At 67.8% G+C, this 224,358-nt stretch carries 241 protein-coding genes, 3 pseudogenes and 1 riboswitch (1 of these 245 only partly in view); of the genes and pseudogenes, 139 read left to right on the top strand and 105 right to left on the bottom strand.

Going from position 1 to position 224,358, the window contains the following annotated elements:
* The 3 genes in view from AU192_RS23105 to AU192_RS23095 are tightly spaced (at most 11 nt apart) and all read right to left on the bottom strand, a layout consistent with a single transcriptional unit that may run on beyond the window.
* Window positions 1-270 carry the start of a hypothetical protein gene (locus AU192_RS23105; protein WP_064399838.1) on the bottom strand. The gene continues 327 nt to the left of window position 1, outside the view, so only the first 270 of its 597 coding nucleotides appear in the window; its start codon is at window positions 268-270; its stop codon lies off the left edge, out of view.
* Window positions 271-281: 11 nt separating this feature from the next.
* Entirely contained in the window at window positions 282-1,898 is a 1,617-nt protein-coding gene (locus AU192_RS23100) for a long-chain fatty acid--CoA ligase (RefSeq protein WP_082693753.1), read from the bottom strand.
* Window positions 1,895-3,406 carry a WS/DGAT/MGAT family O-acyltransferase gene (locus AU192_RS23095; protein WP_064399837.1) on the bottom strand — a complete coding sequence of 504 codons (1,512 nt, stop codon included), beginning with the start codon at window positions 3,404-3,406 and terminating at the stop codon, window positions 1,895-1,897. Before AU192_RS23095 ends, AU192_RS23100 begins: the two co-directional genes overlap by 4 nt.
* A gap of 115 nt (window positions 3,407-3,521) precedes the next feature.
* Here AU192_RS23095 and AU192_RS23090 point away from each other — a divergent pair, with 115 nt between their 5' ends.
* Window positions 3,522-4,787, top strand: a complete 1,266-nt coding sequence (locus AU192_RS23090) for a PucR family transcriptional regulator (RefSeq protein WP_064399836.1) — start codon at window positions 3,522-3,524, stop codon at window positions 4,785-4,787.
* Here the strand turns inward: AU192_RS23090 and AU192_RS23085 are convergent.
* From AU192_RS23085 to AU192_RS23070, 4 genes are all read right to left on the bottom strand, one after another.
* On the bottom strand, window positions 4,780-5,568 hold the full coding sequence (locus AU192_RS23085) for an SDR family NAD(P)-dependent oxidoreductase (protein ID WP_064399835.1): 789 nt from the start codon (window positions 5,566-5,568) through the stop codon (window positions 4,780-4,782). The two genes, AU192_RS23090 and AU192_RS23085, sit on opposite strands and share 8 nt — an antisense overlap.
* Window positions 5,565-6,413, bottom strand: coding sequence for an SDR family NAD(P)-dependent oxidoreductase (locus AU192_RS23080; protein WP_064399879.1), 849 nt, complete (start codon window positions 6,411-6,413; stop codon window positions 5,565-5,567). Before AU192_RS23080 ends, AU192_RS23085 begins: the two co-directional genes overlap by 4 nt.
* A gap of 104 nt (window positions 6,414-6,517) precedes the next feature.
* Window positions 6,518-7,432 (bottom strand): alpha/beta hydrolase fold domain-containing protein, encoded by a 915-nt coding sequence (locus AU192_RS23075; protein ID WP_064399834.1) that lies wholly within the window; start codon window positions 7,430-7,432, stop codon window positions 6,518-6,520.
* A gap of 3 nt (window positions 7,433-7,435) precedes the next feature.
* Complete coding sequence (locus AU192_RS23070) at window positions 7,436-7,624, bottom strand: hypothetical protein (RefSeq protein WP_064399833.1); 189 nt, start codon at window positions 7,622-7,624, stop codon at window positions 7,436-7,438.
* A 237-nt stretch (window positions 7,625-7,861) separates the two neighbouring features.
* Here AU192_RS23070 and dnaK point away from each other — a divergent pair, with 237 nt between their 5' ends.
* From dnaK to AU192_RS23050, 4 genes are all read left to right on the top strand, one after another.
* Complete coding sequence (dnaK, locus tag AU192_RS23065; RefSeq protein WP_064399832.1) at window positions 7,862-9,721, top strand: molecular chaperone DnaK; 1,860 nt, start codon at window positions 7,862-7,864, stop codon at window positions 9,719-9,721.
* Complete coding sequence (grpE, locus tag AU192_RS23060) at window positions 9,718-10,341, top strand: nucleotide exchange factor GrpE (RefSeq protein ID WP_064399831.1); 624 nt, start codon at window positions 9,718-9,720, stop codon at window positions 10,339-10,341. Before dnaK ends, grpE begins: the two co-directional genes overlap by 4 nt.
* A 150-nt stretch (window positions 10,342-10,491) precedes the next feature.
* Window positions 10,492-11,670, top strand: a complete 1,179-nt coding sequence (dnaJ, locus tag AU192_RS23055; protein ID WP_064399830.1) for a molecular chaperone DnaJ — start codon at window positions 10,492-10,494, stop codon at window positions 11,668-11,670.
* Complete coding sequence (locus tag AU192_RS23050) at window positions 11,670-12,074, top strand: heat shock protein transcriptional repressor HspR (protein ID WP_064399829.1); 405 nt, start codon at window positions 11,670-11,672, stop codon at window positions 12,072-12,074. The genes dnaJ and AU192_RS23050 overlap by 1 nt, the downstream gene beginning before the upstream one ends.
* A gap of 8 nt (window positions 12,075-12,082) precedes the next feature.
* Here AU192_RS23050 and AU192_RS23045 read toward each other — a convergent pair whose 3' ends face one another.
* The 4 genes from AU192_RS23045 to AU192_RS23030 all read right to left on the bottom strand — a co-directional run bounded on the left by AU192_RS23045 (window position 12,083) and on the right by AU192_RS23030 (window position 16,397).
* The gene (locus AU192_RS23045) at window positions 12,083-12,985 is read right to left on the bottom strand and encodes an aldose 1-epimerase (RefSeq protein WP_064399828.1); all 903 of its coding nucleotides are present in this window, start codon (window positions 12,983-12,985) and stop codon (window positions 12,083-12,085) included.
* A gap of 97 nt (window positions 12,986-13,082) precedes the next feature.
* Entirely contained in the window at window positions 13,083-14,144 is a 1,062-nt protein-coding gene (locus tag AU192_RS23040; protein ID WP_235629764.1) for an NAD(P)-dependent alcohol dehydrogenase, read from the bottom strand.
* A gap of 62 nt (window positions 14,145-14,206) precedes the next feature.
* Window positions 14,207-15,370, bottom strand: a complete 1,164-nt coding sequence (locus AU192_RS23035) for an FAD-binding oxidoreductase (protein WP_064399827.1) — start codon at window positions 15,368-15,370, stop codon at window positions 14,207-14,209.
* A 16-nt stretch (window positions 15,371-15,386) separates the two neighbouring features.
* A complete protein-coding gene (locus AU192_RS23030; protein ID WP_064399826.1) occupies window positions 15,387-16,397 on the bottom strand; it encodes a hypothetical protein in 1,011 nt (336 codons plus the stop codon).
* A 98-nt stretch (window positions 16,398-16,495) separates the two neighbouring features.
* On the opposite strand from AU192_RS23030, the gene AU192_RS23025 reads away from it, so the two are divergent.
* Window positions 16,496-17,143 carry a TetR/AcrR family transcriptional regulator gene (locus AU192_RS23025; RefSeq protein WP_064399825.1) on the top strand — a complete coding sequence of 216 codons (648 nt, stop codon included), beginning with the start codon at window positions 16,496-16,498 and terminating at the stop codon, window positions 17,141-17,143.
* Here the strand turns inward: AU192_RS23025 and AU192_RS23020 are convergent.
* The 3 genes from AU192_RS23020 to AU192_RS26035 all read right to left on the bottom strand — a co-directional run bounded on the left by AU192_RS23020 (window position 17,138) and on the right by AU192_RS26035 (window position 19,256).
* Window positions 17,138-17,815 carry a GAP family protein gene (locus AU192_RS23020; protein WP_064399877.1) on the bottom strand — a complete coding sequence of 226 codons (678 nt, stop codon included), beginning with the start codon at window positions 17,813-17,815 and terminating at the stop codon, window positions 17,138-17,140. The two genes, AU192_RS23025 and AU192_RS23020, sit on opposite strands and share 6 nt — an antisense overlap.
* A 68-nt stretch (window positions 17,816-17,883) precedes the next feature.
* Window positions 17,884-18,846 (bottom strand): antibiotic biosynthesis monooxygenase, encoded by a 963-nt coding sequence (locus AU192_RS26040; RefSeq protein WP_423202730.1) that lies wholly within the window; start codon window positions 18,844-18,846, stop codon window positions 17,884-17,886.
* Complete coding sequence (locus tag AU192_RS26035) at window positions 18,843-19,256, bottom strand: Rv0361 family membrane protein (protein ID WP_064399824.1); 414 nt, start codon at window positions 19,254-19,256, stop codon at window positions 18,843-18,845. The genes AU192_RS26040 and AU192_RS26035 overlap by 4 nt, the downstream gene beginning before the upstream one ends.
* Window positions 19,257-19,449: 193 nt before the next feature.
* Between AU192_RS26035 and clpB the strand changes: the two genes are divergently transcribed.
* The 7 genes from clpB (at window position 19,450) to nhaA (ending at window position 28,334) form a co-directional block, all read left to right on the top strand.
* Window positions 19,450-22,020, top strand: coding sequence for an ATP-dependent chaperone ClpB (gene clpB, locus AU192_RS23005; RefSeq protein ID WP_064399823.1), 2,571 nt, complete (start codon window positions 19,450-19,452; stop codon window positions 22,018-22,020).
* A gap of 155 nt (window positions 22,021-22,175) precedes the next feature.
* Complete coding sequence (gene ttfA, locus AU192_RS23000; protein ID WP_064399822.1) at window positions 22,176-22,991, top strand: trehalose monomycolate transport factor TtfA; 816 nt, start codon at window positions 22,176-22,178, stop codon at window positions 22,989-22,991.
* A 42-nt stretch (window positions 22,992-23,033) separates the two neighbouring features.
* Window positions 23,034-23,807: an SDR family NAD(P)-dependent oxidoreductase gene (locus AU192_RS22995; RefSeq protein WP_064399821.1), complete on the top strand. Its 774-nt coding sequence runs from the start codon at window positions 23,034-23,036 to the stop codon at window positions 23,805-23,807.
* Between the two features lie 12 nt (window positions 23,808-23,819).
* Window positions 23,820-24,719, top strand: a complete 900-nt coding sequence (locus tag AU192_RS22990) for a hypothetical protein (RefSeq protein ID WP_064399820.1) — start codon at window positions 23,820-23,822, stop codon at window positions 24,717-24,719.
* Window positions 24,712-25,371 (top strand): TrmH family RNA methyltransferase, encoded by a 660-nt coding sequence (locus tag AU192_RS22985; protein WP_064399819.1) that lies wholly within the window; start codon window positions 24,712-24,714, stop codon window positions 25,369-25,371. Before AU192_RS22990 ends, AU192_RS22985 begins: the two co-directional genes overlap by 8 nt.
* 15 nt (window positions 25,372-25,386) lie before the next feature.
* Entirely contained in the window at window positions 25,387-26,487 is a 1,101-nt protein-coding gene (locus AU192_RS22980) for a glycoside hydrolase family 76 protein (protein ID WP_064399818.1), read from the top strand.
* A complete protein-coding gene (nhaA, locus tag AU192_RS22975; RefSeq protein WP_064399817.1) occupies window positions 26,484-28,334 on the top strand; it encodes a Na+/H+ antiporter NhaA in 1,851 nt (616 codons plus the stop codon). Before AU192_RS22980 ends, nhaA begins: the two co-directional genes overlap by 4 nt.
* Here nhaA and AU192_RS22970 read toward each other — a convergent pair.
* Entirely contained in the window at window positions 28,331-29,074 is a 744-nt protein-coding gene (locus tag AU192_RS22970; RefSeq protein WP_064399816.1) for a DedA family protein, read from the bottom strand. The genes nhaA and AU192_RS22970 overlap by 4 nt on opposite strands.
* Window positions 29,075-29,162: 88 nt before the next feature.
* On the opposite strand from AU192_RS22970, the gene AU192_RS22965 reads away from it, so the two are divergent.
* Both AU192_RS22965 and fbaA read left to right on the top strand, forming a co-directional pair.
* Window positions 29,163-30,176: an alcohol dehydrogenase catalytic domain-containing protein gene (locus tag AU192_RS22965; RefSeq protein ID WP_064399815.1), complete on the top strand. Its 1,014-nt coding sequence runs from the start codon at window positions 29,163-29,165 to the stop codon at window positions 30,174-30,176.
* A gap of 48 nt (window positions 30,177-30,224) precedes the next feature.
* On the top strand, window positions 30,225-31,265 hold the full coding sequence (gene fbaA, locus AU192_RS22960) for a class II fructose-bisphosphate aldolase (RefSeq protein ID WP_064399814.1): 1,041 nt from the start codon (window positions 30,225-30,227) through the stop codon (window positions 31,263-31,265).
* 48 nt (window positions 31,266-31,313) lie between these two features.
* Here fbaA and AU192_RS22955 read toward each other — a convergent pair whose 3' ends face one another.
* A complete protein-coding gene (locus AU192_RS22955; RefSeq protein WP_064399813.1) occupies window positions 31,314-32,207 on the bottom strand; it encodes an Rv0361 family membrane protein in 894 nt (297 codons plus the stop codon).
* A 117-nt stretch (window positions 32,208-32,324) separates the two neighbouring features.
* Here AU192_RS22955 and AU192_RS22950 point away from each other — a divergent pair, with 117 nt between their 5' ends.
* The gene (locus AU192_RS22950) at window positions 32,325-32,741 is read left to right on the top strand and encodes a DUF3151 domain-containing protein (protein ID WP_064399875.1); all 417 of its coding nucleotides are present in this window, start codon (window positions 32,325-32,327) and stop codon (window positions 32,739-32,741) included.
* On the opposite strand, the gene AU192_RS22945 is transcribed toward AU192_RS22950, so the two are convergent.
* The 3 genes from AU192_RS22945 to AU192_RS22935 form a co-directional block, all read right to left on the bottom strand.
* Complete coding sequence (locus AU192_RS22945) at window positions 32,742-33,632, bottom strand: cation diffusion facilitator family transporter (RefSeq protein ID WP_064399812.1); 891 nt, start codon at window positions 33,630-33,632, stop codon at window positions 32,742-32,744.
* A 69-nt stretch (window positions 33,633-33,701) separates the two neighbouring features.
* The gene (locus AU192_RS22940) at window positions 33,702-34,484 is read right to left on the bottom strand and encodes a site-2 protease family protein (protein ID WP_064399811.1); all 783 of its coding nucleotides are present in this window, start codon (window positions 34,482-34,484) and stop codon (window positions 33,702-33,704) included.
* 19 nt (window positions 34,485-34,503) lie between these two features.
* Window positions 34,504-35,106: a type 2 periplasmic-binding domain-containing protein gene (locus AU192_RS22935; protein ID WP_064399810.1), complete on the bottom strand. Its 603-nt coding sequence runs from the start codon at window positions 35,104-35,106 to the stop codon at window positions 34,504-34,506.
* Between the two features lie 93 nt (window positions 35,107-35,199).
* Here AU192_RS22935 and AU192_RS22930 point away from each other — a divergent pair, with 93 nt between their 5' ends.
* Genes AU192_RS22930 through AU192_RS22920 form a run of 3 tightly spaced genes read left to right on the top strand, consistent with a single transcriptional unit; the run spans window position 35,200 to window position 37,832 of the window.
* The gene (locus AU192_RS22930; RefSeq protein ID WP_064399809.1) at window positions 35,200-36,495 is read left to right on the top strand and encodes an adenylosuccinate synthase; all 1,296 of its coding nucleotides are present in this window, start codon (window positions 35,200-35,202) and stop codon (window positions 36,493-36,495) included.
* A gap of 52 nt (window positions 36,496-36,547) precedes the next feature.
* Window positions 36,548-37,180, top strand: a complete 633-nt coding sequence (locus tag AU192_RS22925; protein ID WP_064399808.1) for a PaaI family thioesterase — start codon at window positions 36,548-36,550, stop codon at window positions 37,178-37,180.
* Window positions 37,181-37,226: 46 nt separating this feature from the next.
* Complete coding sequence (locus tag AU192_RS22920) at window positions 37,227-37,832, top strand: hypothetical protein (RefSeq protein ID WP_064399874.1); 606 nt, start codon at window positions 37,227-37,229, stop codon at window positions 37,830-37,832.
* On the opposite strand, the gene AU192_RS22915 is transcribed toward AU192_RS22920, so the two are convergent.
* Genes AU192_RS22915 through AU192_RS22905 form a run of 3 tightly spaced genes read right to left on the bottom strand, consistent with a single transcriptional unit; the run spans window position 37,829 to window position 41,309 of the window.
* On the bottom strand, window positions 37,829-38,020 hold the full coding sequence (locus AU192_RS22915; protein ID WP_064399873.1) for a ferredoxin: 192 nt from the start codon (window positions 38,018-38,020) through the stop codon (window positions 37,829-37,831). The two genes, AU192_RS22920 and AU192_RS22915, sit on opposite strands and share 4 nt — an antisense overlap.
* A gap of 5 nt (window positions 38,021-38,025) precedes the next feature.
* Window positions 38,026-39,234 (bottom strand): cytochrome P450, encoded by a 1,209-nt coding sequence (locus AU192_RS22910; RefSeq protein WP_064399807.1) that lies wholly within the window; start codon window positions 39,232-39,234, stop codon window positions 38,026-38,028.
* A gap of 56 nt (window positions 39,235-39,290) precedes the next feature.
* The gene (locus tag AU192_RS22905) at window positions 39,291-41,309 is read right to left on the bottom strand and encodes an MMPL family transporter (protein WP_064399806.1); all 2,019 of its coding nucleotides are present in this window, start codon (window positions 41,307-41,309) and stop codon (window positions 39,291-39,293) included.
* Between the two features lie 69 nt (window positions 41,310-41,378).
* Here AU192_RS22905 and AU192_RS22900 point away from each other — a divergent pair, with 69 nt between their 5' ends.
* The 6 genes from AU192_RS22900 to AU192_RS22875 are packed head-to-tail and all read left to right on the top strand — an operon-like array spanning window position 41,379 to window position 45,743.
* A complete protein-coding gene (locus AU192_RS22900) occupies window positions 41,379-41,864 on the top strand; it encodes a MarR family winged helix-turn-helix transcriptional regulator (RefSeq protein ID WP_242657002.1) in 486 nt (161 codons plus the stop codon).
* A gap of 60 nt (window positions 41,865-41,924) precedes the next feature.
* Window positions 41,925-43,178 (top strand): formate-dependent phosphoribosylglycinamide formyltransferase, encoded by a 1,254-nt coding sequence (purT, locus tag AU192_RS22895; RefSeq protein ID WP_064399805.1) that lies wholly within the window; start codon window positions 41,925-41,927, stop codon window positions 43,176-43,178.
* Between the two features lie 2 nt (window positions 43,179-43,180).
* Window positions 43,181-43,639: an Rv0361 family membrane protein gene (locus tag AU192_RS22890; RefSeq protein WP_064399804.1), complete on the top strand. Its 459-nt coding sequence runs from the start codon at window positions 43,181-43,183 to the stop codon at window positions 43,637-43,639.
* Window positions 43,640-43,659: 20 nt separating this feature from the next.
* Window positions 43,660-44,079 carry a rhodanese-like domain-containing protein gene (locus AU192_RS22885; RefSeq protein WP_064399803.1) on the top strand — a complete coding sequence of 140 codons (420 nt, stop codon included), beginning with the start codon at window positions 43,660-43,662 and terminating at the stop codon, window positions 44,077-44,079.
* Window positions 44,076-45,326 carry an O-succinylhomoserine sulfhydrylase gene (locus AU192_RS22880; RefSeq protein ID WP_064399802.1) on the top strand — a complete coding sequence of 417 codons (1,251 nt, stop codon included), beginning with the start codon at window positions 44,076-44,078 and terminating at the stop codon, window positions 45,324-45,326. Before AU192_RS22885 ends, AU192_RS22880 begins: the two co-directional genes overlap by 4 nt.
* Window positions 45,327-45,743, top strand: a complete 417-nt coding sequence (locus AU192_RS22875) for a hypothetical protein (RefSeq protein WP_064399801.1) — start codon at window positions 45,327-45,329, stop codon at window positions 45,741-45,743.
* Between the two features lie 29 nt (window positions 45,744-45,772).
* On the opposite strand, the gene AU192_RS22870 is transcribed toward AU192_RS22875, so the two are convergent.
* The gene (locus tag AU192_RS22870; protein ID WP_064399800.1) at window positions 45,773-46,624 is read right to left on the bottom strand and encodes an SDR family oxidoreductase; all 852 of its coding nucleotides are present in this window, start codon (window positions 46,622-46,624) and stop codon (window positions 45,773-45,775) included.
* A 115-nt stretch (window positions 46,625-46,739) separates the two neighbouring features.
* Between AU192_RS22870 and AU192_RS22865 the strand changes: the two genes are divergently transcribed.
* Together AU192_RS22865 and AU192_RS22860 are read left to right on the top strand one after the other, a co-directional pair.
* The gene (locus AU192_RS22865) at window positions 46,740-47,228 is read left to right on the top strand and encodes a GNAT family N-acetyltransferase (protein ID WP_064399799.1); all 489 of its coding nucleotides are present in this window, start codon (window positions 46,740-46,742) and stop codon (window positions 47,226-47,228) included.
* A 107-nt stretch (window positions 47,229-47,335) separates the two neighbouring features.
* Window positions 47,336-47,635, top strand: coding sequence for a hypothetical protein (locus AU192_RS22860; RefSeq protein ID WP_064399798.1), 300 nt, complete (start codon window positions 47,336-47,338; stop codon window positions 47,633-47,635).
* 3 nt (window positions 47,636-47,638) lie between these two features.
* On the opposite strand, the gene AU192_RS22855 is transcribed toward AU192_RS22860, so the two are convergent.
* A complete protein-coding gene (locus AU192_RS22855) occupies window positions 47,639-48,376 on the bottom strand; it encodes an MBL fold metallo-hydrolase (RefSeq protein WP_064399797.1) in 738 nt (245 codons plus the stop codon).
* 55 nt (window positions 48,377-48,431) lie between these two features.
* On the opposite strand from AU192_RS22855, the gene fgd reads away from it, so the two are divergent.
* The 4 genes from fgd to AU192_RS22835 all read left to right on the top strand — a co-directional run bounded on the left by fgd (window position 48,432) and on the right by AU192_RS22835 (window position 53,814).
* The gene (gene fgd / locus AU192_RS22850; RefSeq protein ID WP_064399871.1) at window positions 48,432-49,433 is read left to right on the top strand and encodes a glucose-6-phosphate dehydrogenase (coenzyme-F420); all 1,002 of its coding nucleotides are present in this window, start codon (window positions 48,432-48,434) and stop codon (window positions 49,431-49,433) included.
* Between the two features lie 28 nt (window positions 49,434-49,461).
* A complete protein-coding gene (locus AU192_RS22845) occupies window positions 49,462-50,433 on the top strand; it encodes an endonuclease/exonuclease/phosphatase family protein (RefSeq protein ID WP_064399796.1) in 972 nt (323 codons plus the stop codon).
* A gap of 163 nt (window positions 50,434-50,596) precedes the next feature.
* Window positions 50,597-52,672 (top strand): phosphate acetyltransferase, encoded by a 2,076-nt coding sequence (pta, locus tag AU192_RS22840; RefSeq protein ID WP_242657001.1) that lies wholly within the window; start codon window positions 50,597-50,599, stop codon window positions 52,670-52,672.
* Complete coding sequence (locus AU192_RS22835; RefSeq protein WP_064399795.1) at window positions 52,672-53,814, top strand: acetate kinase; 1,143 nt, start codon at window positions 52,672-52,674, stop codon at window positions 53,812-53,814. Before pta ends, AU192_RS22835 begins: the two co-directional genes overlap by 1 nt.
* Here the strand turns inward: AU192_RS22835 and AU192_RS26175 are convergent.
* Window positions 53,749-54,294: an STAS domain-containing protein gene (locus AU192_RS26175; protein ID WP_207544978.1), complete on the bottom strand. Its 546-nt coding sequence runs from the start codon at window positions 54,292-54,294 to the stop codon at window positions 53,749-53,751. The genes AU192_RS22835 and AU192_RS26175 overlap by 66 nt on opposite strands.
* Before the next feature lie 259 nt (window positions 54,295-54,553).
* Here AU192_RS26175 and AU192_RS22825 point away from each other — a divergent pair, with 259 nt between their 5' ends.
* A complete protein-coding gene (locus tag AU192_RS22825) occupies window positions 54,554-54,919 on the top strand; it encodes a group I truncated hemoglobin (RefSeq protein WP_064399869.1) in 366 nt (121 codons plus the stop codon).
* Between the two features lie 3 nt (window positions 54,920-54,922).
* Here AU192_RS22825 and AU192_RS22820 read toward each other — a convergent pair whose 3' ends face one another.
* The 3 genes from AU192_RS22820 to glnX all read right to left on the bottom strand — a co-directional run bounded on the left by AU192_RS22820 (window position 54,923) and on the right by glnX (window position 59,525).
* Window positions 54,923-57,184 (bottom strand): serine/threonine-protein kinase PknG, encoded by a 2,262-nt coding sequence (locus tag AU192_RS22820; RefSeq protein WP_064399793.1) that lies wholly within the window; start codon window positions 57,182-57,184, stop codon window positions 54,923-54,925.
* Entirely contained in the window at window positions 57,184-58,128 is a 945-nt protein-coding gene (locus AU192_RS22815; RefSeq protein ID WP_064399868.1) for a glutamate ABC transporter substrate-binding protein, read from the bottom strand. Before AU192_RS22815 ends, AU192_RS22820 begins: the two co-directional genes overlap by 1 nt.
* A 77-nt stretch (window positions 58,129-58,205) precedes the next feature.
* Window positions 58,206-59,525, bottom strand: coding sequence for a protein kinase G-activating protein GlnX (gene glnX, locus AU192_RS22810; RefSeq protein ID WP_064399792.1), 1,320 nt, complete (start codon window positions 59,523-59,525; stop codon window positions 58,206-58,208).
* A gap of 111 nt (window positions 59,526-59,636) precedes the next feature.
* On the opposite strand from glnX, the gene AU192_RS22805 reads away from it, so the two are divergent.
* Entirely contained in the window at window positions 59,637-60,137 is a 501-nt protein-coding gene (locus AU192_RS22805) for an NUDIX hydrolase (protein WP_064399791.1), read from the top strand.
* Here AU192_RS22805 and thiE read toward each other — a convergent pair.
* On the bottom strand, window positions 60,121-60,792 hold the full coding sequence (gene thiE / locus AU192_RS22800; RefSeq protein ID WP_064399790.1) for a thiamine phosphate synthase: 672 nt from the start codon (window positions 60,790-60,792) through the stop codon (window positions 60,121-60,123). The genes AU192_RS22805 and thiE overlap by 17 nt on opposite strands.
* 151 nt (window positions 60,793-60,943) lie before the next feature.
* Between thiE and thiO the strand changes: the two genes are divergently transcribed.
* The 6 genes from thiO to AU192_RS22770 all read left to right on the top strand — a co-directional run bounded on the left by thiO (window position 60,944) and on the right by AU192_RS22770 (window position 66,816).
* Window positions 60,944-61,957 carry a glycine oxidase ThiO gene (gene thiO / locus AU192_RS22795; RefSeq protein ID WP_064399867.1) on the top strand — a complete coding sequence of 338 codons (1,014 nt, stop codon included), beginning with the start codon at window positions 60,944-60,946 and terminating at the stop codon, window positions 61,955-61,957.
* Window positions 61,958-62,031: 74 nt separating this feature from the next.
* Entirely contained in the window at window positions 62,032-62,229 is a 198-nt protein-coding gene (gene thiS / locus AU192_RS22790) for a sulfur carrier protein ThiS (protein ID WP_064399789.1), read from the top strand.
* Window positions 62,222-63,013: a thiazole synthase gene (gene thiG / locus AU192_RS22785; RefSeq protein ID WP_064399788.1), complete on the top strand. Its 792-nt coding sequence runs from the start codon at window positions 62,222-62,224 to the stop codon at window positions 63,011-63,013. Before thiS ends, thiG begins: the two co-directional genes overlap by 8 nt.
* Window positions 63,010-63,783, top strand: a complete 774-nt coding sequence (locus AU192_RS22780) for an SGNH/GDSL hydrolase family protein (protein ID WP_064399787.1) — start codon at window positions 63,010-63,012, stop codon at window positions 63,781-63,783. Before thiG ends, AU192_RS22780 begins: the two co-directional genes overlap by 4 nt.
* A gap of 28 nt (window positions 63,784-63,811) precedes the next feature.
* The gene (locus AU192_RS22775) at window positions 63,812-65,347 is read left to right on the top strand and encodes a M28 family metallopeptidase (protein WP_064399786.1); all 1,536 of its coding nucleotides are present in this window, start codon (window positions 63,812-63,814) and stop codon (window positions 65,345-65,347) included.
* Window positions 65,344-66,816 (top strand): M28 family peptidase, encoded by a 1,473-nt coding sequence (locus AU192_RS22770; protein WP_064399785.1) that lies wholly within the window; start codon window positions 65,344-65,346, stop codon window positions 66,814-66,816. Before AU192_RS22775 ends, AU192_RS22770 begins: the two co-directional genes overlap by 4 nt.
* Here AU192_RS22770 and AU192_RS22765 read toward each other — a convergent pair.
* Genes AU192_RS22765 through AU192_RS22750 form a run of 4 tightly spaced genes read right to left on the bottom strand, consistent with a single transcriptional unit; the run spans window position 66,770 to window position 69,870 of the window.
* Window positions 66,770-68,059, bottom strand: a complete 1,290-nt coding sequence (locus AU192_RS22765) for a uracil-xanthine permease family protein (protein WP_064399784.1) — start codon at window positions 68,057-68,059, stop codon at window positions 66,770-66,772. The two genes, AU192_RS22770 and AU192_RS22765, sit on opposite strands and share 47 nt — an antisense overlap.
* Window positions 68,056-69,276, bottom strand: coding sequence for an APC family permease (locus tag AU192_RS22760; RefSeq protein ID WP_120275781.1), 1,221 nt, complete (start codon window positions 69,274-69,276; stop codon window positions 68,056-68,058). Before AU192_RS22760 ends, AU192_RS22765 begins: the two co-directional genes overlap by 4 nt.
* Before the next feature lie 14 nt (window positions 69,277-69,290).
* Complete coding sequence (locus AU192_RS22755) at window positions 69,291-69,632, bottom strand: hypothetical protein (protein WP_064399783.1); 342 nt, start codon at window positions 69,630-69,632, stop codon at window positions 69,291-69,293.
* Window positions 69,633-69,645: 13 nt separating this feature from the next.
* Window positions 69,646-69,870, bottom strand: coding sequence for a hypothetical protein (locus AU192_RS22750; RefSeq protein WP_064399782.1), 225 nt, complete (start codon window positions 69,868-69,870; stop codon window positions 69,646-69,648).
* Window positions 69,871-69,974: 104 nt separating this feature from the next.
* Between AU192_RS22750 and AU192_RS22745 the strand changes: the two genes are divergently transcribed.
* Window positions 69,975-71,216 carry a TetR/AcrR family transcriptional regulator gene (locus AU192_RS22745; RefSeq protein ID WP_064399865.1) on the top strand — a complete coding sequence of 414 codons (1,242 nt, stop codon included), beginning with the start codon at window positions 69,975-69,977 and terminating at the stop codon, window positions 71,214-71,216.
* Here AU192_RS22745 and AU192_RS22740 read toward each other — a convergent pair.
* The 10 genes from AU192_RS22740 to AU192_RS22695 form a co-directional block, all read right to left on the bottom strand.
* Complete coding sequence (locus tag AU192_RS22740) at window positions 71,183-71,461, bottom strand: hypothetical protein (RefSeq protein ID WP_064399781.1); 279 nt, start codon at window positions 71,459-71,461, stop codon at window positions 71,183-71,185. The two genes, AU192_RS22745 and AU192_RS22740, sit on opposite strands and share 34 nt — an antisense overlap.
* 19 nt (window positions 71,462-71,480) lie before the next feature.
* Window positions 71,481-72,968, bottom strand: a complete 1,488-nt coding sequence (locus tag AU192_RS22735) for a flavin-containing monooxygenase (RefSeq protein WP_064399780.1) — start codon at window positions 72,966-72,968, stop codon at window positions 71,481-71,483.
* A gap of 42 nt (window positions 72,969-73,010) precedes the next feature.
* Window positions 73,011-73,772, bottom strand: a complete 762-nt coding sequence (locus tag AU192_RS22730; RefSeq protein WP_064399779.1) for a DUF4190 domain-containing protein — start codon at window positions 73,770-73,772, stop codon at window positions 73,011-73,013.
* A 28-nt stretch (window positions 73,773-73,800) separates the two neighbouring features.
* Window positions 73,801-74,250 (bottom strand): septum formation family protein, encoded by a 450-nt coding sequence (locus tag AU192_RS22725; RefSeq protein ID WP_064399778.1) that lies wholly within the window; start codon window positions 74,248-74,250, stop codon window positions 73,801-73,803.
* A complete protein-coding gene (locus AU192_RS22720) occupies window positions 74,240-74,863 on the bottom strand; it encodes an alpha/beta hydrolase family protein (protein WP_064399777.1) in 624 nt (207 codons plus the stop codon). The genes AU192_RS22725 and AU192_RS22720 overlap by 11 nt, the downstream gene beginning before the upstream one ends.
* A complete protein-coding gene (gene thiD, locus AU192_RS22715; RefSeq protein ID WP_064399776.1) occupies window positions 74,860-75,696 on the bottom strand; it encodes a bifunctional hydroxymethylpyrimidine kinase/phosphomethylpyrimidine kinase in 837 nt (278 codons plus the stop codon). Before thiD ends, AU192_RS22720 begins: the two co-directional genes overlap by 4 nt.
* Window positions 75,693-77,336 (bottom strand): phosphomethylpyrimidine synthase ThiC, encoded by a 1,644-nt coding sequence (gene thiC / locus AU192_RS22710; RefSeq protein ID WP_064399775.1) that lies wholly within the window; start codon window positions 77,334-77,336, stop codon window positions 75,693-75,695. The genes thiD and thiC overlap by 4 nt, the downstream gene beginning before the upstream one ends.
* A riboswitch (TPP riboswitch) is annotated at window positions 77,330-77,438 on the bottom strand. It overlaps the preceding gene by 7 nt.
* A 73-nt stretch (window positions 77,439-77,511) precedes the next feature.
* A complete protein-coding gene (locus AU192_RS22705; RefSeq protein WP_064399774.1) occupies window positions 77,512-78,327 on the bottom strand; it encodes an exodeoxyribonuclease III in 816 nt (271 codons plus the stop codon).
* A gap of 3 nt (window positions 78,328-78,330) precedes the next feature.
* The gene (locus AU192_RS22700) at window positions 78,331-79,224 is read right to left on the bottom strand and encodes an N-acetylglutamate synthase, CG3035 family (protein ID WP_064399773.1); all 894 of its coding nucleotides are present in this window, start codon (window positions 79,222-79,224) and stop codon (window positions 78,331-78,333) included.
* A 2-nt stretch (window positions 79,225-79,226) separates the two neighbouring features.
* Entirely contained in the window at window positions 79,227-79,820 is a 594-nt protein-coding gene (locus AU192_RS22695; protein ID WP_064399772.1) for a peptide deformylase, read from the bottom strand.
* A gap of 137 nt (window positions 79,821-79,957) precedes the next feature.
* Between AU192_RS22695 and AU192_RS22690 the strand changes: the two genes are divergently transcribed.
* Genes AU192_RS22690 through AU192_RS22670 form a run of 5 tightly spaced genes read left to right on the top strand, consistent with a single transcriptional unit; the run spans window position 79,958 to window position 83,262 of the window.
* Window positions 79,958-80,266, top strand: a complete 309-nt coding sequence (locus tag AU192_RS22690) for a nucleoid-associated protein NapA (protein ID WP_064351385.1) — start codon at window positions 79,958-79,960, stop codon at window positions 80,264-80,266.
* A gap of 40 nt (window positions 80,267-80,306) precedes the next feature.
* Window positions 80,307-80,765, top strand: a complete 459-nt coding sequence (locus AU192_RS22685) for a LytR C-terminal domain-containing protein (RefSeq protein WP_064399771.1) — start codon at window positions 80,307-80,309, stop codon at window positions 80,763-80,765.
* 10 nt (window positions 80,766-80,775) lie between these two features.
* Window positions 80,776-81,510, top strand: a complete 735-nt coding sequence (gene sodC / locus AU192_RS22680; RefSeq protein WP_064399770.1) for a superoxide dismutase[Cu-Zn] — start codon at window positions 80,776-80,778, stop codon at window positions 81,508-81,510.
* Complete coding sequence (locus AU192_RS22675) at window positions 81,491-82,624, top strand: glutamate--cysteine ligase (protein WP_064399864.1); 1,134 nt, start codon at window positions 81,491-81,493, stop codon at window positions 82,622-82,624. Before sodC ends, AU192_RS22675 begins: the two co-directional genes overlap by 20 nt.
* Before the next feature lie 2 nt (window positions 82,625-82,626).
* On the top strand, window positions 82,627-83,262 hold the full coding sequence (locus tag AU192_RS22670; protein WP_120275778.1) for an LON peptidase substrate-binding domain-containing protein: 636 nt from the start codon (window positions 82,627-82,629) through the stop codon (window positions 83,260-83,262).
* Here AU192_RS22670 and AU192_RS25605 read toward each other — a convergent pair whose 3' ends face one another.
* From AU192_RS25605 to AU192_RS25600, 11 genes and pseudogenes are all read right to left on the bottom strand, one after another.
* On the bottom strand, window positions 83,263-83,994 hold the full coding sequence (locus tag AU192_RS25605) for a hypothetical protein (protein WP_133148056.1): 732 nt from the start codon (window positions 83,992-83,994) through the stop codon (window positions 83,263-83,265).
* A gap of 35 nt (window positions 83,995-84,029) precedes the next feature.
* Window positions 84,030-85,181, bottom strand: a complete 1,152-nt coding sequence (locus AU192_RS22660; protein WP_064399768.1) for a hypothetical protein — start codon at window positions 85,179-85,181, stop codon at window positions 84,030-84,032.
* 103 nt (window positions 85,182-85,284) lie between these two features.
* Entirely contained in the window at window positions 85,285-85,569 is a 285-nt protein-coding gene (locus tag AU192_RS22655; RefSeq protein WP_064399767.1) for a type VII secretion target, read from the bottom strand.
* A 62-nt stretch (window positions 85,570-85,631) separates the two neighbouring features.
* Window positions 85,632-86,537 (bottom strand): SAM-dependent methyltransferase, encoded by a 906-nt coding sequence (locus AU192_RS22650; RefSeq protein ID WP_064399766.1) that lies wholly within the window; start codon window positions 86,535-86,537, stop codon window positions 85,632-85,634.
* Complete coding sequence (gene mnhG / locus AU192_RS22645) at window positions 86,524-86,886, bottom strand: monovalent cation/H(+) antiporter subunit G (protein ID WP_064399765.1); 363 nt, start codon at window positions 86,884-86,886, stop codon at window positions 86,524-86,526. The genes AU192_RS22650 and mnhG overlap by 14 nt, the downstream gene beginning before the upstream one ends.
* A complete protein-coding gene (locus AU192_RS22640) occupies window positions 86,883-87,170 on the bottom strand; it encodes a monovalent cation/H+ antiporter complex subunit F (protein ID WP_064399764.1) in 288 nt (95 codons plus the stop codon). The genes mnhG and AU192_RS22640 overlap by 4 nt, the downstream gene beginning before the upstream one ends.
* Window positions 87,171-87,201: 31 nt before the next feature.
* Entirely contained in the window at window positions 87,202-87,738 is a 537-nt protein-coding gene (locus AU192_RS22635) for a Na+/H+ antiporter subunit E (RefSeq protein ID WP_207544977.1), read from the bottom strand.
* Window positions 87,739-87,769: 31 nt separating this feature from the next.
* Entirely contained in the window at window positions 87,770-89,365 is a 1,596-nt protein-coding gene (locus tag AU192_RS22630; RefSeq protein WP_064399762.1) for a Na+/H+ antiporter subunit D, read from the bottom strand.
* A gap of 31 nt (window positions 89,366-89,396) precedes the next feature.
* Window positions 89,397-89,867, bottom strand: a complete 471-nt coding sequence (locus tag AU192_RS22625) for a Na(+)/H(+) antiporter subunit C (RefSeq protein WP_064399761.1) — start codon at window positions 89,865-89,867, stop codon at window positions 89,397-89,399.
* Window positions 89,864-92,752 (bottom strand): Na+/H+ antiporter subunit A, encoded by a 2,889-nt coding sequence (locus tag AU192_RS22620; protein WP_064399862.1) that lies wholly within the window; start codon window positions 92,750-92,752, stop codon window positions 89,864-89,866. The genes AU192_RS22625 and AU192_RS22620 overlap by 4 nt, the downstream gene beginning before the upstream one ends.
* Before the next feature lie 195 nt (window positions 92,753-92,947).
* Window positions 92,948-93,118 (bottom strand): annotated as a pseudogene (locus AU192_RS25600) (hypothetical protein); the annotation flags it as partial.
* Here AU192_RS25600 and AU192_RS25540 point away from each other — a divergent pair.
* Window positions 93,050-93,358, top strand: a pseudogene (locus AU192_RS25540) (response regulator transcription factor); the annotation flags it as partial. The pseudogenes AU192_RS25600 and AU192_RS25540 sit on opposite strands and share 69 nt — an antisense overlap.
* Here the strand turns inward: AU192_RS25540 and AU192_RS22610 are convergent.
* The 6 genes from AU192_RS22610 to AU192_RS22585 all read right to left on the bottom strand — a co-directional run bounded on the left by AU192_RS22610 (window position 93,325) and on the right by AU192_RS22585 (window position 100,011).
* Window positions 93,325-93,792: a DUF1707 domain-containing protein gene (locus AU192_RS22610; RefSeq protein WP_064399760.1), complete on the bottom strand. Its 468-nt coding sequence runs from the start codon at window positions 93,790-93,792 to the stop codon at window positions 93,325-93,327. The pseudogene AU192_RS25540 and the gene AU192_RS22610 sit on opposite strands and share 34 nt — an antisense overlap.
* Before the next feature lie 201 nt (window positions 93,793-93,993).
* Window positions 93,994-96,210, bottom strand: a complete 2,217-nt coding sequence (locus AU192_RS22605) for an AAA family ATPase (protein WP_064399759.1) — start codon at window positions 96,208-96,210, stop codon at window positions 93,994-93,996.
* The gene (locus tag AU192_RS22600; RefSeq protein ID WP_064399758.1) at window positions 96,203-97,063 is read right to left on the bottom strand and encodes a CDP-alcohol phosphatidyltransferase family protein; all 861 of its coding nucleotides are present in this window, start codon (window positions 97,061-97,063) and stop codon (window positions 96,203-96,205) included. The genes AU192_RS22605 and AU192_RS22600 overlap by 8 nt, the downstream gene beginning before the upstream one ends.
* A complete protein-coding gene (locus AU192_RS22595; protein ID WP_064399757.1) occupies window positions 97,060-97,788 on the bottom strand; it encodes a phosphatidylserine decarboxylase in 729 nt (242 codons plus the stop codon). The genes AU192_RS22600 and AU192_RS22595 overlap by 4 nt, the downstream gene beginning before the upstream one ends.
* Window positions 97,789-97,846: 58 nt before the next feature.
* Window positions 97,847-99,100, bottom strand: a complete 1,254-nt coding sequence (moeA, locus tag AU192_RS22590) for a molybdopterin molybdotransferase MoeA (protein ID WP_064399756.1) — start codon at window positions 99,098-99,100, stop codon at window positions 97,847-97,849.
* Entirely contained in the window at window positions 99,100-100,011 is a 912-nt protein-coding gene (locus tag AU192_RS22585; RefSeq protein ID WP_064399861.1) for an SDR family NAD(P)-dependent oxidoreductase, read from the bottom strand. Before AU192_RS22585 ends, moeA begins: the two co-directional genes overlap by 1 nt.
* Before the next feature lie 56 nt (window positions 100,012-100,067).
* On the opposite strand from AU192_RS22585, the gene AU192_RS22580 reads away from it, so the two are divergent.
* Window positions 100,068-100,562, top strand: a complete 495-nt coding sequence (locus AU192_RS22580) for a PH domain-containing protein (RefSeq protein ID WP_064399755.1) — start codon at window positions 100,068-100,070, stop codon at window positions 100,560-100,562.
* Between the two features lie 56 nt (window positions 100,563-100,618).
* The gene (locus AU192_RS22575; protein WP_082695115.1) at window positions 100,619-102,022 is read left to right on the top strand and encodes a PH domain-containing protein; all 1,404 of its coding nucleotides are present in this window, start codon (window positions 100,619-100,621) and stop codon (window positions 102,020-102,022) included.
* Here the strand turns inward: AU192_RS22575 and AU192_RS22570 are convergent.
* Window positions 101,932-103,359, bottom strand: a complete 1,428-nt coding sequence (locus AU192_RS22570; protein WP_082695109.1) for an FAD-dependent oxidoreductase — start codon at window positions 103,357-103,359, stop codon at window positions 101,932-101,934. The genes AU192_RS22575 and AU192_RS22570 overlap by 91 nt on opposite strands.
* Before the next feature lie 154 nt (window positions 103,360-103,513).
* Between AU192_RS22570 and AU192_RS22565 the strand changes: the two genes are divergently transcribed.
* Genes AU192_RS22565 through AU192_RS22555 form a run of 3 tightly spaced genes read left to right on the top strand, consistent with a single transcriptional unit; the run spans window position 103,514 to window position 105,139 of the window.
* Window positions 103,514-104,329 carry an HAD-IIA family hydrolase gene (locus tag AU192_RS22565; protein WP_064399752.1) on the top strand — a complete coding sequence of 272 codons (816 nt, stop codon included), beginning with the start codon at window positions 103,514-103,516 and terminating at the stop codon, window positions 104,327-104,329.
* Window positions 104,330-104,338: 9 nt separating this feature from the next.
* Window positions 104,339-104,605, top strand: a complete 267-nt coding sequence (locus AU192_RS22560; protein ID WP_064399751.1) for a hypothetical protein — start codon at window positions 104,339-104,341, stop codon at window positions 104,603-104,605.
* Window positions 104,606-104,641: 36 nt separating this feature from the next.
* On the top strand, window positions 104,642-105,139 hold the full coding sequence (locus AU192_RS22555) for an SRPBCC family protein (protein WP_064399750.1): 498 nt from the start codon (window positions 104,642-104,644) through the stop codon (window positions 105,137-105,139).
* On the opposite strand, the gene AU192_RS22550 is transcribed toward AU192_RS22555, so the two are convergent.
* Window positions 105,136-106,833, bottom strand: coding sequence for a DEAD/DEAH box helicase (locus AU192_RS22550; protein WP_064399749.1), 1,698 nt, complete (start codon window positions 106,831-106,833; stop codon window positions 105,136-105,138). The genes AU192_RS22555 and AU192_RS22550 overlap by 4 nt on opposite strands.
* 220 nt (window positions 106,834-107,053) lie before the next feature.
* Here AU192_RS22550 and AU192_RS22545 point away from each other — a divergent pair, with 220 nt between their 5' ends.
* Window positions 107,054-109,591 carry an excinuclease ABC subunit UvrA gene (locus AU192_RS22545; RefSeq protein WP_064399748.1) on the top strand — a complete coding sequence of 846 codons (2,538 nt, stop codon included), beginning with the start codon at window positions 107,054-107,056 and terminating at the stop codon, window positions 109,589-109,591.
* On the opposite strand, the gene AU192_RS22540 is transcribed toward AU192_RS22545, so the two are convergent.
* On the bottom strand, window positions 109,581-110,090 hold the full coding sequence (locus AU192_RS22540; protein WP_064399747.1) for a cupin domain-containing protein: 510 nt from the start codon (window positions 110,088-110,090) through the stop codon (window positions 109,581-109,583). The genes AU192_RS22545 and AU192_RS22540 overlap by 11 nt on opposite strands.
* A 121-nt stretch (window positions 110,091-110,211) precedes the next feature.
* Here AU192_RS22540 and AU192_RS22535 point away from each other — a divergent pair, with 121 nt between their 5' ends.
* Together AU192_RS22535 and groL are read left to right on the top strand one after the other, a co-directional pair.
* The gene (locus AU192_RS22535; RefSeq protein ID WP_064399746.1) at window positions 110,212-110,775 is read left to right on the top strand and encodes a TetR/AcrR family transcriptional regulator; all 564 of its coding nucleotides are present in this window, start codon (window positions 110,212-110,214) and stop codon (window positions 110,773-110,775) included.
* Window positions 110,776-110,966: 191 nt separating this feature from the next.
* Window positions 110,967-112,592, top strand: a complete 1,626-nt coding sequence (gene groL, locus AU192_RS22530) for a chaperonin GroEL (protein ID WP_064399745.1) — start codon at window positions 110,967-110,969, stop codon at window positions 112,590-112,592.
* 133 nt (window positions 112,593-112,725) lie between these two features.
* Here groL and AU192_RS22525 read toward each other — a convergent pair whose 3' ends face one another.
* Window positions 112,726-113,100 (bottom strand): hypothetical protein, encoded by a 375-nt coding sequence (locus AU192_RS22525; protein ID WP_064399744.1) that lies wholly within the window; start codon window positions 113,098-113,100, stop codon window positions 112,726-112,728.
* A gap of 42 nt (window positions 113,101-113,142) precedes the next feature.
* On the opposite strand from AU192_RS22525, the gene AU192_RS22520 reads away from it, so the two are divergent.
* Entirely contained in the window at window positions 113,143-113,967 is an 825-nt protein-coding gene (locus tag AU192_RS22520; RefSeq protein WP_064399743.1) for an SDR family NAD(P)-dependent oxidoreductase, read from the top strand.
* On the opposite strand, the gene AU192_RS22515 is transcribed toward AU192_RS22520, so the two are convergent.
* Complete coding sequence (locus tag AU192_RS22515) at window positions 113,956-114,513, bottom strand: carboxymuconolactone decarboxylase family protein (protein WP_064399742.1); 558 nt, start codon at window positions 114,511-114,513, stop codon at window positions 113,956-113,958. The genes AU192_RS22520 and AU192_RS22515 overlap by 12 nt on opposite strands.
* Window positions 114,510-116,234, bottom strand: coding sequence for an N-acyl-D-amino-acid deacylase family protein (locus AU192_RS22510; protein ID WP_064399741.1), 1,725 nt, complete (start codon window positions 116,232-116,234; stop codon window positions 114,510-114,512). The genes AU192_RS22515 and AU192_RS22510 overlap by 4 nt, the downstream gene beginning before the upstream one ends.
* A gap of 22 nt (window positions 116,235-116,256) precedes the next feature.
* Here AU192_RS22510 and AU192_RS22505 point away from each other — a divergent pair, with 22 nt between their 5' ends.
* The 7 genes from AU192_RS22505 to AU192_RS22475 all read left to right on the top strand — a co-directional run bounded on the left by AU192_RS22505 (window position 116,257) and on the right by AU192_RS22475 (window position 121,901).
* Window positions 116,257-116,646 (top strand): VOC family protein, encoded by a 390-nt coding sequence (locus AU192_RS22505; RefSeq protein ID WP_064399740.1) that lies wholly within the window; start codon window positions 116,257-116,259, stop codon window positions 116,644-116,646.
* A gap of 17 nt (window positions 116,647-116,663) precedes the next feature.
* Window positions 116,664-117,179, top strand: a complete 516-nt coding sequence (locus AU192_RS22500) for a mycothiol transferase (protein ID WP_064399739.1) — start codon at window positions 116,664-116,666, stop codon at window positions 117,177-117,179.
* On the top strand, window positions 117,176-117,736 hold the full coding sequence (locus AU192_RS22495) for a phosphatase PAP2 family protein (protein ID WP_064399738.1): 561 nt from the start codon (window positions 117,176-117,178) through the stop codon (window positions 117,734-117,736). Before AU192_RS22500 ends, AU192_RS22495 begins: the two co-directional genes overlap by 4 nt.
* Window positions 117,737-117,760: 24 nt before the next feature.
* Window positions 117,761-118,339, top strand: a complete 579-nt coding sequence (locus AU192_RS22490; RefSeq protein ID WP_064399860.1) for a TetR family transcriptional regulator — start codon at window positions 117,761-117,763, stop codon at window positions 118,337-118,339.
* A gap of 69 nt (window positions 118,340-118,408) precedes the next feature.
* The gene (locus tag AU192_RS22485) at window positions 118,409-119,926 is read left to right on the top strand and encodes an aldehyde dehydrogenase family protein (RefSeq protein ID WP_064399737.1); all 1,518 of its coding nucleotides are present in this window, start codon (window positions 118,409-118,411) and stop codon (window positions 119,924-119,926) included.
* 92 nt (window positions 119,927-120,018) lie between these two features.
* Window positions 120,019-120,864 (top strand): hypothetical protein, encoded by an 846-nt coding sequence (locus AU192_RS22480; protein ID WP_064399859.1) that lies wholly within the window; start codon window positions 120,019-120,021, stop codon window positions 120,862-120,864.
* Between the two features lie 29 nt (window positions 120,865-120,893).
* Window positions 120,894-121,901 carry a DUF2889 domain-containing protein gene (locus AU192_RS22475; RefSeq protein WP_064399736.1) on the top strand — a complete coding sequence of 336 codons (1,008 nt, stop codon included), beginning with the start codon at window positions 120,894-120,896 and terminating at the stop codon, window positions 121,899-121,901.
* On the opposite strand, the gene AU192_RS22470 is transcribed toward AU192_RS22475, so the two are convergent.
* Entirely contained in the window at window positions 121,881-122,795 is a 915-nt protein-coding gene (locus AU192_RS22470; protein WP_064399735.1) for a crotonase/enoyl-CoA hydratase family protein, read from the bottom strand. The genes AU192_RS22475 and AU192_RS22470 overlap by 21 nt on opposite strands.
* A gap of 154 nt (window positions 122,796-122,949) precedes the next feature.
* Here AU192_RS22470 and AU192_RS22465 point away from each other — a divergent pair, with 154 nt between their 5' ends.
* Entirely contained in the window at window positions 122,950-123,882 is a 933-nt protein-coding gene (locus AU192_RS22465) for an EfeM/EfeO family lipoprotein (protein ID WP_064399734.1), read from the top strand.
* On the top strand, window positions 123,879-125,132 hold the full coding sequence (locus tag AU192_RS22460) for a Dyp-type peroxidase (RefSeq protein ID WP_064399733.1): 1,254 nt from the start codon (window positions 123,879-123,881) through the stop codon (window positions 125,130-125,132). The genes AU192_RS22465 and AU192_RS22460 overlap by 4 nt, the downstream gene beginning before the upstream one ends.
* On the opposite strand, the gene AU192_RS22455 is transcribed toward AU192_RS22460, so the two are convergent.
* Window positions 125,125-127,131, bottom strand: a complete 2,007-nt coding sequence (locus AU192_RS22455; RefSeq protein WP_064399732.1) for a prolyl oligopeptidase family serine peptidase — start codon at window positions 127,129-127,131, stop codon at window positions 125,125-125,127. The genes AU192_RS22460 and AU192_RS22455 overlap by 8 nt on opposite strands.
* Before the next feature lie 250 nt (window positions 127,132-127,381).
* Between AU192_RS22455 and AU192_RS22450 the strand changes: the two genes are divergently transcribed.
* Window positions 127,382-128,257, top strand: coding sequence for a phytanoyl-CoA dioxygenase family protein (locus AU192_RS22450; protein ID WP_064399731.1), 876 nt, complete (start codon window positions 127,382-127,384; stop codon window positions 128,255-128,257).
* Here the strand turns inward: AU192_RS22450 and AU192_RS22445 are convergent.
* Window positions 128,247-129,737: an MFS transporter gene (locus AU192_RS22445; protein WP_165593338.1), complete on the bottom strand. Its 1,491-nt coding sequence runs from the start codon at window positions 129,735-129,737 to the stop codon at window positions 128,247-128,249. The genes AU192_RS22450 and AU192_RS22445 overlap by 11 nt on opposite strands.
* A 169-nt stretch (window positions 129,738-129,906) precedes the next feature.
* Here AU192_RS22445 and adh point away from each other — a divergent pair, with 169 nt between their 5' ends.
* The 4 genes from adh to AU192_RS22425 all read left to right on the top strand — a co-directional run bounded on the left by adh (window position 129,907) and on the right by AU192_RS22425 (window position 132,889).
* The gene (gene adh, locus AU192_RS22440; protein ID WP_064399729.1) at window positions 129,907-131,430 is read left to right on the top strand and encodes an aldehyde dehydrogenase; all 1,524 of its coding nucleotides are present in this window, start codon (window positions 129,907-129,909) and stop codon (window positions 131,428-131,430) included.
* Window positions 131,431-131,496: 66 nt separating this feature from the next.
* Window positions 131,497-132,096, top strand: a complete 600-nt coding sequence (locus AU192_RS22435; protein ID WP_242656999.1) for a DUF779 domain-containing protein — start codon at window positions 131,497-131,499, stop codon at window positions 132,094-132,096.
* 36 nt (window positions 132,097-132,132) lie between these two features.
* The gene (locus tag AU192_RS22430) at window positions 132,133-132,411 is read left to right on the top strand and encodes a putative holin (protein ID WP_064399728.1); all 279 of its coding nucleotides are present in this window, start codon (window positions 132,133-132,135) and stop codon (window positions 132,409-132,411) included.
* On the top strand, window positions 132,404-132,889 hold the full coding sequence (locus tag AU192_RS22425) for a hypothetical protein (protein WP_064399727.1): 486 nt from the start codon (window positions 132,404-132,406) through the stop codon (window positions 132,887-132,889). Before AU192_RS22430 ends, AU192_RS22425 begins: the two co-directional genes overlap by 8 nt.
* Window positions 132,890-132,895: 6 nt before the next feature.
* On the opposite strand, the gene AU192_RS22420 is transcribed toward AU192_RS22425, so the two are convergent.
* Window positions 132,896-133,573: a TetR/AcrR family transcriptional regulator gene (locus AU192_RS22420; RefSeq protein WP_064399726.1), complete on the bottom strand. Its 678-nt coding sequence runs from the start codon at window positions 133,571-133,573 to the stop codon at window positions 132,896-132,898.
* Window positions 133,574-133,765: 192 nt separating this feature from the next.
* Between AU192_RS22420 and AU192_RS22415 the strand changes: the two genes are divergently transcribed.
* Genes AU192_RS22415 through AU192_RS22400 form a run of 4 tightly spaced genes read left to right on the top strand, consistent with a single transcriptional unit; the run spans window position 133,766 to window position 138,808 of the window.
* Window positions 133,766-134,185, top strand: coding sequence for an MmpS family transport accessory protein (locus AU192_RS22415; protein ID WP_064399725.1), 420 nt, complete (start codon window positions 133,766-133,768; stop codon window positions 134,183-134,185).
* Complete coding sequence (locus AU192_RS22410; RefSeq protein ID WP_064399724.1) at window positions 134,182-137,094, top strand: MMPL/RND family transporter; 2,913 nt, start codon at window positions 134,182-134,184, stop codon at window positions 137,092-137,094. Before AU192_RS22415 ends, AU192_RS22410 begins: the two co-directional genes overlap by 4 nt.
* Before the next feature lie 9 nt (window positions 137,095-137,103).
* Complete coding sequence (gene lpdA, locus AU192_RS22405; protein WP_064399723.1) at window positions 137,104-138,498, top strand: dihydrolipoyl dehydrogenase; 1,395 nt, start codon at window positions 137,104-137,106, stop codon at window positions 138,496-138,498.
* Window positions 138,499-138,517: 19 nt separating this feature from the next.
* Window positions 138,518-138,808: a hypothetical protein gene (locus AU192_RS22400; protein ID WP_064399722.1), complete on the top strand. Its 291-nt coding sequence runs from the start codon at window positions 138,518-138,520 to the stop codon at window positions 138,806-138,808.
* A gap of 65 nt (window positions 138,809-138,873) precedes the next feature.
* On the opposite strand, the gene AU192_RS22395 is transcribed toward AU192_RS22400, so the two are convergent.
* Together AU192_RS22395 and ramB are read right to left on the bottom strand one after the other, a co-directional pair.
* Window positions 138,874-139,425, bottom strand: a complete 552-nt coding sequence (locus AU192_RS22395; protein ID WP_064399721.1) for a carboxymuconolactone decarboxylase family protein — start codon at window positions 139,423-139,425, stop codon at window positions 138,874-138,876.
* Between the two features lie 28 nt (window positions 139,426-139,453).
* Entirely contained in the window at window positions 139,454-140,881 is a 1,428-nt protein-coding gene (ramB, locus tag AU192_RS22390) for an acetate metabolism transcriptional regulator RamB (RefSeq protein ID WP_064399720.1), read from the bottom strand.
* Window positions 140,882-141,012: 131 nt separating this feature from the next.
* On the opposite strand from ramB, the gene AU192_RS22385 reads away from it, so the two are divergent.
* The 3 genes and pseudogenes from AU192_RS22385 to AU192_RS22375 form a co-directional block, all read left to right on the top strand.
* Window positions 141,013-141,789 carry an acyl-[acyl-carrier-protein] thioesterase gene (locus tag AU192_RS22385; RefSeq protein ID WP_064399857.1) on the top strand — a complete coding sequence of 259 codons (777 nt, stop codon included), beginning with the start codon at window positions 141,013-141,015 and terminating at the stop codon, window positions 141,787-141,789.
* A gap of 267 nt (window positions 141,790-142,056) precedes the next feature.
* Complete coding sequence (gene aceA, locus AU192_RS22380; RefSeq protein ID WP_064399719.1) at window positions 142,057-143,343, top strand: isocitrate lyase; 1,287 nt, start codon at window positions 142,057-142,059, stop codon at window positions 143,341-143,343.
* A 150-nt stretch (window positions 143,344-143,493) separates the two neighbouring features.
* A pseudogene (locus AU192_RS22375) lies at window positions 143,494-144,369 on the top strand (3-hydroxybutyryl-CoA dehydrogenase); the annotation flags it as partial.
* A 17-nt stretch (window positions 144,370-144,386) separates the two neighbouring features.
* On the opposite strand, the gene AU192_RS22370 reads toward AU192_RS22375, so the two are convergent.
* The 3 genes from AU192_RS22370 to AU192_RS22360 form a co-directional block, all read right to left on the bottom strand.
* Window positions 144,387-145,226, bottom strand: coding sequence for a DUF559 domain-containing protein (locus AU192_RS22370; protein ID WP_064399717.1), 840 nt, complete (start codon window positions 145,224-145,226; stop codon window positions 144,387-144,389).
* A 337-nt stretch (window positions 145,227-145,563) separates the two neighbouring features.
* A complete protein-coding gene (locus AU192_RS22365; RefSeq protein ID WP_064399716.1) occupies window positions 145,564-146,418 on the bottom strand; it encodes a polyphosphate kinase 2 family protein in 855 nt (284 codons plus the stop codon).
* The gene (locus tag AU192_RS22360; RefSeq protein WP_064399715.1) at window positions 146,415-147,125 is read right to left on the bottom strand and encodes a TetR/AcrR family transcriptional regulator; all 711 of its coding nucleotides are present in this window, start codon (window positions 147,123-147,125) and stop codon (window positions 146,415-146,417) included. The genes AU192_RS22365 and AU192_RS22360 overlap by 4 nt, the downstream gene beginning before the upstream one ends.
* A gap of 73 nt (window positions 147,126-147,198) precedes the next feature.
* Here AU192_RS22360 and AU192_RS22355 point away from each other — a divergent pair, with 73 nt between their 5' ends.
* The 9 genes from AU192_RS22355 to AU192_RS22320 all read left to right on the top strand — a co-directional run bounded on the left by AU192_RS22355 (window position 147,199) and on the right by AU192_RS22320 (window position 154,751).
* On the top strand, window positions 147,199-148,569 hold the full coding sequence (locus tag AU192_RS22355) for a DUF445 domain-containing protein (protein ID WP_165593340.1): 1,371 nt from the start codon (window positions 147,199-147,201) through the stop codon (window positions 148,567-148,569).
* Between the two features lie 89 nt (window positions 148,570-148,658).
* Window positions 148,659-149,087 (top strand): helix-turn-helix domain-containing protein, encoded by a 429-nt coding sequence (locus AU192_RS22350; protein WP_064399713.1) that lies wholly within the window; start codon window positions 148,659-148,661, stop codon window positions 149,085-149,087.
* A 56-nt stretch (window positions 149,088-149,143) separates the two neighbouring features.
* On the top strand, window positions 149,144-149,788 hold the full coding sequence (locus AU192_RS22345) for a hypothetical protein (RefSeq protein WP_064399712.1): 645 nt from the start codon (window positions 149,144-149,146) through the stop codon (window positions 149,786-149,788).
* Between the two features lie 66 nt (window positions 149,789-149,854).
* Complete coding sequence (locus tag AU192_RS22340) at window positions 149,855-150,139, top strand: DUF2516 family protein (protein ID WP_064399711.1); 285 nt, start codon at window positions 149,855-149,857, stop codon at window positions 150,137-150,139.
* Window positions 150,139-150,567: a DUF2599 domain-containing protein gene (locus tag AU192_RS22335; protein WP_064399710.1), complete on the top strand. Its 429-nt coding sequence runs from the start codon at window positions 150,139-150,141 to the stop codon at window positions 150,565-150,567. Before AU192_RS22340 ends, AU192_RS22335 begins: the two co-directional genes overlap by 1 nt.
* The gene (gene deoC, locus AU192_RS22330; protein WP_064399709.1) at window positions 150,567-151,259 is read left to right on the top strand and encodes a deoxyribose-phosphate aldolase; all 693 of its coding nucleotides are present in this window, start codon (window positions 150,567-150,569) and stop codon (window positions 151,257-151,259) included. The genes AU192_RS22335 and deoC overlap by 1 nt, the downstream gene beginning before the upstream one ends.
* A gap of 99 nt (window positions 151,260-151,358) precedes the next feature.
* Window positions 151,359-151,655 (top strand): hypothetical protein, encoded by a 297-nt coding sequence (locus tag AU192_RS25275; protein ID WP_423202725.1) that lies wholly within the window; start codon window positions 151,359-151,361, stop codon window positions 151,653-151,655.
* A complete protein-coding gene (locus AU192_RS22325; protein ID WP_242656998.1) occupies window positions 151,597-153,234 on the top strand; it encodes a S53 family peptidase in 1,638 nt (545 codons plus the stop codon). The genes AU192_RS25275 and AU192_RS22325 overlap by 59 nt, the downstream gene beginning before the upstream one ends.
* 65 nt (window positions 153,235-153,299) lie before the next feature.
* A complete protein-coding gene (locus AU192_RS22320) occupies window positions 153,300-154,751 on the top strand; it encodes a zinc ribbon domain-containing protein (RefSeq protein WP_242656997.1) in 1,452 nt (483 codons plus the stop codon).
* A gap of 3 nt (window positions 154,752-154,754) precedes the next feature.
* Here the strand turns inward: AU192_RS22320 and AU192_RS22315 are convergent, their stop codons facing one another.
* The 4 genes from AU192_RS22315 to AU192_RS22300 form a co-directional block, all read right to left on the bottom strand.
* Window positions 154,755-155,669, bottom strand: a complete 915-nt coding sequence (locus tag AU192_RS22315) for an LmeA family phospholipid-binding protein (protein WP_064399707.1) — start codon at window positions 155,667-155,669, stop codon at window positions 154,755-154,757.
* On the bottom strand, window positions 155,666-156,481 hold the full coding sequence (locus tag AU192_RS22310) for a carbon-nitrogen hydrolase family protein (protein ID WP_064399706.1): 816 nt from the start codon (window positions 156,479-156,481) through the stop codon (window positions 155,666-155,668). Before AU192_RS22310 ends, AU192_RS22315 begins: the two co-directional genes overlap by 4 nt.
* A gap of 40 nt (window positions 156,482-156,521) precedes the next feature.
* On the bottom strand, window positions 156,522-157,304 hold the full coding sequence (locus tag AU192_RS22305; protein WP_064399705.1) for a hypothetical protein: 783 nt from the start codon (window positions 157,302-157,304) through the stop codon (window positions 156,522-156,524).
* A 71-nt stretch (window positions 157,305-157,375) separates the two neighbouring features.
* Window positions 157,376-157,882: a DUF2505 domain-containing protein gene (locus AU192_RS22300; RefSeq protein ID WP_064399704.1), complete on the bottom strand. Its 507-nt coding sequence runs from the start codon at window positions 157,880-157,882 to the stop codon at window positions 157,376-157,378.
* Between the two features lie 26 nt (window positions 157,883-157,908).
* Here AU192_RS22300 and AU192_RS22295 point away from each other — a divergent pair, with 26 nt between their 5' ends.
* Together AU192_RS22295 and AU192_RS22290 are read left to right on the top strand one after the other, a co-directional pair.
* The gene (locus AU192_RS22295) at window positions 157,909-158,964 is read left to right on the top strand and encodes a UDP-N-acetylmuramate dehydrogenase (RefSeq protein ID WP_064399703.1); all 1,056 of its coding nucleotides are present in this window, start codon (window positions 157,909-157,911) and stop codon (window positions 158,962-158,964) included.
* A 15-nt stretch (window positions 158,965-158,979) separates the two neighbouring features.
* Entirely contained in the window at window positions 158,980-160,272 is a 1,293-nt protein-coding gene (locus tag AU192_RS22290) for a L,D-transpeptidase (protein ID WP_064399702.1), read from the top strand.
* A gap of 36 nt (window positions 160,273-160,308) precedes the next feature.
* Here the strand turns inward: AU192_RS22290 and AU192_RS22285 are convergent, their stop codons facing one another.
* Both AU192_RS22285 and AU192_RS22280 read right to left on the bottom strand, forming a co-directional pair.
* Complete coding sequence (locus AU192_RS22285; RefSeq protein WP_064399701.1) at window positions 160,309-160,557, bottom strand: hypothetical protein; 249 nt, start codon at window positions 160,555-160,557, stop codon at window positions 160,309-160,311.
* 89 nt (window positions 160,558-160,646) lie between these two features.
* Window positions 160,647-161,405, bottom strand: a complete 759-nt coding sequence (locus AU192_RS22280) for an SDR family oxidoreductase (protein ID WP_064399700.1) — start codon at window positions 161,403-161,405, stop codon at window positions 160,647-160,649.
* Between the two features lie 186 nt (window positions 161,406-161,591).
* Here AU192_RS22280 and AU192_RS22275 point away from each other — a divergent pair, with 186 nt between their 5' ends.
* From AU192_RS22275 to regX, 6 genes are all read left to right on the top strand, one after another.
* Window positions 161,592-162,941, top strand: a complete 1,350-nt coding sequence (locus AU192_RS22275) for an ROK family transcriptional regulator (RefSeq protein ID WP_082695107.1) — start codon at window positions 161,592-161,594, stop codon at window positions 162,939-162,941.
* Window positions 162,942-162,977: 36 nt separating this feature from the next.
* The gene (mshA, locus tag AU192_RS22270) at window positions 162,978-164,306 is read left to right on the top strand and encodes a D-inositol-3-phosphate glycosyltransferase (protein ID WP_064399699.1); all 1,329 of its coding nucleotides are present in this window, start codon (window positions 162,978-162,980) and stop codon (window positions 164,304-164,306) included.
* A complete protein-coding gene (locus tag AU192_RS22265) occupies window positions 164,303-164,809 on the top strand; it encodes a type III secretion system chaperone family protein (protein ID WP_064399698.1) in 507 nt (168 codons plus the stop codon). Before mshA ends, AU192_RS22265 begins: the two co-directional genes overlap by 4 nt.
* A 109-nt stretch (window positions 164,810-164,918) precedes the next feature.
* Window positions 164,919-165,680, top strand: coding sequence for a phosphoglyceromutase (locus AU192_RS22260; protein WP_064399697.1), 762 nt, complete (start codon window positions 164,919-164,921; stop codon window positions 165,678-165,680).
* A gap of 137 nt (window positions 165,681-165,817) precedes the next feature.
* Window positions 165,818-167,002: a sensor histidine kinase gene (locus AU192_RS22255; RefSeq protein ID WP_064399696.1), complete on the top strand. Its 1,185-nt coding sequence runs from the start codon at window positions 165,818-165,820 to the stop codon at window positions 167,000-167,002.
* Window positions 166,999-167,685, top strand: a complete 687-nt coding sequence (gene regX, locus AU192_RS22250) for a two-component sensory transduction protein RegX (RefSeq protein ID WP_064399695.1) — start codon at window positions 166,999-167,001, stop codon at window positions 167,683-167,685. The genes AU192_RS22255 and regX overlap by 4 nt, the downstream gene beginning before the upstream one ends.
* 6 nt (window positions 167,686-167,691) lie before the next feature.
* Here regX and AU192_RS22245 read toward each other — a convergent pair whose 3' ends face one another.
* Both AU192_RS22245 and AU192_RS22240 read right to left on the bottom strand, forming a co-directional pair.
* Window positions 167,692-168,006, bottom strand: coding sequence for a YciI family protein (locus AU192_RS22245; protein ID WP_207544976.1), 315 nt, complete (start codon window positions 168,004-168,006; stop codon window positions 167,692-167,694).
* The gene (locus AU192_RS22240; protein ID WP_064399694.1) at window positions 168,003-168,800 is read right to left on the bottom strand and encodes a DUF3109 family protein; all 798 of its coding nucleotides are present in this window, start codon (window positions 168,798-168,800) and stop codon (window positions 168,003-168,005) included. Before AU192_RS22240 ends, AU192_RS22245 begins: the two co-directional genes overlap by 4 nt.
* 12 nt (window positions 168,801-168,812) lie before the next feature.
* Between AU192_RS22240 and AU192_RS22235 the strand changes: the two genes are divergently transcribed.
* The 9 genes from AU192_RS22235 to AU192_RS22200 all read left to right on the top strand — a co-directional run bounded on the left by AU192_RS22235 (window position 168,813) and on the right by AU192_RS22200 (window position 176,596).
* On the top strand, window positions 168,813-169,811 hold the full coding sequence (locus AU192_RS22235) for a Ppx/GppA family phosphatase (protein WP_064399693.1): 999 nt from the start codon (window positions 168,813-168,815) through the stop codon (window positions 169,809-169,811).
* 26 nt (window positions 169,812-169,837) lie between these two features.
* Complete coding sequence (locus tag AU192_RS22230) at window positions 169,838-171,016, top strand: hypothetical protein (protein WP_064399692.1); 1,179 nt, start codon at window positions 169,838-169,840, stop codon at window positions 171,014-171,016.
* 15 nt (window positions 171,017-171,031) lie between these two features.
* Complete coding sequence (locus AU192_RS22225; protein WP_064399691.1) at window positions 171,032-171,877, top strand: sugar phosphate isomerase/epimerase family protein; 846 nt, start codon at window positions 171,032-171,034, stop codon at window positions 171,875-171,877.
* 46 nt (window positions 171,878-171,923) lie between these two features.
* On the top strand, window positions 171,924-172,796 hold the full coding sequence (locus AU192_RS22220) for a thioesterase family protein (protein ID WP_064399690.1): 873 nt from the start codon (window positions 171,924-171,926) through the stop codon (window positions 172,794-172,796).
* 60 nt (window positions 172,797-172,856) lie between these two features.
* Window positions 172,857-173,738: a pyrroline-5-carboxylate reductase gene (gene proC / locus AU192_RS22215; protein ID WP_064399689.1), complete on the top strand. Its 882-nt coding sequence runs from the start codon at window positions 172,857-172,859 to the stop codon at window positions 173,736-173,738.
* 127 nt (window positions 173,739-173,865) lie between these two features.
* Window positions 173,866-174,126: a helix-turn-helix domain-containing protein gene (locus AU192_RS22210; RefSeq protein ID WP_064351303.1), complete on the top strand. Its 261-nt coding sequence runs from the start codon at window positions 173,866-173,868 to the stop codon at window positions 174,124-174,126.
* Window positions 174,127-174,257: 131 nt separating this feature from the next.
* A complete protein-coding gene (locus AU192_RS25270; RefSeq protein WP_003402602.1) occupies window positions 174,258-174,359 on the top strand; it encodes a 30S ribosomal protein bS22 in 102 nt (33 codons plus the stop codon).
* Between the two features lie 31 nt (window positions 174,360-174,390).
* Entirely contained in the window at window positions 174,391-175,491 is a 1,101-nt protein-coding gene (locus AU192_RS22205) for an SDR family oxidoreductase (RefSeq protein WP_064399688.1), read from the top strand.
* Window positions 175,492-175,528: 37 nt separating this feature from the next.
* Window positions 175,529-176,596, top strand: a complete 1,068-nt coding sequence (locus tag AU192_RS22200) for a lysophospholipid acyltransferase family protein (protein ID WP_064399687.1) — start codon at window positions 175,529-175,531, stop codon at window positions 176,594-176,596.
* Between the two features lie 21 nt (window positions 176,597-176,617).
* Here AU192_RS22200 and AU192_RS22195 read toward each other — a convergent pair whose 3' ends face one another.
* Both AU192_RS22195 and AU192_RS22190 read right to left on the bottom strand, forming a co-directional pair.
* Window positions 176,618-177,151, bottom strand: coding sequence for an FAS1-like dehydratase domain-containing protein (locus tag AU192_RS22195; RefSeq protein WP_064399686.1), 534 nt, complete (start codon window positions 177,149-177,151; stop codon window positions 176,618-176,620).
* Between the two features lie 105 nt (window positions 177,152-177,256).
* Complete coding sequence (locus AU192_RS22190) at window positions 177,257-178,147, bottom strand: HAD family hydrolase (RefSeq protein WP_064399685.1); 891 nt, start codon at window positions 178,145-178,147, stop codon at window positions 177,257-177,259.
* Between the two features lie 39 nt (window positions 178,148-178,186).
* Between AU192_RS22190 and AU192_RS22185 the strand changes: the two genes are divergently transcribed.
* The 14 genes from AU192_RS22185 to AU192_RS22120 all read left to right on the top strand — a co-directional run bounded on the left by AU192_RS22185 (window position 178,187) and on the right by AU192_RS22120 (window position 189,038).
* Window positions 178,187-178,441, top strand: coding sequence for a glutaredoxin family protein (locus AU192_RS22185; protein ID WP_064399684.1), 255 nt, complete (start codon window positions 178,187-178,189; stop codon window positions 178,439-178,441).
* Between the two features lie 141 nt (window positions 178,442-178,582).
* Window positions 178,583-179,926: a glutamyl-tRNA reductase gene (locus AU192_RS22180; RefSeq protein WP_064399683.1), complete on the top strand. Its 1,344-nt coding sequence runs from the start codon at window positions 178,583-178,585 to the stop codon at window positions 179,924-179,926.
* 3 nt (window positions 179,927-179,929) lie between these two features.
* Complete coding sequence (gene hemC / locus AU192_RS22175; protein ID WP_064399682.1) at window positions 179,930-180,862, top strand: hydroxymethylbilane synthase; 933 nt, start codon at window positions 179,930-179,932, stop codon at window positions 180,860-180,862.
* A gap of 22 nt (window positions 180,863-180,884) precedes the next feature.
* Complete coding sequence (locus AU192_RS22170; RefSeq protein ID WP_064399681.1) at window positions 180,885-182,543, top strand: bifunctional uroporphyrinogen-III C-methyltransferase/uroporphyrinogen-III synthase; 1,659 nt, start codon at window positions 180,885-180,887, stop codon at window positions 182,541-182,543.
* A 24-nt stretch (window positions 182,544-182,567) separates the two neighbouring features.
* The gene (gene hemB, locus AU192_RS22165; protein WP_064399680.1) at window positions 182,568-183,548 is read left to right on the top strand and encodes a porphobilinogen synthase; all 981 of its coding nucleotides are present in this window, start codon (window positions 182,568-182,570) and stop codon (window positions 183,546-183,548) included.
* Window positions 183,545-183,997 (top strand): hypothetical protein, encoded by a 453-nt coding sequence (locus AU192_RS22160; RefSeq protein ID WP_064399679.1) that lies wholly within the window; start codon window positions 183,545-183,547, stop codon window positions 183,995-183,997. The genes hemB and AU192_RS22160 overlap by 4 nt, the downstream gene beginning before the upstream one ends.
* Window positions 183,998-184,017: 20 nt before the next feature.
* Entirely contained in the window at window positions 184,018-184,389 is a 372-nt protein-coding gene (locus AU192_RS22155) for a hypothetical protein (RefSeq protein ID WP_064399678.1), read from the top strand.
* A complete protein-coding gene (locus tag AU192_RS22150; RefSeq protein WP_064399677.1) occupies window positions 184,386-184,868 on the top strand; it encodes a DUF3093 family protein in 483 nt (160 codons plus the stop codon). The genes AU192_RS22155 and AU192_RS22150 overlap by 4 nt, the downstream gene beginning before the upstream one ends.
* Window positions 184,865-185,122, top strand: coding sequence for a hypothetical protein (locus AU192_RS22145; protein WP_064399676.1), 258 nt, complete (start codon window positions 184,865-184,867; stop codon window positions 185,120-185,122). Before AU192_RS22150 ends, AU192_RS22145 begins: the two co-directional genes overlap by 4 nt.
* A 115-nt stretch (window positions 185,123-185,237) precedes the next feature.
* Window positions 185,238-186,095: an oxygenase MpaB family protein gene (locus tag AU192_RS22140; protein WP_064399675.1), complete on the top strand. Its 858-nt coding sequence runs from the start codon at window positions 185,238-185,240 to the stop codon at window positions 186,093-186,095.
* Window positions 186,082-186,744, top strand: coding sequence for a TetR/AcrR family transcriptional regulator (locus tag AU192_RS22135; RefSeq protein WP_082695106.1), 663 nt, complete (start codon window positions 186,082-186,084; stop codon window positions 186,742-186,744). The genes AU192_RS22140 and AU192_RS22135 overlap by 14 nt, the downstream gene beginning before the upstream one ends.
* 44 nt (window positions 186,745-186,788) lie before the next feature.
* The gene (locus AU192_RS22130) at window positions 186,789-187,112 is read left to right on the top strand and encodes a hypothetical protein (RefSeq protein ID WP_064399674.1); all 324 of its coding nucleotides are present in this window, start codon (window positions 186,789-186,791) and stop codon (window positions 187,110-187,112) included.
* Window positions 187,113-187,147: 35 nt separating this feature from the next.
* Complete coding sequence (locus AU192_RS22125; protein ID WP_064399673.1) at window positions 187,148-187,630, top strand: pyridoxamine 5'-phosphate oxidase family protein; 483 nt, start codon at window positions 187,148-187,150, stop codon at window positions 187,628-187,630.
* A 49-nt stretch (window positions 187,631-187,679) separates the two neighbouring features.
* Window positions 187,680-189,038 carry a cytochrome P450 gene (locus tag AU192_RS22120; RefSeq protein WP_064399852.1) on the top strand — a complete coding sequence of 453 codons (1,359 nt, stop codon included), beginning with the start codon at window positions 187,680-187,682 and terminating at the stop codon, window positions 189,036-189,038.
* On the opposite strand, the gene AU192_RS22115 is transcribed toward AU192_RS22120, so the two are convergent.
* Window positions 189,035-189,415 carry a nitroreductase family deazaflavin-dependent oxidoreductase gene (locus AU192_RS22115; RefSeq protein WP_064399672.1) on the bottom strand — a complete coding sequence of 127 codons (381 nt, stop codon included), beginning with the start codon at window positions 189,413-189,415 and terminating at the stop codon, window positions 189,035-189,037. The genes AU192_RS22120 and AU192_RS22115 overlap by 4 nt on opposite strands.
* Before the next feature lie 95 nt (window positions 189,416-189,510).
* On the opposite strand from AU192_RS22115, the gene hemL reads away from it, so the two are divergent.
* The 7 genes from hemL to AU192_RS22080 all read left to right on the top strand — a co-directional run bounded on the left by hemL (window position 189,511) and on the right by AU192_RS22080 (window position 196,748).
* Complete coding sequence (gene hemL / locus AU192_RS22110) at window positions 189,511-190,827, top strand: glutamate-1-semialdehyde 2,1-aminomutase (protein WP_064399851.1); 1,317 nt, start codon at window positions 189,511-189,513, stop codon at window positions 190,825-190,827.
* Window positions 190,824-191,459, top strand: a complete 636-nt coding sequence (locus AU192_RS22105) for a histidine phosphatase family protein (protein ID WP_064399671.1) — start codon at window positions 190,824-190,826, stop codon at window positions 191,457-191,459. The genes hemL and AU192_RS22105 overlap by 4 nt, the downstream gene beginning before the upstream one ends.
* Complete coding sequence (locus AU192_RS22100) at window positions 191,456-192,106, top strand: TlpA disulfide reductase family protein (protein WP_082693776.1); 651 nt, start codon at window positions 191,456-191,458, stop codon at window positions 192,104-192,106. The genes AU192_RS22105 and AU192_RS22100 overlap by 4 nt, the downstream gene beginning before the upstream one ends.
* Entirely contained in the window at window positions 192,103-192,954 is an 852-nt protein-coding gene (locus AU192_RS22095; protein ID WP_064399670.1) for a cytochrome c biogenesis CcdA family protein, read from the top strand. The genes AU192_RS22100 and AU192_RS22095 overlap by 4 nt, the downstream gene beginning before the upstream one ends.
* On the top strand, window positions 192,951-194,525 hold the full coding sequence (resB, locus tag AU192_RS22090) for a cytochrome c biogenesis protein ResB (RefSeq protein ID WP_064399669.1): 1,575 nt from the start codon (window positions 192,951-192,953) through the stop codon (window positions 194,523-194,525). The genes AU192_RS22095 and resB overlap by 4 nt, the downstream gene beginning before the upstream one ends.
* Entirely contained in the window at window positions 194,522-195,541 is a 1,020-nt protein-coding gene (gene ccsB, locus AU192_RS22085; protein ID WP_064399668.1) for a c-type cytochrome biogenesis protein CcsB, read from the top strand. Before resB ends, ccsB begins: the two co-directional genes overlap by 4 nt.
* A gap of 109 nt (window positions 195,542-195,650) precedes the next feature.
* Window positions 195,651-196,748, top strand: coding sequence for a MinD/ParA family ATP-binding protein (locus tag AU192_RS22080; protein ID WP_423202729.1), 1,098 nt, complete (start codon window positions 195,651-195,653; stop codon window positions 196,746-196,748).
* Window positions 196,749-196,758: 10 nt separating this feature from the next.
* On the opposite strand, the gene AU192_RS25760 is transcribed toward AU192_RS22080, so the two are convergent.
* The gene (locus AU192_RS25760; protein WP_094287833.1) at window positions 196,759-196,920 is read right to left on the bottom strand and encodes a hypothetical protein; all 162 of its coding nucleotides are present in this window, start codon (window positions 196,918-196,920) and stop codon (window positions 196,759-196,761) included.
* Window positions 196,921-196,972: 52 nt separating this feature from the next.
* Between AU192_RS25760 and AU192_RS22075 the strand changes: the two genes are divergently transcribed.
* Window positions 196,973-197,284 carry a DUF4229 domain-containing protein gene (locus tag AU192_RS22075; protein WP_064399667.1) on the top strand — a complete coding sequence of 104 codons (312 nt, stop codon included), beginning with the start codon at window positions 196,973-196,975 and terminating at the stop codon, window positions 197,282-197,284.
* 192 nt (window positions 197,285-197,476) lie between these two features.
* On the top strand, window positions 197,477-197,821 hold the full coding sequence (locus AU192_RS22070; protein ID WP_064399666.1) for an ester cyclase: 345 nt from the start codon (window positions 197,477-197,479) through the stop codon (window positions 197,819-197,821).
* Here the strand turns inward: AU192_RS22070 and AU192_RS22065 are convergent.
* The 7 genes from AU192_RS22065 to AU192_RS22035 form a co-directional block, all read right to left on the bottom strand.
* Window positions 197,818-198,522, bottom strand: a complete 705-nt coding sequence (locus tag AU192_RS22065; protein ID WP_064399665.1) for a hypothetical protein — start codon at window positions 198,520-198,522, stop codon at window positions 197,818-197,820. The two genes, AU192_RS22070 and AU192_RS22065, sit on opposite strands and share 4 nt — an antisense overlap.
* Window positions 198,522-199,424: a vWA domain-containing protein gene (locus AU192_RS22060; protein ID WP_064399664.1), complete on the bottom strand. Its 903-nt coding sequence runs from the start codon at window positions 199,422-199,424 to the stop codon at window positions 198,522-198,524. Before AU192_RS22060 ends, AU192_RS22065 begins: the two co-directional genes overlap by 1 nt.
* Complete coding sequence (locus tag AU192_RS22055; protein WP_064399663.1) at window positions 199,421-200,413, bottom strand: hypothetical protein; 993 nt, start codon at window positions 200,411-200,413, stop codon at window positions 199,421-199,423. The genes AU192_RS22060 and AU192_RS22055 overlap by 4 nt, the downstream gene beginning before the upstream one ends.
* Window positions 200,404-200,877, bottom strand: a complete 474-nt coding sequence (locus AU192_RS22050; protein WP_064399662.1) for a hypothetical protein — start codon at window positions 200,875-200,877, stop codon at window positions 200,404-200,406. Before AU192_RS22050 ends, AU192_RS22055 begins: the two co-directional genes overlap by 10 nt.
* Window positions 200,867-201,736 (bottom strand): DUF58 domain-containing protein, encoded by an 870-nt coding sequence (locus tag AU192_RS22045; protein ID WP_064399661.1) that lies wholly within the window; start codon window positions 201,734-201,736, stop codon window positions 200,867-200,869. Before AU192_RS22045 ends, AU192_RS22050 begins: the two co-directional genes overlap by 11 nt.
* Before the next feature lie 7 nt (window positions 201,737-201,743).
* Complete coding sequence (locus tag AU192_RS22040) at window positions 201,744-202,745, bottom strand: AAA family ATPase (RefSeq protein WP_064399660.1); 1,002 nt, start codon at window positions 202,743-202,745, stop codon at window positions 201,744-201,746.
* Between the two features lie 88 nt (window positions 202,746-202,833).
* Window positions 202,834-204,075 (bottom strand): sulfotransferase family protein, encoded by a 1,242-nt coding sequence (locus tag AU192_RS22035; protein WP_235630148.1) that lies wholly within the window; start codon window positions 204,073-204,075, stop codon window positions 202,834-202,836.
* A gap of 37 nt (window positions 204,076-204,112) precedes the next feature.
* Here AU192_RS22035 and AU192_RS22030 point away from each other — a divergent pair, with 37 nt between their 5' ends.
* On the top strand, window positions 204,113-204,688 hold the full coding sequence (locus AU192_RS22030) for a TetR/AcrR family transcriptional regulator (protein ID WP_064399658.1): 576 nt from the start codon (window positions 204,113-204,115) through the stop codon (window positions 204,686-204,688).
* Complete coding sequence (locus AU192_RS22025; RefSeq protein WP_064399657.1) at window positions 204,685-205,782, top strand: DUF1214 domain-containing protein; 1,098 nt, start codon at window positions 204,685-204,687, stop codon at window positions 205,780-205,782. Before AU192_RS22030 ends, AU192_RS22025 begins: the two co-directional genes overlap by 4 nt.
* A gap of 82 nt (window positions 205,783-205,864) precedes the next feature.
* On the opposite strand, the gene AU192_RS22020 is transcribed toward AU192_RS22025, so the two are convergent.
* Window positions 205,865-206,734 (bottom strand): 1,4-dihydroxy-2-naphthoate polyprenyltransferase, encoded by an 870-nt coding sequence (locus AU192_RS22020; protein ID WP_064399656.1) that lies wholly within the window; start codon window positions 206,732-206,734, stop codon window positions 205,865-205,867.
* A 44-nt stretch (window positions 206,735-206,778) separates the two neighbouring features.
* Between AU192_RS22020 and AU192_RS22015 the strand changes: the two genes are divergently transcribed.
* From AU192_RS22015 to AU192_RS21995, 5 genes are read left to right on the top strand one after another with little or no spacing between them, the layout of a single operon-like run.
* Window positions 206,779-207,003, top strand: a complete 225-nt coding sequence (locus AU192_RS22015) for a hypothetical protein (RefSeq protein ID WP_064399655.1) — start codon at window positions 206,779-206,781, stop codon at window positions 207,001-207,003.
* Between the two features lie 2 nt (window positions 207,004-207,005).
* Window positions 207,006-207,791 (top strand): S-methyl-5'-thioadenosine phosphorylase, encoded by a 786-nt coding sequence (locus AU192_RS22010; RefSeq protein ID WP_064399654.1) that lies wholly within the window; start codon window positions 207,006-207,008, stop codon window positions 207,789-207,791.
* Window positions 207,788-208,819 carry an NAD-dependent epimerase/dehydratase family protein gene (locus AU192_RS22005; protein ID WP_064399653.1) on the top strand — a complete coding sequence of 344 codons (1,032 nt, stop codon included), beginning with the start codon at window positions 207,788-207,790 and terminating at the stop codon, window positions 208,817-208,819. Before AU192_RS22010 ends, AU192_RS22005 begins: the two co-directional genes overlap by 4 nt.
* Entirely contained in the window at window positions 208,819-209,625 is an 807-nt protein-coding gene (locus tag AU192_RS22000) for an alpha/beta hydrolase (RefSeq protein ID WP_064399652.1), read from the top strand. The genes AU192_RS22005 and AU192_RS22000 overlap by 1 nt, the downstream gene beginning before the upstream one ends.
* Before the next feature lie 23 nt (window positions 209,626-209,648).
* Window positions 209,649-210,776, top strand: a complete 1,128-nt coding sequence (locus tag AU192_RS21995) for an NAD(P)H-dependent flavin oxidoreductase (RefSeq protein WP_064399651.1) — start codon at window positions 209,649-209,651, stop codon at window positions 210,774-210,776.
* Window positions 210,777-210,829: 53 nt separating this feature from the next.
* Here the strand turns inward: AU192_RS21995 and AU192_RS21990 are convergent, their stop codons facing one another.
* The 3 genes from AU192_RS21990 to AU192_RS21980 all read right to left on the bottom strand — a co-directional run bounded on the left by AU192_RS21990 (window position 210,830) and on the right by AU192_RS21980 (window position 213,133).
* The gene (locus AU192_RS21990) at window positions 210,830-211,282 is read right to left on the bottom strand and encodes a nitroreductase family deazaflavin-dependent oxidoreductase (RefSeq protein ID WP_064399650.1); all 453 of its coding nucleotides are present in this window, start codon (window positions 211,280-211,282) and stop codon (window positions 210,830-210,832) included.
* Between the two features lie 127 nt (window positions 211,283-211,409).
* Window positions 211,410-212,432 (bottom strand): sensor histidine kinase, encoded by a 1,023-nt coding sequence (locus AU192_RS21985; RefSeq protein WP_064399649.1) that lies wholly within the window; start codon window positions 212,430-212,432, stop codon window positions 211,410-211,412.
* Window positions 212,432-213,133 carry a response regulator transcription factor gene (locus AU192_RS21980; protein ID WP_064399648.1) on the bottom strand — a complete coding sequence of 234 codons (702 nt, stop codon included), beginning with the start codon at window positions 213,131-213,133 and terminating at the stop codon, window positions 212,432-212,434. The genes AU192_RS21985 and AU192_RS21980 overlap by 1 nt, the downstream gene beginning before the upstream one ends.
* A gap of 103 nt (window positions 213,134-213,236) precedes the next feature.
* Between AU192_RS21980 and AU192_RS21975 the strand changes: the two genes are divergently transcribed.
* The 3 genes from AU192_RS21975 to AU192_RS21965 are packed head-to-tail and all read left to right on the top strand — an operon-like array spanning window position 213,237 to window position 215,181.
* A complete protein-coding gene (locus AU192_RS21975) occupies window positions 213,237-213,893 on the top strand; it encodes a glycosyltransferase family 2 protein (protein ID WP_064399647.1) in 657 nt (218 codons plus the stop codon).
* The gene (locus AU192_RS21970) at window positions 213,890-214,552 is read left to right on the top strand and encodes a TIGR04282 family arsenosugar biosynthesis glycosyltransferase (RefSeq protein ID WP_064399646.1); all 663 of its coding nucleotides are present in this window, start codon (window positions 213,890-213,892) and stop codon (window positions 214,550-214,552) included. The genes AU192_RS21975 and AU192_RS21970 overlap by 4 nt, the downstream gene beginning before the upstream one ends.
* The gene (locus tag AU192_RS21965) at window positions 214,552-215,181 is read left to right on the top strand and encodes a methyltransferase domain-containing protein (protein WP_064399645.1); all 630 of its coding nucleotides are present in this window, start codon (window positions 214,552-214,554) and stop codon (window positions 215,179-215,181) included. Before AU192_RS21970 ends, AU192_RS21965 begins: the two co-directional genes overlap by 1 nt.
* A 184-nt stretch (window positions 215,182-215,365) precedes the next feature.
* Here AU192_RS21965 and AU192_RS21960 read toward each other — a convergent pair whose 3' ends face one another.
* Window positions 215,366-216,721 (bottom strand): hypothetical protein, encoded by a 1,356-nt coding sequence (locus tag AU192_RS21960; protein ID WP_064399644.1) that lies wholly within the window; start codon window positions 216,719-216,721, stop codon window positions 215,366-215,368.
* Window positions 216,722-216,808: 87 nt separating this feature from the next.
* Window positions 216,809-217,423 (bottom strand): pyridoxamine 5'-phosphate oxidase family protein, encoded by a 615-nt coding sequence (locus tag AU192_RS21955; protein WP_064399643.1) that lies wholly within the window; start codon window positions 217,421-217,423, stop codon window positions 216,809-216,811.
* A gap of 76 nt (window positions 217,424-217,499) precedes the next feature.
* Between AU192_RS21955 and AU192_RS21950 the strand changes: the two genes are divergently transcribed.
* On the top strand, window positions 217,500-217,841 hold the full coding sequence (locus tag AU192_RS21950) for a DUF3140 domain-containing protein (protein ID WP_064399642.1): 342 nt from the start codon (window positions 217,500-217,502) through the stop codon (window positions 217,839-217,841).
* Here the strand turns inward: AU192_RS21950 and menE are convergent.
* Together menE and AU192_RS21940 are read right to left on the bottom strand one after the other, a co-directional pair.
* Window positions 217,838-218,956 (bottom strand): o-succinylbenzoate--CoA ligase, encoded by a 1,119-nt coding sequence (gene menE, locus AU192_RS21945; RefSeq protein WP_207544979.1) that lies wholly within the window; start codon window positions 218,954-218,956, stop codon window positions 217,838-217,840. The genes AU192_RS21950 and menE overlap by 4 nt on opposite strands.
* A gap of 47 nt (window positions 218,957-219,003) precedes the next feature.
* Window positions 219,004-219,306 (bottom strand): DUF3349 domain-containing protein, encoded by a 303-nt coding sequence (locus AU192_RS21940; RefSeq protein WP_064399641.1) that lies wholly within the window; start codon window positions 219,304-219,306, stop codon window positions 219,004-219,006.
* Between the two features lie 222 nt (window positions 219,307-219,528).
* On the opposite strand from AU192_RS21940, the gene AU192_RS21935 reads away from it, so the two are divergent.
* The 3 genes from AU192_RS21935 to AU192_RS21925 are packed head-to-tail and all read left to right on the top strand — an operon-like array spanning window position 219,529 to window position 221,405.
* On the top strand, window positions 219,529-220,791 hold the full coding sequence (locus AU192_RS21935; RefSeq protein ID WP_064399640.1) for an inorganic phosphate transporter: 1,263 nt from the start codon (window positions 219,529-219,531) through the stop codon (window positions 220,789-220,791).
* Between the two features lie 13 nt (window positions 220,792-220,804).
* Entirely contained in the window at window positions 220,805-221,089 is a 285-nt protein-coding gene (locus tag AU192_RS21930) for a hypothetical protein (RefSeq protein ID WP_064399639.1), read from the top strand.
* A 13-nt stretch (window positions 221,090-221,102) separates the two neighbouring features.
* Window positions 221,103-221,405, top strand: a complete 303-nt coding sequence (locus tag AU192_RS21925; RefSeq protein WP_064399847.1) for a DUF3349 domain-containing protein — start codon at window positions 221,103-221,105, stop codon at window positions 221,403-221,405.
* Between the two features lie 12 nt (window positions 221,406-221,417).
* Here the strand turns inward: AU192_RS21925 and AU192_RS21920 are convergent, their stop codons facing one another.
* The 3 genes from AU192_RS21920 to AU192_RS21910 are packed head-to-tail and all read right to left on the bottom strand — an operon-like array spanning window position 221,418 to window position 224,235.
* Window positions 221,418-221,789 (bottom strand): VOC family protein, encoded by a 372-nt coding sequence (locus AU192_RS21920; protein ID WP_064399638.1) that lies wholly within the window; start codon window positions 221,787-221,789, stop codon window positions 221,418-221,420.
* Between the two features lie 19 nt (window positions 221,790-221,808).
* Window positions 221,809-223,350: a long-chain-fatty-acid--CoA ligase gene (locus AU192_RS21915; protein WP_064399637.1), complete on the bottom strand. Its 1,542-nt coding sequence runs from the start codon at window positions 223,348-223,350 to the stop codon at window positions 221,809-221,811.
* Window positions 223,351-224,235, bottom strand: coding sequence for an SDR family oxidoreductase (locus AU192_RS21910; RefSeq protein WP_064399636.1), 885 nt, complete (start codon window positions 224,233-224,235; stop codon window positions 223,351-223,353).
* Window positions 224,236-224,358: the final 123 nt, after the last annotated feature.

Here is a 224,358-nt window from a genome sequence, read left to right as displayed (position 1 = left end):
AACGCACTGCGCCGTATCTCGCCATTGCCGGTAGAGCGTCTTGACGGCATCCGTGCCCTCGACGGTCACACTCTTGCCGAGCATACTGAAGTGGTACACGGGTTTCTCGACCGTCATGTCCGGGGCGAAGATCTCCTCGTACCGGCCGGCCATCTCCAGGTAGCGGTGCCGGTTGTAGGCGTGCAGCAGGTAGAGATGACGGGGGTTGTCCGTGGTCTCGATCAAGCGTTCCACGGCCCGGTTGGTCTGGGTGATGTCGAATCTGCTCATGCTGGGTCCTTTCAGGTTGTGGCGAACAGGTTTCGAAGGATGGATTTCTTGAACTTGCCGGTGGCGGTGCAGGGGATCGCTTCCATGAACTCGAACCGGTCGGGCAGTTGCCACTTGGCGAACTCCTGGGCCAGATGGTCGCGCAGTTCATCGGCCGACGCCCGCCCGCCGTCGCGGAGCGCCACGACGGCCAGCGGGCGCTCGCCCCAGCGGTCATCGGGCACCGCGATCACGGCGGCCTGCGCGACGGCGACGTGCGACATGAGCTGGTTCTCCAGGTCCACCGAGGAGATCCACTCGCCGCCGGACTTGACGAGGTCTTTCGACCGATCGCAGATCCGGATGCAGCCGTGCGGGTCGATCCGCACCACGTCCCCGGTGCGGAACCAGCCGTCGGGTGTGAAGCTCTCGGCGCCCCGCCCGCCGTGGTAACTCGACGCCACCCAGGGACCGCGCACCTCCAACTCGCCCATGGCGGCGTCGTCCCAAGCGATCAGGGCTCCGTTGTCGTCGCGCGCCCGGATCTCAAAGAACGGGGTGGCGACACCCTGCCGGGTGCGATGGCCATACTGCTCGTCACGCTCGCTCTCGAGGAGGTGCCCCGGCAGCCGGCAGACCGCTCCCAGCGGTGCGGTCTCGGTCATGCCCCACGCCTGCACGACAGTCAAGCCGTGGCGGTCGAACCCCTCGAACATCGACCGCGGTACGGCCGCGCCCCCGACGATCAGCCGGTCCAGCTCCGAAAGGTCCCACCTGTCCGGTTCGGCGTCGAGTGCCGCGAGCATCCCCATCCACACCGTCGGCACACCCGCCGTCATCGTGACTCGTTCAGCGGCACACAGATCGAGCACGCTTTCGGCATCCAGCCGCGGCCCCGGCAACACCAGGCGAGCGCCGGCCAGCGCCGCAGCGTACGGCAGGCCCCACGCGTTGGCATGAAACATCGGTACGACGGGAAGAATTGTGTCGTATGCCGACACCGCCAGCTGGTCGGGCAGCGCGGCGACGAGCGAATGCAACGCAAGCGCTCGGTGGGAATACACGACCCCCTTGGGCCGCCCGGTGGTGCCGGATGTGTAGCACATCGCCGCCGCGCGGGACTCGTCGAGGCCGGGCCACTCGACAGGCTCGGCGTCGGCTATCAGCGACTCATAGTCCAGCGTGCCCGCCGGTGCTTCACCGGTGTGCGCGACGACGATGACATGTGTGAAAAAGTGCGCGTCGCGGAAGCTTTCGAACACCTCCAACAACGACTCGTCGACGACTATCACGTTGTCCTCGGCGTCACCGACGATGAAGCCGAGTTCGTCGGGGAACAGCCGCGGGTTGAGTGTATGGATGACCGCACCCATGGCGGGAACCGCGAAATACAGTTCGAGGTGTTCGCTCTGATTCCAGAGCAGTGTGGCTACCGGTTCGCCCTCGCGAACACCAAGTGCCGAAAGTGCCCCGGCGAGTCGCCGCGCCCGATTCACGCAGGTGCCGAGGGTCGTCCGGCTGATCGCCCCCGAGGGGCGGCGAGACACGACCGGCTGGTCGGCGTGGAACCGTTCGGCCCGTTCCACGATGGCGGTCAGCGTGAGCTGGTAATCGTCCATGCTGTTGCTGCGCAGCGTGTATGCGGTCATTTGGTCGCCTTCCTGCTCTGCGGCACAGTTGAATTCGCCGCATGGGCGGCGTCACGCAGCTCGTCCAGGCCGGCGCGCAGAGCGTCGAGGATCGGCCATGGGTCGTCGACGAGTTCGCGGTCGACGACGATGCCGAACTCGAGCGAGTCCAGGTAGCTCATCACGGTGATGTTGATGCCGATTCCGTCCAGAACCCCCGAAACCGGGAACTGCGCACGCTGGCGGGCACCACCGAGGTACAGCGGGGCCGACGGGCCCGGAACATTCGAGATCATCACGTTCGCAGGCTGATTGAGCCCGCGCAGGCCGGCCAGCCGCGACGTCGCCCTGGCCGCCTGAGCGAACAGCGCCGGCGGGATGAAGTGATTGGCGTCCTGCAACAGCGATGCGGGCAGCGCGCGGTGGCGCTCTTTGGCGTCGCGCATCGCGTCGTTGATGCGGCTTAGCCGCACAACCGGATCGGCCTCGTCGGTGGGCAGGGCGGTCAACATCACCGAGACCCGGTTGCCGAAGGTGCCGCGCTGCTCCGGGGTTCGCACCGACATCGGGATGAAGCTGGCCAGCGGCTCGTCGGGCAGCTCGGACTGGTCACCGAGCCAGGACCGCAGACCCGCGGTGCAGATGGCCAGGACGACGTCGTTGACGGTGCACCCGAACGTGTTCTTGACGTCTTTGACTTCGTCGAGTGACAACGAACCGAAGGCGACGCGGCGGTGCGGTGACACGCGAGCCTGAAACCGGGTGCGCGGCGCGGAGATGTCGCTGCCCCGCCAAGTCGCGCCGCCGGCGCCACCCCGAAACGCGCGCTTGACCAACCGGCTGCTGCGCGCAACGGCCTTCACGCCGGGCAGGTGCCGAATGGTCGGCACATCGTCGAGGTGCGGCAACGCTGTCGGGCCTGCGCGCAGCACCCGAAACGGCTGGCGCAGCAGGCCCACCAGGCCGCGGCCCAGCATTTCCACTTCCGAGGGGAAGCTCTCGGCGAGGACCTCCGGCGCGGGTCCGCGCGCGCGACCCGTCGTGCCATCCGTCGTCTCGTCGAGCAGGATACTCATCACCTCGGCGCCGGACACGCCATCGACCGCGGCGTGGTGCATCTTCGTCAGCACCGCTACACCGCCGTCGGCGAGGCCGTGGATCACGTACACCTCCCATAGCGGGCGGGCCCGGTCGAGTTGGCGGCCGATGATTCGAGCCACCTGCTCGGCGAGCTGGCCCGCGTCACCCGGTGACGGGAGCGCGAGTTCACGGACGTGGTACTCGATGTCGAAAGTGCCGTCGTCCACCCAGTACGGGTAGTCCAGAGCGAACGGGACCTCTGCGAGCCGCCAGCGGAAGGTGGGCAAGAGATGCAAGCGGCTGCCGATGACGTCACGGACGAGGTCGGCATCCAGTGGCAGGCCGGTCGCGGTGTGCGACTCGTAGACACCGAGGACGCTGACGTGGCCCTGCACGCGAGCGTTTTCCATGGCCAGAAACTGGGCGTCGAGGCTGGTCAGTTGTCGCATACGATGATGGTCGTCCGGGCTGGCCCCGGCTTTCTTGTCTGCGCGCGCCAACGTTGTGCCCGGCCGTTGTGGATTTTGCGTATCACCGGTGGCCGGCGGCGATACCGTTCTCTGCATGGAGCTGGCCTGGGCGGGTGCGCAGGGTGAGGACCGACGTCGGGTGTGGTCGTCGGTGCTGTGTCCGTCGGCCACCGAACTCGCGGCGCGGGCGAGTGAGATCTCCGCTGCAGTCAACGATTTCACCAGCGAGCGGCTGCCCGAACTGCTCGCCAGCGCCGAGGCACTCGAAGTGAACCGGGCGAGTACCGAGGCCAGTATCCGAGATTTCGCCGAAGTGCTGCTGGCCGGTGCCGATCCCGGTGAGGCGGCGCGGCTGGCATCGCCGACGCTCGCCTATGCCCTGGACGGTGCGCAACACGCCATCCCGTTGGCCACCCTGATGCGCAGCTACCGACTCGGACACGCCGCGACCGCCCAACACTTCACCTCAATCCTGGAAAGCCACGCGCGCGACGCCGAGGAGTTGATCCTGGCAACGGAATTGAGTTCGGAGTGGATGTTCGCCTATGTGGACGCCGCGCTGTGTCTGGTGGAGGAGGCCTACACGGCAGAGCGCGACCGATGGCTGCGCAGCGCCGCGGCGAGCCAGGCCGAGACCATCGGCACCATCCTGGCCGGTGCGCCGATCGACACCGAGGTGGCGAGCAGGCGGTTGCGCCACGACGTCCGCCGAGTGCACGTTGCGGCGATTGCTTGGCTGGACTCGCATGAGGAGGGCCGCAACACCCAAGCACTGCTGGAGTCAGCCATCCGCGACATCGCCGCGGCGATCGGTGACCAGAAGCCACTGGTGCATCCGCTCGGCATCCTTTCGGCCGCGGCGTGGATCGGCTCGCACAGCGAGGTCCCGCCGAAAGTGCTCGACGAGTTGCGCTTTCGCACCGTCACGGCGCCAGGGGTACGGATCGCGGTCGGGGAACCAGCGCGCGGCATCGCGGGTTTCCGGAGCAGTCACGTCGAGTCGCTCGAAGCCCAACGGGTCGCCCGGCTAACCGGGCGCCCCGCGGGCAGTGTCACGCGTTACCACTCGGTCTCGCTGCGTGCGCTTGCCACCGTCGACGCCGACCAGGCGGCGACGTTCGTGCGACGCGAACTCGGCAAGCTGGGGGCGGCGGATGAGGCGACCCGCCGGCTGGCCGCGACGCTGCGGACCTACCTCGAGGAGAACGGCAGCCGCGGACGGACCGCCAAACGGCTACACGTGCACGAGAACACCGTCGCCTATCGGATCCGTCAGGCCGAGGAACTGCTGGGGCGTCCGGTGGACAAGCGCACCCTCGAGTTGCGCGCCGCACTGGCCCTCGTTGAGCTGGTCACCTAGGCAGCATCGCCTCGCGCACCTGCCCGACGCCGGCCAGTCGAGCGACCTCGCCTATCAAAACCGGTGCGAGAGCGCCGAATCCGACCAGCAGTCGCACGCCGGCCGACGCGACCGTCGTCTCCGGTCTATTCCGCTCCACCGCCTGGGCTACCGCTCGCGCGACGTCCTTCGGTGTGCTCGTGCCGAATCCGCGCGGAAGGGTGACGCCCGTGTCGGCCAACATCCCGGAGTCCCGGATCGGTCCGGGGAAGACGGTCGAAACCCCGACGCCCGTTCCGTGCAGTTCCTGCCGCAGGGCCAGGCCGAGGCCCCGCAAGCCCCACTTCGTCGCCGTGTAGACCGAGCCGTTGCCCGGGGTCGCGATGAGCCCCGCTCCCGAGGAGATGAACACGATATGGCCGCGCCCGCGTCGCTTCATCGGGCCCACCGCCGCTCGTGCGAGGGCCGCCGGAGCGAGAAGGTTGACGCGGATGGCATCGGCGATCTCGGCGTCGCTCAGCATCGCCAGGTCTTCCGGGATGCCGACGCCTGCGTTGGCGACGAGCACGTCGACCGGACCCGCGCGGTCCATCAGGTCGCGCACCTGATCGAGGTCGGTGAGGTCGGCGGTGAGCCCCCGAGCGACCGGTCCAAGCTCGCCGACCAGCCGCTTGAGCTCCAGCTCGCGTCGGCCCGTGACCGTCAGCGAACAGCCGCGCGCGGCCAGTTCTTGTGCGATCGCGTGGCCGATTCCACCCGTTGCACCGGTCACCAGGGCGTGTCGGCCCGCCAGCTGCGTCATTTCGTCATCTCGGCGGTCCGGGCGGCGACCCACCGCGCCAGCGGCGGAGCGCAGCGCGAGAGCGCATACATGACGTGCGCCTCGGCGGCGATCGGCGCCACGGCGCGGTCTCGGCCGACTGCGCGCAGGGTCTTGTGCGCGACGCGCTCGGGTGAGTACCCGCGCTTGCGGTAGGTCGACGCGAGCCGTGCGCGCCGCTCGTCGAGGTCGCCGTCGCCGCGGATCGGGCTGTTCTGCGTGATGGCGGTGTCGATGATGCCCGGGCACACCGCCGTGACACCGATGCGGTGTGGCCTGAGCTCCATCCGTAGAGCTTCCGACAATCCGAGGACGGCGAATTTCGTTGCGCTGTAGGCACTCAGCTGTGGATTGGCCAGCAGGCCGGCGGCCGAGGAGAGGTTGACGACGTGGCCGCCGCGGCTGGACTCGATCATGGTGGGCAGGAAGGCGTCGCAACCGTGCACGACCCCCATCAGGTTGACGCCGACCAGCCACTGCCAGTCCTTGGCGCTGGTGTCGAGGAACCCGCCGACCAGTCCTACGCCGGCGTTGTTGACCACCATGTCCACCCCGTCGAAGCGGTCGAACGTCGCGTCGGCGAACGCGGACATCTCTGCGGCGTCGGACACATCGACACGGCGGGTCAGCACCTGTGTTCCCCGGCTGCGGGCCGCATCGGCGGTGTGGGCCAGACCGGCGTCGTCGATGTCGCACAGCGCGAGGCGGGCGCCGCGTTCGGCGCACAGCCGCGCCAGCTCGCGGCCGATGCCGCTGCCGGCGCCGGTGATCACCGCCACCCGGTCGGTGAGGTCTGCGGTTCTGAGTCGGGAGGTCGATCGAGGCATGGCGACCACGTTATGGCCGTGGCGTCGTGGATCGCTCGTGCGAAGCCGCCAACTGGTCCCTTGCCCGTTGTGGGGCAACGACAACGCACGCATCCCGGCGCCTCTCACGTCAGGTACCGAATGAGATGAGCGCCGATGAGGGCCATGGCTTCGCGAGCAGTATCCGTTTGCTTCCTCGTGAAGCCGTGGTCGATGCCGGGGAAGCTGCGGTGCGTGGTGGCCACACCTCGGCGAGCGAGTTCTGTGGCCAGCGCGTCGCCTTCGGGGCCGAGCGTGTCGAGTTCGCCGGTCATGACCAGGCTGGGCGGCATGGCTTCGGCGAGGGCGGTGTCGAACACCGGGGAGGCCAGTGGGTCGCGCCGGACGCTCGGGTCGATGACGTAGGCCTCGATGGCCAGGCGTTGAATCGTCGGAGAGATCCGCGGCCGCTTTTTGGCCGACGTTCGATCGAAGCGCGAGAGGTCCGTGACCGGAAACGTCAGAAGTGCTGCCCGCCAATCCAGCTCATCGTCTACCCGTGATTGCTGGCACACGTTAAGCGCTAGCTTGGCGCCTGCGCTGGCACCCGAGAGCGACATGCGTGAGGTGTTCCAGCCGTAGTGGGAGCCCTCATGGCGCAACCATCGTGCGATGTCATAGCACTGTTGCTCGGCCACCGGGTACTGAACCTGGGGCGCGGTGGCGTAGTCGGGCAGTACCACCACGGCGCCGACCTCGGCCGCGATGTACTCGGCGAGGTACTCCTCTTGCCGCGGGTTGCGCACGATGAACGCGCCGCCGTGCAGGTGCAGGGTGACGGGCGGGCCACCGCTCACTCCGGTCAACGGCGCCGCGGGATGCGGCTGGTAGATCAGGCAGCCGACGCTGCCGTGGCGGGTGGGCACGTTGATGCGGCCGGGCCCGGCGATATGGCGCGAGGTGAACCGGAAACTGCGCGGGATAGGAACGAGCGGAAGCAGGCGCTGGGCCGAATGCGCGGCCAGCCAGGTACCGGCGCGGCGCCTCGGCCGTGCTGGCATCGCTCAGGCGGCCGGGTTCGGGAGGTGCTTCCGTGCCGTGCCGAGAGCGTGGCCTGCGGTGATCGCCGCCGGGATCAGCACCGGCGAGAGTGTGAGCAGGAAAATCAGGACGGCCGAGATGTACGACGACATGGGTGACTCGCTTTCTCCGCGCAGCGGGTCGGCCGTGCGGTCCGGATAAGAGTCGGCCACCGCACGTCGCGTCCGCTTGTGCCGGCGTGACGAAAGCTCGCAGCGGATATGTCGCGGCCGCACATACCGGGCCTCGGATCGAACCGGGGAACAAAAGCCGTGGCGGCGCCGTTGAGCCTATCGATACTTGAGTGAAACAGACTCAAGTCTGGGTTGACAGGTTATAGTTCGTCGGCGCAGTCTTGAGTGCGGTGCACTCAGACCTCAACAAGCAGGACTATTTCAGGAGGAACAAACATGGCTCGTGCGGTCGGAATCGACCTCGGGACCACCAACTCCGTCGTCGCGGTACTGGAGGGTGGCGATCCCGTTGTCGTCGCGAACTCCGAGGGCTCCCGCACCACGCCGTCCGTCGTCGCGTTCGCGCGTAACGGAGAGGTGCTGGTAGGCCAGCCCGCCAAGAACCAGGCGGTGACCAACGTCGACCGGACCATCCGTTCGGTCAAGCGGCACATGGGCACCGACTGGTCCGTGGAGATTGACGACAAGAAGTACACGGCGCAGGAGATCAGCGCCCGAACGCTACAGAAGCTGAAGCGCGACGCGGAGAGCTACCTCGGTGAGGACATCACCGACGCCGTCATCACCGTGCCCGCCTACTTCAACGACGCTCAACGTCAGGCCACCAAGGAGGCCGGGCAGATCGCCGGCATGAACGTGCTGCGGATCGTCAACGAGCCCACTGCGGCAGCGCTGGCCTACGGCCTGGACAAGGGTCAGAGTGAGCAGACCATCCTGGTGTTCGACCTCGGTGGCGGCACGTTCGACGTCTCGTTGCTCGAGATCGGCGAGGGCGTCGTCGAGGTGCGCGCCACCAGTGGCGACAACCACCTGGGCGGCGACGACTGGGACGACCGGATCGTGGAGTGGCTGGTCGACAAGTTCAAGGGCACCTCCGGCATCGACCTGACCAAGGACAAGATGGCGATGCAGCGGCTGCGTGAGGCCGCCGAGAAGGCCAAGATCGAGCTGAGCTCCAGCCAGAGCACCTCGATCAACCTGCCCTACATCACCGTCGACGCGGACAAGAACCCGCTGTTCCTCGACGAACAGCTGACTCGCGCCGAGTTCCAGCGCATCACCCAGGATCTGCTCGACCGGACGCGTCAGCCGTTCCAGCAGGTGGTCAAGGACGCCGGTATCTCGGTGTCCGACATCGACCACGTGGTGCTGGTCGGCGGCTCGACCCGCATGCCCGCGGTGTCGGATCTGGTCAAGGAGATGACCGGCGGCAAGGAACCCAACAAGGGTGTCAACCCCGACGAGGTCGTCGCGGTCGGCGCCGCCCTGCAGGCCGGTGTGCTCAAGGGTGAGGTGAAGGACGTTCTGCTGCTCGACGTCACCCCGCTGTCCCTGGGTATCGAGACCAAGGGTGGCGTGATGACCAAGCTGATCGAGCGCAACACCACCATCCCGACCAAGCGGAGCGAGACCTTCACCACGGCCGACGACAACCAGCCGTCGGTGCAGATCCAGGTCTATCAGGGTGAGCGTGAGATCGCCGCGCACAACAAGCTGCTCGGCAGCTTCGAGCTGACCGGTATCCCGCCGGCTCCGCGCGGTGTGCCCCAGATCGAGGTCACCTTCGACATCGACGCCAACGGCATCGTGCACGTGACCGCGAAGGACAAGGGCACCGGTAAGGAGAACACGATCCGCATCCAGGAAGGCTCCGGCCTGTCCAAGGAGGAGATCGACCGGATGGTCAAGGACGCCGAGGCGCACGCCGAGGAGGACCGTAAGCGTCGCGAGGAGGCCGACGTCCGCAACCAGGCGGAGTCGCTGGTCTACCAGACCGAGAAGTTCGTCTCCGAGCAGCGTGGTGCCGAAGGTGGCTCGAAGGTCCCCGAGGACACGCTGACCAAGGTGGACGCGGCGATCGCCGATGCCAAGAAAGCGCTGGAAGGCACCGACATCGGTGAGATCAAGTCGGCCATGGAGAAGCTCGGCGTCGAGTCGCAGGCCCTCGGCCAGGCCATCTACGAGGCCACCCAGGCCGAGCAGGCGGCGAGCGGCGGTGCGGACGCCGGTCCGGCGGACGACAACGTCGTGGACGCCGAGGTCGTCGACGATGAATCTGACAAGGAGAACAAGTGACAGGAAACGATCCGCACGAGCCGGTGACCGTCACCGACAAACGGCGCATCGATCCCGTCACCGGTGAAGTGAGAGAAGCAGGTTCGGATCCGGCGCCGGACTCGGCGCCGGACGAGCCCACTGCGACGGCAGCAGGGGAGGAGGCCGACAAGGCCTCCGAACTGCTCGCCGATCTGCAGCGCGTGCAAGCCGATTTCACGAACTACCGCAAGCGGGCGTTGCGCGATCAGCAGGTGGCCGCGGACCGGGCGAAGGCTTCGGTCATCTCTGAGCTGTTGCCGATCCTCGATGACCTCGACCGCGCGCGAAGTCACGGTGACCTCGAGACCGGTCCGTTCAAGGCGATGGCCGACAAGTTGGTCAACACCCTTGAGGGGCTGGGTCTTTCGGGATTCGGCGACGAGGGCGACGACTTCGACCCCGAACTCCACGAGGCCGTCCAGCACGAGGGTGAGGGCACTCACCCCGTCCTCGGCACCGTGATGCGACGCGGGTACAAGGTGGGCGACCAAGTCGTGCGCCATGCCCTGGTCGGGGTGGTGGACACGGTCCCCGGGGACGACGCCCACGATGGCGACGCCGCCTCGAGTGACGGTGCGCCGGAAGCCGAAGCCGAATGACGAGGAGGTGGCGCGGAATCGCCGAGAGCGGCGGATCCCGCGCCACCTTCGACTCGTCGGCGACGATGGATCCCACGAGATTCGTGGGCAACCAGCAAAATCTAAGTGAGACTGCGATAAACCTACAGAAGCGGAAGGAGGTGACGCGGTATGGCCCAGCGTGAATGGGTCGAGAAGGACTTCTACTCCGAGCTCGGCGTCTCCTCTGACGCCAGCGATCAGGACATCAAGCGGGCGGCCCGAAAGTTGCTCGCGGAGAACCATCCCGACCGCAACCCCGGCAACTCGGCCGCCGAGGAGCGGTACAAGGCCGTCTCCGAGGCCAAGGAGGTGCTCACCGATCCGGCCAAGCGCAAGGAGTACGACGAGACCCGGCGGCTGTTCGCCAACGGCGGGTTCGGCCGGGGCCGGTTCGGCGGCGGTGGGGGCTACGGCGGGTTCGGCGGCGGCGACGGCGTCGAGTTCAACCTGAACGACCTGTTCGATGCGGCCGGTCAGACCGGCGGCGCGAACATCGGCGACCTGTTCGGTGGCCTCTTCGGCCGCGGCGCACAGCAGCCGCGACCCAGCAGGCCGCGTCGAGGCAACGACCTCGAGACCGAGGCGGAGCTGTCGTTCCTGGAAGCCACCAAGGGTGTGGCGATGCCGTTGCGGCTCACCAGTCCCGCGCCGTGCACGAACTGTCATGGCAGCGGCGCCCGCCCCGGTACGAGTCCGAAGGTCTGCCCAAACTGCAACGGGTCCGGGGTGATCAACCGCAACCAGGGTGCGTTCGGATTCTCCGAGCCGTGCACCGAGTGTCGCGGCAGCGGGTCGATCATCGAGCACCCCTGTCAGGATTGTAAGGGCACCGGCGTGACCACCCGCACCCGCACGATCAACGTGCGGATTCCGCCGGGTGTGGAGGACGGTCAACGGATTCGGTTGGCCGGCCAGGGCGAAGCGGGCCTGCGCGGCGCACCGTCGGGCGACCTGTACGTCACCGTTCACGTCAGGCCCGACAAGGTGTTCGGCCGTGACGGCGACGACCTGACCGTTACCGTACCCGTCAGCTTCCATGAATTGGCGCTGGGCACAACGCTTTCGGTGCCGACACTGGAAGGCAAGGTCGGCGTGCGAGTGCCCAAGGGCACCTCCGACGGACGCATCTTGCGCGTGCGCGGCCGTGGTGTGCCGAAACGCTCTGGCGGACACGGCGATCTGCTGGTGACGGTGAAGGTGGCGGTGCCGCCGAACCTGGAGGGCGAGGCGGCCGAGGCGTTGGAGGCCTATGCGAAGGCGGAGCGGGCCAGCGGCTTCGATCCGCGGGCCGGATGGGCAGGTGCGTAATGGCTGCGAAGCGGTCCAATGACGAGGCCCGTACGTTCCTGATCTCCGTGGCCGCCGAGCTGGCGGGCATGCATGCCCAGACGCTGCGCACGTATGACCGGCTCGGGCTGGTGCGTCCGCAACGTACCTCCGGTGGCGGCAGGCGCTACTCGCAGCACGACGTCGAGTTGCTCCGCGAGGTGCAACGGCTGAGCCAGGACGAGGGTGTCAACCTCGCGGGCATCAAGCGCATCATCGAGCTGACCAACCAGGTCGAGGCGCTGCAGGCACGGGTCCGGGAGCTGACCGAGGAAGTCGAGGCGCTGCGCGGGTCGCCGCGCCGCGATATCGCCGTGATGCCCAAGAGCACCGCGGTCGTGGTCTGGCAGCCCGGAGCCGGCCGGCGGCGACGCCAGGCGGAGTAGAGCCTTCGTCAACGAATCCTGATCGAGAACCGAGCGGTCTCCGGCTTGCCTGGGGCCGCTTTTCGGTATCCGCCTCTGCGCAGCGCGTCCGTCGGGGCCGCCATCGGTTCGATGCCGATCAGGTCATCGTTGGGTGGCGCGAAGAGTTGCGCTGCGGGATAACCGGTTTCGAACGTCACGTCGATGCGGCGCGCACCTCCGGCGAGGGTGAAAACCGCCCCTTCGGGCACCTGGTCGAAACCGTCGTCGTAGGCGGTGACCATCAGGGTCTGCTCACCACCTGGCCACGATTCGTGAGCGCCGGTGGGTATGCCCTTGTCGTCCACCGGCAGATGGCGCATCGCCGGGGTGCGCAGCGTCCACTCCTCGCGCGGCACACCGGGGATCTTCACGTAGGGGTGATAGCCGAAGCACAGCGGTACGGACACCGACGAGGTGGGCGTCACGGTGGTCTCGATGGTGAGCTTGCGGTCGTCCAGCGTCACGTGCTGGGTGAGCACGTGGGGGAAGGGAAACGCCGCGAGCAGTTGCGGGTCGGCGCCGTAGTCGAGCACGGCGGTCAGGCTGTTGTCTGTGCGGTCGCTGACCTCCCATCCGGGATAGGCGGCGAGCAAGCCGTGGATCGGGGCGCCGTGCTCATCGGTCCGGACGCCGCCTGCACCCGGCGTCAGGGTGACGACGGACCCGTCGACCTCATAGGTGTTGGCGCTCAACCGGTTCGCCCACGGGTACAGGATCGGGATGCCCATCGTCTTGCCGTTGTTCACATAGGCGGTCAGACCGCGGCGCTGACCGAGGAACTCGTCACCGGAGTCGGCCAACGACGTGCCCACCATGCCTGCGGCGGGGACGAACGTCGCGGTCAGGTCCGAAGACGGATCGCTGAGCGTGACGGCATCGAAGTCAACCACAAGACGATCGTCGCACGAGCACCTGACCGGTTCGTGAATCTGGCGACGCTGGAGGCGTCGAAACCGTCGTCAGACGCACAATCCAGACACCCTCTGCTCAGTCGTAGACGATCACCGCGCGGCCGACGAAATCACCGCGGCCCAGCGCGTCGATGTGGTCGTTGACGTCTTCGAAGCGGACCTGCGTCACGCTGTCCTTGATCTTGCCGGCCTCGGCGAGCGCGACGACCTCGGTGAGGTCGGTGTAGTTGCCCCAGAACGAGCCGAAGAACGTGTACTCCCTGCCGACGATCGGAAACAGCGGGATGTCGACGCGGTTGCCCACCAGGCCGACCGATGCGACCGCACCCTCCGTGGCCAACAGCGCGAACGCCAACCGGATGCTGTCCTCGGCGCCGACACACTCGATGACCGCGTCGAACTCGCGCCTGCCGGTGGCCTGCTCGAGCGCGTCACGCACCTGGTCGTCGGTCCTACCCCTGGTGTTGATCGTGTGGTCAGCGCCGTTTTCGGTTGCCAGCGCCAGCTTTTCGTCGCTGCGGGCGAAGGCGACCACCCTCGCACCCGCACCGAGCAGCTTGGCGTACTGAACGGCGTAGGCGCCGAGGCCGCCGACTCCCATCACCGCCAACGTCGTTCCCGGCCCGAGCACCCCTGCCGCGCGCAGCTTCTTCAGGCCGCGGTACGGGGTCAGACCCGCATCGGTGAGCGGCGCCAGGGAGAGCGGCGACAGGTCGGCTCCGACGGATATCACCTGTTGGTACGCCACCGGAACGTATTCGGCGTACCCGCCGTGCGGACCGAAGCCGACCCAGTGGCCCTGGTTGCAGATCTGTTCGTTGCCGCGGTGGCACTGGCGGCATGACCCGTCGCCGAGGGGACCGAAGACCACCGCGCGAGTACCCTCCGACAGGCCCGTGGAGGCAGGCACGTCGGCACCGATCCGGTCGACGGTGCCCGCGACCTCGTGGCCGGGCGTCACCGGAAGCGGCATCGGCAGGCTGAAGTAACCGTCGATGAGCTGAAAGTCGGTGCGGCACATGCCTGCCCCGCCGACCTTGATCAACACCTGGTTCGGCTCGATGTCGGGTATGGGGATCTCCTCCAACCGCAGTGGCTGCTTGTACCCGTGCATGCGTGCGGCTCGCATCGTCGCCATCTGGACTCCCGACCGTTGATCTTGATCGGAGTGTACGGTTACGGCGGCCGCCGCGCGACGTTTCAGGAGGCCAGGGGGTCGTGCTGAATCCGTTCGGCGGGTGCTCCTTTGGCGATCAAGGCGGCCTTGGTGGCCGTCACCATGGCCGGGCTGCCGCAGATCAGGATCTGCCGGTCACCCCAGTTGCCGTAGCGGGTGACCACGTCGGCCAGCATGCCGGTCTGTCGCACGTGCAGGCCGCGGGGCGGTTGCACATCGGGATAGTCCGCGGCCCATGGCGGGTCGGTGTTGAACTCCGAGACGGGGGTGACCGAGAGCCACGGGTTCTGTGAGGCGATCTCCCACAGCGTGCGCAGGTCGTAGAGGTCGCAGGGATACCGTCCGCCGAAGAACAGGTGCACCCGGGGATTGACGCCGTAGCGGGTGAGATCCATGATCAGCGCCCGCAGCGGCGCCAGACCCGTGCTGCCTGCCACCATCAACACGTCGCCGCCGTCGCGGTCCACGTGCAGCCCGCCGTGCGGATTGGACAGCCGCCACCGGTCGCCGGGTGTCGTCTCGGCGACGATCGCGGTGCTCACCATGCCTCCGGGCACCGAGCGGATATGGAACTCGATGCCGCCGCCGGGTTCGGTCGGGATCGACGGGCTCAGGTACCGCCACCGGCGCGGCCACTGCGGAACCTGAACCGTCACGTACTGGCCAGGGTGGTAGAACAGCGGCTGGTCCAGTTGCAGCCGCACGACGGAGACGTCGCGGGTGACGCGCATGTGCTCGATGACCGTGCCGTCGCAGTACGGCGGGCCCTCCTCGGCGTCGGCGGCGCCGCGCATCACCCCGATCATCAACGCGACCGCGTCGTGCGTGGCCTCGGCCAGCTGGTCGTTCCAGCCGGCCGCGAGGTGATTGCGGAAGCTGGCGTACAGCGCGGTCTGCATGCTGTCGTAATGCCGTTGTGTGACACCGTATTTGCGGTGGTCGCGGCCCAGCTGAGCGAGGAATGCCACCGGCTCCTGTGCCCGTTGGGCGACGAGCTCGCCGAGAACCCACGTCATCGCGTGCCCGAACCGCTGCCGTTGTTCGTCCATGTCCGGCGGGAACAGGTCGCGCACCGACATGTCGATCGCGAACCAGTGCGTGTAGAAGTTGCGGATCAGCTCGGAGCCGAGCGCGGGATCGACCGCGTCGCGCAGCATGCGCAGCGCGTCACGGTCGTCGAGTCCCACGCGGCCCGAGTGTATGTCAGGTTCGCGGCGCCCTTCGCTGGCGAAGCGCCGCCAGCACGATCAACGCCACGCCGAAGACGGTCCAGCAGGCCAACACGATGACCGGCAGCGTGGCACCCGCGCCGTCGAAGAACGCCGCCGACCGCAGCAGGGTGGCGTTGGCGCCCTGCGGCAGGAACTGCCCGAACTGCCCCCACCCGTTCGGCAGCAGCTCCGGGGCGCTGTTCAGCCCGGACAGCGGATTGCCCACGAGAAGTGCCAACACCGCCCCCAGCGCCAGGCCGACGCGGCCGAACAGGGATCCCAACCCCAGCAGCGTCAACCCCATGGCCAGGATTCCCAGCGTCAGAGCACCGGTGACTCCCCAGAAGTTCGCGTCGATCGACCCCAGGACCCAACGCAACAGCGAGGCGATGGTCAGGCCGGCGACACCGGCGAAGACCACGGCGGCGGTGAACCGGGTCCACACCTCACGCTTGAGCGCGAAAATCAGCGCGATCGCGGGCAGGAGTCCGGCGAGCGTGATGGGTAGCGCCGATGCGGCCAGCCCGACGCCGCGCGGGTCGTCGGTTGTCGGTGGCGCCAGATCCTCGACGCGCAACTGCGCACCGGTCTTCTGCGCGATGCCGTTGCCGATCTGGGTCAGCATCTGGGCGATCATCGGACTGCCGCCGGTCGCGATCATCAGCGTGGGACCGTCGGGCCCGAGTGCGATGCCGCCGTAGACGTCGCGGGCGCGGATCGCGTCGCGCAACGCATCCGCGCTCGGGTAGTAGGTGAACGAGAACGCACCAGGTGCCTGCTGCTCCATGGTGGTGGCGACTTGTCCGCTCGCCGCCTGCGGCCCCGCCGCGCCTATCGGCACGTGGTGCGGAGCGGTTCGGGCTGCGGGCAGCGCGAAGGCCAATGCGACGATCGCGATGACGACGGTGAGCACCACGACCACGCCTGTGGCGCGTATTGCAGCAGGCGGTTCGTGGACCGGCGATGCGTGGTGGCTGGACCGCGCGGGGGTTTCGGTAGTCATGGCCGTACCTTTTCATTCGTCGTTGAATTAATGCGCATCGGCAGCGTAACTCGGCGGTCGACAGATTTCAACAGTCATTGAAATGCTAATCTCGGGACATGGCGTCACCAGTGAAAACGACCCGCCGACGGGGCCGCCGCCAGGGCGAACCGGTTTCGCGCGACGCGGTGCTCGCCGCGGCGCGCAAGCGGTTCGGCGCGCAGGGATACGAGAAGACGACGTTGCGCGCCATCGCCCGCGACGCCCACGTCGACCCGTCGATGGTGCTCTATCTGTTCGGATCCAAGGCCGAGCTTTTTCGGGCGTCGCTCAACGTGGTCGTCGACCCCGGGGCGCTGGTCTCCGCACTTTCCGGTGGCCCCGATGACGACCCCGACATCGGCACCCGCATGGTGCGGGCGTACCTGCGGATCTGGCAGTCACCCGAAACGGGGCCGACGATGGTCGCGATGTTGCAGTCGGCCACCTCGAACTCCGACGCTCACGAGGCGTTCCGCGGGTTCATGCGGGACTACGTGCTGAGTGCGGTGTCCGATGAGCTCGGGGGAGGAGAGCAGGCCCGGCTGCGCGCACTGCTGGCCGCGAGCCAACTCGTGGGCACGGCGATACTGCGCTTCGTCATGAAGATTCCACCGTTGGCCACGCTGCCCGAAGACGACCTGGTACGGCTTCTGGCGCCGACGGTCACGCGGTACCTGACCGCCGACGCCGCCGAGCTCGGTCTGCCTGCGTTCGGCGAGTCATAGCCCGTGAATGCCCTTGTACAGCACCATGAGACCGATCACGACGAGAATGCCCGCCATCAGGACGGCGTGCTGGTTGTCCATCCAATCCTTGAGCCGGCTCAGCGGCCGGTCGAGGCGGTCACCGGAGACCGCGTAGGCCAGGATCGGCAGCGCCACCGTCGATCCGGCCGCGATCACGAACCAGGCGACGGCCAGCCAGTCGTCGCGCGCGCCGCCGCCGGCGGTGCCGATCGCCAAACCCGCTGCGGCACAGATGAACAAAACCTTCGGGTTGACGACGGTCAAGGCCATCGCCGCACCGCCGGCCCGCAGCGGGGTCAGTGTGCCCAGGCTCTGCATCCATTTGGGTTTGTGTGCTGACTTCTTCCGGTTCAGCCATCGCTGGATGCCGAACACAATGAGTGCTGCACCGACCACGATCCGCAGATAAGACGCCCATCCCGGCGGTTGGCCCTCGCGCCCACCCATCAAGCTGGACACCTGGAGGAACACGCTCGTCAGCGCCGCCAACCCGATGATCCAGCCCGCTAAAAAGGCCAGTCCGGTCGGCCGCGGCCGCGGGGTGTGCAGCACGAGGACCGCCGGAATGATCGACAGCGGCGAGAGCGCCACCACCAACGCCAAGGGGATCAGTTCGGTCAGCAGCGATCCCTTGTCCACGAGGCCGAACATATCGGAATGCCCGCTGCCGGTGCGGTTCAACAGCGCCATGCGCGCGTCGCGGCGCGCCGGGATCGGTGTCAGTGCAAACGGTAGAAGACCACCGTCGCGAGGTGGAACGTCAGCGCCCAGAACAACATGACGATCGCCACGGTCGCGAGGCCCCGCGCGTTGGTCCGTGCCAGGGACGCGTCCGGCGGCGGACGCAGCCAGTGCTTCAGAAGTGGGTTCACGTAGTACGGCATGACTACGAAGCTGATGATCAAGCTGGACAACAGGTTTCCGATGAGCAGGTTCAACCACAACGGCAGGCGCAGCGGGGACAGGGCGATGGTGAGCAACATGACCGTCGGATACAGCCCGACCCACACCGCGATCGACGTCTTGAGATCCGAGGGTGGTGGGGCCGGTCTGCCGTGCTCGTCGAAGGCGAACCAGCTGCCGAACGAATTGTCGACGGTGCGCAGTTCGAAGTCGGAGAACCTCTCGCCCTCGGCAAGGAGTTCGCGCCGCTGTTTCGAGGCCAGCCAACGGTCGAGGTCGGCTGCGGTGTCGTAGCGGTAGATCGCGGTCCACTCGTCCTGTACCCCCGGAACGGGGCGGAACAGCTCGCTACCGCGAAAGCCGGGAAACGTGTTCTCGGCCAGGCGAAGTCGCTCTTGCCATGCGAGGAAATCGTCGACATCGTCGGCGCTGACCCGATGGCTGACGACCGCGGTCACCAGGGCATCGTCTGTCTTGGTGCGACTGCCGACGACCTGCTGGGTGGCCGGACCGTCGAAGTACTGCCGGCCCGCGCTCAGGGCGTCCTGTCGGGTGGCGCTGTTGAGCCAGGCCTGCAGGTGAGCGACCGAATCGAACCGGTAGACCACCACCCATTCGGGTTGAACGGCGGTGGGCGGGTTGACCTCGGCGCCGAGGAAGCCGGTGTACCGGGAGGCCTCGCGGTTGAGGTCGCGCTGCCACTTCTCGAACTCTTGCTCCTTGCCGGTGCGGACCCGCTGGCCGATGATGACCGTGGCGGCGTCGTCTGTCACGGTCAGATCGATCGCGCCGGGTGGTACCGGCAGGCCTTCCACTCGCCGCCCTCGCGCCGGAAGTCGATGTCGAAGGTCTTGGCGCTGGGCTGGTTCGCTGCGGCGAACCGCACCGTGGCGACGGCCGACGCCGCGGGTTCGCCCGCGACCGTCACCGAGCTGACCGAGATCCGGGTGGGACCGTCGGCCTTGCGGCTGGCGTACCACCCGTCCTCGAACCCCGCCGCCCCGCGCATCGGTGCACAGACGTATGCGGCGAACGAGTCGAAATCCGCCCGGTTGTACGAGCCGTTCATCCCGGCGAGGACCGCGCGGACCTGATCTTCGTCGCTGGCCGCGGACGCAGGCCCGGCCAGCACTGATGAGACAACTGCACTCAGCGCGAAGCCCGCGAGCACGGCGGTGGGGCGACGCATGGGACAAGCCTCGCTGATACAGCTGTGAAAACTGTGACAGCTGTGCGGCGTGTTGTTTGGGAAGCTGGTCGTGGCCGCGTCGGGAGCGCGGAAAATTGACTAGACTTGAGCGGAACAGACTCAACATTGACGGCGTTGAACTATCCGACAAGCATTTTCGCCAAGCTCACGTACCCACAGAAAGGGAGGTGTCGTGGACTCGTTCAACCCGACGACCAAGACGCAGGCGGCGCTGACCGCGGCATTGCAGGCAGCCACGTCCGCGGGCAACCCGCAGATCACGCCTGCGCACCTATTGATGGCTCTGCTGACCCAGAACGACGGCATTGCCGCACCCCTTCTCGAGGCCGTCGGCGTCGAACCCGCGACGATCCGCGCGGAAGCGCAGCGACTCCTCGACCGGCTACCCAGCGCCAGCGGCGCGGCGTCGCAGCCGCAGCTCGCTCCGCAGGCGCTGGCCGCGATCACCGCCGCCCAGAACCTGGCGACCGAGATGGACGACGAGTACGTCTCGACCGAACACCTGATGGTCGGGCTGGCCGGAGGGTTGGGCGGCTCGGCCGCCGCAGGCGACTCGGATACCGCGAAGCTGCTCAGCGGCCACGGCGCCTCCCCGCAGGCGCTGCGCGAGGCGTTCGTCAAGGTGCGCGGCAGCGCCCGCGTCACCAGCCCGGACCCCGAGGGCAGCTACCAGGCCTTGGAGAAGTACTCCGCCGATCTGACCGCAAGGGCCCGCGAGGGCAAGTTGGACCCGGTCATCGGGCGCGACACCGAGATTCGTCGCGTCGTGCAGGTGCTGTCCCGTCGCACCAAGAACAACCCGGTGCTGATCGGCGAGCCCGGCGTCGGCAAGACCGCGATCGTCGAGGGCCTGGCCCAGCGCATTGTGGCGGGCGACGTGCCGGAAAGCCTGCGCGACAAGACCGTCGTCAGCCTGGACCTGGGCTCGATGGTCGCCGGCTCGAAGTACCGCGGTGAGTTCGAGGAGCGGCTGAAGGCCGTGCTCGACGAGATCAAGAACTCGGCGGGTCAGATCATCACGTTCATCGACGAGCTGCACACGATCGTCGGCGCCGGCGCCACCGGCGAGGGTTCGATGGACGCAGGCAACATGATCAAGCCGATGCTGGCCCGCGGTGAGCTGCGCCTGGTCGGCGCGACCACGCTCGACGAGTACCGCAAGTACATCGAGAAGGACGCCGCGCTGGAGCGCCGCTTCCAGCAGGTCTATGTCGGTGAGCCGTCCGTCGAGGACACCGTGGGCATCCTGCGCGGGCTCAAGGACCGCTACGAGGTGCACCACGGTGTGCGCATCACCGACTCCGCGTTGGTGGCAGCCGCGACGCTGTCCGACCGCTACATCACCTCGCGGTTCCTGCCGGACAAGGCCATCGACCTGGTCGACGAGGCCGCGTCCCGGCTGCGCATGGAGATCGACTCGCGGCCCGTCGAGGTCGACGAGGTCGAGCGGCTGGTGCGCCGCCTCGAGATCGAGGAGATGGCGCTGTCGAAGGAAGAGGACGCCGCCTCCAAGGAGCGGCTGGAGAAGCTGCGCGGCGAACTGGCCGATAAGAAGGAGGAGCTGGCCCAACTAACCAGCAGGTGGCAGAACGAGAAGAACGCCATCGACATCGTCCGCGAGCTCAAGGAGCAGCTCGAGTCGCTGCGCGGCGAGGCCGACCGCGCCGAACGCGACGGCAACCTGGAGCGGGCCGCCGAACTGCGGTACGGCCGCATCCCCGAGGTGGAGAAGAAGCTCGACGCGGCGCTCCCGCACGCCGAGGCGCGCGAGGACGTCATGCTCAAGGAGGAGGTCGGACCCGACGACATCGCCGACGTGGTGTCGGCCTGGACCGGTATCCCCGCGGGCCGGATGCTCGAGGGCGAGACGGCCAAGCTGCTGCGCATGGAGGACGAGCTGGGCAAGCGCGTCGTCGGGCAGAAGAAGGCCGTGCAGGCTGTTTCTGATGCCGTGCGGCGCAGCCGCGCCGGTGTCGCCGACCCGAACCGACCGACGGGTTCGTTCATGTTCCTGGGCCCGACCGGTGTCGGTAAGACCGAGCTGGCCAAGGCGCTGGCGGAGTTCCTCTTCGACGACGAGCGCGCGATGGTCCGCATCGATATGAGCGAGTACGCCGAGAAGCACTCGGTGGCCCGCCTGGTCGGCGCGCCTCCCGGCTACGTCGGCTACGACCAGGGCGGTCAGCTGACCGAGGCGGTGCGGCGTCGCCCGTACACGGTGATCCTGTTCGACGAGATCGAGAAGGCCCACCCGGACGTGTTCGACGTGCTGTTGCAGGTGCTCGACGAGGGCAGGCTGACCGACGGCCAGGGCCGCACGGTCGACTTCCGCAACACGATCCTGATCCTGACGTCGAACCTGGGTGCCGGCGGTACCGAGGAGCAGGTGATGGCCGCCGTGCGCGGGGCGTTCAAGCCGGAGTTCATCAACCGGCTCGACGACGTGATCATCTTCGACGGGCTGAACCCCGAGGAGCTGGTGCACATCGTCGACATCCAGCTCGAGCAGCTGGCCAAGCGGTTGGAGCAGCGCAGGCTCACCCTCGAGGTGTCCCTACCCGCCAAGAAGTGGTTGGCCGAGCGCGGCTTCGACCCGCTCTACGGCGCCCGCCCGCTACGCAGGCTGATCCAGCAGGCGATCGGCGACCAGCTGGCCAAGCTGCTGCTGGCAGGCGACGTGCACGACGGCGACATCGTTCCGGTCAACCTCAGCGCCGACGGCGACTCACTGGTGCTGGGCTGACGCCCGTCGTTCCGCCGCGAAATTGCATTCCGGCAGCGAAATGTCGAGTAGACACCTGCTGGAATGCAATTTCGCGCGGCGGATATTGGCAGATGCCGGGTTGTGACCAGGATGAGTTCGGGATTCGGCGCCACCTGCACGTAGGCTAGAGCGCAATGGTCCCGCTTTGGTTCACGCTGTCCGCGCTCTGCTTCGTCGGTGCGGCCGTGCTGCTCTACGTCGACATCGACCGTCGACGCGGCTTGGGGCGTCGACGCAAGTCCTGGGCGAAGTCACACGGCTTCGACTACGAACACGAGTCGACCGACATCGTCCAACGCTGGAAGCGCGGCGTGATGTCGACGGTCGGCGAGGTCGCCGCGAAGAACGTGGTCCTCGGGCAGATCCGCGGCGAAGCGGTGTTCATCTTCGACCTCGAAGACGTCGCGACGGTGATCGCCCTGCACCGCAAGGTCGGCACCAACGTCGTCGTCGACCTGCGGCTCAAGGGCATCAAAGAGCCGCGAGAGAACGACATCTGGCTGCTCGGGGCGATCGGCCCGCGCATGGTCTACTCCACCAATCTCGATGCCGCCCGACGTGCGTGCGACCGGCGGATGGTGACATTCGCCCACACCGCCCCCGACTGTGCCGAAATCATGTGGAACGAGGAGCACTGGACGCTGGTCTCCATGCCGGTGACCAGCACGCGCGCGCAGTGGGACGAGGGTCTGCGCACCGTGCGCCAGTTCAACGACCTTCTGCGCGTCCTGCCGCCGACCCCACAGGCCATGGCGCAGGGCAGCCAGGGCGCGCTGGCCCGGCGAAGCGGGTCGCCCAGCCGCCCGCTCACCCCGTCCGGCCGCGAACCGGCACCGGGCGTCGACGCTCCGGCCCGCCCCGAGGCGCGCTACCCCCAGCAGCCGCCCCGGCCCGACGCACGGCGTCAACCGCCGCGCAACGGACGGCAGTCACCGCACTATCAGCGGTAAGTGGCGCCCGGAGCTCGCGACCGGGGGAAGTAGCCTGAAGCCATGTCTCGCCCCGTCGCCCTGATCACCGGACCGACGTCCGGCATCGGCGCGGGCTTTGCGCGCAGGTTCGCCCGCGACGGCTACGATCTCGTGCTCGTAGCACGCGACGCGACCAGGCTCGAGCGCCTTGCCGCCGAACTGCGCGACGGCGGTGCGGCCGTCGAGGTGCTCACCGCCGACCTGGCCGAGGCCGCCGACCGCGCCAAGGTGGCCGACCGGCTCGCCGCGGGTGTTCAGGTGCTGGTCAACAACGCCGGTTTCGGAACGTCCGGCGAGTTCTGGAGCGCGGACTACTCACTGTTGCAATCGCAGCTCGACGTCAACGTCACCGCCGTCATGCAGCTGACGCACGCGGCGCTGCCCCCGATGCTGGACGCCGCGCGCGGCACGGTGATCAACGTCGCGAGCGTCGCCGGCCTGGTACCCGGCCGCGGGTCGACGTATTCGGCCTCCAAGTCCTGGGTGGTCGCATTCTCCGAAGGACTCGCCAACGGCCTGGGCGGCACCGGCGTCGGAGTGCACGCGCTGTGCCCGGGCTTCGTGCGCACCGAGTTCCACCAGCGGGCGGGCATCGACATGGACGGCACACCGTCGTGGTTCTGGCTCGAGGTCGACGACGTGGTTCGCGAGACGATGGCCGCCGTCGCGAAGGGGAAGGTCGTGATCATCCCCGGTGTGCAGTACAAGGTGCTCACCACCGCAGGACGGGTGGTGCCGCGAAACCTGGTGCGCGCCATGACCAAAGTCGTGGGCCGAGGCCGTGGTCGGACATAGGGCACCGCGTACGTGCGTGCGCTGATCGCGGCGCTGACCGCGATCGTCGTCGTCGCGGCATCGGCATGCTCCACAGACGATGCGTCGATTCGCCCCTACGGCGCGCAGACCGCCACCATCGGCGAATCCCTTGCCACACTGGGCTGGAACATGTCGATATCGAACCTGCGCTTCGACGGCGACTACGTGCTGTTCGACGTCGACGCGTCACCGGCGGATGCCGACGGGCCGCACGCCAAGCCGGAAGACATCCGGTTCGGCCTGTACGGCGCGCTCGCGCACCCGATCGAGGCCAACGGTATCGGAAGCTGTCGCGATGCGACCAACCTTGAGCTGCAACCACTCTCGGCCCCCACGCCCGACCGCCTCACCGGCACGGTCTGCATAGGGCCCGCGCGTGACCAGGTGCAGGTGCGCGGCGTGTACGCCTACTCGCCGCGCGACCGGACACCGGGCACCACCGTCGCCCACCCCGCGGCCTTCCCCGTCGGACTGCCCGCGGTCAGGGACACCGACACCGGATTGTCGATCCGCACCACGAGCCTGGATGCCTTCCGCGCCGACGGCGCCATGCTCGCCCCGGCGGCGCTGGGCGACCCGAACGCGTTCACCGGAAACGGCTACATGCTGATCGGTCTCGAGATCAGCGGTGTGGCAGAGCAATACCGCGAGGTCTCGCAGCAGCGGGGTGGGCCGGCGATGGTGCTGGTGTCGCCGACACTGCCGGCGCCCGGGCTGAGCCACGCATGCGACGTCTACGGCGCCTCGGTGTTGGTGCTTCCCGATGCCTCCCGCGACGCCGTCCAGGTGCGGGCGTCGCTGTGCACCCAGGGCGAGATCAACAAGGCGCTGCTGTACGCGACCGTTTCGCTCGTCGGTACCCACGCCGCGCTCTGGACGAAGGATGACTGACCCACCGGAACCCGAAGTCGCCGGCCCCACCGAATGGGGCGAGGCGCCCGGCGTCGGCCCGTGGCAGGGGCCCCCGCCCGACGACCCGCGCTACGACCCGGGCTTGCTCCGTGACGGGGACACCCGCAATGTCGTTGACGCGTACCGCTATTGGACACGCGAAGCGATCATCGCCGACATCGACGAGCGCAGGCACGCCCTGCACATCGCGATCGAGAACTTCGGCAACGACGCCAACATCGGCGCGGTCGTGCGCACCGCGAACGCGTTCGCCGTCGACACCGTGCACATCGTCGGCAGGCGACGGTGGAACCGTCGCGGCGCGATGGTGACCGACCGTTACCAACGGCTGCGTCACCACGACACCACCGCCGCGCTGCTCGCCCACGCGGCCGACGCCGGCCTGACGGTCGTCGCCGTCGACAACATCCCGGGGGCGGTGCGCATCGAAACCACCCCGCTGCCGCGCGACTGCCTGCTGGTCTTCGGCCAGGAGGGGCCGGGGATCACCCCCGAGGCGAGGGCCGGCGCCGCCATGACCGTGTCCATCGCCCAGTTCGGGTCGACACGCAGCATCAACGCCGGCGTCGCCGCAGGTATCGCGATGCACACCTGGATCACCCAACACGGGGACCTTTCGGCGGCCTGGTAGGGCAGGATCGACACCATGGATCAGCTCTGGGCCAACCGCGCAGCCAGCGCTGAGGCCGCGATCGCCACCCGACACATCAGACGGCTGTGGGGCCTGCCGGGCACTCAACTGGGCGTCGTCGCCTGGCCCGCGACGCGGCAGCACCGGCTGTTCGGGACATGGCACTACTGGTGGCAGGCGCATTTGCTCGACAACCTCGTCGACGCCCAACTGCGCGACCCCCGGCCCGACCGGCAAACGGCGATCGCGCGCCAGATCCGCGCACACCGGTTGCGCAACAACTTCTCGTGGGTCAACGACTACTACGACGACATGGCGTGGCTGGCGCTGGCGCTCGAACGCGCGACCGCGCTCGCATCCGTCGAGCGGCCCAAGGCGCTGAAGAAACTCTCCGAGCAGTTCATGAACGCGTGGGTGCCCGAAGACGGCGGCGGCATCCCCTGGCGCAAACAGGACCAGTTCTTCAACGCGCCCGCCAACGGCCCGGCCGCGATCTTCCTGGCCCGCTACGACCGATTGCGCCGGGCGCAGCAGATGTCGGACTGGCTCGACGAAACCCTGATCGACCCGGACACCCACCTCGTGTTCGACGGCATCAAGGGCGGCTCGCTCGTGCGCGCGCAGTACACGTACTGCCAAGGCGTGGTGCTGGGGCTGGAAACGGAACTGGCGGCGCGCACCGACGACCCCGAGCACGCCGCCCGGGTGCACCGGTTGACCGCCGCGGTCGCCGAACACATGGCGGTCGACGGCGTCATCAAGGGCGCAGGCGGTGGCGACGGTGGCCTGTTCAACGGCATCCTTGCCCGCTATCTCGCGCTCGTCGCGACCACGCTGCCGCAGAACGGCGAAGACGACGCGGCGGCCCGAGACACCGCCCGCTCGCTGGTGCTGGCCTCCGCGGAGGCGGCATGGCAAAACCGCCAGGTGATCGACGGGCTGCCGCTGTTCAGCGCATTCTGGGACCGCTCCGCCGAGATCCCCACCGCCACAGGCGAGCAGGCACAGTTCGTCGAGGGCGCGGTCAACGCCTCCGAGGTGCCCGAGCGCGACCTGTCGGTGCAGCTGGCGGGCTGGATGCTGATGGAAGCCGCCCACGCGGTGGCGGGGGAGTGAGTACCGAAGCCGGTCTACGCATCGCCCGCGTGCTGCCCGCCCGGTTCAGCGCCGGCACCAAAGCGGCCAAGACCGGGGAGAACGCCGCGGCAGGTCTGCTGCTGATCTTCACCCTCGCGGCGCTGCTGTGGGCGAATTCGCCGTGGGCGCACAGCTATTGGACGCTGCTGGACACCCATGTCGGGTTCACCTTCGCCGAGCACCGCTTCGAGCTGACCGTCAAGCATCTGATCAACGACGGTCTGATGGCGTTCTTCTTCTTCATCGTCGGCCTCGAGGTCAAGCACGAGTTCGCCATCGGCGAGCTCACCGATCGGGCCAGGGCCGCCGTACCTGTGGTGGCGGCGTTCGCCGGCCTGGTGGTGCCCGCCGCGATCTTCTTGTTGATCAACCCATCCGGACAGGACGCGCAGGCGTGGGGTGTGGTGATCTCCACCGACACCGCGTTCTTGATCGGCGCGCTGGCAATCATCAAACCCAAGTTCCCGGCCCGGCTGCGGATCTTCCTGCTCACTCTGGCCGTCGTCGACGACGTCGGTGCACTGTGCGTGATCGCCCTGTTCTACTCCGATCGCATCGACGTTGTGCCGCTTGTGGTCTCGCTGGCGCTGATTGCGACGATCGCGGTGGTGCGCTTCATGCCCGCCGGCCGGGGACCGGCCTACGCCGTGCTCGGCTTCTCCCTGTGGGTGAGCCTGTACATGGCCGGTGTGCACCCGACGCTGGCCGGCGTGGCGGTGGCCCTGTTGATTCCGGTGTTCTCGCCCGAGCGCAGCCAGGTCGAGGAGGTCGTCGCGCGTATCCGGGCGTTCCGGCAGTCGCCGAACTCCCGCTATGCCCGCGAGGTGACTCGCGGTCTGCGCGACAGTATCTCGATCAACGAGCGGCTTCAGACGAGCGTGGGCCCGTATGTGTCCTTCCTGGTGCTGCCGCTGTTCGCGTTGGTCAACGCCGGTGTCCAACTCGACGCCCAGACTGTCACGGCGGCGTTACGCTCACCGCTGACCTGGGGTGTCGTCGCCGGTCTGGTGGTCGGCAAGTTCATCGGCATCACCGCCGCGACATGGATCATGCAGCGAAGCGGAGTCGGTGAACTGGCGCCGGGCCTCACCCTGCGCCGGATCGCCGGCGGTGCCGCGCTGTCCGGAATCGGCTTCACCATCTCGCTTTTCATCGTCGACATCGCGGTCGACGATCCGAGCCGTCGAGAACAGGCCATCATCGGCGTGCTTCTCGCATCGGTGATCGCCTTCTTCCTCGGCTGGTTGATCTTCCGGATCACCGACCGGCTCAGCCCGCCGGACCCGGTCGGACTCAAACTGTTGCGGCCGATCGACCCGGACCGGGACCACATCGCCGGCGAACCCGACGCCCCGCTGACGTTGGTGGAGTACGGCGACTTCGAGTGTCCCTTCTGCAGCCGCGCGACCGGGGCCATCGACGAGGTGCGCGAGCACTTCGGCGCCGAACTGCGCTACGTGTGGCGCCACCTACCGCTGGAGCGCGTCCATCCCCGCGCCTTCGATGCCGCACGGGCCAGCGAGGCCGCCGCGCTGCAGGGCAGGTTCTGGGAGATGGCCCACGAACTGTTCGGCCACCAGGACGACCTGGAGTGGTCCGACATCTATCGCTACGCCGTGGCCGCGGGTTGCGATATCGAGCGATTCGACCAGGACGTGCGGGTGCACTCGTCGACGGTCTACCACCACGTTCAGGACGACGCCCAGGACGCTGAGTTGATGGACCTGAACTCGACGCCGACCTTCTTCATCAACGGCAAACGGCACAAGGGTCCGTGGGACGCCGCCAGCCTGATCCGCGCGCTCGAAAACAGCCGAGCCCGCTAGCCCGGCTGCTCCCCGGAGGTGGAGTCGAGCGGGGGCGCGGCGATCCCGGCCCGTTTGGCCGCGCGCCGCCGCTTGTACCACTCGATGAACATCGGCAGCACCGAGATCACGACGATCGCGATCACGATCGGCTCGAGCAGCTTCTGCACGGTTTCGAACCGGCCGAGCCAATATCCGAGCAGGGTCAGGCCGACACCCCACACGACGGCGCCGACCACGTTGAACAACGTGAACACCGGATAGCTCATCCGGGCCGCGCCCGCCGTCAGCGGGGCGAGCGTGCGGACGATCGGCACGAAGCGGGCGATGACGATCGCGAACGGTCCGCGCTGCTCGAAGAACACGTGCGCCTCTTCGAGGTACTTCTGTTTCAGGATCCGTGCATCGGGTTTGAACATCGCGGTGCCGATGTTGCGCCCGATCCAGTAGCCGACCTGACCGCCCAGCACCGCGGCGATGGGGATGAACAGCAGCAACTGCCAGAGCTGGAAGTTGATGACCTCGCCGCCGCCTTCGGCCAGCGCGGCCGTGCCCGCGGCCAACATGCCCGCGACGAACAGCAGCGAATCGCCAGGCAGGATCGGGAACAACACCCCGGACTCGACGAAGATGACGACCAGCAGCCCGACCAGCGCCCACGTGCCGAAGTAGCCCAGCAGCGTCATCGGGTCGAGGAAGTCCGGCATCAGCGCCAGGTGGTCGGTCGCCGCAAGCGCCATCGACGGTGTGGGGGTGGTCATGGCTCCCCAAGATACCGGCGCCGCTCCCGAGCCCCACGTGCGCGCGCAGGGGATGCGTACACCGGTGCTGCGTCACTAATGTCTGCCTATGCCCACTCACAAGGCGGTTCTCGTTGAATCCGTCGGCGGTCCCCTCACCCTGACCGACGTCGAAACCACCTCCCCGCCGCCGCTGCACGTGCGCATCGCCGTCGTCGCGTGCGGCGTGTGCGGTACCGACCATGGCTTCGTTACCGGCGGATTTCCCGGCCTGAACTGGCCGATCACGTTGGGCCACGAGATCGCCGGGACGATCGCCGAGGTCGGCGAGGGCGTCGAGGACTTCGCGGTCGGTGACCGGGTGGCCGTCGGATGGTTCGGCGGCAACTGCAACCGATGTGTGCCGTGCCGCAAGGGCCAGTTCATGCAGTGCGAGCGCATGCAGGTGCCGAGCTGGCACTATCCGGGCGGCTACGCCGAATCGGTCACCGCGCCCGTCACCGCGCTGGCCCGCATCCCCGAGGGGTTGTCGTTCGCCGAGGCCGCCCCGATGGGCTGTGCGGGCGTCACCACCTTCAACGGGCTGCGTCAGACCAAAGCCAAGTCCGGTGACCTCGTCGCCGTGCTCGGCGTCGGCGGCCTCGGTCACCTCGGTGTGCAGTTCGCCAGGGCGATGGGTTTCGAGACGGTGGCGATCGCCCGCGGTGCGGACAAGGAGGCCGACGCCCGCGAACTCGGCGCTCACCACTACATCGACTCCAAGGCCGTCGACGTCGCCGCGGCGCTCAAGGACCTCGGCGGTGCGGCCGTGGTGCTGGCGACGGCGGCGAATTCACAGGCGATGGCCGATACCGTGGGCGGGCTGGCGGCCCAGGGTGAACTCGTCATCATCGGCGTCACCGCCGACCCGTTGCCGATCGCCCCGGTCCAGCTGATCACCGACGGTCTGAGCGTCAGCGGCCATCCGTCGGGCACCTCGCGTGACGTCGAGGAAACGATGCACTTCGCGGTGCAGAGCGGGGTGCGCGCCCGGATCGAGCAGCGCCCGCTGGCCGAGGCCGCCGAGGCCTACGCCGCAATGGAGGAGGGCCGGGCCCGATACCGCATGGTCTTGACCATGTGAGCCGGGCGTCGCGGTGGGATAATCGCCGAAACGGCGAGAGGACGGCCCATGCCCATCGCAACGCCCGAGCTGTACGCGCAGATGCTCGACCGGGCCAAGGAGCACGGTTACGCGTTCCCGGCCATCAACTGCACGTCATCGGAATCCGTGAACGCGGCCATCAAGGGCTTCGCCGACGCCGGCAGTGACGGGATCATCCAGTTCTCAACCGGCGGAGCGGAATTCGCGTCGGGCCTCGGGGTCAAGGACATGGTCACCGGTGCGGTTGCGCTCGCCGAGTTCGCTCACGTCATCGCCGACAGGTATCCGATCACCGTGGCATTGCACACCGACCACTGTCCCAAGGACAAGCTCGACACCTACGTCCGGCCGCTGCTGGCCATCTCGCAGCAACGGATTTCCGACGGTGGGCAGCCGTTGTTCCAGTCGCACATGTGGGACGGCTCGGCGGTCCCGCTCGACGAGAACCTCGAGATCGCACGCGAACTGCTCAAGGACGCCGCCGCGGCGAAGATCGTGCTGGAGATCGAGATCGGTGTGGTCGGCGGCGAGGAGGACGGCGTCGCCAACGAGATCAACGACAAGCTCTACACCACCGCCGAGGATTTCGAGAAGACCGTCGAGGTGCTCGGTGCAGGCGAACACGGCAGGTACCTGCTGGCCGCGACGTTCGGCAACGTGCACGGCGTGTACAAACCGGGCAACGTCAAACTCCGGCCCGAAATCCTCGACGAGGGGCAGAAGGTCGCCGCGGCCAAACTTGGATTATCCTCGGAGGCAAAGCCTTTCGACTTCGTCTTCCACGGCGGTTCTGGCTCGCTGAAGTCCGAGATCGAGGATGCGTTGCGCTACGGCGTCGTGAAGATGAACGTCGACACCGACGCCCAGTACGCGTTCACCCGGCCGGTGGCCGCGCACATGTTCACCAACTACGACAAGGTGTTGAAGATCGACGGGGAGGTCGGCGACAAGAAGGCCTACGATCCGCGCAGCTACCTGAAGAAGGCGGAGGCCTCGATGAGCGAACGCGTCGTCGAGGCGTGCCGCGATCTGCACAGCGCGGGCCGTTCGGTCACCGCCGCCGCGTGATTTCGGTGTAGTTGGTTACGGTCGGCGCGACGAACTACACCGAACTCGCTATTGCGGCGCCTGGCAGATCTTCCACTGGTCGTCGCGGAATTCCAGGTCGAAGCTGCGCGTCGACCGGGTCTGGGGCGCGTAGGCCATGAACGCGGTCACGTTCGCCTCGGCGTGGTCACCGTTGATCACCACCTGGTCGATGCTGGCGACCACCGGATATTGCTTTGCGGCGGCGACCCGTTCGTGGATCTCCTCCCACGTCTTGTCGTCGTATCTGACGTAGCTGTCGCGCTTGCTGCCGCAGGTGATACTGCGCAACTTCGCCAGGTCGCCGCTCTGAATCGCGGTGTCGAACTCCTCGATGGTGTTGCGGACCATCTCCTCCTGCGACGCCCCCGGATCCGAGTCCCGGGTCAACAACACGGTGCCGAGTACCGCGATCGCCACCAGCGCGGCGATGACCAGCACCACGGCCACCACCCACCCCCAGCTGCGGCGTTGCTGCGGAGGTCCGGGAGCGTCACCACGCGGCGGAATAACCTGTGGGGCAACGGGTTTCTGCTCTCCTGCGCCGCCGGGAGAGGAGAACACCTCGGTGGCCGGTTCCGCCGGCGTGTCGATCTTCTGGGTCGTGCCCGCATCGAATCCGGAGGGCGCGGTGAATCGGCGCTCACCCTGCTCGGCGCCCGGCACCGACTCGGTGTGCGGTTGAGCGGTCGACATCACCTCGGTCGCGGGCTCGTGATCGGCGTGCGGTTCGATCACCTCGGTGGCCGCGTCGGCGTCGTGAACCTCGCGGGTCTCGTCGGCCCGCGAATCGTCGTCAGCGGAGTCGGCGGGCCGAGCATCGTCGCTTTCGGGTGTTTCGGGGTTCTCGGAGGCGTCAACGTCCGAGGCGTCCGACCCTTCCGGACCATCTTCCGGCTGGTCAGGCCCTGATGGATTCGACATGCCTGTTACGGTCCTCCCTTACGACGCTACGGCCGGAAGCTTAGTCACCGCTGCCCAGTCCGCGCTCGGACCCCGTGCGGCGCCGCCCGCAGCGGCGCGCACGGCACAATGGGGGCCATGACAGGGATGGGTGATCTTCTGGGGCCGGATCCGGTGCTGCTGCCCGGCGACAGCGACGCCGAAGCCGAACTCGCCGCCGGGGAAAAGCCCGCGATCGTGGCGGCCGCGCATCCCTCCGCGTCGGTCGCATGGGCGACGCTGGCCGAGGACGCGCTCTCCGACGACAGGGCGATCACCGCCTACGCCTATGCGCGCACCGGCTATCACCGCGGGCTGGATCAGTTGCGCCGCAACGGCTGGAAGGGCTTCGGTCCCGTGCCCTACCGTCACGAACCCAACCGCGGATTTCTGCGCTGTGTCGCGGCGCTGGCCCGTGCGGCCGACGCGATCGGGGAGACCGACGAGAACCAGCGCTGCCTGGACCTGCTCGACGACTGCGATCCGTCGGCGCGGGCCGAACTCGGGCTCGCCTGACTATTCCGCTTCGCAGTTGCAGTCCCCGGTGCCGTCGCCGGGTTCCACCTGAACCGTCGCATGATCCAGACCGCGTTCGGTCAGCACGGCACGCGCATCATCGAGCACGAGCGCCGAATCGCGGTTGCTGGTCAGATGCGCGGTGACCATGTCCTTGCCCGGCACCAGGGTCCACACGTGCAGATCGTGCACATCGGTCACGCCCTCGACCGCGCACAGGGCGGTCCGCAACTCCTCGACGTCGATGTGAGCGGGCGACGACTCCGACAAGATCCGCAAGGCGGCCCGCGCCAGTGCGAACGCCCGCGGCAACACCCACAGCGCGACGAACACCGCGACCACGACGTCGGCGTACGGCCAGCCCGTCGTGACCGTGACGATGCCGGCGATCAGCACGCCGATGCTGCCGACGGTGTCGGCGACGACCTCCATGTAGGCGCCCTTGACGGCCAGGCTCGTCTCGGAGTGCGAGCGCAGCAGCAGCACGACCGCGGCGTTGGCCACCAGCCCCGCCAATGCCACGACGATCATCGGCACACCGGGGACCTCGGGGGCGTCCCCGATCCGTTCGATCGCCTCGATGAGGATGAACGCCGCGACGCCGAGTAGCAGCACCGCGTTGGCCACGGCGGTGAACACTTCGGCGCGGTGCCAGCCGTACGTGCGGGCGGGGGAGGTGCTGCCCCTGCGGGCGAGCAGCACCGCGGTCAGGCCCATGAACATCGCGACCAGATCGGTCAGCATGTGGCCGGCGTCCGCCAACAGCGCGATGGAGTTGATCATCAGCGCCGTGACGAGCTCGATCACGAAGAAGGCGGTCAGGATCGCCGCGGCGACCGCCATCCGGCTGACCCGGGTGTCGCCTCTGCTGTGATCGTGACCGGCACCCATGCCAGCAATATATGCGGAAAGACGCATATGTTGCAAGGAGGTGGCCGGCCGGCGCTCATCGCGGCGGGATCAGAACCAGGCCGACCAGAACCGGGTCAGATCGCTGCCCAGCCACACCAGCGGGCGCGGCACGCCCGTGAAGTCGAAGAACCACAGCACCACCTGCCAGAACCACGTGTTGAGTCCGGGGGTGAAGAGCAGCAGCAGCAAGACCAGCAGGCCCCACTGCTTGGCCGGAGCCACCGCTCGCTGGGTCTGCGGGCTCAGGTGCGGTTCGAGCGCGCCGTACCCGTCCAGTCCGGGTACCGGCAGCATGTTCAGCACGAACGCGGTGACCTGGAGGAAGCCCAGGAACGCCATGCCGGCCCAGAAGACGCCGTGCGCGGGGTTGTAAAGCACGCTCGTCAGCACCAGCAGCAGCACCGCAAACACCAGGTTGGTGGACGGTCCCGCAAGGCTGACCAGTGTGCGCTGGCGTCGGGTCATCCAGCCGGTGTGGACATACACCGCCCCGCCGGGCAGGCCGATCCCGCCGATCGCGATGATCGCGACCGGTAGCCCGATCGACAACAGTGGGTTGGAGTACTTGAGCGGGTTGAGCGTGAGGTAGCCGCGCACCGCGACGTCGCGGTCGCCGAACCGCCATGCGGTGTAGGCGTGCGCGAACTCATGCACGCACAGCGACACCAACCAGCCCGCGATCACGAACGTGAACACCCCGACATAGGCCAGCGGTCGCGAGATCTCCGTCGCGCACACCCATGCCAGTACGCCGCCAGCCACGGTGGCCGCCACGATCGCCAGGAACACCGGGCTGGGCCGCACCGACTGGTGCAGCGGACGAACGCTCACAGGTCGAAGCTACCCGAGGTCAGCGCACCCGCAGCCAGCCTTCGGTGTGCCGGTAGAACGTCGAGCGCTTCACCGGACGGGCCGCCTTGACGCCGTCGCGGACCACGATGGCGCCGGTGGTGCCGAGCTGGGCCGCCCGTCCCGTCACCCACCGTTGCGGCCGCATGCGACGCGACAACACGGCCGCGCGGAGTCCGGGCATCGTCGGTATCGGTTCGATGCGCACTCCGGTCGCCGTTCCGTCGAAGAGCACCTCGTCGTCGACCACGGCCTCGCCGATCAGCTCGGCGGGCGGCGAGCCCTTTTCGAGCTCGCTCTCACCGAGCCAGAACGCGGCGCCGACAAGCGCGGCTCCCCGGTCGTCACGGATGAGCGGCACCCGCGTGGCACCGCCGCGCAGTGCCCGGCGCGCGTGCCACGGCCTGCGCACGTGGGCCACCTCGACACCGAGCCGATCGGTGCGCAGCAGTCGGGTCAGCACCGTCGCCACATCGGCCTCGGAGCCGACGACGACGAGGCGACGGCAGGGGGTATCCGGTGTCTCGGCAACCGGCAGGCCGCGCAGCGCGGCCGGTATCCGACGTCGGCCGAAACGCAACACCACGACCTCAGCGGTGCTCAAGTTCGGCTCCTCGCAAGTTGCTGGGATAGGGTGTCTCACCGGCTGCAACAAGGTTTTGGGTGCAAGGGTAGCCGGAATTGCGAGGACCAAGTCATGCCGGCAATCGTGCTCATCGGCGCGCAATGGGGCGACGAGGGCAAAGGTAAAGCCACCGACCTGCTCGGTGGACGCGTCCAGTGGGTGGTGCGCTACCAGGGCGGCAACAACGCCGGCCACACCGTCGTACTGCCGACCGGTGAGAACTTCGCCCTGCACCTGATCCCGTCGGGCATCCTCACCCCGGGCGTGACCAACGTCATCGGCAACGGCGTGGTGGTCGACCCAGGGGTGCTGCTCACCGAACTGCAGGGACTCGTCGACCGCGGCGTGGACACCGAGCGCCTGCTGATCTCCGCCGACGCACACCTTCTGATGCCGTATCACGTCGCGATCGACAAGGTCGTCGAGCGGTATGCGGGCAGCAAGAAGATCGGCACCACCGGCCGCGGTATCGGCCCCTGCTACCAGGACAAGATCGCCCGGATCGGCATCCGCATGGCCGACGTGCTGGACCCCGCGTTGCTGGCCGAGAAGATCGAGGCCGCACTGGACTTCAAGAACCAGGTGCTGGTCAAGGTCTACAACCGCAAGGCGCTCGACGCCGCCGAGGTGGTCGACAGCCTGCTCAACCAGGCCGAGGGTTTCATGCATCGCATCGCCGACACCCGCTATCTGCTCAACACGGCGCTGGAGAACGGCGAGACGGTGCTGCTCGAGGGCTCTCAGGGCACCCTGCTCGACGTGGACCACGGCACGTATCCCTATGTGACGTCGTCGAATCCGACGGCCGGTGGCGCCGCGGTGGGGTCGGGCATCGGGCCCACCCGGATCACCACGGTGCTCGGAATCCTCAAGGCCTATACGACGCGCGTCGGCTCGGGTCCGTTCCCCACTGAGCTGTTCGACGAAAAGGGCGAGTACCTGTCCAAGACCGGTGGCGAGTTCGGCGTGACGACCGGCCGGCGACGCAGGTGCGGTTGGTTCGACGCCGTCATCGCCCGATATGCCACCAGGGTCAACGGCATCACCGATTACTTCCTCACCAAACTCGACGTGCTGTCCAGCCTGGAGACCGTGCCGGTGTGTGTCGGATACCGGGTGCACGGCCGGCGTCTGGACGACATGCCGATGACCCAGTCCGAGATCGCGCTTGCCGAGCCGATTTACGAAGAGCTGCCCGGTTGGTGGGAGGACATCTCCGGAGCGCGCGAGTTCGACGACCTGCCCGCCAAGGCGCGCGACTACGTACTGCGGGTCGAAGAGCTTGCCGGGGCGCATGTTTCGTGTATCGGCGTGGGCCCGGGCAGAGACCAGACGATCGTGCGTCGCGATATCCTGGCCCAGCCGTGAGGTGGGGGCACCGCCCGCTTGCGGGGGACGCTTGCGCGAAGAGCCGACCGCGATGACGGATCCGCACCTCGAGGATCCCGACTACGACAAGCACGGCGGATTCCCGAACTATCAACGGGCCGAGCCCGGGCCGGGATTCGGCCGGTTCCTCACGGCGATGCGGCGCGCACAAGACCTCGCGGTGTCGGCCGATCCGGACAGCGACACCTGGGACCGAGCCGCCGACCAGGCCGAGGCCTTGGTCGCACTTCTCGACCCCTTCCGCGCCGCCGAAGGTGTCGGCCCGGCCAACCGCGTGCCGTCGCTGCCCGGCGCGGGCAGCCTGCTGATGCCGCCGTACCGGGAGGTGGAGCTCGACCCGACCGGGGTCACCCTCAAGGTCCAGTTCAGCCGGTATCACGTCGGAGGCAACTCCGCCGTGCACGGCGGTGTGCTGCCGTTGCTGTTCGACTCGGTGTTCGGCATGGTGATCCACGCCGTCGGCCGGCCGATCAGCCGCACCGGCTTCCTGCACGTCGACTACCGCAAGGTGACCCCGATCGACACCGAGCTGTCGGCCCGCGGCTGGCTGCGGGAAGCCCAGGGACGCAAGGCGTTCGTCAACGCCGAGCTGCGCGACCCCGACGACAACCTGCTCGCCGAGGCGAACGGGTTGATGATCCAGCTGCTCGCCGGTCAGCCGTGAGGCCGATGGCGTGACAACCGACGACACCGGTCCGCGGCCTCCAAGCCTGACCGCCCCTCGCTCGGCCGCCCTGGCCGGTGTCGCGTTCGCGCTGTTGTTCGCGACGGCGCTGGTGCTGATCCGCATTGCCCTACCCGAGGGCCGGGAGCCGGGTTCGCAGTGGGTGGCTGAGCACAGCGTCAACATGCGGATCGCGGCGATTTTGATGCCGTTCGCGGGGATCGCGTTCCTCTGGTTCATGGGCGTCCTGCGGGACGGCATGGGGCGCTATGAGGACAAGTTCTTCGCGACCGTATTCCTCGGAAGCGGCCTGCTGTTCTTGGCGATGATGTTCGTCGCCGTCGCCTTGGGTGTGGGTCTCGAACATAGCGGCGCGGCAGCGTATCCCGGTGTCGCCGCCTTCGGACAGATGACGCTGATGACGATCTCGAAGACCTACGCGTTGCGCATGGCGGCGGTGTTCATGATCTCGCTGGCCACGATCTGGCTGCGGACGCGGCTGATGCCGCGGTGGTTGAGCATCGCCACCTACGTCGTGGCGGTGGCGGTGCTACTGGCCGCCGACCTGAGCATGTGGTCGGTGCTGATCTTCCCGGCGTGGGTCCTGGTCGTCAGCGTGCAACTCCTCGCGCACCGACCCGGCCCTCACTAATCGACGAGCCGCAAAGCCTGTGCCGGGCAGAGCTTCACGGCTTCGCGGGCGTGGTCGAGCTCATCGTCTGGCACCTCATCGACCAGCACCACGACGATGCCGTCGTCGTCCTGGTCGAAAACGGCGCCGGCCGACATCACGCAGTTGCCCGCCTGAATGCAGACGTCGCGCTCGGCGTGCACCTTCACAACCGTCACCTCCAATCCACTGATAGCGATTTGAGACCGTAGATGAAGTGGAACGACCGGAACTGCACATCGGCGAAGTCCTCGGCCAGCCGCAGTGCCGGAAAACGTTGCAGCAGAGCGGGAAACGCGATCCGCATCTCCATCCGGGCCAGCGGCGCCCCGAGGCAGTGGTGCACACCGTGCCCGAAGGCGAGATGTCCGGCGGCGCCGCGGCCGATGTCGAGCACATCCGGGTCGTCGATGAAGTCGGGATCGCGGTTGCCCGACGGTAGCGACGCGAACACCAGCTGCCCGGCCGGGATCGCGACACCCGCGATCTCGACGTCGGTGGTGGTGATGCGCGGTATCGCGGTGTGCACGATGGACAACCAGCGCAGCAGCTCCTCGACCGCGGGGCCGACGGCGTCGGGGTCGTCGCGGACGACGGCGAGTTGTTCGGGATGGCGCAGCAGGGCCAGCGTGCCAAGGCCGAGCATGTTGGAGGTGGTCTCGTGGCCGGCGAGCAGCAGCAGCCCGGCAATGCCGACGAGTTCGTCGTCGGTGAGCTCGGCGCCGTGTTCGCGAACCAACATGCCGAGGATGTCGTCGCCGGGCTGTCGCCGTGCCCGTTCGACCAGCGACCGCATGTAGGCCCGCCCGGCCCGCTGCAACTCGAGGCGCTCGGTGAACGGCAGCGACAAGTCGAGCTGGCGCGCGCTGCGGTGCTGGAAGTCGTCCCGGTCCTCGTAGGGCACCCCGAGCAGTTCGCAGATGACCAGCGACGGGATCGGCAGCGCGAAGTGCTCGACGAGATCTGCGGGGGCTCCGGCGGTTTCCATCATGTCCAGGTGTGTCTGGACGATCTCGACGATGCGAGGTTCGAGCCGTTTGATCCGGCGGATCGTGAACTCCGGGGTGAGCATACGGCGCAGCCGCTGATGCTCGGGCGGGTCCAGACCGAGCAGGTTGCCGGCCCGGGCGCTGGCGAGCTCTTCTTCCGACAACGTCGGAGCGCCGGGGACGACGAATCCCGGAGGGCGGCCGTTGGAGAACCTCTCGTGGTCGGACAGCACCATCTTGACGTCGTCGTGCCGGGTGACCAGGTACACCGTCATACCGAAGGCGTTGACCACCGTGCGAACACCGGTGGTGTCGCGAATCTCGGCCAGCGCAGGGGTGGGATCGAAGGCGTCGCGACGCATATGCAGAGGCGGCAGCTCCGGTGCTTGCGTCATGACCCGACGCTACCCGCCGTGATACGGCGTCGCCGAGACCGACGGTATGGCCGCTTTCACCCGCGCGAATCGACCGAAGCGTCCCTTTCGGCGTCCTGCCCCTTGAGCGCGGGCCACCAGATGCGCGGTCCGATGAGCGTGAACAGCGCGGGGATGATCACGGTGCGCACGATGAAGGTGTCGAGCAGGATGCCAAGGCCGACGATGATGCCGATCTGGGTGAGCACGATCAACGGCAGCACGCCGAGCACGCAGAACACCGCGGCCAACACGATGCCTGCGCTGGTGATCACCGCTCCGGTCGCGGACACCGCGCGCACGATCCCGCCGCGCGTGCCGTGCTCCGGAGTCTCCTCACGCGCGCGGGTGACCAGGAAGATCGTGTAGTCCACCCCGAGCGCCACCAGGAACAGAAACGCGAACAGCGGTGTGGTGTTGTCGAGTGCGGGGAAGCCGAACACGTGCACGCTGGCCCAGCCGCCGAGGCCCAGCGCGGCCAGCGCGCTCAACACCGTGACCGCCACCAGGATCAGCGGTGCCAGCGCGGCGCGCAGCAACACGTACAGCACAGCGAGCACCACGACCAGGATGGCCGGTACCACGACCGCCCGGTCGCGGGATGCAGCGGCGCTGGCGTCGCGGGCGGTGGCGTCCGAACCGCCGACCAACGCCTCCGGATCGGCGGAGCGCACCGAATCACGAAGCGCATCAACGGTTTCGAACGCCTCATCCGAGGCGGGTTCGGCGTCGAGCACGACCGACCACTGCGTCAGACCGTCGGGGGTCTGCCCTGCGGGGCTGGCCGACACCACGCCGGGTGTCTCGGTGATCGCGCGCTGCACCTCAGCGGCGCGGTCGGTGGACCCGATGACGCGGGTGGGGTCGGTCAGGCCGCTCGGGAAGTGGTCGGCCAACCGCGAGTATCCGCTGACCGACTCGGCCTGTACCCGGAACTGTTCGGTCTGCGACAACCCGATCGGGGTGGCGACCAGCCCGATGCAAAGCACCGCCAGACCGCCGATCGCGATCGTCGCGACGGAGCCGGGCCTGCGGGCCACCGCCTCGGCGATGCGGTGCCAGATGCCGCTGTCGGTCAGTACCCGGTCGCCGATCTTGGGGATGAACGGCCAGAACAAGCGCTTGCCGAACAGGCCGAGCAGCGGTGGCAACACCAGCAGGACGAACACCGCGGCAACGATGAGGCCCGCTGCGGCTTGAACGCCCAGGCTACGCACGCTCGGAGACGACGCGAACACCAGCGTGAGCAGCGCCAGCACCACCGTGGCATTGCTGGCGATGATCGCCGGGCCGGCCCGGCGCACCGCGGTGTCCAGTGCGTCGTAATGGTTTTCGGTGCGGCCCAACTCTTCCCGGTACCGCGAAATGAGCAGCAGCGCGTAGTTGGTACCCGCACCGAACACGAGAACGCTGGTGATGCCCGAGGTCGAACCGTCCGGGCTCATGCCGACCGCTTGGGCGACGGCGGCGCCGAGCACGGCGGCCACCCGGTCGGCGAATCCGATCACGGCGAGCGGCACCAGCCACAGCACGGGTGAGCGGTAGGTGATGATCAGCAGCAGTGCGACCACCGTGGCGGTCACCGCGAGCAGCGTGAAATTGGCGCCGGAGAACGAGTTCGCGATGTCGGCGCCGAATGCGGGCCCGCCGGTGACCTCGCTGCGCAGGTCGGCGGGCAACCCCTCGGCGGACTCCGCACGCACCTTCTCGACCGCGTCGGTGAGTTCGAACCCGGAGAGGTCGGCGTCCATCGGCACCACCGCCAGCGCGGCTGCACCGTCTTCGGACAGCTGCGCCGAGGGCCATTTCTGCCTGACGGTGTCGATGTCGGCCGGGCTCAGCGGCGTCTCGTCGGTACGGGTGATCACGACGATCGCGGGAACGCGGTCTCCGCCGGGGAACTCGGCGCGCAGGGCGTCGGCGCGCGCGGACTCGGCGGAGTCGGGTACGGGCACCGGTGAGCGCGCGCTCGAGTCGTCGCTGCCGACGAGGCCCATCAGTGCGCCCGACACGAACACCACGAGCACCGCGAGTATCCAGGAGATGCGGCGGGACATGCTTACGAATATTTCAAAAACTTAACTAACAATCAAACCACCCCGGCCGACTCGGCCTATGCTTTCGGCGTGTCAGAGGACCGCGACGCGCTGGAGGCGACGATCGCCGCCGATGTGCGCGCGATGAACGCCGAATCCGACGAGATCGGCAGGCTCTTTGCGAGTCGACATGATGTCGCGGCCAACGACTTTCGTGCGTTACTGCATGTGATGGTTGCCGAGACCGAGGGTGTTCCGTTGACTGCGGGGGACCTGCGCAGGCGGATGGGCATGTCGGCTGCGGCGATCACCTACCTCGTCGAGCGGATGATCGCTTCCGGTCACTTCCGTAAAGAGTCGGACCCGCGGGACCGCCGAAAAGTGATCCTGCGTGTGGCGGATCACGGAGTGGACGTCGCCCGAGGGTTCTTCACACCGCTCGGTGAACGCACCCGCGACGCGTTGGCGGATTTGTCGGAGGACGAGCTGGCCGCCGCACATCGCACGTTCACCGCACTCATCGACGCCATGCGGCAATTCCGTACCCAGCTGGAACAGTCCGTCATCCCGAACTGAGGCACACCTGTCCGATGGCGGTGGCCGGTCCGCGATGACGTCTGGCAGGCTGGAGCCCCGATGACTGATACCCCGCAGGCAGCGGTCGATCCCGGTGATCCGGTGACCGACCCCGAACCGGTCGCCGGTACCCCCGGCGCATCCTCGGTGATGCTGCTCGGCTCGGGCGAACTGAGCCGGGAGCTGGTGTTGGCGTTCCAGCGGTTGGGCGCCGAGGTCATCGCGGTGGATCGCTACGCCGACGCCCCGGCGCACGGTGTCGCCGACCGCCCGGTCGTCGCGAAGATGAACGACGCGGAGGAACTGACCGCGCTCATCGAGCGGGAAAATCCGCGCTACGTGGTGGCCGAGGGCGGTGTCATCGCCGCCGACGCGCTGATCGCCGTCGCCGAACGCGGCGTCGCCGAGGTGTTCCCGACCCCGCGCAGCACCCGGCTGTCCCTGGATCGGGAGGGCCTGCGCCGGTTGGCCGCCGACGAGCTGGGCCTGCCCACCGCGCCGTTCTGGTTCGCCGGATCGACCGAGGAACTCGGCGCGGTCGTCCAGCACGCGGGTTTTCCGTTGGTGGTCAAGCCCATCGCGTCGGCCGCGGGTGAGGGCGAGTCGGTGCTGGTGCGCGCCGAGGACGTCGAGCCTGCGTGGCAGCGCGCGGTCGCCGCGGGCCGGATACCGCACAACCGCGTGATGGTCGAGTCGGTGGTCGAGATCGATTTCGAGGTCACGCTGCTGACGATCCGCACGGTCGGACCGACGGGACCCGCGGTGCACTTCTGTGAGCCCATCGGGCACCGGCAGGCCGACGGCGATGTGCTCGAGTCCTGGCAGCCGCAGCGGTTGGCGCCTGCCGCCCTGGATGCCGCGAAGTCGATCGCCGCGCGCATCGTGAACTCGCTGGGCGGTCGCGGCGTGTTCGGTGTCGAACTGTTGGTGCGAGGCGACGAGGTGTACTTCGACAACGTGCGCCCGCGGCCGCATGACAGCGGCATGGTCACGCTGCGCTCGCAGCGGCTCTCGGAGTTCGAATTGCACGCCCGCGCAATCCTGGGGCTGCCCGTCGACACGATCATGATCTCGCCCGCCGCCGCGGAGATCGTCTACGCCGGCGCGGAGGCGAGGCCACCAAGCGGACAGGATCCGCAGGCGGTGCTCGCCGAGGCGCTCGCCGTGGCCGAGAGCGACGTCGCCTTGTTCAACCGCCCCGACGAGACCGAGGACAGGCGGCGGCTCGCGGTGGCGTTGGCGACCGCTCCCGATCCGATCGTCGCCCGTGACCGCGCCCGACGCGTCACCGCCGCGCTGCGCAGGCTCTGGTAGCGGTGGCCCAATCCCCACCCGAATCCGGAGACACAGCCGGGGACCGGCCCACAGCGGCGCCGTTTCTGATCGGGCTCACAATCTTTGTGCTCGTCGTGATCGTAATCGGGCTGCTGAACCTGTTCGACGGCGAGCAGGAGTCCGCCGACCAGCAGGTGGCCAGGGCCGCGGTCGGGCAGAACGACGCACTGCAACGGCAGAACTACTCCGACTACCGCGCCTACACCTGCCCCGAGCAAGCCGGGACAGAAGCGCATGTGCTTGCCGCACAACGGGATTCCGTCGCTCAGCGCGGTGAACGGTTCGTCGACGACGTCACCGAGGTCGCGGTCACCGGGGACCGCGCCACCGCCAAGGTGACCTACCATTTCGACAAGGCGCCCGACGACAAGAAGATCGTCGAGATGTCGTTCGTCCGCGGCGGCGACGCCTGGAAGGTCTGTTCCCCCGGTCCCAGGTAGCTGTGGGACACTCAACGACCGTGAGTTACGCCGGAGACATCACGCCCGAAGAGGCTTGGAAGCTGCTGACCGGCACCCCCAACGCGGTGCTGGTGGATTGCCGCACCGACGCCGAGTGGCGCTTCGTCGGCGTACCGGACCTGTCGTCGCTGCAGCGCGAGGTCGTGTTCATCGAGTGGAACCACGCCGACGGCACGCACAACGACGCGTTCGTCTCCGATCTCCGGCGCGAGATCACTGGCGCCGGTGTCGACGCAGGGCCGGTGGTGTTTCTGTGTCGCTCCGGCAACCGATCGATCGGCGCAGCCGAGGCCGCCACCGAGGCCGGGATCGGGCCGTCGTACAACGTGCTCGACGGCTTCGAGGGCCACCTCGACGAGAACGGGCACCGCGGCGGCACCGGATGGAAGGCTGTCGGACTTCCCTGGAAGCAGTCATGAGCACGGATTCCCCGAACACCGTCCCGTCCGTCCGCATACCCGCAGAGCTGCCGGAGGGAGTCAGCCAGGCGACCATCGGCGTGCGCGGCGGGTTGTTGCGATCGGAATTCGAAGAGACCGCCGAGGCGCTGTTCCTCACCTCGGGCTATGTGTATGCCTCGGCCGCAGACGCCGAGAAGGCGTTCACCAGTGAGATCGACCGCTATGTGTACTCGCGCTACGGCAATCCGACCATCTCGATGTTCGAGGAGCGGCTGCGCCTGATCGAGGGTGCGCCCGCCTGCTTCGCGACCGCGACGGGCATGGCGGCGGTGTTCACGTCGCTGGGGGCGCTGCTGGGCGCCGGTGATCGGCTGGTCGCCGCCCGCAGCCTGTTCGGCTCGTGCTTCGTGGTGTGCAGCGAGATCCTGCCGCGGTGGGGTGTGGAGACGGTGTTCGTCGACGGCGACGACCTGTCGCAGTGGGAAGAGGCCCTCTCGGTTCCCACGCAGGCGGTGTTCTTCGAGACCCCTTCCAACCCGATGCAGTCGTTGGTGGACATCGCCGCGGTATCTGAGCTCGCGCATGCCGCGGGGGCAAAAGTGGTGCTGGACAACGTGTTCGCCACGCCGATCCTGCAGCAGGGTTTCCCGCTGGGCGCAGACGTCGTCGTCTACTCGGGGACCAAGCACCTCGACGGCCAGGGCCGTGTGCTCGGCGGCGCGATTCTCGGCGACAAACAGTACATCGACGAGCCCGTGCAGAAGTTGATGCGCCACACCGGGCCCGCGCTGAGCCCGTTCAACGCGTGGACACTGCTCAAAGGACTGGAGACGCTCGCGGTCCGTGTGGACTACCAAAACACTTCGGCGCAGCGGATCGCAGAGTTTCTGGAGGGCCACCCCGCGGTGAGCTGGGTGCGCTATCCCTTCCTCGAGTCGCACCCGCAGTACGACCTGGCCAAGCGCCAGATGACGGGCGGCGGAACGGTTGTCACGTTCGAGGTCGCCGCCGCCGGCGGAGCCGGCAATTCAGCGGGCAGTAAGGAGCGTGCGTTCGAAGTGCTCGACAAGCTGCGCATCGTCGACATCTCCAACAACCTCGGCGATGCCAAGTCGTTGGTCACCCACCCGGCAACCACCACCCACCGCGCGATGGGTCCGGAGGGCCGCGCCGCGATCGGGCTGGGTGACGGTGTTGTGCGGATCTCGGTGGGCCTGGAGGGAACCGACGACCTGCTCAACGATCTCGATCAGGCATTGCGCTGAATGTCCAAGCGCAGCGACGCAAAGAAGGCCCGCCGCCGCAAGCGGCAGGCTGCCCGCAACGAACGCTGGATTCCCGACACGGTGATGGACGCGCTGAGCGAAGAGACCGCGACGGCGGCCGTGCTCGAGGCCTTCGACGAGCGAATCACCCAGCGGGGCTGGGTGTTTGACGACGAGCTCTCCGACGAAGAATCAGCGCTGTGGTTCTACCCGCCGTCGCAGGCCGAGGTGGCGGACGAAGATCTGGTGTCCGTCACGACCGTCGTGCTCACCGCTGACGACGCGGCGGACGTCGCGCACGTGGTGTTCGTCGGCACGGCCGACGACTACCAGTTCAACCTCGACGAGCTGTTCGAGTGCCTCGACGTCGTGGAGGCCTACCGGTTGGGCGACCCCGCACCGAGGTTTCCCGTCTAGCCTCCCTGCCGCGCTCGCGCGGAGGTAAGTCAGTCCTCGACGACGCCCTGCGCGGTGCGCGCCCGGTCCTCGTACTTCTTGCGGGCGCTCGTATCGAAATCCAGGAACACCCGGTCCAGTCCCAGCTTGTTGTTGAGCCAACGACGCCCGCGCGGGCCGAGCATCTGCGCGGCCTGAGCGGTGAAGCGGAGCGGGGATGGCACGGAGACATGGGTTTTCGGCTTGTCGAGGGTCTTGACGATCGCCGCGGCGATATCCTCGGGCTCCACCGGCTTGATCGCCCCGCTGCTCTTGGTGCCCGAGATCAGCTCGGTGTTGGTGAACGGCGGCATGATCACCGACACGTCGACATTGTGCGGTGCGACCTCATCGGCCAGCGCGGCCGTCAGCCCGACCACCCCAAACTTCGCACCCACGTACACGACCTGACCCGGCACAGGGATCAGTCCCGACAGCGAGGCGATGTTGATGATGTGTCCGCTGCGCCGCGCGATCATGTCCGGCAGCACCAACTGACAGCCGGTGATCACGCCGTAGAGGTTGACCTCGAGGGTCGACCGGATCGATTGCTCGGTCTCGTCGACGAACGGTCCGATCGGCATCACGCCGGCGTTGTTGATCAACACGTCGATGCGTCCGCCGCCCTCGGTGCGGGCCTTGTCGAGGAACGTCGCGAACGACTCCCGATCGGTGACGTCGAGCGGATAGCCCGACGCCTGCCCCAAGTTGCCCAACTGTGCGACGGCCGATTCCTGAAGCGCCACGTCGCGGTCGCCGATCACCACGCGGGCATCGCGCGCCAACAGAGCCTTGGCGGTCGCGAAACCGATACCGCGGGCAGCACCGGTGATCGCGATGGTCTTGCCCCTGATGTTGTCCATGCGGCCAAACTTTACACGTGTCAACTTTTGGGTGGAAGTGGCGATTGTCGGATCAGGACGAACGAGAGTGCGGTGTAGGAATGGACGCGACCGGTTCGCGTTGAACAGTTGGGTGATGCCCGTGTCGAGCCAGCTGAAGTTCGTCGCCGTCCGCCAGGACGACCCCTTGGCCGAGCCGTTGCTGGCCGAGTTGACGGTGGAGTACTCCCGGCGTTACGGCCCGCCCGAGGAAACGGTGAGCACGTGGCTGCGGGGACATCCGGCCGATGAGTTCGCCCCACCGCACGGCGATCTCGTGGTCGGTCTCCTCGGCGAACGGACGGTCACGGGCGGTGCGTTCTGCCGGTTCGACGACACCACCGCCGAGCTGAAGCGGATCTGGACCGACAGCCGGCACCGTCAACAGGGCCTGGCCAAGGCGCTCCTCGCCGAACTCGAGGCCCGCATTGTCGCCCGCGGGTATCGACGGGTCTACCTGACGACCGGTGACCGCCAACCCGAAGCGGAGGCGTTGTACGAATCGGCGGGCTATGAGCGGCTGGCCGATCCTCTGCCCGCCGAGGGCGATGTCTTCCCGGTGGCGTTCGTGAAGGTGCTGCGATGAGCGAGCGCACCGGGCACACGCTCGGAGATCACCTGGGCCTTCAGGCCGGCCTATAGGCTGGGTCCCGGTGTCGGCCCGGAGGACGATGAGCTGCGGCACCGGGGGTGATGGTGGCGTTATCGCAGACGATGGTCGGCTGGCTGCTGGTGGCGGCCGGTCTCCTGACGTTTCTGATCGGCGTCGCGTCGCGGGTGTTCATCGGCCGGCGCCGTGAGACGAAGCCGGTCCGGATCATGGTGCACACGTTCCGCCGGACCGGGGTCGCGCGCGTGCTGTTCGGACGGTTCGAAAGCGATGTCCTCGACGACGACGAGCTCGACGCCATGATCCTGATGCCGACCATCGTGATCGCTTCCGGATTGTGCCTGACCGCGGTCTTTCTGCTCGGCTACCAGAACCTGGTGTAGGACTCAGCTTTCGGCGGCGGCTCGTTCGGCGGCGTCCCGGATGGACCCGCGCCATACCGGGCCGTGCCCGGGCAGCAGCACCTCGCTGTCCAGCAGGCCGAGCGCGGACAGGCTGCGCACGCACCCGTCCTGGTCGTGGTTGAACAGGCCGGGCAGAAGCTGCGGCCCGCCGCGTGCCGACAGCGGGTGCCTAGTGACCAGTGCATCGCCGCTCACCAGGACGCCGTCGACCAGGAACGAGCAGTGCCCACCGGTGTGACCCGGCGTCGGGATGGCCACCGGCTTGCCGGGCAGGGTTGCCGCCACCTCGTCGGTCAGGACCTGCGCGGTGGGGATGCCGTCGCGCACCATGGCGCCCTTGCGGGTGATCGCCACCGACCACGTGAGATAGCGCGGCCGCCAGATGTGCTTGGCGATGTCGGCGGGCGAGGCTTGTTCGAGATACTCCCGCTTGGCGTGGCCCACTTCGGCGGCGTGGCAGTAGACCGGAGTGCCGTGCGTCTTCGCAAACCAGATCGCCGAGCCGAGATGGTCGATGTGGGCGTGCGTCAAGAGGATTGCGCGCAGATCGTCGACCCCGAAACCGAGCTCACGCAGCGATGCGAGCACGTCGTCGCGGCTGCCGGGGAATCCCGTGTCGATCAACATGACGCCCGCTTCGTCGGCCACCAGTGTCCAGTTGACGAGGTCGGTGTACGCGAAATGGACGGTGTCGGTGATGGCGCTCAGGGCTGCTGCCATGCCGCGAGTTTAAGCAAGGGAGTAGAAACGAATCGTGGCTGAAACCAAACCTGGACTGAAACTGGGCTACAAGGCGTCGGCGGAGCAGTTCGCGCCGCGGGAACTGGTCGAGCTGGCCGTGGCGGCCGAAGAGCACGGCATGGACAGTGCGACGGTCAGCGATCATTTCCAGCCGTGGCGTCACGAGGGTGGTCACGCGCCGTTCTCGCTGGCGTGGATGACCGCTGTCGGCGAGCGCACGAAAAACCTCCTCCTCGGTACGTCGGTGCTGACCCCGACATTCCGTTACAACCCGGCGGTGATCGCACAGGCGTTCGCCACCATGGGCTGTCTGTATCCCGACCGGATCTTCCTCGGCGTGGGCACCGGCGAGGCGCTCAACGAGATCGCCACCGGCTACGAGGGCGACTGGCCCGAGTTCAAGGAGCGCTTCGCTCGGTTGCGAGAGTCGGTGAAGCTGATGCGGGAGTTGTGGCTGGGCGATCGGGTCGACTTCGACGGCGAGTACTACCACACGAAGGGCGCCTCGATCTACGACGTGCCAGAGGGCGGCATTCCGGTGTACATCGCCGCGGGCGGGCCGGTGGTGGCCAAGTACGCCGGCCGTGCGGGTGACGGGTTCATCTGCACCAGCGGCAAGGGAGAAGAGCTCTACAAGGACAAGCTCATCCCCGCGGTCAAGGAGGGAGCCGAGGCGGCGGGCCGCGACCCCGACAGCATCGACCGGATGATCGAGATCAAGATCTCCTACGACACCGATCCCGAGCTCGCCCTCGAGAACACACGGTTCTGGGCGCCGCTGTCGCTGACCGCCGAACAGAAGCATTCCATCGACGATCCGATCGAGATGGAGAAGGCCGCCGACGAGCTGCCCATCGAGCAGGTCGCCAAGCGCTGGATCGTCGCGTCCGATCCCGACGAGGCTGTCGAGAAGGTGAAGGACTACGTGGACTGGGGGCTCAACCACCTGGTGTTCCACGCCCCGGGCCACGATCAGCGCCGGTTCCTCGAACTGTTCCAGCGCGACCTCGAGCCGCGTCTGCGCCGTCTCGGCTAGGTTTCACGAGAAACTGTAATCACACATCATGATTCGAGTGCCGGCGACGGTTCTCGGCGTGCTTGCATTCGCGTTGGCGTTCGCGGGGCTGGTGTCGCGCTATCTGCCGGTCGACAACGAGATTGTGCTGGTGTTGGCCGCTGCATCGCCCTACCTGACCACAGCGGGTGTCGCGTCGATGGCGCTGTTCGCGGTGGCGCGGCGCTGGGCGGCGACGATCCTGGCCGCGACCCTGTGCGTGGTGATGCTCGCGGTGCTCGCCCCTCGTTATCTCGGGCCCGAGAAGACCGGTGTCCCCGCGGTCGCGTTACGGGTGCTCACTGCAAACCTCGGAATGGGCGGCGCGGACGCGCGGGCGGTGGTGGAGTTGGCGTTATCGACGGCCGACGTCCTCGTCGTACAGGAGATGACTCCGCAAGTGGCAGAGGCCATGTCGGGTGCCGGGCTCGACACGATCTTCGGCCACCGGGTGATCGACCCGCGCCCGATGGCTCATGGGATCGGGGTGTGGAGTCGTCATCCGATCGTGGCGTCGGGCACCGTCGACGGCTATCAGATGCCGATGCTGCGCACTCAGATCCGGGTTCCCGGGGTGAGATTCGACGTCACCGCGCTCGCGGTTCATCTGGCCGCTCCTTGGGTTCAGCCGCTGCGCTGGTTCACCGACGACATCGCGCGATTTCCCGAGACGATGCGGGCGTTGGCCCATAGCGCCGGCTCCGGCGCCGTTGTCGTGGCCGGCGACCTCAACGCGACCTACGACATGAGTCCCTTCCGGCTGCTGTTGGACGCGGGGTACCGGGACGCGGCCGAACAAGCCGGCGCGGGCCTGGCCCGCAGCTACCCGAGCAGGCCGTGGCTGCCGCCGGTGGTCGGGATCGACCATGTGCTGCTGCGCAATTGCGCGGCCTCATCGGCGTACACCGTTGAAGTGCCGGGGTCCGACCACCGCGGACTCGCGGCCGTCGTCAACATTCCCGCGGACCCGACCGCGAGCTGAAAGTTGCGTCTCACGGAGCCGGGGCGGTCGGCGTCCCGACGTGCGATGGATCGGGAACCCGTCATCACCGGTCGCGCTGGTGATCACGAACAGCTGCGGGCTATCCGAAGCAAGCCAGATGTCCCACGTGTTGAAGGTTCGTAGTTGTCCTAGGCTGACATCCGTGTCTTCGCGCGACCCCGCTTACGCCGTCTACGTCGCATCCCCGGAAGGGGACACCGGTAAATCCACGATCGCGCTGGGCATCCTGCACCGGTTGACCGCCACGGTGGCCAAGGTTGGTGTCTTCCGGCCGATCACCCGGCTCGGCGAGGACAGCGACTACATCCTCGAACTGCTGTTGGGCCACACCACTGCCGGACTGGACTACGACGACTGTGTCGGCGTCGGCTACGAGCAGCTCCACGACGACCCCGACGGTGCGCTGGCCGAGATCGTCGATCGGTACCACCAGGTGGCCGACCAGTGCGATGCGGTTCTGATCGTCGGCAGCGACTACACCGACGTCGCGGCGCCCAGCGAGCTGTCGACCAACGCCCGCATCGCGGCCAACCTCGGCGCTCCGGTGGTGCTGGCGGTCAAGGCCAAGGACCGCAGCCCCGCCGATGTCGCGCACATCGTCGACATCTGTCTCGACGAGATCGCCGCTCAGCATGCGCACACCGCGGCGGTCGTCGCCAACCGTTGCGATCCCGCACAACTGACCGCGGTGCTCGACGCGTTGAAGGGCTTCGATCCCAAGTGTTACGCACTGCCGGAGGAGCCGCTGCTGGTCGCCGCCTCGGTCGCCGAACTACAGGAGGCCGTCGAGGGCACGCTGATCAGTGGCGATCCTGCACTGCTGTCGCGGGAGGCGATGGACCTGATGGTCGCCGGGATGACCGCCGAACGCGTACTCGAGCGGCTCAGCGAGGGTGTGGCCGTCATCGCGGCCGGCGACCGATCCGACGTCGTGCTCGCGCTTGCCAGTGCCCATGCCGCCGAAGGCTTCCCGTCGTTGTCCTGCATCATCCTCAATGGCGGACTGGAATTACATCCCTCGATCGCGGCTTTGGTGTCGGGGCTGGGATTGCGGTTGCCGATCATCGCCACCAGATTCCGGACGTTCGAGACGGCCAGCCGGGTGGCCTCCGCCCGCGGCAGGGTGACCGCGACCTCCATACGTAAGATCGACACGGCCATCGCGTTGATGGAAGCCCACGTCGACATCGCAGACATGCTGGATCAGTTGGCCATCCCGATTCCCCAGGTGGTCACTCCTCAGATGTTCACCTACAAGCTGCTGGAGTGGGCCCGCTCGGACCGTAAGCACATCGTGTTGCCGGAGGGTGACGACGACCGCATCCTGACCGCTGCCGGTCGGCTGCTGCACCGCGGCGTCGCCGAGCTGACGATTCTCGGCGAGGAATCTCAGATACGGGCGCGCGCAGCGGAATTGGGTATCGATCTCTCGGACGCCGCCGTTCTCGACCCGCAAACCAGCGACCTGTGTGACAAGTTCGCCGAACAGTACGCCGAAATGCGCAAGCACAAGGGCGTAACGGTGGAGCAGGCGCGCGAAATCATCCACGACGTCTCCTATTTCGGCACCATGCTGGTGCACAACGACATGGTCGACGGCATGGTCTCCGGCGCCCGACACACCACCGCCCATACGGTGCGGCCGGCCTTCGAGATCATCAGGACGCTGCCCGACGTGTCGACGGTCTCCAGCATCTTCCTGATGTGCCTCGCCGATCGAGTGCTGGCGTACGGGGACTGCGCGATCGTGCCGGATCCGACCGCCGAACAACTGGCCGACATCGCGATCTCGTCGGCGCGCACGGCGGCCAGCTTCGACATCGAGCCACGAGTCGCGATGCTGTCATACTCGACAGGCACCAGCGGATCCGGCGCGGACGTCGAAAAGGTGCGAGAAGCAACCGAATTGGTCATCCAGCGGGAGCCGGACCTGCTGGTCGACGGTCCCATTCAATACGACGCCGCCGTCGACGCCTCCGTGGCCAAGTCCAAGATGCCCGACTCGAAGGTGGCCGGCCGGGCGACAGTCCTGATCTTCCCCGACCTCAACACCGGGAACAACACGTACAAGGCGGTCCAGCGCAGCGCAGGCGCCATCGCGATCGGACCGGTGCTGCAAGGTCTGAAGAAGCCGGTCAACGACCTCTCACGCGGGGCGTTGGTGGAGGACATCGTCAACACCGTGGCGATCACCGCGATCCAGGCGCAGACGCTCTGATGGCTCGCAGCGTTCTGGTTCTCAACTCGGGGTCGTCGTCGCTCAAATACGCCGTCATCGAACCGGATTCGGAGACGATGGTGGTCGACGGCATCGTCGAGCGCATCGGGGAGGGGGAGGTACGCGACCACGCCGAGGCGCTGCAGACTGCGTTCGGCCAGATGGCCGAGGCGGGCCGGGGCCCCGACGCCCTCGATCTCGTCGCCGTCGGGCACCGTGTGGTCCACGGCGGCCCGGATCTGTACGAGCCGACGCTGGTCGACGACGCCCTGGTCGCCAGGATCGACGAGCTGTCTCCTCTTGCCCCGCTGCACAATCCGCCCGCGCTGCTGGGGATCAAGGAGGCGCGCAAGGCGCTGCCCGATCTACCGCATGTCGCAGTGTTCGACACCGCCTTCTTCCACGACCTGCCGGCCGCCGCGGCGACGTACGCGATAGACCGCGACATCGCCGAGCAGTGGCACATCCGTCGTTACGGCTTCCACGGCACCTCGCATCAGTACGTCAGCGAGCAGGCCGCGGCTTTCCTGGGCGTCCCGCTGGATTCGGTGCGCCAGATCGTGCTGCACCTGGGCAACGGCGCATCGGCCTCTGCCATCGTCGGGGGAAGACCGGTGGACACCTCGATGGGGCTGACGCCGATGGAGGGGTTGGTGATGGGAACCCGTTCCGGCGACATCGATCCCGGTCTGATGTTCTATCTGTGGCGCACGGCGAAGATGACAGTCGAGGACATCGAGGAGATGCTCAACCGTCGCTCCGGGGTGCGTGGGCTCGGCGGCGAGGTCGACTTCCGGATGCTGCATCAGCGCATCGAATCCGGAGACGCTTCGGCGCAACTGGCGTACGACGTCTACATCCACCGACTGCGCAAGTACATCGGTGCCTATCTTGCGCTGCTGGGCGGCGCGGACGTCATCACCTTCACTGCCGGAGTGGGGGAGAACGACGCGGCGGTGCGGCGTGACGCGTTGAGTGGCATGGCGCCGTTGGGCATAGAACTCGACGAGGTGCTGAACACCGGCCCCGACAAGAAGGCCCGGCGGATATCGGCCGACCGGTCTCCGACGACGGTGCTAGTTGTTCCCACTGATGAGGAGCTGGCGATCGCCCGCGCTTGCACGAACCTCATCGAGCACTGAGCGCGGCTTCTCGAGCGGGAGTTCCTGGGCGGAGTCGCAGATGGCCAGCAGCCGACGGACCTGCCTGCCACAGCGCACCTGCCAGTCGATGCCGTTCCGCGAGCAGATCACGTTGATGTAGTGCAGCGCGGCGAAGCCGGCGGTGCCGAAGAAGTCGACGAGCCGCAGATCGATCACCAGACGCCGAGTGCCCGCGACCTGACCTTCGACGTAGGTGGCCAGTGCCCGGCTGTTGGTCGCATCGATCTCCCCTTCGACCGTCACGAGGACCGTCGAACCATGCCGGTGGGACGCGGTGAAGCTGGCGCGATGGTGGTGTTCGCACTGATCGAAGGACCGAGGGTCGGGACGGAACACCCGGCAGGTTCCTACAGCGGACACGGTGCACTCCTGTTGTCGAGATGCAATTGAAGCCGCAGAGGCCGTCAGCAATGGCCGGCAGATGCTCAGCCGAGAGTTGGTCTTCAATGACCTCTGCATTTCGGCTGTGACCTCAACCTGTGATGCAGATTACTACGAAATCCGCGGCATGACCATTGAGTGTTACGACATGGGCAAACCCCGTAACGTCGGCGCCTCGCGCTTCGCGATTTGCTGTAAGCGCGACTGAATCCGTAGTTCTCACTCCCGCCGGGGTCACGGTGGTGAGATGGAATTTGCCCCGCTGGCAACGCGTCGAAATCCGCACGCAACCGCCGTCGGCTGGAATGTGCCCATCCGGTGCGACGAAGGAGCACACATGCCGAGTATCTACGAGCAGATCGGCGGCCACGAGGCCCTCGAAGGCGTGGTCGAGGACTTCTACATCCGCGTGCTGGCCGACGACCAGCTGGCCGGTTTCTTCACCGGAACAAACATGGCGCGGCTCAAGGGGCGACAGGTCGAGTTCTTCGCCGCCGCACTGGGCGGGCCCGAACCCTACACCGGCGCGCCGATGCGCCAGGTTCACCAGGGCCGCGGAATCACCGTCCACCATTTCCACCTCGTCGCGGGGCATCTGGCCGCGAGCCTGGCCGCTGCGGGGGTGCCTGCGGAGACGGCCGGCAAGATTCTCGATGCCATCGCCCCGCTAAGCGACGAGATCGCGACCGCCAGCGTCGCCTGACCGTCAGAACGTACTGGTCGGACGGACGCTGTTGGCCAGATCCACAAGCGCGTAGCGGTGCGCCTGGGTCGGCGCCACCCGCGCGAGGGCGCGCAGTGAGGCCTCCACCCCCAACTGCAATCCGTGCTCGGTGAACGGGAACCCGAGGATGTGATTGGTGCTGGCGGTGTTGTCGGCCAGCCAGTCCATCGCGGTGCCCAGTACCAGCGCGCGGATCTGCAACACCCGCGGCTCGCTGTCGGGCAGCGCCTCGACACGGCGTGCGGCGTCCCGGATCTGCTGTTCGGTGATCTCGCTCGACGACCGACCGGACAGCAAAGTGACCGCACTGGTCAACCGGGCCGTCGTGAAGTGACGGGACATCGCGGGCACCTTGTCGAGGGTCTTCACCGCGGCGTCGCGCTCACCGGCGGCCGACTGCGCGCGGGCCAGGCCGAACCCCGCCGAGATCACCCCGTTGTCGGTGGACCACACCGTGTTGTAGAACTTGCCCGCGTCGGAGGTGCCCGACAACTCGGCGGTGGCGGCCAAGGCCAGTTTGGGTGCCAGCTCGCCGGGCATCGTGTCGAGCACCTCGGTGAAATGCTTTGTCGCCGAGTCATAACCGGCGGTCAGCAATTCGGACACGGCCTTGAACCAGACGAGCCGCCACGGCCAGCCCACCCGCTCAGTGAGGTCGTCGAGCTTGCGCCTTGCCTTGGCCACGTCGCCGAGGTCGAGCAGCGCGCGCACCTCCATCAGCGGCAGTTCGACCGAGTCCGACAGGTCGATGCCTTCGGAGTCCAGCGCCCCGTGCCTGGCCGCGCGCAGCTGGTCGAGGGTCTGTACGGGCTGGCTCACCACGCTTGCCGACAGCACAGGCGCACCGACGTCGGTCGGGTCGACGAGTGGTACGGGTAGCGCCCTGACGATCTCCTGGGCGGTCAGCCGTTCGGAGTGCACCTGCCCGTCGAGATAGACGTCGGTGTGCGCGACCAGAAGATCGATGCCGAACGTGGACCGGGTAGGCGAAAACACCGTGGACAGACCGGGTTTGGGGGACCCCGTGTCCTTCGCCACGACTTCGCGCAGCACGCCGAGCAGCTGTCCGGACATCTCGTCGGCGCTGCCGAACCGCCGCCGCGGGTCCGGGTCGATCGCGCGGCGCAGCGCCCGGCCGAACGAGTCGTACTCGGCCAGGACCGGATCGTCTTCGGGCAACCCGTCGACGTAGCGGCCCCTGCGCGTGCGCAAATTCAGCGTCAGCGCAGCGAGCGTGCGCCCGACGGTGTAGATGTCGGTGGCCACGGTCGGCCCCGTCCGCACGATCTCGGGAGCCTGGTACCCCGGGGTGCCGTAGAGATAGCCGAACGAGTTGATGGTTGACACCGCACCGAGGTCGATCAGCTTGAGCTGTTCCTCGGTGATCATGATGTTCTCGGGCTTGAGGTCGTTGTAGGTCAGACCGAGCGAGTGCAGATAGCCAAGCGCAGGCAGGATTTCGAGCATGTACCCGATGGCCTGGGCCACCGGCAGCTTCTCACCCTTGGCCTGTTTGAGCGACGTGCCGCCGACGTACTCCATCACGATGTAACCGACGGGGTTGCCGTGCTGGTCGGCGTGCTCGACGAAGTTGTAGATCTTCACGATCCCGGGATGGGTGACCTCGGCCAGGAACTGGCGCTCGGCCATCGCGATCTTCTGCGCCTCGGCGTCACCGGAATGCACCAGACCTTTGAGCACGACCGGCCGTTCGTTGACGTTGTGGTCGAAAGCCAGATAGACCCAGCCAAGGCCGCCGTGCGCGATACAGCCCTTGATCTCGTACTGGTCGGCGACCATGTCACCCGGATTCAGCTGCGGCAGAAACGAATACGGGCTGCCGCAGTGCGGGCACCAGCCTTCCGACCGGGCGGGCTTGCCATCGCTGGAACGGCCGACGGGGCGCCCGCAGTTCCAACAGAACCGCTTGTTCTCCGCGACCACCGGGTTGGTCATCAGCGCGTCTAGCGGGTCCTTGGCCCGCACCCGCGGGATCTCGACCAGCCCGCCGCCCAGGCGGCGCGTCCGCGACAACGCCCGCGTCGTGGTGGTGGTCTGCTCCTGCGGCTCGGTGTCCCCGGTGCCCACCGACTCGCCGTCGTCGTCCTCGAGGTGGGGCCGGAACACCGCCTCGGTCGCCATCGGGCGGATGGTCGAGGCGGAATCCATGCTCATGTCGTCGAAGCTTGCCGGCTGAGTGCCCGGGCTCTCTTCGTCGTAGTCATCCAGCTGGGTTTCGGACATCAGTCGTAATACCTCGCGACCGGAGGAGCCGGCGCCGGCCCGAGCACTGTCAACCATTTGCGGTACAACGTGTTCCAGGTGCCGTCGCGGCGGATCCGCTCCAGCGTGCCGTTGACGTACCGGACCAGGCCGGTGTTCTGCCGGTTGACCCCGATGCCGTAGGGCTCCTCGTTGAGGCTCGGTCCGACGATGTGCAGGTACGGATCCTGTGACACCAAGCCGGCGAGGATCGAGTCGTCGGTGCTGACGGCGTCGACCTGCCGCTGCTGCAACGCCACCAGGCAGTCGGCCCACGCGACCACCCCGACGATGATCGGCGGCGGCGTGATCTGGCGGATCCGCTCCAGCGATGTCGTGCCCTTCGCGACGCAGACGCGGCGTCCCGAAAGGTCCGACGCCTGCCGGATCGTCGAGTCGCGCGGCGCCAGGATGCGTTGATTGGCGGTCAGATACGTCGTCGAGAACCCGATCAGCTTCTTGCGTTCGCACGTGATGGTCATGGTCTTGACGACGACGTCGACCTGATTGTTCTGCAACGCCGCGATGCGGTCCGCCGACGACAGGATGCGGTACTCCACCTGCGACGGGGTTCCGAAGATGTCGCGGGCGATCTCACCGGCGATGTCGACGTCGAACCCGGTGATCTGCCCGGTGATCGGGTCCCGGAACGAGAACAGGTTGCTGCCGATGTCCAACCCGACGATCAGCCGCCCGCGCGCTCGGATGTTCGCGACGGCCCTGTCGGCCTCGGCCCGGTTGGGGAACGGGCGAAGGCTCGCCGTGCGCTCACAGTCCTCGGTGTTGTCGCCGGGCGGGTGCACCGGCTGCGGCGGCAACTCCTCCATACCTGCCGGCGTGGGCGGTGGAAGCGTCACACCCGGTGTGGAAGTCACCGACGTCGCCTGTCCGCATCCGGTGAGCACCAGCGCGGCGGCCACGAGCATGCCGAAGAACTTCGTCACCGGCTGTCTGTTCTTCGCGCAAGCGTCCCCCTGCGCTTCGCACGGGCGGTACCCCCACATCACCGGTACTCACTCAGCCTCGGCCACAACCCCAGCGCCACCGCGACCGCCGCGACGACGCTGAGTACCGCGGCGCCGACGGTCGCACCCGACAGCACCCGGTGTGCGTTGATGATGTCGTCGCGGAGTTGCTTACGGCTCTCTTCGATGCCCTGGCTCAACGCCTCGTCGAGCTTGTTGAACGCCGGCGTCGAGTCGTCTGCCCCGGTGCCCAGCGCCACCTGCGTGGCGGCCTGATAGTTGCCGACGCTGATGTAGGCGTTGATCCGGTCGTCGGCGGCGCGCCAGCGCTTCAACAACTGCTCGGCCTCGGCGAGGTCGGTCTTGTCGATGGCGTCCTCACGGGCCAGGTAATCGGCAAGCTGCTGCTGCATCATGTCGATGCGCTGGTAGTACGACTGTTTACGCACCGTCTCGTCGCCGCGCCGGATCAGCGACAGCGTCTCGTCGGCGCGGGCCTGCTGCGCAGTGATAGCCAGGTTCGTCACCGTCTTCAACGACTCGGCGGCCGTGTCCTTGGCGCTGCGGCTGTCGGAGGTCGAGATGACCAGGGCCGTGCCCACCCAGATCAGCATGGTCAGAACGGCGAGACCGCCCGCGACGAAGCCGATGTTGATCCGCCTGCGCGTGCGCCTGGCCAGCCAACGGTTGGCGAACACCCCGAACAGCAGGGTCGCCAGGACCACCAGGATCACCGGGCCGGGGATCCGGGTGGACGCGCTGGTCTCGGCGTCCACTCGCTGTGAGGTCTCCTCGTAGAGCCGTTGGGCCCCGGGCAGGATCTGCGTCTGCATCAACGCCGACGCTTCCGACAGGTACGACGAACCCACCGGGTTGCCCGAACGGTTGTTGGTACGGGCGGTCTCGACCAAGCCCGTGTACACCGACAACTCCGCGTTGATGCGGCCGAGCAACTGCACTAGATCCTCGTCGGTCAGCCCGCTCGACGCCCGAGTCACGGCCACCGACGCGTCCGTGATCGCCTGTTCGTACCGTTGCCGGACGTCGCGCGGTTCCGCTCCGGCGATGAAGGCGGTGGCCGCCGCTGCGTCGGCCACCGAGAGCGTGGTGTAGAGCTGCCCGGCGGCAAAGGACAGCGGCTCGGTGTGGTTGAGCACCGTCATCAGCGCCTGCTGCCGGTCGTTGATCGTCGTCGAGGTGGCGAACGCGCTGGCGATGACGAGCGCGGACAGCACGACCCCGATGGTCAAGATGCGGCCGGGCGTGGTCCACAGGAACCACCAGCGTTGTTGTGCGGGCGTCGACGGCGACCGCGAAGCGAGCGGCTCCGTCGACGGGTGCGCCAACTCCACAGTCACGTGCGCGCGGACCTCATCAGCATCGCTTTCCAGCTCGTCGTTTCGACCGGTCCCACTCTATGAAAGAAGTCTAAGAGTTTCCGGCAGGCAGGGCGGCCCTATTGTTGAGGCGTGCGTGGCGACGGTGACGGATGGGTGGTTTCCCAAGGCCAGGCCTACTGGGGTAGGTACGGCGCGGCCGGTCTGCTGCTGCGGGCCCCCGGGCGCGACGGCGCGCCGATGGTGCTGCTCCAACACCGGGCGGCCTGGAGCCACCAGGGCGACACCTGGGGTCTGCCCGGTGGCGCGCGCGACAGCCACGAGACCCCGGAGCAGGCGGCCATCCGGGAGGCCCACGAGGAAGCGGGGCTGCCCGCCGAGCAGTTGACCGTGCGCAAGGTGGTGGAGACCAAGATCGTCACCGGCGACGGGGTCAGCTGGAGCTACAGCACGGTCATCGCCGACGCCCAGGAAATGCTGCACACCGTGCCGAACCGGGAGAGCGCCGAGTTGCGCTGGGTGGCCGTCGACGACGTCGCGACGCTGCCCCTGCACCCTGGATTCGCCGCCAGCTGGCAGCGGTTGCGCGACGAGTTCGCCTCGATTCCGCTCCTGGTCAACCGGCAGCTCTGAGCGCGGCCTTCAACTGTGCGGCCGCGGCCCGCGGGTCCTCGGCCGCGGTGATCGCCCGCACCACGACGACGCGCCGCGCGCCGGCCGCCAGCACCTGCGGCACCCGGTCGGCGTCGATTCCCCCGATCGCGAACCACGGCTTGTCGCTGTTCAATTCGGCGGTGTGCCGGACCAGGTCCAGCCCGGGCGCCGGGCGGCCCGGCTTGGTCGGGGTGGGCCAGCACGGGCCGACGCAGAAATAGTCGACGGCCTCGTCGACCGCCGCCGCGACCTGGTCCGCGTCGTGGGTGGAGCGCCCGATCACCGGCGTCTCACCGACGATGCCGCGCGCCACCTCCAGCGGAAGGTCGTCCTGGCCCAGATGAAGCACGTCGGTGCCGGCGGCCAGCGCGATGTCGGCGCGGTCGTTGACGGCCAGCAGCGCGTTGTGGCGGCGGGCCGCGTCGGCGAGTACCTCGAGAGCCTCGAGTTCCTGACGCGCCTCCAAGGGGCCGAACCGCTGTTCGCCCGGCGAACCCTTGTCGCGCAGTTGGATGAGGTCGACCCCGCCGGCCAGCGCGGCGTCGGAGAACTCCGCGAGGTCACCGCGCTCGCGCCGGGCGTCGGTGCACAGGTACAGCGACGCGCTGGCCAGGCGTTCTCGAGGTTGGTGCACACCGCGACGCTAGCGGCTCGTCGTTGGGGGCCTAACCAGCGGGTACTGTGGGTTGACGAACGCGGGAGTCCCGGGAGCGGGGACTGAGAGTGGGCATTCGAACCTGCCTTTACCGTCGCACCTGATCCGGGTCATGCCGGCGAAGGGAGGGATGTTGACCAAAGCAAGCCTGGCCGTGATCGGCGGCGGCGTCATCGGGCTGGCCGTCGCCCGGCGCGCCCGCAGCGACGGCTGGGACGTGCGGGTGCACCGCACCGACGAGCGCGGTGCGTCGTGGGTCGCGGGCGGCATGCTCGCACCCCACAGCGAGGGCTGGCCCGGCGAGGAGAAGCTGTTGCAGCTCGGCCTGGAGTCGTTGCACCTGTGGCACGGCGGCTTCCTCGACGGGCTGCCCGACGAGGTGGTCACCGCGCGCGAATCACTGGTGGTCGCCGTCGACCGCGCCGATGCGAGCGACCTCAAAACGGTGGGCGAGTGGCTTGCGGCTCAAGGGCATCCGGTGACGGTGACGACGTCGGCGCGCGACATAGAACCGCTGCTCGCCCAGGGCATCCGGCACGGATTCCAAGCCGAAACCGAACTGGCCGTTGACAACCGGCTGCTGGTGCGAGCGTTGGCCGCGCTGTGTGAAGGGCTCGGCGTGCAGTGGGCACCCCCCGTGTCCGACCTCGCCGAGGTGAAGGCCGACGCCGTCGTGATCGCGAACGGTATCGACGCCCCGACGCTGTGGCCCGACCTGCCGATCCGGCCGGTCAAGGGTGAGGTGTTGCGGTTGCGGTGGCGCCGCGGTTGCATGCCGGTGCCCCAGCGGGTCATTCGGGCCAGGGTGCACGGCAGGCAGGTATACCTGGTGCCGCGGGCCGACGGGGTCGTCGTCGGTGCGACGCAATACGAACACGGCCGCGACACCGCGCCCGCGGTGACGGGGGTGCGGGAACTGCTCGATGACGCCTGCGCGGTGATGCCCTCGCTGGGCGAGTACGAGCTCGCCGAATGCGCTGCGGGCCTGCGGCCGATGACGCCGGATGGATTACCGCTCGTCGAACGTCTCGACGAGCGCACACTGGTCGCGGCGGGCCACGGGCGCAACGGATTTCTTCTCGCCCCATGGACGGCCGAACGGATCGCGGCCGAACTCGATGTCACGATTGGAGCAATCAAATGACGCGCACGCGAGGAGCAATCAAATGACGCGCACGCGAGGAGCAATCAAATGACGCGCACGCGAGGAGCAATGAAATGAAGGTACTGGTCAACGACGAAGCGGTGGAAGTGGACGCCTCGACGACGGTCGCCGCGCTGCTGGCGCGTCTGGGCTTCCCGGAGAAGGGCATCGCCGTCGCGGTGGACTGGTCGGTGCTGCCGAAATCGGACTGGGACACCGCGCTGTCGGACGGTGCTCGCGTGGAGGTGGTGACGGCGGTGCAGGGTGGCTAGCCCCGAAACCCTTCACGCGAGCGGAGCATCGGTCACGAAGTTGACCATCGCCGGCCGCGAGTTCGGTTCGCGGCTCATCCTCGGCACCGGAGGCGCAGCCAATCTCACCGTGCTCGAAGAAGCGCTTGTCGCATCGGGCACCGAGCTCACGACGGTGGCGATGCGGCGCGTCGACGCCGACGGCGGCACCGGGGTGCTTGAGCTGCTCAACCGGCTGGGTATCACCCCCTTGCCGAACACCGCGGGCTGCCGAGGCGCGGCCGAGGCGGTGATGACGGCGCAACTTGCCCGCGAGGCGTTGCACACCGACTGGGTGAAGCTGGAAGTCATCGCCGACGAGCGCACGCTGCTGCCCGATGCCGTCGAACTGGTAAGGGCAGCCGAACAATTGGTCGACGACGGTTTCACGGTCCTGCCGTACACCAACGACGATCCGGTGCTCGCGCGACGGCTCGAGGACATCGGGTGCGCGGCGGTGATGCCGCTGGGATCGCCGATCGGAACGGGACTGGGAATCGCCAACCCGCACAACATCGAGATGATCGTCGACGCCGCTTCGGTGCCGGTGGTGCTCGATGCGGGTATCGGCACCGCCAGTGACGCCGCGATGGCGATGGAGTTGGGGTGCGACGCCGTGCTTTTGGCCACGGCCGTGACCCGCGCCGCCGACCCGCCGACCATGGCGGCGGCGATGGCCGCTGCGGTCACCGCGGGACGGCTGGCTCGACAGGCAGGCCGCATCCCGAAGCGGTTCTGGGCGCAGGCGTCCAGCCCATCTCGATGAGACGCTATGTCGCACTGGGCAGTTCGATGGCGGCCGGTCCAGGGATCAGACCCCGCGCCGACGGCGCACCCTGGCCCGCCGGTCGCTCGGCGCGCAACTATCCGCATCTGGTAGCCGCGAAGCTGGGCCTCGACCTCGTCGACGTGACCTACTCGGGCGCGACCACCGCGAACATCCTGCGCGAACCGCAACACGGTGCGCCGCCCCAGATCTCGGCTCTTACCGGATCCGAGAACCTGGTGACGGTGACCATCGGCGGCAACGACGTCGGTTATGTGCCGATGCTGTTCGCGGCGGGCCTGCCACGCGTTGCCCGCAAGCTCCCGCTACTGGGTACGGTCTTACGCGGACAGCTGGATCCGCGGGCGCGCGATGACGCGCTGGCGCAGGTCGCTGCGGCCCTCGAGGAGGTCGGCGAGACGGTGCGTTCCCGCTCACCTCGCGCGACGGTGCTGTTCGTCGACTACCTCACGCTGCTACCACCGCCGGGTGTGCTCGCACCACCGTTGTCCGAAACCGACGCGGCGACCGGCCGCCACGTCGCCGACACGCTGGCGCGGCTGACCGCGGAGGCGGCCGCGGCCACCGGCTGCGGCCTCGTGCGGGCCGCCGAGCACAGCCGCCCGCATCATGCGTGGTCGGTCGAACCGTGGACCACCCGGTTCGGGCTGACCGACTTGATGAGACCGGGAAGGCCCGCACCCCTGCACCCCAATGCGGCGGGCATGCGCGCCGTGGCGGATCTGATCGTCGCGCAGCTGACGGGTTAGCGCCCGCGCGACGCTAACGTAGTGGGCAATGAGCCACACAAAGGTTTCCAAGCTATCGAAGACAACGAAGACGATCGCCCTCATCTCAGCCGGCGTCGTCGCACTCGGGGGCTGCGGCCGTGACGAGGAGCCCCAACCGGTGGTGCAGCCGCCCACCACGCAGGCGGGGGTGTCGCCGGCCGCCGTGGACTTCGCCAGGTCGCTCGCGCAGCGCACCTCCGCCGACGCCATCTACCAGCATCTGGTCCGGCTGCAGGAGATCGCCGACAACAACGACGGCAACCGTGCCCTTGGCACCGCTGGCTACGATGCCAGCGTCGACTACGTCGCTAACACCCTGCGCGACAAGGGATTCGACGTGCAGACACCGGAGTTCGAGGTGCGGCTGCCGTTCGCCGACGAACCCGCGCTGACCGTCGGCGGCGACGCGGTCAAGGCCAGACCGTTGAACTTCACGATCGGCACACCGCCGGGTGGGGTGTCGGGCCCGCTGGTGCTCGCCCGCGTGGAGGACTCCCCGGGGTGCACGGTCTCCGACTACGACGGCTTGCCCGTCGAGGGCGCCGTCGTGCTCGTCGACCGTGGCAAGTGCCAGTTCTCCGAGAAGGAGGAGGCGGCCGCCGAACGCGGCGCGGTCGCTCTGATCGTCGCCAACAGCGAGGACAACGACGAGATGGGCGGCACCCTCGGCGAGGACACGGAGGCGACCATCCCGGTCGTCAGCATCACCAAGGCGGAGGGCGATCGGCTACGGGCCGAACCGGGAGACGTCACCCTCAAGCTGAATGCGGGTGTGCGCAAGGAGCGGACCCGCAACGTCATCGCCCAGACCCGAACGGGCGACACCGCAAACGTCGTGATGGCCGGTGCACATCTGGACAGCGTCCCGGAGGGGCCGGGCATCAACGACAACGCGTCCGGTGTGGCGGCCGTGCTGGAGTCCGCAGTGCAGTTGGGCGGTTCCCCCGATGTCCAGAACGCGGTACGGTTCGGTTTCTGGGGCGCGGAGGAGGTCGGGTTGTTCGGATCGAACAACTATCTGGAGTCGCTGGATGTCGATGCCCTCAAGGACATCTCGCTCTATCTGAACTTCGACATGGTGGGCTCTCCGAACCCCGGCTACTTCACCTATGACGGGAATCAGTCCCTGCCGCCCGGCGAGGAGGGCGCGATCGCCCGGGTGCCGGAAGGGGCCGCGGGCGTGGAACGCACGCTGGTGGACTACCTCGACGCGGCCGGAAAACCGGCCGAGGACACCAGCTTCGACGGTCGCTCCGACTACGACGCATTCACTCTGGCCGGCATCCCGGCCGGTGGCACCTTCTCGGGCGCCGAGGCCAAGATGACGCCCGAGCAAGCCGAGCGGTGGGGTGGTGAGGCGAATCAGCCGTTCGACCCCAACTACCACAAGGAATCGGACACCCTGGAGCACCTCGACCGCACCGCACTCGGTATTCACGGGGCGGGCGTGTCCTACGCCGTCGGTATCTACGCCCAGGACCAGGGCGGGCCCAACGGAATCCCCACGCGCGATCTGCGCGTCCGTCATCCGCTCGCGTCATGAAGAGGTGGGCGGCGGGCGCGGGAGCCGCGGTCGGAGTCGTCATTGGGGTCGTCGCAGCAATGACCTCGTGCTCGTCGCCGGAGCCGGCGCCGCCGTCGCCACAGGAGATTGCGGACAAGGTCACCGCCGACGCGATGTACACCCATCTGCAGAAACTGCAGCAGATCGCCGACACCAACGGCGGCAACCGCGCCAACGGCAAGCCCGGATACGACGCCACCGTCGACTACGTCGCACAGTTCCTGCGCGACAAGGGATTCGACGTCCAAACCCCTGAGTTCGAACTGCTCGACCGCAGTGTGGGCGGCAATCCGTCGATGCGGGTGAGCGGGCGCGAATATCCCGTCGACCAGGCCTCACTTCTGATCACCACGCCGCGCGGCGGGCTGAATGCCGTGACGCTTCGGCCCGCGAAGCCCGCCGGTTGCCGGACCGCCGACTACGACGGCACGTCGGTGCGGGGCGCGATCGCCATCGTCGACGACACGGGCTGCTCGGTGGTCGCCAAACAGAACGCGGCCGTCTCGGAGGGCGCCGTGGGCCTGCTCGTCGTCAGCTCGCCCGGCGGCAGCGGGAGCCCGACGGGCCTGTTCACGCCCGGCTACTACCAGGACCTGACCGTTCCAGTCGGGGTCATCGGCCGCGAAGCCGACGCCGCCCTGCGGCGAACCTCGGCGCCGGTACGCCTCGTGCTCGACCGCAAGCCGGTCATGAAGAAGACCCGAAACCTCGTGGCGCAGACCAAGACCGGGGACGCCCGTAACGTCGTGCTGGCGGGTGCGCACCTGGACAGTTCGGCAGCCAGCCCTGGAGTGAACGACGACGGGACGGGTATCGCGGCGCTGCTGGAAACCGCTGCGGCACTGGGTCCGCAGCCGCCGGTCGCCAACGCCGTGCGCTTCGTATTCTGGGCCTCCGAGGAGAACGGGCTGGCCGGACCGACCAGGTATGTGCAGGGACTCTCGCCCGACGAACTCCGCGACATCGCGCTGTATCTGGGCTTCGACATGCTCGGTTCGCCGAATGCCGGCTACTTCACCTACGACGGTGACCAGTCCGCTACGCCCAACCCGGCGATCCCCGCGCGGTCGGTGCCCGCGGGTTCGGCCGGTATCGAGCGGATGCTGGCCGGCTATCTGAACACGGCGGGGGTGCGGCCCGCGGACATGCCGCTGAGCGAATTCACCGACTACTACCCGTTTCTCGCTGCCGGAGTGCCGGTCGGCGGCCTGACAGCCGGTTCGTCACAACGTAAGAGCGAGATACAGGCTCGGCTTTGGGGCGGGCGGGCAGGTGCCCCGTTCGACCCGAACTACCGCACCAAGCGCGACACCGTGGAGAACGTCAACCGCGACGCGCTGTCGGTCCTGGGACCTGCGGTCACCTACGCCGTGGCGACCTACGCGCGGTCGGTCGACGGCGTCAACGGTGTTCCGCCCCGGGACCAACGGCAGCGGGCCGCTCGCTAGCCTGCCGGAATCCCAACAGCCGCATGCCGTGATAGACCGCCAGGGCCGCTATCGAGCCCAGCGCGATTCCGGTGAAGGTCAAGGTGCCTGCGTGCCAGGTGAAGTCGGCGATGCCGATGATCAGCGGGATGGCCGCGGTCATCTGATTGACCGGCCGGGAGAAGTCGACGCGGTTGGTCAGCCAGATCCGGACTCCCAGCACCCCGACCAAGCCGTAGAGCACCACGGTCGCCCCACCGAGCACGCCGGCGGGTATCGCCGAGATCGCCGCGCCGACCTTCGGACACAGCGAGAGCAGGATCGCCACGGCGCCCGCAACCCAATACGCCGCAGTGGAATACACCCGCGTCGCCGCCATCACGCCGATGTTCTCCGCGTATGTGGTGGTCGCAGAGCCGCCACCGAAACCGGCCAGCGTGGTGGCCACACCGTCGGCGGCCAGTGCCCGGCCCGTCACCGGGTCGACATCGGTGCCGGTCATCTGGCCGACCGATTTCACGTGCCCGATGTTCTCGGCGACCAGGGCGATCACCGCGGGCAGAAACATCGGCAACACCGCGACGGTGAACGTCGGCGCCTGGAACTCCGGCAGCCCGAGCCACGGAGCGGCGGCGATCGGTGCGGTGTCGATCTCACCGAGCACCAGGGCGAGCAGGTACCCCACGAGGACGGCCAGGAAGATGGCCAGCCGGCCGATGATGCCGCGGAAGAACGCCAGCGTCGCCACCAGAAGCACCAGCGTGACGAGCCCGACCACCGGACCCTGTTCGAAGTTCGCCTTGGCCGAGGGCGCCAGGTTGAAGCCGATCAACGCGACGATCGCCCCGGTGACCACCGGGGGAAGCGCCACGTCGAGCCAGTGCGTGCCGACCAGGTGGACCAGGCCGCCGATCGTCACCAGCGCGAGGCCGACCGCCACGAGTCCGCCGAGGGCGCTTCCGGTTCCGTGCGAGGCGACGGCCGCGGTGACCGGTGCGATCACCGAGAAGCTCGAACCCAGGTAGCTGGGCAGCCGATTGCCGGTGATGAGCAGGAACAGCACCGTCCCGACGCCCGAGAACAACAGCGTCGTCGCCGGTGGGAAGCCGGTGAGGACCGGAACCAGGAAGGTGGCGCCGAACATGGCCACGACGTGCTGAGCGCCGAGCCCGATCGTCCGACCCCAGCCGAGACGTTCATCGGGTGCGACGACGAAGTCATCGCCGGGGTCGGCGTCGACGCGCTTCCAGCTCAGCTCGATCACGGTCTAAGACGGTAAGCCAGCGCACCCCCGAGCACCACGCAAGCGCCGGCCAGGACCGAAGGCCCCGGAAGCAGCAACGCCAGCACCACACAACCCGCCAGCCCGACCGCCGGGACCGTCCGGCGACCGAGGGTCCAGGCCGACGCGTTGGCGATGGCGTAGTAGACGAGGACGGTGAACGACGAGAAGCCGATCGCGGTGCGGACGTCCACGGTGGCGGCGAGCGCGGCCACGGCGAGGCCGACGACGACCTCGGCGCGGTGTGGGCTGCCGAATCTCGGGTGCACGCGGGACAGCGTGTGCGGCAGGTGGCGATCGCGCGCCATCGCCAGCGTCGTGCGCGACACCCCGAGGATGAGCGCCAGCAGTGACCCGAGGGCGGCCACCGCGGCACCGACCCGCACGACGGGCTCCAGTGCTGGGAAGCCGGCCGAGGTCACCGCGTCGGCAAGCGGTGCCGCTGCTGAAGCCGTTGCCGCGCTGCCTAACTCGGCGACAACGGCGGCGGCGACAAGGGTATACACCACGAGCGTGATGGCCAGAGCCAGCGGTATCGCGCGGGGGATGGTGCGGGTGGGGTCGCGGACCTCTTCGCCAAGTGTCGCGATCCGTGCATACCCCGCGAACGCGAAGAACAACAATCCGGCGGCCTGCAGCACGCCGACGACGGAGACGTCGGCGCCGGCCGACAGGCGGGCCAACTCGACCTCCCCGAAACCGAGGACGGTGACCACCACGGTGCCCAGCACCGCCAGAACCAGGGCGACGATGACGCGGGTCAGCAGCGCCGACTTACGGATGCCCGCGTAGTTCAGTGCGGTCAGTGCGGCGACCGCCCCGACCGCGACGCCACGGGCCGCTTCGGGCCACACGTAGTAGCCGACGGTGAGCGCCATCGCCGCGCACGATGCGGTCTTGCCGACGATGAAACTCCACCCCGCGGTGTAACCCCAGAACCGGCCGAGCCGCTCACGCCCGTAGACGTAGGTGCCGCCGGACTCGGGGTACCGCGCGGCCAGCCAGGCCGACGAGGTGGCGTTGCAGTAGGCCACGGCGGCGGCGACCGCCAACCCGATCAGCAGTCCCGAACCGGCCGCCGCGGCGGCGGGCCCGACGGCGACGAAGATGCCCGCGCCCAGCATCGAACCCAGCCCGATGACGACCGCGTCGAAGGTGCCGAGCCGGCGGGGCAGCGCAGGACCGGCCGGCGTGCTCACGCCGGAATGCTAGATCAGGCGTTGTTGTGGTGCGGATGCAACGACTCGCGGGCGGAGGTCGTCGCCGAGGCGACGAGCGCCACGAGCAGGCCGGCACCGCCGAGTAGCGCCAGCGGTACCGTCCACAGCCGTCGCATCAGCAGCGCCGACTCGCACTGCTCGACGTAGTTCGAGTCGCCGCCGGCCGCGGCCGCCTGGGTCAGGTCGCTGAGATATCCGGTCCCACATCTGACCTGCCAGCCGTACTGGTCGTAGCTGTCCAGGAAGACCGGGAAGTTCAGCGCTAGCAAGGCGACGCCCAGTACGACGGCGGCGATGATCCCGGTCCACGCGAGACGGTGGTGGTGGTCGGACAATGTGTTCCCCCGTTCATGTCATACACACGTCTGCAAACAGCAGCACCGGCCATGAGGCGATCGACCCCAGATAAGAAACGACCAGATCGGCGCCGGTCATGCCGTGCAGGTGGTCGGTGTGGGTGGTGGACCAGAACACGCCGACCAGCAGGTACGGCGTGCCGAGGACGAGCGCCACCACGATCAACTCACCGATCGTGACCTGAAAGCCCAGAAGCCTGCGGAGCGCGCCGAACACACCATTATGTTAATCGTCATTCTATGTCGTCGGGCAAGTTCGAACCGATACCGACGGTGGTCCTGGACCGGTATGGCGGGGGTCGGTCCGATATCGTGTCTGCCATGTCGCGCACTCGGCCGGCGAGCGGTGACGCGGTCCGGCGCCGGCCGAAAGACCGAAAAGCCCAGATCGCCCGGGCATCCGCCGAGGCGTTCAGCACCTTGGGCTTCTACGGCGTGAGCATGGAATCGATCGCATCACGGGTGGGCATCTCGGCGGCCGCTCTGTACCGGCACTACGCGAGCAAATACGACCTCTTCCGCGACGCCGTGCTCAATCTGGGGCAGCAGCTGGTTGATGCCACCGCGTTCATCGACGAGACCGATCTCGAGGACCCCGAACTGGAACTGCACCGGGTGGCCACGGCGCTCATCGATACCGCGATGGCGAACCGAGAGTCTGGCGGGTTGTATCGCTGGGAGGCGCGATATCTGCGCGGGGACGATCAAGCGTCCCTGATCGCGCAGATGCGCACCGTCAACCGCCGCATCCAGCGTCCGATCTGCGCCATGCGCCCGGATCTGACCTCCCACCAGCGGTGGACGTTGTCGATTGCGGTCCTGTCGGTCACCGGCAGCATCGTCGACCACCGGGCGAAGCTACCCGCCGGCCAGGTGCGGGTGCTGCTGTCGGATCTCGCGATAGCGCTGGCCGCCACCGAGTTGCCCCACGGCGACGACGTCGCCGAGCAGCCGGTCGCACCCGTTTCCACCGCCATCGAGCCGTCGCGATATGAAGCGCTGCTCAACGAGTCCATGCGCTTGTTCAACATCAAGGGATACCGCGACACGGGCATGGAAGACATCGCCGCGGCCGTCGGCATGCCCGCGTCAGGGATCTACCGGTACTTCGCGGGCAAGAGCGACATCCTGGCCGCCGTCTTCCGGCGGGCGGCCGACCGGCTCTCCGACGAGCTGACAGCGATCACCGCTGCCAACACCGACCCCGAGGACGCCCTCGCCGCGGTCATCGATGCCTACGTGGCCAGGTCGTTCGCACATCCCGAACTCGACTACGTCTACTACTCCGAGCGGCTGCACATGTCGCCGACGGATCAGAAGATCTTGCGAAACATGCAGCGCACCACCGTCGAATCGGTGGTGGAGTTGGTGGTCGCCGTGCGCCCCGATTGGACGCCGAGCCAGGCCAGGTTCGCCGTGCACGCGGCCATGGCGTTGGTGATCGACCTGGGCCGGTTGATGCGCTACGCGAATTCACCGAAGAACCGGGCGATTCTGCAGCGGCTGCTGGACGTGACTCTGTTGGGCCGCTACCGGTTACGTGCGACGTTGCCCGCCAAGTAGGCGAGGTAGCCGAGGGTGCCGAGGACGGCGAGTCTGCGGGTTTTGCGGGCCGCCAGCCCGAGCCCCAGCGCCGTCTCGATACCGCCGTTGACGTAGATGAACTGGCGGGTGTTGTGTGGGAACGCCTGCACCGTCACCGATTCGAACAGCTCCGGCTTGACGAAGTGGCTGAGCCCGACCCCGGCCAGGCCCAGGCCGGCCACCGTGGCCGCGCGTGAACCGCTGCTCGATTCCTGAAGTGACACAGCCGGTGTTCCTCTCTGCTCACGCAATCCGATAGTCGCTCAGAGGATACTGTGACGCCTCTTTGATGGCTCTACGGGTGGCCACCGGCTGCAGCAACGTGGCCTCGCCGTTGGGGTCGAAATAGTACGACCGCGAATCCGCGCAGTTGCCTGCCATGAACACCGAGTTGCCCATGAGCTTGGTCATGCGGTCGAGATAGCGAGCGTTGGCTTCCTCGGTGACCTCGAACGTCGTTGCGCCCCGGCGCTTCATCTCACCGAACAGCCGATCCATGTGGCGCATCTGGTATTCCACCGTGTTGAAGAAATTCAGCCCGAGGAAGGCATAGGGGCTCGCCATACTGAGATAGTTGGGGAAGTAGGGCACCGTGACGCCCTGATAAGCCTGAAACCTCGTGTCGCGCCACCACTTCCCTAGGTTGCGCCCTTTGCGGCCGATGATCTCGATCGCCGGGATGTTCGCCTCCCACAGATTGAAGCCCGTCGCCAGCACGAGCGTGTCGATCTGGGTCTTCGTTCCGTCGGCGGAGACGACGCCGTCGGGTTCGATGTGCTCGATCCCCGAACTTTGCAGGTGCACATTCGGTTTGGTGAACACCCGGTAGTAGCTGTTGGAGAACGTCGGGCGCTTGCAGCCGAAGTCATAGTCGGGGGTCAACTGCATCCGCAGCTCGCGATCGCGCACGGAGAAGAACCGATGCATCTTGGCCACGTCGGACGCCGCAACGTTCAGGCGCCGGAACAGGAGCTGTCGGTGTCGGAGTCCGACGAAAAGGAAAAACTCATAGATCACGTCGGTGACGGCCCGAAGTGCGCGCTGCGTCAAGGGAACCCGGGAGAACAGCCGCTTGACGGGCTTGGGGATGGGGAAGTCGAGTCTGGGTACCACCCACACCGGCGTGCGCTGGTAGACGGTCAGGTCGGCCGCTTTCTTGGCCAGTTCCGGAATCAGCTGCACCGCGGTCGCACCGGTGCCGATGACCGCCACCCGACGGCCATCGAGATCGTAGGTGTTGTCCCATGCGGTGGTGTGAATGATCCTGCCGGCGAAGCTTTCGATGCCCGGAATCTCGGGTGTGTTCGGTTGCGACAGGAACCCGGTGGCTGTGATCAGGTAGCGCGCCGACAGTGTCTCGCCACCGGCCAGCGTGACCCGCCACACCTCGTTTTCCTCATCCCAGCAGGCGCCTTCGACGAGCGTGTTGAACCGCATGTGCTTACGCACGTCGTACTTGTCGGCGACGTCAGCGGCGTACTGCTTGATCTCGTCACCGGTGGAGTACAGCCGCGACCAGTTCGGGTTGGGCTCGAAGTAATACGAGTAGGTGGTCGTCGGCACATCGACCGCCAACCCGGGGTAACGATTGACGTGCCAGGTGCCGCCCAGGTCGTCCTCGCGGTCGAGGATGACGAAGTCCTGATATCCCATCCGCTTGAGCTGGATGGCCGCGCCGATCCCCCCGAAACCCGCGCCGACGATCACGGCGTCGAGTAGTTCCGAAGTCATAGGAAAACGGTACCGCAGCGACCAGGCAGTATCGGGGAGGCGTCAGCGCTTTAGCGAGCCGGTTCGCGGCGGATCGAGCGTCGCAATGCAGGTCACGGCCCGGTCACCCTGCCCCCAGGTTTCGGCCGTGGGATAGAGCACATACAGCTGAACGGAACTGTCCGTCATCGCTTCCGGCGCGTAAGCGGCCAATTTGGGGCTGCACTTCTCGGCGTAGGCGTCGATTGCTGCCTGGCCGGGAAACGCGCCGTCGGGCATCTGGAGGACGGCGAAGACCTCACCGGCGTGGGCCTCGTCACATCCGATCGTCTTCACGGTCAGCACCCGGGTGTTGGCCGGGATGTCGGCCAGGCAGTCGCCCTCCTTGACGTCGGTCGCGGTCACCGTGCCGTTTCCGATGAGGAAGTACACCAGCAGGGCGACGACGGCCACTGCCGCCCACAGCGCCGACAGCACCAGGCCGGCGATCGCCAAGCCGCGGCCGCCCTGGCCCTCCCTGGCTTTTTTCAAGCCGACGATGCCGCAGACGACGCTGATCAGAACGCCGCCGAGCAGGCCGAAGACCAGCGAAACGATGGCCCACCAGTTCGTGGGGCGATCTTGGGGCGGCGCGTAATAGGACCCCTGTTGCGCGTACGGGGGCGGCGGCGGTGGCGGGTAGTTCGGCGGCGGCGGTGGCGGGTAGTTCGCTGGGGGTGGCGGCGGCGGGTACGCGGACCCCGGCGGCGGGTACGGATCGGGTGGCTGCCCGCCGTAGGACGGCGGTGGTCCGTACGGCGGGGGAGGACCCGGCGGCGTTGTCACGCGGCAACCGTATCGCGGTCACCGCCTTCTAGCTGCGGATCGAACCCCAGCGTTCGTTCTTGGCCATCGCGACGCAGACCACCGACCGTGCCCCCTCCGACCATGCCTGCGCACTCGGATAGCCGATCGCAAGCCGAAAGGTCGGCCCCTCGGGGATATTCGGCGCGTAGTCGAAGAACTTCCCACTGCACTGGTCGCCGATCCTTCTCAGGGCGTCCTCGCCGGGATAGTCCCGCGCATCGGGTGCGCGCAGGATCGCGAACACCTCCCCGAAGTGGGGACCGTCGCAGTCCACTCGCTTGACTTCCTGCGGCAGAACGTCGGACTCACGCGTGCGCACACAATCTCCGAGCCGTAGGTGGTCGGCGCGCACCGTGGTCGTCATGCGTGGTTCGACGATGTAGAACCAACCGATCGCCGCCAGGGCACCGATGCCGATCACGACAACCGCGACGATGACCCAGTGGCTAGGACGCACCCGTCAACCGTAATGCCGCATCGACCGCCAGCGTAGGCACATTGAGTGTCTTGGAGGCCAGATCGTGCCGGGCGCCGGTGATCTCGACGACCTCGGTGGGTGCGCCGATCAGGGTGGCTGCGGACCGGAGTTCGTCGATCGATCCGAACGGGTCGGCGGTGCCGTGCGTGAACACCGTCGGTACCGTGATGCGCGGAAGGTGTTCGGTGCGTACGCGTTCCGGCTTTCCCGGTGGATGGAGGGGATAGGAGAACAGTGTCAGAACGTCGATGTCGGCCGCGCGGTCGGCCACCGCCATCGATGTCATCCGCCCGCCGTATGAGTGCCCGCCCGCGATGACGGGGCCGTCGGCGAGTGTGCGGGCGATGTCGATGGCCTCGATCACTCCGGCCTGGTCGGCCTTGGCGGATCCGGACGGCGGGCCCTTCGGCCGGCGGCGCCGGTAGGGCAGGTTGTAGCGCACCGCAAGCCAACCGCGTCCGGCCCACTCGTCACAGAGCCTCTTGAGTAGCGGCGCTTCCCTGCTGCCCCCGGCGCCGTGGGTGAGTACGACGACACCGGCGGGGTCGGCATCGGGTTCGTGGGCGACACCGGCGATCGGTTCGAGGTTCACTCGGTGAGCCTGAACAGCGCCGACACCGGGCCGTGCCCCCGTCCCAACGGATAGGCGGCGCGCAGACATTCGGTGACCCAGCGTTTACCGAACGCGACCGCGTCGGGTACCGAATAGCCGTGTGCCAGCGCGCTGGCGATGGCTGCGGCCAACGTGTCACCGGCGCCGTGGTCGTGGCAGGTGTCGATGCGCGTGGCGTCGAATTCGTGGAACTCGGTGCCGTCGAACAGCAGATCGGGGCTCTGCGCCGACGCTCGCAGGTGGCCTCCCTTGACCAGCGCCCACTGCGGTCCGAGTGCGTGCAGCGCGCGGGCCGCCTCCCGCTGGGATGAGGGGTCGACGACCTCGATGTCGGTGAGCAGGCGTACCTCGTCGAGGTTCGGTGTCACCAATGTCGCCAGCGGGAACAGTTGTGCCCGCAGCGAATCCAGCGCACTGGGATGCAACAGGGGATCACCGTGCATGGAGGCGCACACGGGGTCGACGACCAAGGGCACCGAACCGGCCATGCCCTGTGCGCGCCAGGTTTCGGCGACGGTGTCGATGATCTCCGACGACGCCAGCATCCCCGTCTTGGCTGCCTGCACGCCGATGTCGGAGGCCACCGCTTCGATCTGCCCCGCGATGACATCGAGGGGGACCTCGTGAAAACCCTTGACCCCTACCGAATTCTGAACGGTTACGGCGGTGACCGCAACCAGGCTGTGCACTCCGAGCAGAGCGAACGTGCGCATGTCGGCCTGGATTCCCGCGCCTCCGCCGGAATCGGATCCGGCGATCGTCATCACCCGCACCGGGGTGGTACGGGGCGGCGGCAGTGGTAGGTAGCTCATGCCAGGGGCAGGTACACGCGGTTGCCGTGTTCGGCGAATTCGCGTGACTTCTCGGCCATTCCCATCTCCATCGCGGCTTCGATCGCCTCCTCGCTGTCGAGCCCGTGCTTGGCAGCATAGTCGCGAACGTCCTGCGTGATGCGCATCGAACAGAACTTCGGCCCGCACATCGAGCAGAAGTGTGCGGTCTTGGCCGGTTCGGCGGGCAGCGTCTCGTCGTGGAATGCGCGGGCGGTGTCGGGATCCAGCGACAGCGCGAACTGGTCGTGCCAGCGGAACTCGAAGCGCGCGCGGGACAGCGCGTCGTCGCGTTCCTGAGCGTGGGGGTGGCCCTTGGCGAGATCTGCGGCGTGCGCGGCGATCTTGTAGGCGATGACGCCATCCTTGACGTCTTTGCGGTCGGGTAGGCCGAGGTGTTCCTTCGGCGTCACGTAACAGAGCATCGCGGTGCCGGCCTGCGCGATGATCGCCGCGCCGATGGCGCTGGTGATGTGGTCATAGGCCGGTGCGATATCGGTTGCCAGCGGGCCCAGCGTGTAGAACGGCGCCTCCTCGCACCACTCCTCCTCGAGCCGGACGTTCTCGACGATCTTGTGCATCGGCACATGGCCGGGACCCTCGATCATCACTTGCACGCCATGCGATTTCGCGATCTTGGTGAGCTCGCCGAGCGTACGCAGCTCGGCGAACTGGGCGGCGTCGTTGGCGTCGGCGATCGAGCCGGGCCGCAGGCCGTCGCCGAGTGAGAACGTCACGTCGTAACGCTGCAGGATCTGGCACAGCTCGTCGAAGTGGGTGTACAGGAACGATTCCCGGTGGTGTGCCAGGCACCATGCGGCCATGATGGAACCGCCGCGACTGACGATTCCGGTGACACGCTTGGCCGTCAGCGGAACGTAGCGCAGTAGCACGCCGGCATGCACGGTCATGTAGTCCACGCCCTGTTCGCACTGTTCGATCACGGTGTCGCGGTATATTTCCCACGTCAGAGCGGCCGGGTCGCCGTTGACTTTCTCGAGGGCCTGGTAGATCGGAACCGTGCCGACCGGCACCGGGGAGTTGCGCAGGATCCACTCCCGAGTCATGTGGATGTCGCGGCCGGTGGACAGGTCCATGATGGTGTCGGCGCCCCACCGGGTGGCCCACACCATCTTGTCGACCTCTTCGGCGATCGAACTGGTCACAGCCGAATTGCCGATGTTGGCATTGACTTTCACCGCGAACGCCTTGCCGATGATCATCGGCTCAGTCTCGGGGTGATTGTGGTTCGCGGGTATGACGGCCCTGCCCGCCGCGACCTCGTCGCGGACCAGCTCGACAGGCACCCGCTCGCGGGCGGCAATGAACGCCATCTCGGCGGTGATCTCGCCGGCGCGGGCCCGCTGCAGCTGTGTTCCGCGGTCGCGCACGACGCCCGGGCGCGCAGGCAAGCCCGCCTGCAGATCGAGGGTCGCCGTTGGGTCGGTATACGGACCGGAGGTGTCGTAGAGGTCGAGGTGCTCGCCGTTGGTCAGGTGCACCCGGCGCAACGGGACCTTGGCGCCGGGCACGTCGTCGAGCTCTCGATACACCTTCGTGCTGCCCTGGATCGGGCCGGTGGTGACGGACGGATTGACAGGACTGTTCGCGACGTGCGTCATTCGAGCTATCTCCCTACGCCGGCATTACCCGGTCAGGTTCGTACGGTCGACGGGCCCACCCGTCCTCTCAGCGCGCTGGTGCGCGCTCCCGTGTGTGGACGCCTGCCACGCTAGCGCAGACGCGGAGGAATCGGGAAGGGGCGACGGGAGAATCGTCGAAAGTGGGCCGTCGCGGTCACCCCAGTTCGATCAACACCGGGGCGTGATCGCTGGGCGCTCCGATGCGGTCCTTGCCGCTCTTGCGTTCATCACGGACGATCTCGGCGTGGGTGACGCGTTCGGCGAGCGCGGGTGAGCCGAGGATGAAATCGATGCGCATGCCGCGGTTCTTCGGGAACCGCAGCTGTGTGTAGTCCCAATAGGTGTAGACCCCCGGTCCGGGAGTGAGCGGCCGCACCACATCGGCGAAACCCGCTTCCACCACCGCGTTGAACGCCTCGCGTTCTGGTGCGGTGACGTGGGTGCTGCCTTGGTAGAACTCGACGCTCCAGACGTCCTCGTCGGTCGGCGCGATGTTCCAGTCGCCGACGAGCGCGATCTGCGCGGCCGGGTCATCGGACAACCATTTCTGGGCCGTATTGCGGAGCGCGGCAAGCCATTCCAGCTTGTACGCGTAGTGCGGCGAGCCGACGAACCGGCCGTTCGGCACGTAAAGGCTCCACACCCGGACGCCGTTGCAGGTGGCGCCGAGGGCGCGGGCTTCGGCGGCCGCCTCCACGTCGGGCTTGTCGCTCCACGTCGGCTGGTCGTCGAAGCCCACCTGCACGTCCTCGATACCGATGCGGGACGCGATCGCCACGCCGTTCCACTGGTTGAAGCCGCAGTGGGTCACCTCGTAGCCGGCAGCCAGGAAGGGCATGACCGGGAATTGCTCGTCGTTGCACTTGGTCTCCTGCATCGCCAGCACGTCGACGTCGGCTCGCTCGAGCCAGTCGGTGACCCGTTCGACCCGAGCCCGAATCGAGTTGACGTTCCAGGTGGCGATCCGCATGGCTTACAGGCTACGAGCGTCGACATAGCGGCTGCGGTGCTGCGTCTGGAAACCCATCGACCTGTAGAGGCCGAGGGCCACCGCGTTGTCGACCAGCACCTGCGCGTAGCCGCCGGTCGCACCCCGCTGGGTCCCCCAACCCAACAGCGTCGAACACAGTGCGCGCGCCAGACCCTCACCGCGGGCCCGCTCGTCGACCCGCACCGCCGACAGCCCGACCCAGCGCCGGCCACCAGGGGCCGTCGTCACCGCGGCTCTGCCGACGGCCGCACCGGGGACCGTCGCGAATGCGACCTCACCGTCGATCACGGCGGTCAGCACGTCGACGGGCACGGCGCGGCGGTACAGATGCAGCCATGCGGCGTCGGGCGTCGCGGTCAGGGTCACGCGTTCGTCGACCACCGTATCGCTCAAATCGCTTGTCATGACCTCGGTCTCGAGGTGCGGCGGCTGTTCGATCGGGCGGAACAGCCGATCGGGTATGGAAAGCCACGGCGTCAGCCCCCGCTCGCCGTACCAGCTGATGATCGCCGGAATGGCCGTGGCGTCGGCGTCAAAGCCCAGCGGGACAGCGGAATTGCCGCGGTGCGTGTGGCCTTCCGCGGCGCGCAGCAGCCAGCCGCCCAGCCATTTCTGTTCGACACCCGGCCACGCCAACGCCGCCGCGTGTTCGACGTTGCGGATGTCGGCGGTGCGCACCGGTGCGGCGGGCAGCTCCTTGATGGCGACAACATCGTCGACATCGATTCGTACGACGCCCCCCCGTTTCGTCCGAATCTCCAGTGCCGCACAGCTGTCGACGACATGGCCGACCACGTCGGTCAGCGGCGGTGTGGAACCGGCCGGCCGCCGATAACGCACTGTCACGCGTGTGCCGATCGCGGGCAGCCCGGGCACGGTCAGTGACCGAACGGATCGGGGTCCTTACCGGGCATCCACGACAACCCCGGCACTCCCCAGCCGTGCGACTTCACCGCACGCTTGGCGCTGCGCGCATGCCTGCCCACCAAGCGGTCCAGGTAAAGGAAGCCGTCGAGGTGACCCGTCTCGTGCTGCAGCATCCGGGCGAACAGGTCGGTGCCCTCGAGGGTGATCGGATTGCCTTCTGCGTCCAGCCCCGTCACCCTGGCCCAGTCGGCCCGCCCCGTCGGGAACGACTCCCCGGGCACCGAAAGGCAGCCCTCGTCGTCGTCGTCCGGATCGGGCATGGTCTCGGGAACTTCGGAGGTCTCCAGCACCGGATTGACGACCACACCGCGGCGGCGGGTGATGCGACCGCGCACCTCGGCGCAGTCGTAGACGAACACCCGCTTGGAGACGCCGATCTGGTTCGCGGCCAAGCCAACCCCGTTCGCGGCGTCCATCGTGTCGAACAGGTCGGCGATCAAGTCCGCGAGATCGGCGGGCAGCGAACCGTCCTCGCCGACCGGCACCGGCTCGGTGGCTGTGTGCAGGACGGGATCTCCTACGATGCGGATCGGAACGACTGCCATGGTCGAAAATCTTAAGTCGGCAACCCTTGCTGGCCGACTCGCGGGCATGTCGAACCGCTCATCAGCCCATCACGTGGTTGAATGAGCGCCGAACCACAGCGATGTCATTCAAGTTGTCGGAAGGGTCCAAGAGCCAGATGGACGGCGCAATCGCGCGGACTGAACAATCCGGAGACAACTCTGAACTCTCCGACGGGCTGACTCGGCGCGAGCACGACATTCTCGCGTTCGAGCGGCAGTGGTGGAAATACGCGGGCTCCAAGGAAGACGCCATCAAGGAGTTGTTCTCCATGTCGGCCACCCGCTACTACCAGGTGCTGAACGCGCTCGTCGACCGACCTGAGGCGCTCGCCGCCGATCCGATGCTGGTCAAACGGTTGCGGCGACTCAGGGCCAGCAGGCAGAAGGCGCGGGCGGCACGCCGTCTCGGCTTCGACGTCACCTGAGTTCCCCGGGCCGCGGGGCCCGCTCGATAAGGTGGGCGCAATGAACCAGCGAGATTCGTCGGGGCTGCCCCTGCGCGCCATGGTGATGGTGCTGCTCTTCCTGGGCGTCGTTTTCCTTTTGGTGGCGTTTCAGGCGATGGGTTCCGACAGCGACGAGGAGGACGCGCCGCCGCTGGCGACCGCGACGACGACCACCGCGACCACGACGTCGGAGGCGCCGGCACCCGCCGATGCCGAGGTCCGGGTCTTCAACATCTCCACCGTCGCGGGCGCGGCCGAGGGTACCGCCGGACGGCTGCGCGAGGCCGGCTGGAACGTCACCGAGACCGGCAACCTCGAATTGGCGGACGTGGCGGCCACCACCGTGTACTTCAGCGACGCGCCCGGCGAGCAGGAGGCCGCAGAAGAGGTGGGACGTCTGCTCGAGGCGCCCGTCGAACCGCGATTGCCCGCACTCGCCGAACAACCGCCCGGCGTCATTGTGGTGGTCACCGGTTAGGCTCGTGCACATGTTCAAGACCGTCGCCGCCGCTGCCTTGTTCGCCGTTCCCGCACTCGCCTTGAGCGCCTGTGCGGCGCCCGAGGAGCCCAGCAACGTGCAGGGCACCCCGCCGTCCGTCTGGACCGGATCCCCGCCTCCCTCGGCCCCGCCGGGTGAGGGCGGTGGTCACGGCGGCGAACAGGCAGAAGGCCAAGGTCAAGGCCAAGGTGAAGGACAGGGTGCAGGTGAGACGCTCACCGCCGAATTGAAGCTCGCGGACGGCACGCCGGTGGCGACCGCCGACATCCAGTTCAGTGGCGGCTACGCGACGATCAGCGTCGAGACCACCACGCCCGGGAGACTGACGCCCGGCTTCCATGGCATGCACATCCATCAGGTCGGCAAGTGCGAGGCCAACTCGGTCGCGCCCACCGGTGGCGCGCCGGGGAACTTCAACTCGGCGGGCGGGCACTTCCAGGTGCCCGGCCACAGCGGTCACCCCGCGAGCGGCGACCTGACCTCGCTGCAGGTCCGCGAGGACGGTTCGGCCAGGGTCCTGACGACGACCGACGCGTTCACCGCCGAGGAACTCACTTCGGGCGCGGGCACCGCGATCATCATCCACGAGAAGGCGGACAACTTCGCCAACATTCCGCCGGAGCGCTACCAGCAGGTCAACGGCGACCCGCCGCCGGATGCAACCACTCTGGCGACCGGTGACGCCGGATCGCGGGTGGCATGCGGTGTTATCCGTACCGGCTAACAGCCACATCGATTTCGTCGGCTCGCCCCGACCGACGGTCGGGGTCGAGTGGGAGTTCGCGCTCGTCGACGCGACGACGCGGGACCTGAGCAACGAGGCAACCGCGGTCATCGAGGAGCTCGGCGAAAACAACCCGCGCGTGCACAAGGAACTGCTGCGCAACACCGTCGAGATCGTCACGGGCATCTGCGATTCGGTGCCCGAGGCGATGAACGACCTGCGTTCGACGTTGGTGACGGCCCGCGAGATCGTCCGGGGCCGCGGTATGGAGTTGTTCTGTGCGGGCACCCACCCGTTCGCGAAGTGGTCACCGGGCAGCCTGACCGACGCCCCCCGCTACGCCGAGCTGATCAAGCGCACCCAGTGGTGGGGAAGGCAGATGCTGATCTGGGGCGTGCACGTGCACGTCGGGGTCCGGTCCGCGCACAAGGTGATGCCGATCAACACCTCACTGCTCAACCACTACCCGCATCTGTTGGCCCTGTCGGCGTCATCCCCGTTCTGGGACGGTGAGGACACCGGTTATGCGTCCAACCGGGCGATGATGTTTCAGCAGCTGCCGACGGCCGGGCTGCCGTTCCACTTCCAGTCGTGGGCGGAGTGGGAGCGTTTCGTCTACGACCAGAAGAAGACCGGCATCATCGACCACATGAACGAAATCCGTTGGGATGTCCGGCCTTCGCCGCATATCGGGACGGTGGAGATCCGGATATTCGACGGTGTCTCCAATCTGCGCGAGTTGGGTGCGCTGGTGGCGTTGACGCATTGTCTGGTCGTCGACCTCGACCGGCGGCTCGACGCCGGTGAGTCGCTGCCGACCATGCCGCCGTGGCATGTGCAGGAGAACAAGTGGCGCGCAGCGCGTTACGGCCTCGACGCCATCATCATCCAGGATGCGAACAGCAACGAACGGTTGGTGACCGAGGATCTCGACGAGCTGCTCAACCGACTCGAACCGGTGGCCGCGTCGCTGCACTGCGCCGACGAATTGCGGCACGTCGCCGACATCTACGGGGGCGGCGGATCGTATCAACGTCAACGCCGCGTCGCCGAGGATCACGACGGCGACCTGCGCGCCGTCGTCGACGCCCTGGTCGCCGAACTGGAGCTGTAGACGTGGCGGCCATCCCGATGTTCCCGCTGCAGGTGGCGATGCTGCCCGGCGAGGAGCTTCCGTTGCGGATCTTCGAACCTCGTTACAGCGCATTGGTTTCGGACTGTCTGGCCACCGAGGACCCGGCGTTCGGTGTCGTGTTGATCAAGGCGGGTAGGGAAGTGGGCGGCGGGGACGTTCGCAGCGACGTCGGTGCGATGGCACACATCGGCGAGGTCGCTGATTTCGGCGACGGCCGTTACCGCCTCAAATGTGCGGTAGGCGAACGTATTCGGGTCATCGAGTGGCAGCCCGACGATCCGTATCCACGCGCAGCGGTCGAACCGTGGCCCGATCAGCCGGGTGGGCCCGTCGAGGCGGACGCGATCCGCGACGTGGAGGACCGCATGGTCGCGCTGTTCGAACGGATCGCCGCTGCACGCGGGGCCGAGGTCAGCGGCCGCGAATTCGTGGCGGGTGCGGACGCGTCCGGCGACGCCGGTAAGTGGTTGTACACGTTGACCTCTCGTCTCCCTATGGGGCAGGCCGACCGCTACGCAGTACTGGCTGCGCCGACCGTCGCCGAGCGGCTGGCGGCGCTGAGCGACGCCGTCGAGACCGTGACCGCGATGGTCGAGTTCCAGCTGTCGGGGGAGTAGTCACACCGCGGTGAACTGCTCGTTGCGCAACCGTTCGAGCGCGCGCCCGTCGGTGAGTTCGAGGCGATCCTCGGGATGCTTCCAGTAGTGGCGGACCATCCAATACAGCGTGCCGAAGCCGGGCTCGTATCGGTCGGCATTCGGTACGACGATCGGCTTACCGTCGTTGAGCACGAAAATAATTGGATTTCGAGTTCGCTTGTCGGCACCGTCGGCGACATCGACAATGTCAGCCCAACGCGCAGTGCGGGTTCGCAAGATGTCAGCGTGCTCAATGACGTCTGGTCCGATCCGCAGTCGGGCCACGCCACGGCCCCTGAGCATCGCCACCAGGCCGGTCAGTGACAGAACCAGCAGGGTGATCATCAAGTACCGGTTGACGGTATCCCGCCCAGGCGTCGTGAAAGGGAGCTCCGCGACGCCGCGTGAAACGAACGCGAGATAGCATACCGATCCGATCGCGGCACCGACCAATGTGAGACTCCAACTCCAGGCGATAAGCGGATTGACGCGCAGCGTCGTCCCGTGGGTGTCTGATTTGGCGTACTTCGTCGGCGATGAGAACCAGGTCGTGGCGAGCGTAACCAGGGCTCCGGAGAAGAACAACGTCAGTCCACCGGACGTTAACGCCGCAGGAATTGAGCCACGCTGCAGCGCCACCACTGTTTGCGCCACGCTGTAGCCAACCCCGCCTACAAAACCTAAGAGCCCGAACTTCGCCAGGGCTGACAACCTGGTGTCCCAGTTGCGCGGTGGAGGCGGTTTCTCTATGCCCCGCACAGCACCTCACCGACCTTGGTCCCGACCGACTTCATCCACGCACCGCCAGCGACAGAGCCGCCGACCGCGAGAGCCGGAGCGACGCCGGGAAACGGAACCGGACCACCCAACATTGCACCTCCCGCCGCACCGCCGGCATTGCCGACGAGCGCGAATGTACCGGCGAACACCGAAACACACTTGTCGGCGGGCGTGGGCGCGGCGAGGAAGTCATACGTCGCCGACATGACACCGAGTGCGGGACCACCGTACTTGGCGCCCGCTCCGACTTTCTCCACGGCGTCCATGGACAACATCGGAATCTTGCCGCCCCGATCGATATGCGTTTCCAATCCCGTGAGGACATCTCCGATGCAGTCCGGGACGGTCTGGACGAGTAGCGGACTATCGGGAGGAAGAACGCCGTGGCGGCCGTCGGGCAGATTGAAAGCCGCAGTGCGCACGCCTTCCGGTGTTTCGTCGATGACGTATTGCGTTCCGTCCGCCCAATTCATGATCGTCTTCTTGTATCCGCCGGGCGTACGCGTCGAACTAGTCCACGAGATCAGATTGCCGTCGGTGTCGTAGTGGTCATCGGTCGTCATGTCGGGAACGCCGTTCTTGTAGTCCGGTTCGTACTCGGTGATGACGTGCCTACTGCCGTCCTGCATGATCAGTGTCTTCTCGAAGTGGCCCTCATCGTTGTACCGCGACGTCGTCTCGCGGACGGTCATGGCCATCTGCTCACCACGCACCGTCGCTTGCTGCGTGAGCCCAATCGGGTTTCGAGGATCGGGTAAATCGTCAGCCGGTCGCTGCGTACCGGGGAGCATCAAGTCCGGCAGCCCGCCGGTCGCGGGGGGCGCGAAGCCGTTCTGCTCCGCGCTTTGAGCCCCGGGGTCGATCAGCACCACCCACCCCTCCGACACGTTGAGAGGGCCGCGGTCGATTTCATCAGCCTTGTCCAGCAGTGCTTTTCGTGCCGTCCCGATGGTGCCGGCGCCTTCACTGAGGGCGTTGCCGATCGCGGTGGTGTAGCGGCTGAACTCCGATGTGGTCTGGCGCGCGCGACCGAACATCGCCGATGCCGCGTCGTGCGCTTGGCCGGACCACGCCTTGGTCTCGGGCATGCGCTTGAGGTGGTTGTTGATTCGTTCCACTGCCCGTTCCACCGATTCGCCAGCGGTCGTTACCGCAGGGCCGGTGAAATTCAGTGAGTCCGGGTTCCAGCTTTCGAGCCGGGAACGCGATGGCAGCACGGGTTCAGAAGATTTTCTTGAAATGCCCCGCAAGGTCCGAGTCGGTCACCTCGTAGGTGTTGCCCGCACCGCGGACTGCCTCGCCCATCTTGCGGACATTTGCGGCTATCGCGTCGACCCGCTCCGTCACATGCTCACCCAGAAGTCGTGCGGCCCACTGAGTGGCGGAGGCGGGTAAGCCGTCGGCGGCATCGCTCACTTTGTGGCCGACGTCAGCCTCACGGATCAATGGCGACACCGTGTCGACCTGACTGGCGAACGCCTTGAGGATCTCGGGGTCAACCTCCATCGTTCAGAAGTTACCGGATGTCAGAGCCCCGCCGTGACGCTGATTTTGGCCGACAGCGGTTGTCAGCAGGTCCGTTGTCCCTCGACGAATACCGTCCGCGGAGTGGTGTCGTCGGGCTCGCCCACAGCGCACCGGCCGTAGCGCTCCATCAGGTCCGCGGCACCGATCGAGGTGACGTCCCAACCGTGGTCGGTGAGCCAGTCGGTCACCTCGGTGCGTTCCTCGGTGTACCAGAGGTCCTGTACGTCGAACGCGTCGTCGCTACCGTCGTTGCCCGCCTGTCTGCGGTACTCGGCCAGCTTCTCGCGGCGACTGGCCAGGTACTCCGGATCGAAGAACTTCGCCCCGAACGACTCGACGGCGATGCGGCTGCCTTGCGCGCTGAGCTTGTGAATCCGTTCGAACAACAAGTCTTGTCCGCGTGCGGGCAGATACGGGAGGAGCCCCTCGGCGGCCCACGCGGTCGGCTCGCTCGCGTCGAACCCCGCGTCCCGCAGAGCCCGCGGCCAATCCTCGCGCAAGTCGATCGGCACCGGGATGTACTTGGCGGCCGGCTGGACTTCGTGTCGGCGCAATGTGTCGACCTTGAACGTCAGCACCCGGGGCTGGTCGATCTCGTAAACGACGGTGCCACCGATCCACGGCAACCGCCAGGCCCGCGCGTCGAGCCCGGCCGCCAGAATCACCACCTGGTCGATGCCGTTGGCACCAGCGGCGATGAAGAACTCATCGAACCATTTGGTGCGCGACGCCGCGTAGCCGCCGATCGAGCGGATGCGTTCGGCCATGTGGGCAGAGGGCGGTTGCCAACCCTGTTCCACCGCCGCGTCGACGAACATCTGGGCGTAGGGATCGGTGAACAGCGGGCAGTCGGTGTTCTGCTCCAGCGCACGAGACCAGGCCACCCCCAGCGCCGTCGCGCCCACACTCTCGGTGATGCCCCAGCTGTCGTCGTCAGTCCTGGCCATCGGCGCCGCTTTCCGTGTGGTCGGCGAACTCGTCAATCTCGTCCGCGGTCAACAGATCGTCTCGGACGTTCTGTTCCCGATACGCGAGCTGGCCAACCCGGTTCGCCACCACCGGTGCGGTGATCACCGTGAACAAGCCGGTGAGTACGAGCATGCCGATATCGGCGTTGCCGCGCAGCCGTATCCCGGCGCCGATGATCACCAGCAGGAGCCCGAGCACCTGCGGCTTGGACGCCGCGTGCATGCGCGTCAACGTGTCGGGGAAACGGACGATGCCGATCGCGGCGGTCAGTGCGAGCGACGAGCCGCCCAGCACCAGCACGCTCGTGAGAATGTCGAGTCCGGTCATCCTCGCCCCCCGATGGTGCGGGACTTGTCGACGTCGGGGACGCGGAATCGGGCGACGCTGACTGTGCCGACGAAGCTGATCAACGCCAATGCGGCCATGCCGTAGGTGACGGTGCTGTCCAGGCTGTAGGCGCTCCAGATGCCGATCCCGCACATCGCCACGGCGATGAGTGTGTCGACGGCGACCAGGCGGTCCAGTGTGCTCGGCCCGGCGAGGAGACGGAACATCGTGATGGCGGCGGCGGCGGTCATCATCACCGCGGCGATGACCCAGACGGTGATCATGCGCGCTGCGCCTTCGTATCTCGCTGGGGGCTCATACTTCGTGCTCCTCGTGCTCGTGCGCCGGGCGCCAGTCCTCGGGACGCTCGAACGTTCGGACCAACAACCGTTCGATCACGGCCACCTGGTGGTAGAACGCTTGCAGCGCGCGGTCGGAGCCGACATCGATGACATGCATGTAGAGCAGCCGGCGGGTCTGGTCGATCTCGAGCACGATCGATCCGGGAATCAGGTTGAAGATGACGACCGCCAACGACAGCACCAGGTCTGACTTCACGGAAAGCTGTGCCCGCAGAACGGCCGACAGCGGAGGGCGGGGTTTCAACGCCAGCAGTGCAACCTGTCCCGAGGACAGCACCAACCGGTAGGCGACCGTGAGGATGAGCCGGATCAGCGACAGCACGTGCACCTTGCCTTCGACCGGCACGGCGGGCAGGGGCAGCAGCCATGTGATCAACGCCGCGACCGCCGCACCCGAGAGCACATTCGCCGCGGAGAAGGTGCCCCACAACAGGATCCAGACGAACACCAGCCAGAAGAAGATCCAGACGCGCAGCGCGACGCTTCTCATCATCGGGGCCCTTGGCTCTTCGCGCAAGCGCTCATCGCGGCCCCACCACGGCAGTGATGTACTCGCTCCGGTCGAGCACCTCGTTGGAAGCCCTTTCACTGTAAGCGAATATCGGCCCGGCGAGCACCGTCAGCGCGAGCCCGGCCGCGATCAGCGCACCCGTGGGCCCGACCATCCCCGCCGGCATGCGCCCGACGTGGTCGCGGTCCACGAACTGGATGTCCTCGGGTTCGTCGAGCAACGCCGACGGCAGCGCCGCGGACAGATGGCCTTCGGGCGCGTCCGCGCGCGAGCGCCAGAACGCTTTGGTCCACACCCGCACGACCACGTACAGCGTCAGCAAGCTGGTCACCACACCGCCGGCCACCAACGTCCAGGCCAGCACCGAGCCGTCCTGCGCCCCGGCCTCGAGCAGTGCGACCTTGCCGATGAAACCGGAGAACGGCGGTATTCCACCGAGATTGAGCGCGGGGATGACGAACACGAACGCCAGCAGCGGGCTGGCAGCCGCCAAACCGCCCAGGCGGTCCATGGTCGACGCCCCGGCTTGGCGTTCGATCAACCCGACGACCAGGAACAGCGTCGTCTGCACCAGAATATGGTGCGCCACATAGTAAATGGCGCCGGACATGCCGAGTTGGTTGGACAATGCGATGCCGAACACCATGTAACCGATGTGACTCACCAGCGTGAACGACAGCAGACGTTTGATGTCGCTCTGCGCGATCGCACCGAGGATGCCGATCAGCATCGTCAACAACGCGGCCACCAACAGCACCGGGTCAAGGCCACCGTCGGGAAACAACAGCGAGTGCGCCCGAATGATCGAATAGACGCCGACCTTCGTGAGCAGGCCGGCGAACACTGCGGTGACCGGTGCGGGTGCGGTCGGATAGGAGTCGGGCAGCCAGGCCGAGAGCGGAAACACCGCAGCCTTGATGCCGAACGCCACCAACAGCACGGCGAACATCGCCGAACGGACTCCGCCCGACACGTCGTCAAGGCGCACGGAGAGTTCCGCCAAGTTCAGCGTCCCGGTAGCGCCGTAGACCAGCGCGAGACCGAACAGGAAGATCAGCGACCCGACCATCGACACCATCACATACGAGATGCCCGCGCGGACACGGTCCTTGCTGGCTCCGACCGTCAGCAGCACGAAGCTCGCGGCCAGCAGCACCTCGAACCCGACGAAGAGGTTGAACAGGTCACCGGCGAGGAACGCCATGCAGACACCGGCCGACAACACCAGATAGGTGGGCATGAAGATCGACACCGGTTGGCGTTCGTCACCGTCGCGCACACCCTGTCCGATGGCGTAGAACACCACGGCCAGCAGCACGATCGCCGAGACGACGAGCATCAGCGCCGACAACCGGTCCACCACCAGCGTGATGCCCAGCGGACCCATCCCGGGCACCGACTGGCCCCAGCCGCCGACGTGGAGCACGAGCGTGCCGTCCCTGTCGGCGAGGTAGAGCAGCGCGCCGCACACCGCGACGACGACAGACAACACGACGAGGGTGAGGAGTCGCTGCAGTCGTGGCCGCCGGCCCGCGATCAGCGTGGTCGCCGCGCCCAGCGTCGGGAGCAGGACGGGCAGGGGTATCAAGGTGGTCGCCAACGTCATGCGCAGTCCGCCTTCACTACTCGCGCCCGCATCACTTGGACCCCTCGTATCCGGGCAGGGCGTCCAACTCATCGGGTGCGTCGGTGTCGCGCATGGCTTCGGGTTGCGGTCGGTCCTCTTCGACGGCGGCGATGTCCTTCGAAGCCAACTCGGAGACCTTGGCGTCCTCGGGGTCGTCACCCACTTCCTCGGCGGTGGTCAACCGATAGGTCCGGTAGGCCATCGCCAGCACGAACGCCGCGACGCCCATAGTGATGACGATCGCGGTCAGGATCATGCCCTGGGCCAACGGATCCGCCGTGGTGGTCTGAGGTTCGCTGCCCCGCCCCCAGATCGGAGGCTCACCGGCCGGGCCGCCGGCGATGAGGATGAGCAGGTTGATCGCGTTGCTGATGAGCAACAGCCCCAACAGCATTCGGGTCAGGTTGCGCTCGAGCAGCAGGTAGACGCCTGCGCTGGTGAGCCCGCCGAGCAGGATGAGGGGCACGAGCGAGGTCGTCATCGCGTACTCACCGCCGTCTTTTGCTCCTGGCCCAGCTCCACGTCGATGCGGGCCCCCAGGCTGCGCAACACGTCGAGCACCAGGCCCACGACGATGAGGTACACCCCGAGGTCGAAGAACAACGCGGTGACGAATTTGACGGTGCCCAACACCGGCACGTCGATCTCGATCAGCGCCGAGGACAGTGCGGGCGCCCCCACCAGAAGCGAGGCGAACGCGGTACCTGCGGACAAGGTGAGGCCCGCGCCCAGGATCTTGCCCGCGTCCAGCGGCAGCGTCTCGCCCAGTTCGTAGCGACCGCCGGCCAGATACCGCAGCACCAGCGCGAGTCCGGCGGTCAAACCACCGGCGAATCCACCGCCGGGAGTGTTGTGTCCCGCGAAGAAGAAGTACGCCGACAACACCATGATCAGCGGGAAGATGACGCGGGTGGCGACCTCGAGGATCAACGACCGGTGCCGCGGGTCACGCAGTTCGCTGCCGCGCAGCCAGGTGATGTCGCCGGCCGCCGGGCTGGTGTTCACCATCGCCGGCAGCCGGCCGATGTCGGGCTGACCTGCATCCGAGACCCGCGGCGGCGCCCCGAACCTCCTGTGCCGGAAAACCATTGAGGCGACGCCGGTCGCCGCGACCACGAGCACCATGACTTCGCCCATGGTGTCCCAGGCGCGGATGTCGACCAGCAGCACGTTGACGGCGTTGGCGCCGTGGCCGCGGTAGTACGCCGCCTCGGGGATCAACGAGGCGATCGGAGTTCCGGTGCGCGCGGCCATCGCGTACACCGCCAGGGTGGTCACGGTCGCACCGACCGCCAGTGCCAGCGCCGCCCGCGGCCACCGGTATCTGCGGATGTGGACCCGGTCGGCTTCGGCGGGCAACGTGCGCAGCACCAGCACGAACACCACGAGGGTCAACGTCTCGACCAGGAACTGGGTCAGGGCCAGATCCGGTGCGCCGTGCAGCGCGAAGATCACCCCGCACCCGTACCCGGTCACGCCGACGAGCAGCACCGCCGCCAGGCGGTTGCGCATCACCAGAGCGCCGAGCGCGGCGGCCAGGATGATCAGACCGATCACCACCTGAAGCGGTGAACCCCACAGCCTGAACTGCGGGTGGTCGCGCGCACCCACCGCGAGCGCGATGGTGGGCACCAGCACCAGCGTCGACAGGATCGCTGCCTGGGTGGCCGGGATGGAACCGCGCTGGGTGACAGCGGTGAGTTCCACCGCCCACAGGTCGAGCCGGCGTATCACGGCGTCGTACGCGTGGTCGGCGTTGCCGAGTGGTTCGCGCATCGTGCGGAACCGGCGCAACCGTTCGCGGCCCACGAAGGCCGCCACGCCGGTGGCGATCACCAGCACCGACAACAGCAGCGGCACGTTCACGCCGTGCCACAGCGCGAGGTAGTACTCGTTGTTGCCGCCCGGCACCGTGTCGGCGTAATCCTCCAGCACATCGCCGATCCCGACGGGCCAGATCCCGAAGGCCAGGCCCGCGGCCGCGAGGATGCCCGGCGCAATCATGAACGTGCGCTCGGGGCGGTGCATCTCGGTGACACGGGTGCTCGGCTCGGGCCGCCCCTTGCGGCCGAACGCACCGAACAGGAAGCGCAGGCTGTAGATGGTCGTGAACACCGAGCCGATCACGATGCCGGCCAGCACCACCGGGGCGAAGGCGCCGAGGGTGGGGGTGTGCAGGACGGTGGCCAGGTCGGTTTCCTTGGCGACGAAGCCGAAGAACGGGGGCAGTGCCGCCATGCTGGCCGATGCGCCGACGGCGATGACGAACAGCAGCCGCGCCTTGTCGCCGAGCCAGGCCAGCCTGCGGATGTCGCGGGTGCCGGTGGCGTGGTCGATGATCCCGACGACCATGAACAGCGCCGCCTTGAACATGGCGTGTGCCACCAGCATCGCCAGTCCGCCGAGCATCATGTCGCTGCCGCCGGTGCCGACCATGACCGTGATCAGCCCCAGCTGGCTGACCGTGCCGAAGGCCAGGATCAACTTCAGGTCGTACTCGCGCACCGCGCGCCAACCGGCCAGCAGCATGGTCATCAGGCCGAGTGAGACCACCATGGGCCGCCACACCGGGGAGTCAGCGAAGCTGGGGCTCATGCGCGCGATCAGGTAGACGCCGGCCTTGACCATCGCCGCCGCGTGCAGGTACGCGCTCACCGGGGTCGGTGCGGCCATCGCGCCCGGCAGCCAGAAGTGCAGCGGCACGATCGCCGACTTCGACAGGGCGCCGACCAGAATGAGCAGCAGCCCGACCGACGCCGCCATCCCGGTCGGCGGGGATTCAAGGAGTTCGGAGAGCAGGTAAGTGCCTGCCATGTTGCCGAGCACGATGATGCCGACCAGCATCGCCAGGCCGCCGAACGTCGTGACCAACAACGCCTGGGTCGCCGCTCGCCTGCTGGTCAGGCGTTCGGCGTAGTGGCCGACCAAAAGAAACGACAACACCGACGTGATCTCCCAGAACACGTAGAGCATCAGCAGGTTGTCGCTGGTGACCAGCCCGAACATCGCACCGGAGAACGCGACCAGTTCGGCGGCGAAGCTCGGCAACCGGTTCTCGATGCGGCCGTCGTGGTGTTGGAAGTAGTCGCCGCAGTAGAACAGCACCAGCGCGCCGATACCGAGAACCAGCACGCTCATGATCGCGGCGAGCGTGTCGAAGCGCAGCGTGAAGTTCATCGACAGCTCGGGCACCCACGGCACGTCGACGGTGCTCGTCCCCCTGGCGGACGGCCAGTTCTGCGCCACCCACACCAGAGACAGAAGCGGCACCAGCGCCAGCGGATAGAACGCCTTGCGCCCCCACATGTGGACAAGCAGGGGCGCCACCGCGGCGGCGACCGCGTGGGCGAGCAGGACGGCGAGCAGGGCACTCCGATCGGTTGGGTTGGTCAGCACGCGGCCGCCAACCGGAGAACTTTATGGTCGGGGTGTCAGCCGAGTAAGGCTTCGGATCGTCATTCTACGTGGGCCGATCGCGGCTACTATGCCGCGTCGTTGACACCACCGACCTCGCGGTGGTCGGCGCAGGTCGGACCGCGCGGAAACTCAGAAGTACCGCAGTCACACATATACCCAGGCCAGCAGGGTACTGAGCAGCGTGACGACCATGCCGTAGCGGGAGAACTGCCAGAAGCTGATCCGGTGGCCGGCGCGCTGGGCGATGCCGATCGCCACGACGTTCGCGCTTGCCGCGATCGCGGTGCCGTTGCCGGAGAAGCAGGCGCCCAGTGCAAGGCCCTGCACCGCGCACGGCAGGGTGACGAGTTGCCCGACACCATCCTCACACCGCGAGAGGAGGAGGTGCTCAAGCTCATCGCCGACGGTTACTCCTCGCGCGACATCGCCAACACGTTGGGCATCAGCGTCAAGACCGTCGACCGGCACCGGACGAACCTGCTGGCCAAACTCGGACTGCAGGATCGAGTTGCGTTGACCCGCTATGCGATTCGCGCCGGACTGATCGAGCCCTGACGGCGTTGGCACGGGGCGGGCGCTAACCCGTACCGCACCGGGAGCGCGTGGCCCAACAACCCGATCCCCGCGCCGAGAATCGGCCAGACCGGCCAGAAGTACCAGGCTCCCGCGGTGAGTCCGACCGCCAACCACACTGTCAGCACGATCGCGACCATGGCCAGGTAGCTGGCCAGGTGGACCTGAACACTGCGACGGGCCAGCTGCCTGCGAGCCTGCCGGCGGCGGGGATCGTTGCGCCTGAGGCGCTCGACGGGCAGATCGGCGGTGAGCTCGTGCAGTTCGGGGCGGGTGGCCGCGGTGAAGGCGGCCTGCAGGCGGGCCTCGTACTCCGGCATCGCGAGGTAGCCCTGCGCGAGGGCCTGGCCGAGTAGGTTGGCCGTCTTCTCCCGGTCGGGGTCTCCGGCGCGGACCACGGGTGCGATGGCGGGCATGCCGACCTCCTCGATCTTGACAATGACAAGTTACGTCGACTATGCCGCATCAACTTGCCACTGTCAAGATGCTTCTCCTTTGTCCCGCGAACGTGGGTTACCCGCACGCGTCCGGTGCGTTTGACGTGCGTCAAGCCCACGCTCGCGGAGGGGATTGGACTCGCGTTGGATGCGCGGGAGGGGAGCCGCCCGGGGAAGTGGTCAGCGAGCGGCCGAGAACGCCCGCAGCGACTCGACCTGTGCCGCGTCCAGCGACGGGCGCACCGCCTCGCGCGCCGCCGCGACGTCGTCGGCGGTGACATCGGCGGCGTCGATCGAGCGCCGCATCGCGGTCAGCGCCGCCTCGCGCAACAACGCGACGCAGTCGGCGGCGCTGTAGCCCTCGAGTTCCCCGGCCAGGGCGCCGAGATCGACGTCGTCGGCGAGCGGGACGGACTTGCCGGCCGTGCGCAGGATCTCGCGACGGGCCTCGGCGTCGGGGGGTTCGACGAACACAAGCTTCTCCAGCCGGCCGGGACGCAGCAGGGCCGGGTCGATCAGATCGGGCCGGTTCGTTGCACCGACCACCACCACGTCGCGCAGCGGTTCGATGCCGTCGAGTTCGGTCAGCAGCGCCGCCACCACGCGGTCGGTGACACCCGAGTCGAAGCTCTGACCGCGCCGCGGCGCGAGCGCGTCGATCTCGTCGAGGAACACCAGCGACGGGGCCGAGTCGCGGGCGCGCCGGAACAGTTCCCGCACGGCCTTCTCCGACGAGCCGACCCATTTGTCCATCAGCTCGGCACCCTTGACGGCGTGCACCGACAACCGCCCCGAACTGGCCAGCGCCCGCACCACGAACGTCTTGCCGCAACCGGGTGGGCCGTAGAGCAGCACACCGCGGGGCGGCGCCACGCCGAGACGCTGGAATGTGTCGGGGTGCTGCAGCGGCCACAGCACCGCCTCGGTGAGCGCCTGTTTGGTGTCGGCCATGTCGCCGACGTCGTCGAGCGTCACCGAGCCGACCGAGACCTCTTCGGTGGCCGAGCGTGACAGCGGGCGGATGACGGTCGTAGCGCCCAGCAGATCGTCCTGGACCAGGGCGGGCGGCTCATCGTCGGCGCTGGCGCGCGCCGCGGCCCGCAGAGCCGCCTCACGTACCAGCGCGGCCAGGTCCGCGACTACGAATCCCGGTGTGCGCTCGGCGATCTCGTCGAGATCGAGGTCCTTGGCAGGCACCTCGCGCAACAGCACCTCGAGCAGCTGCCTGCGGATCGCGCCGTCGGGCAGGCTCAGCCCGAGTTCGCGGTCGCACAGGTCGGGCGCGCGTAACCGGACGTCGACGTTGTCGGGCTGCTGCGACGTCGCGACGAACGCCACACCGCGGGTGGCGACCGCGTTGCGGAGTTCGGTGAGGATCAGCGTGGCCACCGGTTCGGCGGTGGCTGGCAGCAGCGCGTCGATGTCGGTGATCAACAGCACGCCGCCGCCGTCGCGGACGGTCGCCACCGCCGACACCACCCTCGCGATCCGGTCCTCGGCGCGTAGCGAGCCGACCTCCGGTCCGTCGAGTTCGACCAGTCGCCGGTTGGCGCAGACCGCGCGCACCAGCGCTGCCTTGCCGACGCCGGCCGGGCCCGATACCAGGACGCCCAGATTGGCTGTGGCACCGAGGGTTTCAAGCAGTTCGGGCCGGTCGAGTGCGAGATTGAGCCATTCGGTCAGGCGCTGCGCCTCGGCCTGAGATCCCTTGAGGTCGTCGACGCTCAGCGTCGGTTGCGATGTCTGCGGTGCGGTCACCACCGCCTGACCGATCGCAGTGTCCGAAGCGGGTGCGACGGATCCGCCCGGTGAACCGTCGGCCCAGCAGACCGCCGAATTGGGTTGCACACTCACGGGTCCCGCGGGGTCGGTGCCGGTCACCGTCAGCAGTTCGGAGGTCCAGGTGATGCCGACCGACGAGGCAAGCGCCGCGGTCGCGCGCGAGGACGGGATGTCGGGTCCCAGCTCCCGCGGCAGCAGCGACACCGTGTCACCGACCGTCATCACCTTGCCCAGCAACGCTTGTCGCAGCGTGGCCTGGGAGATCGATTGGCTGGCCAGCCGCGAGCCCGACAGCGTCACCGATCGAGCGCCGTAGACGGTCACGGGCGCGACGAGCACGGTGGTGTCCTCGCGCAGCCCGGCATTGGACAGCGTGACGTCGTCGAGCAGCGCGGTGCCGGCGGGAACACCGGCGGGTGCCTCTGCGGCCACCGCGGCGGTGGTGCGCGAACCGGTCAGCGACACCGCATCCCATTCGCGGATGCCCAGCGCGGCAATGGCTTCCGGATGCAGGCGCACCACACCCCTACGCGAGTCGAGCGCCGAGGTGTTCAGTCGCGCGGTCAGCGTGAGGTGCGCCCGGGGGGCCGGGCGGTCGGCCTGCAGTTCAGTCATGTCGGGAGCCGGGTCTGCGCAGTCCCAGTCGCATCACCGACCGGCGGTGCGGCTGGGCCCGGCGGATGGCCCGTCGGGCGGCGCGCTGCTGGCGTGGTTTGTCGTCCCAGACTTCGGGGTGCGCGGCCAGGAACCGGCGGGTGCGGATGGCGAAGGGGATGTGTAGGACGTAGGCGGCGATGATGATCAGGATCACCAGGTAGCCGTAGAGGATCGCGGCGGCCACGCCGATCGCCACGAACGCCAGCAGCGGCGCGACCATGTTGGGTGACACCGAGAACGTGTGGATCTTGCGCATCGGGATCGTGCTGACCACCAGCGCCGAGACGCCGAGCATCCAGATCACCACGGCGGGCTCAGACGTCCACCAGCCATCGCCGAACTGCATCTTGGCAGCCAGGGGACCGATCGCACCGATCGCTCCTGCCGGGGCGGGCATGCCGACGAAGTACTTCTTCTCGTAATCGGGCTTGTCGACGTCGAGCATCGCGTTGAACCGGGCCAGCCGCAGCACGATGCACACCGCGTACACCAGGACCACCATCCACCCGACCCGCGACTGCGCCAGCAGCGTGCCGTAGACGATGAAAGCCGGTGCGACACCGAAGTTCACGGCATCGGCAAGTGAGTCGATCTCCTCACCCATCCGCGAGGTCGCCTTGAGGGCGCGCGCGATGCGGCCGTCGAGCGCGTCGAGGATCGCGGCGACCGCCAGAAACGCCATCGCCTCGGTCGGCCGATTGTCCAGCGCCATCTTGACCGCGCTCAGGCCCAGACAGATCGCGGCGACGGTCATGGCGCTGGGCAGGATGCGCAGGCTGACGACCGAACGCTTGATGCGGGGCCGGATCATGCCGGAGCCGCCCGGCCGGCGGCATCGGGCTCCAGCTCCGCCAATACCGTCTCACCCGCCAGCGCGCGCTGTCCCACCGTCACCAGGATGCGCGATCCGGCGGGCAGGTATGTGTCCAGCCGCGAGCCATAGCGAATCAGGCCGTAGGTCTCGCCGATCGCCAGTTCGTCACCGATCTTGGCCTCGCACACGATGCGCCGCGCCACCAGGCCGGCGATCTGTACGGCGATCACCTCGACGCCGTCGGCGGTGCGGATCAGCACACTGTTGCGCTCGTTGTCCTCGCTGGCCGCTTCCAGTTCGGCCGAGCCGAACAAGCCCGGTCGGTGCTCGACCGCGACGACCTCACCGCTGATCGGGGCGCGCTGCACATGCGCGTCGAAGACCGACAAGAAGATGCTGATGCGGGGCAATGGTGTTGGGGGCAAACCGAGTTCGGCCGGTGGCTGCGCCTCCTCGATCAGGCAGATCAAACCGTCGGCGGGCGCGACGACCAGACCTGGCCGGGTGGGGGGTACGCGCGGCGGGTGGCGGAAGAACGCGGCGTTGGCGGCGGCCGAGGCCAGCGCGGCGCCGCGCAGCCACGGGTTGCGGCGCCCGAGCGCGGCCAGCGTCAGGCTCGCGCCGACGAACGGCAGCCCCGCGGGATGCATCGGGGGGATCGTGGTACGGGCCAGCGCCAAGAGCCGCGCGGGGCCGGATTTCAGGTCGGGGCGTCTGGCCATCGTCCCGCGATTCTACGGGCCGGGTGCACGCTGCGGCATTGGCCGGTCCGCCGGGAAATCAGGTCAGGTCCCACACCTGGACCGGCGACCCAGCCGAAAGAGCGTCGACATCCTCGGCGATCTCCAGCAGACAGTTCGCCGAGGCCAGCCACCGCAGGTGGTGTGAGGCCGGCGGTCCGTAGCTGGTCACCGTCCCGGCGGCCGCGTCGAGCACGCCGCGGCGGAACTGGCGTTTTCCGCGCGGCGAGGTGAGGTCCTCGGTCAGCACGGCGTCCCGGCGCGGCCGGGCGGGGTTCGGCAGCCCCATTGCGAGGCGCAGCGGCGCGCGCAGGAACACCTCGAAAGAGACCAGCGCGCTGACCGGGTTGCCGGGCAGCGTGACGATCGGGATGTCCCGCTGCGGTGACGCGGGCGGGCCCGGGGCGGTGATGACGCCGCAGCCCTGCGGCATGCCCGGCTGCATCGCGACCTTGACGAAGTCCACCGACCCGCCGAGGCCCGATGTCGCAGGCGTCGGAGCTCCGAGCGCATCCTTGACGACCTCGTACGCGCCCGCGCTCACCCCACCCGTCGTGATGATCAGGTCGGCGTCACCGGTGTGCTTTGCAAGGGCGGCGCGGAACGATTCGACGTCGTCGCCGGTCATGGGGGAGGCCACTACGTCGGCGCCGGTGTCGCGCAGCGCCGCGGCGAGCATCACCGCGTTCGATTCGTAGATCTGACCCGGTGCCAGCGGTGTGCCGGGTGCGACGAGCTCGGTGCCGGTCGACATCACCAGCACGCGCTGGCGCGGTATCACCGTCAACTCGGCAAGACCCAGTGCGGCGGCCAACCCGAGCGCGGCCGGTGTGACGAGCTGACTCGCGCGTAGCACGGCCGTACCGGCCGCGACGTCCTCACCGGCGCGCCGGATGTGCTGGCCGTCTCGGGCGGCTGCGCGGATCTCCACGGTGTCGGTCGCCGCGTTCGTCGCCTCCACCGGCACCACGGCCGTAGCACCGGCAGGAAGCATAGCCCCGGTCATGATCCGATGTGCCACACCGGGTTTCAGCGTGAGAAGGTCAGTGCGGCCGGCGGGGATGTCCTCGGCGACGGGCAACCGGACCGGGTTCTCAGGCGTGGCCGAAGCGACGTCATCGACCATGACGGCATAGCCGTCCATCGCGGAGTTGTCGAAGCCGGGCAGCGACAACGGCGCGACGACGTCCTCGGCCAGCACCAAGCCCAATGCGTCGGCGATGGGAACGCTGACCGCTGGACGGGCGGTGATCAACGCGGCGACGACGCGCTGATGCTCTTCGACGGTCCGCATCAGACGGGGTACGTGACGCCGGTCAGTTCCTCGGACATGGTCCACAACCGGCGCTGTATGTCTTCGTCGTGCGATTGTGCGCTCGAGGCGACGAGTTTCGGATTTCCCTTCACCTCGCCGATACCGTCGGGTCCGTAGTACTGCCCGCCCTGCACGCCCGGGTCGGTGGCCGCGCGAAGCGTGGGCAGCGCACCCTTGTCCGCGGGCTGGGTAAAGATCTTCCACACGATGTCCGGAACGAAAACCGGTATGTAGCGCATTAATTCGGTGTCCGAGAAGCCGGGGTGGGCAGCGGCCGCGATGGTCGGCGCGCCGCCGGCAGCCAGGCGCCGCTGCAGTTCGTAGGTGAACAGCAGATTGGCCAGCTTGGACTGTCCATAGGCTTGAACCCGGTTGTATCCGGTCTCGAAGTGCGGGTCCTCGAAGCGGATTCGAGCCATGATCCGGTGGCCGACGCTGCTGACCGTCACGATGCGCGACCCGTCGACGCTACGCAGGTTGTCGAGCAGCAGGCCCGTCAACGCGAAGTGGCCGAGGTGGTTGGTGCCGAACTGCATCTCGAAACCGTCTTTGGTGGTCTCGCGACTCGGCACGTACATCACGCCTGCGTTGTTGATCAGCAGATCGATGCGCGGGTGCGCGGCGCGCAGCTCGTCGGCGGCCCTGCGGACGCTGTCCAGCGAGGAGAGATCGAGTTCCTGCAGGCTGACCACGGCGTCGGGACTCGACCTCTTGATGCCCTCGACCGCCTCCCTGCCTTTGTCGAGGTTGCGCACCGCGAGCACCACCGCGGCGCCCGCGCCTGCCAGGGCGGCCGCGGTGTCATAACCCAGCCCGCTGTTTGCGCCTGTCACGATCGCGGTTCGCCCGGACTGGTCCGGCATGTCGGCCACGGTCCATTTGCTGCCCATGACGATCAACATACTCAGCGGCCGATGGACTCGCGGTTACCTAGGCTGGACGCCTGATGACCGATGTCGTGGAATTCTTGGACCCCGCGAACAAGCCGAGCCGCAAGGCGCCACTGGTGTGGGCGATCGGCGCGGCGATCCCGTGGTCGTTCGCGGTGCTCGCACAACTGGTGTGGTTCGTGGTGGACCCGCAGCCCTGGTGGGTGCATGCGCTCGCGGCGCTGGGCACGCTCCTAGGCATCGTGACGTTCGTCGTCGTCGTTCCGTGGTGGCGGTACCGGGTGCACCGGTGGGACATCGATCCGCGGGCGGTGTACACCCGCACCGGTTGGTGGACCCAGGAGCGCCGCATCGCGCCGATCTCGCGCGTGCAGACCGTCGACACCGAACGTGGTCCGCTGGACCGGTTGTTCGGGCTCGCGAACGTGACGGTGACGACGGCGTCGTCGGCGGGCGCGGTCCGCATCGTCGCGCTGGACACCGACGTGGCCGACGCGGTCGTCGCCCGTCTCACTGACATCGCCGCGCTGGGAACCGAGGACGCGACGTGACGGTCCCCGGGTGGCAGCAGCCTGCCGGCGAGGAGTGGCAACGCCTGAGCCCGCGGATGCTGTTGGTGCACCCCGTTCACGAGGTGGTACGCCAGATTCCGGTGCTCGTCGGCACGCTGGTGCTCGGCTCGGCGACCGGCAACCCGCTTCTGGCTGTCGCGGTGCTGGGGATCACCGTCGCGATCGGCTTGGCGCGCTGGTTCACCACCACATTCCGCGTCGGGCCGAGCGATGTGCAGCTGCGCACCGGTGTGTTGCAGCGAAAGGAACTCTCGGTGCCGCGCAACAGGATTCGGTCGGTGTCCACCGACGCCCGCCTGCTGCACCGGTTGCTGGGGCTGACGGTGCTGCGGGTCAGCACCGGCCAGGAGGCCAGGGGTGACGCAGAGTTCGCGCTCGACGCCGTGCCCACCGAGCAGGTCGGCAGGCTGCGCGCGGTGTTGCTGGCCGAATCCCTTGCGGTGGAGGAGGACAAGCCGTCGGAACCTGGTCGCGTGCTCGCGCGGTGGACGCCGTCGTGGTTGCGCTACAGCCCGCTGAGCTTCACCGGCCTGGCGATGATCGCCGCCGCCGTCGGCGTGGCCTATCAGGTGGGTGTCGACAGCGGCGTGCACGAATCGGGCCTTGCCCGATCGTGGCTCGACACGGCCAGGAGCCTCGGCGTGGCGGCCGGCATCGCGCTCGGCGTGGCGGTGCTTGTGCTGGCCTCCGTCGTCCTCTCGGTGCTGCAGTCGTTATTGACCTACGGCAACCTCGAACTGCGAAGGGACTTCGAGGTGCTGCATCTGAAATACGGGCTGATCCGCGTCCGCGAAAACACCTTCGACATGCGCCGTCTGCGCGGAGGCACGCTTCGGGAACCGTTGCTGGTGAGGCTGTTCGGCGGCGCACGCCTCGACGCGGTGATGACCGGTGTCGGCGGAGAGGGTGAGTCGTCGCTGTTGTTGCCGCCGTGCCCCAAGCGCACCGCCGACGAGGTGTTGACGAATCTGATCGAACGCCCCGACGCGGTGACCGGGCCGCTTCGTGCACACGGCCCCGTCGCCACGCGCAGGCGCTGGAGCCGGGCGATGGTGCTGCCCGCCGCGGCGGCGGTGGCGCTGTTGGCGGCGCCGACGCCGATATGGGCGTGGGTGCTCTGGGTTCTGTTCTCCGGGTGCTGCGCGCTGCTGGCGTTCGACCGCGCACGGTCGTTGGGGCATCGCGTGGGAGACGGTTGGCTGGTCGCGCGTACGGGAAGCCTGCAGCGCCGCCGCGACTGCATCGACGCCTCGGGCATCATCGGCTGGACCGTGCGCCAGACGTGGATGCAGCGGCGCGCCGGGGTAGCGACACTAGTGGCCGCGACGGCCGCCGGGGTCAAGCACTATCAGGTGATCGACGTACCCGCGACGCTGGCGTGGTCGATCGCGGCGCAGGCGTCGCCGTGGGTGGCCGACACAGCATGGGCGCGTCGATAGTGGGGTCGCTGTCGACGTAGCACCCGCACCATGAACAAGGGCGAGAAGAGTTTCGCGGGCGGATCGACCATCCCCAGTACACGCAGGAACTGCAGCATGACCGTCGGGTCCGTTTCAGACGCCGTCAACACCCGCTCCAAGTAGGCGTTGCTCAGCCGGATCGACAGTGGCACAGTTCCTTCGACTTCGGGCAGCGCCAGATCCGATCCGACGGCGGTCTGCCAGGCGATGCGGATCGCCTTGGCGCTGGACCGGAAGAAGCGGTGGGCCAGATTCCTGTCGCCGCGCCGCAGGCAGTCGCGCAGCACGGTCGCCTCGACGGCCGCGACTGTCATGCCCTGTCCGTAGATGGGGTTGAAGCTGCAGACCGCGTCCCCGACAACGAGCATGCCGTCGGGCAGTCGCCGCATCCTGTCGTAGCGGCGCCACCGGTTGGACGGCACACGGTAATTCACCACGGGGCCAAGCGGTTCGGCGTCGGCGAGGGCGGCCAACACCTTGGCCGGAACGAAATCGGCCGCGAACTCGAGCATACCGGCAGGCGTGTTCGGCGGCTCGTGGCCCGCCATGGCCCCGACCCCGAACATCGCCGCGCCGTTCTCGCAGCACGCGGTTGCGAACATTTTCGGGCGGTTGTGCTCGGGCATGACCGCGATGAAGTTCTCCGAGATCCTGCCGGGTCTGATGCGCACCGGCTGGCAGGCGTACGCCAACTGCACGACCACCTCGTCTACCGGCGGGCGGTCATAGCCCAGTTGTTCGAGGAACAGCGGTGTCCGGGAACCCCGCCCGGTCGCATCGACGACGAGGTCGCCGTCCAGCATTCTCACCTCGCGGGTGCCACGGTCGATCACGTCGACGCCCGTCACCCGGCTGCGGTCGGTTGTCGCCCGCAGAGAGACCACGTCGTGCCGCTCCAGGATCGTCACGTTGGGGACGTCGCGCATTCGCCGCAGCACATGCCATTCCAAGAATGGCCGGCTCTGGAAATAGAAGGGCATCGCGTCGGGCGACGGGCAGCGGCCCGATTGCACGAGTTGATGGCCGCCGAACGAGAAGCAGATCTTGGAGTAGTCGCCGTCCCATCTGATCGCGCCGTCTGCGACGAGTTCATCGAGAATGCCCGGCAACAACTCATCGAGCACCTGTGCCCCGCGCGCGAGTAGGGCGTGTATCAGCTTGCCCTGCGGGACTCCGCGCCTGGGCGTGGGCCCGGTCGGCAGCGCGTCACGTTCCACCACGGTGACCGTCCGATAGCTGTCCGCGAGAACCCTGGCGGCGAGCAATCCCGCCATACTCGCGCCGAGAACGACCGCTCGTTCGCCTACGACTGGCATTGCCCACCCCTTACCTCGCGATTCGTGGCCGGGTATCGGCCCTGGTAAGGAACAGTTTTCGGCGTCCAGCCAAGCCGCACTAGCGTAGGCCACTACTCGAATCCGCGAGACCTCCACGATTTGCGCGCACGCTTAGGCCGTTTACTGTCGGGCCATGGCTATCGGTGGGGTGCTGTTCGACATCGATGGCGTGTTGGTGACCTCGTGGCGTCCGATCGAAGGCGCGGCCCAGACGGTCCGTACGTTGACCGACAACCAGGTTGCCTGCGCGTACCTGACCAACACGACGACCAAGACCCGCATGCAGATCGCCGAACTGCTCTCCGAAGCGGGGATGGCGGTCCGGCCCGATGAGGTCATCACGGCCGCGGTGTTGACCGCGCAATATGTGCGCGACCGGTATCCGGATGCGCGTTGCTTCCTCGTCAACAGCGGGCAGATCGCCGAGGACATGCCCGGCATCGACGTCGTCTACTCGAACGAGTGCAGCGGTCCCCGCGCACCGGAGACCCCGGACGTCATCCTGCTCGGCGGTGCGGGTCCGGAGTACAGCCACCTGACATTGTCGTGGGTCTACGACTGGATGACCCACGGCGTGCCGGTGGTCGCGATGCACCGCAGCACCGCATGGACAACGGCCGACGGGTTGCGCGTGGACACCGGCATGTACCTGCTCGGCATGGAGGAGACCTCCGGTCGCAAAGCCACCGCGGTCGGCAAGCCCGCCCCCGAGGGCTTCCTCGCCGCGGCGAGTCGGCTCGGGGTCGAACCCGACGAGATGTACATGGTCGGCGACGACCTCAACAACGACGTGCTGGCGGCGCAGGTGGTCGGTATGACCGGCGTGTTGGTGCGCACGGGCAAGTTTCGCCAGGATACGTTGGATCGTTGGGCGGCAGACGAATTCGCGATGCAACCGAATTATGTGATCGACTCCGTGGCCGACCTGCCGCAGCTTCTCGGACTGTAGGGGGCATCGATGTGGGAGCGAATGCAGCAGATGTTGCTGCAGCGGGGTATCAACACCTATTTGGAGCTGGCGCTGTGGATCACGCTGGTCTATATCGTGATCGGAGTCGGTTACGCGATGTTTCACATCGAGTTGATCGGCCAGCTCGAGGCGGCGCTGTCCGGCGACTTCACCATCTTTGCCAACATCGCGGCCCTGGTCGTGGCCGTCGTGCTCTGGCCGCTGCTGTTGATCAGCTCGTGGGTCTGCGGGGTGGCCGGGTGTGGAATCTTCTGACGATGACTTTTCGTGCCCGCCGCAGTCTGTATCGACATGACTGAACAACGCATCCACGCGACCACCACCGTCAACGCCCCGATCGAGACCGTGTTCGACGTGCTCGCCGACCCGTCGACGCACCAGGCGATCGACGGCACCGGATGGGTGCGCGAGCCGCTCGACTCCGAACCCCTGACCGAGGTCGGCCAGGTTTTCCGGATGGGCATGCACCACGACAACCACCCAGAGAAGTACTACGAGATGGCCAACCGGGTCGAGGTTCTGGACCGGCCGCGCGCCATCGGTTGGCTGCCGGGCCAGGGTCCCGAGCAGCGGGGCTATCTGATGAACGCCACAGAACTCCAATGGGGCGGATGGCTATGGCGATACGACCTCGACGCAGTGGCCGAAGACCGGACGGCGGTCACGTTGACTTACGACTGGTCGAACGTGGCGCCGCACATGCGCGACATCGAGTTCCCACCGTTCGAACCGCAGCACCTCGACAACTCGCTGAAGAACCTCGCCTCGATCGCCGAGTCGCGCAGCTAGGACTGCAGGGTGCGTACCGCCTCGATGCGGGCGCGGAGTTGATCGGTCGTCGCGGCCGCGACCGCCGGGCCGCCGCAGATCCGGCGCAGCTCCTTGTGGATCCAGCCGTGTGGCTTACCGGTGCGGTGGTGGGCGATGGACACCAGCGTGTTGAGTTCCTTGCGCAGCTCGCGCAGTTGGCCGTGGGTGGAGACCCGCGGCACCTCGCCCGAGGCGGTCTGGCGGGTGAGTTGTTCTTCCTGCCTGCGTCGCAACAGGTCCCGCATCTGGTCGGGGGCGAGCAGGCCGGGGATCCCGAGGTAGTCGGCCTCGTCCTCGCTGCCGACGGCCGCTGCGGTACCGAACGACGAGCCATCGAAGATCACCTGGTCGAGCTCGGCGTCGGCGCCCAACATCTCGAAGCCTTTGTCGCCCTCGCCCGGCTCGTCCTTCGTCTTGTTGGCGTCCTCGAGGGCCGCGTCGTCCCACTCGCCCTGCGACTCGCGGTGCGGCTTGCCGAGCACGTGGTCGCGCTGTGCCTCCATCTCGCTGGCCAGGTCGAGCAGCGCGGGCACCGACGGCAGGAAGATGCTCGCGGTTTCACCGGGGCGCCGGGAGCGGACGTAGCGTCCGATCGCCTGGGCGAAGAACAGCGGGGTCGACGCGGATGTCGCATACACGCCGACGGCGAGTCGCGGCACGTCGACACCCTCGGAGACCATGCGCACCGCGACCAGCCAACGACTCATGCCTGTCGCGTATTCGGCGATGCGGTCGGAGGAGCCGGGGTCGTCGGACAGGACGAGCGTCGGCGCCTCCCCGGTCAGCGTCGTCAGCACCTTGGCGTACGCGCGGGCGGCTTTCTGGTCCGAGGCGATCACCATCGCGCCCGCGTCGGGCACCCCGCCGTTGCGCAGCTGGGACAGCCGGGTGTCGGCGGCCTGCAGCACCGCCGGAATCCACTCGCCGTTCGGGTCGAGCACCGTGCGCCAGGCCCGTGCGGTCTGCTCGGCGTTGAGCGGTTCGCCGAGACGCGCCGAAAACTCCTCGCCTGCACTGGTGCGCCAGCGCGCTTCCCCGGAGTACGCCATGAACACCACGGGCCGCACCACCCCGTCGGCCAGCGCGTCGGAGTAGCCGTAGATGTGATCGGCCCGCGAGCGCAGCACGCCGGTGCCGTCGGGCTCATAGGTGACGAAGGGGATCGGGCTGTCGTCGCTGCGGAACGGTGTACCGGTCAGCGCCAGCCGGCGGGTGGCGTCGTTGAACGCCTCGCGCATGGCCTCGCCCCAGCTCTTCGCATCGCCGCCATGGTGGATCTCGTCGAAGATGACCAGCGTGCGGTAGTTCTCGGTGCGCACCCGGTGCCGGGTGGGGTGGCTGGCCACCTGGGCGTAGGTCACGACGACGCCGTGGTACTCCGACGAGTGGTGAGCGGCGCTGTTGGAGAACTTCGGGTCCAGCGACAGGCCGAGCCTTGCGGCCGCCAGCGCCCACTGGATCTTGAGATGCTCGGTCGGCACGACGACGGTGACGCGCTCGACGGTGCCGTCGGCCAACAGCTCGCCGGCCACGCGCAGGGCAAACGTCGTCTTACCCGCGCCGGGGGTAGCGACGGCCAGGAAATCACGCGGTTTGGCGCCAAGGTACCGCACCAATGCCCGACGCTGCCAGCCTCGCAAAGCCTGGGTGTCGGGCGCTGTGTCTGCCCGCACCCAAAGACTCCTCACTGATCGGACAGCAGCCTAGCGCAACGGATTACGGCCTCGCATCTCTGCGTGGCGTGTCGCCGGACCGCCGGTGTGTCGAACATGGCCGGCGGCTGCGAACCGCCGCTGCGCGCCGAGGGACAGACGCTGCGTCGCGACCCCGTGGGAACTGCGCACAGCAAACACGGTGCTTGTCCTGGCGCGAGGTGGGTACTCTCCGCCAACCATGTCGCCAACCCCCACTACCCGCAGCGACGACATCGACCCATGCGTCCGTGTCTTCGGTACCCGCGTACACAACTTACGGGGTGTGGACGTCGCCGCCCCGCGCGACGCGCTGGTGGCATTCACCGGCATCTCCGGTTCCGGCAAATCGTCGCTGGCATTCGGCACCATCTACGCCGAGGCGCAGCGCAGGTACTTCGAGTCCGTGTCGCCATACGCGCGGCGCCTGCTGCTGCCGACCGGCGCGCCCAAGGTCGACGACATCACCGGGCTGCCCCCGGCCGTGGCCCTGCAGCAGCGCAGGGGGGCGGCCACCTCACGGTCCACGGTCGGCACCGTCACGACGCTGTCCAACCTCTTGAGGATGCTGTTCTCCCGTGCCGGCACGTACCCGCGCGGCGCCACCGAACGACTCGACTCCGACGCGTTCTCCCCGAACACGGCCGTCGGCGCCTGCCCGAAGTGTCACGGTCTCGGGCGGATCCATGAGGTGACCGAGCAGACGCTCGTGCCGGACCCTTCGTTGACCATCCGCGAGGGTGCCGTCGCGGCGTGGCCGGGCGCCTGGCAGGGCCAGAACCTGCGCGACATCCTCATCACGCTGGGGTTCGACATCGACAAGCCATGGCGGAAATTGCCCAAGCGGCAACGTGAATGGATATTGTTCACCGACGAGCAGCCCACCGTCGAGATCGATCCGAGCCAGCATCCGGTCACGGCGGACTACTACTACAACGGAACCTTCTCCAGCGCCGAACGCCACGTCCGGCACACGCTGGCGAACTCGCAGAGCGCGATGATGCGCCGACGCGTCCTGCAGTTCGTCGACAGCGTCGAATGCGGGGTATGTCGCGGAGCGGGGCTGCGACCCGAGGCGCTGAAGGTCACCTTCGCGGGTCGCACCATCGCCGACTACGTGGCGATGCCGCTGGCCGAACTCGCCGGTGCGCTGTGGCCGACCGCGGCCCGCAAGGACGCCGCCCCGGCGTTCGAGTCGACCGCATCCGGTGAGTTCACCGAGGTCGCCACGATGATCGCCGCCGATCTGGTCGCCCGCATCCAGGTGCTCGTCGACCTCGGCCTCGGCTATCTGACGCTGAACCGCCGCACCCCCACCGTGTCTCCGGGTGAACTGCAGCGGCTGCGGCTGGCCACGCAGCTGCGAGCCGGATTGTTCGGTGTGCTCTACGTGCTGGACGAGCCGTCGGCCGGCCTGCATCCCGCCGATGCGGAGCCGTTGCTCGACGTTCTGGATCGCCTTCGGCGAGCGGGCAATTCGCTGTTCATCGTCGAACACGACATGGATGTCGTGCGCCGGGCCGACTGGATCGTCGACGTCGGCCCCGGTGCGGGCGAGCACGGAGGACGGGTGCTCTACAGCGGACCCGTCTCCGGCCTGAACGACGTCGACGAGTCGATCACCCGCCGATACCTGTTCGGTGACGAGGCGGCCGAACCTCGGACCCCGCGCGAGCCGTCGTCACGACTGCGATTGCGCGGCGTCTGTTTTCACAATCTGCGCGACGTCGATGTCGACCTGCCGCTCGGCGTCTACACCGCGGTCACCGGTGTATCCGGTTCAGGTAAGTCGACGCTCGTCGTCAAGGTTCTCGGCGATGTGGTGAACCGCCATCTGGGCCGCGCCGTGGGGATGGCCGAAAGCGATAGCGACACCGACGATTCCGACGCCGAGATCGTCGACCTCGATCACGACGCCAGCATCGGGGTCATGGCGGAGGGCGTCGATGTGATCGACCGACTGGTCGCCGTCGACCAGCGGCCGATCGGGCGCACCCCGCGTTCGACGCTGGCCACCTACACCGGCCTGTTCGACGCGGTCCGACGGGTGTTCGCCGCGACGCCGGCCGCACGCCGCCGGGGCTGGACGGCGGGCCGGTTCTCGTTCAACGTCGCAGAAGGCCGATGCGAGACCTGCCAGGGGGAGGGCTTCGTATCAGTCGAACTGCTGTTCCTGCCGGGCACCTACGCCACCTGCCCGACGTGCGGGGGCGCCCGCTACAACGAAGCCACGCTGCGGGTGCGCTACCGCGACCACACCATCGCCGACGTCCTCGCCATGACCGTCGACGAGGCCGCACAGTTCCTCGAAGACATCTCAGGTGCATCGCGCAGCCTGACGACGCTGCGTGAGGTCGGGCTGGGATATTTGCGTCTCGGTCAGCCCGCCACCGAACTGTCCGGAGGCGAGGCCCAGCGCATCAAGCTGGCGTCTGAACTGCAGCGGCCCCGTCGCGGCCACACGATCTATGTCCTCGACGAACCGACGACGGGACTGCATCCGGCGGATGTGGATCTCCTCGACGCCCAACTGCATCGCCTCGTCGACGCGGGCAACACGGTGGTGGTGGCCGAACACGATATGCGGATGGTCGCCGGGGCGGATTGGGTGATCGACCTCGGACCGGGCGCGGGCCACGACGGCGGCCGCGTCGTCGCGGCGGGCACACCGCAGAAGGTGAGCCGGGCGAAGGGCAGTCGCACGGCGCCGTATCTGGCCGCGCGGCTGGTCACTCGATGAAGAAGTTGTCGTTGCGGATGAACCACTCCCGGCGTTCCTCGTCGGTCAAGTCGCCCAGCGCGGCGAATCCCTCGAAGTAGTGCTCGCGCGGGGCGCCGGGAGCGAACAGCATCAACAGCGACGTCGGCGCGTCGGCCTCGTTGCGGAAGCCGTGGATGCCGCCGGGCGGCACGTAGAAGAAATCGGTGGGATTGCCGTCGAACCAGTCGGTGCCGTCGTAGAGCCGCACCGTTCCCGACAGTACAAAGAAGGCCTCCGATATCGCGCGGTGAAAGTGGGGTCCCGGCCCGCCGCCGTTCGGTGCGATGTCCACGCGGTACAGCCCGTAGTCGCCCTCGGTGGCTTTCTGGTCGGCGAGGTAGTGGTATTTGACGAGCCCGAACGAGTCGTAGTCTGCCGGCTCGGTGCCACGTCGCACCCAGGCACTGGCCTCCGGTTCGGGCGCGGTGTACCGCGGAGGCGGGTAGGGCGGCACCTGCCGGGGATCGACGAGCGACATGCCAACCCACCCTGCCACGGTCAGACCACCGCCGGCACCGGATACGTGACGCCGGGCAACTCCTCGCAGTTCCGTGTTCGAGCCGCCGGGGTCCCCCATAGTCTGATTCGGAGGTGATGACGTGAGTGCGACCGACCGGCCGCTGCGTGCCGACGCCCTGCGCAATCGCGCCCGCGTGTTGGAGGTCGCCTATGCCGCGTTCGCGACCGACGGCCTCGCGGTGCCGATCGACGAGATCGCCCGACGTGCCGGCGTGGGCGCGGGCACGGTGTACCGCCACTTCCCGGCCAAGGCGGACCTGTACCGCGCGGTCGTCGAGGACCGGATCGACAGCCTCGTCGCCGAGGGCCGGGCCCTGATCGAGGGTGTGTCGCCGGGAGAGGCGCTGTTCGTTTTGCTGAGGTCGCTGGTCCTGCAATGGGGAGCGGCCGATCGGGGCCTGAAGGACGCGATGGCGGGGGAAGGCATCGACCTCGCGGCGGTCATCCCGGAGACCGTGCAGGCCTTCCTCGACTTTCTCGGCGGCCTGCTCGAGGCGGCTCAGGATGCCGGGACCGCCCGGCGCGATGTCGACGTGCTCGACGTGAAGGCGATCCTTGCCGGCTGCTTCGCGATCCAGGACGCCAACCCCGAACAAGCCGAGCGGCTCACCGAGGTGGTGCTGGACGGCCTGCGAGCGGCCTGAACGGGTGCGCATGCGATCTTGCACTCGCCATGCCCGAGTGCTAGAAAGGCAATTGGCACTCGCGACCGGTGAGTGCTAGGTCGGGACGGTGAGGCAACGGGCCGCATCTGCGGAGCACACCCGAGCCGTCCGTCGCGGGCACTGCACCCGACCGCAGACGTGCCATCCCCAATCCGGAGGAACACTTCGCAATGGCCAAGACAATTGCGTATGACGAAGAGGCCCGCCGCGGCCTCGAGCGGGGCCTCAACAGCCTCGCCGACGCGGTAAAGGTGACGTTGGGGCCCAAGGGTCGCAACGTCGTCCTGGAGAAGAAGTGGGGCGCCCCCACGATCACCAACGATGGTGTGTCCATCGCCAAGGAGATCGAGCTGGAGGACCCGTACGAGAAGATCGGCGCTGAGCTGGTCAAGGAAGTCGCCAAGAAGACCGACGACGTCGCCGGCGACGGCACCACCACCGCCACCGTGCTGGCCCAGGCGCTCGTGCGCGAGGGTCTGCGCAACGTCGCGGCCGGCGCCAACCCGCTCGGCCTCAAGCGCGGCATCGAGAAGGCCGTCGAGAAGATCACCGAGACGCTGCTGAAGTCGGCCAAGGAGGTCGAGACCAAGGACCAGATTGCCGCCACCGCTGCGATCTCGGCCGGCGACACCCAGATCGGTGAGCTGATCGCCGAGGCCATGGACAAGGTCGGCAACGAGGGTGTCATCACCGTCGAGGAGAGCAACACCTTCGGCCTGCAGCTCGAGCTCACCGAGGGTATGCGCTTCGACAAGGGCTACATCTCGGGTTACTTCGTGACCGACGCCGAGCGTCAGGAAGCGGTCCTCGAGGATCCGTACATCCTGCTCGTGTCGTCCAAGGTGTCGACCGTCAAGGATCTGCTCCCGCTGCTGGAGAAGGTCATCCAGGCCGGCAAGCCGCTGCTGATCATCGCCGAGGACGTCGAGGGCGAGGCCCTGTCGACCCTGGTGGTCAACAAGATCCGCGGCACCTTCAAGTCCGTCGCCGTCAAGGCCCCGGGCTTCGGTGACCGCCGCAAGGCGATGCTGCAGGACATGGCCATCCTCACCGGTGGTCAGGTCGTCAGCGAAGAGGTCGGCCTCTCACTCGAGACCGCCGACATCTCGCTGCTGGGCCAGGCCCGCAAGGTCGTCGTGACCAAGGACGAGACCACCATCGTCGAGGGCGCCGGTGACTCCGACGCCATCGCCGGCCGGGTGGCCCAGATCCGCGCCGAGATCGAGAACAGCGACAGCGACTACGACCGCGAGAAGCTGCAGGAGCGCCTGGCCAAGCTGGCCGGCGGTGTTGCGGTGATCAAGGCCGGCGCTGCCACCGAGGTCGAGCTCAAGGAGCGTAAGCACCGCATCGAGGACGCCGTCCGCAACGCCAAGGCGGCCGTCGAGGAGGGCATCGTCGCCGGCGGTGGCGTGGCCCTGCTGCAGGCCTCCCCGGCGCTGGACGAGCTCAAGCTGGAGGGCGACGAGTCCACCGGCGCGAACATCGTCCGCGTGGCGCTCGAGGCGCCGCTGAAGCAGATCGCCCTCAACGGCGGCCTGGAGCCCGGCGTGGTGGCCGAGAAGGTCCGCAACTCGGAGAAGGGCGTCGGCCTCAACGCCGCGACCGGCGAGTACGAGGACCTGCTCAAGGCCGGCGTCGCCGACCCGGTCAAGGTGACGCGTTCGGCGCTGCAGAACGCGGCGTCCATCGCGGCGCTGTTCCTGACCACCGAGGCTGTCGTCGCCGACAAGCCGGAGAAGGCGGCCGCTGGCCCGGCCGACCCGACCGGCGGCATGGGCGGCATGGACTTCTAAGTCCCGGTTCTCACGGAAAAGCCCGGCTCCTCGCAAGGGGCCGGGCTTTTTCACGTCCACTGGTAGCGCCGAACGTGGGTTACCCGCACGCGTTTGCGCGCGGACCGTGACACACGCCCACACTCGGCGGGGGTTACTCCTTGAGCGGCACGCAGTCGTGCAGGCAGTCCGGGCTCGTCGACGGCGACTCCGCGGTGGCCTTGCGATGCAGTACCGCGCGCGACGGTTGGACCGACAACGACTCGCCCGCCTGGTGCGCCTCACCGTCGACGATCAACGAGTACCCACCGGCCTCACTCGGCGGCCACACGATGGTGACGTCGCCGTGGCGGGCGGTGTTCTCCCGCGTGTGCCGACCGACGGTCCCGACGTCGAGTCGGCCGTCGCGCAACACGGGTTCGACGGCGACGGTGTGGGCGCGGTAGTCGTCGCCGACGGAGATCAGATAGGCGAAGCCGAAGTCTGCCAGCACGTCGGTCAACCGGTCGAGATCCACCTTGACGCTCATAGGGCGAGGATACGTCCGCGCAGCGGCGCGTTAGGTTCTTGTATGCCCTTGCCGCCGCCATCGTCTACCACCACCGCCGTCGTCACCGGAGCATCGGCGGGCATCGGCGCCGACATCGCCCGCGAACTCGCCGCGCGCGGTCACGGCGTCACGCTCGTCGCTCGTCGCGAAGACCGGCTGCGCGATCTGGCGGCCGAACTCGGCGGCAACGTCCGCGCCGAGACCATCGCGTGCGACGTCGCCGACCCGGCGGCCCGCGCCGCGCTGTTCGACCAGATCGCCGAGCGCGGCCTCACCGTCGACATGCTTGTCAACAACGCCGGGATCGGCACGATCGGATCGGTGACGAAATCGCCTGTGGCCGATGAGATTGCGCAGGTTCGCGTCAACGTCGAAGCCGTCATCGACCTCACCACCCGCGCGGTCCAGCAGATGGTGCCGCGTGGCCGCGGTGCGATCCTCAACGTCGGGTCCACCGCGGGCTACCACCCGTTTCCCCGCCAGTCCGGCTACGCGGGAACCAAGGCGTTCGTCAAGACCTACACCGAGGGCGTGCGGGCCGAACTGGCCGGCACCGGCGTCACCGTCGCGATGCTGGCTCCAGGGCCGGTGCGCACCGAGTTCCTCCAGGCGGCGGGCATGGACGAACGCAAGTTCGCCGCGGCATTCCCCAAGTTCATGTGGGTGCCGTCGCGGGAGGTGGCCAGAATCGGTGTCGACGCGCTCGAACACGACCGCGGCACGGTAATCGCAGGACGCCAGAATGTGCTGAGTACCCGCCTGCTGCAAGCGCTTCCGCGGGCTCTTCTGCTCTGGACGCTGCGCAGGCAGCATCCCGGGCTGCGTCGCGACCGCTCAGCGGTCTGACAGCGGCCAGCGCCGCATCCAACCCTCGACCGGCAAGGCCATGCCGTTGCACAGCGTGCAGATGGTGCGATACCAGCCGACTGCGACCAGCAGCTCCATCCGCTGCTCGTCATCGAACTCGTCGCCCAGGGCGTGCCACGTGTGATCCGACCATGTGCCGGTTCTCTCGACCTCGTCCACGGCGGCGATCAGTGCCCGCTCGAAATCGCTGAAGCCGGGATCGTCGTCGAGAACCAGCGCGTCACATTCGCGTTCGCTGACCCCGGCGATGGGACCCCAGAACGCGGCCTGGCCGCCCCATTCGTACTCGCACCGCAGCAATGCGCAGATCCGCAGGATCGCGATCGTGCGCAACCGCGGCGGCAGACGCGCGTCGACGTAGAGCGACTCGCCCAGTTTGCGAAGCCGCGCAGCCAGATTCGGGTGCCTCTGCAGGCAGCGCACCAGCAGCAGCGGCTCGTACGTGCGGTCGGGGTGTCCCCAGCCGTTGATGCCTGCGGCGTCGTCCTCGCTCCACGGGGGAGCCAGCGGCGCGACCCTGCTCACGCAGTGGGCGCGGGTCGGCGGCCGCGGATCAGCGCGCCCGGACGCGCGACGGTGGGAGTGCCGTTCTCGGCGATGATCTCGCCGGACACGACGGTCGCGACGTATCCCTCGGCGCTCTGGTCCAGGCGCCGGCCGCCGGCGGGAAGGTCATAGGCGATCACCGGTCGGTGTAGGCGCAGCCCGTCGTGGTCGATGACGTTGAGGTCGGCCTTGTATCCGACGGCGATCCGGCCGCGGTCGGCCAGGCCGGCAACCCGGGCGGGCACCGACGTCAGTTCGCGCACCGCCTCGGCCACCGACAGCCGACCCGCGGCGCGGTCCCGTGACCAGTGCGTCAGCATGTACGTGGGAAAGCTTGCGTCGCAGATCATTCCGTAGTGGGCCCCACCGTCGCCGAGTCCGAGCACCACGTCGTCGCGACGGATCAGGTCCGCGACCGTGTCGAGGGTGCCGTCGCGGAAGTTGGCCAGGGTCACCAGAAGAATGGCGTGACCGTCGTCGTCGAGCAGCCGGTCGTAGGCCTCCTCGAGCGGGCTGACGCCGCGGGCACGGGCGCGGCTCGCGATGCTCTCGGACCGCGGAGGTTCGTAGTCCGGTGGGTCGCCGAGCGGGAACATCCATTCGAACGCCTGCGCCGCGAACATCAGCGGATGGCCCTCGCCGACCGGCTGGTCCGACAGGATTCGTTGTCGCACTTCGGGTTTGCGCATCTCGGCAACGCGTTCGGCCAGCGGCAGGGAGGCCAGTTCCTGATAGCTGGGGTACATCACGAACGGGTTGCCCGACAACTCGAGGCCGAGCACCAGCCCGATGGGCCGCGGGAAGATCTGCGCGGTGATCTCGCCGCCGTCGATGTTGGCCTTCTCGACCATCGTCAGCGCGTCGAGGAAGAATGGGTCGCCGGCGTTGCCGATCGCCAAGGTGAACGTCACGGGCAGGCCGACCTCGGCGGCGACCTCGAACACCGTTCGCAGCACGGGCTCGTAGTCGCCGGCCACCAGGTCGGGCACGAACTGGATCAGCCCGCCGCCGGCGTCGTCGACTCCGCGGGCGATCGCCTCGATCTCGGCGCGGTCGGCGTCGTAACTGGGGATCGGTCGCCCGCTCTCGGTTTTGTGCAACGTGAACCGCGACGACGCGAAGCCCAGCGCGCCGGCCTGTACGGCTTCGGCGGCGAGTTTGCGCATCATCGCCAGGTCCTCGGCGGTGGCCGGTTCGCGGTCGACACCGCGCTGCCCCATCACGTACACCCGCAGCGGCGAGTGGGGCAGCAGCGCCGCCACATCAATGTCCCGGCGCCGCTCCTCGAGCGCGTCGAGGAACTCCGGGAACGTCTCCCAGTGCCACGGCAACCCGTCGACCATCACCACACCGGGGATGTCCTCGACCCCGGCCATCACGTCGACGAGGACGTCGTGGTCCTCCGGCCGGCACGGCGCGAACCCCACCCCGCAGTTGCCCATCACCACGGTGGTCACACCGTGCGCCGACGACGGCGTCAGGCGGTCCGACCAGATCGCCTGGCCGTCGTAGTGGGTGTGCAGGTCCACGAACCCGGGGGTGACCAGGAGGCCCGTCGCGTCGATCTCCCGCGCGCCGGGCTCATCGACTCTTCCGACGGCCGCTATGACTCCTGCCGAAACCGCCACGTCACCGACGTAGGGTTGCCCGCCGAGGCCGTCGACGATGGTGCCGCCTCTGATGACGAGTTCGTATGTCATACGTCGAATCTACGATGGGCCGGTGATCGACCACTTCGGAATCAACTGCGCGGACTTCCAAAGGTCGCAGGCGTTCTACGACACGGTCCTGGGCGTGCTCGGCTACATCCGCCAACTCGACTATCAGGTTGCCATCGGTTACGGCAGGGACGGTAAGCCCGACTTCTGGATCGCGGACATGAACGCCGGCGACGCGGCGGGTCCCAACCGCGAGGTGCACTTCGCGTTCGAGGCCGCCGACACCGATGCCGTGCAGGCGTTCTACGACGCCGCGATCCAGGCCGGCGCGGAGTCGCTGCACGCCCCGCGGCTGTGGCCCGAGTACCACCCCGGTTACTACGGCGCCTTCGTGCGCGATCCCGACGGCAACAACATCGAGGCCGTCTTTCACGGGGCGCGACCACCGGACTGACGTATACCGTCGAGGCCATGGCTGACTCAGACGTGGCAGTGGCCCGCGAAATTCTGCGCGATGCGTTCACCCGGCTCAGCGAGCACGTGGAGAACCTCACCGACGGGCTGACCGACGAGACCGCGTTCTTCCGTCCCACGCCGACCGCCAACAGCATCGCGTGGCTGGTGTGGCACAGCGCCCGTCAGCAGGACGTCCAGCTCGCCGACCTTGCGGGCACCGAGCAGGTCTGGTTGCGCGACGGGTGGGTCGACCGGTTCGGGCTCGACCTGCCCCGCGAAGACATGGGTTACGGGCACAGCCCCGAGGAGGTGGGCCGCGTCCGCGCTCCTGCGGATCTGCTCGCCGGCTACGCGCACGCCGTGCACAAGGCAACGCTGGAGTACATCGCGTCGGTCACCGCAGAGGAACTGAGCCGCGTCGTCGACGAGAACTGGGATCCACCGGTGACGGCGAGCGTGCGGCTGGTGAGCATCATCGACGACGGCGCGCAACACCTCGGCCAGGCGGCCTACATCCGCGGAATCACGTGACCCGATGGTGGCCGGCGCTCGCGCTGGTGGTGATGCTGCTGCTCGGCTGGGCGGTCGGCAAATCCTCGACGCCGGTCGACGACTGGTTCCAGGGTTTCGGCGACACCCCGGTGCGGCGCCTGGCCGTAATCGCCGATGCCCGCGTGTCGCTCGCCCTGGCTGTCGTGGTGTTGGCCGGCGCGTGCCTGCAACGGCGTTGGTGGCTGGCACTGATGACGGTCGTCGCGCCGGTGGCAGGAATCGCGGCCGTGCGGGTGCTCAAACCGATCTTCGACCGCCAGAAGGGAGGTGGGCTCGCCTATCCGAGCGGACATCTCACCGCGACCACCATCGTGTGGGGGCTGGCCATCCTCGCGGCCGGTGCGGCGTGGTGGGTTGTGGTGACCGCGGTTCTCGCCGTGGCGTCGGCGATGCTCGGAGTCGCCGCGACCTTCCACTACTTCACCGACGTGGCGGGCGGCGTGCTGTTCGGTTCGGCGGTCGTGTGGGCCGCCGCGGTCATCGCCCGGCGCGACCTCAGCGGGGATCGCGATTCCCCGGCGGCCTCGGCTGGCTAACTCGACGCGGTGCAACAATGGCTGATGGCGTTGTCCGATAAACCTCTGGGCTTGCGCGAGCGAAAGAAACTGCGAACCCGCGCGACGATCCGGCGGGAAGCCTTTCGCCTGATTCAGGAGCGGGGCTACCAGGCCACCACCGTCGAGCAGATCTCCGCTGCCGCGGACATCTCACCGCGCACCTTCTCCCGGTATTTCCCGACCAAAGAGGCGGTGCTGATCTCCGACGATCACATCCCGCCGATCATCGAGGCGTTCGTCGCCGCGCCCGCGGACATGTCGGTCATCGACGCCTACCGGCACGCCGTCGAGACCACGTTCAATTCGCTGACCCCCGAGCAGCGCGAGGAGGCCATGATCGGGCAGCGGCTGATGTACACCGTGCCCGAGGTGGCCGGCCTGCTCTATGCCGAATATGTCCGGCTGATCGGCCTGATCGAAGACGCGCTGACGCAACGTCCCGGCGCGCCGACTGACCCCCGCGAGCGGCGCGTGTTGGCAGGGGCGATCGTCGGGGTGCTGGTCGGCGCCTCGCACGGCACCCCGCTGCCCGGCGACCCGATCTCGGAAAGCCTGCAGGTGCTCGACCGGCTCATCAAGTAGGCGCCGACGAACTTGACACGTGTCAACCCTGCTGCGATCTAGATCACATGCGACCGCTAGCATGGGGTCATGACTGCGACGTCCGACGTTGAGCTGCCCGATACCAGCACCATCCGCAATCCCGCGACCGGAGCCGTCGCGGGCACCGTGCGATGGACCGACCCCGCCGACGTGCCGCGCATCGCGGCCGGCCTGCGCCAGGCCCAGCGTCAGTGGGAGGCCCGCGGCGCCAAGGGCCGGGCCAAGGTGCTGGCCCGCTACGCCGTATGGCTCGGCGACCACCGCGACGAAATCGAGTCGCTGCTGATCAAGGAGACCGGCAAGTCGGCCGTCGACGCGGCACAGGAGGTGCCGCTGCTGATCATGATCGCGTCGTACTACGTCAAGACCATGGAGAAGGCGCTGGCGCCCGAGAAGCGTCCTGCGCCGCTGCCGTTCCTGTCGATCAAGAAGATCGAGGTGCACTACCGGCCCCGTCCCGTCGTCGGCATCATCGCGCCGTGGAACTACCCGGTGGCCAACGCGTTGATGGACGCCATCGGTGCGCTGGCGGCGGGCTGCGCGGTGTTGCTCAAGCCGTCGGAGCGCACACCGCTGACGGCCGAGCTGCTGCTGCGCGGCTGGCTGGACTCGGGCGCACCGGAGGTGCTGGCGCTGGCCCAGGGCGCCCGCGAGGTGTCCGAGGCCGTCATCGACAACGCCGACTTCATTCAGTTCACCGGCTCCAGCGCGACGGGTGCGAAGGTCATGGAGCGCGCCGCTCGCCGGCTCACCCCGGTCAGCCTCGAACTCGGCGGCAAGGACCCGATGATCGTGCTCGAGGACGCCGACATCGACCTCGCCGCGCACGCCGCGGTGTGGGGTGCCTTCTTCAACGCCGGGCAGACGTGCGTATCGGTGGAGCGGGTCTACGTGCTCGAATCGGTCTACGACAAGTTCGTCGACGCGGTTGTGCGCGACGTCGAAAAGCTCAAGATGGGCGCAGGCGAGGGCTTCGACTTCGGCTCGCTGATCGACGAGACTCAGGTGGCCGTCACCGCCCGCCACGTCGACGACGCGCTTGCCAAGGGTGCGCGGGCGCTGACCGGCGGTAAGCGCCCCGAAAGCGAGGGCAACTTCTATCCGCCCACCGTCCTCGTCGACGTCGACCACTCGATGCTCTGCATGACGGAGGAGACGTTCGGGCCGACACTGCCGATCATGAAGGTCGCCAGCGTGGACGAGGCGATCCGGCTGGCCAACGACAGCCCGTACGGGTTGAGTGCCGCGGTGTTCTCCAAGGACATCGAGCGGGCCAACGACGTTGCGGTCGAACTGGATTGCGGCGCGGTCAACATCAACGACGTGATCTCGAACCTGATGTGCACGACCGCTCCGATGGGCGGCTGGAAGACCTCGGGTCTTGGCGCGCGGTTCGGCGGGGCGGACGGCTTGCGCAAGTACTGCCGCCAGGAAGTGGTGGTCGCGCCGCGCACCAACGTCGGCGCAGGCGGCAACTACTACAACAACTCGCCCAAGGCGCTGAAGCGGATGAACACGTTGATGACGAAGCTGGCGCTGATCACCCCGAAGCGGGCCGCCAAGTAGCGACGTCCTCGCCGTCGCGTCGAGACTACGGTTTCTGAGGCGGTTACTCGCGGTTCGTGTCAGAAACCGCGGTTTCGGGTAGGAGGATGCGCGTGCGCGTGGTGGTGACGGTCTTCTTGTGGCTCGTCACGACGGCGCTGCTGGCCGTCGCCGTCCCCACCATGTGGGCGCAGCGCAACGTGGTCGACGAGGGCGGATACTCCGCGTTGGCCCAGTCGGCAGCCGAGGACCCGCAACTGCAGAAGGCGATGGCGGGGGTGCTTGCCACCGAAGTCGCGTCGTACATGGGCGACAACGGTTACGACGTCGACAGCACCGTCATCAGCGGGGTGGCCTCGGCCTACACGGCGAACCCGACGTTCCCCGAACAGTTCGCCCTGGCCAACACCGTCGGTCACCGCTGGATGTTCACCGACGCGGCCCAGCAGGTCGAGGGCACCGACGAGTGGATCCTCGACCTCGGCCCGATGCTCGCCGACGAGTCGTTCCGCAAAACGCTGGGTAACGTCGGCGTCGCCACCCCCGAGTCGCTTCCGGTCTCCGTATCGATCACCGACTCCTGGCGGCCCGGCCAACTCAAACGGGTGTCGACGTGGGGGCCGTGGGTCAGCATCGGCGCGAGCATCCTCACCGGGGTGTTCGCCCTGTTGACGCTTGCTGCGGCTCGCAGTCGCGGCAGAGCCCTTGCCGCCCTTGGTGTTTCCGCGCTCATCGTCGGTGCGGCCGGATGGGCGGGCCTGGAGGTGGCGCGCCGCTCCGTCAACGACGCGTTGAACCGGCTGTCGGGGGACATCCGAGTGGTCGCCGACGTGATGGTGACCCACGCCGAGGACAGCCTGCACCACTGGCTGAACCTCGCACTGGCCGCAGGCGGAGTGCTGGTGCTGTTCGGCGTGCTCGTGGCGATGCTCGGCGGGTTGCGGCGACGCGACGTTTAGCCAACCTCGGTATTGCTACCGTGAAACCCATGCCGTTCGTCACCGACATCGTGGGCCCGCAGCGGCCCGTCGAGACGTGGCCACCGCTGGTGGCGGGCGCACTGCGGCGGACCAGCACCATCGACACCCATCCCGACGGCGCTGCGGATTCCGATGTGGACCTGAGGGCGCGTGACGTCGTCGTCCGGCGCGGTGCGGTGGAGGTGCTCGACGAGATCGCCGTGCGCGCCCGTTTGGCCGACCGGGTCATCGAGACGATCGAGGCGGTCGCGGGGGGCGACGAACGGCTCGGTCGCCTCGTCGGTAAGCGGGTAGGTCCCGGATTCCGCTCCACGGTAGGGGAACTGCTGCCCACGGAGATCCCTGGCTCGACCCTGCTGCACCTGCTGCTCGACGACTGGGTCGGTGCGGCGCTGGTCTCCGGTTACGCGCTGCAGTACGCGACGATCGTCGCGGGTACCGAGGAGAAGTTGCCGCCCGGCACCGCCGATCGCATGGCCGGTATCTGCGCGGGTTTCGCACCTGAGGCGTCGCTCGTGGGATACGCGCGACGCCTCGGCACCATCCCCTCGGTGCACGGACCGCAGGCCCCGCCGATCGACATCGACGGTGTGCACGCCGTCGAAACCCTTGGTGCACACGGCATGCGGCGATTACGGCGACTCGACCTGCACCCGCCGGAACAGGGTGTGGCACGCTACTCGGCCCGCTTTGATGCGCACTTCCGTGACTCCCATGTCGACGGCGACGGGGTCGAGACGATCGTGCACGAGTACACGCTCGCCGGCGCGGTCGACGTCGCGACGCGGACGATCACCGCGATCAGCGCGGACGTGCGTGTGCTGCCGTGGCAGGAATGCCCGGGCGCCATCGGCAGTGCGCAACGTGTGCAGGGGATGAGGCTCGCCGAGCTTCGCGACCGCGTCCGGCGAGAGTTCGTCGGCACCAGCACGTGCACGCATCTCAACGACACCCTGCGTGCGATCGCCGATCTCGACGCGCTCTTCGAGCTGCGTTCAGGGCTCGATGACGTGTGACGGGTCGGGGCGCTTCTCCGGCGGCGCCTGGCTGTAGTCGCCCCATGGACCGTCGCGGTGCTCGACGGCGGCCCGAACCCCCTGCGCGGCAGCGGTTTCGATAAAGGACAGCGCATCGGGGGTGTTGCGCATCAGCCCGTCGAGGATGCCGCCGAGGGTTTGGGTCGAGGCCAAACCCATGTTCTCGTAAGCCTGGTTGACGATCAGCTTCTGCGCCTGAAGCTGCGACAGCGGGATCGCGGCCAGCCTGCCTGCGACCTCTTTGACACGGGCCTCGAGGTTCTCAAACGGCACCGACTCGTTGATGAGTTCGACTGCGGCAGCTTCCTTTCCGGTCAGCGGCTCGCCGGTCAACGAGTGCCACTTCACCTTCGCCAGGCTCAGCCGGTACAGCCACATGCCGGTGAGGTAGGCACCCCACATGCGGGCGTAAGGAGTGCCGATCACCGCGTCGTCGCTGGCAATCACGATGTCGGCGCACAGCGCGTAGTCGCTCGCGCCGCCCACACACCAGCCGTGCACCTGGGCGATCACCGGCTTGGACGCCCGCCAGATCGCCATGAACTTCTGCGTGGGACCGGTTTCGCGCGCGCTGACCATGGCGAAGTCCTTGCCGGGGTCCCAACGGCCGTCGGTGTTCATCGCATCGCCCCAGTGTGCAAAACCACCGCCGAAGTCGTAGCCGCCGGAGAACGCGCGGCCGGCGCCACGCAGCACGATCACCTTGACGGCGGGATCACGCTCGGCCGCACCGATGGCCTTCTCGATCTCGTCGGGCATCGGCGGGACGATGGTGTTGAGGTGGTCGGGACGGTTGAGGGTGATGGTGGCGATGGGTGGCTCGGCGGCATAGAGCAAGGTCTCGAACTGCGGCCCGGATTCTGGCGGCGTCATGGCCCAAGTTTGGCAGAGAAGGCGCCGGCGCCGATTCTCGCGCTGAGCCGGTTCGCGCTTGATGGTGCACCCGCTCGCAACGCCGATTTAGGCTTGCCTCGCCTCTGACCAGCCAGAAGTGCTATGTTCAGCCTCTCCTAACTTCGAGGTGCTAATGAACCGGTATCTTGCCTGGGCAACCCCCATCGCCGTCGTCGGCCTGATCCTGTCCGGATGCTCGAATGAGAGCTCGTCTTCCGGCAGCGAGACGACGTCGGCCACTGGAACCGCGACCGAGACGACGAGCGCCGCTCCCGCAGTCGATCCCGCGGTACTCGACAAAGCGGCCGCCGACTACAAGGCCTACGCGCAGAGCAACATCGACGAACTTCAGCGCGTGGTCAAGGTCTTCACCGATGCCGTGCGCGCCGGAGACCTCAAGGCCGCCCAGGACGCGTACGCGCCGTCTCGCGCCCCGTGGGAACGCATCGAGCCGATTGCCGCCCTGGTCGAGGAGATCGACGGCAAGATCGACGCCCGTGTGGACGATTTCGCGGGCGTTGACGACCCGAAGTTCACCGGTTGGCACCGCCTGGAATACCTGCTGTTCGAGCAGAACACCACCGAGGGCGGTGCGCCGTTCGCCGACCAACTCGACAAGGACGTCGCCGACCTGAAGGCGCAGTTCCCGTCGCTCGAGGTGAAGCCGATCGACGTGTCCACCGGCGCGGCGGAGCTGGTCGAAGAGGTGTCCGAGGGCAAGATCACCGGCGAGGAGGACCGCTACTCCAAGACCGACCTGTGGGACTTCGACGCCAACATGCAGGGCTCGCGCGACGCCGTCAACACGTTGAGCGCCGCTCTGGTACAAGCCGATCCGGCTCTGCTGGGCAAGATCGAAGCGGGGCTCAACTCCGTGTTCGACACGATGCGGCCGTTGCGCCGCGGTGACGGCTGGGTGTTGTTCTGCACCGAGAACGACCCCTACCCGTCGCCGCGCTGCCCCGAGGTCACCGTGACACCGGACGTCATCGACAAGCTCAAGGCCGAACTCGCCGGGTTGTCGGAGAACCTGTCGCAGGTGTCGGGAGTGCTGAAACTGAAGTGAGCGAAGGCCGCTCGGGGCTGTCGCGCCGGGGCTTCATCACCGGCGCGCTGGGCACGGGTGCCGCGGTGGGGGCCGGTGCCGCCCTCGCCGGATGCTCGAAGGATGATGCCGCTCCGCCTGCTGCCGCGGGGACGCTCGTCCCGTTCGAGGGCGCCCACCAGACCGGCATCACCGCGCTGCCCATCCCCGAACAGGGATTGATCGCCTCGTTCAACGTGCTGTCGAAGGATCGCGACGGCCTCAAGCGCGCACTCCGGGAACTCACCGAAGAGATCCGCGGGCTGATGGCGGGCAAGCCGCCCGAGGTGCGCGACCCGGAATACCCGCCCGTCGACTCGGGCATCCTCGGCGAGCAGCCTCCGGCGGACAACTTGTCGGTGGTGGTCGGTGTGGGCGCGTCGCTGTTCGACGACCGGTTCGGGCTCGCGGACCGCAAGCCCAAGGAACTGGTCACGATGCCGTTTCTGGCCAACGACCGGCTGGATCCCAAACTGTCGCACGGTGATCTGTCGATCGTGATCGAGGCCGGGCACAACGACACGGTCATCTTCGCGCTGCGTCAGCTGATGCGCCGCACGCGCAGCGATCTGGTGATGCGGTGGATGGTCGACGGATACGCCAGGGGCATCGGCGCCGGGCAGGCCTCAGAAGCGGCGACTCCTCGAAACCTGTTGGGCTTCAAGGATGGGACGGCCAACCTCGATGTCGACGACGGCGCCGTGATGGACCGCCACGTCTGGGTCGGCCCGCAGGACGGTGAACCGGAGTGGGCGGTCGGCGGTTCCTATCAGGCGATCCGCATCATCCGCATGTTCGTCGAGTTCTGGGACCGCACCCAACTCGTCGAGCAGGAGGCGCTGATCGGGCGCAGCAAGGTCAGCGGCGCGCCGCTCGGGCTCAGCGGTGAGTTCACCGACCCCGATTACCCAGAAGACCCAGACGGCAAGCGAATTCCGCTCACGGCCCACATCCGGTTGGCCAACCCGCGAACGCCGGAGACAGACGAGAACCTGATCCTGCGGCGGGGCTTCAACTACTCCCGGGGTTTCGACGGCGCGGGCCGACTGGACCAGGGTTTGGCCTTCATCGCCTATCAGCGCAGCCTGGAGAAGGGGTTCCTGACGGTGCAGCGCCGCCTGGCAGGGGAACCGCTCGAGGAGTACATCCTGCCGGTCGGCGGCGGCTTCTTCTTCATCTTGCCGGGCGTCACCGGTCCCGACCGGTTCCTCGGCGATCAGCTGTTCAGCTGAGCATCGACCACAGGAACTCGTAGATCAGCGCCGACCGGAATGCGGTCTGGGCGTTATCGGCCGCGCCGGCGTGTCCGCCCTCGATGTTCTCGTAGTAGTGGACCGGATGGCCCGCATCCTCGAGGGCCGCGGTCATCTTGCGCGCGTGGCCCGGATGTACGCGGTCGTCGCGCGTCGACGTGGTGATGAGAACGGGCGGGTACCGGCGATCCGCCGAGATATTCTGGTATGGCGAGTATTTCGAGATGAACGCCCAATCGTCGGGATCGTCGGGATCCCCGTACTCGGCCATCCAGGAGGCCCCTGCGAGCAGCAGGTGGAACCGTCGCATGTCCAATAACGGCACACTGCACACCAGCGCGCCGAACAGTTCCGGGTAGCGTGTCAGCATTACGCCCATCAACAGGCCGCCGTTGCTTCCGCCCTGCGCACCGAGCTGCTCGACTGTGGTGATACCACGCGCCACGAGATCGCGTGCCACAGCGGCGAAGTCCTCGTAGACGAGATGCCGGTTCTCACGCATCGCCTGTGTGTGCCACGTCGGCCCGTACTCCCCTCCACCGCGAATGTTCGCCAACACGTACGTGCCACCCCGGCTCAACCACAACCGGCCCAACACACCGGCGTAGCTTGGCGTGTTGGCCACCTCGAAGCCGCCGTATCCGCCCAACAGCGTGGGGCTCGGCGCATGATTGTGGCGATGCCCCACAACGAAATACGGGATCGTGGTGCCGTCATCAGACGCCACAAAGAACTGCTCGACCTCAAGGTCGGCGGCGTCGAAGAACGACGGCGCGCGTTTGACCTCTGCGACGGCGTCACCGGCCACGCCCCATAACAGCCGCGACGGGGTGTCGAAACCGCTGGAGTCGACGAAGATCTCGTCGCCGTATTCGTCGGCGTCGACCAATACCGTATTGGTGTTCGGCGGGATCCCTGCAATCTCGGCTCGCCGCCATGCTCCCGGTGTCACGACCTCGACGTGGCTGATCACATCGACGAGCGTGACGAGGATCAGGCGTTCACGTGTCCACGCGTAGTCGTCCAGGCTGGAGTGCTCGTCGGGTTCGAACACCTCGTGCAGATCCCGCGCGCCATCCAGATATTCGACGTAGTTCGCGGCAAGCAGGGAACCGGCGCGATACGTCGTCGACCCGACTGTCCACTCCGCGCGCGGCCGGATCAACAGCCACTCGCGGTGCACGGAGATCCCGGCGTCGGTTGGCACGTCGATGGGTATCAGCGTTTCGCCGCGCAACTCGTAACGCTCGCGGTTGAAGAAGTCGAACGCCCGCGTGATCAGCAACCGTTCGAATCCCGGTGTCGCGTCGTAGCCGCATCCCACGCTGACGTCGGCGATCTCACCCTCGAACAGGGTCTGCGCATCGGCGAGCGGTTGCCCGCGCCGCCAGCGCTTCACGATCCGGGGGTAGCCGGAGTCGGTCAACGAACCCGGTCCGAAGTCGGTGCCGACCAGCACGGTATCGCGGTCCTGCCACGTGACGCTCGACTTGGCCTCGGGAAGCGCGAAACCGTCCGCGACGAACTGCCGTGCGGCCATGTCGAATTCGCGAACGACGGTGGCGTCGGCGCCGCCGCGGGACAGTTCGACGAGCGCGAGGGAGAAGTCCGGTTCGAGCACGTCGGCGCCGGCCCACACCCAGTTCTCGTCGTCTTGGTCGGCGAGCGCGTCGACGTCGATCAGGACGTCCCACTCCGGCTGCTCGCTGCGGTAGCTGTCCAGCGTCGTGCGCCGCCACAGACCCCGCGGGTGGTCCGCGTCGCGCCAGAAGTTGTACAGGTGATCACCGCGCCTACGGACGTAGGGGATGCGGGCGTCGGTGTCGAGTACCTCCAGCGCCTCGCGCCGCATCTGCTCGAACCTCTCACCGCCGAAGCGCGCGACCGTCGGCTCGTTGTGCTTGCGCACCCAGTCCAACGCATCATCACCGGTGATGTCCTCGAGCCACAGATACGGGTCCTCATCCACGCGACCCATTGTCGCGGTCCGGCGCCCGACCGGTTCAGCCGGTGTTGCCGTGCCGGGTATGACGCCGTTTTCCGGCTCGCTTTGCGGCAGAGTTAATTTTCTGCCGGAATGCCCCGCGCCAGCGCCCATGGTGAGTGATCATGACGTGGTCACCTTTCGTCTTGCCGAAGGAGGTCGTCATGGCCGACCCACAGATCGTCGACACCGACGAGGCTCGAGAAGAAGAGGTTCAGCAGGAAATCGACCTGCTGCCATCCTGATGACTGACGACTCATCGACGGCTCGACACGTCGGTGAGATCGAAGAACTCGGCTACACCGTCGTCAGGGGAGTCCTCGACGACGCCGCGGTCGACGGCTACCTGAGCGATACGCGTCGGCTCGAGCGCGAACTGCCGACGGTGATCGCCAACTCGAACACCGTCGTCAAAGGCTTTCCCCGCCCGGGACAGAAGCCGCTCAACGGCGCCGATCACGACTGGGTGCGGATCGACAACCTGTTGCTACACGGCGCCCGATACGAGGCGCTCCCGACCAACCCACGGTTGTTGCCGATCATCGAGGGTGTGCTCGGTCGGGACTGTCTGCTGTCCTGGTTCATGACGAGCAACCAGCTGCCAGGAGCGGTCGAGCAGCGGTTGCACTGCGACGACGAGATGTATCCGATTCCGCGGCCTCACCAACCGCTGCTCTGCAACGCGCTGATCGCGCTCTGCGACTTCACCGATGAGAACGGCGCGACCCGCGTTGTGCCGGGCACCCACCGGCTGGCAGCGATGCCCTCGGAGCCCTATCCACCGAGCACGCCGGTGGAGATGGCCGCCGGTGACGCGCTGGTGTGGAACGGCGGCCTGTGGCATACGGCCGGCGCCAACCGGACGAACAAGCCGCGTCCCGCCCTCACCGTCAACTACTGCGCGGGGTTCCTTCGCCAACAGATCAACCAGCAGCTGAGCATTCCTCGCGAGTTGGTGCGACGGCTGGATCCACGACTCCGCGAACTGATCGGCTACGGCTTGTTTGCGGGGAAAATGGGCCGGATCGATTGGCGCCCGCCGGCCGACTACCTGGGATCTGAGGAGCATCCGTTCCTCGACTCGGTTCGCGACCGTCTGGAGCGGCCGCTCACGATCTGAGGGCCGGCTGTTCGGGCAGCCGCAAGGCGATGATCAGCGCGACGGCCGTGATGGCGGCGGCGACCGCGATGGTCGCCTGCGCGCCTGTCGAGAGTGCCGTCGCAAGCGCGGACGTGTCGGCCGAGGGCGTCAGTCGCGAGTGCGACGGCACCGCCGCGTCCAGCGCCGACCGGCCGGCCACACCGCTGAAGACGGCCGTGAGAATCCCCGCGCCAAGCGCGCCGGCCAGAAGCCGCAGCGCGCTCTGAACCCCACCGGCAACCGCTGAGTCCTGTTCCGGCACTTCGTAATACGATATATTCACCAGTCGCGCGTATGCGACACCCCAGGCCACGCCGTAGGCGACCAGCACCGCTCCCACGGCGGCCAGCGGCATCTGCGAGGAGAGCAGGGCGATCAGGCCGAGCAACAGAAGCGGCAAAGCCGCAAGGGCGTATCGGGCCACCGTGCGGTCATCGAGTCGCCGGGCAAGCGCAGCCGCGGCCGGGCCGCTGAGCACCGCGCCCGCGCCGTAGCAGGCCAGCACGACGCCCACACCCAATTGGCCCACGCCGAGGACGAACCCCAAGACCAGTGGTAGGGCCAGCTGGAATCCGGTGTCGCCGATGGACATGAACGCGGAACTGAACGTGGCCAGGCGAAAAGACCGGTACCGGAACAGGTGTGGCGGGGCAATGGGTTCCCGTCGCCGACGGATCCGCCTGCGCTGCACCGCGGCGAAGGCGGCAGCGGCCGCGATCGTGACCCCGAAAAGCCCCGCGGCCGTGCGTACTTGGTCGTCGTAGCCGCCGCCTCCGAGGTCCACGGCCAGCGCAAGGCTACCCGCACTTGCCGCCAACAGGAGTGCACCCCAGACATCGATGTCGGCGAGACGCTTACGGGGGTTCTCGGCCAAGGTGGCGGCGATGCCCACCGCGGCAAGCACGCCAAGTAGCGCCGACCCGAAAAAGGCCCAGCGCCAACTGATCGCGGTGGCCGCCGCCGCGCCCCCGACAAGAGGTCCTATCACCGCCGCCAGTCCGATCGCCGCCGCCCACAAGCCGAAGGCGCGCTCACGCTGCGGCCCGCGTTGCGCGAACAGCGTGTTGAGCACGCCGAGACCGTTGGGCAGAGTCGCCGCCAACGCCAATCCGGACAGCACGCGCCCGGCGAAGAAGGACGGCAGATCCCAGGCGATGCCGCTGAGCACGCTTCCCGCGATGAACAGCGCGGTGGAGACGAGCAGCACGAAGCGTCGTCCGAGGACGTCACCAAGCCTGCCGAACAGGACCATGAATGCCGCCGCTGCGGCGAAGTACGCCGTGAACGCCAGGCCCAGATCGGCCACGGACAATCCGAGATCGCGCACCAGCGACGGGATGACAGCGTCGGCGATCGTGAAGTCGCTGATCGCCAACGTCACCGCCAGCAACACGAATCCGTAGCTTGTCGAGGGCCGCGAACCGGGCGCGCGGTGTTCGACCGTCGGTGACGGATCCACGCGACCATTGTGGAGGTCGCGAGGCACGGTAGGGGCACGCTGGCGCACCGATGTGATCGCGAGCACAATCGGCCATGATGCGAAAGACCGACCGCCATCGACCCGTCGCCTTCGCCGATGGCGACCGGCCGTCACAGGTCTCGTCAGATGTCTCAACGAGGAGGACACGATGACCGTTTACGCCCGCCCGGGTTCCGCCGACGCCCTGATGTCGTTCGAGTCGCGCTACGGCAATTTCATCGGCGGAGAATGGGTGCCGCCGGCGTCCGGGGAGTACTTCGAGAACCCGACGCCGGTGACGGGCCAGCCGTTCTGTGAGGTGCCGCGATCCAACGAAACCGATATCGAGGCAGCGCTCGACGCCGCACACGGCGCGGCCACCGCATGGGGCAAAACCGCCGCGGGGGAGCGCGCCGTCATCCTCAACAAGATCGCCGACCGTATCGAGGCCAACGTCGAGTCGCTGGCGCTCGCGGAGTCGTGGGACAACGGCAAGCCCATTCGCGAGACGCTCAACGCCGACCTCCCACTGGCCGTCGACCACTTCCGCTACTTCGCCGGAGCGATCCGGGCGCAGGAGGGGTCACTGTCCCAGATCGACGACGACACCGTCGCCTACCACTTCCACGAGCCGCTCGGCGTCGTCGGGCAGATCATCCCGTGGAACTTCCCGATCCTGATGGCGACGTGGAAGCTGGCGCCCGCGTTGGCCGCCGGGAACGCCGTCGTGCTGAAACCGGCCGAGCAGACGCCGGCCTCGATTCTGTATCTGATGAGCCTGATCGGCGACCTGCTGCCCGCCGGTGTGCTCAACGTCGTCAACGGTTTCGGTTTCGAGGCGGGCAAACCGCTGGCGTCGAGCAACCGCATCGCCAAGATCGCGTTCACCGGCGAGACCACCACCGGCCGGCTGATCATGCAGTACGCGTCCCAGAACCTGATCCCGGTGACGCTGGAGCTCGGCGGCAAGAGCCCCAACATCTTCTTCTCCGACGTGATGGCCGCCGCCGACGATTACCAGGACAAGGCGCTCGAAGGTTTCACGATGTTCGCCCTCAACCAGGGCGAGGTGTGCACGTGCCCGTCGCGCAGCCTGATCCAGGCCGACATCTACGACGAGTTCCTGGAGTTGGCCGCGATCCGCACGAAGGCCGTGCGACAGGGCGATCCGCTGGACACCGAGACGATGATCGGGTCGCAGGCCTCCAACGACCAGCTCGAAAAGGTGTTGTCCTACATCGCGATTGGTAAAGACGAAGGCGCCCGCGTCGTCACCGGCGGTGAGCGCGCCGAACTCGGCGGCGACCTGTCCGGCGGCTACTACGTGCAGCCGACGATCTTCGAGGGCAACAACAAGATGCGGATCTTCCAGGAGGAGATCTTCGGGCCCGTCGTCGCGGTCACCTCGTTCACCGATTACGACGACGCGATCGCCATCGCCAACGACACCCTGTACGGGTTGGGCGCCGGCGTGTGGAGCCGCGACGGCAACACCGCCTACCGCGCCGGCCGCGACATCAAGGCGGGTCGGGTGTGGACGAACTGCTACCACGCCTACCCGGCGCACGCCGCCTTCGGCGGGTACAAGCAGTCCGGCATCGGCCGCGAGAACCACAGGATGATGCTCGACCACTACCAGCAGACCAAGAACCTGCTGGTGTCCTACAGCAACAAAGCGCAGGGGTTTTTCTGACGAGCGCTTGCGCGAGGAAGCGATGATCCTGACGAGCGCTTGCGCGAGGAGGCGAGGATTCTGACGATGCCCGACCGGCGCGAGGAAGCGAGGGTTCTGACGATGCCCGACCGGCGCGAACGTGGGTTACCCGCACACCAAACTCGACTTTCGCGTGCGGGTAATCCACGTTCGGCGCAACAGGAACCACCCCCGCGGGCGCTGATCACCGCCGCGGCCGCGGATCTGCTGGCCCGACTGCAGGACAAGCACGGCGCGCTGATGTTTCACCAGTCCGGCGGCTGCTGTGACGGGTCGTCGCCGATGTGCTACCCCGACGGGGAGTTCATCGTGGGCGATCGCGACGTGCTGCTCGCGGTGCTCGACGTCGGCGACGGGGTACCGGTGTGGATCTCGGGCTCGCAGTTCGAGGCGTGGAAGCACACCCAACTCGTGATCGACATGGTCCCGGGCCGCGGCGGAGGATTCAGCGTCGAAGCCCCCGAAGGGGTGCGGTTCTTGAGCCGGGGCCGGGCGTTCACCGAGGCAGAGATGCAGGCACTGGCCGCCACACCGCCTGTCACCGGGGCGGACTTCGCGCGGGGCGTCCGACCGCCACCGTCGGACACGCATATCGTCGGTAACCCAATCGATGCCTGTCCGATACCTGACGCGCCGGGCGGGTGAGCGGGGCTAAGCCGTTGTCCGCGTAGCCTTTCAGGCGTGATACCGCTTCCCCGTGCATGGGTGCTGACCAGCGCGTTGCTGGTCGGTACGGCAGTGGGGCTGATCCTGGGGGTCGCTGCCACGCTGGTGATCGACGCGCCCATCCGGCCCGACGTCGTCGTGGCGCTCGTCGTCGGCGTACCCGCCGCGCTCGGCATGCTGGCGATCCTGGTGTCGGGTCGGCGGTGGGTGACAACCGCAGGCGCCTTCCTGCTCGGCGTCGCGCCCGGGTGGTTCGGGGTGCTGGTCGCGATCCAGGCGGTGCACGGTGCCTGAGACAACCGAAACGCTGCCCGGCGACCCGACGGAGCCCTACACCCCGACATTCACCACCGGTGAATTCCAGGCGGTGATGGGAACGACGGCCGTCGCCGAGCACCCGTCGCAGCCGGTACCGATCCCGGCGCAGCCCGTCGTGGTTCCCGGCAACTACCCCTATCTCAAGCGCTGGATGTTCGTGCTCGTCGTCGCGGGCGTCTGGGCGCTCGCCGCGTTGGCGGGATGGGGTCTGTACCACTGGTGGTACCACTCGATGGACAAGACGGCCCCGGTGTTCGTCGCGCTGGTCTTCGTGGTCACGGCCACGGTGGCCGGTCTGCTTCTCGCGATGGTGCCCGACAGGCCCGTGGTGTCCGCGCTCGCGCTCGCGCTGATGTCGGCGCCGTTCGGAGCGGTCGCGGGGGCCGCGGTACTGCACGGTCTTTACTTCTGCGAGTGGGCCACCCGGTGTTTCGCAGGGGTGATCCCCTACTGAGTTGTCTCAGCGGCCGGTCGGTTCCCATGTCCGCATGGCCGCGTCGAGGCCCTGATCGTCCAACGCGCGCACCGGCAACGGTTCGTTGTCGTCGCCAGAACGCATACCGTCCAACAGGATCCCGACGTAGCGACGCCACAGATCGGTGTCGACGTGTCCGGCGAACTCGCTGACCATTCCGGCGAGCAGGCTGAGCAGAGGCAGGTCGGTGTGCGAGATGTCCGAGCGCAGACGGCCGTCGGTCTGCGCTCGTTTGACGACTTGCACCGCCACCGGGTGAAGACGTTCCTGTGCCGCCACCACGCGGGCACCGCCGTAGGCTTTGCTGAACGCGATTTCTCGCAAGCCCCGGTCGGTAGCGGTCATCGCGCACAGCTGCTCGACGAACCACACGAAGCCCTCCCACGGATCGTTGTGCTCCAGCGCGGTTTCGGCCAACGCGGTCATCTGGTCCAGGCCGTCGACGAAGATCGCCTCGAGCAGTTCGTCTTTGGTCGCGAACCGCCGATACACCGTTCCCACTCCCACCCCTGCGTACCGGGCGACGTCATTGAGGTTGGGCTCCAAACCTTTTGATGCGAACAACTCACGGGCCGCTTTCAGAACGCGTGTGCGGTTGCGTTCAGCGTCTTTGCGCAGGGGGCGACAACCCAGCCGCGGCGACTCCGTCTCACCCACATCCATCCGGCCGAGTGTAATGCGGTCCACAGTAAAGCGGATTGACCTTGTCCGCTTCGTTCGTTAGCTTGGCTGACTAGCACTGCGCCCCTTGAGCCCGGGGTGGTCACAACGCCGGAAGGCCCGCACATTGACTCCCGTCGATCGATTTCCCGCACTGCTCGTGCGCGCTGATGCCGACCCGGGGGAGCGCCGGTCATGAAGCTGGTGACGCGCGTTTGGCTCCCCGTCATGATCGTGATCGCCGCGACTGCGGGCGTTCTCGCGGTGTCGCACTTCCGGGGCATCTTCGGTGCCGAACCCGCTCTGAAGACCCCGATCGGTGCCGACACCGCGGAGAAGTTCATCCCGAAGGTGGTCACCTATGAGGTCTTCGGTACGGGCAACGCCGTGGTCAACTACCTCGATCTCGACGGAAAGCCGGTGCGCGCCGGAACCGTGAGCCTGCCGTGGTCGCTGACGTTGGAGACCACAGCGCCGTCGGTAGCGCCGAACATCATCGCCCAGACCGACGGCCAGTCCATCGGGTGCCGCATCACCGTGGACGACGAACTCAAGGATGAGAAGACGGCTCAGGGTGTGAACGCCCAGACGTTCTGTCTGGTGAAGTCCGCATGAGTGCACCGGTCGACGACGCGCCGACGAACCCCAACCCGATCGCCCGGCCGAAACGTCCGTGGCTTCCGCGGTTGATCCGCATGTTCGCTCTGCCGATCATCGTGGGCTGGGTCGCCATCATCGGCTTCCTCAACACCGCGGTGCCGCAGCTCGAAGTGGTCGGCAAGCAGCGCGCGGTGTCGATGAGCCCGCAGGATGCGCCGTCGATGATCGCGATGAAGCGCGTCGGCACCACGTTCGAGGAATACGACACCAGCAGCTCGGTCATGGTCGTGCTCGAGGGCGAGAAGAAGCTGGGTGTCGAGGCGCTGGAGTTCTACGAACAGATGGTGCGTGATCTGCGCGCCGACACCGCACACGTGCAGTATGTGCAGGACCTGTGGTCCGACTCGTTCACCGCCGCGGGCGCGCAGAGCGTCGACGGCAAGGCCGCTTACACCCAGGTGTACATCGCCGGCGACCAGGGCGAGAGGTTGGCCAACGAGTCGGTGCGCGCCGTGCGGGACATCGTCGCCAAACACCCGACACCGCCGGGCGTCGGGGTGTACGTCACCGGGGCGGCGGCGACGACGACCGACCAGAACGCCGTCGGCGACAAGAGCATGCGGACCATCGAGATGCTCACATTTGGCGTCATCGTTGTCATGCTATTGGTGATCTACCGGTCCGTCGCCACAACGCTGGTGCTGCTCGGCATGCTCGCGATGGGATTGCTCGGCAACCGCGGGTTGATCTCATTTCTGGGCTACCACAACGTCTTTGGCCTGACGACCTTCGCCACCAACCTGGTGGTCACCCTGACCATCGCCACCGCCGTCGACTACGGGATCTTTCTGGTCGGCCGGTACCAGGAGGCCCGGCGGTCCGGTGAGGACCGAGAATCGGCGTACTACACGATGTTTCACGGGACCGCCCACGTCGTGGCGGCGTCCGGGTTGACCATCGCGGGCGCCACCTTCTGCCTGAACTTCACCCGGCTGCCCTACTTCCAGAGCATGGGCTATCCGATGGCCGCGGCGATGGTGTTCGGCATCGTGGTGGCCTTGACGTTCGGCCCCGCGTTGATCTCGGTGGTCAGCCGCTTCGGCCGCGTGCTCGAACCCAAGGGCAAATCATCGACCCGGGCGTGGCGGAGGATCGGCACCTCGACCGTCCGCTGGCCCGGTGCGTTCGTGGTGGTGGCCGTCGCGGCCTGCCTGGTCGGCTTGCTCGCGCTGCCCAGCTACCACACCAGCTACAACGACCGGCTGTATCTGCCCGACGACATCTCGGCGAATGTCGGTTACGCGGCGGCGACCCGCCACTTCTCCGAGGCCCGGATGAACCCGGACGTGCTGATGGTCGAGACCGACCGCGACCTGCGCAACCCGGCAGGGTTCCTGATGATCGACAAGATCGCGAAAGCCTTGGCCGATGTCGAGGGAATCGCCCAGGTGCAGGCGATCACCCGGCCCGACGGCAAGCCGATCGAACACACGACGATCCCCTACATGATCGGCCAGCAAGGTGTCGGCCAGCTCATGTCCAACGACTACCAGCAGGGCGTCATCGACAACATCATGGCCCAGGCCGACGAGATGGCCCACACCATCGAGTCGATGGAGAAGATGAACTCGATCACCCGTGAACTGTCCGTGGTGTCGCGGAGTATGGCCGACAAGATGACCGACACGTCGCTGACCGTGCAGGAAGTGCGCGACAACATCGCCAACTTCGATGACTTCTTCCGCCCCGTGCGCAACTACTTCTACTGGGAGCCACACTGTTTCAACATCCCGGTCTGCTGGTCGCTGCGTTCCATCTTCAACAGCCTCGACGGCATCTCGACCATGTCCGACGACTTCCAGGCGATGGTTCCTGACATCAACCGGATGGCCGACCTGACGCTGGAGATGACCGCCGTGATGCCGGGGATGATCCAGTCGATGAAGAACCAGCGCCAGATGATGCTGAACCAGTATCAGGTTCAGAAGGCGCAGCAGGACCAGACCATGGAGCAGCAGGAAGACAGTGCGGCGATGGGGGAGGCGTTCGACGAAGCCCTCAACGACGACTCCTTCTACGTTCCGCCGGAAGCGTTCACGAACGCCGACTTCATCCGCGGCATGGACCTGATGATGTCGCCGGACGGGCACGCCGTCCGGTTCACCATCATCCACCAGGGCGATCCGCTGACCGAGGACGGCATTTCGCGGATCGAACCGCTGAAGAAGGCCGCGGCGGCGGCGATCAAGGGCACGCCGCTGGAAGGTTCCTGGGTCTACGTCGGCGGCGCCGCGGCGATGTTCGACGACATGCAGCAGGGCGCCGATTACGACCTGCTGATCGCGGTCACAGCGGCGCTCCTGCTGATCCTCGTCATCATGATGGTCATCACCCGAGCGCTGGTTGCCGCCCTGGTCATCGTCGGAACCGTGGCGCTCAGCCTGGGCACCGCGTTCGGGATGTCAGTGGTGCTGTGGCAGCACATCATCGGCATCCCCCTGCACTGGATGGTCCTGCCGATGGCGATCATCGTGCTGGTGGCCGTCGGCGCGGACTACAACCTGCTGCTGGTGTCGCGAATGAAGGAGGAAGTCCACGCCGGACTGCGCACCGGAACCATCCGCGCCATGGCGGGCAGCGGGCCCGTCGTCACCGCCGCCGGGTTGGTGTTCGCGTTCACCATGGCGACGATGGCGGTCAGCGACCTGATCGTCATCGGCCAGGTCGGCACGACGATCGCGCTGGGCCTGATGTTCGACACGTTCGTAATCAGGGGATTGATGACGCCGTCGGTGGCCACGCTGCTCGGACGGTGGTTCTGGTGGCCGCTGCCGGTGCGCCAGCGTCCGCGCCCGGCGCCGTGGCCCCAGCCGATCCAACGCGATCCCGCGGGACATGGCGGACCGTTCGCCGATGCCCATTAGTGTGGGGGCGTGACCCACTATGACGTCGTCGTTCTCGGAGCAGGTCCCGGCGGGTACGTCGCGGCCATCCGGGCCGCGCAGCTCGGACTGAACACCGCCATCGTCGAGCCCAAGTACTGGGGCGGCGTGTGCCTCAACGTCGGGTGCATCCCGTCCAAAGCGTTGCTGCGTAACGCGGAGCTCGCGCACATCTTCACCAAGGAAGCCAAGCAGTTCGGCATCAACGGAGAGGCGACGTTCGACTACGGCGTCGCCTTCGACCGCAGCCGCAAGATCGCCGACGGGCGCGTCGCCGGCGTGCACTACTTGATGAAGAAGAACAAGATCACCGAGATCCACGGCTACGGCAAATTCAAAGACGATCACACACTCGAGGTCGATCTGAACGAAGGTGGCACCGAGGCAGTCGAGTTCGACAACATCATCATCGCGACCGGTAGCAGCACCCGCCTGGTGCCCGGCACGTCCCTGTCCGAAAACGTGGTCACCTACGAAGAACTCATCATGACGCGCGAGTTGCCCTCCTCGATCGTGATCGCCGGCGCCGGTGCCATCGGCATGGAGTTCGGCTACGTGATGAAGAACTACGGCGTCGACGTCACGATCGTCGAGTTCCTGCCCCGCGCGCTGCCCAACGAGGACGCCGACGTCTCCAAGGAGATCGAAAAGCAGTTCAAGAAGCTCGGTGTCAAGGTGCTGACCGGCACCAAGGTCGAATCGATCAAAGACAGCGGCGGCGACGTCACCGTGTCCGTCAGCAAGGACGGCAAGTCCGAGGACATCAAAGCCGAAAAGGTGCTCCAGGCAATCGGTTTCGCGCCCAACCTCGAAGGCTACGGGCTCGACAACACGGGCGTCGGAATCACCGAGCGCAAGGCGATCGACATCGACGACTACATGCGCACCAACGTGCCGCACATCTACGCGATCGGCGACGTGACAGGCAAGTTGCAGCTGGCGCACGTGGCCGAGGCGCAGGGCGTCATCGCAGCCGAAACCATCGCAGGCGCAGAGACGTTGCCGCTCGGGGACTACCGGATGCTGCCGCGCGCGACGTTCTGTCAGCCGCAGGTCGCCAGCTTCGGGCTCACCGAGGAGCAGGCCCGCGAAGAGGGGTACGACGTCAAGGTCGCCAAGTTCCCGTTCACCGCCAACGCCAAGGCGCACGGTGCCGGCGATCCCAGCGGCTTTGTCAAGCTGATCGCCGATGGCAAGTACGGCGAGCTGATCGGCGGCCACCTGATCGGCCACGACGTGTCCGAACTTCTGCCCGAGCTGACGCTGGCCCAGAAGTGGGACCTCACCGCCACCGAACTGGCGCGCAACGTCCACACGCACCCGACCATGTCCGAGGCCCTGCAGGAATGCTTCCACGGATTGCTCGGCCACATGATCAACTTCTGAGCCGGGTCCACACAGCAGCGTGGTTCAGACAACCAACACGGCGAGGGCACTCTGGGTCGCCGGCATCGGTGGCTTGGTGATCGGCCATATCCTCTGGCTGGCCGGAATATCCTTCGCCACCTCGACCTCCGATGTCAGCACCTGGGTGCTGGTGGTGGCAGCGGTGTCGTTTGTCGTGGGCGGCGCGGTCGGCTGGCTGGGCTGGCGGGCGTATCAGCGCAGAAGCGAGGTGTGGGCGGCGTTCCTGTGCGCGCTGCCGGTCTCGCCGGTGCTGCTGTCGATGATCGTCCTCGGTATCACGTATCTCTAGCGCGCCGTTTGTGAACCTGCCGACGTTGACGGGCCGATGAGTGTCGTCAGATTCACACTCGAGCGCTAGTCCGGGAAGTCCAGCGGCACTTTCAAAGTGGTGATCGTGGCTGCCAGACCGTCGTACTGGGCGGCCAGCATGCAGAACTCGATCAGCTGCGGTTTGGTGAGGTGCCTGGCCAACACGGCCCAGGTCTCGGGTGAGACGCCGCGGGTCACGACGAACTCGTCGGTGGCGGTGATCAACGCGCGCTGGCGGTCGGTCAGCCCTTCGGCGTCGGGACCCTCGAAGATCTTCTTCTGCACGTCCGGGCCGAGCCCCCGGGTGCGGGCCAAGCGGCGGTGCTGCTGCAGTTCGTATTCGCAGTCCCGGAGATGCCCGACCCGCAGGATGACGGTTTCAGCGTCCTGCACCGACAGCTTGCTCAGCATGCCGAGCAGCACCCCGCTGTACGGCAGCCACGCCAGGAACAGAAGCCGGTGTTGGCCAAGCACATTGAACAGACTGAAGCGGGGCGCCCTGATCGCGCGGGCGCCGAGCTTGGCGATGGCCCAGTTCAGCGGGCCGAGTTCCTTGAATCCACCGGGCGCGATACGTGCCGACTCGGGTGCGCTCATCACAGCGAGTCTACGTGTGGTCGCCGAATCAAGGTCGACGTACCAGGTAGGGCGAGACCGTGCTGCGGTGCTCGTCGATGTCGAGCGCACGGCCGAGGGCGGGGAAGGCGCGCTGCGGGCAGTTGTCGCGTTCGCAGACCCGGCAACCGGCGCCGATCGGCGTCGACACCTCCCCGGACAGGTCGAGCCCCTCCGAATACACCAGCCGATGGGCGTGGCGCAGCTCGCAGCCCAGGCCGATGGCGAACGTCTTACCCGGCTGGCCGTAGCGCTGCGCACGCCGTTCGACGGTGCGGGCCACCCATAGGTAGTTGCGCCCGTCGGGCATCTGCGCGACCTGCACTCCGATCTTCCCGGGGTTGGCGAATGTCTCGTAGACGTTCCACAACGGGCAGGTACCGCCGCTGGAGGAGAAGTGGAAACCGGTGGCGGACTGGCGTTTTGACATATTGCCCGCGCGGTCGACGCGAACGAAGGACAACGGCACACCGCGCATCGACGGCCGCTGCAGGGTCGACAGCCGGTGGGCGATCGTCTCGTAGCTGACCGAGTAGAACGCCGAAAGCCGCTCGACGTCGTAGCGGAAGTTCTCCGCGACATCGTGAAACTGCGCGTACGGCAACACCATTGCGGCCGCGAAGTAGTTGGCCAGGCCCAGTCGCGCCAGCCGCGTCGACTCGTCGCTGGTGAACTTGCCCTCGTCGACGAGCTTGTCGATGAGGTCGCCGAATTCCAGATATGCCAGTTCGACGGCCATCTTGAACACGGTCTGCCCGGATGAGAGGTGGTTGTTGAGCTCGAGTGTCTTGGTCTCGGGGCTGTAGCGGTGCAGCACCGATTCGCCGAGGTCCATGCGGTGGACGATGCGCACGCCGTGCACCATCGTCAGTCGGTCCGACAGTTGGCGGGCGAGCTCCGAGCGGTGCATCGGCATGCGGATGGTGAGGTCTTCGGCCGCGGTGTCGAGTTCGTGCAGATAGTTCTGTCGTTGGTAGAAGTAGTCGCGCACCTCCTCGTGGGGCATGGTGATCGCACCCGAGCCCGAGCTGAAGCCGCCGCCTGCGGCGAACCTGTCCTCGGTGGCCGCCGCCAGTCGGGTGGTGGTCAGCTGGTAGCGGCGGTGGAGGTTGACCATCGCGCGGGCGAGGTTGGGGTGCGCGGCGACCATGTCCGCGATCTCGGCCAGGTCGACGTTGATGTCGAGGTCGCGGTCGAGCGTGACCTCGCGTAGCTCCGCGACCAGACGGGTGTCGTCCTCGGAGGCGAAGAACGTCGCGTCGACGCCGAACACCTCGGTGATTCGCAGCAGGACGGCCACGGTCAGCGGCCGCACGTCATGCTCGATCTGATTGAGGTAGCTCGGCGAGATGTCGAGCATCTGGGCAAGCGCCGCCTGGCTGAAGCCACGCTCGCTTCGAAGTTGCCGAACCCGTGAGCCGACAAACGTTTTCGCCACGTCAGCCAGCGTAGCAACGGTGCGAAGGCGCGCTTCGCATTGTTGGCAGATCCACCGCTGTGGCAGGATCGGCGGTCGTGAGCGAGAAGCAGGGATCGGGAACGAGCCCGGCGCAGGGCCTGGCCAAGACCATGATGCCGGTCCCTGACCCGCACCCCGACGTCTTCGACATCGAGTGGCCGCTCCGGGTGGCCGACGTGGACCGCGAAGGCCGGCTCAAATTCGACGCCGCGACGCGCCACATTCAGGACATCGGCTCCGACCAGTTGCGCGAAATGGGATTCCAGGAGACCCACCCGCTGTGGATCGTGCGCCGCACGATGATCGACATGATCCGCCCGATCGAGTTCCAGGACATCCTGCGGCTTCGTCGTTGGTGTTCGGGCACGTCGAACCGGTGGTGCGAGATGCGGGTGCGCATCGACGGCCGAAAGGGCGGGCTGATCGAATCCGAGGCGTTCTGGATCAACATCAATCGCGAGACGCAGGGACCGGCGCGCATATCCGACGACTTCCTCGAGGGGTTGCGGCGCACGACCGACGTCAACCGGCTGCGGTGGAAGGAGTACCTGTCGGCGGGCAGCCGCGACAACGCCGACGACATCCGCGAGTTCCCGACGCGGGTCAGCGACATCGACATCTTCGACCACATGAACAACGCGGTGTACTGGTCGGTGATCGAGGACTACCTGCACCACCATCCGGAACTGGCGCGGTACCCGCTGCGGGTGACAATCGAACACGACGCCGCGGTCGCCCTTGGCGACAAGATGGAGATTCTCAGCCACACCTATCCGCCCGGTTCGACGGACAAATTCGGTCCGGAGCTGACGGACCGCACTGTTACAACGCTCACATATGCGGTCGGCGACGAGGCCAAGGCCGTCGCAGCGATCTTCAACCTCTGATCATGATCGGTTTAACAGTACGAGCGTACTGACCTGCGGAAATCGCCTACTCATCGGTAACTTCTGAACCGGTCAAGCGCACCTGGTTCTTCGCAAGATTCGCAAATCCGGGGGAGTGGTTGGCGAAAGTTGGCACTCGAAACGGCTGGACCTGCGCTAATGGACTGAGGCATCCTCGTAGTAGCGAAACTGCTAAACCGTTTGGGCGTTAACAAGCCGGGTACTCCGGCGGCGCCGCAGCGATAGTGAACAGATCGAAGGAGCGCCATGTCAACCGTTGGCAAGCCGAAGAGCGCCGAGGAAATTCAGCGCGACTGGGACACCAATCCCCGCTGGAAAAACGTCACCCGCGACTACTCGGCCGAGGACGTCGTCGCGCTGCAGGGGACCGTCGTCGAGGAGTCCACGCTGGCCAAGCGTGGGGCGGAGATCCTGTGGAACCAGCTGCATGACATGGAGTTCGTCAACGCGCTCGGCGCGCTGACCGGCAACATGGCCGTCCAGCAGGTGCGCGCAGGGCTGAAAGCCATCTACCTGTCCGGGTGGCAGGTCGCCGGTGACGCGAACCTGTCCGGTCACACCTACCCCGACCAGAGCCTGTACCCGGCCAACTCGGTGCCGCAGGTCGTGCGCCGGATCAACAACGCGCTGCTTCGCGCCGACGAGATCGCCAAGGTAGAGGGAGACACCTCGGTCGAGAACTGGCTGGTGCCGATCGTCGCCGACGGCGAGGCCGGCTTCGGCGGTGCGCTGAACGTCTACGAGCTGCAGAAGGCGATGATCGCCGCCGGTGTCGCGGGTTCGCACTGGGAGGATCAGCTCGCATCGGAGAAGAAGTGCGGTCACCTCGGTGGCAAGGTGCTGATCCCGACCCAGCAGCACATCCGCACCCTGACCTCCGCGCGTCTGGCGGCCGATGTCGCCGACGTCCCGACCGTGGTCATCGCCCGCACCGACGCCGAGGCGGCCACCTTGATCACCTCCGACGTCGACGAGCGCGATCAGCCGTTCATCACCGGTGAGCGGACCAAGGAAGGCTTCTACACCGTCAAGAACGGCATCGAGCCGTGCATCGCACGCGCCAAGGCCTACGCGCCGTACGCCGACCTGATCTGGATGGAGACGGGCACCCCCGACCTCGAGCTGGCCAAGAAGTTCGCCGAGGGCGTGCAGGCCGAGTTCCCGGACCAGATGTTGGCCTACAACTGCTCGCCGTCGTTCAACTGGAAGAAGCACCTCGACGACGCGACGATCGCGAAGTTCCAGAAGGAGCTGGGCGCGATGGGCTTCAAGTTCCAGTTCATCACGCTGGCCGGCTTCCATGCGCTGAACTACTCGATGTTCGACCTGGCTTACGGCTACGCCCGCAACCAGATGTCGGCATACGTCGAGCTGCAGGAGCGCGAATTCGCCGCCGAGGAGCGGGGTTACACCGCGACCAAGCATCAGCGCGAGGTCGGCGCCGGCTACTTCGACCGGATCGCCACGACGGTGGACCCGAACAGCTCGACGACCGCGCTGAAGGGTTCGACCGAAGAGGGTCAGTTCCACTGACGATGCGCGGCCCCAAGGCCGCGAGGAGGAAGTGGAACCGAAGGCTGAAGCCACTGACGATGCGCGGCCCAGGCCCCTAGACCAGGCCCAGTAGGCTCACGAGGCCCAACGGCTTGTCATCAGGCCCCGTCCTTATATTGGGCGGGGCCTGATGTTATGGAGAGGACGCAAGTGAGCATTGAACGAGTCGGTGTGGTCGGCGCCGGACAGATGGGCAGCGGGATTGCGGAGGTGGCCGCGAAAGCCGGCGCCAACGTCGTCGTCTACGAGCCGTCCGAGGAACTCGTCGAGGCGGGGCGCAAGCGGATCACCGGCTCGTTGGAGCGGGCCGCGAGCAAGGGCAAGCTCTCGGAGGCCGACCGCGATGCGACGTTGGCGCGGCTGTCGTACACCACCGATCTGTCCGACCTGGCCGACCGTCAACTCGTGATCGAGGCGATCATCGAGGACGAGGCGGTCAAGGCCAAGGTCTTCGCACAGCTCGACGCCGTCGTCACCGATCCCGATGCGGTCCTCGCGTCGAACACCTCGAGCATCCCGATCATGAAAATCGCTGCGGCAACGAAGAATCCGAGCCGGGTACTGGGGCTGCACTTCTTCAACCCAGTACCGGTGCTGCCACTGGTGGAGCTCGTCAACACGCTGGTGACATCCGAGGAGGCGCTGCAGCGGACCGAGCAGTTCGCGAGCGAGGTGCTCGGTAAGCAGGTGGTGCGGTGCAGCGACCGCTCCGGGTTCGTCGTCAATGCGCTGCTGGTGCCGTACCTGCTCTCGGCGATCCGGATGGTGGAGGCGGGCGTGGCCACGGTGGAGGACGTCGACAAGGCAATCGTGGCCGGACTCTCGCATCCGATGGGCCCGCTGCGGCTTTCGGACCTGATCGGTCTGGACACCATGAAGCTGATCGCGGACTCGATGTTCGACGAACTCAAGGACCCGCACTATGCGCCGCCACCGCTGCTGCTGCGGATGGTGGAGGCGGGTCAGCTCGGCAAGAAGTCAGGCCTGGGCTTTTACAGCTACTAGTGCCGAGCGCACGCCCATCAAACGGGGCAGCCGCGGCTTCTGAGCGCCTCGCGTACCCGGCGCACTATCTCGGCTCGTTGACACCGTAGATGACGCGCGCTGACCCGCACGATCAGCCAGCCTTGCGCGGCCAAGAACTCCAGCCGTTCGATGTCTCCGGCGTGGATGTCCGGACTCGTCCAATGCTGCACTCCGTCGTACTCGACGCCCACTTTCCACTGGCACCAGCCCATATCGATTCGGCGATTGCCAACGCGAATCTGCGTGGCCGGGCGAGGCAACCCGTCACGGACGAGCAGCAGGCGAAGCTCGGTCTCTTTCGGCGATTCCGCGCCGCCATCGACGAGATCCATCGTCGCGCGCAGTTCACGGATGCCCCGTGCGCCGGGATAGCGGTTCGCGATGCCCTGCACTTCGGCGACGGTGCACCCGGTCGCGTTGAGCAGGGCGTCGATTCGCATGATCCCCAGATCCCCCGGCACGCGGCGGCCGATGTCGTAGGCCGTGCGGGCCGGCGTCGTGCAGTCGATGCTGCCGCGCAGGCATATCTCGTCGTGGGCGAGGACGCCGCGATGGATGACGATGCCCGGTGGCGATGGCTGGTTGGGGTGAGCTAATTCAGCAGGCAGGTCGTCGGGTATCCATCGGGCGCCGTGCATCGCGGCAGCCGAGTGTCCAACGAGCACCGCCTTGCCGCGTGACCACAACCATGCAGCCACTGCCTTGTCAGCGGCGTCGAGCTTCGCCCCCGCCCGTGCGTATACGTTGTGGTGGACCTTGATGTAGTCCTTGCGTAAGGCGTAACGCGTAACGACACCCTCAGCGAGCGCCTGACTGCCCAAAATGAAATGTTCCACACGTGGTTAGGCGCGCCAGCGGCTCAGTCGGTTCCCCAGCGTCCGAGTTCTGATGGGTTTCGGGCCGGATGGTTGCCGAGCGTCGGATTGTTGACGCGTTTCGGGCCGGATCGCACCATACTTCCGACGCTCGGGGCGCCTGCGCGCTCAGGAGGCGCCCGCGTGCATCGGGGCGGCTGCGCGCTCAGGAGGCGCCCGCGTGCATCGGGCCCGGCCGGCATGGTCTGCGGCGTTGGTGGGTCGGCCGGTTGCCGAGCGTCGGGGTTTTGACGCAATTTGGTCCGGATCGCGCCATATTGACGACGCTCGGCGCCGGGCGCCCCGCAGTCTCGACGCCTTACGACTCCAATAACCGCTTGCGTTCCGCGTCGACGTCGAAATTCGCAGGCGGGTAAGACAAGTCGAGGCCCTCGAGCGCTTCGATCAGCAGTTCGGTGACGGCGAGCCGGCTGTACCACCGGCGATCGCAGGGCACCACATGCCACGGCGCATAGTCGGTCGACGTGCGGTCCAGCACCGCCTGGTAGGCCTCCTGATACTGGGGCCATTTGAGGCGCTCGTCGATGTCACCAGGGTTGTACTTCCAGTATTTCGTCGGGTCGTCGAGCCGTTCGAGGAGCTGCTTCTTCTGCTCGTCCAATGAGATGAACATCGCCACCTTCACCAGAGTCATTCCACCGTCGACGAGTTCACGCTCGAACGCGTTGATCTCGTCGTAGCGCGCACCCCACACCTCCGGCGGCACAAGGTTGTGCACCCGAACGATGAGCACGTCCTCGTAATGCGACCGGTCGAAGACGCCGATGTGTCCCGGCGGCGGCAACGCGCGCCGGATGCGCCACAGGAAGTCGTGCGCCAGCTCCTCCGGTGTCGGCTTGCCGAATGCGGTGTAACGTACACCCATCGGGTTGACCGCTCCGACAACATGTTTGACGATCCCACCCTTGCCCGCGGCATCCATGCCCTGCAGCACGAGTAACACCGAGCGGGCGTCGTCACGGCCTTTCGAACTGGCGTAGAGCAGCTCCTGCAGCTCGGCGAGGCGATTGCTGCGGGCCGCTTGCACCGGCGCCGCATCGGCTTTGGCGCCGTCGAAACCCGGTGTCGCCGACGGGTTCAGATCGGCCACCTTGTCACCGGCCCGAAACCGCACCGCGTCGACGATGGGCGAGGTGACCGGGTCCGAGCTCACCGGTCGTCTTGCGTCGGGGGCGGAAGCACCGGCGACGGATGTGGTTGGCCGCGGAACGCCTCGAGTGACCCGCCCACTTCGACGATGCCGCACAACGCATTCCACGACAGCATGGTCAGGTAGTCGATCAGCTCGTCGGAGCTCATACGCCGGTTGGACATCCACGAGTGCGTGGCAAGCTGAACACCGCCGACCGTGTGGTACGCCCACGGCTCGACGCCGCCGGTGTCCATACCGGCCTCCTGCATCCGGCGCCGCAGCATGACCGCCAGCATGCGGGCGATGATCTGCTCGGACGTGGCGACCGCTCGGCTCTTGCTCGCCGAGTTGTTCGCCATCACGAACTGATAGGGCTCGGGTTCGGCGGCCACCGTTTCGACGTAGACCCGGATCACCTCACGAGTGAGTTCAAAACCGTCGAGGTTCGACGACAGCGCCGCGGCCATGTTCGGGATCAGCGTGGTCTGTGCGAACCGCATCATCACCGCGGTCGTGAGGTCGTTCTTGTCGACGAAGTAGCGGTACAACACCGTCTTCGAGACGCCGATCTCGGCCGCGATCTCGTCCATGCTGACGCCGCTACCGAGCCGGCGGATCGCCTCCAGGGTGCCATCCACCAGCTCGTTGCGGCGCTCTACCTTGTGCTTGTGCCAACGCCGCTTGCGGCCGTCTGTCTTGACCGCGATCGCTTCGGACTGTTGTGCCACTATCCCCGTGATCCGTTCCGTAGTTCCCCTCGATAGTACGGCCGATCTTGACACCTCGTGTTGCCGGTCCGAGCTGCCGCGCGTCGTAGCGGATGATGGAGAAGTGGCACATAGACCGAGCGCCGGACGGCACGCCCCGGCGGCTCCGCCCGCCCCGCGGAGAAGCTTCGCCGAGTCCCTGGCCGGGGCCGACTCAGTAGCCGATGCCGAGCGCCGCCGTTCGCTGCGGCGCATGAAGGTCGTCGCGCTGAGCTTTCTCGTCGGCGCCTCGGTCATCTTCCTCATCTGCACATGGGCCCAGTCCGCCGGTGCTGCCCCGGACTGGGTGGGCTATGTGCGCGCCGCCGCCGAGGCCGGCATGGTGGGCGCCCTGGCGGACTGGTTCGCGGTCACCGCCCTGTTCAAGCACCCGCTCGGCATCCCCATCCCGCACACCGCGATCATCAAGCGAAAAAAGGACCAGCTCGGCGAGGGTCTCGGTGCTTTCGTTCGCGAGAACTTCCTGTCTCCTGAAGTCGTGTCGGCCAAGCTGCGCAACGCCGAAGTGGCAGGTCGGCTCGGCAAGTGGCTCTCCGAACGCTCGCACGCCGAACGCGTTGCCGCCGAAACCGCCACCGTGCTGCGGGTTCTGGTGGAGATGCTGCGCGACGAGGACGTGCAGCAGGTGCTCGACCGGATGATCGTCAAACGCATCGCCGAACCGCAGTGGGGTCCGCCCATCGGTCGGGTGCTGGCCACGCTGCTGGCCGAACACCGGCAGGAGGCCCTGCTGCAACTGCTCGCCGACCGCGCCTTCCAGTGGTCGCTCAACGCCGGGCCCGTCATCGACCGGGTGATCGAACGCGATTCGCCCACCTGGTCCCCACGCTGGGTGGACCACCTCGTCGGCGACCGCATCCACCGCGAGTTGATGGACTTCACCGACAAGGTGCGCCGCAACCCGGACCACGAGCTGCGGCGGTCGGCGACCCGGTTTTTGTTCGAGTTCGCCGACGACCTCCAGCACGATCGGGCCACCATCGAGCGCGCGGAGAACGTCAAGGAACAGGTCATGGCCCGCGACGAGGTCACGCGCGCGGCCGAGACGGCGTGGACGGCGGCCAAGCGCATCCTGTTCGAGTCGGTCGACGACCCCTCATCGACGCTGCGCACGCGGGTCGCGGACTCGGTGATGCTGATCGGGGAGTCGCTGCGCGACGACGCCGACCTGCGCGACAAGGTGGACAACTGGATCATCCGGGCGGCCCAGCACCTGGTCGCCCAGTACGGCGTGGAGATCACCGCGATCATCACCGAAACCATCGAGCGGTGGGACGCCGACGAGGCCAGTCGCCGTATCGAACTCCACGTCGGACGGGACCTGCAATTCATTCGGATCAACGGCACCGTGGTGGGCGCGCTGGCGGGCCTCGTGATCTATTCCGTAGCCCAACTTATATTCTGACCTGCGCTAACGAGTGCTTGCAAAAGTTAGCACTGCGTCGTACGGTAGGGGTGTCGCTTATTGGATACCCGAGGCACGGAGGGCTTCGCATGTCGCAGGATGACAATCTTGCCCTCGTCGTGTCCAACGCTGCGCAGACCGCCGCCCAGGACATCGGCACGTTCATCCGGACGCAACGCGAAGCCGCTCAGGTATCCGTACGACAGTTGGCCGAGAAGGCCGGCGTCAGCAATCCCTACCTCAGCCAGATCGAGCGGGGATTGCGCAAACCCTCTGCCGACGTGCTCAACCAGATCGCCAAGGCGCTGCGGTTGTCGGCTGAGGTGCTCTACGTGCGGGCCGGGATTCTCGAGCCCAGCGAGAAGAGCGAGGTGCGCGACGCCATCGTCAACGACACGGCGATCACCGAGCGGCAGAAGCATGTGCTGCTCGACATCTACACGTCGTTCTGTCAGCAGAACGAGGCCGAGGTTGACGAGGCAGGTAGCGACACAGAACAGGAGTCGTCGACTGAATAGAGACTCCGGCTTCTGAACACGAACGCAACCGAACCACATCCTCAGAAAGGAACACCATGGCCAAGAACACTCCCGCCAAGAACCAGCCCACCCCCGACGACCTGAAGGCGCCGTTGCTCGCCGCCGTCGGTGCCGCGGACCTCGCCCTCGAGCGGGTCAACGAGATCGTCGCCGCCCTTCGTGAGCGCGCCGACGACGCCCGCACCGACTCGCGTAGCCGCGTCGAGGAGACCCGTGCGCGGATCGACCGACTGCAGGACGACCTGCCGACGCAGTTCGGTGAGCTGCGCGACCGTCTGAGCTCCGATGAGCTGCGCAAGTTCGCCGAGACCTACGCCGAGGCCGCGCAGACCACCTACAACAAGCTCGTCGAGCGCGGTGAGGCCGCACTCGAGCGCCTGCGCAGCCAGCCCGGCTTCAGCGAGGCCGCCGGCCGGGTCGAGGGGTACACCGACCAGGCCGTCGAGCTGACCCAGGAGGCGCTGGGCAACGTGGCCGCGCAGACCCGCGCCGTCGGTGAGCGCGCCGCCAAGCTGGTCGGCGTCGAGCTGCCGAAGAAGGCCGACCAGGGTGCTGCGCCGGTGAAGAACACCGCCAAGAAGGCCCCGGCGAAGACTCCGGCCAAGACTCCGGCGAAGAAGACGCCGGCCAAGAAGGCCCCGGCCAAGAAGGCGACAGCCAAGAAGGTCACCCAGAAGTAAGGACTCGACAGCGGGTCGCAAGGCCCAAAGTCGACCGAGGGGACGTCACCCGCTTAGTCTTGAAGCGTGCAGCTCCAAGGCTTGGTGGGTTACGTCCTCTTCTTTTTGCAGATCGCCGTGCTGGTGACGACGGTGTATGCATTCGTCCATGCGGCGATGCAACGGCCGGACGCCTACCCGGCCGCCGACAAACTGACCAAGCCGGTGTGGTTGGTCATCCTCGGGGTCGCGGGGCTGCTCGCGCTGGTCCTGGGTTCCGTGCTGGGCCCCGCCATCGCAGCCGTCGCGGCCGGTGTCTACCTGGTCGACGTGCGGCCCAAGCTGCTCGAGGTCCAGGGGAAGTCCCGGTAGTGCGGCCAACCATCGCGGTCGTCGTCATGGCGGCCGGCCTCACCGTGCCTGCGCTGGCGGCCCCCGTGGCATCGGCGAATCCACCTGCCAAGCCGACGGTGCCTGCCCCGCCGTTCGTCGATCACGTCGAATGGGCCAAGTGGGGCGATTTGTCGAGCCTGCGCGTGTACCCGACCGCGGCAGGCAGGCAGGCGTCCGGGCTGGCCACTCCGGCCCAGGGCGAGATGGCCTGGGCCGAGGTGCTGGCGCTCGCGCCCGATGCGGACATCCCGGGCATGAGGCCCCAATTTGTCTGTCACTGGGAATTCGCCGAGTACTACCAACCCCGCAAGACCAGTTGGAATCTCGAGCCGTGGCGCCCCGAGGTCCCCTACGAGCAGATGGTGGAGACCGGCTGCAACCCCGGCGGTACCGAAGAGCCGTTCTGATGGCCCGCACCTACCTGCGCGACGAGGTCGCCGGACTGGTCGATCACACACTGCTCAAACCCGAAGCCACCGAGGACGACGTCGCCGCGGCCGCTGAGGAGGCTGCGGCCCTCGGCGCTTACGCCGTATGCGTGTCGCCGTCGATGGTTTCGGTCGCCAGACGGTCCGGTTCGCCGTCGCAGTTGGTGTGTGCGGTCGTCGGATTCCCTTCGGGCAAACATCTTTCGGCGGTCAAAGCCAGTGAGGCACGGCTCGCGGTGGAAGACGGCGCCGGCGAGATCGACATGGTGATCGACGTGGGAGCCGCGTTGCACGGCGACTTCGCGGCGGTGCGCGCCGACATCGAGGCCGTGCGTAGCGAGATCGGTGCGCGCGCGACGCTGAAAGTGATCGTCGAGTCCGCCGCGTTGCTCCTGCTCGCCGACGAGCAGACCCTGCTGTCCGCCTGCCGGGCCGCGGCGGACGCGGGGGCCGATTTCGTCAAGACCTCCACGGGATTTCATCCCGCAGGCGGGGCGTCGCTACGTGCCGTGGAGCTGATGGCGACGGTGGGTCCGCAGGTCAAAGCCAGTGGCGGTATCCGGACCGCCGATGACGCGATCGCGATGCTGAACGCAGGCGCCACCCGGTTGGGGCTGTCGGGGACCAGGGCGGTGCTCGAGGGCTTTCCGAAACTTGACCGCCGCCAGTAATTTACATTGGTCACCGATATTTGCCGTATAGTGACGTCCGCCCCCGACGGCTGGAACCATCGCACTCTGCGCACGGGAAACCGTGGATAGGACCTGATCATGATGACTCTAAGCGGTTTGCTTCGCCGAGCGCTGGCCGGAGCGGGGGTTACCGCGGTGCTGGCGACGGGCGCGTTCACCGCCGGCTGCGCCTCACAAGAGGAAGAGGCACCGGAGACGTCGACCACCACGACGACGACCACAACCACCACTACGGCGCCGCCTCCGCCGGCCACGCCGACGGAGAAGGCGCCGCGCGTCGATCCCAATCAGCCGAACCCGTTCTCGCCCACCGTTCATGCGCCACCGGCTCCCGGTCCGACGCCCGGCCGACACCGCGGTCCTCACGGCCAGTAGGCGCGGGGTCCACCGGCCCTGCGCCCTCCTCACCGCCGCGCTGCTGATCGCAGCGTCGGGTGCGTGTGCACCACGCACCCCGGCGGTGATCACCGGTCCCTATGCGGCACTGTTGGCGAGCTCGACCGACCTGGGCCCGTCACGTTCGGCGGACGCGCAAGTCACCGTAACGCTCGGCGGACCGCAACGTCCGGCCGCCTTGATGGGCTGGGCGAGCGACCGCGACCTCTGGGTGCGCTGGCGGCCCGGCGACAGTTGGGCGATCGTCGAGGGCGCTGCCGGGGATCTCGCGCGGGCATTCGCGATTCCGGTGCGCGACTACCGGTCTGCCAAAGGGGAGGAGTTCTACGCCTCGCCCGAACAGCCGGCGATACCGCCGCAGGTACGCGGCGACGTCACCGCGGTCGGGCGGGTGATGAGCTACACCCCGTACCGCATGAAGCGGCCCGACTTCGTTCCCCTTGACGTACCCAAGGGCGGGCTGACGCCCGACGGACTGTTGTCGGCGTACAACGCGACGCCGTTGGCGGACGCCGGCTTCACCGGCGAGGGCGCGACGATCGTCATCTTCGCGTTCGACAGCGTCGAGCAAGACGACCTCGACCTGTTCGCCGACAGCTCCGGGCTACCCCGGTTCACACCCGAGATCGTCGGCGGCAAACCGTCCGAGGTGCACGGTGAGACGGCGATGGATCTGCAAGTGGCACACGCGATTGCACCCGATGCACGACTTGTCGTGGTCAACGCCAGGCCGACGGTGGAGGGCGACGGCACGTACGAAAAGCTGGGGAGGCTGTTCGAACAGGTCGACCGCGACTACCCCGGAGCGGTGTGGAGCCTGTCGATCGGATGGGGATGCGAGGCGTTCGTCACCGCGGCGGATCTGGCTCCGGTCGAGGCGGCGTTGACGGCCGCCCAGCGGCGCGGCACCACGGCGTTCGACGCCAGCGGGGACACCGCGGGCCTGGAGTGCAAAGGCGGAGACCGATGGTCGGCTCCGCCGGGCCCCGACGACGTCGGTGTCGACGCGGTCGCCTCGCTTCCCACGATGACGTCGGTCGGAGGCACCACGTTGTCGACCGGTACGCGCGGGCAGTGGCTGGCCGAACACGCGTGGGTGGATTCCCCGCTGTCGCAGGGCAGTAGCGGCGGGGTGGCAAAGCTGTTCGCCCGTCCGGCGTGGCAGGACAAACTGGATGTCGAGCGTGACACCGAACGCCGCCGCCTGCTCCCCGACGTCTCCGCGGTCGCCGATCCGTTCACCGGTGTGCGGTTCATCTTCGGCCAGCGCGAGGTGGTCGGCGGCGGTACGTCGCAATCGGCGCCGATCTGGGCGGCACTCACCGTGCTGATGAACCAGTACCTGCTGGCCAACGGTGGACGGCAGGTCGGAAACGTCAATCCGGTGCTGTACCAGGTAGCCTCCGGGTCGCGTCTGCCCGGCTTCCGGGATGTGACCAAGGGCGGCAACGCCGTCGATCTGGCGTCACCGGGGTACGACCTGGTTACGGGCCTCGGCACCCCGAACACCGAGAACCTCGCCCGCAACATTCTCGACCTGCAGAAGACGTCGCGTTGACCGAAGCGTCACCACGCCGCCGCCGTCGGTGGCGAGATCCCTTGACGAGCACCCTGTTTCCGCATGTGGCTGCTTCGTCAAGGACGACGTTCGGGCTGGCGCTGGCAGCGCTGGCGGTGATGCTGGTCGGGTTCGCGGTGCTGCGTTGGCAGGCGCCGCTGATCGCGATCGGAGCGCTCGGTGTGGCGCTGGTGTTCGTCGTCTATCTGCGTCAGGCAGGTCACGACGTACCGGCACGGCAGTTGGTGCTGACCGCTGCGCTGGCTGCGGCACTCGGCGCCGCGTGGGCATTGGCAACCGGCAGCATCGTGGCCGAGTCTCACGACGTCGCACTCAGCGGCGGTGAGCTGGATCGCGAGAAACTGTTGGTAGGCACCGCGATACCGGTTGGCGGTGCGCTCGTGATGCTCATCCCGCCGGCAGTGCTGCGGTTGCGCCGCGGGGCGACCCGAATGCCGCTCGACGGCTACGCGGTCGGCGCGTTGAGCGCCGTGGTGTTCACGTCGGCAGCGACTTTGGTCAGACTGGCCCCGCAGTTCGCGACCGGCGTCAGGGCTGAAGACCTGTGGGTCAGCGCGCTTCTGGCGCAGGCCGGTATCCAGGGGTTGACCCTGCCGCTGACCGCGCTCACGCTCGGCGGACTCGTCGGCATCGCGCTGTGGGAGCGCCGTCGGAAGATGACCGTCGCGAGTGTGGTTGTGGCACTGGTGCTCTACACGGTCATGGGTGTCACCGAATACACCCCGGTCCCGCACATCGTGCACTTGATCGTGCATCTCGTGATCGCCGCTGTCGCACTGGCTGCGCTGCGCAGTGGACAGCGGGCCCTGGCTCCGGAGCGACCGGTGCGGAGCCTCGAGGAAGGCATGGGCCGCGCGCGGGTGCTTGTGACGCTGGGTGCGGGCGCCGCCATCGCGGTGACGGCCGGTGTGGTGGCGGCCGTAATCACCACCCCCGACATCCCGAAGATCGTGTGCCCCCCGGATTGTGGACGCCCACCGATCGGCGAGCTCATCGAATCCAACCCGCGGTTCTACGCCGCCGACGGGTCGTTCTCCGTCCAATACCCGGGGCCCGGCAGCGCGTACGAGGCCACCCTCCTTCCCGATGGAGTCGAGCTCCACTTCACCGGCGGCGACACCGGCATGCTCGAGCTGTTCGGTCTGCCCGCCGAGAACCGGACCGCCAAGCAGGTCGCCCAGGGCCTGATCGACGAGTACTACCCCGACGCCACAACGGAATACGAAATCCCCAACGCGATGGTCGGCTACGAACCCGGCTACGGCGTCGTCGCCGACGACTATCCGCAGGACGCCAGCGGCAGCTTCACCCGGCTCCGGCTGATCGTGATGGTTGCGGTCAAAAACGATGTCGCGCTGGTGGCCTCGGCCATCGGCCCCTACCGCGAATTCACTCCCGACTTCGGCACCGGGCATCCATCGGGTGCGAACCTGCAGCTGGCGATAGATATGGGCAAGTACGTCAACAGTTTCCGCTGGACCGGTGTCACCGACTGAGGGTCACAGCTCGGCGAAGCACGGATCCTGCTGACCCTTCGGGATGTCGGCGTTGCGGGTCGAGAACCGGCTCACCACACCGTCATCGGTGACCTCCACCGAATCGGCTTTGATGTTCATCGGGTAGTTCTTCGTCAGCTCGGAGGTGAACGCGTCCAACGCCGGCTGCACGGCTTCGCGCGGCAGCGTGAAGCCCAGCCCGGTCAGCTCGATCACCTGCAGCGAGATTCCGCCGTCGGCGACCGTCGGCCGCGCCCTGATCGAGCCGAGCGCACCTTCCAACTCGATCGTGTCGTCGGACGGGTTGGTCGTGACCCCGCTGACGAATGCGCCGATGAGTGGGATCGAATCGGAGATGGTCTGCCGGATGCCCTCCGATGACCAGTTGATATCCGCGACGAGCGAGCCGACCGTGCCGCCCGAGGTGGCCGTGTCCTCGAGGCGGACGTCCTCGATGGTCAACTCGACCTTCATACCCTTGGCGTCGCGGATCTGATTGCCGGCGGTCTCGATGTGGATGTTCGTGTAGTGGCCGGACATGTGCTGGATCAGGAACGGCGGCATGACGCCGAACGATGCGCTGGCCTCGTCTTCGACGACGCATGACGTGACGCCCGCGACGACATCGTTCGCGCGGTTGCGTGCGTACAGTTCTCCGGCCAGCACGCCCGCCAGCACCAGAGCCACCACGATGACGACCACCAGCACGATCGACAGGGGATCGCGCAACAGGCTCCTGAGTTTCGACTCGGAGCGCGGCGGCTCGCCCTGGCCAGGTTCATTCGGTCCCTGGGGTCCCGGCGGCGGCCCCTGTGGCGGAGGCCCCTGCGGCGGCGGGGGTGCCTGGTCCTGCTGGGGTGGGGGGACCTGGCCCTGCGGCGGCGACGGCTGGTTCGGGCGGGCCCACGGGTCAGTCACGAGCGCGATTCTGCCTTACCGCGACGAGCGAAGTCCGCGCGGTTGCGCAGAACCGCGACCGTCTCGCGTACCTTGCGGCCGTCCTCCAGGTCGATGTCGGTCACCAGCAACTGCGGGTCGTCACCGGCGCTGACCAGCACGTCACCGGTCGGGGACGCCACCAGGCTGCCTCCCACGCCGGTCGGGCCGAGCGCGGCGATGTCGGGTTCGGGACAGCCCTGGTCGACGGCGGCGACGAAGCCGGTCGTGTCGATCGCCCGAGCCCTCGCCAGCAACGTCCACTGGTCGAGCTTGCCCGGTCCGCTGCCCCACGATGCGTGCACGGTGATCAGCTGTGCACCACGTTCGGCCAGCTCGACGTAGAGCTCGGGGAACCGGACGTCGTAGCACAGCGTCAACCCGACACCCACGCTGTCGACCTCGATCAGGACCGGCTCCTGGCCGGGCGCGACCGTCTTGGACTCCTTGAACCCGAACGCGTCGTAGAGGTGGATCTTCTCGTAGTGCGCGTCGATGCCGTCGCCGGCGGCGATCAGCGTGTTGAGAACGCGCCCGTCACCGGAAGGCACGAACATTCCCGCCACGACGACGATGCCCATCCGCTCGGCGATGGCCCGCACGGCCGAGGCCCACGGCCCGTCGAGCGGTTCCGCGACCGGGGCGAGCGGCACCCCGAACCGGCACATCGTCGCCTCAGGAAACAGCACCATCCGCGCGCCAGCGTCTGCGGCGCGGCGGGTGTAGTCCTCCACGACCGCGAGGTTCGCCGACGGGTCGGTGCCGCTGAGGATCTGCGCGAGGGCAATCCGCATACGGCCCAGCCTACGGCGTCAGCGGTTACGGCCCCCGGCTTCAGAAAGGCGCGACGGTCGACCAGGGCACGGTGAGCACCCCGTCGCGCATCCGGCGTCGCGCGGATGCCACAGGAAAACCGTTGTCGCGCAATAACTCCAGCATCGCACGCCACCGGACCCGCGGACCGAATACGCCGTGGCCCGCGACGCTGGCCCACGCGCGATCGGCAGCGGTCAGCAGCGTGTGCACGGGCTGACCGTCGACGTTGTGGTGAATCAGCGCCTTCGGAAGCCGCTCGGCCAGGTCAGATGGCCGTTCGATCGCGAACGGGTCGCATGCCAGCGTCAGGCTCAGCGGCCCGTCGGCGTCCAGCAGAATCCAGCAGGCTCGCCTGCCGATCTCATCGCAGGTGCCGTCGACGATGAGACCACCGGACGCCAGCCGCCGCTGCATCGTCGACCAGGCCTGGTGAACCGCTTCGACGGGATACTGCCGCAACACGTTGAACGCCCGCACCAGGACCGGCCGCATCCCCGCCAATTCAAAACCGCCGAGGCCGAACTGCACCGCGGGGACCCCCGCCGCCTGTGCCGCCTGCACGCGGTCAGGATCGATCTCCAGGCCCACGACGCGAATATCGTTGCGCACCACCCGCAGCCGGGCGGCGAGCTCCAGCGTCGTCACCGGCAGTGCGCCGTAACCGAGATCGATGACCAGCGGATCCTCGGCAGCGGCCAGGGCGGCGCGGACCCGCGGCGCGTGCACGAGCCAGCGGTCACTGCGGCGCAACCGGTTGTGGCCGGTGGTGCCCCGGGTCAGCTGACCGATGGGCCCGCTCATGACCCGAGTGTATGGCCCGGTGGCGGTTCTGCGTCACCGCCCTCGGCGGTACCACCACTTGACGCTGCGCCTCAAGCGTTTTCGGCGATCCACAGGGTGGTGAAGTGCTGCTCGGCGATCAGCAGGTCGACGAGCTGGCCGCCGATGAAGTTCTCAATCTTGCCACCCACCAACGGGACTCGCACCTCTACCTCGACGGTGAATCGCAGCCGCGAACCGCCGCCCACCGGCGCCAGCATCGCCGTGCCCGTCAGGTTCGCAGGCGCGCCGGGGATCGACCCCTTGACCGTCGCGGTGGCCTGCCCGTCGAGCACCGGGCTCCACGCCTCCTCGCGCACGAAGCTCAGGTCCCCGCGGTGGAACTGGGTCACCACACCGGGCAGCCGGTCGGCGCGCAACGTCTGCGTCGTGACGACGTCGATGCCGCCCTGGTCGTCGACGACCATCGAGTCCAGCGAGTACATGTCGGCGCCCGAATCGGTCAGCCGCGCGAGCCAGTACCGCTCGTCGCCGAACGCCCGGTGGACCTGCTCGACGGTTCCCCCGTACTCGGCGGCCATGTCGAATGAGCGCGGCATAGCTGGTCAGGCTACCGTTACCGCCCGTGGTCGGTTCGCAGCTAGGGGGTGCCTCCGTCGAGGAGCGGGTGCCGCTTGCGCCGCTGACCACGCTGCGGGTCGGACCCGTCGCGCGACGGCTGATCACGTGCGACACCACGCAGAAGGTCATCGACGTGGTCCGCGCGCTCGGTCCCGGCGACGACGCGCTCGTTCTGGCGGGTGGCTCGAACGTCGTGCTGTCCGACGAGCTGACCGACCTGTCGGTGATCCATCTCGCCAACACCGAGATCACCGTCGACGGTGATGTGCTGCGCGCCGAGGCCGGTGCGGTGTGGGACGACGTCGTGGTCACCTCGCTGGCACACGGGCTCGGTGGCCTGGAGTGCCTGTCGGGGATACCGGGGTCGGCCGGGGCCACACCGGTACAGAACGTCGGCGCGTACGGCACCGAGGTGGCCGACGTCATCCGACGAGCGCGCCTGCTGGACCGTCGCACCGGAGAAGACCGCTGGGTCCAAACCGAGGCACTGCGGTTCGGCTACCGCACCAGCGTCCTCAAATACGCGCACGACGCGATCGTGCTCGAGGTGGAGTTCGCGCTGGACCCGGCCGGGCGCAGCGCACCGCTGCGCTACCGCGAACTGGCCACCGCGCTGGGCGCCGAACAGGGCACACGCGCCGATCCGCTCGAGGTCCGCGAGGCGGTGCTGGCACTGCGGGCGAGCAAGGGCATGGTGCTCGACGCCGACGATCACGACACCTGGAGCGTGGGCTCGTTCTTCACCAACCCCGTCATCACGACCGCGGAGTTCGAGCGGCTCCGCGCCTCGGTCGACGGACCGGTGCCCAACTATCCGGCCCCCGACGGAGTCAAACTGGCCGCGGGGTGGCTGGTCGAGCGGGCCGGCTTCGGCAAAGGCCATCCGGGCGAAGGCGCCGCCGCCCGGCTGTCGACCAAGCATGCGCTGGCGCTGACCAACCGCGGCGGCGCCACCACCGCCGACGTGATCGCGCTGGCCAGGACGGTACGTGACGGCGTCCGAACGAAATTCGGGATCGAGCTCACAGCCGAGCCTGTCCTGATCGGGTGCTCGCTGTAGGTACGCTCGATTCACGTGAGTAGAGCAGAACCCCTACCGCCGGGGTTCAACCGGCGGCGCGCCCTGGCCGCACTGGCGGTCGGCGTCGTCGCGCCGGGCGTGCTGGCCGCGTGCGGCTCCAAGGACGACGGGTCTTCGGCGTCGCAGGACGGTGAAGCGTCCGGAGCCCCCTCGCTGGACTTCACGCCGGCAAACGCCGCGACCGACGTCTCGCCGACCGCGCCCGTCGGTGTCCAGGTCGCCGACGGTTGGTTTCAGCGGGTCTCGTTGACCAACCCCGACGGGAAGGTCGTCGCCGGTGCGCTCAACCGCGACCGCACCGAGTTCACGATCACCGAACCGCTCGGCTACGGCGTGCAGTACACGTGGAAGGGCTCGGTTGTCGGCCGAGACGGCAAGGCGGCGCCCGTCGAGGGCTCGTTCTCCACGATCAACCCCAGCACTCAGGTGAGTGGGCGCTTCCAACTCGGCGACGGTCAGGTCGTCGGGGTGGCGGCGCCGGTCATCCTCCAGTTCGACGGACCGATCAGCGACAAGGCCGCCGTCGAGAAAGCGCTCACGGTCACCACCGATCCGCAGGTGGAAGGCAGCTGGGCGTGGCTGCCCGACGAGGTCGGCGGGTCGCGCGTGCACTACCGCACCCGCGAGTACTACCCGGCGGGCACCAAGGTGAACGTCGACGCGAAGCTCTACGGCGTGCCGTTCGGCGACGGCGCCTACGGCGCGCAGGACATCTCGCTGCACTTCGAGATCGGCCGTCGTCAGGTGGTCAGGGCCGACGCACCGTCGCACCGCATCCAGGTTCTCGACGGGGCTGGCGCGGTGGTCATGGACTTTCCCTGCAGTTACGGCGAAGGCGATCTGGACCGCAACGTCACCCGCAGCGGCATCCACGTCGTCACCGAGAAGTACAGAGACTTCTACATGACCAACCCGGCCGCGGGCTACGCCAACGTGCACATGCGGCATGCGGTACGGATCTCCAACAACGGCGAGTTCATCCACGCCAACCCGGCCAGCCTGGGTTCTCAGGGCAGCAGCAACGTCACCAACGGCTGCATCAACTTGTCACCGGCCGATGCCGAGCAGTACTTCAACAGCGCGATTTACGGCGATCCCGTCGAGGTCACCGGCACGCGCATCCAGTTGTCCTACGCCGACGGCGACATCTGGGATTGGGCCGTGCCGTGGGAGGAGTGGAAGTCGATGTCGGCGCTGTCGGACGCGAACGCTCCGGACATGCCGAGCACCGCGCCCGCGACGCCGTCGGGCGCACCCGAGCCGGTGAGCGGCCGTCCGGGCGGGTGACGTTCACAGTGTCAGCACGCCCGGCGGCTGACCCGCCTACTGAGCGTCGGTGCTGAACAGATACCAGCCGCCGTCGCCCGGGGCGCAGAACCAATACGGGTAGGCCCGGTCGAAGTTCGGATCGTTCCAGACGATGGGGGCGTCCGACTGGCATTCGGCCTCGGTGGGCCAGAACCACGGCTGCCCGTTCGCGTCGGTCTCCAGGTAATCAACGGCATGGGCCGTTCCCGCTGCGCCCATCAAGCCCGCGAACGCCAGTCCAGCGGCCGCGATTGCCTTCTTCATGTCATCCCACCCTGTCCAGTTGAATTGATTTCGAGTGGAAGATAACGTCCCGCGGCTTAATGATCTACGCGAACGTAAAAAGCAGATCTTCAGAGCTTCCGGTTGAACCGCGATCCGCTGGACCCGCTGACCTGATCGCGCGGCCGGACCACGATCAGGTCGAGATCGACGTGCGATGGCCTGCTGGCGACGAAGCTGATGATCTCGGCGATGTCTTCGGCCACCAGTGGAGTGACGCCCTCATACACCTTGGCCGCGCGGTCCTCGTCGCCCTCGAACCGGTTCAGCGAGAAGTCCGTCTTCACCATGCCGGGCGCAACTTCGGTGAGCCGCACCGGTTTTCCGAGCAACTCGCTGCGCAGCGTGCGGTGCAGCACGCCCTGCGCGTGCTTGGCAGAGGTGTAGCCGCCGCCGTTGTCGTAGATCTCCACCGCCGCGATCGAGGTGACCGTGACGATCAGCCCGTCGCCCGACGCGATCAGCTTCGGCAGCAGCGCGCGGCTCACCAGCAGCGTGCCGAGCACATTGACTTCCCACATCCAGCGCCAGTGCTCGACGTCGGCCTCGGCAACCGGATCCAGCCCGAGGGCCCCGCCGGCGTTGTTGACCAGCACATCCACCCGGTCCACCGCCGCCGCCAACGCCGACACGGACTCCTCAGATGTGACGTCCGCCACAATCGCGGTGCCGCCGATCTCTTCGGCCAGGGCCTTGAGTGGCGCCTCGCGCCGGGCCACGCACACCACGTGAAAGCCAAGGGCTGCAAGGGTTCTCGCGGTCGCTTCACCGATTCCCGCGCTTGCGCCGGTGACCACCGCGACACGACCGTCGGCCTGGAAAGTCGTCATCTGCCCAACCTTAGTTGGCGTGCTAAGTTCACCTCGTGTTGTCCAGTCAGGCCTGTATGCGGCGTGCGTGTTGCTGTTGCACGCCTCGCCGCGCCTGACTGTTTGAAGACGACATCTCTGTCCTTCTGAATCGCCGGGTGTGGCCCGAACACCGCCGCCGGCCGAATTCTCCCCAAGGACAAGCAGATGAGCACTCCCGTCGCCACCACCCTCTCCGCCAAGCGCCCCGTGCGCAGCGCGCAGCATCCCAAGCAGACGCTGACGTTCGTCACCGGCCGGCACCGCCAGGCCCGCACGCGGATCGTCGCGCCGTCACTGAAGGTCGCCGACGCGGCCGCCGCCTCGGTGTTCAGTGCGGCCCGCCAGCGCGGACCCATCGCCCGTGACGCGATCGCGCGGGTCACCGGGCTGAGCATCGCGACCGTCAACCGCCAGGTCACCGCGCTGCTGGAGGCCGGTGTGCTGAGGGAGCGCGCCGACCTCGCGGTCTCCGGCGCGATCGGCAGGCCCCGAGTGCCTGTCGAGGTGAACCACGAGCCCTACCTCACGCTCGGCGTCCACATCGGCGCGAAGACCACCAGCATCGTCGCCACCGACCTGTTCGGGCGCACCCTCGACGTGGTGGAGACGCCGACCCCGCGGGGTCCGCAGGGCGCGGCGCTGACGTCGCTGGCAGGCAGCGCCCGCCGATACCTGAGCCGCTGGCACCGCCGGCGCCCGTTGTGGGTCGGTGTGGCGGCCGGCGGTGTCGTCGACAGCGCGACCGGCTACCTGGACCACCCGCGACTCGGATGGTCGGACGCGCCGGTCGGTCCGGTGCTCGCCGAGGCGATCGGACTGCCGGTGTCAGTGGCCTCGCATGTCGACGCGATGGCGGGCGCCGAACTCCTGCTGGGGGCACGCAGGCAACCGTCGACCACGTGGCCAGAAACGCTCCTCGCCCCCGCGGGCACGAGCCTGTACGTCTATGCCCGCGAGACCGTCGGCTACGCGCTGTCCATCGGCGGGCGCGTGCACTCCCCGGCCAGCGGTCCCGGTACCATCGCCGCACTGCCCGCGAGCTCCGAATTGCTCGGCGGCACCGGCCAATTGGAGTCGACCGTCAGCGACGAGGCCGTATTGATCGCCGCCCGCAAGGCGCGCGTCATTCCGCTCGAGGGGCCGGGCTCGACGATGCAGGCGCTGCTCAAGACCGCGCGTCAGGGCAGCCGGCCGGCGCAGGACCTGCTGGTCGAGCGTGCCCGGGTGCTGGGTGAGGCCGTCGCCCTGCTGCGCGACATGCTCAACCCCGACGATCTCGTCGTCGGCGGTCAGGCGTTCACCGAGTACCCCGAGGGCATGGCCACGGTCGAGGCCGCCTTCGCACAGCGATCCGTGATGCCCGCTCGCGAGATCCGGCTCACCGTGTTCGGCAACCGGGTGCAGGAAGCCGGCGCGGGCGTCGTGTCGCTGGGCGGGCTGTACGCCGACCCGATCGGCGCGATGCGGCGCGCGCAATCGCGCCGACCCGAAGCCAGGCCCGAGGTCCCTGCGTGACGGGGCGCCTCGGGCCGACGGTGTAGACATGTCTGTGTGCGCCTAGCAACGGATCCGTCCCGTTCTGATGCCGCCGGACTTCCGGTCCCCAGGCGCGTCGCCGTGCTGTCGGTGCACACGTCGCCGTTGGCCCAGCCCGGCACCGGCGACGCGGGCGGGATGAACGTCTACGTGCTCCAGAGCGCGCTGCAGATGGCTCGCCGCGGGGTCGAAGTGGAGATCTTCACGCGGGCGACCTCGTCGGCCGACCAACCCACCGTGCGGGTCGCTCCCGGTGTGCTGGTGCGCAACGTGGTCGCGGGCCCGTTCGAGGGGCTCGACAAGTACGACCTGCCCACCCAGTTGTGTGCGTTCACCGCGGGGGTGCTGCGCGCGGAGGCGACGCACGAACCGGGCTACTACGACATCGTCCATTCGCACTACTGGTTGTCGGGTCAGGTCGGCTGGCTGGCGCGCGACCGCTGGGCGGTGCCGCTCGTGCACACCGCGCACACGCTGGCCGCGGTCAAGAACGCCGCCCTGGCCGAGGGTGACTCACCCGAACCGCCGCTGCGCGCGGTCGGTGAGCAGCAGGTCGTCGACGAGGCCGACCGGTTGATCGTCAACACCGAACATGAAGCGCAGCAACTGGTTTCGGTACACAACGCCGATCCGGCGAGGATCGATGTGGTGCACCCCGGCGTCGACCTCGAGACGTTCACACCCGGGGACCGCAACGCCGCGCGTGCCGCGCTGGGACTCGGCACCGACGAGCAGGTGGTCGCGTTCGTCGGGCGCATCCAGCCGCTGAAGGCGCCCGACGTCGCACTGCGCGCCGCGGCCAAACTGCCGGGCGTCCGCGTGCTGGTGGCCGGCGGCCCCTCCGGCTCCGGGCTGCAGGCCCCCGACGGGCTGATTCGACTGGCCAACGATCTGGGTATCTCGGACCGGGTGACGTTCCTGCCGCCCCAGTCGCGCGAACAGCTGGTCAACGTGTACCGGGCCGCCGACCTGGTGGCCGTACCCAGCTATTCGGAGTCTTTCGGCCTGGTCGCGGTCGAAGCTCAGGCATGCGGGACGCCGGTGGTGGCCGCCGCGGTCGGCGGATTGCCGGTCGCGGTGCGCGACGGTGTCACCGGGACACTGGTCGACGGGCACGACGACGGCGACTGGGCGCACGCCATCGGCGATGTGCTGGGCCGCGCCGACGCTCTGAGGCCCGCGGCCGCGGCCCACGCGGCGACGTTCTCGTGGGCCCGCACCGTCGACGCGCTGTTGGCCAGTTACGGCCGCGCCGTCGCCGACTACCGGGCACGTCACCAGATGCGAGACGGCGCGCGCCGTACGGGTCGGCGGTTCTCGCGGCGGCGGGGGGTGCGGGCATGACCGACGCGGCGAAGGTCATCGAAGAGGCGTGCAAGGAGAACGGCCTGGTCTGCACGTATCACGAAGGTGCGCGCGGCGGGTTGGCCGGCATCATCGTCGAACTGCCCGGCGAGCGACGGCTCAAGACCAACACGATCCTGTCGATCGGCGAGCACTCGGTACGCATCGAGGCGTTCGTCTGCCGCAAGCCCGACGAGAATCACGAGGGCGTCTACCGGTTCCTGCTCAAGCGCAACCGCCGCCTCTACGGGGTCGCGTACACGCTCGACAACGTCGGCGACATCTACCTCGTCGGGCGGATGTCGCTGGAATCGGTGACCTCCGACGAAGTCGACCGGATCCTCGGTCAGGTGCTCGAAGCCGTCGACAACGACTTCAACACGTTGTTGGAGTTGGGATTTCGCTCGTCGATCCAGAAGGAGTGGGAATGGCGGGTGTCGCGCGGCGAGTCGCTGAAGAATTTGCAGGCGTTCGCCCACCTGATCGACGACGAGGACGACTGACCCTTTCGCCCAGACCGACGTTTTGGCGGGTTTTTTCGACCGGATTCCACCATTTCGTCGGTCTCGGTACGGGGGGTGGGCGATCCGTCTGCCGTGAGAGGATTGTGCCATGTCTGATTCCCGGGGTGACTGCACGCTGATCCTGCTCCGCCACGGGCAGAGCGACTGGAACGAGAAGAACCTGTTCACCGGCTGGGTCGACGTCGACCTCACCGAGAAGGGCCGCGCCGAAGCGGTCCGTGCCGGCGAGCTGATAAAGGAACTCGATCGCCAACCCGACGTGGTCTACACCTCGCTGCTGCGCCGCGCGATCACCACCGCGAATCTGGCCCTGGACAAGGCCGACCGGCACTGGATCCCGGTGCACCGCGACTGGCGCCTCAACGAGCGCCACTACGGCGCGCTGCAGGGTCTGAACAAGGCCGAGACCAAGGAGCGCTACGGAGACGAGCAGTTCATGGCGTGGCGGCGCAGCTACGACACCCCGCCGCCACCGATCGAGCCGGGCAGCACCTACAGCGAGGACGGCGACCCCCGCTACGCCGACCTGCCCGACGGTCCGCCACGCACCGAATGCCTCAAGGACGTCGTCGAGCGGTTCGTGCCGTACTACACCTCGACGATCGAACCGGACCTGCGCGCGGGTAAGACCGTGCTGATCGCCGCGCACGGCAACTCGCTGCGCGCCCTGGTCAAGCACCTCGACGGGATGTCCGACGAGGACGTCGTCGGCCTCAACATCCCGACCGGCATCCCGTTGCGCTACGACCTGGACTCCGATCTGAAGCCGAGGATCATCGGCGGCACCTATCTGGATCCCGAGGCCGCCGCCGCCGGCGCGGCAGCCGTCGCCGCACAGGGCGCCAAGTAGTCCGTCAGCCGTCCCAGGCGAACGGACGGTGAACAGCGGGGGTCCGGAGCCCGAATTTCGGTGTTTCGGTATGTGAGTTGTCCCGTTTTGGCCGCACGCTGCTGGGATGACGTTCACCGGGTGCGTACGATTTCGGCGTGAGTGTCGTTTGGGCACTGCTGCTGGCAGCGGTGGTCGCACTGCTCGCTCTGGGAGCCGGTATCGCGCTCGGGGCGCGTTTGAGCCCCCGCCTCACCGATCGCAGACAGCGTCGCACCACCGCGCAGAGCGGGGTCACGGTTTCACAGATGCTCTCCCACATCGCATCGCGGGCGCCCACGGGAATCGTGGTGGTCGACCACTTCCGTGACGTCGTCTACGCCAACGACCGGGCCCGCGAGCTGGGACTGGTTCGCGACCGGCTGCTCGACGAGCGGGCCTGGCGGGCCGCCGAGCGCACACTGGCCACCGGCCAGCCCGGCGATGTCGACCTCACGGCACACAAGCGCGTCAACCCCGGCCGGTCCGGCCTGTCGGTGCGCGGACACGTTCAGCTGCTGACCGACCAGGACCGCCGCTTCGCCGTCGTCTACGTCGACGACCACTCCGAATACGCCCGCATGGAAGCCACCCGCAGGGATTTCGTCGCCAACGTCAGCCACGAGCTGAAAACGCCGGTCGGCGCGATGGGGCTGCTGGCCGAGGCGCTGCTCGCATCGGCCGACGACCCTGAGACCGTGCGCCGATTCGCCGAGCGGATGGTCGCCGAGTCCAACCGGCTGGCCAACATGATCGGCGAGCTGATCGAGCTGTCGCGGTTGCAGGGCGCCGAGCGCCTGCCCGACCTCGCGGCCGTCGACGTCGACACCGTGGTGTCCGAGGCGCTGTCGCGGCACAAGGTGCCCGCCGACAATGCAGACATCAAGATCACCACCGACGCGCCGACCGGTTTCCGCGCCCTCGGAGACCAAGCCCTGCTGGTCACCGCGATCGCGAACCTGGTCTCCAACGCGATCGCGTACTCACCGCACGGGTCGTCGGTTTCGATCAGCCGCAGGCGGCGCGGGGACAACATCGAGATCGCCGTCACCGACCGCGGTATCGGCATTGCCCGCGAGGACCAGGAGCGGGTCTTCGAGCGATTCTTCCGCGTCGACAAGGCGCGGTCCCGGGCCACCGGCGGCACCGGGCTCGGGTTGGCCATCGTCAAACACGTGGCGGCCAACCACAACGGAAGCATCCGGCTGTGGAGTCAGCCGGGAACGGGATCGACGTTCACGCTGTCGATTCCGGCCTATCCCGATAACGAATCGGACGAACGAGAGGACCAGCGAAACCAATGACCAGTGTGCTGATCGTGGAGGACGAGGAGTCCTTGGCTGATCCCCTGGCCTTTCTTCTTCGCAAAGAGGGCTTCGAGGCCACCGTCGTCACCGACGGGCCCGCGGCCTTGGCCGAGTTCGAGCGCTCCGGCGCCGACATCGTGCTGCTCGACCTGATGCTGCCCGGCATGAGCGGTACGGATGTGTGTCGTCAATTGCGTTCGCGCTCAAGCGTTCCGGTTATCATGGTGACCGCCCGCGACAGCGAGATCGACAAGGTCGTCGGGCTCGAACTCGGCGCCGACGACTACGTCACCAAGCCTTACTCGGCCCGCGAGCTGATCGCTCGTATCCGCGCGGTGTTGCGGCGCGGCGCCGAGCACGACGACCCCGGGATCGGTGACGGCGTGCTCGAGGCCGGGCCCGTCCGGATGGACGTCGAGCGCCATGTGGTCTCGGTGAACGGACAGCCGGTCACGATGCCGCTCAAGGAGTTCGACCTGCTCGAGTACCTGATGCGCAACAGCGGCCGGGTGTTGACCCGCGGCCAGCTCATCGACCGCGTGTGGGGCGCCGATTACGTCGGCGACACCAAAACCCTTGACGTCCATGTGAAGCGGTTGCGGTCCAAGATCGAGGCCGATCCGGCCAACCCCGTGCATCTGGTCACCGTCCGCGGCCTGGGCTACAAACTCGAGGGCTGAGCCGGTCTAACCGGTAGTACCGCCCATGATCTCGAGGACGTCGAACGTGTTGACACCGGCGGTGACCGACGGGTCGCGCTCGGCGATCGCGAGCACCTCGGCGCGATCGTCGGCACGCAGCACGCCCAGCCCCCATACGCCTTCGGGGTCGGCGACCGGGCCGTAGACGACGACGCGGCCCTGCGCCAACAGCTGCTCCCAGTACTCCTGATGCGCCGCCATCGCCTGCTGCTCGACGGGCGTCATGGTCTGAGCGAAATCCGCTCGGGGCGGGATCAGCCGGAACAGGAACAGCGATGCGGCGCCCGAAGTATCGGTCATCCGGCCAGCCGGGTGGCGGGGTGCACGGCGATGAGCCCTAATCCGCTGCGCCGCTTGCACATCGCCGCGAGCTCCGCGTACGCCTTCTCGCCGAGCAGCTCGGTGAGCTCGGGGCCGTAGGACTCCCAAACCTGCCTGCTGCCGACGTGTGCGTTCGGATCGCCGGTGCAGTACCAGTGCAGGTCGGCGCCGCCTTCGCCCCAGCCGCGACGGTCGTACTCGGTGATCCACGTCTTGAGGATCTCGGTCCCGTCGGGCCGCTCCACCCACTCCTGCGTGCGACGGATCGGCAGCTGCCAGCACACGTCGGGTTTCATGGTCAGCGGTTCGACGCCGAGCTTGAGCGCCTTGCTGTGCAGTGCGCATCCGATGCCGCCTGCGAAGCCGGGCCGGTTGAGGAAGATGCAGGCGCCCTTGTACTTCCGGGTGCGCAGGTTGGGCTTGTCGTCGTAGGAGTCCATCTCGAGGTAGCCCTTCTTGCCGAGCCCCTTCTCGCGGAACTGCCAATCCTCGGCGGTCAGCGTTTTCACCGCGTCGTCGAGGCGCGCGATGTCGTCGTCGTCGGACATGAACGCCCCGTGCGAACAACACCCGTCATCCGGGCGTCCCTCCACCGTGCCCTTGCACGCCGGGGTACCGAACACGCAGGTCCACCGCGAGAGCAGCCACGTCAGATCGGCGGCGATCAAGTGCTCGGGATTGTCGGGGTCGTAGAACTCGACCCACTCACGGGCGAAATCGAGTTCGACCTCTCCGGGGTGCGGTGCAGTCACGATTCTCAACGGTAGACCCATTAAGTTGGATGAGTGCGATTAGGCGTGCTCGACGTGGGCAGCAATACCGTTCACCTTCTCGTGGTGGACGCGCGACGCGGTGGGCACCCGACGCCGATGAGTTCGACCAAGGCCTCGCTGCGCCTCGCCGAGGCCATCGACAGCGACGGCAAGATCACCCGCAGAGGCGCCGACAAGCTGATCGGCACCATCGACGAATTCGCCAAGATCGCCACGAGTTCCGGCTGTGCGGAGCTGATGGCGTTCGCCACCTCCGCGGTGCGCGACGCGAAGAACTCCGAAGAACTGCTGGCCCGGATTCTCGCCGAGACGGGGGTGGCGCTGCGCGTGCTCGCAGGCGTCGACGAGTCGCGGCTGACGTTTCTTGCGGTGCGACGGTGGTACGGCTGGAGCGCCGGACGGATCATCAACATCGACATCGGCGGCGGCTCGCTCGAACTGTCCAACGGCGTGGACGAGGAGCCGGAGGTTGCGCTGTCGCTTCCGCTCGGGGCGGGCCGGCTCACCCGCGAGTGGCTCCCCGACGATCCGCCGGGCAGGCGGCGGGTGGCGATGCTGCGCGACTGGCTGGCCACCGAGCTGGCCGACGCCGGCGCAGAGATGCTCAAGGCCGGCGCTCCCGACCTGGCGGTCGCATCGTCGAAGACGTTCCGGTCGCTGGCCAGGCTGACCGGCGCGGCGCCCTCGGGGGCGGGCCCGCGGGTCAAACGGACGCTGACCGCCACCGGCTTAAGGCAGCTCATAAATTTCATCTCTAGGATGACCGCGGCTGACCGTGCCGAACTGGAAGGGGTGAGTGCCGATCGGGCGCCACAGATCGTGGCCGGAGCGTTGGTCGCCGAGGCGAGCATGAATGCCCTCGGTGTCGAGAGTGTCGACATCTGCCCCTGGGCGTTGCGGGAGGGGCTGATTCTGCGGAGACTCGACAGCGAAGCCGATGGCAGTGGTCTCGCGGGCGGTACCCACAATCCGGCCTCAGTACAGACGTTTGTGCGTAATGCTGGACGATAGATGACGAGGCCCGAAGGCAACACACGATGACAGGACCAGAAGACGACCACAGCAACACGCGACCCATCTCGGTCGCGGAGTTGCTGGCGCGCAACGGCACGATCGGTGCCCCGCCGGTCGGCGGGCGGCGCCGTCGTCGCCGCGGCGCCGACTCCGTTACCGTCGCCGAACTGACCGGTGAGATCCCGATCATCCGTGACGACGACGCACCCGCCACGGGGCGTTCGGCCGCCGCGACGGTCGAGGCCCCCGCCGAACCCGAGCCCGTCGCACCCGCCGAGGCCGTGGACGCCGAACCCGCCACCGAGGCTGCTGAGGCCGCCCCCGCCGAGACTGCCGAGACTGCCGAGGCCGCTGCCGCCAACGGCGCCGTCGACCACACCGAGGAGACGGTCGAGGAGGAAGCCCTCGAGGTCCCCGAAGACGAGCCTCTCGAGGCCTCCGACACCGAAACTTCCGACGTCGACTCCGAGGCCGTCGAGGACGCGGCCGGCGCCGCGGCCGGCGCGGACGTGGACACCGACTACGCCGATGCCGTCTCCGACTACCAGACCCACATCGAGCAGCGCGACGCCGACGAGGACCTCGACTTCTTCGCCCCGCCGCGGCGCTCGACCTTCGCGCGCCGGCGCTTCGGCATGCTCGGTCGCAGCGCACCGGCAGAACCCAGCGATGCCCAGGTCGGCGCCGAGGAGATGAGCCCCGACCCGGTCGACTGGGCCGATCCGGACGCCGACGGGGACGAGGCCGCCGACGCGGCGGTCGCCGTGGCCGAGCCGGAGCACGACGATGAGCGCGACGACAGGCCGTCCTACCTGCGTTCTCCCGACGACGCGCTGTTCGGCGGTCCCGACGTCGACGACGATGTCGCCCGGCCGAACAACGGCCTGAGCCCGGCCGACGTCGACCTCGACGAGGAGGACGCCCCGCGTTCGGGTGCGATGTCGTCGTTCCTGCGCGGGGCGATGGTCGTCGGGCAGTGCGTGGTCGCGGTCGCGTTCGGCGCCGGGCTGTTCATCGCCTTCGACCAGCTGTGGAAGTGGAACAGCATCGTCGCGCTGGTACTGGGCGTGCTGGTGATCCTGGGCCTGGTGGTCGGCGTGCGCGTGGTCCGCAAGACCGAGGACATCGGCAGCACACTGATCGCCGTCGCGGTCGGCGCGATGGTGACATTCGGGCCGCTGGCACTGATGCAGGCGGCTTGAGGCGCCCAATCACCCGTGCGTCCAGCCATTAAGGTCGGTCTGTCGACGGCCTCGGTCTACCCGCTGAGAACCGAGGCGGCCTTCGAATACGCAGCCAAGCTCGGCTACGACGGGGTCGAGCTCATGGTGTGGGCCGAGACGGTCAGCCAAGATGTCGACGCCATCGAGCAGCTGTCGAAGCGTTACGAAATGCCCGTGCTCTCGGTGCACGCACCGTGCCTGTTGATCTCCCAGCGCGTGTGGGGCGCGAACCCGATTCCGAAACTCGAACGCAGCGTGCGCGCCGCCGAGCAACTGGGCGCCCAGACCGTCGTCGTGCATCCGCCGTTCCGCTGGCAGCGCCGCTACGCCGAAGGCTTCTCCGACCAGGTGGCCGAGCTCGAGGAGTCCAGCGAGGTGATGGTCGCCGTCGAGAACATGTTCCCGTTCCGCGCCGACCGCTTCTTCGGGGCGGGTCAGACCTCGATCGAGCGCATGCGCAAACGCGGTGGCAGGCCCGGCCCGGGCATCTCGGCATTCGCGCCGTCCTACGATCCGCTCGACGGCGACCACGCCCACTACACGCTCGACCTGTCCCATACCGCGACCGCCGGCTCCGACGCACTCGAGATGGCGCGCCGCATGGGCGAGGGGTTGGTGCACCTGCACCTGTGCGACGGCAGCGGCGCCTCGACCGACGAGCATCTGGTGCCCGGCCGCGGTACTCAGCCGACGGTGGAGGTGTGCGAGATGCTGGCCGCAAGCGACTTCAACGGCCATGTGATCCTTGAGGTGACCACATCGGGTGCGCGCACCGCCGCCGAACGCGAAGCGCTGCTGGTCGAGTCGTTGCAGTTCGCGCGCAGGCACCTGCTTCGCTGACACACCCTGACCTCGTTCCCAACTCGCTTCCAGAAGGATTCACCAGATGGCCGGCTCCACCCTGTTCACCGACGCCATGGCGCTCACCCACGCCGGTGACGGCGTGTATCACGGTGAGCTGAACGAACATTGGACGATCGGGCCGAAGGTGCACGGCGGAGCGATGCTCGCGCTGTGCGCGAACGCCGCGCGGACGGAGCATTCCAGGGGGCTGGAAGGATCGGCCCACGCGCGCAGCGCAGGGGACGAACCGGGGGAGCAGGCGAGTGGTGGCGTGGAACCGATCGCGGTCTCGGGAAACTTCCTGTGGGCGCCCGACCCCGGCCCGATGCAGGTGGTCACAACCGTGCGCAAACGCGGGCGTCGCGTCAGCCTGATCGACGTCGAACTCAGACAGGGCGACCGTACAGCTGTGCGGGCCGCGATCACGCTCGGCGAGCCGGAACATCATGTGACGCCGCTGCTCTCGGTCAATCCCGTGATCCCGTTGATGCAACCGGATCCGCCGCCCGGTCTCGAGCCGATCGGTGAGGGCCACCCGATGGCCGACATCGTGCACCTCGCGCGCGGCTGCGACATCCGGCCCTCGCTGACCACGATGGAACCGCGGTCCGACGGCGGCCCGCCGGTGATCGAGTACTGGGTGCGGCCCAAGGGTGTCGCCCCGGACGTGCTTTTCGCCCTGCTGTGCGGCGACGTGTCGGCTCCTGTGACGTTCGGCGTCAACCGGTTCGGTTGGGCGCCCACCGTCCAGCTGACGGCGTACCTGCGCAGCAGGCCGGCCGACGGGTGGTTGCGCGTGCTCTGCACGACCGTGCAGATCGGCCAGGACTGGTTCGACGAGGACCACATCGTCGTCGACTGCGAGGGCCACATCGTCGTGCAGACCCGCCAACTCGCGATGGTTCCGCAGGGATAGGCGGCAAGCCGCGGAGGGTGGCCGCACACGCGGTGCCCGACCGTCTGCAATGCTTCCGGCATGGCCAGAATCGCGATCGTCGGCGGTGGAAGTATCGGTGAGGCACTGCTGTCCGGGCTGCTGCGGGCCGGACGGCAGGTCAAGGACCTGGCGGTGGCGGAGAAGGATTCGGACCGGGCCCAGTACCTGGCCGACACCTATTCGGTGCTGGTGACGACGGTGGCCAACGCGGTGGACCACGCGAGCTATGTGATCGTGGCCGTCAAACCGGCCGACGTGGCCGGGCTCGTCGACGAGATCGTCGATGCGGCGACCAATGCCGAAAGTGACACGGCCGAACAGGTTTTCGTGACGGTCGCGGCCGGCGTCACCACCGAGTACTACGAGAACAAGCTGCCCGCCGGCGCGCCGGTGATCCGCGTCATGCCCAACGCGCCGATGGTCGTCGGTGGGGGAGTGAGCGCGCTGTCGGCCGGTCGCTTCGCCACCCCCGAACAGATGAAGGAGGTCTCGGCGATCTTCGACGCGGTCGGCGGGGTGCTCACGGTGCCCGAGTCCCAACTCGACGCGGTCACCGCGATCTCCGGGTCGGGGCCGGCCTATTTCTTCCTGATGGTCGAGGCGCTCATCGACGCCGGCGTCGACGCCGGGCTCTCGCGATCGGCGGCCACCGACCTCGTCGCACAGACCATGGCGGGGTCGGCCGCGATGTTGCTGGATCGCCTCGACCGGAACGCGTCCGCGGGAGGTGCCGCCGGCGGCCCGTCGGGTGCCGGAATGGACACCACGCCCGCTCAACTGCGCGCGACGGTCACCTCGCCGGGCGGCACCACCGCGGCCGGTCTGCGGGAACTGGAGAGGGGTGGCCTGCGGGCGGCCGTTGCCAGGGCGGTCGAGGCCGCGAAAAAGCGCTCTGAGCAGCTCGGAATTACATCTGAGTAATTCTTTAAATTACCCACACCCGTCGCAGTAACACCATCTGCCACGCTATTCTCCTCGTGTAAGCACGGGTCGGTGCCAGCGGTGGGGAAGCCGCTGGAACTGCCCGTGCCTGAATGATTGGGTTGCGATGACGTCTATGAACGGGCCATCCTCGCGGGATTCGGCCAGTGGGAAGTCGGCTCGGGACTCCGGATCCGACGGTCAACAGCCACGGGCGCAATTCCTCACCGTCGCCGAGGTGGCGAGCCTGATGCGGGTCAGCAAGATGACGGTGTACCGGCTGGTGCACAACGGCGAGCTGCCTGCCGTCCGGGTCGGCCGCTCGTTCCGCGTGCATGCGAAGGCTGTTCACGACATGTTGGAGAGCTCGTACTTCGACGCAGGCTGATCTCCTCCGCGTTCCCGGCGACACCGTCGCCGGCCGTTGGGCGCGTTTCGCGGTTACCTGCACAGCCCGGTAAAGTGGCCGGGTCAGTCAACGATGCTCATCGGGCAGGTAAGGCGTAGGTAGCGGAGTTCATGGGTTCAGTCATCAAGAAGCGGCGCAAGCGCATGTCGAAGAAGAAGCACCGCAAGCTGCTTCGTCGCACCCGAGTCCAGCGCAGAAAACTCGGCAAGTAATCGCCGCCCGCCGTCGCTAGGCTCACCGGACATGGATTCCGAGGGTCGTGCCAATGGAGACGTCAACGGAGCTGACCCACGCGACGCCGTGCAGTATCCGAAGGTCGTGCTGGTCACCGGGGCGTGCCGGTTCCTCGGCGGCTACCTGACGGCCAGGCTGGCGCAGAACCCGTTGATCAACCATGTGATCGCCGTCGACGCGATCACTCCGAGCAAGGACCTTCTGCGGCGGATGGGGCGCGCGGAGTTCGTCCGCGCCGACATCCGCAACCCCTTCATCGCGAAGGTCATCCGCAACGGCGACGTCGACACCGTGGTGCACGCCGCGGCGGCGTCCTACGCACCCCGCTCCGGGGGCCGCGCGACGCTCAAGGAACTCAACGTGATGGGCGCGATCCAGCTGTTCGCGGCCTGCCAGAAGGCGCCGTCGGTGCAGCGAGTGGTGCTCAAGTCCACGTCGGAGGTGTACGGCTCGACCTCGCGCGACCCGGTGATGTTCACCGAGGACACCAGCGCGCGACGGCCACCGGGGGAGGGCTTCGCCCGCGACAGCATCGACATCGAGGGCTATGCGCGCGGACTGGGGCGTCGTCGGCCCGACATCGCGGTGACCATCCTGCGGTTGGCCAACATGATCGGGCCGGGTATGGACACCGCGCTGTCGCGCTACCTCGCCGGCCCGGTGGTGCCGACGGTCATCGGACACGACGCCCGGCTCCAGCTGCTGCACGAGCAGGATGCGCTCGGGGCGCTCGAGCGCGCGACGATGGCGGGCAAGGCGGGCACCTACAACGTCGGCGCGTCCGGGATCGTGATGATGAGCCAGGCGATTCGGCGGGCCGGCCGGATCGCGTTGCCCGTGCCGCGATCGGCGCTGGCGGCGGTGGATTCGCTGAGGCGCGCGACTCGTTACACTGAACTGGATCGTGAGCAGCTGAACTACCTCAGTTATGGCAGAGTGATGGACACATCGCGGATGCGCAACGATCTCGGCTACAACCCGAAGTGGACGACGGTGGAGGCCTTCGACGATTACGTCCGAGGTCGCGGATTGACTCCGATCGTCGACCCGCGGTGGGTACGCTCAATGGAGAGTCGCGCCGTTGCCGCGGCGCAACGGTGGGGGCGCTAGGCGCATCAACTAATCGGGTGGGGAGAAGGAAACGACCGTGGCGGGCGAGTCCAAGGCGAAAGTCATTCCGCTGCATGGCAATTCAGGCCGTGCAGCGGCTCAGCGGCGTAATGCCGCACGAGCGCAGGGCTCGCGCCGACATCCCTCGCAGCTGTCGGATCCGGTAGCCGGGGCCTCCGCCGAGGAGATCGCCGCCGTCGTCCGCGAGATCGACGAGCACCGCGGCGGCGTCGCGGGCGCACCGCCGGTCGACCAGACGCCCACCGAACTGGCCAAGCAGATCACCTCGGTCGGGGAGTTCGTGCGCAAGCGGATGACGGGTGAGTACACCGTCGACGAGTTCGGGTTCGATGCCCACCTCAACAACGCAATCTTTTTGCCTTTGCTGAGAGTCTTTTTCAAGTCGTGGTTCCGCGTCGAGGTCAGCGGGATCGAGCATCTGCCCGAAACCGGCGCCGCGCTCGTGGTCGCCAACCACGCCGGCGTGCTGCCGTTCGACGGGCTGATGACGTCGGTGGCGGTGCATGACCACCACCCTGCCCAGCGCGACCTGCGCCTGCTCGCCGCCGACATGGTGTTCGACCTGCCGGTGGTCGGTCAGGCCGCCCGCAAGGCCGGCCACACCATGGCCTGCACCGCCGACGCGCATCGGCTGCTGGCCGCGGGTGAGCTGACCGCGGTGTTCCCCGAGGGCTACAAGGGCCTGGGCAAGCACTTCAAAGACCGCTACAAGCTGCAGCGATTCGGTCGCGGCGGGTTCGTGTCGGCGGCGCTGCGCACCAAGGCGCCCATCGTGCCGTGCTCGATCGTCGGGTCCGAGGAGATCTATCCGATGATCGCCGACGTCAAGCTGCTGGCCCGGTTGCTCGGCCTGCCGTACTTCCCGATCACCCCGTTGTTCCCGCTGGCGGGTCCGGCGGGCATGGTGCCGCTGCCGTCGAAATGGCACATCCAGTTCGGGGAACCGATCGAGACCGCGGATTACGACGAGTCGGCCGCCGACGATCCGATGGTCACCTTCGAACTCACCGATCAGGTGCGCGAGACCATCCAGCAGACGCTGTACCAACTGCTCACCCAGCGCCGGAACACGTTCTTCGGCTGAGCGCGCGAAGAGCCGCTAGCTCTACGAATTACTTTGCTTGGCAATCATTTTCGCGATTGCCTCGTCGCGTGCGGCCGCGATGCGCTGGCTCACCTCGTCGGCTTCGGTGTCCGACTGCGCCTCGCCCATGACCGTGACGACGCTCGTCAGGACGGGGTTGCCGTCGGCGTCGGTCACCTCGCCGCGCACCTCGGTGACGATGGCGCCGTGCGATTCGGTGACCGAATCGAGGTAGGAGTCGAAGAACAGCTTGTCGCCAGCCAGGATCGGGCGGTGGAACGTGATCTTCTGGTCGCGGTGCAGGACCCGCTCCATGTTGATCGGCACGTCGAACTGGTTGAAGATCTCCAGCTGAACGCGCCGACCGGCGACGGCGAGGAAGGTCAGCGGTGCGATCAGCGAGTCGTAGCCGTACTCGGCGGCGGCCTCTTCGGTGAAATGCGCGGGGTGCTCGTCCTTGACCGCCTGTGCGAACTCACGGATCTTCTCCCGGCCGACCTCGAAGTAATCGGGATACCGGTAGTGCGTTCCGATGATGTTCTCTGCGATTGCCATACCTGAACTGCTCCTCGGGTGCGCGCGCTGCCGTCTCTCCTCGTCGGAGTCAGCGGCGCGAGCCTATCAGCGGCTCTGGGCCACCGCCGCGACCAGAGTGGCTCGTCAGCGGCCCTCCTGGCGGCGGGAGACCACCGCCGCCAGCGCCCCTCCGGCCGCGCCGAGCGCCAGCGCCGACGGCACACCGATGCGCGCGGCCTTGCGGGCGGTGCGGAAGTCGCGGATCTCCCACCCCCGCTCACGAGCCAGGTCGCGCAGATCGGCGTCGGGGTTGATCGCCACCGCCGTACCCACCAGGGAGAGCATCGGCACGTCGTTGAAGCTGTCCGAGTAGGCCGTGCAGCGGCGCAGGTTGAGGCCTTCGCGGATGGCCAGCGAGCGCACCGCGTGCGCCTTTCCCGTGCCGTGCAGGATGTCGCCGACCAGCCGCCCGGTGAACACCCCGTCGATGGATTCGGCGACGGTGCCCAGCGCCCCGGTCAGGCCCAGCCGCTTGGCGATGGTCGCGGCCAGTTCGTACGGGGTCGCGGTGACCAGCCACACCTGCTGCCCGGCATCGAGGTGCATCTGCGCGAGCGCGCGGGTGCCCGGCCAGATCTTGTCGGCGATGATCTCGTCGTAGATCTCCTCACCGACCGCCATCAGCTCGGCCGTCGAGCGCCCCTCGATGAAGGCGAGCGCCTTACGACGGCCCGCGGCCACGTCCTCGCTATTCTCGCGGCCCGTCAGCTGGAATTTCGCCTGCGCGTAGACGAACCGCGCGATGTCGCCGTAGGTGAAGAACTTGCGGGCGGCAAGGCCGCGGGCGAAGTGCAGCAGCGAGGACCCCTGCACCAGGGTGTTGTCGACGTCGAAGAACGCCGCCGCGGTCAGGTCCGGGGGCGGTGCGGGTGGCGCCGTGGCGGCTTCGGCCACGAGGTCGGTGACGGCCGCCTCTGCGCTGGCCTCACCGGCAAGTTGCTGTTCAGCAGCTTCGCGGTCGCCGTTTCGAGACACGGATCAACCCTAAGTCACGGAGGTGGAGATACTGGCGAGGTGGAGCACCAGGTGGAGTTGCTGACTCGCGACGGTTGCACGATATGCACCGCGGCGGCGGCCCGGCTCGCGGCGCTGGCCGGCGAACTGGGCTTCACGCTGACCGTCACCGATGTCGACGCCGCCGCGGCCGCGGGCGATTCCGGGCTGCGCGCGGAGTACGGCGACCGGCTTCCGGTCGTTCTGCTCGACGGCAGCGAGCACAGCTACTGGGAGATCGACGAGCCGCGCCTTCGGGCCGACCTGGCGAAGTGACCATCAGTTTCTGCGCGAAATTGCGTTCCAGCAGGCCTCTACTCGTGATTCGGCTGCTGGAACGCAATTTCGGCGATAATGGTGGGGAATTTGGTGAGCTAACTGTTCAACGACTACCTTGGATGACGTGGTGATGAAGCCGTGAGCGTGTTGCTTTTCGGGGTTTCGCACCGCAGTGCGCCGGTGTCGGTGCTCGAGCAGCTGAGCACCGACGAGTCCGATCAGGCCAAGATCGTCGACCAGGTGCTGCAGTCCTCCCTCGTCACCGAGGCCATGGTGCTGTCGACCTGCAATCGCGTGGAGATCTACGCCGTTGTCGACGCGTTCCACGGCGGGTTGTCGGTGATCGGCCAGGTACTTTCCGAGCACTCCGGCATGAGCCTCAACGACCTGACCAAATACGCGTATGTGCGGTACGCCGAAGCGGCTGTCGAGCACCTGTTCGCGGTGGCGTCGGGCCTGGATTCGGCCGTTGTCGGTGAACAGCAGGTGCTCGGCCAGGTGCGCCGCGCGTACGCCGCCGCCGAGGCCAACCACACCGTCGGACGCACCCTGCACGAGCTCTCGCAGCGCGCGTTGGCCGTCGGCAAGCGGGTGCACACCGAGACCGGCATCGACGCCGCGGGCGCGTCGGTGGTGTCCGTCGCGCTGTGCACCGCCGAATCCAAGCTCGGCTCGCTGGCCGGTCGCACCGCGGTGGTCATCGGGGCGGGTTCGATGGGTTCGCTGGCCGCCAAACACCTGACCCGCGCGGGCGTCGACCGCATCCACGTCGTAAACCGCAGCCAGCCGCGGGCCAAGCGGCTCGCCGCCAACGTCCGGGAACTGGGCGTCGACGCGCACGCCTTCCCGTTCGACCACCTGCCGCCGCTGCTGACCGATGCCGATGTGGTGGTCTGCTGCACCGGGGCGGTGCGCCCGGTGGTCTCACTGGCCGACGTGCACCGCGGCCTCGCGCACGGCCAAGAGCCCAAGCAGCTGGTCATCTGCGATCTCGGCATGCCCCGTGACGTCGACCCAGCCGTGGCCGGTCTGCCCGGCGTCTACGTCGTCGACATGGAGCGCATCCAGCGCGAACCGGCGGCCCGCGCCGCGGCATCCGACGCCGAAGCCGCCCGCGCGATCGTCGCCGCCGAGGTCGCCACCTACCTGGCCGGTCAGCGGATGGCCGAGGTCACCCCGACCGTCACCGCGCTGCGTCAGCGCGCCGCCGACGTGGTCGAGGCCGAGCTGCTGCGGCTGGACCACCGCCTGCCGGGCCTGGACGCCATCCACCGCGACGAGGTCGCCAAGACGGTGCGACGGGTCGTCGACAAACTCCTGCACGCGCCGACTGTGCGCGTCAAGCAGCTGGCGAGTGCGCCGGGCGGAGACAGCTACGCAGAGGCTCTGCGTGAGCTCTTCGAACTCGACCAGCAGGCCGTCGACGCCGTCGCCGGACCCGAATTGCCTTTGATCGCACCAGATCTCGATAAGGCCGAGTAACGCTTGACTGTAATCCGGATAGGCACTCGCGCCAGTCTCCTGGCGACCACTCAGGCCGGTACGGTCCGAGACGCGCTCATCGCGAACGGACATGCGGCCGAGCTCGTCCCCATCTCCACCGAGGGCGACCGCAACCAGGGCCCGATCGCCGAGATCGGCGTTGGCGTGTTCACCGCGGCCCTGCGCGAAGCCATCCACGACGGCCGGGTGGACGCCGCCGTGCACTCCTTCAAGGATCTGCCTACCGCGGCTGACGCCCGCTTCGTCATCGCCGCGAGTCCCCCCCGCGAAGACCCCAGGGACGCCCTGGTGGCACGCGATGGGCTGGTGCTCGGGGAGTTGCCGCCAGGTTCTTTGATCGGCACATCGAGCCCGCGCAGGGCGGCACAGCTTAGAGCACTGGGTCTCGGTTTGGAAATCCGCCCCCTAAGAGGCAACCTGGATACCAGGTTGAACAGGGTTAGCAACGGTGATCTCGACGGCATCGTAGTCGCACGGGCGGGACTGGCCCGCATCGGGCGACTGGCCGATGTCACCGAGACTCTCGAGCCGGTGCAGATGTTGCCAGCGCCGGCTCAAGGTGCGCTCGCGGTCGAGTGCCGCGCAGGCGACACCGAGCTCGCTGCGCTGCTGGCGGAGTTGGACGACGCCGACACACGCGCCGCGGTCACCGCTGAACGGGCCCTGCTCGCCCGACTGGAGGCGGGTTGTCACGCACCGGTGGGCGCGATCGCTGAGGTGGTCGAGTCCATCGATGAGGACGGCAACGTCTTCGAAGAGGTGTCGCTGCGCGGCTGCGTGGCGGCACTGGACGGATCCGACGTGATCCGCGCGTCCGGCGTCGGCACGACCGACCGGGCCCGGGAGCTGGGGCTCTCGGTGGCCGAGGAGCTGTTCGACCTCGGGGCGCGCGAACTCATGGCGGACGCCAACTGAGCTGTAGAGCGGAGTGACTGAGATGACAGGCCAGACCAGCGGGCGGGGGCGCAAGCCGAAGCCGGGCCGCATCACGTTCGTCGGCTCGGGTCCTGGCGACCCGGGACTGCTGACGACGCGGGCGCACACGGTGCTCGCCAACGCTGCCTTGGTGTTCACCGATCCCGAGGTGCCGGAAGCGGTGCTGGCCCTGGTGGGTTGCGAACTTCCGCCCCCGTCGGGGCCCGAACCGGCTGAGGCCGCCGACAACGGCGAGGCCTCGGGTAAGGAAGCCCCGACCCTGCCCGGCGGACCGGATATCCGGTCGGCCGTCGGCGATCCGGCCGAGGTGGCCAAGACGCTGATCACCGAGGCGCGCACCGGTGTCGACGTGGTCCGGCTGGTGGCGGGCGATCCGCTGTCGGTGGACGCCGTGATCACCGAGGTGTCCGCGTTGGCGAAATCGCACCTGAACTTCGAGATCGTGCCGGGCCTGCCGGACACCACCGCGGTGCCCACCTACGCCGGCCTGCCGCTGGGATCGGCGCACACCGTGGCCGACGTCCGCGACCCCGACGTCGACTGGGCCGCATTGGCCGCCGCGCCCGGCCCGTTGATCCTGCACGCGACGGCGTCTCATCTGCCCGACGCGGCGCGCACGCTGATCGAGTACGGCCTGACCGACACCACGCCACTGGTGGTCACCGCCAACGGCACGACGTGCCAGCAGCGTTCGGTCGAGACCACCCTGGCCGGGCTGCTCGACAAGGCCACCCTGGCGGGCTCCGAGCCGGCCGGTCCGTTGGCCGGACCGCTCGTGGTGACCATCGGCAAGACCGTGGCCAACCGCACCAAGCTGAACTGGTGGGAGAGCCGCGCCCTGTACGGCTGGACCGTGCTGGTGCCCCGTACCAAGGACCAGGCCGGCGAGATGAGCGAGAAGCTGGTGGGACACGGTGCGCTGCCGATCGAGGTCCCGACCATCGCCGTCGAGCCGCCGCGCAGCCCCGCTCAGATGGAGCGCGCGGTCAAGGGACTGGTCGACGGCCGGTTCCAGTGGGTGGTGTTCACCTCCACCAACGCGGTGCGTGCGGTGTGGGAGAAGTTCAACGAGTTCGGTCTCGACGCCCGGGCGTTCTCGGGTGTGAGGATCGCCTGCGTCGGCCAGGCCACCGCCGACCGGGTACGGGCGTTCGGCATCAATCCCGAGCTGGTTCCGGCGGGTGAGCAATCGTCGCTCGGCCTACTCGACGAATTCCCGCCGTATGACGACGTTTTCGACCCGGTGAACCGCGTGCTGCTGCCGCGCGCCGACATCGCCACCGAGACGCTGGCCGAGGGTCTGCGTGAGCGCGGCTGGGAGATCGAGGACGTCACGGCATACCGCACGGTGCGCGCCGCGCCACCGCCTGCGCACACCCGCGAGATGATCAAGACCGGTGGCTTCGACGCGGTCTGCTTCACCTCGAGCTCCACGGTGCGCAACCTGGTCGGTATCGCGGGCAAGCCGCACGCGCGCACCATCGTCGCGTGCATCGGGCCCAAGACCGCCGAGACCGCAGCGGAATTCGGTCTGCGCGTCGATGTGCAGCCCGAGGTGGCCGCCGTCGGACCGCTGGTGGAGGCGCTCGCGGAGCACGCCGCCCGGCTGCGGGCCGAGGGCGCACTGCCGCCGCCGCGTAAGAAGAGCCGCCGCCGCTGACCGCAACACCGAAGGTGGGTTTGCATGGGCTTTCCTAGGCATCGCCCCCGCAGGCTGCGCACGACTCCGGCGCTGCGGCGACTCGTCGCCGAAACCACCTTGGAGCCACGGCAACTCGTGTTGCCGATGTTCGTCGCCGACGGTATCGACGAGCCACGCCAGATCTCGTCGATGCCCGGCGTCGTCCAACACACCCGCGACTCGCTGCGCCGCGCCGCCGCCGACGCGGTGGCCGCCGGTGTGGGTGGCCTGATGCTGTTCGGCGTGCCGCGCGACGCGGACAAGGATCCCACCGGCTCCGTCGCCGTCGCCGAAGACGGCATCCTCAACGTCGCCCTGCGCGACCTGGCGAGTGACCTCGGTGACGACACCGTGCTGATGGCCGACACCTGCCTCGACGAGTTCACCGACCACGGCCACTGCGGAATCGTGGACGCGTCGGGCCGGGTTGATAATGACCTGACCAACAAGCGCTACGTGGAACTCGCTGTGGCGCAGGCGGATTCGGGCGCACACGTGGTCGGGCCGAGCGGAATGATGGACGGCCAGGTGGCCGCGATCCGCGACGGGCTGGACGCCGCCGGGCACACCGACACCGTCATCCTGGCGTACGCCGCGAAGTTCGCCTCCGGTTTCTACGGGCCGTTCCGGGAAGCGGTGGGATCGAGCCTGCGCGGCGATCGTCGCACGTACCAACAGAATCCGGGCAACGCGCGCGAGGCGTTGCACGAGGTGGAACTCGACATCGACGAAGGCGCCGACATCGTCATGGTCAAGCCCGCGATGGGCTACCTCGACGTGGTGCGCGCGGCCGCCGACCTGTCGCCGGTGCCCGTGGCCGCCTACCAGGTCTCCGGTGAGTACTCGATGATCAGCGCCGCAGCCGCCAACGGCTGGATCGACCTACAGGCGGTGGCTCTGGAGACGCTGACCAGCATCCGGCGGGCCGGGGCAGACATCGTGCTGACGTACTGGGCGGCCGACGTCGCCGGTTGGCTGGCGTGAATCCGGAACCGCAGGGCCACCCGGATGAGGCCGGCCAGCAGCCCGAGTCGGGTGGCCGCCCGGACGACGTCGACACCGGCTTCTGGCTCTGGGTGGTCGCGCTCGTCCTGATGGTCGTCGGCCAGGTCGTCGACCTGCTGGTCAGCGAACGCGCCGACGGCCTGCCCGCACCGGTGCTGGCCCTCTCGGCGGTGTTCATCGTGATCCTCGGCGCCGTGGCGCTGACGTTCCAATTCCTGATGCGCCAGGGGTACCGGTGGGCCCGCACCGTGCTGACCGGCGCAGGTGTCGCGGCGGTCGTGTACGCCGTGAGCAGCCTGTTCGGCGAGGAACGGCCGCCGGCGGCCGCGCTCGCCTACGCCGTCACCGCCATCCTCGGCTCGGTGCTGATCGTGGGCGGTGTGTACCTGTTGCACCGTAAAGACGCCAACGACTACTTCACGCGGTGACCCGATAGGCTGACCCGACCATGACCGCTCCTGCGCCGCGAGCCCGCGTCGTCACCGCCGCCTTCTGGTGCTGGGTCGTCGCCGCGGTGATGTTGATGCTGGGCGGGCTGATCGCCGCCTCGGTAAACCTGCCGCCGCTGTTTCGCGGCGCGGGGGTCCTCACCGCCGTCGCCGGCGTAGGAATGGCGTTCCTCGCGGGCCGCAGCCGCGCGGGCGATGCCCGGTTCCGCCGGGCCGGCGTCGCGTTGGCGCTGACCATCGTCGTATTCGTGGTGCTGCTCGCGATGCGCGGCGTCGTGCACATCGTGACGGTGCTCGCGGTGCTGCCCCTGCTCGCGGGCGCCGTCCTGATCACCCGGCCGAGCGCGAACGCGCAGGGGGAAGCGACGTGACCGATAAGCAGACCGCGCCGCAGGTGCTGTTCTACGAGCAGGGGGCCAGTTGGTGGTGGTTGGCCGCCGGGCCCGCCGCGGCGATCGCGATGGGATTGATCCAGGCGTCAGCCGGCTACGGGTTCCAGTGGGTGGTTCCCGGGATGTTCCTGGTGCTCGTCAGCGGCTTCCTCGCGATACAGGTCAAGGCCGCCCGTATCCACACCTCGGTCGAGTTGACGCCCGAGACGCTGCGGCAGGGCACCGAGCGCATCGGTACCGACGAGATCGTCCGCGTCTATCCCGAGGCGACCGGTTCGGAGCCGCCGAAATGGCAGTCGGCGCGGGCGCTGGGCGAGCTCACCGGTGTGCCGCGCGGCCGCACGGGTATCGGGCTGAAGATGACCAACGACCGCACCGCGCAGGCGTGGGCCCGCAAGCATCAAACGCTGCGGCAGACGTTGACCCAGCTCATCGAAGAGCGCATTCCGCCGGCATGACGGTCCGCGCAGCGCTCGAGCTGGTGCTGGCCGTCGCCGCTGCGGTGGGCAGCGTGCTGAGCTGGCTTGCGGCCAAGACGACGGTCGCGGTCCCGCCGGTGCTCGAAGGCGAACCGCAGACAACCTCGGTCGAGTACAGCGCGCCGATGGTGGGACTTGCGCTGCTTCTGGCGGCGGTCGCCGGTGTGTTCGTGGTGCTGACCATCGCCCATTGGCGCCGCGATCGGCGCGCTGCCCCTTCGCGCCGCGAGTGACCGCGTTTGCACGTGACACGCCGGGCGATCCCGTCCAAAACAGGCCGCTCGCGGGAAGTGAGAGGCCGCTCACAGCCGCTTGGTACAAAGTGCAAATTTTGTAACACTGTGTCGTATGACCGAGTTGGTGGAGACAGACAGGCCCGTCGACGATGCGCTGCCGCTGGGCCCGCAGTCGCTGGTGTGGCGCTACTTCGGGGACAACCGGATGTACCTGATCGGGCCGCGCCCCGCGGTGCTGCAGAACATGCTGGCCGAACTCGGCCAGGGCGTGCTCGACCACTCCGTGTTCTTCGACGACACCGCCGCGCGGGTCAAGCGCTCGCTGCCGCCGATCTTCAACACGGTCTACGGCTCCGATGAGGACCACCCGGGCACCCAGGTGCGCGACTTCCACACCGACATCAAGGGGAAGATGCCCGACGGCGCCCGGTACCACGCCCTGGATCCGGAGACCTACTTCTGGGCGCACGCGACGTTCGTCGAGCAGGTGCTGTACTTCGCCGACACCTTCGTCAAGCGGCTGAGCCGCGAGGAGAAGGAGCAGATCTATCTCGAGTCCAAGACGTGGTACCGCCGCTACGGTGTGAGCGACCGGCCGATGCCCGCCACCTACCACGAGTTCGAACGGTACTGGGACCGCATGCTCGACGAGATCGTCGTCGCACACAAGACCGCCGTCTACGGCGTCGGCTACGTCACGAAGGGTTTCCCGCGCCCCAAGGGTGTTCCCGCGTGGGCCTGGAAGCTGATCGCGCCGGTGTTCAATCCGCTCGCGGCGTTCCTGACCACCGGCGGCCTGCCGCCCCGCGCGCGCGAGCTGCTGCAACTGCCGTGGAGTGAACGCCAGGAGCGCCGCTACCAACGGTTCGCGGCGTTGTGGCGGTCGCGCCCGGTCAACTGGGTGTGGGATCGTCTGCCCATGAGTTGGCGCTACAACAGCTACGCCCAAAAGGGTTATGCCCGGGCCTGACCCGGCCAACGGGCCTGACCCGGCCAACGGGCCCGATTCGTCGCCCGCGACAGGGCCTGATTCGTCGCCCGCGACGGAAGCCATCCTGGACGCCGCCGTCATCGAGTTCGAGCGGCACGGCTTCCGGCGGGTCGCACTCGACGACGTCGCCCGCCGCGCAGGCGTCAGCCGGACCACGATCTACCGCCGGTTCGCCAACCGCGACGAGCTCGTGGCCGCGGTGATCGAACGCGAGAACATCGCGCTGTTCGCTGACATCGCCGAAGAGGTCAAACGCGTTGGGCCGCAATCGAACTATTACGTCGAGGCGTTCACCCTGTCGATCCTGAAGTTCCGTCGCCACCGCGTGCTGTACCGGATATTGACCGACGATCCCGCGCTGCTGCTCGAACTGGCCCGCACACACTACGACGCCGCGATCACCCGGATGGCCGCAGCGCTGCGGGTGATCTTCCCCGCCGGGTTCGCCGAGCGGATCGGCGAAGAGACCGTCGAGGAATTGGCCGACACAATCCTGCGGTATGCGGTGATGGTGTTGCTGCTGCCCAGCTCTCAGCCCCTTGAGTCAGCCGACGACGTTCGTGCTTTCGCTCGCAAACACTTCCTCCCCAGCCTGCCCACGGCTTTGCGAACCGTGCCCACCGGTTAGGCGAACTGCGTTTCGTATTTCGGCTCTCCGGGCAGTCATGGTCCATGACCAGCGAACAAGGCCAGGAGAACGAAGGGTTCATCGAGGAGCAGCGCAAGGCTGAACCGGAGACCGACGAACACCACCAGGTCACCAGCGAGCAGGAAACGCCGCCGCCCACCGAGAAACCCGAAGTGACCGACGAGCATCGGGAAAAGGCCAAAGAGATGCACAAGGCGTACGAAGAAGAAAGGCCGACCACGAAGATGCCGGGCAGCGGCGGCGCCGTCGCGGGTACCGCGGTGAACGACTGGCTCGACGATGACGGAAACCCGAAGTTCAGCAAGGAATCTGCGGGCAGCGAAGCATCCGAGGGCGGCGGCACCTGACTGGCCGAGCGGTCGCGTGCCTACGCTAGGCAACCGTGACCCCTCTGGAACAGATCGCGCCGGCGTTCGTTGACATGGCCCACTCGATCGTGTGGGCCTCGGTGGCCACTGTCGACGCAAACGGCCGGCCGCGCACCCGCATCCTGCATCCGTTCTGGGAGTGGGACGGGACCGATCTCCTCGGCTGGATCGCCACCGTGCCGTCGCCGGTGAAGAAGAACCACCTCGCGGAACACCCCGAGGTCTCGGTGAGCTACTGGACCACCAATCACGACACGTGCAGCGCGGAGTGTCTGGTCGAGTGGTACGTCGACGACGAAACCAGGGCCGCGGTATGGGACAAGTTCGCCACCGCCCCCGCACCGGTGGGCTACGACCCACGGATCATCCCGATGTGGCAGGACGGGCCGACCTCCGAGCAGTTCGCCGCGCTGCGGTTGACGCCGTACCGCATCCGGGTCATGCCCGGGACGGTGATGACGAAAGGCGAAGGCGCACCGCTCACCTGGTCGGCGTGAATATCGCGTACCGGTGCCGAGCCGCCGCGACCTGGGCGATGATCTGCACATGACCACCACGCTCGACGTCTCGGCGTTGCCGCTGGTGCCGAAGAACCCGCTGCCGATCTGGCGGTTGGTCCGACTTCTCCGCAGGCTCGACACCGGCCAGGACGTCATCCGCGACGCCGGCGGCCCGATCACGCGCATACAGGTCGCGCCGAAGTGGCTGTATCAACCGATCGTCGCCGTGATGTCGCCCGCCGGTATGCGCGACATACTCGGACGCCCCGATGGCTCGTCTGAGCGATGCATCTACCACGACGAAGTCCGCAACATGGCAGGCGACAGCCTGTTCGTGCTGCCCAACGAGCTGTGGCGGCCGCGCAAACGGGCCCTGCAGCCGGTGTTCACCAAGCAGAACGTCCGCAATTTCGGCGGCTACATGTCCGCGGCCGCCCAGGCGTTCGTCGACCGCTGGCCCGAGGGCGGCGAGCTCGACCTCGACGTCGAGTGCCGCCGCGTTGCGATGCAGTCGCTGGGACATTCGGTCCTGGGTGTCGACCTCAACGAGCGCGCCGACACCATCGCCCGCTGCATGCACGTCGCGTCCTCCTACACCGCCGATCGCGCACTGCGGCCGGTGCGGGCGCCGCGCTGGCTACCCACGCCCGCTCGTCGCCGGGCCCGCCGCGCGGTGGCCGAGATGAGGGAGATCACCGACGAGATGGTGCGCGCATGTCGCGACGACCCGACGCGCGACGCCCCGCTCGTGCGGGCGCTGATGGCGGCCAGGGATCCCGAGACCGGGGTGCCGCTCTCGGACGACGACATCTCCAACGACCTGCTGATCTTCATGCTCGCCGGGCACGACACCACCTCGACTGCGCTCACCTTCTCGTTGTGGGCGCTGGGGCGTCATCCCGGCATCCAGGACCGCGTCGCCGCGGAGGCCGCAGCCATCGGCGAGCGGGAGCTGACCCCCGACGATGTGCCCCGGCTGACGTACACGGTGCAGGTGCTGCACGAGGCGATCCGGCTGTGCCCACCGGCGGCCGGGGTGGCCCGGCTGGCCACCCGCGACATCGCGGTCGACGGTTATCGCGTCGAGGCGGGCACCCTCGTGGCGCTCGGGCTCTACGGACTGCATCACGATCCAGCGCTCTGGCCCGACCCGATGGTCTTCGACCCCGAGCGGTTCAGCCCCGAGAACACCGCTAACCGCGAGCGCTGGCAGTTTCTGCCGTTCCTCGCCGGCGGGCGCCCGTGCATCGGCGAACACTTCGCACGGCTGGAGACGACGCTGGCGCTGGCCACGATCGTGCGGGCCGCCCGCATCGAATCGCTGGACAGCACGTTCGAGTGCGACGTGCCGTTCACCACCATCGCCAAGGGCCCGATCCGGGCCCGCCTGCGGCCGCGCGATTAGACCCGCGTCAGCAGGACGGCCTGGTCGAACGGCAGCAGCCCGAACAGGGGCCGCATCCACCCGGTGACCGACGGCGCCGCCTCGGCTTTCGTCACCACCCGGGGGTCGCGGACGGCGAAAGTCCGGCCATACCTTCTCATCCGCCCACCGCCTGCCGCGGTGATGTTCTTCAACCAGTCCCGGTCCGGGCCGTAGGTGAGCAGAACGGCCACCCCGTCATGGGTCGGGAACACCGTCAGCGGGGTCCGGTAGGGCCTACCCGATTTGCGCCCGGTGTGCTCGAGGATGCCCATCGACGGAGCCCAGCCCGCCCACAACCGCTGGATCGGATTGGTGACCCGGCGGTTGAACCGGGCGAGCCACTGTGGGAGCTGCATGGCCCCCATCCAACTCGGAAGCCGCACGCGGCTCAAGCGGGTGACCACTACACCCTGTAGTTGACGGTTTGCACCCGGCTGGGACACTGGTGGCCATGCGTGCTGACCAGATCACCACCGAGGTGTCGGCGCGGTTGTTCGCCGAGGCGTCGGCCGTCATCCCGGGCGGGGTGAACTCACCCGTGCGGGCGTTCACCTCGGTCGGCGGCACCCCTCGGTTCATCACCTCGGCCAACGGTTACTGGCTGACCGACGCCGACGGCAACCGCTACGTCGACCTGGTCTGCTCGTGGGGACCGATGATCCTCGGCCATGCGCATCCGGACGTGGTCGCCGCGGTGCAGCGGGTCGTGACCGACGGCCTGTCCTTCGGTGCGCCGACCCCCTCGGAGTCGGAATTGGCCGCCGAGATCATCGGCCGGGTCACACCGGTCGAGCGGCTGCGGCTGGTGAACTCCGGCACCGAGTCCACGATGAGTGCGATCCGGCTGGCGCGCGGCTACACCGGACGGGCCAAGATCGTGAAGTTCTCCGGCTGCTACCACGGCCACAGCGACGCGCTGCTCGCCGACGCCGGTTCCGGTGTCGCCACGCTCGGGTTACCGTCCTCGCCGGGTGTGACGGGCGCCGCCGCAGCCGACACGATCGTGCTGCCCTACAACAACGTGGCCGCCGTCGACGAGGTCTTCACTCGGTTCGGCGACGAGATCGCCTGCGTGATCACCGAAGCCAGTCCGGGCAACATGGGCACGGTGGCACCGCAGGACGGTTTCAATGCCGCGTTGCGCCGCATCACGGCCGACCACGGCGCCCTGCTGATCGTCGACGAGGTGATGACCGGCTTCCGGGTCAGCCGGTCCGGTTGGTACGGGATCGATCCGGTCGACGCCGACCTGTTCACCTTCGGCAAGGTGATGAGTGGCGGGCTGCCCGCGGCGGCGTTCGGCGGCCGCGCCGAGGTGATGGAGCGGCTGGCCCCGCTGGGGCCGGTGTATCAGGCCGGCACGTTGTCCGGGAACCCCGTCGCGATGGCGGCCGGTCTGGCGACACTGCGCGCGGCCGACGACTCCGTGTACGCCACACTCGACGCCAACGCCGACCGCCTCACGGCGCTGCTCGAGCAGGCGTTGACCGAAGCCGGTGTGGCGCATACGGTGTCGCGGGCCGGAAACATGTTCAGCGTGTTCTTCACCGACCAGCCCGTCACCGACTTCGCCTCGGCGCGGGCCTCGGAGACGTGGCGGTTCCCGGCCTTCTTCCATGCGCTGTTGGACGCCGGTGTGTATGCGCCGCCGAGTGCTTTCGAGACGTGGTTCGTGTCAACGGCTTTGGATGACGAGGCATTCGACCGCATCGCCGCCGCGCTGCCCGGCGCGGCGCGCGCCGCCGCCGAGGCGGTCAAACCGGCATGACCGACAAGCCGTCCGGGGCCGCCGAGTCCGTGAAGACAGTGGTGCACGTCATGCGCCACGGTGAAGTGCACAACCCCGACAAGATCCTCTACGGTCGACTTCCCGACTACCACCTCTCCGAGCGGGGTCGAGCGCAGGCCCAGGCCGTGGCGGACTGGCTCGCGATGCGCGACATCGTGTACGTGGTCGCCTCACCGCTGGAGCGGGCGCAGGAGACCGCGGCCCCGATCGCGGCGGGTCTGGGACTGTCCGTCGACACCGATGACGAGCTCATCGAATCGCTGAACATCTTCCAGGGACAACGGGTATCGCCGGGCGACGGTGCGCTGCGCGACCCGCGCAACTGGTGGCATCTGCGCAACCCGCGCATCCCGTCGTGGGGGGAGCCGTACCACGAGATCGCCGAGCGGATGACCGCTGCCGTGCATCGTGCCCGGGCCAAAGCAGCCGGCCACGAGGCGGTGTGCGTCAGCCATCAGCTGCCCGTTGAAACGCTGCGTCGATCGATGACCGGTCAACCGCTGCACCATTTCCCGACCCGGCGGCTGTGCAACCTGGCGTCGGTGACGTCGTTCTACTTCCGCGGGGACACCTACGTCGGCTGGGGTTACGCGGAGTTGGCCGGGCAGTGAGTCGGTGGGTGGTGCTCGGCCGTCGGCTCTTCGCGCAGGCGGTCATCGCGGCCTGCGCCGGATGTGTCGCGCTGGCGGGCTGCTCCACCGGTGACGACGCCGTCGCGCAGGGCGGCACCTTCGAGTTCGTCGCCCCCGGCGGTCAGACCGACATCTTCTACGATCCCCCGCAGGATCGTGGCCGCCCCGGCCCGCTTCGCGGTCCCGATCTGATGGACCCCGACAAGACCATCTCCCTCGACGATTTCGCGGGCAAGGTGGTGGTGCTCAACGTGTGGGGCCAGTGGTGTGGTCCGTGCCGAACCGAGATCACCGAGCTGCAACAGGTTTACGACGCCACCAAGGACCTCGGTGTGCAGTTCCTCGGCATCGACGTCCGGGACAACAACCGAATCGCGGCGCGCGACTTCATCGTTGACCGCGATATCACCTTCCCGTCGATCTATGACCCGCCGATGCGGACCATGATCGCGTTCGGGGGCCGCTATCCGACGACGGTGATCCCCTCGACGGTGGTCCTGGATCGTGAGCATCGCGTCGCCGCGGTGTTCCTGCGTGAGCTGCTGGCCGAAGACCTCCAACCGGTGGTGGAACGCCTTGCGCGCGAGAAGAATGGGGCCGCCGAGCCCGAGAAGGCCGGCACATGAGTCTCGACCAGGTGGACCAGCTGATCGCCGGTGGTCCGGTTCTGTTGGCTCTCCTGGTCAGCGCGCTCGCCGGGCTGGTGTCGTTCGCATCGCCGTGCGTGGTGCCGCTGGTGCCCGGTTACCTCTCGTATCTGGCCGCGGTCGTCGACGTCGAGGACACCGCTGCCCCCGGGCACACCCCGGTATTGGTTCGCCGGGACCGACGTTCTGGCGGAAATACGGGGGAAGAACCCGCCAAAACGTCGGTCTCGGCGAGAACCACCCGGCTGCGGGTCGCAGGCGCGGCCGCATTGTTCGTCGCCGGGTTCACGGTGGTGTTCGTGCTCGGCACGGTCGCCGTACTCGGGATGACGACATCGCTGATCACCAACCAGCTTCTCCTGCAACGCATCGGCGGTGTGGTCACGATCGTGATGGGGCTGGCCTTCGTCGGATTCATCCCCGCATTACAGCGTGAGGCCCGCTTCACGCCGCGTCAGATCTCGACGCTCGGTGGCGCCCCGCTGCTCGGCGCGGTCTTCGCCCTGGGCTGGACACCGTGCCTCGGCCCCACCCTGACCGGCGTGATCGCGGTCGCCTCGGCCACCGACGGCGCCAACGTCGCTCGCGGCGTCGCGCTCGTCATCGCCTACTGCCTCGGCCTGGGAATCCCGTTCGTGCTGTTGGCGTTCGGCTCGGCGCGCGCAGTGCAGGGTCTGGCGTGGTTGCGCAGAAACACCCGCACGATCCAGATCTTCGGCGGCGTGCTGCTGATCCTGGTCGGCGTCGCGCTGGTGACGGGGCTGTGGGGAGACTTCGTGTCCTGGGTGCGGGACGCCTTCGTCAGTGATGTGACGCTGCCGATATGACGAAAGTGTTTGCGCTGGTACGTAACACCTGGCGGACCCTGACATCGATGGGCACCGCGCTGGTGTTGCTGTTCCTACTGGCCCTCGCGGCGATCCCGGGCGCCCTGCTGCCGCAGCGCAGCCTCAACGAGTCCAAGGTCGACCAGTACATCGCCGAGCACCCGACCATCGGGCCGTGGCTCGACCGGCTGCAGGCGTTCGACGTGTTCTCCAGCTTCTGGTTCACCGCAATCTATGTGCTGCTGTTCATCTCGCTGGTGGGCTGCCTCACCCCACGTCTGATCGAACACTTCCGCAGTATGCGGGCCAACCCCGTTCCCGCTCCGCGCAACCTGGGTCGGCTGCCCAAACACCACACCGCCGAGGTGTCCGGTGAGGCGGATGACCTGGCGGCGACGGTGAACGCGCGGTTGCGCGGATGGCGCAAGGTCACCCGTGAAGACGACGGAACCGTCGAAATCTCGGCGGAGAAGGGCTATCTGCGCGAGTTCGGCAACATCGTGTTTCACTTCTCGCTGCTCGGCCTTCTCGTGGCGGTGGCGGCGGGCAAGCTGTTCGGTTACGAGGGCAACGTCATCGTCATCGCCGACGGTGGCCCGGGGTTCTGCTCGGCCTCACCGGCGGCGTTCGACTCGTTCCGCGCCGGAAACACCGTCGACGGCACCTCGTTGTACCCGATCTGCTTACGGGTCAACGACTTCGACGCCGACTATCTGCCGACGGGACAGGCCACGTCGTTCGCCGCCGACATCGAGTACCAGGCGGGCACCGACCTGGAGTCGGGCACCTGGCGGCCCTACCACCTGAAGGTCAACCACCCGCTGCGGGTCGGCGGTGACCGCGTCTACCTGCAGGGCCACGGTTACGCCCCCACCTTCACCGTGACCTACCCCGACGGACAGACGCGCACGCAGACATTGCAGTGGCGCCCCGACGACCAGATCACCTTCCTGTCGTCGGGCGCCATGCGATTCGACCCGCCCGCGGGCACCTATCCGGACGCCGACGAACGTCGCAAGAACCAGCTCGCGATCCAGGGTCTGTTCGCCCCCACCGAACAGCTGCACGGCACGCTGCTGTCCTCGAGCTTCCCGGCGCTCAACGACCCCGCCGTCGCGATCGACGTCTACCGCGGCGACACCGGCCTGGACAGCGGACGCCCGCAGTCGCTGTTCACCCTCGACGCCCGCCTGATCGAGCAGGGCCGGCTGACCAAGAAGGCGCGGGTCAACCTCGGCGCGGGCGAATCGACGCGGCTCGACGACGGCACCGTGGTGCGCTTCGACGGCGCCGTGCCGTTCATCAACGTCCAGGTCTCCCACGATCCGGCGCAGGTGTGGGTGCTGGTGTTCGCGATGACCATGATGGCGGGCCTGTTGGTGTCGCTGGTGGTGCGCCGGCGCAGGATCTGGATTCGGATCAGCCCCGCCGGGCCGGGTACCGTAACCGTCGAGCTGGGCGGGCTGGCGCGCACCGACAACTCGGGGTGGGGCGAGGAGTTCGAGCGGTTGACGCAGCGCCTCCTTCCCGACGCGAGGCCGGCGCACGCCGCAGGAGAGAAGGTCACATGAACCCCGAGCAGATCGACGTCGGTTTGGCCCGCTACTCGGACTGGGCGTTCACCTCATCGGTGCTGGTCCTGGTCGGTGCGCTACTGCTGCTCGCGATCGAGTTGGCCTACAGCCGCGGCCGCAAGGCCGATGCCAGAGAGCTCGTGGGAGCGGCGGCGACATCGGGGCGGGGAGCCGCTTCAGCCGGCGGGGTGGGCGCCGACAGCACCGCACCGGGCGTCGTCACCGAGACCCGGCGCCGCCCGCTCGACGAACGGATCGGCGGTGCGGGTCTCGCACTGACCTACCTCGGCATCGACCTGCTGCTTGCCTGCATCGTGCTGCGCGGTGCGGCCACCTCGCGGGTGCCTTGGGGCAACATGTACGAGTTCATCAACCTGACCTGCTTCTGCGGGCTGGTCGCCGCCGCGGTGGTGCTGCGCCGCCGCCAGTACCGGACGCTGTGGGTGTTCGTGCTCCTTCCGGTGCTGATCCTGCTGACCGTCTCGGGTCGCTGGCTGTACACCAACGCCGCGCCGGTGATGCCCGCGTTGCAGTCGTACTGGCTGCCCATCCACGTGTCGGTGGTCAGCCTCGGGTCGGGGGTGTTCCTGGTCGCCGGCGTCGCCAGCATCCTGTTTCTGCTGAAGATGTCGCGGTTCGCCGACCCCGAGGGTCGCTCGGGCGACGGCATTCTCACCCGCGCGCTGGACAGGCTCCCCGACGCGCAGACCTTGGACCGGATCGCGTACCGCACCACGATCTTCGCGTTCCCGGTGTTCGGGTTCGGCGTCATCTTCGGCGCGATCTGGGCCGAAGAGGCTTGGGGCCGTTACTGGGGCTGGGACCCCAAGGAGACCGTGTCGTTCATCGCGTGGGTCATCTACGCCGCGTACCTACACGCTCGCTCCACCGCTGCGTGGCGCGACAAGAAGGCCGCGTGGATCAACATCGCCGGCTTCGTCGCGATGGTGTTCAACCTCTTTTTCATCAACCTGGTCACCGTCGGACTGCACTCCTACGCCGGCGTCGGCTGAGTCGGGAATTGGCTAAGATCCGCGACGAAATCTTGCTAAGCCTTGGGGGGGGGCCGTCAGCGTGTCTGAACAACCGGTGCACCACGCCCAGGATGGTGTCGGCAAGGACGTGGCTCCTCCCGCGATAGTGCCTGAAAACGCCTATGCACCAGGGGGATTCCGCGCACAGAGCCGGTTCAGCGATCCCGCGGCCGATCCGCCGCCCGAATCGACCGCCGCCACGCCGCCGCACGGCCTTCCGGTCGTCTCCCCAGCACCGAATACCGTCGAGGCCGACCCGGCGCCGTACCTCGACCTCTCGACCGTCGCGCTGCTCGGACAACCCAAACGCGCGCCTGCCGAGGGCTGGCGCAAGTGGCTGTACTACGGGTCTTTTCGATTGATCAACCTCGGTGATGGGCCGAAGGCGCGACGCCGACAGGCCCTCACCGCAGAGATTCAGCGCCCGTTGCGCGGGTGCCACCGCATCGCGGTGCTGTCGCTGAAGGGCGGGGTCGGCAAGACGACGATCACCGCGACGTTGGGCGCGACCCTGGCGTCGCTTCGCGGCGACCGCGTCATCGCCGTCGACGCGAACCCCGACCGCGGCACCCTGGGCGAGAAGGTGCCCCTCGAGAGCCCGGCCACGGTGCGGCACCTCCTGCGCGACGCGAAAGGCATCAAGGCCTACAGCGACGTCCGCGCCTACACCTCCCAGGGCCCGAGCCGGCTGGAGGTGCTCGCCTCCGAAAGCGACCCCGCGGTGTCGGAGGCGTTCAGCTCCGACGACTACAGCCGCACCCTCGAGGTGCTCGAGCGCTTCTACAGCCTGGTGCTCACCGACTGCGGCACGGGGCTGATGCACTCGGCCATGGCGGCGGTGCTGGCCAAGGCCGACACGCTGGTGGTGATCAGTTCCGGTTCGGTCGACGGGGCCCGCAGCGCGTCGGCGACGCTCGACTGGCTGGACGCCCACGGACATCAGGACATGGTGCGCAACTCGATCGCGGTGATCAACGCGGTGCGCCCACGCTCAGGCAAGGTCGACATGGACAAGGTCGTCGACCACTTCAGCCGACGGTGCCGGGCCGTGGTCGAGGTGCCGTTCGATCCGCACCTCGAGGAAGGCGCCGAGATCAGCCTCGACCGGCTCAAAGCGGAAACAAGGGCGGCGTTGCTGGAGCTCGCCGCCGAAGTCGCGGCCGGATTTCCTGGCGCCCGACGCTAAAACCGCGCGGTCACGGTCTCGGGTTGTCCTCCTGGCCGAGCCGACGCAGGAATTCAGGATCGTCGTCCGGCCCGATCACCCGGGTGCGCGGACGGCTCGAAGACACTCGGGTCAGCCGCCAGCCGACATACGCCAGCGTGCACACCACGAGAATCAGGAGCAGATACGCCACGAGAACAAAACCTCCTTGGTTCGAATATACGCGCCATCGGTAGGCTCGGTTCGTGTCCGACGGTCGCCAGGGAACTCGCCTCGTGGTGGACGTGCTGGCCTATGTGCTGGCACGGCTTCTGCTCGTCGCGGCGGTCGCGGCAGCGATTCTCGGCGCCGGACATCTGCTCGGACTGCGCGAATTCCCGCTCATCGTCGCGTTGCTCTTCGCCTTGGTGATCGCACTGCCGCTGGGCATCTGGCTCTTCGCCCCTCTTCGTCGCCGCGCCACCGAGAGCATCGCCGCCTTCGACGAACGCAGGCGCCGCGACCGGGAGCAACTCCAGGCCAGGCTGCGGGGCGAAGAGCCGCCGTCTCGAGGATGACCGCAGGCATCCGCGCATCGGTGCGCGCCGGGGCCGTCCGCGCCGGATCCACCTCTACAACGACGAGAATGACCTCGATCGATTGCTCGACACGCTGGGCTGATGTGACGTTCCCCCAATTACCGCCCATTTGCCCATGTCGTACTCGTCGGTAGATTGCGTTTCTCGCCCCGGGCCGGGTAAGACACCAACATGATTTCGCCTAAAGAGCTATACACACGATGGATAGACGAATTGTGGGCGGGAGATCCCGTTGCGGCTGAGCTGGTCACCGAAGAATTCGTAGGACATTGGCCGGGCCGGGAGGTCCGAGGGCCTGCCGATCTGCAGGCGGTCGTCGGGGAGACCCATCAGATGCTCAGCGACCTGAAGTTCGTGATCGAAGTCGAGCCGTTCGTCGACGGCGACATGCTGGCGGCCAGGTGGATCGGCACCGGCGCGGCCCAGGACGGACCGAAGCGGTTCACCGGTAACGACATCCTGCGCATCGAAAACGGCCGCTTCGCGGAGTACTGGACCGGAACCAGCACCGGCTAACCCGCAGCGTCCTGCAGCACCTGCTGCAGCTTGTCCAGCGGATCCCCGGAACCGGGATCCAGCCGCAACGCGTCCCGGGGTGTGTCGGCGTCGGGTGCCACCGGGGTGGGGGCCGGCGCCGCCGGTGGTGGGGGCGGCGCCAGCGGCGGCGGAGCCGGAGGCGCAGCGGTCAGACCGGCCAGTTTGGCCTGCAGCCGCGGGGCGGCGTCGTTGCGTACGGCGCGCCGCTCGGGATCGGGATCGGCGTTGCCGTCGAAGCACCCGTCGGGTGCGTTCTCGACGAGGCCCAGCGCGCTGAGGTACCGGTCGCGCGCCGCGTCGGGCCGGTTCTCCCACGCGTCGATGTCGCCCTGGCGCTCGCGCACGAGTTCCAGGTTGATCAGTACGGGACAAGATCGATCCGGCGCAGTGCGGCTCAGCGCTTCGGAGAAGTGATCGTCGGCGTCGGCGAGGCGGTCGTCGAGGACCGCGAGAGTCCCCGCCGCGAACGGCGCCTTCGCGGGTTCGACGATGTTGAGCAGACCCATCACCGCGACATCGCCGCGCAGTGCATCGGCGTCGCGGTCGGCGAAGTTCGACACCGCGGACTCACCCGCCATGACAGTGGAGATGAGCTTGAGCGCGATCGCCAGCGCCACGATCACGACGGGCGCCGAGAACAGCAGCAACCGGCGGCGCAGCCGCAACCGGGAAGGACGCATCAGACCACCTCGTCCCGCCGAGCCGCGCGACTGGTGCGGAACTCGCGCAGCGTGAGGTAGATCTCGAACAGCAACAGCACCGCGGCCACCATGGTGAAGAACCAGTACAAGTCCGTTCGATCGGAGGCGGTGGCGTCGGCCTGCGCCGACGAGACACCATCGACATCGGGGGCAGCCTCGGTGACCGCCTGCGAGGTGTCCCGGGCCACGACCGGCACGCCGAGCTGATCGGCGATGGCCCGCAGACGCGACTCGTCGCGGGTCGCCCCGTAACCGAACACCGCCCCGCCGTCCACCGACCCGGGCACCGGATCGAACTCGCCCTGCGGGGCCTGCGACCCGGGCGCCCCGGACCCGAAGTAGAACACCAGGTTGTCTGCGTCCGGGCTGCGCTGGCCCGCCGCGATCAACTGGTAACGCAGAACATTCGCGGCCGCGGCCGCGTTCACCTCGGCCCCGGCGGTGTCGGGGGCCACCGCCGCGACCACCGGCTTGAGGCTCCAGTTGTCTTCGGACAGCGGCCATTCCACCGAGGAGCGCCCGGCGAACGTGATGAGTGCAAACCGTGCTTGCGGGTAGTGGTCGATGAGCGCGGTGACGTCGTCGCGAATCTCGGCGATCGCCGATCCGGCGGAGGTGTCGACGATCAGGAACACGTTGGCCGTCGTGTCGCCGTCCGAGCCGGTCGTGACCGATTGCTCGGCGTCACCGCCGATGGCCGGTCTGGCCGCGGCGATCAGCATCAGCACCACGGCGAGCGTCAGCGCCGACCACCGCCACACGGTGGTCCATCGTTGGCCGGCACTGCGCGCGAGCTGGCGCATGGTGATGAGCCGCAGCACGATCGCGGCGACAGCGACCGCGATCAGCAGTACCGGCGGTACGACGGGGGAGAACGTCATCGTCGAAGCACCGCCAGCGACAGGCACAGCAGCGCCGACACCGCGACCGCGATCGCCAGCGGGACGGTCGGGGTGTCACCCCGGAATCCTGCGAGGGTGGCGGCCCGGTCGGCCTCGGGCGGATGCGCGCGGATTCCGTCCAGTTGACCCGCCAGGTCGGGCCCGATCGGTGCGTATCGCCCGCTCGTGGCCGATACGACGGACCGCACCGGACCCGGTGACGACACCAGCGCGTTGACCTGGATTCCGCGCTCCTGCACCAACTCGGCGACCTGTTGGTCGGTGTAGAGCGACGGGCGGGCCTCGTCCGGGGCGCGAAGTTCACCGGGCCCCAGGTAGATGATCGAACGGCGGCGCTCACCGGGGGGCTCGTGGGAGGGGAAGCCCGCGGCGCACAGCGCGAGGACGTCGGCGACGCTGGTCGCGTAGTCCACGTATGTCACGGGCGCGGCGAACGACGCGAGGCTGTTGCGCTGGGCGGGCGTGAGCGCCGAATCGTCGGGTAGCCCGGCGAGACCAGCTGCCTCCCCGAGTCTTTCGACCGCGAACTGGTAATCGCGGGTCAGCGGGATCACCCGGCGGTTGACCGAGGTCAGCCCGATCCGCTGCGTGCCGAACGCTCCGGTGCGCTGCGCGAAATAGGACAGGAACGCGCCGGTGCTGGGATCGTCGACCGGTTCGGCGACACACAACATGACGTCCTCGGGTACCTCGGACGCCTCGAGCGACCACCACAACCCGCTGGGCCGGGCGCTGGCCAGCACGGCTGCGCCGAACAACAAGACCAGCAGCGCGATCGTGACGACCATCGACACCGTTCGCGCCCGCGCCACCCGCGCGTATTCCGGCAGACGGGTGAGACGGGCGGTGTTCGCCAACGGCCGCAACTGTCGCTGCAACTGCTTGGTCGGCACGAGGACCGCGAGCGCGACAGCGCCTGCCAGACAGGCGAATCCAATGACTGCGATCGGCCACCAGGTCAGGGCCACGAGCGGATCAGCTCCTCGGTCGTCGCGCCGACCTCGTCGACCCGAACCGGTGAGGCCGCATTGAACTGCGCGTCGTCGAGTGCGGCGAGCATCGGTGCGGCGGGCGCCAGCTCACCGGATGCGATGTCGTCGAGCTGCATGTACTGGGCCCGCGTTCCGGTCGCCTGGTGCAGGAAACTGCGCAGAGTGCGGCTCATCGCGGCGCCCGCCTCGGCATCGGTGAGCTCGCCGTCGCGGTGGCCGGCCGCAATGCGTTGCACGCAGCGCGCGAAGCGACGGCGCAGCAGCCGGGCATGCAGGGATCGCACCACGGGAAGGCGCCGTAGCTGCTGCGCCGGCAGCGTCCACACGAAAACACCGATGTACCAGGCGATTACCAATAGCACGATCAGCAGCCCGAGCCACAACCACCCCGACGAGTACGGCATCGGCCCACCGACGAACCGCAACAAGTCATCCGGCACGGGCGAACACCTCGGTCAGCGCGACGAGCCGGGTGCGGATCTCACCGCTGCCGCCGATCCTGGTATGCGGGACGGCGCGGGCGGTCATGAACTCGTCGAGTCGCTGCGCCCGCGCCTGCTCGGCCTTGCGGTACGCCGCGACCACCCGCGGACCGAGCGTGGCGGTGTCGAGCACGAACCGGCCGGTCGACACGTCGAATCCGGCCCGGTCGTCCTTGGCGCCGATGGCGGGCATGTCGGAGACCGTCGCCCACAGCACGTCGTGGCGGGCGGTCAGCCGGGTGACGGCGTCGGTCAGCCGGTCGTCGACCTCCGGCTCATCGGAGACCACTACGACCAGCATCGGGTGGCGGTAATGCGTTGCCACGTAATCGAGTTGGCAGACGATGTCACTGCGACCCGTCCCGAGCGACGCGTGACCGTAGTACCTGTGCAGCAGGCTTTCGATGTGGGTTTCGCCGCGGCGCTGCCGGATGTTGACGCACCCGCGGGTGTCGCCGAACACCATGCCGATCTGGTCGGACCGCCCGAGCGTGATGAGCCCGAATGCACCCAGGATGTTCACGGCCACATCGCGTTTCAACTCCCCGCTCGGGGTGAGGGCCGCCATATTGCGACCGGCGTCCGCGACGAGCAGCAGCTTGTGGTGCTTCTCGGACACGAACCGCTTGATCAGCACATGACCCGAACGCGCCGAGGCCTTCCAGTCGATGTCGCGGACGTCGTCGCCCGGTACATAGGGCCGCAGATCGTCGAATTCCAGGCTGCGGGTGTGCAGCATCGCGTAGCGACCGCCTTCGAGCATGCCGCGGGTGTCGGTGCCGAAGTGCGTCCTCGCCGTGGTGAGGTGTCTGCCCATACCGGCCCTACGGCACTCGAACCGCTTGCAGCACAGCGTCGATGATCAGCTCGGGGGTGACGTTCGCGCTGGCGGCCTCGAAACCGAGGATGAGCCGGTGCCGCAGCACCCGGTGGGCGAGCTTGGCGATGTCGCCGGGGATGACATGCCCGCGGCCGGACAGCAGGGCCAGCGCCCTGGCGGCATTGCAGAAGGCGATGGTGGCGCGAGGGCTGGCGCCGTACTCGATCAACCGGGCCAGTTGGCGCGGAAGATACTGCTCGGGTTCACGGGTGACGGTGACCAGTTGGCTGGCGTAGTGCATCAGCGCGCGGTCCATGTGGACGTGGCGCACGACCGCGCGCAGCCGGCGGATGTCGTCGAGGCCGGCGACCGGCCTGCTGCGGCGCTCTTTGTCGTAGAGCCCCGCGTCCATCCGGGACATCATCTCCACCTCTTGCTCGGGGGTGGGGTAGTGCACGACGTCCTTGAGCATGAACCGGTCGGTCTGGGCTTCCGACAGCGGATAGGTGCCCTCCTGGTCGACGGGGTTTTGCGTCGCGATCACCAGGAACGGCTCGGGAATCGGATACTCGGTGCCCGCGATCGTGGTCTGACGCTCCTCCATCGCCTCGAGCATCGCGCTCTGCGTCTTGGCGCTCGACCGGTTGATCTCGTCGAGCAGCACGATGTTGGTGTGTACCGGCCCGAGCTGGGTGACGAACGAATTGGTCGCGGACTCGTAGATCTGGGTGCCGATGATGTCGCTGGGCAGCAGGTCGGGCGTGCACTGGATGCGTCGGAACCCGCCGTCGATGGCTTCGGCGATCACGCGTGCGGCGGTCGTCTTGGCCAGCCCCGGAACGCTCTCGATGAGGATGTGACCGCCCGCGAGCAGGCCGATCAGCAACGACTCGCGTAGGTTCTCCTGGCCGACCACCTTGGCCGAGAACGCGTCGGAGACCGCCGCGACGACGCGCTGCGCTCCTGCGAGATCGCGCTGGTCGAGTTGAGTTCGTGCTGCGGTCATGGATGCCTCTCGTCTCCGGCTGCCGGATGCGGATACCCGGGCCAGGGTATTCACACACCGCTGATCCGGCGAACAGCCGCGAGAGGGCTTACGTCAGGAAGCGTTCGACGTACGGCGCGAAGCGGGCCTGCAATTCGTTGGGGTCGAGTCCGAACATCTCCGGCGACGTCGCCACCCGCCCGAGCCGGCCCCGCTGGTGTTCCACGAGGTACTCGGCCATGGCGGCGCGGGCCTCCTCGATCATCACCTCGTCGGCGAGCGCGTAAACCGATGCCGCCGTGCCCATTTCGTCGGCCATGAAGTCGTCGAACCGGATGTCGATCGAGCGCTCGGGCCCAATGACGTCACGATCGCGGATCAACGCGGCCAACATGAGCTCGAGGCGGTCGATCCAGCATGCGGCGATGTCCTCGACCGGTACCGGTGCGCAGTGCATGCGCGCGGAGTAGGTCAGCATCGCGAGCATCGACAGCACCACGGGAACCGGATCGCGGTGGGTTGTGATCACCACCACGCCGGGAAACACCCGGTCAAGCACCGGTAGCTGCTCGAGGTGTTGCGGGGATTTGAGCAGCCACCGCCTGCCCCCGCGCAGGAATTGCAGCGCCTTCAATTGCAGCGCCAGGTGCTCGTAGTGGGGCGTCTGGTCATGGGACAGGTAGTAGTCGCGCCACCGCGGGACATGCGCCAACGTCTCGAACAGCATCGAGCTGAAGTCGTTGGCCAGCAGCTGGATCTCCTCGTGCACGTGGTCGGTCGTCATCTCGTGCATGAGCGCGAAATGCGGCATGACCGCGTTCATGAAGTCGACCGCGGCATCCATCCGGGTGCGCCGGGGGTCCGGTTCAGCTCCGGCTTCCGAGGGCAGCGGGAACGGTTCGTTGCTCTCCCAGTACGGAAGGGTGCGGAAGGTCGGCCCCGCGGCCAGCAGGTTGTGCAGGTGAGTGGTTCCGGTACGCGGCAGTCCGGCGATGACGACCGGCGGCGCCAATTCGACGTCGTGGATCTCGGGATGTCTGGTCAGCAGATCGGTGAGCAGCAGACGGTTCTTCAGCAACTGCACCAGCTGCGCGTGGAAGTTCACCACACCGGCGTCGCTCAGGCCTGGAATTTCCTGCAGCGCAGCGAGATACACGTCGAGGCGCTCACGGTAATCGTCGGGGCCGAAGTCGTCGAGCCCGGTCTCCGCGCTGGCCTTGATGTGCAGGGCCTCCGCGTCGAGCGGGCACTCGGGCGCCATCGCCGCCATCATGTCGCGAATCGGCTGGATCGCCGCGGGGAAGCGGGGGTCGGCGAGGTCGTCGAGAACGACGGGCGATGCTGATGAGATGTCGGTCACAGCTAGTTATGTTACTGTCAGTTTCGTAATGACGACGGAAATTGGCCGACCCCGCGACAAGCGCATCGACGACGCAGTGCTGAGCGCGACGGTCGAGCTGCTGGGGTCCACCGGCTACGCGGACCTCACCGTCGACGCGATCGCCCGGCGAGCCGGCACGAGCAAGCCGGCCATCTACCGCCGCTGGCCGGGCAAGGCGCACCTCGTGCACGAGGCGGTGTTTCCGCTCGGAACGGCGACCGAGCTCCCCGACACCGGTTCGCTGGCCGGCGACATCCGTGAGATGGTCAGCCGCACGGTCGGCGTGCTGACCACCCCTGCCGCGCGCGCCGCACTACCGGGCCTGGTCGCGGAGATGGCCGCCGATCCCGCGCTGCACGCCGCGCTGCTGCAGCGCTTCTCGCACGTGCTCTCGCGCGGGCTGACCGAACGGCTCGACGCGGCCGCGGCCCGCGGCGAGGTACGGCCGGAGGTGTCGGCCGCCGACGTCGTCGAGGCCATGGCGGGCATGACGTTTCTGTGCCTGATCACCCGAGCAGATCGACTCGACGACGCGTGGGTGGACCGGACCGCCACTTTCATCACGAGAGGAATCAGCGCATGACGCACGAATCGACGAGCGCGTGGCGAGAACTGCTCGACACCCTCGGCGGCCTGGACCGCAGCTTCCTCGAAGGGGACCGCGCCGTCTCCGACGACCGTCACGTTGCCGACGGCTACCGCATGCTGGCCACCACGCTCGGCGTCGCGTTCGACACATATCTCTTCGCCGAGCCGAGCCGGCCCGTGTGGGTCGAGCTCAACACCCCGTTCCGTCGCGACCGGCGCTGGGGCGGGGACAACACCGACGCCTTCTACTTCATGTGCCCGGTCGACCCGAAGCGCCGCTACCGCATCAGCGGTAACAGGGGCGACAGCGTCTACTTTTCGGTGACCGCCTACAACGAGCCGTCCCCCGGCGCGTGGTCGGATCGGATCGTCGCGCTGGTCCGCGACGACGACCTCGAGTTTGATGCCGACGGCAACTTCTCCTTCGAATACGGCCCGACCGACGGCGGTGTGGTGCTGGTGACCCGCGACTACCAGGCCGACCCGCTGACGGGGCGCCCAGTGTCCTGGCATATCGAGGCGCTCGACGAGCCCGACCCGATCCGGCACGGCGACGCCGAGACCGCAGCGGCGCTGCGGTCCAGCGCGGCGTGGCTGCGCACGATGTTCGCGATCCTGCCGCTGGCGGTCGGTGTGCGAGTCGACGACGCCCACACGCTCGGTCACGAGATCGCCCAGGCCGCAAACGAATTCGCCGACCCGTACCAGGTGCCCGACGCGAACTTCGGGTGGTCGGCACGCGACGCGTGCTACTCCTACGGCAGCTTCGTGCTCTCCGACGACGAGGCACTCGTCGTCACGCACCGGCCCCCCGCCTGTCGGTTCTGGAACCTCGTCGTGTGGAACCAGTTCATGGCGGGTGTGACCGACGCCAGGACGTCGATCAACGGTTACAGCGCGGTGCCCAACTCCGACGGTTCAATCACCGCCGTCATCTCCCGCGGTATGACCGCGCACCCGAATTCCATTACCACCGTGGACTATCCGCGCGGCAACCTGGCGTTCCGGTGGTTCCTCGCCGATGCGGTACCCGCCAAGCCGGAGGTGACGCTGGTCAAGGTGACCGACGCCCCGACCGACGTCACCTAGTCAACTTCAGCGCGAGCGTGCGTGTTGGCACACGACACGTCGCGAAATCCCGACATTTCGCGCACGCTCGCGCGGCGTGAGATCACCCGAGCGCCAGCGCGAGCGCCACCGCGACCGCCCACACCAGCATCGTCAACCCCGTGTCACGCAGAACCGGAATCAAGTCTTTACCGCCACGGCCTCGACGCACCGGTGCCGCCGCGCGCACCGCGAGCGGCAGGGCCACCAGGCCGACAGCCGCCCACGCCGTCGCAAGCATCAGCGCCAACGTCAACGCGAACGCCACCACCAGCAGCAGCTGATACAGCAGCCGGGTCCGCGCGTCGCCGAGTCGTACGGCCAGCGTGATCTTCCCCGACTCCTTGTCGGTCGGGATGTCGCGCAGGTTGTTGGCCACCAACACCGCCGACGACATGGACCCCATCGCCACCGCGATCGCGGCGCCCACCCAGTCGATCCGCAACGCCTGGGTGTACTGGGTGCCCAGCACCGCGACCAACCCGAAGAACACGAACACCGCGACCTCGCCGAGTCCGACGTAGCCGTACGGCTTCGACCCGCCGGTGTACAACCACGCCCCGGCGATGCACACCGCGCCGACCGCGATCAGCCACGGCGCGCTCACCGCCGCCAGCACCAGCCCCGCGATCGCCGCGACAGCCAGGCTCACCACCGCGGCGGTCAACACCGCCCGAGGCGTGGCGACCTTGGAACCGACCAGCCGCAGGGGGCCCGCGCGGACGTCATCGGTGCCGCGGATGCCGTCGGAGTAGTCGTTGGCGTAGTTGACCCCGACGATCATCGCGACGGCGACCGCCAATGCGAGCAGCGCCTTCCACCAGCACGCGGCCTGCAACCACGCCGCGGCACCGGTGCCCGCGATCACAGGTGCGATCGCGTTGGGCAGCGTGCGCGGCCGAGCGCCCTCGACCCATTGCGCGAATGTCGCCACGAGCGCCAGTCTCGCACGGCGGCAGGCCGTGGCAGACTGAGCGCATGGAGGACCGACTCAGCAAGGCGGAGATCCGCAAGGACGCCGTGCAGGAGATCTTCGACTCCGGCGTATCGACCGTCGGCGAGGTGGTGTCGATCGTCACCACCGCGGTCAAGGACGTCGCCAATGCGATCGGCGGTTTCGCGACCGACGCGTTCGAGATCCGTGACACCGTGCGGCGCGCGTCGCAACAGGTCGACGAGACCGACGACCAACCGCCCGCGTAGACGTGCTGGGAGTCATCGGCGGGAGCGGTTTCTACAGCTTCTTCGGGCCCGACGCCCGCAGCGTCACCGTCGACACCCCCTACGGCGCGCCGAGCGCCGCGATCACCGTGGGCGCCGTGGGCGCGCACGAGGTGGCGTTCCTGCCGCGCCACGGCGCCGACCACGAGTTCTCCCCGCACACGGTGCCGTACCGGGCCAATATGTGGGCGCTGCGCTCCCTCGGGGTGCGACGCATTTTCGCGCCGTGCGCGGTCGGCAGCCTCACCCCCGCCCTCGGGCCCGGGGCCATGGTGGTGCCCGACCAGCTCGTCGATCGCACCCGCGGGCGCGTCGACACCTACTTCGACTCCGGCGGCATCCACGTCGCGTTCGCCGACCCGTACTGCCCGAGCCTGCGCGCGGCGGCCACCAACCTGCCCGGCGTCGTCGACGGCGGAACCATGGTGGTGGTGCAGGGGCCGCGGTTCTCCACCCGCGCCGAGAGTCGGTGGTTCGCCAACCAGGGCTTCACCCTGGTCAACATGACCGGCTACCCCGAGGCAGTGTTGGCTCGTGAACTCGAGATGTGTTATGCACCAATCGCATTGGTGACTGATCTGGATGCCGGCATCGACAGCGGTACGGCCGTGCGCACTGTCGACGTGTTCGCCGAGTTCCAACGCAACCTGGTGCCGTTCAAGAAGCTCGTGCACGACGCCATCGAAAACACTGCAAACACGGCCGAGGTGAATTCCTGTACGCACTGCCTGGCGCACGAGGGTGTCCGACTGCCGTTCGAACTCCCGTGAGAGTCGTGCTGACCGGCGCGGCCGGATTCATCGGGGCCCGGATCCACGAGGCGCTACGCGACGCGGGACACGACGTGATCGCCGTCGATGCGATGCTCCCCGCCGCCCACGGGCCGGGTGCCGAACCGCCGCCGGACTGCCGGATGGTCGACGTCCGCGACGCGTCCGCGCTGGCGCCGCTGATGAAGGGCGTCGAGGTGGTGTGCCATCAGGCGGCCGTGGTCGGTGCGGGTGTCAACGCCGCCGACGCGCCCTCGTACGGCTCGCACAACGACTACGGGACGACGGTGGTGCTGGCCGAGATGTTCGCGGCGGGCTGCCAACGACTGGTGCTGGCGTCGTCGATGGTGGTCTATGGGCAGGGCCGTTACGACTGCGCCGAGCACGGACCGGTCGACCCCCATCCGCGCACGCGCGCCGACCTCGACGCCGGCGTGTTCGAGCACCGGTGCCCCGTGTGCGGCGAGATCGTCCAGTGGCGACTGGTGGCCGAGGACGCGCCGCTGCGGCCCCGCAGCCTGTACGCCGCCAGCAAAACGGCGCAGGAGCACTACGCGCTCGCGTGGGCGGAGGCCGTCGGCGGCGCGGTTACCGCGCTGCGCTACCACAACGTCTACGGCCCTTACATGCCCCGCGACACCCCGTATTCCGGCGTGGCCGCGATCTTCCGCTCCGAGCTCGAATCCGGCGATGTGCCACGTGTTTTCGAGGACGGTGGGCAGATGCGTGACTTCGTGCACGTCGACGACGTGGCGGCGGCCAACGTCGCGGCCGTGGAATTTGAGCGGGGAGGATTCGACGCGTTCAACGTGTGCTCGGGACGACCGATCTCGATCCTCGAGGTGGCGACCGCACTGTGCGAGACGCGTGGCGACGCTCCGCCGGTGGTCACCGGCCAGTACCGCAGCGGAGACGTCCGCCATATCGTCGCTGACCCGGCGCGCGCCGCCGAGGTGCTCAGGTTCTCCGCGGCGGTGGACCCGCTCGACGGGTTGCGCGAGTTCGCGTTCGCGCCGTTGCGGACCTGATGCACCGCACCGTCCGCGTTGTCGTTATCGTCACGCTCGTGGCGTCCGGTCTGATGGGTCTGCTGTGGTCTCAGCAGCGGCGGTTGGTCTACTTCCCGTCGCCGGGTCCCGTGCCGTCCGCCGCCACGGTGGCGCGCAACGGACAAGACGTGGTGATCGAAACCGACGACGGAATCCGTTTGGACGCATGGTATTTCCCGGTTGAGGGGGACGGTCCCGCCGTGCTGGTACTGCCGGGCAACGGCGGGGACCGGTCGATGCGCGCGCCGCTGGCCGTGGCGCTCAACCGGATGGGCTCCTCGGCGCTGCTGGTGGATTACCGCGGTTTCGGGGGCAATCCGGGCCGCCCGTCGGAGGACGGTCTGGCCGCCGACGCGCGGGCCGCGCAGTCGTGGCTGGCCGCACAGGACGGGGTGAACGAGATCGCCTACTTCGGCGAATCTCTCGGCGCCGCAGTCGCTGTCGGTCTTTCCGTCGAGCGACCGCCGCATGCGTTGATGCTGCGTTCACCGTTCACCTCGCTACCCGACGTCGGGGCGGTGCACTATCCGTGGCTGCCGGTGCGGTGGCTGCTGCTGGACCGCTATCCGTCGCTGGAACGGATCCCGTCGGTGCGCGCGCCGCTACTGGTGATCGCGGGGGACCGCGACGACGTCGTGCCCGAGCCGATGAGCCGACGGCTCTACGACGCGGCCAACGAGCCGAAGAGCTACGAGCTGGTGCCCGGCGCCGGGCACAACGACCTCGAGCTGCTCGCCGGCAAGCAGATGCTCGACGCGATCCGGCGGCTCCTGTCTCGGGCGTGAACCGGCCTAGCCATACTGGCCGGGTGAAACCAGCAATTTGTGAGCAGTTCGGCATCGACTTCCCGTTGTTCGCGTTCAGCCACTGCCGCGACGTGGTGGCCGCGGTGTCCAGCGCGGGCGGGTTCGGCGTGCTGGGCGGGACGGCGTACACACCCGAGCAGCTCGACCAGGAGCTGTCCTGGATCGACGACCACGTCGGCGGCAAGCCGTACGGCGTCGACCTGATCGTCCCGGCCCGCTACGAGGGCAAGGGCGAGGATCTGACGATGAGCGACCTCGCGGGCCGGATCCCCGACGAATACCGCGGCTTCGTCACCGAGCTGCTGGCCGCACACGACATCGAGGCCGAGGAGGCGCCGCGGTTCGGCAACGCCGCCCTCTCGGGCAACACGGGCAAAGACCTGCTGGACGTGGCGATGAACCACCCCATCCGGTTGATCGCCAACGCGCTTGGCGTCCCGCCCGACTACATGATCAAGGCCGGCAAGGAGAACGGCGTGCCGGTGGCCGCGCTGGTCGGCGCCAAGGAGCACGCCGTCAAGCAGGCGCAGGCGGGGGTCGATCTGATCGTCGCCCAGGGCACCGAGGCCGGCGGGCACTGCGGTGAGGTGACGACGCTGGTGCTGGTACCCGAGGTGTTGGAGGCGCTGGCGGCGATCGGCAGCGACATCCCGGTGCTCGCCGCGGGCGGGATCGTCACGGGCAGGCAGATGGCCGCGACGGTGGCGATGGGCGCGGCCGGCGCCTGGACCGGTTCGGTCTGGCTGACGACCGAAGAGGCGGAGACCGCGCCCTACACCAAGGAGAAGTTCCTGGCCGCCTCGTCACGCGACACCGTCCGTTCGGCGGGTCGGACGGGAAAGCCTGCGCGCCAACTGGTTTCGGACTGGACACAGGCGTGGCTACCGAACGAAGGCGGCCAGAAGCCGTTGCCGCTTCCACTGCAGTCGATGCTCGCCGAGCCCGTCGTGCGTCGCATCGATGTGCTGGCCGCGCAGGGGCATCCCGGCGCCCAGGCGCTGGCGACGTACTTCGTCGGACAGGGTGTCGGACTGATGAACAAGGTCAAACCGGCGCGCGAGGTGGTGCGTGAGTTCATCGAGGACTACGTCGCCGCGACCGAACGGCTGAGCAACTCGCTACCCGACTAGTGGGGTGATTTCGGTGCGCTACGTATCGCAGAGCGATCGATAATGCACCGAAATCACCGAGCATCGAAGGTGATCCGCACCGAGATCGGGTCGCTTTCCATTGCCCGCATCGTCAACGCGGTCACCGACCGGCCGAGCCTGCCCGCGCCGCCGAAGGTGCGGGCGCGGGCGCGCACGTCGTCGTCGGGCTCGAACGTCGCGGTGCCCGTGCGCCATTCGCCGTTGACGCGGACGCGCACTCTGGGGTTCGACGCGATGTTGTAGGCCCAGCCCGCGCGGCGGCCGTGTTGCGAGATCACCCATACGCCGGTGTCGTCGGCGCGGCCGGCCAGCGGTACGAGCCGCGGTTGCCCGCTCTTGCGTCCGATCGTCTCGAGGTCGACCACCAACGACGACCGGATGCCCATGCGGTCGAGCGCGGCGACCACCGGGTTCATCAGGACGCGTCCCAGCTGCCGCTCGAACTTGAACTTGCGCACCGCCTTGTCGGCGCTTCGTGTAGTCATCGCGAACCTCCTCGGGGGATGAGGTCAACGACTTTACTTGAGTGATCACTCAAGAACAAGCCCCAGGCGGTCGAGCGAGAAGCCACGGTCGTGGAATGCGCCGCTCAACGACCAGCGACGGTGTAAATCAGTCCGTCGCCAGCGGCAGCCGCACCTCGAAGCGTGCGCCCGTGCCCAGGTTGCGGGCGGAAAACGTCCCGCGATGGGCCTGCACCAGGCCCGCGGCGATCGCGAGCCCCAGCCCCGACCCACTGGGCAGCGACGAATCGGCACGCGGCACGCGATCGTTGGACCCGCGATAGGCGACGTCGAAAACCCGCGGGAGGTCGGCCTCGTCGATGCCGACGCCGGTGTCGTCGACGCGCGCCCACGCACCGTTCTCGTCCGAGCCCAGCGACAGCGACACCCGGCCCCCCTCCGGGGTGTGGGCGATCGCATTGGCCACCAAGTTGGACAGCACACGCACCAACGCGCGGTCGCTGCCCAGCACCCGCACCGGCGCCTCCGGCAGTTCGGCCGTCAACGCCACTCCCGCGCGCTCGGCGGTGATCCGGTGTGCGGTGAGCACATCGTCGACCACCTCGTCGAGCGCCACCTTGTCGAACACCGGTTGGACCGCACCCGCGTTGATTTTCGACATCTCGAACAGGTCGTCGACCATCTCGGAGAGCCGAACCGACTCTTGCTCAATGGTTTTGGCGTGTACACGGACCTCGGCGTCGGGCACCACGCCGTCGGCGATCGCCTCGGACACCGCCCGTATCCCGGCCAGCGGGGTCCGCAGATCGTGGCTGACGAACGCGACCAGCCTGCGGCGCGACTGCTCGGCGGCCCGTTCGGACTCGCGGATCTCCTGCTCCCACACGGTGCGACGGGCCTGATAGCGCGCGAGCATCACCGCGGCGGGGATCGTCACCACCGAGACGATCACCAGGACGATCGCGGTCTTCTCGAAGGTTTCGGTGATCATGAAGCGGCTTGCGCCGAGCACACCGGTGAACGTCGCCAACACCGGGATGAGCACCAGCGCCACCATGCTCACCGCCAGCGACCACGACCGGGCCAGGCGAATGACCAGTGCGCCCGCGAGCACCACGGGAACCGAACATGCCAGCGCCAACCCGATGATGTCCCAGAGGTCGGACGGCACTAGGCGCTCTGCCCTTCCGGCGAGCGGGCCTCGCTGCTCCACAGATAGCCTCGGCCCCACACCGTATGCACCCTGTGGTGCTCACCGAGCTTCGACCGCAACCGCTTGACGTGCACGGTCACCGTCGACAGGTCGCCGAAATCCCAGTGCCACACCTGTTTCAACAGTTCCTCGCGGCTGAACACGACGTCAGTGTGGGTGAGGAAGAACAGCAGCAGGTCGAACTCGCGGTTGGTCAGTGACACCGGCTGCCCGTCGACGGTCACGGTGCGCGCGGCCGTCGACACGGTCAGGCCGCCGACCGCGATGTCCAACGCCCGCCGGCCGGTCGGTGCGGGCGCGCGCCGCAGCACCGAGCGCACCCGCAGCGCCAGTTCGCGCGGGCTGAACGGTTTGGTCAGGTAGTCGTCGGCGCCGGCCTCCAGGCCCGCGATGCGGTCGTCCTCCTCGCCGAGCGCGGTCAGCAGGATCACCGGCATCGTGTATCCGCCGCGCTGGCGCAAGTTGCGGCACAGCGTCAGCCCGTCCGGGCCCGGCATCATCACGTCAAGCACCGCGACATCGATGTGCTGGGAGCCGAGCAGCCGCAGGGCCTCGGCTCCGTCGTGGGCGATCGCGACGTCGAGCCCATCGCGCTCGAGGTAGCGACGCACGACATCACGCACGACGCTGTCGTCGTCGGCGATCAATACCCGCGTCACAGTTTCCGAGGGTAGTCCCGTCCGGCGACTACCTGCGCCGATGTCACGGATCCGTCATTGATCCACTGGTCGGCGCGGTCAGGGGCTGGTTAGCCTCGAACCCATGCCCGACTGTTCGGTGACCGTGGTGCTGCCGTGTCTCAACGAGGCGCAGTCGCTGCCGGGCGTTCTTGCGGCGATCCCGGACGGATACCGGCCGCTGGTGGTCGACAACAACAGCACCGATGCGACCGCGGACGTCGCCCGGGAGCATGGAGCGCAGGTGGTACCTGAGAAGCGGCCCGGTTACGGCGCCGCAGTGCACGCCGGGGTGGTAGCGGCGACGACGCCCATCGTGGCGGTGTTGGACGCCGACGGTTCGCTGGATCCCCGTGACCTGCCCGCTCTGGTCGACGACCTCCACCACGGGGCCGACATGGCGATCGGGCGGCGCCGGCCGGTGCCGGGGCTGAAGTGGCCGTGGCATGCCCGCCTCGGCACCGCGGCGGTGTGCTGGCGGCTACGGCAGCGCCACGGCCTGGCGGTACACGACATCGCCCCGATGCGGGTCACCCGCCGCGACGCCCTGCTCGCTCTCGGCGTCAGCGACCGCCGCTCCGGGTACCCCCTCGAAATGCTGGTTCGGGCGGCGGCCGCCGGGTGGCGCGTCGTCGAGCGCGATGTCGACTACCGCGCGCGCACCGGCGGCAGGTCCAAGGTCAGCGGATCGGTGCGCGGCAGCGCTGTGGCCGCCTTCGACTTCTGGCGTGTGATCTCGTGACGGTGCTGGCGGTGACGGTGTTGGTGGTGGCTAAGGCGCCGGTGGCGGGGCTGGCGAAGACCCGGCTCGCGGCGACGATCGGCGACGCCGCCGCCGCCGACCTCGCCGCCGCCGCGCTGCTCGACACCCTCGATGCCGTCACCGCCGCGCCCGTCGGACGCAGGGTCGTCGCGATGACCGGCGATCTCAAGCAGGCGAGCCGGGGTGACGAAATAGCCTGCAGTTTAGCCGGATTCACGGTGATACCTCAACGTGGCGCGAACTTCGCCCAGCGACTGGCCAACGCGCACGCCGACGCTTTTGCCGGCGGCCCGGTACTGCAGATCGGCATGGACACCCCGCAGGTCACCGCAGGGCTACTCGCCGAATGCGGCCAAGTGCTGATCGGAAGCGACGCGGTCCTGGGACCCGCTACCGACGGCGGGTGGTGGGTGTTGGGTGTCTCGCACCCGTCCATGGCCGAATGCCTGCAGAGCGTGCCGATGTCGCGGTCCGAGACCGGCGCTTTGACCCTGGAGGCGTTGCGCGGCAAAGGCATAGACGTCGGTCTGCTCGACGAGCTCGCCGATTTCGACACCCTCGCCGACATCGACGCGGTGCGCCGGCGATGCGCGCCGGACAGCCGGTTCGTTCTGGCTGCCGAGTCGGTGCTCGCCTGATGCTGGGCAACCTCTACGACTGCGCGCTCGACGGTGAGCAGTGCTGGATCCGAAGCGACGACGGTGAGGTACGTGCCCTTCCCGTGCATCGTTGGATCGGAGGCGCGCACGCCGATTGCCGCTTCGACCGCGCCGTCGTCGGGCTGTGCGAAGGGCCGACGATCGACTTGGGCTGCGGCCCAGGACGATTGGTGATAGAGCTGATCCGCCGGGGCATACCTGCGCTCGGTGTCGACCAGTCCGCGACCGCGGTCGGGCTCGCGCGACGCAACGGCGCGCCCGTCCTGCGCCGCGACGTGTTCGGGCAGCTGCCCGCGACCGGGCGGTGGCAGACCGTGCTGCTGGCCGACGGCAACGTGGGCCTCGGCGGCGACCCGTTCCGGATGCTGCACAGGGCAGCGGAGTTGTTGCGCCGAGGCGGTCGATGCATCGCCGAGTTCGAGGCTCTGACACAGGGTGTGCGCAACCGCTGGGTCCGGCTCGAGTCGTCGCGTGTCGTCGGCCCGTGGTTTCCGTGGGCGTCGGTGGGCATCGACTGCGCCGCCGAGGTCGCCGAGACCGCGGGCCTGGCGTTAACCCGCGTCCATCCGATCGGCAAGCGGGTGGTCGCCAGCCTGACACTGGCTTAGTTCCTGGCCGTCGCCCAGCCGTACGGCGTAGACGACGGCGCCGACCCCGAACATCGTGGACGTTCAAGAGCGACCAGCCGGGCTACGCCAGCGGATGACCCGCTGCACCCGGGGCCGGTCGCCGGGTTGCACGGTCCCAGGGTCCCGGCAATGTCCTACGGATGTGCGTGGCGACCAGCGTCCGTTACCAATTCGTCAGAATGAAGTGGTTGAGCAGCAGGGCGCCCACCACGTTGACGCCGAGCCACCAGCGGTGTGACCGCGGCGGTAGCAGTGCGCCGGCGGCGGTCAGCCAGACGGTGAACGGCAGCCAGATGCGTTCGGTCTCGGCCTTGCTCAGCATCGACAGGTCGGCGAACAGGATCGCCAGCAGCGCGCCGAGAAGAAGCATGGGCAGGCCGGGCCGACGCCGGATCGCCGCGATGTCGAACACCCTGCCGAGACCGGCCACACTGCCGAGGCCGATCGCGCACACGACGGAGGCGAAGTTCGCCCACCCCCAGTACTGGAACGGCCGGTCGTTGGCGATGCCCTGCCAATAGCGTTCCTGCACCAGCTGATAGCCGTCGAACCACCAGAACCCCAGCACCGCGAAGGCCGCCACCACGGCGAGGACGACCCCGACCGCCGGAACCGCGGCACGGGCCGCGGCCCGCCAGTCGGTCGCGCACATCAGCACCGCGAGCGCGGGTAAGGCCATCAGAACCAGGCCGTAGTTGAGGAACACGCCCCAGCCCAGCAGCAGACCGGCCCCTGCCGCAGCGAGGACGGGCCATCTCGCGGTGCCCCCGACGGCGATCGCCAGCAGCGCGATACCCCACGCCGCGACTCCCGCGAAGTAGCCGTCGGCCGACACCGCGATCCAGATCGCTGTGGGCGCAACGGCGACGAACGGGGCAGCCAGCCGCGCGGTCGCTTCCCCCGACAGTGCGCGCACCGCGACGAGGATGGCGGCTGCGGCGCTGGACCCCACCAGCAGGCACAGCAGGCCGGCCCACGCGCCGCCACCGAGGCCGATGCGGTCAAGCCAGACGAAGCTGAGCAGCGCCCCAGGGGGATGGCCCGACACATGGGTGATCCACGAATCCGGTTGGTAATCAAGGATTCTGTCGGAGAATGTGCGCAGCGCATGGGGTATGTCAGTGACGGTGGGAACCTGACGCAGATACTCGTGGCGAGCGACCAGCCTGCCGGCGAAACCACGCTGCCAACCGTCGATCATGGCCAGCGAGAACGCCCATCCGCACGCCGTCACCCATGTCGCCCACGGCAACGCACGCCACGACATCCGTTGCGCGGCCTTCGGCCCCCACCACACCACCGCGGCGCCGATCACGACCGCGGGGACCGTGCCCCACCCGACGTGTGCGTTCCACCATCCGAAGATCGGCGCGGTGTCGGCGAACTGGCGTAGGCGCCCTGGCGTCGCGTTGATCAGTGGCGTGACGATCCCCAGGTCGAGATGCGGCACCACGAACGCGGCGACCACCAGCAACACACCGACGGCGACCGCCACGATTTCCTTGCGACTGGTCGGCATTCCATCACCCTATTCGCCGAGCCGCACCCAGATCTGAGTGATTTCGGTGTAGTTTCGTCGCATTCACCGCGACGGACTACACCGAAATCAGTACAGCCGGGTGCGGGTGTTGGCCTCGCTGTAGTACTCGTCGAGTTTGGCCTGGGTCCATTCGGGCCGGATCGCCTTGAGTAGCTGCGCGACGCTCGGCAGCGCCGATGGGTTCCACGTCGACGGGTCCCAGGTCTCCGAACGCAGAAAAGCCTTGGCGCAGTGGAAGAACACCTCTTCGACCGCAACCTCCAACGCAAGGATCGGACGCTTGCCCTTGACCGCGAGCGCGTCGAAATAATCGGCGTCCGAGACGATTGTGGCGGTGCCGTTGATGCGCATGGTGTCGCCACGGCCGGGGATCAGGAACACCGTGCCCACATGCGGATTCTGCAGGACGTTGAGATAGCCGTCGACACGTTTGTTGCCCGGCCGCTCGGGGATCGCGATCGCGGTGTCGTCAATGACGTGCACGAAGCCGGGCGGATCGCCCTTGGGTGACACGTCGACTCGACCGCGCGCATCCGTCGTCGCGACGAAACCGAGCGGCGAGTGGGCAAGCCAGTCGCGCTGTACCGGCGACAGGCGGTCCTTGACCTTGTTGGCGACGTAGTGGTCCGGTCGCCCGACGACGGCTCGCAACTCGTCGACCGTGTTGACTTCGCGACGCATGGGTCCATCATGCTCGACCGCGCAATGGGTTAACCCCGTCGGTCGCCGGGTAGCCGAACGGGCGGAGGTGAGTGCAATGGCACACCACGTCGAGGTCGATGCCGCGCTGTGGGACGAATTCCACCGCGTGGTCAACATGACGTCCCGCGAACTACTGGACTGGCTGCGCACCCGGTCGGCCACTGAAGACTCCGAAGAGATGCCCGACCAGGCGGGCACCGAGACCGGCCGCGCCGTGCTCGAGATCCTGCAGAAGCGCTCGGTCGACCTCACCGACGAGGACGTGCGCGTGATGCGCAAGGTCGTCGACCGCGTCCACGCCGAACGCGGCGTCGACCTAGAGCCCAAGGCCGGTCAGGAGAACTGGCGGCACAGGCTCATGACGATCGGTCACGACCCGCTCAAGCCTGTGGCTTAACTGGAGAACTCGGCCGCCAGCGCGCGCCGGTCGACTTTGCCGATGCCGCGGCGCGGTATTTGGTCCACGACGTGGAACTCGCGCGGTGCCGCGGTGGCGTCCAGGGTCGCGGTGACATGCTCGCGCAGCTCGGCGGGCGTCGGGCAGGCGTGTCCGGTAGCGAGCACGACGGCCGCGGCCACCCGCTGGCCCAGCCGCTCATCGGGCACCCCGAACACCGCGCATTCGGCCACCGCATCGTGGGTTGCAAGGGCGGCCTCCACGATCTGCGGCATGATCGTCAACCCGCCGCTGCCGATCGCGTCGTCGACCCGGCCGAGCACCGTCAACCGGCCCTCGGAGTCGACGGCTCCCACGTCGTCGGTGCGAAACCAGCCCGCATCGGCGAAGGGATCGGGGTCAACCGGGTTGCGGTAGCCCTTCGCAAGCGTCCGGCCGCCCAACACGATTCGGCCCCCATCGGATGTCACCGGCCGCGTGCTGTCGCGAATCCGGACCCGCACACCGTCCAACGGCACACCGTCGTACACGCATCCGCCTGCGGTCTCGCTCATCCCGTAGGTGCGGACGATCGAAATCCCCGCCGCGGCAGCACGTTCGGCCAGGCCCGCCGGCATCGGCCCCCCGCCGATCAGGACGGCGTCCAGCGTGGCCAGTGCGTCGGCCGCCCTCTCGTTGCGCAGAGCTTTGTCGAGTTGCACGGCCACCAGCGAGGCGTAATGCCGTCCGGGGCCCAAAGCGTCGACGGCAGAGGGCAATTCGTCCGGATCGAACGTCGGCGCCAAGGCCACCGGGGTCGTACCTGCAACGACGCTGCGGACCAGCACCTGAAGCCCCGCGATGTGATGGGCCGCCAATGCCAGCAGCCAGCGCCCCTGCCCGCCGAGCCGGTGATGTGTCGACTCGGCGCTGGCGGTCAATGCGGCAGCGGTCAGCATCGCACCCTTGGGCGTCCCGGTAGTACCCGATGTCGGCACCACCACCGCCACGTCGTCGTCGATCTCCGCGCCGCACCGCAACGCCTCTGACAGAAAAGATGATTCGCGATCGTCTCCGGCAGGCACCGGCAGCACGGCGGCACGGCCAGCCAGCATGTCGTGCACGACGGGCAGCAATGACAACGCCGCGGCACCGGACCCGACCGCGACCGCGCGCAGGACGCCTATGGGTCACCCTCCCCGTCGCGTGGATCATCGAGGGGCCAGCCGCGGACCGCCAATCGTTGGCGAACTCGCTCCACATCCTCAGACGTCGGCAGCGCATCGGTGATCTGGGTGATGAGGACTCCGATATCGGCGTCGTCGAAGTCGCCGTTCCGCTTGAGCTCCATGGCGACGGTTCGCACCTCGTCCTCGGTGAGGCGCCGCCGCAGGAGCGAGAACAACGGCACCCGGTCCGGACCGGGCACCCCTTCGGGGTATCCCGCTGTGATCCACGCGACAATTTTGGCCAGAAACTTCGTCACTGCGCCCTCCCGCGTGTCGCATCGGGTCTACCCACTCCCGATTGGATGATGCTAGTGCGCGACCGGACAAGACGAGTTCGGCGTCGCCGGCAAACGCTCGACCGCCGGCGGGTGAACAATGGATGAACACATGGCCCGAGAAGGCGAAATGCCAGATGACACGCTGGTCCAAGAGCGTTGCAGATTAGGTGAATCGAACTCTATGGCCGCAGAATTAACGCCGTGAGCGCTGAGTTGATCGTCCTCGTGCTGTTGATCACAACCGCACTGGCCTTCGACTTCACCAACGGCTTCCACGACACCGGCAACGCGATGGCCACGTCGATCGCCACCGGTGCGCTCAAGCCCAAGACCGCGGTCCTGTTGGCGGGCATCCTCAACCTGGTCGGCGCGTTCCTGTCGGTCGAGGTCGCGGTCACGGTGACCACCTCGGTGCTCAACGTCCAGGATGGCCAGACCGGCGCCCTGCTGCCGTCGATCGATGCGTCGACCGGTTTGACGATCATCTTCGCCGGGTTGATCGGCGGCATCCTGTGGAACCTGCTGACGTGGTTGTTCGGCATCCCGTCGAGTTCCTCGCACGCGCTGTTCGGCGGGCTCATCGGCGCAGGCCTGGCCGCCATGGGCACCGCAGGCGTCAACTGGAGCGGCATCAGCCAGAAGGTGCTCATTCCCGCGATCGCCGCGCCGCTCATCGCGTGCCTGGTGGCCGCCTGCGGCACCTGGCTGGTGTACCGGATCACCCGCAAGGTGACAGAGCGCCGCCGCCGGGAGGGCTTCCGCTGGGGCCAGGTCGCGACGGCCTCGCTGGTCGCGCTGTCGCACGGCACCAACGACGCGCAGAAGACGATGGGTGTCATCGCGCTCGCGCTCATCACCACCGGGCACCTGAGCGGCGACGTCAAGGAGAACGGCCTGCCGTTCTGGGTCATCTTCAGCTGTGCGGTCGCGATCGGGCTCGGCACCTACCTCGGTGGCTGGCGCGTCATCCGCACCCTGGGCAAGGGTCTGGTGGAGATCCAGTCACCGCAGGGCTTCGCCGCTGAAGCATCCTCGGCCGCAATCATTCTCAGCTCGAGCGCCGCGGGTATGGCGTTGTCCACCACCCACGTCGCCACCGGTTCGATCCTAGGCAGCGGCGTCGGCAAGCCGGCCGCCGAAGTCCGCTGGGCGGTGGCGGGCCGAATGGCTGTGGCCTGGCTGATCACCCTGCCGGCCGCGGGACTCGTTGGCGCGCTGTCCTTCTGGCTGGCCCACGGCGTCGAGGCGCTTACGGGATCGGGCCTCGCGGGTGACGGGTTCATCTTCCTGGTGTTGGTGGGCCTGTCGTTCTACATGTGGTGGCGTGCTCAGCAACAGAAGGTCGACCACACCAACGTCAACGCCGAGTGGGACGGTGCGACCAACTCCGTGGTCCCCGCCGAACTGCGGGCCGCCATCGAGGAAGCCATGCCCGAACCCGCCAGGCCGCCTGCGACGGTGTAGCCGAGGAACATTGATGACCTATCTCGAGAGCATTCTGAAGGTACTGGTGGTCGGGCTGGTCCTGGGCGCGGGACTGCCCGCGTTGTTCGCCACCGGCTTGATGGCCTTTTCGAGCGGCGCCGGCGACGAGTCCGCCGACGGCACCGTGACCGCACCCAACCGGGTCCGCAAATACCTCGGCGTCGGTTTGTTCGTGTTCGTCGGATGGGTGATCGTCACCGCGGTGCTGTGGATCACCAGGGGCACGATCATCCACCACACGGGGATCGACCTGTTCCCCTTCATGCCGCAGAAATGAGTTGCGCCACACCATGACCGAGAACCGCACCGTGCTGGACAGCGTGCTCAACTGGCTGCGCCGCGGATATCCGGAGGGCGTGCCACCCACGGACTACTTCCCGCTGCTCGCGCTGCTGAAGCGCTCGCTCGCCGAGGACGAAGTGGTCAGCGCCGCGCAGGCGGTGCTCCGCAGCGCGAACTCGGACATCGTCACCGAAGCCGACATCCGCGCGGCGATCCACCAGGTCACCGCGCAGGAGCCGAATCCCGAAGAGATGCACCAGGTTGCGTCGCGGTTGGCCTCGGTCGGCTGGCCGCTGGCCCCCGCGCGCTGAAACTCTAGGGCGTCACCGCCGGGTGTCGCGGCGCAGCGGGTGCGTCTCGGGCACCTGAACGAAGATCAGCAGCACGCCGTCGGGATCCTCGACGTGCATCTCATGCAGGCCCCACGGTTCCTCACGTGCCTCCCGCGCGACCGGTACACCCCGGCCCGACAGTTCCTTCTCGGTGGCGTACACGTCGCGCACCTGAAGCCACATCGTGCCGCCCGCCCGCGGGCCACCGTGGCCGGCGAGTTCGATCAACGACTGGCCGGCGTAGAAAACCGTGCCCGCACCGTAGTCGCGGGCGATCGCCAGCCCCAACTCGTCGCGGTAGAACGTCAGGGAACGCTGATAGTCCGCCGGCCGAATGAGCATCCGGCTGGCCAGAATCTCCATGACATCGTGTCTATCACGCTCAGCCGATCCGCCGCCCGACACCTTCCCAATAGGGTTCCCGCAGCGCACGCTTGAGGATCTTGCCGCTGGGGGTGCGGGGCAGGTCTTCGGCGAACGACACCGACTTGGGTAGCTTGAACCCGGCCAGCCGCTCGCGGGCGTACGCAATGAGGTCTGCCTCGCCGGGGAAGCAGCCCGCCGCGGGCACCACGACCGCCTTCACCGCCTCACCCCACGTCGGGTCCGGAACGCCGATCACCGCGACGTCGGCGACGTCCGGATGTGTCATCAGAACGTTCTCGATCTCGGTCGGGTACACGTTCTCGCCGCCGGACACGATCATGTCCTTGACCCGGTCGTGCAGGTACACATAACCCTCGGCGTCGACGTAACCGGCGTCGCCGGTCTTCAACCATCCGTCCGGGGTGACGGTGGCGGCCGTCGCAGCGGGGTTGTTCCAGTAGCCGCGCATGTTCTGGCGCGAGCGCGTCCACAGCTCGCCGACGGTCCCGGTGGGGATGTCGCGGCCGGCGTCGTCGACGATGCGGACCTCGACCCACCCGAACGGCTTACCGCAGGAGCGCAGCAGTTCGGGGTCGTGACGGTCGAGTTGGGTGATGGACCCGGTGGTTTCGGTCTGCCCGTACACCTGCAGCAGATCGCAGTTGAACCGCTCCAGCGCCCGGACAAGGACGTCGTCGGTGATCGGCGATGCACCGTAGACGATGGCGCGCAGGGCCGAGAAGTCCGTCGTCTCCACGCCTCGGGTTTCCAGCAGTCGCTGGATTACCACCGGAACCAGCAGCATGTTCGTAACACCGTGCTGCGCAACGGCATCGAGGATGGCGGTCGGGTCGACGTCGCGCAGCACGACCGTGCGCGCGCCCTCGCACAGACCCACCAGTGCCCAGCCGGAGCCCGCCATGTGAAACATCGGCATCACGGCCAGGCTCACACTGTCGGCGTCGAAGCGCCATTTGTCGGCGATCCCGGTGGCCTTGCAGAAGTAGTTGTCGTTGGTCAGCATCACGCCCTTGGGCGCACCGGTGGTGCCGGAGGTGTACATCACGAACGCGACATCGTCGGGATGCGTTGCGACGCAGGGGTCGTCGGCGGGATAGGCGCCCATCCAGCGATCGAACTCCGGCCACCGGGGGTGCTCGCCGACGGCGACGACCAGTGCCGTCAGCCGGTCCTCGATCGCCTCGACGTGACAGAAGAAGTCGGCGCCGACGATCACCACCTTTGCGTCGGCGTCGTCGATGATGTGCAGCATCTCGGGTGGTGCCAGTCGCCAGTTGACGGGCACCACCACCGCGCCGAGTTTGGACAGTGCACAGGCGACTTCGAAGAACTCGATGCCGTTCTTCTCGATGAACGCGACCCGGTCGCCGAACCCCACACCCGCGGCGCGCAGCGCCTGGGCTACCCGGCTGGACCGGGTATGGAGGTCACCGAACGTCGTGGTGCGATCACCGGCGATCAATGCGACCGCGTCCGGACGTTCGGCGCCGAAGACGCGTGCGATGTCGGCGACGGTCGCGATGTCGGGGTGGGGCATTTACTTGTTCGGTTGTAGGCGTTGCCGTTTCATCACGGCGTCGACGACCGCGGGTGCGAAGCTGTTGAGCACCTGGGCGCTGACAGCCATCCGCGGCGCGATCCGCACGGGCCGGGTCTTGGCGGCCGCGACCATCCACTCGGCGGCCTCGTCGGAGGACAGCCCCGGCAATCCGTCGTAGGCGCGAGTGGGGGCGATCATCGGCGTGCGCACCAACGGATAGAACAGCGTGGTCGAGTGCACTCCGTCAGCGCTCCACTCGGTTTCGATGACTCGGCTCACCGCGGTCAGCGCCGCCTTCGACGCGTTGTACACCGAGAACAACGGCGACGACTCGCTGAGCACACCCCAGGTGGACACGTTGATGATGTGGCCGTCGCGCCGCTCGCGCATGCCCGGCGCCAGGCCGCGGATCAGTCGCAACGGCCCGTAGTAGTTGATCGCCATGGTGCGTTCGACGTCGTGCCAACGGTCCAGCGACTCGGCCAACGGTCTGCGGATCGACCGGCCGGCATTGTTGATCAGGATGTCGACGCCTCCGAGCTCAGTGACGACACGTTCGACCAGCCCGTCGACCGCCTCGAGATCCGACAGGTCGCAGGCGTGTGCCCTGGCGTCCCCGCCGTCGTCGGCGATCCGGTCGACCAGCGCGTCCAGCAGCTCCTGTCGGCGTGCCGCCACCACCACGATGGCGCCGCGGCGGGCGAACTTCTCCGCGGCCGCCTCGCCGATCCCCGATGACGCGCCCGTGAGCAGGATGCGCTTACCCCGCAGGTCAACGATGTCGCGGCCGGGCTGGTACTGCAGCAACTCGGGGACCACGGGCGGGCGCATGGTGGTCAGGACGAGTTGGTCGGCCAACCGCCGCAACGGGCTCTTGCTCACGAGGGGTGAGTCTAGGCGAGCGGCTTGTGCACGAGAACGCGCGCTCAGTGGCTGTTGCGAAATGCCGATGGATGTCCTTTGTGTTGGCCGGTGAGCACGAAACGATGAGGTATGGCTCGTTCG

The sequence above is a fragment of the Mycobacterium lehmannii genome (assembly GCF_001499925.1).
Taxonomy (GTDB): domain Bacteria; phylum Actinomycetota; class Actinomycetes; order Mycobacteriales; family Mycobacteriaceae; genus Mycobacterium; species Mycobacterium lehmannii.
The sequence above is the reverse complement of the archived record's forward strand: the minus strand, read 5'-3'. Positions and strand labels throughout refer to the sequence as shown.

Excerpts from the sequence above, each read along its gene's own strand:
- AU192_RS23100 (WP_082693753.1), bottom strand. The coding sequence starts at position 1,898 with ATGACCGCATACACGCTGCGCAGCAACAGCATGGACGATTACCAGCTC.
- AU192_RS23095 (WP_064399837.1), bottom strand. The coding sequence starts at position 3,406 with ATGCGACAACTGACCAGCCTCGACGCCCAGTTTCTGGCCATGGAAAAC.
- AU192_RS23090 (WP_064399836.1), top strand. The coding sequence starts at position 3,522 with ATGGAGCTGGCCTGGGCGGGTGCGCAGGGTGAGGACCGACGTCGGGTG.
- AU192_RS23085 (WP_064399835.1), bottom strand. The coding sequence starts at position 5,568 with ATGACGCAGCTGGCGGGCCGACACGCCCTGGTGACCGGTGCAACGGGT.
- AU192_RS23080 (WP_064399879.1), bottom strand. The coding sequence starts at position 6,413 with ATGCCTCGATCGACCTCCCGACTCAGAACCGCAGACCTCACCGACCGG.
- AU192_RS23075 (WP_064399834.1), bottom strand. The coding sequence starts at position 7,432 with ATGCCAGCACGGCCGAGGCGCCGCGCCGGTACCTGGCTGGCCGCGCAT.
- dnaK (WP_064399832.1), top strand. The coding sequence starts at position 7,862 with ATGGCTCGTGCGGTCGGAATCGACCTCGGGACCACCAACTCCGTCGTC.
- dnaJ (WP_064399830.1), top strand. The coding sequence starts at position 10,492 with ATGGCCCAGCGTGAATGGGTCGAGAAGGACTTCTACTCCGAGCTCGGC.
- AU192_RS23050 (WP_064399829.1), top strand. The coding sequence starts at position 11,670 with ATGGCTGCGAAGCGGTCCAATGACGAGGCCCGTACGTTCCTGATCTCC.
- AU192_RS23040 (WP_235629764.1), bottom strand. The coding sequence starts at position 14,144 with ATGGCGACGATGCGAGCCGCACGCATGCACGGGTACAAGCAGCCACTG.
- AU192_RS23030 (WP_064399826.1), bottom strand. The coding sequence starts at position 16,397 with ATGACTACCGAAACCCCCGCGCGGTCCAGCCACCACGCATCGCCGGTC.
- AU192_RS23025 (WP_064399825.1), top strand. The coding sequence starts at position 16,496 with ATGGCGTCACCAGTGAAAACGACCCGCCGACGGGGCCGCCGCCAGGGC.
- AU192_RS23020 (WP_064399877.1), bottom strand. The coding sequence starts at position 17,815 with ATGTTCGGCCTCGTGGACAAGGGATCGCTGCTGACCGAACTGATCCCC.
- AU192_RS26035 (WP_064399824.1), bottom strand. The coding sequence starts at position 19,256 with ATGCGTCGCCCCACCGCCGTGCTCGCGGGCTTCGCGCTGAGTGCAGTT.
- ttfA (WP_064399822.1), top strand. The coding sequence starts at position 22,176 with ATGGTCCCGCTTTGGTTCACGCTGTCCGCGCTCTGCTTCGTCGGTGCG.
- AU192_RS22995 (WP_064399821.1), top strand. The coding sequence starts at position 23,034 with ATGTCTCGCCCCGTCGCCCTGATCACCGGACCGACGTCCGGCATCGGC.
- AU192_RS22985 (WP_064399819.1), top strand. The coding sequence starts at position 24,712 with ATGACTGACCCACCGGAACCCGAAGTCGCCGGCCCCACCGAATGGGGC.
- AU192_RS22980 (WP_064399818.1), top strand. The coding sequence starts at position 25,387 with ATGGATCAGCTCTGGGCCAACCGCGCAGCCAGCGCTGAGGCCGCGATC.
- AU192_RS22970 (WP_064399816.1), bottom strand. The coding sequence starts at position 29,074 with ATGACCACCCCCACACCGTCGATGGCGCTTGCGGCGACCGACCACCTG.
- AU192_RS22965 (WP_064399815.1), top strand. The coding sequence starts at position 29,163 with ATGCCCACTCACAAGGCGGTTCTCGTTGAATCCGTCGGCGGTCCCCTC.
- fbaA (WP_064399814.1), top strand. The coding sequence starts at position 30,225 with ATGCCCATCGCAACGCCCGAGCTGTACGCGCAGATGCTCGACCGGGCC.
- AU192_RS22955 (WP_064399813.1), bottom strand. The coding sequence starts at position 32,207 with ATGTCGAATCCATCAGGGCCTGACCAGCCGGAAGATGGTCCGGAAGGG.
- AU192_RS22950 (WP_064399875.1), top strand. The coding sequence starts at position 32,325 with ATGACAGGGATGGGTGATCTTCTGGGGCCGGATCCGGTGCTGCTGCCC.
- AU192_RS22945 (WP_064399812.1), bottom strand. The coding sequence starts at position 33,632 with ATGGGTGCCGGTCACGATCACAGCAGAGGCGACACCCGGGTCAGCCGG.
- AU192_RS22930 (WP_064399809.1), top strand. The coding sequence starts at position 35,200 with ATGCCGGCAATCGTGCTCATCGGCGCGCAATGGGGCGACGAGGGCAAA.
- AU192_RS22925 (WP_064399808.1), top strand. The coding sequence starts at position 36,548 with ATGACGGATCCGCACCTCGAGGATCCCGACTACGACAAGCACGGCGGA.
- AU192_RS22910 (WP_064399807.1), bottom strand. The coding sequence starts at position 39,234 with ATGACGCAAGCACCGGAGCTGCCGCCTCTGCATATGCGTCGCGACGCC.
- AU192_RS22905 (WP_064399806.1), bottom strand. The coding sequence starts at position 41,309 with ATGTCCCGCCGCATCTCCTGGATACTCGCGGTGCTCGTGGTGTTCGTG.
- purT (WP_064399805.1), top strand. The coding sequence starts at position 41,925 with ATGACTGATACCCCGCAGGCAGCGGTCGATCCCGGTGATCCGGTGACC.
- AU192_RS22880 (WP_064399802.1), top strand. The coding sequence starts at position 44,076 with ATGAGCACGGATTCCCCGAACACCGTCCCGTCCGTCCGCATACCCGCA.
- AU192_RS22875 (WP_064399801.1), top strand. The coding sequence starts at position 45,327 with ATGTCCAAGCGCAGCGACGCAAAGAAGGCCCGCCGCCGCAAGCGGCAG.
- AU192_RS22870 (WP_064399800.1), bottom strand. The coding sequence starts at position 46,624 with ATGGACAACATCAGGGGCAAGACCATCGCGATCACCGGTGCTGCCCGC.
- AU192_RS22865 (WP_064399799.1), top strand. The coding sequence starts at position 46,740 with ATGCCCGTGTCGAGCCAGCTGAAGTTCGTCGCCGTCCGCCAGGACGAC.
- AU192_RS22860 (WP_064399798.1), top strand. The coding sequence starts at position 47,336 with ATGGTGGCGTTATCGCAGACGATGGTCGGCTGGCTGCTGGTGGCGGCC.
- AU192_RS22855 (WP_064399797.1), bottom strand. The coding sequence starts at position 48,376 with ATGGCAGCAGCCCTGAGCGCCATCACCGACACCGTCCATTTCGCGTAC.
- AU192_RS22845 (WP_064399796.1), top strand. The coding sequence starts at position 49,462 with ATGATTCGAGTGCCGGCGACGGTTCTCGGCGTGCTTGCATTCGCGTTG.
- AU192_RS22835 (WP_064399795.1), top strand. The coding sequence starts at position 52,672 with ATGGCTCGCAGCGTTCTGGTTCTCAACTCGGGGTCGTCGTCGCTCAAA.
- AU192_RS26175 (WP_207544978.1), bottom strand. The coding sequence starts at position 54,294 with ATGCAGAGGTCATTGAAGACCAACTCTCGGCTGAGCATCTGCCGGCCA.
- AU192_RS22825 (WP_064399869.1), top strand. The coding sequence starts at position 54,554 with ATGCCGAGTATCTACGAGCAGATCGGCGGCCACGAGGCCCTCGAAGGC.
- AU192_RS22820 (WP_064399793.1), bottom strand. The coding sequence starts at position 57,184 with ATGTCCGAAACCCAGCTGGATGACTACGACGAAGAGAGCCCGGGCACT.
- AU192_RS22815 (WP_064399868.1), bottom strand. The coding sequence starts at position 58,128 with ATGCTCGTGGCCGCCGCGCTGGTGCTCACCGGATGCGGACAGGCGACG.
- thiO (WP_064399867.1), top strand. The coding sequence starts at position 60,944 with ATGTTGACCAAAGCAAGCCTGGCCGTGATCGGCGGCGGCGTCATCGGG.
- thiS (WP_064399789.1), top strand. The coding sequence starts at position 62,032 with ATGAAGGTACTGGTCAACGACGAAGCGGTGGAAGTGGACGCCTCGACG.
- AU192_RS22780 (WP_064399787.1), top strand. The coding sequence starts at position 63,010 with ATGAGACGCTATGTCGCACTGGGCAGTTCGATGGCGGCCGGTCCAGGG.
- AU192_RS22775 (WP_064399786.1), top strand. The coding sequence starts at position 63,812 with ATGAGCCACACAAAGGTTTCCAAGCTATCGAAGACAACGAAGACGATC.
- AU192_RS22770 (WP_064399785.1), top strand. The coding sequence starts at position 65,344 with ATGAAGAGGTGGGCGGCGGGCGCGGGAGCCGCGGTCGGAGTCGTCATT.
- AU192_RS22745 (WP_064399865.1), top strand. The coding sequence starts at position 69,975 with ATGTCGCGCACTCGGCCGGCGAGCGGTGACGCGGTCCGGCGCCGGCCG.
- AU192_RS22735 (WP_064399780.1), bottom strand. The coding sequence starts at position 72,968 with ATGACTTCGGAACTACTCGACGCCGTGATCGTCGGCGCGGGTTTCGGG.
- thiD (WP_064399776.1), bottom strand. The coding sequence starts at position 75,696 with ATGAGCTACCTACCACTGCCGCCGCCCCGTACCACCCCGGTGCGGGTG.
- thiC (WP_064399775.1), bottom strand. The coding sequence starts at position 77,336 with ATGACGCACGTCGCGAACAGTCCTGTCAATCCGTCCGTCACCACCGGC.
- AU192_RS22705 (WP_064399774.1), bottom strand. The coding sequence starts at position 78,327 with ATGCGGATCGCCACCTGGAACGTCAACTCGATTCGGGCTCGGGTCGAA.
- AU192_RS22695 (WP_064399772.1), bottom strand. The coding sequence starts at position 79,820 with ATGGCAGTCGTTCCGATCCGCATCGTAGGAGATCCCGTCCTGCACACA.
- AU192_RS22690 (WP_064351385.1), top strand. The coding sequence starts at position 79,958 with ATGGACGGCGCAATCGCGCGGACTGAACAATCCGGAGACAACTCTGAA.
- AU192_RS22685 (WP_064399771.1), top strand. The coding sequence starts at position 80,307 with ATGAACCAGCGAGATTCGTCGGGGCTGCCCCTGCGCGCCATGGTGATG.
- sodC (WP_064399770.1), top strand. The coding sequence starts at position 80,776 with ATGTTCAAGACCGTCGCCGCCGCTGCCTTGTTCGCCGTTCCCGCACTC.
- AU192_RS22655 (WP_064399767.1), bottom strand. The coding sequence starts at position 85,569 with ATGGAGGTTGACCCCGAGATCCTCAAGGCGTTCGCCAGTCAGGTCGAC.
- AU192_RS22650 (WP_064399766.1), bottom strand. The coding sequence starts at position 86,537 with ATGGCCAGGACTGACGACGACAGCTGGGGCATCACCGAGAGTGTGGGC.
- mnhG (WP_064399765.1), bottom strand. The coding sequence starts at position 86,886 with ATGACCGGACTCGACATTCTCACGAGCGTGCTGGTGCTGGGCGGCTCG.
- AU192_RS22640 (WP_064399764.1), bottom strand. The coding sequence starts at position 87,170 with ATGATCACCGTCTGGGTCATCGCCGCGGTGATGATGACCGCCGCCGCC.
- AU192_RS22635 (WP_207544977.1), bottom strand. The coding sequence starts at position 87,738 with ATGAGAAGCGTCGCGCTGCGCGTCTGGATCTTCTTCTGGCTGGTGTTC.
- AU192_RS22630 (WP_064399762.1), bottom strand. The coding sequence starts at position 89,365 with ATGACGTTGGCGACCACCTTGATACCCCTGCCCGTCCTGCTCCCGACG.
- AU192_RS22625 (WP_064399761.1), bottom strand. The coding sequence starts at position 89,867 with ATGACGACCTCGCTCGTGCCCCTCATCCTGCTCGGCGGGCTCACCAGC.
- AU192_RS22610 (WP_064399760.1), bottom strand. The coding sequence starts at position 93,792 with ATGCCCGCCATCGCACCCGTGGTCCGCGCCGGAGACCCCGACCGGGAG.
- AU192_RS22605 (WP_064399759.1), bottom strand. The coding sequence starts at position 96,210 with ATGACTGAACTGCAGGCCGACCGCCCGGCCCCCCGGGCGCACCTCACG.
- AU192_RS22600 (WP_064399758.1), bottom strand. The coding sequence starts at position 97,063 with ATGATCCGGCCCCGCATCAAGCGTTCGGTCGTCAGCCTGCGCATCCTG.
- AU192_RS22595 (WP_064399757.1), bottom strand. The coding sequence starts at position 97,788 with ATGGCCAGACGCCCCGACCTGAAATCCGGCCCCGCGCGGCTCTTGGCG.
- moeA (WP_064399756.1), bottom strand. The coding sequence starts at position 99,100 with ATGCGGACCGTCGAAGAGCATCAGCGCGTCGTCGCCGCGTTGATCACC.
- AU192_RS22585 (WP_064399861.1), bottom strand. The coding sequence starts at position 100,011 with ATGGGCAGCAAATGGACCGTGGCCGACATGCCGGACCAGTCCGGGCGA.
- AU192_RS22580 (WP_064399755.1), top strand. The coding sequence starts at position 100,068 with ATGACCGATGTCGTGGAATTCTTGGACCCCGCGAACAAGCCGAGCCGC.
- AU192_RS22575 (WP_082695115.1), top strand. The coding sequence starts at position 100,619 with ATGCTGTTGGTGCACCCCGTTCACGAGGTGGTACGCCAGATTCCGGTG.
- AU192_RS22570 (WP_082695109.1), bottom strand. The coding sequence starts at position 103,359 with ATGCCAGTCGTAGGCGAACGAGCGGTCGTTCTCGGCGCGAGTATGGCG.
- AU192_RS22565 (WP_064399752.1), top strand. The coding sequence starts at position 103,514 with ATGGCTATCGGTGGGGTGCTGTTCGACATCGATGGCGTGTTGGTGACC.
- AU192_RS22560 (WP_064399751.1), top strand. The coding sequence starts at position 104,339 with ATGTGGGAGCGAATGCAGCAGATGTTGCTGCAGCGGGGTATCAACACC.
- AU192_RS22555 (WP_064399750.1), top strand. The coding sequence starts at position 104,642 with ATGACTGAACAACGCATCCACGCGACCACCACCGTCAACGCCCCGATC.
- AU192_RS22545 (WP_064399748.1), top strand. The coding sequence starts at position 107,054 with ATGTCGCCAACCCCCACTACCCGCAGCGACGACATCGACCCATGCGTC.
- AU192_RS22540 (WP_064399747.1), bottom strand. The coding sequence starts at position 110,090 with ATGTCGCTCGTCGATCCCCGGCAGGTGCCGCCCTACCCGCCTCCGCGG.
- groL (WP_064399745.1), top strand. The coding sequence starts at position 110,967 with ATGGCCAAGACAATTGCGTATGACGAAGAGGCCCGCCGCGGCCTCGAG.
- AU192_RS22525 (WP_064399744.1), bottom strand. The coding sequence starts at position 113,100 with ATGAGCGTCAAGGTGGATCTCGACCGGTTGACCGACGTGCTGGCAGAC.
- AU192_RS22520 (WP_064399743.1), top strand. The coding sequence starts at position 113,143 with ATGCCCTTGCCGCCGCCATCGTCTACCACCACCGCCGTCGTCACCGGA.
- AU192_RS22510 (WP_064399741.1), bottom strand. The coding sequence starts at position 116,234 with ATGACATACGAACTCGTCATCAGAGGCGGCACCATCGTCGACGGCCTC.
- AU192_RS22500 (WP_064399739.1), top strand. The coding sequence starts at position 116,664 with ATGGCTGACTCAGACGTGGCAGTGGCCCGCGAAATTCTGCGCGATGCG.
- AU192_RS22490 (WP_064399860.1), top strand. The coding sequence starts at position 117,761 with ATGGCGTTGTCCGATAAACCTCTGGGCTTGCGCGAGCGAAAGAAACTG.
- AU192_RS22485 (WP_064399737.1), top strand. The coding sequence starts at position 118,409 with ATGACTGCGACGTCCGACGTTGAGCTGCCCGATACCAGCACCATCCGC.
- AU192_RS22475 (WP_064399736.1), top strand. The coding sequence starts at position 120,894 with ATGCCGTTCGTCACCGACATCGTGGGCCCGCAGCGGCCCGTCGAGACG.
- AU192_RS22470 (WP_064399735.1), bottom strand. The coding sequence starts at position 122,795 with ATGACGCCGCCAGAATCCGGGCCGCAGTTCGAGACCTTGCTCTATGCC.
- AU192_RS22465 (WP_064399734.1), top strand. The coding sequence starts at position 122,950 with ATGAACCGGTATCTTGCCTGGGCAACCCCCATCGCCGTCGTCGGCCTG.
- AU192_RS22455 (WP_064399732.1), bottom strand. The coding sequence starts at position 127,131 with ATGGGTCGCGTGGATGAGGACCCGTATCTGTGGCTCGAGGACATCACC.
- AU192_RS22450 (WP_064399731.1), top strand. The coding sequence starts at position 127,382 with ATGACTGACGACTCATCGACGGCTCGACACGTCGGTGAGATCGAAGAA.
- adh (WP_064399729.1), top strand. The coding sequence starts at position 129,907 with ATGACCGTTTACGCCCGCCCGGGTTCCGCCGACGCCCTGATGTCGTTC.
- AU192_RS22435 (WP_242656999.1), top strand. The coding sequence starts at position 131,497 with ATGCCCGACCGGCGCGAGGAAGCGAGGGTTCTGACGATGCCCGACCGG.
- AU192_RS22420 (WP_064399726.1), bottom strand. The coding sequence starts at position 133,573 with ATGGATGTGGGTGAGACGGAGTCGCCGCGGCTGGGTTGTCGCCCCCTG.
- AU192_RS22415 (WP_064399725.1), top strand. The coding sequence starts at position 133,766 with ATGAAGCTGGTGACGCGCGTTTGGCTCCCCGTCATGATCGTGATCGCC.
- AU192_RS22410 (WP_064399724.1), top strand. The coding sequence starts at position 134,182 with ATGAGTGCACCGGTCGACGACGCGCCGACGAACCCCAACCCGATCGCC.
- AU192_RS22395 (WP_064399721.1), bottom strand. The coding sequence starts at position 139,425 with ATGAGCGCACCCGAGTCGGCACGTATCGCGCCCGGTGGATTCAAGGAA.
- AU192_RS22385 (WP_064399857.1), top strand. The coding sequence starts at position 141,013 with ATGATGCCGGTCCCTGACCCGCACCCCGACGTCTTCGACATCGAGTGG.
- aceA (WP_064399719.1), top strand. The coding sequence starts at position 142,057 with ATGTCAACCGTTGGCAAGCCGAAGAGCGCCGAGGAAATTCAGCGCGAC.
- AU192_RS22350 (WP_064399713.1), top strand. The coding sequence starts at position 148,659 with ATGTCGCAGGATGACAATCTTGCCCTCGTCGTGTCCAACGCTGCGCAG.
- AU192_RS22345 (WP_064399712.1), top strand. The coding sequence starts at position 149,144 with ATGGCCAAGAACACTCCCGCCAAGAACCAGCCCACCCCCGACGACCTG.
- deoC (WP_064399709.1), top strand. The coding sequence starts at position 150,567 with ATGGCCCGCACCTACCTGCGCGACGAGGTCGCCGGACTGGTCGATCAC.
- AU192_RS25275 (WP_423202725.1), top strand. The coding sequence starts at position 151,359 with ATGATGACTCTAAGCGGTTTGCTTCGCCGAGCGCTGGCCGGAGCGGGG.
- AU192_RS22325 (WP_242656998.1), top strand. The coding sequence starts at position 151,597 with ATGCGCCACCGGCTCCCGGTCCGACGCCCGGCCGACACCGCGGTCCTC.
- AU192_RS22310 (WP_064399706.1), bottom strand. The coding sequence starts at position 156,481 with ATGCGGATTGCCCTCGCGCAGATCCTCAGCGGCACCGACCCGTCGGCG.
- AU192_RS22305 (WP_064399705.1), bottom strand. The coding sequence starts at position 157,304 with ATGAGCGGGCCCATCGGTCAGCTGACCCGGGGCACCACCGGCCACAAC.
- AU192_RS22300 (WP_064399704.1), bottom strand. The coding sequence starts at position 157,882 with ATGCCGCGCTCATTCGACATGGCCGCCGAGTACGGGGGAACCGTCGAG.
- AU192_RS22285 (WP_064399701.1), bottom strand. The coding sequence starts at position 160,557 with ATGAAGAAGGCAATCGCGGCCGCTGGACTGGCGTTCGCGGGCTTGATG.
- AU192_RS22280 (WP_064399700.1), bottom strand. The coding sequence starts at position 161,405 with ATGACGACTTTCCAGGCCGACGGTCGTGTCGCGGTGGTCACCGGCGCA.
- AU192_RS22275 (WP_082695107.1), top strand. The coding sequence starts at position 161,592 with ATGAGCACTCCCGTCGCCACCACCCTCTCCGCCAAGCGCCCCGTGCGC.
- AU192_RS22265 (WP_064399698.1), top strand. The coding sequence starts at position 164,303 with ATGACCGACGCGGCGAAGGTCATCGAAGAGGCGTGCAAGGAGAACGGC.
- AU192_RS22260 (WP_064399697.1), top strand. The coding sequence starts at position 164,919 with ATGTCTGATTCCCGGGGTGACTGCACGCTGATCCTGCTCCGCCACGGG.
- regX (WP_064399695.1), top strand. The coding sequence starts at position 166,999 with ATGACCAGTGTGCTGATCGTGGAGGACGAGGAGTCCTTGGCTGATCCC.
- AU192_RS22245 (WP_207544976.1), bottom strand. The coding sequence starts at position 168,006 with ATGACCGATACTTCGGGCGCCGCATCGCTGTTCCTGTTCCGGCTGATC.
- AU192_RS22240 (WP_064399694.1), bottom strand. The coding sequence starts at position 168,800 with ATGGGTCTACCGTTGAGAATCGTGACTGCACCGCACCCCGGAGAGGTC.
- AU192_RS22230 (WP_064399692.1), top strand. The coding sequence starts at position 169,838 with ATGACAGGACCAGAAGACGACCACAGCAACACGCGACCCATCTCGGTC.
- AU192_RS22220 (WP_064399690.1), top strand. The coding sequence starts at position 171,924 with ATGGCCGGCTCCACCCTGTTCACCGACGCCATGGCGCTCACCCACGCC.
- proC (WP_064399689.1), top strand. The coding sequence starts at position 172,857 with ATGGCCAGAATCGCGATCGTCGGCGGTGGAAGTATCGGTGAGGCACTG.
- AU192_RS22210 (WP_064351303.1), top strand. The coding sequence starts at position 173,866 with ATGACGTCTATGAACGGGCCATCCTCGCGGGATTCGGCCAGTGGGAAG.
- AU192_RS25270 (WP_003402602.1), top strand. The coding sequence starts at position 174,258 with ATGGGTTCAGTCATCAAGAAGCGGCGCAAGCGCATGTCGAAGAAGAAG.
- AU192_RS22205 (WP_064399688.1), top strand. The coding sequence starts at position 174,391 with ATGGATTCCGAGGGTCGTGCCAATGGAGACGTCAACGGAGCTGACCCA.
- AU192_RS22195 (WP_064399686.1), bottom strand. The coding sequence starts at position 177,151 with ATGGCAATCGCAGAGAACATCATCGGAACGCACTACCGGTATCCCGAT.
- AU192_RS22170 (WP_064399681.1), top strand. The coding sequence starts at position 180,885 with ATGACAGGCCAGACCAGCGGGCGGGGGCGCAAGCCGAAGCCGGGCCGC.
- hemB (WP_064399680.1), top strand. The coding sequence starts at position 182,568 with ATGGGCTTTCCTAGGCATCGCCCCCGCAGGCTGCGCACGACTCCGGCG.
- AU192_RS22155 (WP_064399678.1), top strand. The coding sequence starts at position 184,018 with ATGACCGCTCCTGCGCCGCGAGCCCGCGTCGTCACCGCCGCCTTCTGG.
- AU192_RS22145 (WP_064399676.1), top strand. The coding sequence starts at position 184,865 with ATGACGGTCCGCGCAGCGCTCGAGCTGGTGCTGGCCGTCGCCGCTGCG.
- AU192_RS22140 (WP_064399675.1), top strand. The coding sequence starts at position 185,238 with ATGACCGAGTTGGTGGAGACAGACAGGCCCGTCGACGATGCGCTGCCG.
- AU192_RS22135 (WP_082695106.1), top strand. The coding sequence starts at position 186,082 with ATGCCCGGGCCTGACCCGGCCAACGGGCCTGACCCGGCCAACGGGCCC.
- AU192_RS22130 (WP_064399674.1), top strand. The coding sequence starts at position 186,789 with ATGACCAGCGAACAAGGCCAGGAGAACGAAGGGTTCATCGAGGAGCAG.
- AU192_RS22120 (WP_064399852.1), top strand. The coding sequence starts at position 187,680 with ATGACCACCACGCTCGACGTCTCGGCGTTGCCGCTGGTGCCGAAGAAC.
- AU192_RS22115 (WP_064399672.1), bottom strand. The coding sequence starts at position 189,415 with ATGCAGCTCCCACAGTGGCTCGCCCGGTTCAACCGCCGGGTCACCAAT.
- hemL (WP_064399851.1), top strand. The coding sequence starts at position 189,511 with ATGCGTGCTGACCAGATCACCACCGAGGTGTCGGCGCGGTTGTTCGCC.
- AU192_RS22105 (WP_064399671.1), top strand. The coding sequence starts at position 190,824 with ATGACCGACAAGCCGTCCGGGGCCGCCGAGTCCGTGAAGACAGTGGTG.
- AU192_RS22095 (WP_064399670.1), top strand. The coding sequence starts at position 192,103 with ATGAGTCTCGACCAGGTGGACCAGCTGATCGCCGGTGGTCCGGTTCTG.
- resB (WP_064399669.1), top strand. The coding sequence starts at position 192,951 with ATGACGAAAGTGTTTGCGCTGGTACGTAACACCTGGCGGACCCTGACA.
- ccsB (WP_064399668.1), top strand. The coding sequence starts at position 194,522 with ATGAACCCCGAGCAGATCGACGTCGGTTTGGCCCGCTACTCGGACTGG.
- AU192_RS22070 (WP_064399666.1), top strand. The coding sequence starts at position 197,477 with ATGATTTCGCCTAAAGAGCTATACACACGATGGATAGACGAATTGTGG.
- AU192_RS22065 (WP_064399665.1), bottom strand. The coding sequence starts at position 198,522 with ATGCGTCCTTCCCGGTTGCGGCTGCGCCGCCGGTTGCTGCTGTTCTCG.
- AU192_RS22060 (WP_064399664.1), bottom strand. The coding sequence starts at position 199,424 with ATGACGTTCTCCCCCGTCGTACCGCCGGTACTGCTGATCGCGGTCGCT.
- AU192_RS22045 (WP_064399661.1), bottom strand. The coding sequence starts at position 201,736 with ATGGGCAGACACCTCACCACGGCGAGGACGCACTTCGGCACCGACACC.
- AU192_RS22040 (WP_064399660.1), bottom strand. The coding sequence starts at position 202,745 with ATGACCGCAGCACGAACTCAACTCGACCAGCGCGATCTCGCAGGAGCG.
- AU192_RS22030 (WP_064399658.1), top strand. The coding sequence starts at position 204,113 with ATGACGACGGAAATTGGCCGACCCCGCGACAAGCGCATCGACGACGCA.
- AU192_RS22025 (WP_064399657.1), top strand. The coding sequence starts at position 204,685 with ATGACGCACGAATCGACGAGCGCGTGGCGAGAACTGCTCGACACCCTC.
- AU192_RS22015 (WP_064399655.1), top strand. The coding sequence starts at position 206,779 with ATGGAGGACCGACTCAGCAAGGCGGAGATCCGCAAGGACGCCGTGCAG.
- AU192_RS22000 (WP_064399652.1), top strand. The coding sequence starts at position 208,819 with ATGCACCGCACCGTCCGCGTTGTCGTTATCGTCACGCTCGTGGCGTCC.
- AU192_RS21990 (WP_064399650.1), bottom strand. The coding sequence starts at position 211,282 with ATGACTACACGAAGCGCCGACAAGGCGGTGCGCAAGTTCAAGTTCGAG.
- AU192_RS21975 (WP_064399647.1), top strand. The coding sequence starts at position 213,237 with ATGCCCGACTGTTCGGTGACCGTGGTGCTGCCGTGTCTCAACGAGGCG.
- AU192_RS21965 (WP_064399645.1), top strand. The coding sequence starts at position 214,552 with ATGCTGGGCAACCTCTACGACTGCGCGCTCGACGGTGAGCAGTGCTGG.
- AU192_RS21960 (WP_064399644.1), bottom strand. The coding sequence starts at position 216,721 with ATGCCGACCAGTCGCAAGGAAATCGTGGCGGTCGCCGTCGGTGTGTTG.
- AU192_RS21955 (WP_064399643.1), bottom strand. The coding sequence starts at position 217,423 with ATGCGTCGCGAAGTCAACACGGTCGACGAGTTGCGAGCCGTCGTCGGG.
- AU192_RS21950 (WP_064399642.1), top strand. The coding sequence starts at position 217,500 with ATGGCACACCACGTCGAGGTCGATGCCGCGCTGTGGGACGAATTCCAC.
- AU192_RS21930 (WP_064399639.1), top strand. The coding sequence starts at position 220,805 with ATGACCTATCTCGAGAGCATTCTGAAGGTACTGGTGGTCGGGCTGGTC.
- AU192_RS21925 (WP_064399847.1), top strand. The coding sequence starts at position 221,103 with ATGACCGAGAACCGCACCGTGCTGGACAGCGTGCTCAACTGGCTGCGC.
- AU192_RS21920 (WP_064399638.1), bottom strand. The coding sequence starts at position 221,789 with ATGGAGATTCTGGCCAGCCGGATGCTCATTCGGCCGGCGGACTATCAG.
- AU192_RS21915 (WP_064399637.1), bottom strand. The coding sequence starts at position 223,350 with ATGCCCCACCCCGACATCGCGACCGTCGCCGACATCGCACGCGTCTTC.